The sequence below is a fragment of the Serratia sp. 2723 genome (genome assembly GCF_050434425.1).
Classification (GTDB): Bacteria; Pseudomonadota; Gammaproteobacteria; order Enterobacterales; family Enterobacteriaceae; genus Chania.
The window spans coordinates 114199-294752 of record NZ_JBNDIN010000007.1 but is presented as its reverse complement, the minus strand read 5'-3'; the positions used below and the strand labels follow the sequence as shown (position 1 = coordinate 294752).

Here is a 180554-nt window from a genome sequence, read left to right as displayed (position 1 = left end):
GTGCCAACGCTGTTGCGTGAGGGAGAACAACTCCCGGATGGCATCTTCGCCCAGTTTTTTGCGGCGGGCGATCACTGAACTGGGGGCAGTAAACGTTCTGCCGGTGCGATCGACGATATCCATCAGATTGACGATATGAGAGAGGGGTTTGTTGTTGAATATGGCCATACCGATAACCAGCCAGACCATGGACTCAAGGGGAAGCTTGCGTTTACGCAGTGTCACTGTATCCGTAAGGGAAAAGGCTTGCTGAATAAGGTCTGGGGGAAGAAGGTCGGCAAGACTTTGAACTTCATCGGGTGCAGTAAGATTAATAATGCCGAGGGCTTGTGAGAGTTCCATTTAAAAAGGGTCCATGATGAACATGAACCCTTTTTACACCAGCCACCGGATCGGTCAACCGATCCTTAAACGATCGGCATTAGGTCGTGGCCGCCCTTGAGGCTTATTTAAACACCGGCAGCAGATCTAATAGCGTTAACACGTGGGCCACGGCGTTAATCACCCCAAACAGAATGATGAACAGGATCATGCCTTGGCCGCCGGGAGCACGGTAGCTGGCCTGTGGGAAACGGCGGCGGCTGGCGCGTGCCATCATGGCAGGGACGATCACTGCCCAAATGGTGGCGGCCAGGCCAGCAAAGCCGATGGCGTACAGGAAACCGTTCGGGAACAGTAACGCGGCCAGGGTTGGCGGCACGAAGGTCACCAGTGCCGATTTGGTGCGGCCAGCCTGGTTATCCTTGAACTTGAAGAAGTCGGCGAGAAAATCAAACAGCCCCAGCGACACCCCCAGGAATGAACTGGCCAGCGCCATATAAGAGAAGGCGTTAAGCAGTTGGCCAACCGCATAGCTACTGGAAACATTACCCATCTGCTTGAGCAGGCTGCCGATGTTGCCCCCTTCGGCGATCACCTGCTTGAAGGCATCACGGGCGATGTTGCCCTGGATCACATACTGCCACAGGATATAGATCGCCAGCGCCAGCAAGGTACCGTATACCAGGCTGCGCACCACGGCACCGCTGTCTTTTTGATAATACTTCACCAGGCCAGGTACGTTGCCGTGGTAGCCGAACGAGGTCAGCAGGTAAGGCAATGCCGCCAGCGCATAGGGCAGGTAGTTGGCATCGCTGTCACCCTGGTTGAACAACACGGCAGGCTGCACGTGGGTGAACATATCACCGACAGATAACACAAAGGTGATCACCATACCGCCGATCAGAATGGTGCTCAGGCGATCCACGGCGCGGGTGGATAACCAGACTATAAAGGCCACGACGATGGCAAACACCAATCCGGACAGGGTTTGGTTAGCCCCGAAGACGCCTTCCAACGTATGGGAGATGATCGAGCCACCCGCCGAGATATAGGCATAGGTCAGAATGTAGAGCACGAAGGTGATCGACAGGCCGTTAAGGGTATTCCAGCCTTTGCCAAGCAGGTCTTTGACCACGGTATGGAAGCTGGCACCCGCCGGATAATTCATGGTGGCCTCCAGGATCATCAGCCCGGAGATCAGCATACAGAACCAGGTATAAATCAGCAGCGCCACGGAGCCGCTGAACCACACGCCAGAAGTGACGATAGGGATAGAGAACATACCTGCACCGACGGCGGTGCCGGCAATGATCATCGCGCCACCGAGTACGGAAGGGCGGGAAAGCTTCTGGATGGTGTCCGCAGACATTATTGCTCCTGAATGGCCGTTGGCCTTGAGTTCTTTTGTACTAGCTTAATGGTACGTGCGCGATGTGTGCATGTAAAGCGGATATTTGGGGGATTGGTGCAATTTTCAGCGCTTAGGGCGTTATTCTGGTGGTTTTCCCCTCACCCCAGCCCTCTCCCATGGGGAGAGGGGGCTGCAATAGCGTTGTGGTCAGGGGCAGAAGTCTGTCTGCGGCATGCTTGGTGATTCTCCCAAAGGGTAATAACGGCGCTGTAGTCAGGTGCTGGAGTTTATCAGTGGCACATTAAAATTTGCCCTATGCGAGATGAAGTTATTGCGGTGCCGAGGCCAGTTACTGACGTTAATTTGTAGCACATTCAGTCCCCTCTCCCTGTGGGAGAGGGTTAGGGTGAGGGGCGTCACTTTACGTATCCTGATGTATTTTTTTGTCTAATTGGCGGGTATAGCGGGAAATGCCACTTATCTACAAAGTGATAAATCTTTCACATAAGTCGTTGGTGACTGCCATGATATTTTGTCACACGTTAAATAACCTTTATTCTTAAGCTTATGATCTACATAAAAAGAAATAGGTAAACTGATAGCAAATGATAAGAACATTAGATAAACCAAATATCGAGTGATTGCTTTGTCGTATTTTGGGCGCTTATTGAGAATGAAAAAGTATATGCCACTAAGCGTGGCATACAATAGTAGTGGGCTGGAAAAGAAAACCATAAGAACAGGTGCGGAAAAGGTTATCTCATCATCCATTAATACTAATGATACTACATATTGATAGGTTAGTAATGCTGCGAATGAGCATAGTATAAAGAGCACTGTTGCTAGCAATAATTTAAAGTAATTATTATTCATAATGATATTAATGTTGACATATTTAATAAATAGCCGCCGGAAAATCTGGTGGCTATTCACTAAATCAATAAACTCTCTCATCCCATATACTATAGCCCGACGTCCCTGAAATATTGTGCTGCCAATCAATGCTTGTGTAGGATAATGAAATGATCTCGTAGGGTTGACCATCATTTTGTGTAAGTGCATTTGGGCAGTGTTGGGCGATGTCTGAGATATAAGCATCCTTAAGCTTTATAGTATAAAAAACTTCTAGAGTCCCAGCCGGATTAACACGATACATATACAATACAATTTGTAATTTTTCATTATTTGATATTGCCATTCCAAGCAAGGGCGATGATTTGTCAATCGGCTTGGTTATTCTGACTGGCTGGTGGGATACATTTTGCAGTCTGGATATATTATGATCGAAAGCAAGAATGTAAACTTGATCCTCATGTCCTTTTTGACATCTATTGCCGATGGAGTCAAGAGTCGAGCAACCAGCAGATATCAAACCTTGTTTAATACCGTTGATACTTGCATAAATCAAATTAGCCATAAGTCCCTCTATGTTATAGTAAACATCATTTGCAAAGTGATAAATCTTTCACATACGTCGTTGGTGACATCCAAGAAATTTTGTCACAGGTCAAGTAGCCATCATGGCTAAGCTTGTAGCTCACATATAGAGATATAGGTAAGCCAAAGATTAATGATGCCAAAGCTAATCTAGTTAAGTATCTAACAACTAGCATATTATGTTTTGGGAGGCGGTCAAAAATAAAGAAAAAAACAGAACCAGATAAAGCATAAAGTATTAGAGGTATTGCAAAAAAGCTCATAAATACAGAGGTTGAAAATGTTATTTCATCCTTCATTAATATTAGTGAAATAGCGTAACTATAAATCAATAGCGATAAGCAAATGAATATAATCAGCAATGCTGACGCTCCTAGTATTTTCCAAAGTCTATTTTTCACACTCACCTTCTTAATCCATTGAGAATGTACTGAAAGTTTGCCTCTGGTGTTCGTGGCTTTACTTTTATCTTTTCTTTTAATAGTGCTATTAACTTAGTGCTTATTCCAAAGTGTTTATCAATAACATCTAAACCGGCAACAGCAATAAAACCAACAAAAAAAACTATTAAAGCGACAGCAATAATACTACCACCCACAACTGCTGTTGTAGTAAGCAGTACACCTACTGAATAAGATACCACGGAACTAATGGCAAGTTTAGCCATATCCAGAGTTATGTTTCCGATAAAGTCTGCTAGGGTGTAATCATCTTTAAAGATACTTTCGATAATTCGATATCCAACAGAAAAAAGAATACAAAATCTTACGCCCCTGACTATTCCGGCATTAATGCCTTGCTGTCCTATACCCATCGCTAACATTTGCGGATGGTTAGCCGAATATCGTGTTCCGGTTATTGTTCGTCTCAGTCCCGCATAGCCGGATATGTGAATAAGATTCACTCCATTTGCCCCAGTGAACACTGTGGCAGTTATTCCTATTCTCTTGAATTCAATGATGACATCATATAACCCACGCGCATCATTTATATTGCCTGCATAAGTAGAAACAGGATCTGTCACTTTAAATACAGAGGAGAGGACATTTTTGGGTTCAATACCTCTGGCGAACGCATCGCCACGGCTGGTACTTTGTTGCTCAAAGCCCCGAGCGAACGCTTCACCACGGCCCAGACCTGGGTTTCCAGGGCGGCGAGAGTCGATATCTTCAAGGATACTTTTTGCTTCCGCAATCGTGAGAACGACGTGATATTGCGTGTTATCGCTTAATGCTTTCTCTAAGCCGATAGAGTCAAGAAACTCATGTTGGGGTTTTAGCTGGTTGATCCCGACATTACCCTTCAGGAAATCCCCCATGTAGCCTTCCCAACTTGGGTTGAAATTTTTATCTGACATGAGCTCACTCCATTGATAGTTCTAAGCTTTCCACTCCATTGAAAAATAAACTCTAGCACTATTGGTAAGCATTGTGAATGAGTATAACTTAATGCGGCGTTCTGCTATTGTCTCAGCCACATAATCAGCCCCCCATAGGATCGCAGATGGACTGCCGTGCCGACTGTGGTGCCTGCTGTATCGCACCTTCGATTTCCAGCCCGATCCCGGGTATGCCCAACGGCAAACCGGCCAATACCCGCTGCATCCATCTGGACCCGCAACTGCGCTGCGGGCTATTTCATTCGCCGCTGCGGCCCAAAGTCTGCGGCAGCCTGCAGGCCAGCCGTGAAATGTGTCACGATCGCCGTGATGAGGCGCTGATCTATCTTGCCAAGTTGGAGGCGGATACCGCGCCTTGAGTGTCCTTCAGCCGCCACAGGCATAGCGCCGCACCCAGCACCATCGCCAACGCAAAGTAAAATACCGCGTGATAACTCCACATTTCAGCCACGACCCCGGCGATTGAACCGGCAATAATCCAGCCAACGCGGGTGGTATTGGTAAACAGTGTGGTCGCCGCCCCGGCCTGGCCTGGCATCAGATCCTGGAAATAGAGCATACCAATCCCCGCCAGCACCCCGATAAACAGCGCATTCAGCAGTTGCAGGGCGATCAGTTGCCAGGTACCGGTAATAAACAGTAGCCCGGCATAGAACAGCACCCCGGCAATCACCGCACAGCGCATCAGGAAGCGCTTGCCAAAGCGTTGGGCCACCATGCCTGCGAGCAGCATGGTCGGGATTTCCAGCCCGGCAGCGGTACCCATCAGTATTCCCGCCAGTTTTTCCGGTAACTGCAGCTCTCGCACCATGTACAGTGGCATATTGATCAAATACATACTGTTGGCCGTCCACATTAACGTGCAGGCCATAAACAGCAATAACGTATCCCGGCGGTTCTGGCGTGGCGCTTCCAGCGTCGCCCCGCCGGTACTCTGCACTTTTGGCATGGAGGGCAACATCTTCCATACCAGCGCGCCGCAGAGAATAAAGGCGGCGGCGGCGGCCAGATACATCACCTTAAAACCAAACCCCAAGGCCAGTGCAAAGGCGATCGGTGGGCCAATCACCCAGGCCAGAGAAACCTGAGCACGCAGGATAGAGCTGAACATCACCGTTCCCCGGCCGGTGTGCTCGGCATGTTCCCGTGCCAGGGCAAACATCTGCGGGTTGGCGGTCGAGCCAAAGCTGCTCAGCAGCACGCCGACGAACAGCAGCAGGTAATAGTTACGGTTCCAGGCGAACAGCGCACAAGCCAAGGCACCCAACATGCAGCAGAGAAAGATCAGCGATTTGCGATCGCCCCTTTTATCCGATCGGCTGGCCAGAAACTGGCTGACCAAAATGCCGATCACCGCGCTGCCGGTAAAGAACAGCCCGACCATCGTTGGCCGTACGTTCACTTCGCTGGAGAGGAACAGACTCAGCGTGGGCGTCTGTAAGGCACCGGCAATCCCGGTGAGAAAAGCCACCACCAGAAATGCCAACGAAGTTAAATCGGGCCAGCGTCGTGTCGCCGCAGTTGAAGTACGCATAAGCTGAATGAATAGCCAAAGAGAGGGGAGACGCGCGCATAATACGCTCGTTTAAAAAAAACAAAAACCGGTTTCAATCAAGGAATGGGTGAATAGATTTTATCTGTCGGCAGGAAAAGAGCAGGGTGATGTCACCATCACCCTGCGCTGGTGGCTAGCGGTTATGCGCCAGCAGGAACGTCGTGCGCGGTATTCTTCAGCACTTCGCCCTGATATTTCTCAATTTCCAATTGCGCCATCTGGCCACAGTTGCCCTGTGCCAGGCTGGATGAGCCGATATCGAAAGTCAGGCAGTTGACGTTGCCGTTCTTACAGATCGACCCTGGCGTTGACGGATCGGCCGGATCGTACCAGGCACCTTCGCTGATCCGCACCGCACCTGGGCGCACATCTTCACTGACAATAGCGCCAACCAGGATCTGCCCACGGTCGTTAAACGCCCGTACCAGGTCGCCGTTGGTGATGTTGCGCGATTTGGCATCCTCTGGATGGATCAAGATCGCTTCACGGTCGGCCACCGCATACTTCTTACGCAATGGCGTGTTGTCGAGCTGTGAGTGCAGGCGGTTGGTTGGGTGCGCGGTATTCAGCGACAGCGGGTATTTGGCTGCCTCTGGGCCACGGTACCATTCATGCGGCGGCATCCAGGTCGGAATACCTTTACAATCCAGATACTCCATCTTCGAGATGGCATCGGAATAGATCTCAATCTTGCCGGAAGGCGTCCCCAACGGATTAAGCAGCGGGTTTTCACGATAATCGGCGAAACGTACCCACTGTTTGTTTTCCTGCGGGATCGGGAAACGAATGTAGTTGTTCGACTCCCAGAACATGTCAAACGGCGGCAGGGCAACGCGGGCGGCGCGGGCCTGCAACTTCATGTCGTCGTACATGCCTTTCAGCCACTGGGTTTCGTCTTTGCCTTCGGTAAAGGCATCCAGTACGCCCAGCTTGGCGGCCAGAGCGGCGAAGATATCGAAGTCATTGCGTGACTCATGCTGCGGCGGCACGCACTGATGCATCGGGAAGACGTACAGCTGCGAGTAGTCGCCGCCCATCTCCAGATCGTTACGCTCATAGCTGGTGGTTGCAGGCAGCACGATATCCGCATGCTTGGCGGTGGCCGTCCAGTACGGTTCGTTCACCACGATGGTTTCCGGCCGCTGCCAGGCTTTGACCAGATTGTTGGTGTCCTGATGCTGGTGGAAGGTATTACCCCCGGCCACGTACACCATCTTCACGTCTGGGTAGGTGACATCGGTCCCATTGAAGTGAATGGTCTTGCCTGGGTTGGTCAGGCACTCGGCGATACGTGCCACCGGGATTGGCGTTGGTGAATTTTTTGGTGCATTCCCCGCAGAGATACCGGAGAGGATGCCGCCTTTGGCCGTTGGGCTGCCGCCGGAAGAGTAGTGATAGCTGAAGCCGAAGCCGCCGCCCGGCAGGCCGATCTGGCCAAGCATGGCTGCCACGGTCACCAGTAACCAGTGCTGCTGCTCACCGTGATGCTGACGCTGGATCCCCCAGCCGCCCATGATCATGGTGCGCTGTTTCGCCATATCGCGCGCCAACTGGCGCAGTACTTCGGCATCGACGCCGCTGATATCGGCAGCCCACTCGGCCGTTTTCGGCGTGCCGTCGGTTTCACCCAGCAGATAGGCCTGGAACTTGTCGAAGCCCACGGTGTAGGTTTTCAGGAAGTCCGGGTTATGCAGCTTTTCGGTCAGCAGGGTGTGGGCGATACCGATCAGCATCGCGCTGTCGGTGTACGGACGCGGAGCGATCCACTGTGCGCCGACATATTTGGCACTGTCGCTGTGCACCGGATCGATGCTGATGATGCGGGTGCCTTTCTTCTTCAGCGCCTCAAAGCCGGTCTGGCCGACGTGGTCGGGTACGTTCCAGCTGTTTTTCAGCGTAACCATCGGGTTACAGCCCCACAGGATCACCAGTTGGCTGTTGTCGATGACGTTTGGCCAGGCGGTTTGCTGTTCGTAAACCTCCATTGACCCCATCACGTGCGACATGATCACCTGTGCAGCACCGGTAGAATAGTCACCGGCGTAGCCAAGGAAGCCGCCGCTCAGGTTCATCAGGCGTTGCAGCAGGGTACGGCTGTTGTGCAGCATGCCCACGCTTTTCCAGCCGTAAGAACCGGCATAGATCGACTGCGGGCCGTGATCTTTTTGCAAACGGACGATTTCGTTACCGACCAGATCAATCGCTTTTTCCCAGCTGACGCGCACCCATTCATCGTTGCCGCGCAGCTCGGTGCGGCTGCCAGGGCCGCCTTCCAACCAGCTTTTACGTACCATTGGGTATTTGATACGGTTTTCCGCATGGACCTGGTGGGGGGCCATGGTGATCAGATCGTTCGGGTAAGGATCGTCTTTGACCGGCAACACGCCGACCATTTTTCCGTCTTGCACGATGGCTTCAAATGCGCCCCAGTGCGCGCCGGTCAGGATGCCCTTTTGCGCCTGGCGTAAGGCCACGAACTGTGGCAATGCCTGGCTGATGGCTTCCGCCAACGCTGATTTAGGCCACAGACCCGCAAATAGAGGCACGGCGGCCAGGGCGCTGGCACCGGTCAGGAAACGACGGCGGCTCATGGCTAATGGTTGTTGTTGGTACTTGCTCATTTCGCTTCTCCCTTAACTTTTGGCCGGTGTGGCAGGTTGCATATCGCTGGCATGTTTCTGAACGTACTGCGTCAGAACGCGCAGTTGTTCTTGCGACAGCGAGGTGCGAGGAGCCATACCTTTAATCACGCCGATCCACTGGTTGGCGTTGAAGCGATCAAGGGCGGTCAGGCCGTGGCAGCCGGTACAGTTGGCGGACATCATATCGGCGGTGTAACGCCAGATTTTCTGCTGATCGTCGATCAGTTGCTTACGTGGCAACCAGACCTGCAATGAAACCTGATGCCAGACCAGGCCGGTTTCGGCATCGGTCATGGTGCTGCCGGTTTTCAGCAGTTTGCGCGCGTCCTCGCCCAACAGGACGCTGAGGATACGTTTACCTTGCGCAGCGTAGAAGACTTCGCTGACGCCATCCTGTTGCCAGCCGCTGACGTCTACCAGCACCTTGTCACCTTCCTGCTTCACGACGTGAACTTCGGTGGAAGGCATCAGGTTACCGGCATTATGCGTATCGTCGGCTTTCAGGAAGAACGGTTCGGTGGCGATGGTGAACAGCGTGGTTGCGGTTGGCGAGGTTTCGGCCGCGGCTTTCGCCAGTTCGGCAGCGCCAGCCTGAGCGGCACCGCTCATATCCGGCAGGATATGCGCAACGCCCTTATGGCAGTCGATACAGGTTTCGCCTTGCTTGATGGCCACCGGGTGCTGAATACGGGCTTCAGGACGCTGAGCGGTAATATCCATGGCATCGAAGCTATGGCAAGAACGGCAGGTGGCCGAATCGCTTTCTTTCAGCGTTTTCCAGACCGATTGTGCCATGGCCAGCTTATGGGCTTCGTATTTTTCCGGGGTGTCGATTTTGCCGGTCATTTCGCCGTAAATGTCTTTCACCGCGCGGATCTTGGTCCACAGGTAATCGAGCGGCTCATGAGGGACATGGCAATCGGCGCATTCAGCGCGGATCCCCTTGGCGTTCTGGAAGTGAACGCTGCCTTGATATTCGGCCAGAGGTTGTTGCATGGTGTGGCAGGAGACACAGAAGGCGGTATCACTGGTTTTATGGAAGACCGTTGCGGTCCCCGCCAGCAGTGCGGCACCGAGAATAATCCCGATCACCAAAATCCAAAGCCATCCCCACCGGCGTCGCTTTTCAAAGCCAGCTTGTTTTTTGCTCATATTGAACCCACTTATAGTTATGATATACCAAGGAAAAACTTGCCAAAAAAGGTTTCGACACCAGGTCAGAAACATCCGGATAAGTATAGGTATCTTCGCAAAATAAACCTAATACCTTAGGGGTATTTACAGTGAAAAATAGAGTGATTGAGCAATAAAATAGCGTTATATTTTAATTTATATAGCGATATTGTTGGATGAGCAGAGGAGAATTGGAGATAATAACATCACAATACAGGCAGATACGCCTGTTGGCTCAACCATAGGTGGATCGCTGTTCTGCTCGCTTCAAAATGGGGCTCCGGCAGATCGTCCGGGGAACACCAACGCCATTCGGCACATTTTTCTGGCTCTCTCAGTTCGACTTCACCAGCTGTATGCTGAACCAGCATACAGATCGACACCGTATGTTTTCCCTCTGCACGCCAGGTTTGCAGATTATTGCTGATGCCAATAAAGGTTGGTGGAGCTATCTGCAACCCGGTCTCTTCGGCGATTTCGCGTTGGGCACATTGTTCAAAGGTTTCCCCTGCCTCCAGATGCCCCCCAGGGATCGACCAAAAAGGGGCATGGTTGCTGCAGCGTTTCCCCAGCAGGATATGCCCTTGAGCGTTAACGATAATGACCCCGATACCGGTGGCAACCATGTTGTTATCTTCCTTCAGCACTGTTTCAGCACAGTATGCCATTTTCCCCTGTGCATGGGGGCTTTAGCCAGAAAAGTGTGCGTAAGGTCAAAAAACTATCACACCGAGATCGAGAAAACTTGCTTTCGGTGATAGCTGCTCACACACTCATTGAAACGTTTCAGCGTCATCGATGGCCTGGTTAGGCAATGGGTGACGCTCCTTTTTCTTAACTTGGCTGAAACGATTCAATTCGGCAGGAGAGGAGAACCATGTTCCAGTTGTCACAGCAAGATATTCACCTGGGCGCTGCGGCTAGCGGCAAACAGGAAGCCATCAGGCAGGTAGCGACAGCGCTTACCTCTGCCGGATGCGTCAGCGCCGCCTATGTTGACGGCATGCTGCAGCGTGAGCTGCAAACGTCCACCTATTTGGGCAACGGCATCGCTATTCCCCATGGCACTACCGATACCCGCGATCTGGTGTTGAACACTGGTGTACAGGTATTTCAGTTTCCACAGGGCATCGAATGGGGCGAAGGCCAGACGGCCTATGTGGTGATCGGTATTGCCGCGCGTTCCGATGAACATCTGGCGTTACTGCGTCAGCTCACGCACGTGCTCAGTGATGACAGCGTCGCCGAACAGCTGGCAAAAACGACTTCAGCCGAAGAGCTGCGCAGCCTGCTGATGGGTGAGAAGCTGGCGGCTGAATTCAAGTTTGATGTCTCACTGATTGCTGTTGACGTGGCAGCCGATTCGCTGATGACGCTGCAAGCTCTGAACGCGGGCCGTCTGCAAAAAATCGGGGCGGTTAACGCCCAGTTTGTCAGCGATGTGATCACCCGTAAGCCGCTGAATCTGGGGCAGGGGATCTGGCTGAGCGACAGCACTGAAGGCAACCTGACCAGCGCCGCCACCGTCAGCCGCCCGGCACAGGCGTTTGAGGAAGAGGGCGAAAAGGTTGCGCTGTTGCTGACCGTCGCCGTCGCCGATCAACAGCCGCTGACGGTGCTGAACTACTTAAGCGATCTGTTAGTGAGCCAAAAAGCTGAACGCTTGCTGAACGCCGATGCTGTGGGCGTGCTGGCGTTACTGTCCAGCGAAGTTGCCGAAGAGAGCGTGGTGCTGAGTGCAGAATACATGGTACGCAACGAGCATGGCCTGCACGCCCGTCCGGGCACTGCGCTGGTCAACGTAATCAAACAGTTCTCCAGTGAAATTACCGTTACCAATCTCGACGGCAGCGGTAAACCGGCGAACGGTCGCAGCCTGATGAAGGTTGTGGCACTGGGAGTGAAAAAAGGTCATCACCTGCGCTTTACCGCCAGTGGTGACGATGCTGAAGCGGCGCTGAAAGCCATCGGCGAAGCAATCAGTGAAGGTCTTGGCGAGGGTGCAGCATGAGCAGAAGAGTCGCAACCATAACCCTGAATCCGGCTTACGATCTGGTGGGCTTTTGTCCGGAGATCGAACGGGGTGAGGTTAACCTGGTAAAAACCGCCGGTCTCCATGCCGCGGGTAAAGGGATCAACGTTGCCAAAGTACTGAAAGATTTAGGTATCGACGTCACCGTTGGGGGGTTCCTGGGTAAAGACAACCAGGATGGTTTCCAACTGCTGTTCAGCGATTTGGGGATTGCCAACCGTTTTCAGGTGGTCCCTGGGCGTACACGTATCAACGTCAAGCTGACGGAAAAAGACGGTGAAGTGACCGATTTCAACTTCTCCGGTTTTGAAGTGACGCCGCAGGATTGGGAACGTTTTGTGGTGGATTCCCTGAGCTGGCTGGGCCAGTTCGACATGGTGGCGGTCAGCGGTAGCTTGCCTGCCGGGGTTGCCCCTGAAGCCTTCACCGAGTGGATGACCCGCCTGCGTGCACAGTGTCCGTGCATCATTTTTGACAGCAGCCGTGAAGCGCTGGTGGCTGGGCTGAAAGCCTCGCCGTGGTTGGTAAAACCTAACCGTCGTGAACTGGAAATCTGGGCAGGCAAACCTTTGCCTAAGTTGGAGGATGTGGTGGAAGCCGCTCACGCCCTGCGTGAACAGGGCATTGCCCACGTAGTGATCTCACTGGGTGCCGAAGGCGCGCTGTGGGTTAACGCCTCGGGTGCCTGGATCGCCAAACCGCCAGCTTGTGAAGTGGTCAGCACCGTGGGTGCCGGTGATTCCATGGTCGGCGGCCTGATCTACGGCCTGCTGATGCGTGAATCCAGCGAACATACCTTGCGCTTGGCCACTGCCGTGGCTGCCTTGGCAGTGAGCCAGAGCAACGTTGGCATCACCGATCGCCCGCAGTTGGCCGCGATGATGGCGCGTGTCGATCTGAAACCCTTTAATTAACCGCAGGAGTCAGAATGAAAACGCTGCTGATGATAGACAGTTCGCTTGGGCAGGCTCGTAGCCACCTGGCGAAACGCATGCTTGAGGCCGCTGCGGCCAAAACCGGCCTGACGCTGGTTAACACGGCCAACGAGGCTGAACTGGTGGTGGTGGCGGGTGTTGCTGCACCCGCTGACGCCGAGCTGAACGGTAAACAGGTTTATATCGGTGATGTGGAACACGCGGTGCGTGAACCCGAAGCCTTCCTGGCTGCGGCCCAGGTGCAAGCCAAACCGTATCAGGCTGCGGCCCAGACGATAGCACTGGCAAAATCTGCCGGTCCGAAACGCATTGTTGCCGTTACCGCTTGCCCAACTGGCGTTGCTCATACCTTTATGGCGGCCGAAGCCATCGAGAGCGAAGCCAAGAAACGTGGCTGGTGGGTGAAAGTGGAAACCCGTGGTTCCGTCGGTGCCGGGAATGCGATCACCCCAGAAGAAGTGGCGGCGGCCGATCTGGTGATCGTCGCGGCAGATATCGAAGTGGATCTGGACAAGTTTGCCGGCAAGCCGATGTATCGCACCTCGACCGGTTTGGCGTTGAAGAAAACCGCGCAGGAACTGGATAAGGCACAGGTAGAAGCCGAAATCTTCCAGCCGCAAAAAAGTGGCAGCACCGCAAGCTCAGGCAAGAAGAAAGAGAGCGCAGGGCCTTATCGTCACCTGCTGACCGGCGTGTCTTACATGCTGCCGATGGTGGTGGCGGGCGGTCTGTGTATCGCGCTGTCGTTCGTGTTTGGTATCAAGGCGTTTGAAGTCAAAGGGACGCTGGCTGCGGCGCTGATGCAGATCGGTAGCGATTCAGCCTTTGCGTTGATGGTACCGGTTCTGGCGGGTTACATCGCGTTCTCCATTGCGGATCGTCCCGGCCTGACGCCGGGCCTGATCGGCGGTATGTTGGCGGTTAGCACCGGTGCGGGTTTCCTCGGCGGTATTATTGCCGGTTTCCTGGCGGGCTACGTGGCCAAGGCCATCAGCGGTAAGCTGCACCTGCCACAGAGTATGGAAGCGCTCAAGCCGATCCTGATTATTCCGCTGGTTGCCAGCCTGATCACCGGTTTGATCATGATTTACGTGGTGGGCACGCCCGTCGCCAAGATCATGGTCGGCCTGACCAACTGGCTGCAATCGCTGGGCACCGCCAATGCGGTACTGCTGGGCGCGATCCTCGGTGCGATGATGTGTACCGATATGGGTGGCCCGGTTAACAAGGCGGCCTATGCCTTTGGTGTGGCGCTGTTGAGTTCTTCGGTCTACGCACCTATGGCAGCGATTATGGCTGCAGGTATGGTGCCACCGCTGGCGATGGGGGTGGCGACCATTCTGGCTCGTCGCAAGTTCGAGAAATCCGAGCAGGAAGGGGGCAAAGCCGCGTTGGTGTTGGGCCTGTGCTTTATCACTGAAGGGGCAATTCCGTTTGCCGCCCGTGATCCGATGCGCGTTCTGCCGTGCTGTATCGCCGGTGGTGCCCTGACCGGTGCGCTGTCGATGGCCTTCGGTGCAAAACTGATGGCACCACACGGTGGTCTGTTCGTGCTGTTGATCCCCGGAGCCATCTCGCCAGTGCTGCTGTATCTGTTGGCGATTGTGGCAGGTACCCTGCTGGCGGGCGTGGCCTATGCGGTCCTTAAACGCTCTGAAGCGCCGGTAGCCACGGTCGCGTAACGGCAACCACGCAATAAAAAGCCGGCATCTGAAAAATGCCGGCTTTTTTATGTCCGCAGAAAAATTACTGCTGCGCCTTCAGCCAGGCAATTTCCTCGGCCCAGATATCCGGGTTCACCGTTTCCAGGATCAGCGGGATATTATCGAAGCGCGGGTCGCGCATGATATAGCTGAACACGGTCTTACCGATATTGCCTTCACCCAGGCTGTGGTGGCGGTCAACACGGCTGCCAAACTCGCTCTTGGCATCGTTAAGATGCATACCGCGCAGGTAGTTGAAGCCTACCACCTCGCCCAGCTCTTTAAACGTCTTCTGGCAATCCTCTTCGCTACGCAGATCGTAACCGGCGGCGAAAGCGTGGCAGGTATCAATACAGACACCGACGCGGCTCTTGTCTTCTACACCGTCGATGATCGCCGCCAGATGTTCAAATTTGAACCCCAGGTTGCTGCCTTGCCCGGCGGTATTCTCGATCACGGCGGTGACGCCCTGGGTTTTATCCAGCACGATGTTGATCGACTCGGCGATCCTTGCCAGGCATTTATCCTCATCGATCTGCATCAAGTGGCTGCCCGGGTGGAAGTTCAGCAGCGTCAGCCCCAGTTGCTCACAGCGTTGCATCTCATCAAGAAACGCCTCACGGGATTTCTCCAGCGCGTCCGTTACCGGATGGCCAAGGTTAATCAGATAGCTGTCGTGCGGCAAGATTTGCCCTGGACCGTAGCCGTACTGTGCGCAGGCACTTTTAAACTTGTCTATCATGTCGGCAGGCAGTGGGGCTGCCTTCCATTGACGCTGATTTTTAGTGAACAGGGCGAATGCGGTCGCCTCTAATTCGTGTGCGCGGATCACGGCCTGATCTACGCCGCCAGAAGCGCTGACGTGTGCACCGACAAACTTCATTTTCATTCTCCTGTGTTAACGCTGCCATTATGGCATTGATAAGTGAAGGATTGAATGGCGGGGGTAAAACAAGCAGGCCCGAAAGCTCGGGCCTGAAGAGGGGGATCACAACAGGTGCTGCACCAACAGGTTGATTGCACCGCCGCCAACGATCAGCCAGACGAACAGCAGCGTCGCCAGCAGAATGGGTTTCACTCCAGCCTGACGCACCGCGCTAATGTGGGTGGTCAGACCCAAAGCGGCCATCGCCATGGCCAGCATCCAGGTGTCGATGGTGATCAGATGCTGTACCAGCGTGGCCGGGATCAGGTTGAACGAGTTCAGCCCGGCAACGGCGATAAACAACACGGCGAACCACGGAATGGTGATGGCCGATTTTTCACTCTTGCTGCCGCTACCGGCCCGGCGGCTGATATAGCCGGACAGCAACAGCAGGAACGGGGCCAGCATCATGACGCGGATCATCTTGGCAATCACCGCCGCGTTTTCCGCATCCGGGCCGATGGCATGACCAGCAGCAACCACCTGAGCCACTTCATGGATTGTCGAACCCGCGTAGATGCCGAAGGTTTCCTGCGTCAACGGCAGCCACTGGAAGTGCTCATTCAGTTGATACAGCCACGGGTAGGCAAAGATCGCCAGCGTACCAAACACCACTACGGTAGAGACAGCGACGGCAACCTTACTGGAGTCTGCCTTCAGCACCGGCTCGGTGGCCATCACGGCTGCGGCTCCGCAGATGCTGCTACCAGCACCGATCAGCATGGTGGTTTGGCTGTCGAGGCCGAACACTTTTTTACCCAACCAGCAGGCTAGCAAGAAAGTGCTGCTCAGGGTCAGGGCATCGATAATGATCCCGCTGGCCCCCACGTCGGCAATTTGCTGGAAGGTTAAACGAAAGCCATAAAGAATGATCCCCAGGCGCAGCAGCCTCTGTTTGGCCAGCTGTACGCCGGTATGGCAGCCAGGCTGCAACCAGGGATAAAGAGTGTTGCCGACCAGGATACCGCACAGGATTGCCAGCGTCAGGGCGCCTAATCCCAATCCGGCAATCCAGGGGACATTGCCCGCCCAGACCGAAAACGCGGTCAGCGCGCCGGTCAGCAGTAAGCCTGGTATCAGCCGTGGTAGTCCAAACAGGGGAAAACGCTGTTCGGGAAAGGGATGAGTGCTGTGACTCGCCATGATTATTTTGTCCTCTGCTAAATTTCTGAGTGCAATGATAAAAGCAGGTGACCTAAAAGAGAAATTGATTATATCTTTATAACTTATCGAAATAAGTGGTTTATCACCTGGACGGATCGGCTACTCTGCCAAGCCTAATCCTATAAACGTGATAACCTTATAAGGCAGGGCGGTTAGCTTATCGACGCCGTGTGGCTGATTTTCTGGCGTTTTAATTTAAATGGTTCTGTCTGACTGCTGACTAGCCATTCTCTTTATGTCGAGGCTGCTATGCATATCACTTTGCGCCAACTGGAAGTTTTTACCGAGGTGCTGAAAAGCGGATCCACCACTCAGGCCTCAGTGGTACTGGCTTTATCACAATCGGCGGTCAGCGCGGCGCTGGCCGATCTGGAAGGGCAACTGAAGGTGTTGTTGTTCGATCGCGTGGGTAAACGCCTGGTGATCAACGAACATGGCCGCTTGCTATACCCCAAAGCGCTGGCCCTGCTGGAGCAGGCTGGGGAAATAGAACAGCTATTCCTGCATGATAGCGGCGCGTTACGTATCGCCGCCAGCAGCACCATCGGCAACTATATGCTGCCAGAGATGATCGCTCACTATCGCAAAGACTTTCCGGCTACTCCGCTGGAATTGAACGTGGGGAATAGCCAGGAGGTGATTGTTGCGGTAGCCGATTTTCGTGTCGATTTAGGGTTGATCGAAGGGCCGTGCCACATGCCTGAGTTGGTCACCCAGCCGTGGCTTGAAGATGAACTGGTGGTGTTTGCCGCGCCGGATAACCCCTTGCTGCAGCAACCGGTGACCCTGGCAACGCTGGCCAGTGCCCCTTGGATCCTGCGGGAGCGGGGGTCTGGCACGCGGGAAGTGCTGGATCATCTGCTGCTGGCGCACCTGCCAAACTTCCAGTTGGTGATGGAGTTGGGCAATTCGGAAGCGATCAAGCACGCGGTACGCCACGGCATCGGCATCAGTTGCCTGTCACGTCGCGTAGTGGAAGAACAGCTGGCTAGCGGGGTGTTGGTGGAACTGAGTATCCCTCTGCCGCCATTGATGCGCACGCTGTATCTGATCCATCACCGGCAAAAACACATCTCCAATGCGCTACGGCGTTTCTTGAGCTATTGCGTTGGGCAACATCCGATCAAGATCACACAAAGTCATCATTAGGGCCGCTGCTAATAATTGGCCGTGGATTATGAAGCTATCTTATATCAGGGCAATGTTACTAGTTCGCTGGCGGGTATTTGTTACAATCCGGCCCTCATTTTTGACGAGCAGATAGGGTAAGAATGGCTCAGCAGGATATAAAAACAGCGGGGCAGCAAGCACCCGGATTACGCCGCGAGCTGAAAGCGCGGCATTTAACCATGATTGCCATTGGCGGTTCCATCGGTACCGGCCTGTTTGTTGCCTCTGGGGCAACGGTTTCCCAGGCAGGCCCAGGCGGCGCGCTACTCTCCTATGCATTGATTGGTCTGATGGTGTATTTCCTGATGACCAGCCTGGGTGAGCTGGCGGCGTTTATGCCGGTTTCAGGATCGTTTTCCACCTATGGTGCCAAGTATGTTGAAGAGGGCTTCGGCTTTGCGCTGGGCTGGAACTATTGGTACAACTGGGCGGTGACCATTGCGGTCGATCTGGTGGCGTCACAGTTGGTGATGAACTACTGGTTCCCGGACACGCCGGGCTGGATCTGGAGCGCCCTGTTCCTTGGCCTGATGTTCTTGCTTAACTACATCTCGGTCAAAGGCTTCGGTGAAGCGGAATACTGGTTCTCGCTGATCAAGGTGAGCACGGTCATTATCTTTATCGGCCTTGGCGTACTGATGATTTTCGGTATCTTGAAGGGCGGTGAAAATGCCGGTTGGCATAACTGGACGATCGGTGATGCACCGTTTGCCGGTGGCTTCTCGGCCATGATTGGCGTGGCGATGATCGTCGGCTTCTCGTTCCAGGGCACCGAACTGATCGGTATCGCGGCGGGCGAGTCGGAAGATCCGGGCAAGAACATTCCGCGCGCGGTGCGTCAGGTGTTCTGGCGTATTCTGCTGTTCTATATCTTCGCGATCCTGATCATCAGCCTGATCATTCCTTATACCGATCCAAGCCTGTTACGCAATGACGTGAAAGACATCAGCGTCAGCCCGTTCACGCTGGTATTTGAACATGCTGGCCTGCTCTCTGCGGCGGCGGTGATGAACGCGGTGATCCTGACGGCGGTACTTTCTGCGGGTAACTCCGGGATGTATGCTTCAACCCGTATGCTGTTTACGCTGGCATCGGAAGGTAAGGCACCACGCATTTTCGCCAAGCTGTCAAAAGGCGGTGTGCCGCGTAATGCGCTGTATGCTACCACCGTCGTAGCGGCGCTGTGCTTCCTCAGCTCGATGTTTGGTAATCAGTCCGTTTATCTGTGGCTGCTCAATACCTCGGGCATGACCGGCTTTATCGCCTGGTTGGGGATTGCCATCAGCCACTACCGTTTCCGTCGCGGCTATGTGATGCAAGGGAATAGCCTGAGCGATCTGCCGTATCAATCCGGTTTCTTCCCGTTGGGGCCAATGTTTGCCTTCGTGCTGTGCTTGATCATCACGCTGGGGCAGAACTATCAGGCCTTCCTGGCGGATCGTATCGACTGGTACGGCGTGACGGCAACCTACATCGGTATTCCACTGTTCCTGATTATCTGGTTCGGTTATAAGCTGACGCGCGGCACCAAAGTGGTGAAGTACAGCGAAATGGAATTCCCGAAGTGGAACCCTGACAAGTAAGCGATAAGCTCCAGGCGCGGCGGGTTACCGCCGCGTTATCTCCCCCGCAAAAATCCCCCCTAGCTAAACGCCAACCAAAAAAAGGGCCGCACGATGGCAGCCCCTTGGTACAAAGTATGTTCGGCAATCAGAAGTTGTAAGTCATGCCCACGGTATAACGACGGCCATCCAGCGTGGTGTTGAAGTGCTCGTAATCCACGGTTTTGTCCAGAATGTTGTAAACCCCACCGCTGAGCTGCAGGTTTTTCAGCGCCTGGTAACTCACCCCGGCGTCAACAAAGGTATAGGATGGCGTGCTGACCGCCATTGAGGTACGGCTCAGGTATTCCGAGGTTTTGCTGCGGAAGTTAACGCGTGACCACAGGCCGAGATCCTCCGTAGCTTGCCAATCCAGCACGCCATTGATCATGTGCTTCGGCATCTGGTTCAGCGCCTTGCCCTGGAACTCGCCGCTCTTCTGTTCAGATTCGGTAAAGGTGTAGTTGGTGCTCAGCTTCCAGTCTTCGGTGATCTGCCAGCCGGTGGTGACTTCGATACCGCGCATATTGGCTTTATCCACGTTGACGCGGTCGCTGACGAAATCATAAGGGGTGTTACCGATGGTGCAGGCCGGATCATCTGAACTATTACAGCGGCGAACTTCGGTGATCTTGTCTTTGAAATCGGTGTTGTACAGGGTGATGCCTGCGTTCAGCCCCTCCTGGTTATCCCACAGTATGCCGACTTCTTCACTGATGCTTTTCTCCGGCTTCAGATTCGGGTTACCCACGATGATGCCGTTGTTCACGCCACCGCCGGTGGCCTGGCCCCAGTTGGCAGAGGACTGGCGCAGGTCTGGCGAGCGATAACCCGCAGAAACCCCGCCTTTCACGGTCCACATCTCCGTCAGGTGCCACACGCCATACATGCGCGGTGTCCAGTGGCTGCCGTAGTTCTGATCGCGATCCATACGGATCCCGGTGGTCAGGCTGAAATCGTTGGTCAGCGCCCATTCGTCTTCGGCGAACAGCGCCCAGCTCCAGCGGGTCAACTGGTCTAAACCGTCAGCCGCTTCCAGCTGGTTGCCACTGTCACTCAGCTTCTCGTAGCGGTATTGCCCGCCGAGGTTCAGCATGTGGGAGCCAAGGTCAAATTGGGTCTGGGTGTTGAAGATGGTGTTGTACATCTTCATGTCACGCCCTGGGTTATTGGTCTCTTCCCGTTGAATGTAGCTGGTGCTGTTACCAAAGTCGTAATAACCGTTATGGGTGATCGAATAGTTATTACGGGTATACAGGTTGTCGCTGGGGTTGTTCGGCGTACAAACGCCTTTTTTGCATTTTTCCGCTGCCACGGACTTACCCGGCGTACTGTTGCGATCCTGCAGGGAACGGCCAATTTCGAAATCAAAATCGTTCTTTTCATCCGGCGTCAGGCTGAATACCGCTGTGCCGCTGCGCATACGCTGTTCGTTAAAGCCATTGGTAAAGTGGTCTTCCCCACGATGGGAGAACAGACCATTCACCCGCAGGCCAAGCAGTCCATCGATCAGCGGGCCGGAGGCGTAGGCGTTGGTCTGGTAGATATCACCGGAATCCCGGTCTTCCTGAATGGTGGCATCGCCTTGCACGGAGCCAACCCAGTCTTTAGTGGTCGAGGTTTTGCGCGTGATAATGTTGATCACCCCGCCCATGGCATCGGAGCCATAGAGTGAAGACATTGGCCCGCGAACCACTTCAATACGTTCGATAGCCTGCAATGGCGGCAACCAACCTTGCTCGATACCGGCGTTATCGCTATTAGGACGGGTGCCACGCGTATCGACACGTTTACCATCGATCAGGATCAGCGTGTATTTGGAGGACATCCCACGAATGCTGATATCACTGCTGCTGGCACCGCCGGTTACCACCACGCCCGGCACGTCTTTCAACGCATCGGTAACGTCGCGGTAGGCGCGGGTTTCCAACTGTTGGCGAGGGATCACCGAAATGGTGGCTGGCGAGTCTTGAATTCTTTGCTGGAAACCGGAGGCGGTGACCACCATGGTATCTTCAGTTTGTGCCAGTGCGCTGCCGCTGGCGAGTGATGCGAGGATTAACGCGGTCAAAGTGTTATAGCTTGGCTTTTCCATTGGGTTAAATATTCCCGTCCCGAGGTCAACAGGTTTTCCTGTTAGTTGTTTGATTTAAAAGAATATGTTTTTCACGCTACCGCGAGAATTTCCGTTTCTTGAGGAAATCGTCAGGCCATTGTAAGGAAATTGCCAGAAATGTAAATGCAAATGATAACTCGTATCATTTGTATGCTTTATCAGTAATGCATTGAAACCAGAGGAAAATGAGGGGTATAGCCCGGCGCAGCGCTGGGGTGCGCCGGGGTGATCAGCGTTTCTGGATGTAAGTGATTGCCAGTGCCAATGCCAACACCAGCCCTTTAATGATATCCATGGCGTAGTAGGGTACGGAGAGCATCACCAGGCCGTTTTGCAAGACGCCCAGGATAATCGCGCCAACCAGGGTGCCCAGAGCATTAGGTTTGCCGGAACCCGCCAGGGAGAAGCCGATATAGGCCGCCGCCACCGCATCCATCAGGTAACCGCCACCGGCGTTAACCTGTGAGGAACCGATACGTGACGCCAGCAAAATACCGCCAAGGCCCGCCAGCAGGGAGGAAAGCACGTATGCGGTAACCCTGTAACGTACCGTGCGGATACCGGAAAGCCGGGCGGCCTCCGGGTTACCGCCGATGGCATACATCCGGCGGCCATGTTTGGTCAGCGACAGGAAAAGCTGCATGATCACCGTCACCGCCAGCATAATCAGCACGATGACCGGCACCTGGCCCAGCGTGGAGAACACCTCAGGGATCACGCCTTCGGCCATATCCCCGTTTGGCAGCACCATATTCTGGGTGATGGAGCCGCCGTAGCTGTAAGTCATGGCCACGCCCTGGATAACGAACAGGCTGGCGAGCGTGGCCAGCATATCGGGGATCTTCAGCACCACGATCAACAAGGCATTGAACAGGCCGACCAGAGTACACAACAGCAGCGTCAGCACGATGGCGCCGGTAGTGCCGAAGCCGTACCAGGCAAACAGCGAGATCACCAATGCATTAGCCAGCGACGCCGTTGAGCCGACGGAGAGATCGAAACCGCCCACCGTGAGTGAAATCGACACGCCAATGGCAATCACCGTGACGATGGCGATCGAACGCAGAATGTTGATGATGTTGTTGGCATCGAGGAAATTGTCGGAGGCCAGGCCAAACAGCGCGATCAATGCGACGACGGTGAGCAACATCCCCCATTTATACAAAAATTCAAACAGCTGGTGGCGCCAGGGTAGAACGCTTTTCAGGGATAATTCTTTACTCACGCAGGAGCCCCTCCGGTGGAATACAGTAATAGGGTTTCTTCATCAATATCGGCGGCGTTGAGCTCCGCCACCACGCGGCCATCCCACAGCACGCAGATGCGATCGCACAGGCCCACCAGTTCGGAAAACTCGCCGGAAGCATAGATAATGCCTTTGCCGTCACGAGCCAAACCGTCGATCAGCCGGAACAGATCCTGTTTGGCCTTGATATCTACGCCTTTGGTCGGTTCGTCAAAGATCAGCACGTCAGCGTTGCCACGTAGCCACTTACCAATCGCCACTTTTTGCTGATTGCCGCCAGACAGGCGTGCCAGCTTTTGCTGTGGGCCGGAGGCCCGTATGCCAAGCCGTTGCATAATCTCTAACGCCCAGTGCAGTTCCTGACGGCGGCTGAACAGGCCCCAGCGGGAGAAGCTGTCATCGGCGCTGACGCTCAGGTTCATCGGGATGGCTTCGTGGATAAAAATGCCTTCCTTGCGGCGCTCTTCCGGCACCAGCGCCAGGCCTTGTTCTACCGAAAGATATGGCGAATGCGGTGCCCAGGGTTTGCCGCGCAGCTCTCCCTGCGCCAATTTACTGGGGATTGCGCCGAATAACGCTTTGCAAAGCTCGGTCTTACCTGCGCCCGCCAGCCCGGCAATGCCGAGGATCTCCCCTTGGTGCAGGGTCAAAGAGATATCACGCAGCTTATGCCGATCGTGTAATCCTTCAACCCGCAATAGTGGATGGGAGCCGTGCGGTGGGCGGGGGGCGGGGAAGATATCGTCCAGCGAATGGCCCAGCATTTTTTCGACGATCTGCTCACCGCTCAAGCCCTGCATGCTGCCTTCTCCGGCATGGCGACCGTCGCGCAGGACCGTCAAATGGTCGCAGACGGTTTTCAATTCGTGGATGCGGTGGGAAATAAATACGATGCCGATACCTTCGGCGCGCAGGCGGTGCACGATGTGGAACAGGCGTTCGCTCTCGGCGCTGTCCAGCGGAGCAGTTGGCTCATCAAGCACCAGAAAACGGCAGCGGTGGGATAGCGCCCGGGCCAGCAGCACCTGCTGTTTCTCCGCCAACGTACAGGCTTCCAGGCGTTGGCGTGGGTTGATATTCAGCCCAAGCTGCTGCAACAGCGCGGCGGCCTGGCGATGCAACTGCCGCCAGTTCAGCACATGGCCCGGCAGATTGAGCCAGTCCAACATGATGTTTTCCGCAACGGACAACGTGGGGATCAGCGCCACATCCACCTCCTGCTGTACCACCTGGATCCCGTGTTGGCGTGCCTGTAGCGGCGAATGAATCTCGACCTTTTGGCCGTCGATAAAAATTTCACCCTGATAATGGTTATGAGCACCGGAGAGGATGCCCATCAGTGTGGACTTACCCGCACCGTTGGCCCCCACCAGCGCATGGGTCGAACCGCCTTGCAGCGTAAAATCGACGTTTTGCAGTGCGTTGAACCCGGCAAAGGCGATGGAGATATTGCGCATCTCCAGGCGTGAAGCGGTGTTGGTCGGCATAGTTTGGCTGAAGACACTGAGCCCCTCGTGTTTCAAATCGCGGCTAGTGGCGGCAATATGAAATTCATTTGGATGTATAGACGGCTAAAGAAACTCTTTTTTAACACGAATTGCCATTTTTGCAACATGCAAAATGGCATAACGCAGATAAAAAGCGGGATCAGAACCCTAAGCGATCGCGCAGGGCGTAGTAGGCGGCACCCAGGGCGGTAAATGGCACCTGTAAATGGCGGCCACCGAAGAATGGCAAATGGGGGAGTTGGGCGAAAGCATCAAAGCGTTCCGCATCGCCGCGCAGCACTTCGGCAATCAGTTTGCCTGCCAGATGCGTCAAGGTTACGCCGTGGCCGCTGTCGCCTTGCAGGTAATAGACGTTGTTCTCCAGCCGGCCAAACTGCGGCATGCGCGACAGGGTCAGCAGGAAATTGCCGGTCCAGCGGTAATCGATACGCACCTTCTTCAACTGCGGGAAGGTTTTGAGCATCAAGGGCCGGATCCTGGCGTCGATATCCGCTGGTTCCTGTGCGCCATAGACCACGCCACCACCGTATAACAAACGGTTGTCCGCCGTCAGGCGGAAGTAATCGAGCAGATAGTTGCAGTCTTCAACGCAGTAATTATCCGGCAACAGGGAAAGGGCCATATCCGCAGATAAAGGCTCGGTGGCGATGATTTGCGAGCCGCAGGGCATGCTCATTTGGCCGAGGCGGGGTTCCAGCTTTTCCCCCAGATAGGCATTGCCTGCCAGGATCACCAGGCTGGCGCTGACGGAGCCAAGAGCGGTGTGTAGCTTGGCGGGTTGGCCGTAATCGATATGGGTGACCGCCGATTGTTCAAACAGCCGGCCGCCGTGGCGGCGTACCGCTTCGGCCTCGCCCAGCGCCAGATTTAACGGATGGAGATGGCCACCTTGGCGATCCAGCAGCCCTCCGACATAGCGTTCGCTGGCAACGGTGCGCCGCATGGCTTCCCCGTCCAGCAGTTCCAGTTGCTGGTGGCCATAACGTTGCCAATGCGCCATTTTTTCTGTTAACGCGCTGAATTGCCTGTTACTTAAGGCGGCAGAAACCGCTCCGGGGCGATAGTCGCAGGCGATGGCGTAGCGATCGATACGCTGGCGAATGATCTCTGCGCCTTCAAACATCATGCTGCCGAGCATCGCCGCGGTCTGCTGGCCGTAGCGAGCCTCGATCACATCGATATCGCGACTGTAGGAGTTCACCACCTGCCCACCGTTGCGCCCACTGGCTCCCCAACCGATGCGGGCGGCTTCCAGCACCACTACGTCGTAACCGGCTTCGATCAGATGCAAGGCGCTGGAAAGGCCGCTAAAACCGCCACCGACAATGCAGACATCGCAGCGGATAGCCTCGTTCAACTGGGGATAAGGAGCATGAGGGTTAGCACTGGCGGCATAATAGCTGGCAACATGTTCCATAATCACTCCTCCGGCGGTTCTTGTCAGAAGGTGGTTGGGGTATGCGCGCTGACGATCTTGCAAACGCGCGTTGAGGTATTGCTGAAGCTATGGGGCATACCGGTGTTGATGGCATAGCTCTGGCCAGCGGTCAGCAGATAGGTTTGGCCGTTGACCGTCAGCATGATCTCCCCTTCAAGCAGCGTGCCGATCTCTTCGCCCTGATGCTTGATCTTCTCGCCGGTGGTGGTACCAGGTTGATAGGTCTCCAGCATCATGGCGAGGCTGCGGGTAGGGCTACCGTTATGCACCAGCTTCATCGAAACGCCTTGGCTGCCGATCTCGATCAGATCGTCCGGCTCGATCACCACTTTGGGCTCATCTGGCCGTTCAGGTTCAGCAAAAAATTCAGACAGTGATAGCCCATAGACCTTCAGCAGCTTCTGCAGCGTACTAATGGCAGGGCTGACTTTGTCCTGCTCAATGGTGCTGATGGCACTGTGGGTTAATCCGGACAGTTCGGCGACCCTGCGCTGTGACAAACCCAAGTGTTGACGGATCTGCGACAGGCGCTTGCCTGGTGCCAAGCTGACTTCGCTCATAACGGTAGTTCCTTTTGGTAGGAGCGACAGGTTGGGATCACACCCGGAGCCGGGTACCTGTCTGAGTGATATCGAAACCCCATGATATCGGTAGTTGGGCGGCCATTGGAAAATATATTGCCCATGTTTCCCCCTGGTCTGGCGGAAAAAATTCGGTACCAACAAAGCGCAAACAACGCCTTTTCGGTCAATATTTTATCAATTTAGCAGCACCTGGCGAATAATCAAACGCCATTGTAACATTTGCAAACCATTTATGTTAAAGCTATGTTTCATATTATGGATGTTATTTTGAGCGCCAGCCTGTGGCGCACTCTACAGAGAAATCAAACCATGTGTTAAGTCAATCGGCAAGCGGATGCGAAGGCATTCCCAAGAGCACAACGGCAGGTGATGTATGCAAACCAATAGCGCAGTAGTGGAAGATTTTGCACAGCATAGTGAAGAAAGGCGAAGTAGCGCGTTCCAAAGTGAGGTTGCTCACTATTTGGAACGCCATCCTGCCACGCAGTATATCGATATCCTTCTCACCGATCTCAATGGTTCCTTCCGCGGTAAACGCATTCCCGTCTCCGGGTTGAAAAAAGTTGAAAAAGGCTGCTATTTCCCCGCCTCGGTGTTCGCTATGGACATTTTGGGCAATGTGGTCGAAGAGGCCGGGTTGGGGCAGGAACTGGGCGAGCCGGATCGTATCTGCATGCCCGTGCCCGGTACGCTGACGCCGTCGGCGGCGGATCCGCAACACATTGGTCAGGTGCTGCTGACCATGCTGGATGAAGATGGTACTCCCTTTGACGTTGAACCCCGCAACGTACTGAACCGAATATGGCAGGCGTTGCGCCAGCGCGGACTGTTCCCGGTGGTAGCGGTAGAGCTGGAGTTTTATCTCATCGATCGACAGCGAGACTCGGCAGGTTATCTGCAACCGCCGTGCACACCGGGTACCCAGGAACGCAACGTACAGAGCCAGGTCTATTCGCTGGATAACCTCAACCATTTTGCCGGGGTGCTCAACGACATCGACATGTTGGCACAGATGCAAGGGCTACCGGCGGATGGCGCAGTGGCTGAGGCTTCCCCCGGCCAGTTTGAGGTGAACCTGAATCACACCGACAACGTGCTGCAAGCCTGCGATCATGCGCTGGCGCTGAAGCGGTTGGTGCGTCAGGTGGCCGAACATCACCATATGCACGCCACCTTTATGGCAAAACCTTATGAGGATTACGCGGGGAGTGGCATGCATGTCCATCTCAGCGTGGTAGACAGTGCGGGAAAAAACCTGTTTGCCGAAGCGGATGGCGAAGACTCGCTGCTGCTCAAGCGGACATTGGCCGGGATGATCGCTTTGATGCCTGCATCAATGGCGGTGTTGGCACCCAACGTGAATGCGTTCCGCCGTTTCCAGCCGGGGATGTATGTGCCGATCCAGGCGTCCTGGGGGCATAACAACCGTACCGTGGCGTTGCGCATTCCCTGTGGCGATGCGCAGAACCACCGTGTGGAGTACCGCGTTGCCGGTGCCGACGCCAACCCCTATCTGGTGGTGGCGACGATCCTGGCGGGGATGCTGTACGGGCTAGACACCGAATTGCCGCTGCCTGAGCCGGTGACCGGCAACGGTTTGCAGCAGGAGGGGCTAGCGTTCCCGATCCGCCAAAGCGATGCCCTATACGAATTTGAACATCAGCACGAACTGAAGCACTACCTGGGTGAACGTTTCTCACAGGTTTATCACGCCTGCAAAATGGGTGAACTGACGCAGTTTGAACGGTTGGTGACGGAAACCGAGATCGACTGGATGCTGAAAAATGCCTGATGTCAGGCACCCTGATGGCGGGGAAAGGCGTTTTTCCTGATATTAAGCAAAAGAATTTGTATTAGAAGGTTTCAGCATCTTGTCTTTCTGTGATCTTATGGCAAAATACGCGAAATGCAGATAGCCGACGTTTTAACGCGTCGGTTATTTTTTTTGCATTATGTTTTACCAACGTGCGTTTCATACATCAAGCGAGGCCGGACATCGAGCCGGATAGATAAACAGGTTCGTCGCGATCAACCAAAACTTTATGGTCGTGACTCATGAGGATAAGAATGATGGGGCAATTTTTCACCTTGGCACCGGTGCCCGCCGGTTTCCGTTGCGGTCGCAGCGATTATGGAGCAACACTGGCTATTGCGCCTAGTTATCCAGCTTCCCTCATCCCCCTTTTAGAATTCAGTCGCACGTTGCGAAGTTTCCCCGCAACCTTGAGTCTTGGCGTGTCTATTATCCGCAAGGCTGAAGGTAAGGGGGGGCTGCGCGATGTCCGATAACATCATCACCGCCACCGCTACCGCCGCACCAGCTGCCGGCCAACGCGCCCAACTGCGTAAAACACTGACTTTAGTCCCGGTCGTCATGATGGGTCTGGCCTATTTGCAGCCCATGACCATCTTTGACACCTTCGGCATCGTCTCCGGCCTGACCGACGGTCACGTCGCGACCGCGTACGCCTTTGCTCTGCTGGCGATCCTGTTTACCGCCCTGAGCTATGGCAAACTGGTGAAGAAATTCCCTTCCGCCGGTTCTGCCTATACCTATGCCCAGAAAGCCATCAGCCCGCACGTCGGCTTTATGGTGGGTTGGTCATCACTGCTGGACTACCTGTTCATGCCGATGATCAACATCCTGCTGGCAAAAATTTACCTGGAAGCCATTTTCCCAGGTGTGCCTTCGTGGATCTTCGTTGCGGCACTGGTTGCCTTGATGACGGCGTTCAACCTGCGTGGCATCAAGCTGGTAGCCAACCTGAACTCCATTATCGTGGTGGTACAGGTGGCAATCATGATCGTGTTCCTGGGCCTGGTGATTAACGGTATCTCTCACGGTGAGGGTGCCGGTACGCTGGTGAGCAGCCGTCCGTTCTGGTCTGACAACGCGCACGTGGTGCCGATGATCACCGGTGCGACCATTCTGTGCTTCTCGTTCCTCGGCTTTGACGGCATCAGTTCGTTATCCGAAGAAACCAAAGATGCAGAAAGCGTGATCCCGAAAGCCATCTTCCTGACGGCCTTGATCGGTGGCGTTATCTTTATCGTGGTGTCGTACTTCGTGCAGCTGTACTTCCCGGATATCTCGCGCTTCAAAGATCCTGACGCATCACAGCCGGAAATCATGCTGTATGTGGCTGGCAAGTTCTTCCAGTCGGTGATCCTGGTGTTCTCCTGCGTAACCGTACTGGCTTCCGGTATGGCCTCTCACGCAGGTGTTTCACGCCTGATGTACGTCATGGGCCGTGATGGTGTATTCCCGGAGCGTTTCTTCGGTTATGTGCATCCAAAATGGCGTACCCCGGCGCTGAACGTGCTGCTGGTTGGTGCGATTGCGCTGTCTGCCGTTTCGTTCGATCTGGTCACGGCTACGGCCCTGATCAACTTTGGCGCTCTGATCGCGTTCACCTTCGTTAACCTGTCGGTGATCTCGCAGTTCTACATTCGCGAAAAACGTAACCGTACGCTGAAAGACAACTTCAACTACCTGATCCTGCCGGTGATGGGGGCGTTAACCGTCGGTGCATTGTGGGTCAACCTGGAAGTCAGTTCGATGACGCTGGGTCTGGTCTGGGCGGCGATTGGCCTGTTGTATCTGGCGTTTGTCACCCGCAGCTTCAGCCTGCCGGTGCCACAGGCAAACGAAGACGTGGCTTAATCCACTCGTCTGCCTCACGATAGCAAAAAGGGTTCCACATGTTGGAACCCTTTTTATTTGCTTGAAGAAATGTAATGCCGTTCAGTGAGAAGGTGCATTAAGGCCCCCCCAACCCCTGGGAGAGTTAGGTGTAGAAGTTATTTGGTAACCAGGTTGATGTAAAGGATGAGTACTGCCGTTAAGTATGTAGCACGTTCAGTCCCCTCTCCCTTTGGGAGAGGGTTAGGGTGAGGGGCTATCCCACCAACTGCTTACCGTAATCAAACAGCGCCTTCAGCAACGCCATCTTCTCTTTATCTCCTTCGTGCAGGTTGTACAGCGACTCCAGCTGCAAGATATAGCTCTGCACCCGTTCGGCACTCAGCACCTCCTGGCGGTGCTGCAACCAGCGGCGTTGCTCGGCGTCGTCCAGCGTATTGGGGTAGTTACGGGCCCGGAAGCGGAACAGTAGCTCTTTCATCCGGCCATCGCTGAAGGTCAAATCCAGCGCGGGTAAATTCTGCGGTTTGGTTTGCTGAATGATCCTCATCGCCGCTTTGTCGGCATCGCTGAAGAAACCGTCATACAGTTTGGCATCCACATCATCGTTCGGGGTGAAAGGAGCGGCTTCGGCAAATATGGCTACCACTTTTTCACGGATCTCCGGGTGCTGGCGCAGCACCTTCAGATTATCCAGACACGCCTGACGATCGATGCCTAGCCTGTCTGCGTTTTCTGGCAGCAACGTCTTGGCTGGAGCCAGCACCGGGCATTTATTGATATGCACCAGCTTGATCGGCACTGGGGCCTGATCGGCTGCCAATTGATCGCGGCGGGTGTAGAGGCGTTCACGCAGCTCGTCAGCATTCAGCTCCAGCAGCGGGGTAATATCCCCTGCCAGATCGCACATAATCACCGCATTTTTATTGTCTGGGTGCCAGGCCAGCGGTGAAACCCAACTGGTGTTACCCCGTGCCGCGCCAAACATGCCGGAAACGTGCATTAATGGCGTCATTTCCGCGACGTCGATCAGCGCATTGAGCTTGTGTTTATTGCGGTGCTGCAACAGGTAGTCAAATAACCTTGGCTGCGCCTGTTTGACCAGCTTGGCCATGGCAATGGTGGCATGGACATCGGACATCGCATCGTGAGCGTGCTCGTGTTCAACGCCGTTGGCACGCGTCAGATGTTCCAGACGGAAACTGGGGAAGCCATCTTCGTTTTCTGGCCAGATGATGCCTTCCGGGCGCAGGGCGTAGCAGGCACGCATCACGTCCAGCAGATCCCAGCGCGAATTGCCGTTTTGCCAGCTGTAGGCATAAGGGTCGTAGAAGCTGCGGTAAAAGATGTTGCGGCTGACTTCATCGTCAAAGCGGATATTGTTGTAACCCAGAATGCAGGTGCCAGGGACGCTGAACGCTTCATGAATACGGCGGGCAAACTCGGCCTCGTTAACGCCTTTGGCCAGCGCCTCTTGTGGCGTGATGCCGGTGATCATCACCGCTTCGGGGTCGGGCAGGTAGTCATCGGCTGGCGCACAGTAAAACACCTGCGGTTCTTCGATAATGTTGAAATCCATATCGGTACGCACCCCGGCAAACTGCGCCGGGCGGTCCATTGACGGGCTTTTGCCGAAGGTTTCGTAGTCGTGGATGTAGAATGTGGCCGGTGCCTTGCTGCTCAAAGTCGCATCTCTTGTTGGCGTAGGGAATAGCCCTATTGTAACGGCGCGATCACCGATGCCAAGTATTGGTTAATGCTTAACGTTAAATTGAGTGGCGCTGCGCAGTGCGATAGAAGTTCAGCCGTTGCTGAAAGTAGCCGCGTAGATGTGTGGGGACGTGCGTTTCGGCGCTTTCCCACTCGGCGGCGTAGCCGTAGCGTTCGCTATAAATAACTCTTAGTGCCAGCAAATCGGTTTGGATCTTTTCACGTTCTTGCTGGGGTAGGCCATCCAGTGGTCGTGGCATGTCTTTCTCCCTATTCGATAGCGCATAATATGAGGCTAAAGAGAATTTGTCGCTACCTCATTCTGGGCAGAACTTTCACAGGGCCTGTGCCAGAGTGGGATGGTGCTTTACTGGCTTGATGCTCATCGCTTGTTCTTGCTGGCCATGATCGTGCTGATGATCCAGAGATTTAGCATAGGTATACAGACCGCTAATCAGAGCCAGCCAGAATAGCGTGCAAACGGTCAATACAGCCAGCCAGACTTTTTGGTTGTAGCTCATGATGGCTCCTAAAAAGCGTATGGGATTAATCTCGTTAATTAAATCAGAGATAACATAAATGCTAATTAAACAAACGGAATAAAAGATGCGCTGAGCTGTTGCTAATTGCCTGTGAGTGCTTCGGAATATTCCTTAATGCAATATTAAGAGGAGTGGTTACGTAATCAGTTAATTTCTATTTACTTCTGGTTTATAAATATAGGAATACACTCCACTTCATTCAATGAAAATGTAGGTGTGTAAGATGAAAACGTTACTGTTGACTGGGGCGACTGGCTTTCTCGGTGGTGCGGTACTTGAAAAGTTACTGACAGAAAATCAAAAAGTTAATTATCTATTATTGGTGCGTGCGGAAACCGAAGAGCAGGGCTTGAACCGTATTTTCACTAATATGGAAAAGTTCAATATAGATAAAAACATTCTGAGTAAGCTGACGGTAAAGAATATTTTACTGGGTGACTTAAGCGAGCCTGAATACTTTTTGTCTGACGCCCGTATTAACAAGGTAACTCATGTCGTTAACTGTGCCGCGGTGGCGTCATTTGGTAATAACCCACTTATTTGGAAGGTTAACGTTGAAGGCACGCTGGCATTTGCGCAGCGAATGGCTCAGGTGGTTGGATTAAAACGTTTTCTGCATGTGGGCACGGCAATGTCTTGCGCACCTCAGGTGGGTTCGTTGGTGGCAGAAAGCGCCGAGTTTGAGGAAACAGCCGAACACTTGGTGGAATATACCCGCTCCAAATCGACCATCGAGCAACTGATGAGGCAAACCTGCCCACAGCTGCCGCTGGTGATCGCCCGGCCTTCGATTGTGGTGGGGCATACGCAGTTGGGTTGCAAACCCTCCAGCAGTATTTTCTGGGTGTTTAGCATGGCGTTGATGCTGCGTAAGTTTATGTGTTCACTGCAAGATAGTATCGATGTGATCCCGGTGGACTATTGCGCCGATGCGTTAGTGATGCTGCTTGACCGCGATAGCCTGGATAACGATGTTTACCATATCTCTGCGGGGGAGGAGAGCAGCGTCAGTTTTGCGGACATCGATCATGCCATCGCCGCCGCGCTAGAAGAGCCACCGGTGGGCGATCGCTATGCGCAGGTCAGCTACGAAGCCCTGTTGCAAATGCGCAAACAGCTGAAGGATATCTTCGGGCCGTGCAATGAGCGCCTGATGCTGAAAGCGATGCGCCTGTACGGCTCCTTTGCCATGCTGAACGTGCGCTTTAGCAATGAACAAATCCTCAAGCTGGGCATGCCTAAACCGCCACGCTTTACCGACTATATCGGCCGTTGTGTGCAATCGACTCGTGGGCTGTCGATACCGCAGCAAATGGCGGTGGATTTCAAATAGCGGCTGGTTGGTTCGTTACGTAATGGCCCCGCATGCAACGCCCGAACCCAGGATCTTACCAGGAGGAAGATGACCAGAATACCCGGCCCAGCACCACCAGTTGGTCTTTGCGCTGTGGATAGCTGAGCCGTTCATCCTGGTACTCTTCCCGGTTCAGAGAACGGATGACCACGCCACCGTCTGGTTGCTCGATCAGGATCTTGACCCGTAACAGATTGCCGTGGCGGATCGCATAGGTTTTCCCTTCGCGGATGCGGGTATCGGCAGTATTGATACCCACCACATCGCCATCCTGCAATCGGGGTTCCATGCTGGAGCCGGAGATGCGGATAATACGTGCCGCATTCACTGGCACCCCCATCTTGTGCAGATAGTAGCGGCGGAAAATCAGCGAGAACTCTTCGCTATCGACAATTTCGTAGCAACCGTCACCGGCGGAGAAATCGATATCCAGCAATGGGATCTCCACAAATTCTTCCTTGTCCTGTTCGGTATCTTCCCATACCACGGGTTTGAGCCGGGCCGGTTGGAAATCCGATTCGGCCGCCACGTTGGCAAACGGCTGTTCCAGCGCCTTCTCATGGAATACATCGAACCAGCCTTTGGGCAAGCCGAGTTTGGCCTCAATGCGTCTGGCGAGGTTGTCGCCCAGGTTGCGGGAGGATTTTTCACCGGTGATCTGGCTTAGCGTTGGCGCAGAAGATCCCACCAGGATAGCGAACTCATTCTGGTTGGTGCCTTGCCGGGCGTAACGTGCCATCAGATCGCGCAGGTTGTTGCGCCTGATTTCTTTGGTTTCCATGCGCCGATGGTCTCATTCTTTAGCAAAAAGGTAAATCCTTCACCGCTAAAATCTTTAGCAGCCACTTGACCCAGCCCTGCAACCAGAAAACATCTTTCAACAGCTTGTGTTGTATGTCAGCCTGAAATAAAGGGGGTGGTGGATATTAAGCATATGTCCGAATATATCATGCGAGTGGGCGAACTGCTCAAGGTCTGTACGGCCAACGGGCGTGAATAGTGGCTCAGATCATGAAGCAGGCGCATCGGGATAGGGTCAAGGCGCTAAAGTGGGTAAGATAGGGCAATGACAGTTGTGTCTGACGGCCACAACCCTGTATCTTGGTATCACTGTGGCCGCAAGCAAATGAATCTGTGTATTACTAAAGCAAGGGTATAAAGATGGATAATGCAAATAAGCCGAGTTTCCAGGACGTTCTGGAGTTTGTGCGTATGTTCCGCCGTAAAAACAAGCTACAGCGTGAAATTGTCGACAACGAAAAGAAAATTCGTGATAACCAGAAGCGTGTGCTGCTGCTCGACAACCTGAGCGAGTACATCAAGCCGGGCATGAGCATTGAAGACATTCAGGGCATCATCGCCAACATGCGCGGTGACTATGAAGATCGCGTTGATGATTACATCATCAAAAATGCCGATCTGTCGAAAGAACGCCGCGACCTGTCCAAAAAGCTGAAAGCGATGGGCGAAGTGAAATAATTCGCGTCAAGCAGGGCTGGGGATCTCCCGGCCCTGTTCTTTTCTGGGACGCAGAGTCCTAATCTACCGTCGTAACTAACGAAATTTTATCGTGGCATTAGTAAATCGGCTTAAAGTCGCTACGCTAAAACCATAAACAGGTCGGACATTTTCGCCAGCAGAGGCTGTCATCGATGGTAGAACAGCAACTCAGCACATTTCTCAACCTGGACGAGACGCTTCATCCTCCCCGTATCTTGGCATCTGGGGATTGGGTGCTGGCACATTATCGCCTGTTGGAACCCGCCGTTGGGCAACTGCAAGCTCGCTTGCCTGCCGATGTGGTGTTCGATCTCAGCCAACTGGGCAGCCTGGATACGGCAGGTGCCACCTTGCTGGTCAATCTGCTGGGCGACCAACGGATATCCGATCTCAAACAGTTGGCCCCCACGCTCCCTGTGGAACGCCGCGTGCTGCTGGAAACCGTTGGCCGTGCGTTGCAAGGGTTTGCGCCACCGCCGGCAGAAAAGCCGCCCGGTCTGGCGATCGAACTGCTGGCCAACGTCGGCCGGTCGATGGAAAATTTCTGGCACAACCTGGTTGCCCTGCTGGGGTTTATCGGCCTGACGCTGCAAACCCTGTTTGCCAATCTGCTACGCCCTACGCGCTGGCGAATCACCTCGCTGGTGGCCAATCTCCAGCAAATCGGCCTGAACGCGGTGCCGATCATTATGCTGCTGACCTTCCTGGTGGGGGCAGTCATCGCTTTCCTGGGGTCAACCGTCCTGTCTACCTTCGGTGCCAGCATCTTTACCGTGCAACTGGTGGTGTTTTCCTTCCTGCGAGAGTTCGCAGTGCTGCTGACGGCTATCTTGATGGCGGGCCGTACCGCCAGCGCCTTTACCGCAGAGCTCGGGCTGATGAAGGCCAACGAGGAAATAGACGCTATTCAGGCGATGGGCCTGAACCCGGTTGAACTGCTGGTGCTGCCGCGCGTGTTGGCGCTGCTCCTGGCGTTGCCGATGCTGACCTTCATCGGCATGATTAGCGGCATCTTTGGCGGCATGGTTGTTTGTGCCCTGACGCTGGATATCTCACCAACCATGTTTTTAACCATCATGCAGAGCAGCGGCGGTTTTCAGAACTTCCTGGTGGGGATGAGCAAGGCGCCGGTATTTGCGTTCCTGATTGCCATTATCGGCTGTCTGGAAGGGTTTAAAGTCAGCGGTAGCGCCGAGTCGGTAGGGGCACATACCACCGCCAGCGTCGTGCATTCAATCTTTGTGGTGATCCTGCTGGATGCGGTCGCTGCACTGTTCTTCATGGAGATGGGCGTGTGAGCCAGACGACCCCTGAAGCCATTATTCGCATCCGTAAATTGCGAAACTGTTTTGGCCCCCAATGCGTGCATGTGGACCTCGATCTGGACGTGCGCCGAGGAGAAATCCTGGGCGTGGTCGGTGGTTCGGGCACCGGCAAATCCGTGCTGTTGCGCAGCATCGTTGGTCTGCGCCGCCCAACCGCTGGACAGATCCACGTCTTTGGCGAGGATCTGATGGCGCTCTCTGGTACGCGCCGCTCTGTGCTGGAAAGGCGATTTGGCGTGCTGTTTCAGCGCGGTGCCTTGTTCAGCTCGCTGACGGTGACGGAAAACGTGGCGCTGCCGCTGATTGAATACGCAGGCTTACCGCGCCGTGATGCAGAGCAGTTGGCCCAGGTGAAGTTAGCGCTGGCCGGGCTGCCTGCCAGTGCCGGCAACAAGTATCCGGCCTCGCTTTCTGGCGGCATGGTCAAGCGTGCCGCGTTGGCCCGATCGCTGGCGTTGGATCCGGAAATCGTATTTCTGGATGAGCCAACGGCCGGGCTGGATCCCATCGGTGCCGCCGCCTTTGACAGCCTGATCCGCACGCTGCGCGATGCCTTGGGGTTAACGGTGTTTCTGGTCACCCACGATCTCGATACGCTTTATACAATCTGTGACCGGGTTGCGGTACTTTCGCAGAAGAAGGTGCTGGTGGTGGATACGCTGGAGGTGGTGGCTGCCACTGACGATGCCTGGATCCAAGAGTATTTCCACGGCCCGCGTGGGCGGGCGGCACAGCAGGCCGTAACGCATATCCCAGAGAGGCAATAACAAATGGAAACCCGTGCGCATCATGTCTTGATTGGTTTATTTACGCTGATTATTTTCACCGCCGTGCTGCTGTTCAGCCTGTGGCTGACCAAGTCCGGCACCGATCGCCAGTTCAAGCAGTACGATATCGTGTTTAATGAAGCCGTCAGTGGCCTGTCACAGGGCAGCACGGTCAATTACAGTGGGATCCGCGTGGGGGAAGTCACTCAGCTGCGATTGGATCCCAACGTGCCGACCAAAGTCTGGGCGCGCATTCGGGTCACGGCCTCTGCACCGATCCGTGAGGATACCCAGGCTCGCCTGGCAATAGCTGGCATTACCGGTACGTCCAATATCCAGCTCAGCGGCGGCAGTGAAACCAGCCCGATGCTGACAGGAGAGGATGGGGCAATCCCGGTGATTGTCGCCACGCCATCACCGTTGACCCAGTTGCTAGCCAATGGCGAAGACGTGATGAGCAATGTCAACCAGGTGCTGGTGCGTTTGAATCAGCTAATGACGCCGGACAATCAGCAGCGTTTGGTGAATACGCTGGATAATCTGGAACAGATTACTTCTACCGTAGCCGGGCAACGTGAAGATATCCGCACCATCTTGCAGCAGCTGGCGTTGGTGACCAAGCAAAGCAACGATACGCTGGCGCAGACCAATCGGTTGGTGCGCAATGCTAACGTGTTGCTGGACGGGCAGGGCAAGCAACTGGTCGCCAATGCGGCTAGTACCATGGCATCGCTTGAGAAAACCGCTGCGTTGCTCAACAAGCTGATTGGCGAAAATCAGCAGTCACTGAATAGCGGCATTCAGGGGTTCAACGATCTTGGCCCGGCGGTAGATGAGTTACGCAGAACTTTATTGACCTTACGCGGTGCCATGAACCGCCTGGAAGAGAATCCGTCCGCCTTGCTCAGGGGCCGCGAACGTACCAAGGAGTTTACCCCTAAATGATTAAGCTAAAACTTCGCCAGACGTTACGGTTGTTGGTGCTGGTCGCCGTGATACCGCTGTCCGCCTGCACTATTTTGCCGCAAAGCCCGGTACAGCAGGTGTATTTGCTGCCTGCCCAGCCAGCGGCTATGGCCGGGAGCCAGGCGTCTGAACGCTCGGTACGTATCGTGCAGCCCAATACCAGCCAGTTTTTGAACGGTACGCGTATTGCTGTGCAGCCTCAGGGCGCGGAGATCACTGCTTTTAGCGGTTCACGCTGGAGCGATCCGGCCCCGCTGTTGCTGCGTAATCGCCTGATCCAGGAGTTCCGCACTAACGGCCATTTCCGCTCGGTGAGCAGCGACGATGACAACTTGCAGGCGGATCTTGAGCTAGGCGGCGATTTGTCCTCCTTCCAGGGGGTCTATGATGGCGATCGGGGCGAAGTGGTGATCCGCTTTGATGCTCGCCTGGTTCGCACCTCGGATCGCCGAGTGATGGCCAGCCGTAGTTTTGCAGTGCGTGAGCCGATCCACGGTACATCGATGGACAACGTCGTGCGGGCCTTTGGCCTGGCCAGCGATAAGCTGGCAGCGCAGACGCTGGCATGGGCGCGCCAGCAGGCGGCTAATTAAGACTCGTCGGCCATGGCCTTTAACCACTGGATAAAGGCGTTGATTTTAGGCCATTGCCGGTCCGAGAGCGTGGAAATGTAGTAGCGCTGCGCGCATTGCATTTCCATGCCGGGGAAGGGAGCGATAAGTTCGTTATTCTCCAGGCGCTTACTCACCAACTTCTTGCGGCCCATAGCAATGCCCACGTGGTTCATGGCCGCGATCACCGCCAGATCCGAGCGATCAAAACCCATACCGCGCTGGCCTTCGGCAAATTCCAGCTCATAGTGTTTGGCCCAGGTATTCCACTCCCCGATATCCGAGTCGTAACTCCATGCCTGACGATCGTGCAATAACGTGCAGCGCCGCAGGTTGGCGGGGTTACCAAACAGCTCATGGCGCTCGGCGTACTCCGGGCTGCAAACGGGCACGATCGACTCATCCATCAAATGCTGGTAGGCGAGTTTCTCCGGCGTTTTGTCATCAAAATAGATCGCCAGATCGATCCCCGCACCGTGGAAGTTCACCATTTCGTTGCCGGTGAGAATATTCAGGCTGATGGCCGGATATTGGCGATCGAAGTCCGCCAGCTTGGGCACCAGCCAGCATTGGGCAATCGACGGGCGCGAATAGATGGTCAAGGTGCCGGACAGCTCCTGACTTTTAATCTCCAGTATTTCCTGATTGAGATAGCTGAGTGACGATTTCAACACCCAGAACAACCGCTCGCCCTCGGGGGTCAGTTCGATCCGGCGGTGAAAGCGCTGGAATAGCTTAAAGCCCAACTCGGCTTCCAGGTTGTTGATCCGATGGCTGACGGCGCTGGGGGTGATCGCCAACTCTTCGGCGGCCAGCACGAACGAGCCTTGCCGCGCGGCAATCTCAAACGTATGCAGCTTGGCTAGCTGATAGCCATTCAGGTGCCTGTTGCGGGCGAGCTGGTGCTTTTCGTCGTACATGGTTATCGCCTGTGAAATAAACCAGATTATATCGAAGCCGGAGACTTAAAGATGAAGCAATGTGAGTCAAAGACAGAAATAGTGCCAAATGTTGACCGAAATCACCTGATTGATTGAATCTGGCTCATGTGAAGAGGCGTTTTGATCGTTTGTCAGCGCTGGGGCGTTAGTTTCCAATAGGAGTGAAATTTATCCTGGAAGGACGCTGAACATGGACTCGCAGATCTGGGTAGTCGCTACGTTATTAAGCAGCATCATTATCATTATTCTCACTATCGTAAAATTCAAGATCCACCCGTTCCTGGCGCTGTTGCTGGCCAGTTTTTATGTGGGGGCCCTGATGGGCATGAACCCGCTGGAAATGGTCAATGCCATTGAAGGCGGCATCGGCGGGACCTTGGGCTTCCTGGCGGCGGTGATTGGTTTAGGCACCATTCTGGGCAACATGATGGAAGTGTCCGGGGCGGCAGAACGCATTGGCATCACCTTGCAAAAGTGCCGTTGGCTGTCGGCTGACGTGATCATGGTGCTGGTGGGGCTGGTCTGCGGCATTACGCTGTTTGTTGAAGTGGGCGTGGTGTTACTGATCCCGCTGGCGTTCTCGATTGCCAAAAAAACCAATACCTCCTTGCTGAAGTTGGCGATCCCGCTGTGTACCGCATTGATGGCCGTGCACTGTGTGGTTCCTCCGCATCCGGCGGCGCTGTTTGTCACCAACAAGTTGGGTGCCGATGTGGGCTCGGTGATTGTGTATGGTTTGATTGTCGGGCTGGCCGCTTCGCTGATTGGTGGGCCGTTGTTCCTCAAGCTGGTCGGTAAGCGCCTGCCGTTCAAGCCGGTACCCGCCGAGTTTTCCTCCGTGCAGGTGCGTAACGAGCAGGACTTGCCTTCGTTGGGTGCCACACTGTTTACCGTGCTATTGCCGATCATTCTGATGTTGGTGAAAACCGCAGCGGAACTCTATATGGCCAAAGACAGCGCGCTGTATACCTTCCTGGAGTTTATCGGCAACCCGATCACCGCCATGTTTATCGCCGCCTTCGTGGCCTACTACGTGCTGGGTATTCGCCGCAATATGGGCATGGGCACCTTGCTGACCAAAACGGAAAACGGCTTTTCTTCCATTGCCAACATCTTGCTGATTATCGGCGCTGGTGGTGCATTCAACGGCATATTAAAAGCCAGTGGGTTGGCAGATACGCTGGCCGTGATCCTGTCGAATATGGATATGCATCCGATCTTGCTGGCCTGGCTGGTGGCTATCTGCCTGCATGCGGCGGTAGGGTCAGCCACCGTGGCGATGATGGGAGCAACGGCCATTGTTGCCCCCGTATTACCACATTACCCTGGCGTCAGCCCGGAGATCATCGCGTTGGCCATCGGCTCGGGTGCCATCGGTTGCACCATTGTCACCGACTCGCTGTTCTGGCTGGTTAAACAATACTGCGGCGCGACGCTCAGTGAGATGTTTAAGTATTATACCTCGGCCACCTTTATTGCTTCGCTGATTGCGCTGGGAACCACATTCCTGCTTTCTTATATCATTTAGACCAAAAGAGACTAATTATGAATACGTTAGACATTGAAAACCTGGTAGTGAAATTTCCTTTGGTGCAACGGCTGATGGATTTGGAAGCGGTGACCTGGTTCAACCCCAATACGACCACGCTGGTGGAAGGGTTACCGTACGTCGGGCTGACGCAAAACGATGTCGCCGAAGCCGAAGCGCGCTTGCAACGCTTTGCTCCGTATCTGTGCCTGGCATTCCCTGAAACGCAGCAAACGAACGGCATTATCGAGTCTGAGGTAGTGGCGATCCCGGCTATGCAGGGCGCGCTGGAGCAGCGTTATGAGCAGGCCATCGCGGGTAAAATGTGGTTGAAAAAGGACAGCCATTTACCGATTTCTGGCTCCATCAAGGCCCGTGGCGGCATCTATGAAGTGCTGACTCATGCGGAAAAGCTGGCTATCGAGGCGGGCATGTTGTCGCTGGACGACGATTACAGCATCCTGTTTAGCGACAAGTTCCGGCAGTTCTTCAGCCAGTACAGCATTGCCGTGGGCTCAACTGGCAACCTGGGGATGTCGATTGGCATCATGAGCGCCAAGCTGGGGTTCAGCGTCAGCGTGCATATGTCTGCCGATGCTCGCGCCTGGAAAAAGCGCAAACTGCGTGAGCACGGCGTTAACGTCGTGGAGTACCAACAGGATTACGGCGTGGCGGTGGCCCAAGGGCGTAAGCAGGCGGAGTCTGACCCGCGCTGTTTCTTTATCGATGATGAGAACTCGCAAACCCTGTTCCTCGGCTATGCGGTGGCCGGTGGTCGCCTGAAAAAGCAGTTTGCACAGATGAACATCCAGGTTGATCGGGACCATCCGTTATTTGTCTATTTGCCCTGTGGCGTAGGCGGCGGGCCTGGCGGAGTAGCGTTTGGCCTGAAGCTGGCGTTTGGTGACCATGTGCACTGCATCTTTGCCGAGCCGACGCATTCACCTTGCATGCTGCTTGGGATCCACACAGGGCTGCACGATCACATTGCGGTGCAGGACCTGGGGATTGATAACGTCACGGCGGCGGATGGTTTGGCCGTTGGCCGGGCTTCCGGGTTCGTCGGGCGGGCCATGGAACGCCTGCTGGATGGTTTCTACACCTTGAGCGATCAGGAGATGTACGACCTGCTTGGCTTGCTCGCCACTGTTGAGAGCATTCAGTTGGAACCTTCCGCGTTGGCTGGTATGGCGGGGTCGGCTAGAGTCTGCGCCGACCAACATTATCTGGACAGCCATCAGATCGATGCCCAACGGATCGCTAATGCGACGCATTTGGTTTGGGCAACCGGTGGGGGTATGGTGCCTGAGGAAGAGATGGCCAAGTACCTCGCAGCCGCACGCTAGCGCTGACAAAACCACGCTTTACGGGAGGGGGCGCTGCACATGCTGCGCCCATTTAGCGATTCCCCACCGGGCAAAACATCACAGCGTGAAGCTCTCGCGAAACTGTGCCAGTGCTTCACTACTGTCCCCGGAGGCCCAGCCTTCGAGTGCTACCACTCCTTGGTAATTAATCTCCTGCAGCGTTCTGGCAATGGCGCGATAGTTGATTTCCCCGGTCCCAGGCTGCATACGTCCAGGCACATCCGCTACCTGGATCTCGCCAATCTGTGTGCCACAACGGCGGATCAGTTCAATCAGGTTGCCCTCACCAATTTGTGCGTGGTAGAGGTCGAGGTTCATCTTAAGCGCTGGGCTATTGGCCGTCTCTACCAATGCCAGTGTGTCAGCTGCGCGGGCAAAAGGCGTGCCGGGATGATCAACCGTCAGGTTCAGGTTCTCCAGGGTAAAGATTCGTCCAGCCCGCTCGCCGAGTTGTGCTAAACAACGAAGCGTATCGGCAGCCTTCAGCCACATGTTACCCGTCACCCTCTCAACCGGTTTCACCGGTAACCCCTGAGGATCCAGGCCGGTACCGTGCAGGTTCAGGCAGGGGCAGTTCAACCGTTCGGCTATCATCAGGGAGGTTTCTGCACTTTGCAGCAACTGCGCGATCTCTTGTTCATCGGTTAGATTGCCGCTGAGATAACCGGTCATTGAGGTGAAACGAGCTCCTGTCGCCACCAGTGCATCGATATCCTTATTGGCCCAGCTCCAGATTTCAACACCAAAGCCCAGTGCATGAATGCGCTCCACACGTTCGATAAAGGGTAAATCCAAAAACACCATTTCTGCACAAACCGAGAGTTGATAGCTTGCCACTAGCGGTCTCCTAATTGATGGGGGGGTATTTACAATTGGTCATCAATATACATGCCTAAGTTGTTTTTTAATTTCAAAAAAAGATAATTTCAACTTGGTCATAAATTTAGGGGAAAATTAATCTGTTTACATTGTAGGGTTATTGGAGGACATTCGCTGTACTTATTTAATCAGGCCGTAATTTATGTATTCGAGAAGGCGTTTTCTAACAGTTGGCGCTGCCCTGGCGGGCTTTGCCGTATTCAAACCTGCTTTTTCCTGGATGAGAATGCCAAGTGAAAAAAGCGATGCTGCCATTTTCCTTAAGCTTTCAGTGCTATTAACTAACAGAAAACAAATGAGTCCGGTAATAGCACTGCGTGCCTTGAATTGTTTGCAGGAAGAGGATCCTTCCTTTCAGGAGAAAATGCAGTTGCTGGCCAATGCGCTGAGAGTTGCAAATATTCTCTCGGCCGATGAACTGAATAATCATTTGATTATGGCTGGCCCCACTGGCGACACCGTCAAGAAAATCATTTCTGCCTGGTATCTTGGTTATACAGGAACCCCCGTATCGCTACGGGCGTCAGATAACACGCGTTTTGTCAGCTATACCGAAGCCTTTGCCTATGCTCCAACTTTGGACGCGACAGTGATCCCCACTTATTCCCGTGGCAAGACAAACTATTGGGTACAGCCACCTATCACCCTCAACAGCGACTAGTTCCCGTTGAAAATGAGAGCAATATCATGAGTAAACACTATGATGCCGATGTGATTGTCATTGGCTCCGGCGCATTGGGTAGTAATGCAGCAACCTTGCTGGCCCGCAGTGGCAAGGTGGTTATTATTCTTGAGGCTGGAGAAAAAATCCCGCGCTGGAAGATTGTCGAAAATTTCAGAAACTCATCGAAGAAATCTAATTATAACTCCCCTTATCCCAACGAGCCTTGGGCCCATCACTCCTATGATGAACAATATATCGAGAATACCGGTTCCTTTGATTTCCGGCCCGGCATGCTGAAACTTGTGGGGGGGACAACGTGGCATTGGGCGGCCGCCTGTTGGCGCTATCTGCCTAGTGATATGAAGCTAAAAACGCTGTATGGCGTGGGGCGCGATTGGCCGCTGGAATACCAGGATCTGGAACCGTTTTACTGCCAAGCTGAAGTCGCTTTGGGGGTTTGCGGCAGTGATACCGACGATCAGAGTGGGCAGGGCGGCAGTGCTTTTCCTCCGCGTTCGCAGCCGTATCCGATGTTGCCTGAAGGTGAAACCTATCTATTCCAGCGCTTGAAAAGCCGTATGGCTCCGGCAGGTTATCATTTTATCCATGAACCCAATGGGCGTGCTACTCGTCCATATGATGGTCGCCCCGCCTGTAGCGGCAATAATAATTGTATGCCGGTATGCCCGATTGGTGCCATGTACAGCGGCGATCAACACGCCCAGCATGCGCAAGATGCCGGGGCACGTTTATTCACGGATTCAACGGTGTGGAAACTGGAAAAAGGTGTTGATGATAAAATTGTCGCAGCCCACGTTCGCAGTTCTAAAGGTGTCGATACACGGCTAACTGCAAAATACTTTATCGTTGCCGCACACGGGCTGGAAACGGCAAAGCTGCTGTTAATGTCGGATGTCGCCAACAGTTCCGATCAGGTGGGGCGTAATTTAATGGATCACACCGGCATGGGCCTGCAATTTCTGGCCGATGAACCTCTTTGGCCGGGGCGAGGCGCTGTACAGCAAGGGGGAATATTCAACTCTCGCGACGGCGATTTTCGTAAAACAAGAGCGGCAATCAAGCACGCTATTGCTAACAATGTCCCCAATATGGCCGTGGCGCAACGCCTGATCGCTCAAGGTGTCATAGGTACGGAATTGGACAAACAGATCCGTCATCAAGCGGCACGGTGGGTAGATATCTCAACGGTGTTTGAAACCCTGCCTCAACCAAGTAACACCGTACGCCCCAGTACCACACGCAAAGATGCATTGGGCATTCCGATGCTGACGGTGAATTACGAAGTCGATGACTATGTTAAAGCGGCAAAATCCGTGGTGGAGGCGGATTACAAAAGATTCGTCGCTCTGATGGGGGGCACCGTCATTAATGATAATACTGGCTGGCAAAACCGTGACCATTTAATGGGGACCGTCATCATGGGCGACAACCCAAAAGATTCGGTGGTAAACCACGAGTGCCGGTGCTGGGATCATAGCAACCTGTTTCTCGCGACGACTGGGGTGATCCCTGCTTCGGGTGTCATAAACCCCACGTTAACGGGCGTAGCCCTGAGTATTCGCGCGGCTGAAATTATTGAGCGTGAGATTTAAATAATGAAAATACCCTTCGGGTTTCTTGCTGCAACCGTGTTGTTTATTGGGTTTAGCCACTCTTTGACTGTATTTGCCACCGACAAGGCGTTGGTTGAGCGGGGGAGATATATTGCGATTGCCGCTGATTGCGGTGCCTGCCATCGCCAGGCTATCAACCATGGCGTTCCCTTTGCTGGGGGATACGCGATTGAGTCACCGATGGGACGTATCATCGCCAGTAATATTACCCCCTCGAAACAGTACGGCATCGGTAATTATAGCGAGCAGCAGTTTGCCAATGCTGTGCGTGAGGGGGTCGCCGCTGATGGCCGGAATCTCTACCCAGCTATGCCATACACCTCATATCGTGACATGACTACGGCGGATGTACAGGCGCTTTATGCCTACTTTATGCAGGGGGTTGAACCCGCTGATATTCCCCCTTCAGCACGTACCGATCTGAGTTTCCCGTTTAATATCCGGCAGATTATGTGGGGCTGGAATCTGTTGTATCTCAGCGGCGCTTCTGCTGATAAGGCAGAGGCGCTTCCTGGTTCATTGGAGCGCGGTAAGTATCTGGTTGAGGTGTTGGCGCATTGCAGTGCCTGCCATACCCCACGCAATCTCATGATGGCAGAGCAGAGCAGCCTTAACCTTTCCGGTAGCCCGCTTGGAGGTTGGTACGCCCCTAATATTACCCCAGATAAGAGTGGCATCGGCGATTGGAGCCAGCGGGATCTGGTCACCTACCTGAAAACCGGGCATCTGGTTGGCAAGGCACAGGCGGCAGGTGCGATGGCGGAAGCCGTTGAAAACAGCTTCAGCTTGATGACGGATGATGATTTGAATGCGATCGCTGCATGGGTTAAGCAGGTGCCAGCCATTCCTACGGCGGTTGCCGACATTGGGCTTCAATCGTCACGGGGTGGGGTTGATATCAATAGCGTTCTCACCGGGCGGGGGATCCTGACAGACAGCTCAACAACGGACGGAGCTAAACTTTATGAAAATGCCTGCGCCAGTTGCCATGGTCATGAAGGCCAGGGAACCGACGATAGCTTTTATCCCGCATTAACTCGCAACCGTGCGGTTTACGCATTGGGTCCACAGAATCTGGTGATGGTCATCGTGGAAGGGATCCAACGTAAAACCAGTAACACTGATATCAGCATGCCCGCATTTGCTGAACAGTTAAACAACGCGCAAATTGCCTCAGTCAGTAACTATGTCCGCAGTCGTTTTGCCGGTATTGACGACAAAATGACGGCGCAGGATGTACAGACCCTTCGCGAGGGTGGGGAAGCTCCGTTTATAATGCGATACATAAACTGGCTAATGACCGCAGGGATATTGGTGCTGGTATGTTTGTTGGGCGGCTTTTGGTATTGGCGAAAAATAAGGCGTTCAGGCAGACAGCAAATTCGTTGACTCAATCAGTGTTCCCCCTTCCAAAAGGGAGGGGGACGCGTCAAATGACGGATGTAGCGCAAAATTAATCACAGCGCCCATGGTTGATTTTGGTCAGAGGAAGATTGATGTCGAATATTTTCAGATGAACATTTTTAGCCCCCATTGCTTCAGCCCTTTTGACGTGGTGTTCGGCATATTTTTCGGCAAATGCCCGGTTTTCGAAAAAGTATATCCCACCCGCCTCGCCGGTAAGCTCATTCTCGGTCCAGATCTTGGAGATGAAACCCGGCTCTTGATTGATGCTTTCGGCCAGCGATAGCGCATTTTTGGACAGGGCCGCGCCAAGCTGGTCTGCTGGGAAACTAAAATCAATCTGTAAAATGACACTCATGTCGTGATCCTTTCGTGACAGGGGGGTTATAAGAAACAGGGTTATTCCGTGCTGCGTTCTGCAACATGGGGTAACTGCACGTTGAGACGGTTAAACTGATGCTCTCCCGTCGGCCAGACGTACTGACAACTTATGCTGCTCAGGCCGCAACCGTATTATTGGCCTCTGCATGACATCTATGTCAACGTCTTCGGGATGGCCTCGAACTTATCATTCAGCAATGCGGGGTTGAATGTGATATCCGTGGTTTGGGCGCGATGGTTGTTCTAGAACTATTCGCACATCCCTCTGGTATGAGAATACCGGCAACAAAGCTTACGGAGCAGTTGGTTACTCACCAACAGAGTGAGAAAGAAACAGAGGTAGCATTATTTGTTGCCTGGCTGGAGGAGGAAGTGGCTGCCTGGCGTCGGCAATTGTGTTGAAAAGCAAGAAGCCCGCTTAGTTTCCTAAGCGGGCTTCTCTAAATATGGCTCCTCTGACTGGACTCGAACCAGTGACATACGGATTAACAGTCCGCCGTTCTACCGACTGAACTACAGAGGAATCGTGTGAACGGGGCGAATGATAGCGAGGCGTATTGGGTTTGTCAAAGCACTAAACTATGGGAAAAGTGCGTTTGCTGCCAGATTGAGCATATTGGCTCGTTTTTCGGCACTTTATAGCCAGTGGGCACCGCAGCGCCCCTGCCGGCTTGCGCATTGAGTTTGGCCACCAACCACGCGGGATCTTTCGCTGTTCATTATCTAATCACTCTTCCTTTCTCTCATGTAATGAAACAATGTTATGCAGTACAGCCATAAAGCACCCATCCTAAAATCCTACTCATCGAATATAAGCTAATTGGGAGGGGCTTAGCGCCATTTGGATAGGTGTTAGTAGAATGATTGCTTATTTTTTTACCAAACTGTGATCGCTATTGTTTTTTATTTTTCAGTCGTTAGATGATTTTTAAAATTGATAAAAATCAAAGTAATAGGGAGTGATTGTCAATCATTGGTGATTTTTTTTAAGATTTATCTATGTTACTCTGCTGGTCATGGTAGTCATGAGGTCCTCGCAGATCTTGTCAATGCTTGCTTTATTCCTCTATGCTACGCCAATTCTTTTTTGTAGCGGTAAACCACGCCGTTCCTTTGTTTCCCGGAGTTTTTAGTAATGAAAAAAACAATCGCCATAGCCACATTGTGCGTGTTGCTGGCAGGGTGCCAGACTGCGAAAACCAAACCTGCAACCGCCGCCGGTGTCCCTGCGCCAGCACCAGTTGCGCCGAGCGCTACCGTTACGCAGCCAGCTCAGCCGATGGCTTCTGTCGGTACCGATGACATCATGTATCCCTGCATGAAAGAGCTGAATGCTCTGCAACAGGTTAATCCGCGGTTGTATCAAACCCGCAGCGTAGAATTGAACGATATCGTGGCGCAGGCCAAGCTTTACATGCGCATTCGTGACAACGTCAGCACCGATATCCATCAAATCATGGATGCTGCCTATCAGTTTCGCATTGCCAAAACCTGTAACCGCATCAGCACCGACCTGACCAATGCCTTGATCGAGCGTGTGACTGGCGCCTAACGCGCATACGCCGTATTCAGACTTTCCGGGAATACATGGTGTTGTACCAGAAACGCTCTCTTAGGGAGCGTTTTTGTTTTCTGCTCATCCAAAATGCACTCTAGTTGCACCAACAAGGTGCGCCAGCAAATTCTCCTCGTTTCTTTTCTAACGCTCGTTGCCTGCCAAAACCAGTGAGCCTCCTCATTTTTACGGCTGAGATGTCAGCAAATCGGTTCGATTTTTGTATGCGCCGTCACAATGGCTAGATTTTTGCTTGGTTAAACGCGGGTAAATCGGTTGCGCTCTCGCGCAAATTATTTTCCCCGACTACACATAAAGTGACTGCTCCACGTCATTTACCCGTCGTCCTGCAACTGCCGCCGTTATTGGCTGCAATTTGCAACTGGCCGGGTCTACGGTGTTTCGCCAAAACAGTGCTGAGGAATGCAAAATGTCATTGAAATTGCTAAAAACCCCGCTTGCTGCTCTGCTTATTGGTTGTTTTAGTACGGCTTTTTCTGCACATGCCGATATCGTGATTGGCGTTGCCGGGCCATTCTCCGGCCCCAATGCCACCTATGGGGATCAATACTGGCGTGGGGCCTCGCAGGCTGTCGCAGACATCAATGCGGCCGGGGGGATTAAAGGGGAAAAAATCAAGCTGGTGCAAGGCGATGATGCTTGTGAACCCAAGCAGGCAGTCTCGGTAGCCAACCGCCTGGTCGATCAGGATCACGTCGCTGCCGTGGTCGGACACTTCTGCTCGTCTTCCACCATGCCCGCTTCGGAGGTGTATGACGAAGCCGGGATTATTGCCATCACACCCGGCTCCACCAACCCGCAAATCACCGAACGTGGCATGAATAACATGTTCCGCATGTGTGGCCGCGACGATCAGCAAGGGGTCATCGCCACCAACTACATGCTGGATACCCTGAAGGCGAAAAAGATTGCCGTCATTCATGATAAGGACACCTACGGCCAGGGGCTGGCAGATGCCGCCAAGGCAGAGATGAACAAACGTGGCGTGAAGGAAGTGATGTACGAAGGGCTGTCGCGCGGTGAGAAAGACTTTAACGCCCTGGTGACCAAGATCGCCTCGGTTAATCCAGACGTGGTGTACTTCGGCGGCTGCCATCCAGAGGCGGGTCCGCTGGTGCGCCAGATGCGTGAGCAAGGGGTGAAAGCCAAATTCTTCTCCGGCGACTGTGTTGTTACCGAAGAACTGGTGACGGCGGCCGGTGGGCCGCAGTACACCACCGGCGTGCTGATGACCTTCGGTAACGATCCGCGTCAGATCCCTGAGGGGAAAGCGGTGATTGCCAAGTTCCGCGCCAGCGGATTTGAGCCAGAAGGGTACACGCTGTACTCCTACGCATCGATCCAGGCCATCGCCGCCGCGTTCAATGCCACTGGCGGTAAAGACAGTGCCAAAGCCAGCGAATGGCTGAAGTCTCACGATGTGGATACCGTGATGGGGAAAAAAGCCTGGGATAAAAAAGGTGACCTGAAGGTATCAGACTACGTGGTCTACCAATGGGATGACAAAGGCAAATATCACCAGCTCTGATGTAAAGATCAACGGATCCGTGCGTATGGCGGATCCGTTCCTTAACCTCCTTTGGGCCGCGTGGTGCTGAACTTGCGGCCCGTCCATCAGGTGAGATTGCTTATTATGGATGTATTCTTCCTGCAACAGCTGATTAACGGCCTGACCCTTGGCGCGGTGTACGGCCTGATCGCCATCGGCTACACCATGGTGTACGGCATTATTGGCATGATCAACTTCGCCCACGGCGAGGTGTATATGATTTCTGCCTATCTGTGTGCGATTGGCCTGGCACTGCTCTCTTTCTTTGGTCTGCACTCTTTCCCGCTGTTGATCCTGGGCACCCTGGTTTTCACCATCGTGGTCACTGGTGTTTATGGTTGGGTGATCGAACGTATTGCTTATAAACCGCTGCGCAACTCTACGCGTCTGGCTCCGCTGATTTCTGCCATCGGTATGTCGTTGATCCTGCAAAACTATGCGCAGATCAGCCAAGGGCCGCGTCAGCAGGGGATCCCCACGCTGCTGGACGGCGTTTTTCGGCTCAATTTTGATGGCGGAGTGATCCAGATCACCTACACCAAGGTATTTATTCTGGTGGCCGCGCTATTGGGCATGGCGGTGCTTACCTACGTGATCCAACGTACGCGTCTGGGGCGTATCTGCCGGGCTACGCAACAGGATCGCAAGATGGCATCGATACTCGGCATCAATACCGACCGGGTGATCTCGCTGGTGTTTGTGATCGGCGCGGCGATGGCCGGGCTGGCGGGGGTGCTGGTCACCATGAACTACGGCACCTTCGATTTTTACGTGGGCTTTATTATCGGCGTCAAAGCTTTCACCGCAGCGGTGCTGGGGGGTATTGGCTCATTGCCAGGCGCGATGCTCGGAGGTCTGTTGCTTGGAGTTGCAGAGGCACAGTTCGCCGGTATGGTGAACTCGGATTACAAGGATGTGTTTTCATTCGGTCTGCTGGTGGTGATCCTGATTTTCCGCCCTCAGGGCCTGCTGGGGCGGCCAATGGTCGCTAAGGTGTGAGGGAAACTATGTCTCAATCCACAGTTCATCAAGGGCTGAGTATTAAACGCAGCCTGTTGGATGCCGTTCTCGCGGGCCTGATCGCGCTGATTGTGTTTGGCCCGATCGTCGGCATCGTGCTGGACGGCTACAGTTTCAACTTTGAGCCACGCCGCCTGGTGGTGATCATTGCGGTAGTGATGGCGGGGCGCTTGTTGCTCAGCCTGTTTTTGCAAACGCCGTTGGGGAGCAGGGTGTCGGCGCGTTTTGAGGGTGGCAATGACGGTGTTTATGTTCGGCCAGTCGGAGCTGGAACGAGCCTGCGTTGGATCTTGCCTCTGCTGGCGGTGTTGGCACTGTTGTTCCCGTTTATGGCAACCAAATACCTGCTGACCGTGGCGATCCTCGGCCTGATTTATGTGTTGTTAGGGCTGGGATTGAACATTGTGGTGGGGCTGGCCGGGCTGCTCGATCTGGGTTACGTGGCGTTTTATGCCATTGGTGCCTACGGCCTGGCGCTGGGCTATCAGTATTTGGGCCTGGGCTTTTGGGCGATGCTGCCGTTAGGAGCGTTAATGGCGGCGTTAGCCGGTGCGTTGCTGGGGTTCCCGGTGCTGCGTATGCACGGTGACTATCTGGCGATTGTGACGCTGGGCTTTGGTGAGATTATCCGCCTGGTGCTGAATAACTGGGTGTCGTTGACCGGCGGGCCAAACGGCGTTTCGGTTCCTGCTCCCACGCTGTTCGGCCTGGAGTTTGGCCGTCGGGCCAAGGAAGGGGGAGTTCCAATCCACGAGTTTCTCGGTATTACCTATAACCCCAACCTGAAGTTTATCTTCATCTACGCGGTATTGTGCCTGGTGGTGTTGCTGGTGCTGTTCGTCAAACATCGGCTGACGCGGATGCCGATAGGGCGGGCGTGGGAAGCGCTGCGCGAAGATGAAATCGCCTGCCGTTCACTCGGGTTGAATCATGTGCTGGTCAAACTCTCGGCGTTTATGATGGGGGCTTCTACCGCGGGGATTGCCGGGGTGTTCTTCGCTACCTATCAAGGGTTCGTCAATCCTACCTCATTCACCTTTTTTGAATCGGCGCTGATCCTGGCGATCGTGGTGTTGGGGGGAATGGGATCGACTATCGGCGTCGTGCTGGCCGCTTTTGTGCTGACGGTGGCTCCGGAACTGCTGCGCAGCTTTGCCGAATATCGAGTATTGCTGTTTGGCGTGTTGATGGTGTTGATGATGATCTGGCGGCCACGTGGCCTGGTGCGTATCAGCCGTAGCAGCTTTACGCCACGCAAGGGGGTAGCACCATGAGCGATGCCATTTTGCGCGTTGAACATTTGATGATGCACTTCGGCGGCATCAAAGCGCTGAACGATGTGAATCTGGAAGTGGAACGTGGGTCGATCACTGCGTTGATCGGCCCGAACGGCGCAGGGAAAACCACGGTGTTCAACTGCCTGACGGGTTTTTACCGTGCCAGCGGCGGGGCGATCCTGCTCAATACCCACAAACGACCCATTGATGTGATCCGTATCCTCGGGCAGAAATTCCGCGCAGGAGATTGGATTAACCCCGTGCAGCTGGGGTCGCGCCTGTACTACAAAATGTTTGGTGGCACTCACTTGGTGAACCGTGCCGGGCTGGCTCGCACCTTCCAGAATATCCGCCTGTTCCGTGAGATGTCGGTGGTGGAGAACCTGCTGGTGGCGCAACACCGTTTGAGTAACCGCAACCTGATTGCTGGCGTGCTCAATACGCCTGCCTATCGCCGGGCAGAGAATGATGCGCTGGATCGCGCATTTTACTGGCTGGAGGTGGTCGAGTTGGTGGACTGCGCCAACCGGCTGGCGGGGGAGATGTCTTATGGTCAGCAGCGGCGGCTGGAGATTGCCCGCGCGATGTGTACCACCCCGGAAATGATCTGCCTGGACGAACCTGCCGCCGGGCTGAACCCGGTGGAAACCGCGACCCTGAGCAGGATCATCCGCTTTCTGCGCCAGCATCATGATATTACGGTGTTGCTGATCGAACATGATATGGGAATGGTGATGGAGATTTCCGACCGAGTGATTGTGCTGGATCACGGCAATGTGATCGCCGAGGGAACGCCGCACGAAATCCAACACAATGACAGCGTGATCGCCGCTTATCTGGGCGCAGACGAAGAGGAGCTGGCGGGATGAGCGAGATGATGCTGGAATTTCGCGAGGTGGATGTGCATTACGGTCCGATCCAGGCGTTGCAACAGGTTTCGTTGCAGGTCAGGCAAGGGGAAACCGTGGCGTTGATCGGGGCCAACGGGGCGGGGAAATCCACCTTGCTGATGTCAATCTTCGGCCAACCCCGCATCAGCGGTGGGCAGATCCTGTTTCAGGGCACGGATATCAGTCAGCGGTCAACGCATTTTGTGGCCAGCAGTGGGATCGCGCAGGCCCCGGAAGGGCGGCGGATTTTCCCCGACATGAGCGTAGAGGAAAATCTGCTGATGGGCACCATCACCCTCGGCAGCCGCTATGCCGCTGAAGATATGCAACGGATGTATGAACTGTTTCCGCGCCTGAAAGAGCGGCGTAACCAGCGGGCGATGACCATGTCCGGTGGCGAGCAGCAAATGCTGGCAATAGCCCGCGCGCTGATGAGTCGGCCAAAGCTGCTGTTGCTGGATGAGCCGAGTCTGGGGCTGGCACCGATCATCGTCAAACAGATCTTCAGCATCCTGCGGGAGCTGGCTAACGGCGGCATGACGATTTTCCTGGTGGAGCAAAACGCCAATCACGCGTTGAAGCTGTCCGACCGGGGCTATGTGATGGTCAATGGGCAAATCCGCCTGAGCGGCAGCGGCGCGGAGCTTCTGAGCAATCAGGAGGTGAGAAAGGCTTATTTGGGCGGCGTATAAAAACAAGCGTCTCGGAAAGGAGAGAGGGTTGTTCCGGCACAGCGGTCAGGCTCAGGAGTTAATTGGTGGCACGTTAAGCGCCCTCTCCCTTTGGGAGAGTTGGGGTGAGGGGCGACTATGGTTGAAAAAACAGCGCTATAAAAATGTGATGTAGATCGCGTTTTAGTTGCAGGTTGGTTAAAATGGCGCTACTGCCAGCCCCTGTTCCGGAACACCTTACAATGGATGAAATCAGCACTTCCCGCTCGACCGCCTGGATGCGCGTGGTCGTCTTGGCCATTTCGGCATTTATCTTTAATACCACCGAATTTATCCCGGTCGGGTTATTGAGCGATATTGCCCAAAGTTTTGAGATGCAAACCGAGCAGGTGGGGCTGATCATCACCATTTATGCCTGGATCGTTGCCACGATGTCGCTGGTCTGTATGTTGCTGACCAGCAAGATTGAGCGGCGTAAGCTGCTGATCGGGGTATTTATCCTGTTTATTGCCAGCCATGTGCTTACTGCGGTGGCCTGGAACTTTACCACCTTGGTGATCTCGCGTGCCGGTGTGGCGCTGGCGCACTCGGTGTTCTGGTCGATCACTGCGTCATTGGCCATTCGTGTCGCACCCGCAGGCAAGAAGGCACAGGCGCTTAGCATGCTGGCGGGGGGAACCGCGCTGGCGATGGTGCTGGGCTTACCGTTAGGGCGAGTGGTAGGGCAACTGCTGGGCTGGCGGATGACGTTTATTGGCATCGCCGTGTGCGCCACCCTGGCGTTGGTGATGCTGTGGCGCTTGCTGCCGGTGCTGAAAAGCGAGCATTCCGGTTCACTGGCCAGCGTTCCCCTGCTGTTCAAACGCCCGGAGCTGGTCAGCCTGTATATGTTGACCATCATCGTGGTGACGGCGCACTTTACTGCTTACAGCTACATCGAGCCCTTTATCCAGACCGTGGCCGGATTATCCGCCAATTTTACCACCTTGATGCTGCTGCTGTTTGGCGCTGCGGGTATTGTCGGCAGCCTGCTGTTCAGCCGCTACAGCGAACGTTTCCCGTCGGGTTTCTTCATGGGGGCAATTGGTATGCTGGCCCTCAGCCTGTTATTGCTGTTGCCCGCCTCCGGTAATGAAACGACTCTGACGTTGCTATGTGTGGTTTGGGGCATGGCCATCATGGCGATTGGTCTTTCAATGCAGGCGAAAGTGCTAAGTTTGGCACCGGATGCGACCGATGTCTCGATGGCGATCTTCTCCGGGTTGTATAACTTTGGTATCGGCGGTGGGGCGTTGCTGGGCAACCAGGTCAGCCTGCATCTGGGAATGCCAAACATTGGCTTCGTCGGTGCGCCGCTGGCCCTGATCGCCCTCGGCTGGTGTGTATTGAGTTTCTACCGCAGCGAACGCTTCCAGCACCATCGGGCCTGATAGCTCGGGCAAACACCTTGTAGGGGCGTAGTATGCTGCGCCCTTTTGTAATCAATGGGTTACATTTTTAAGCCAAGTTAATTTGTCCAATCCACGCCTTTCCTGCCCAAGTGCAAAACTCGCCGTACTTCCCTGAGCTACTTTGAGGCCGCAGGGGGCAAACTGCGTCTGGATATAGAGCTGCCGGATGGTTCTCACTATGGGTTTGTTATTTAATCAACTGGCCCGATGATTCAGCCCTAAATCAATTGTGCATCGGTTTGAGCGCTGTAGCTTGCCAGGCTACGGGTATATATTGTTTGCCTATCATCGGTAACAGCAGCGTCTGAACTTTGCGCCATCTTATTAGGAGTTTGATTATGTCCAGCACTCATCTGTCAGGTACTTTTACGCTCGGCACGCATACCGTCAAGCGGCTAGGCTATGGTGCCATGCAGCTCGCCGGGCCGGGGGTTTTCGGTCCGCCGAAGGATCCTGAAGCGGCCATCGCGGTACTGCGTGAAGTGATTGCCAGCGGGGTCAACCATATCGATACCAGCGATTTTTATGGTCCGCATTACACCAATCAAATCATTCGCCAGGCGCTGCACCCTTATGCCGACGATCTGGTCATTGTCACCAAGATCGGCGCTCGCCGCGATGAGCAAGGCGCATGGTTGCCTGCGTTTTCTCCGGCGGAGCTGATCCAGGCCGTGCATGACAATCTGCGTAATCTGGGGTTGGACGTGCTCGATGTGGTCAATCTGCGCTGCATGTTTGATGCGCACCACCCGGCAGAAGGGTCGCTTGAAGAGCCGCTCTCCGTATTAGCCGAGCTACAACAGCAGGGGCTGGTACGCCATATCGGCCTGAGCAATGTCACCTCGGCTCAGGTTGCGCAAGGGCAGAAGATTTGTGAAATTGTCTGCGTACAGAATAATTACAACCTGGCACACCGAGCTGACGACGCGCTGATCGACGAACTGGCTGGCAAGGGGATTGCCTACGTGCCGTTCTTCCCGCTGGGTGGATTCACGCCGTTGCAGTCTACGACGTTGTCAGAAGTTGCGCAGCAGGTGGGGGCCTCGCCTATGCAGGTGGCTCTTGCCTGGTTGCTGCAGCGTTCAGCAAACATTCTGCTAATCCCAGGGACATCTTCCCTGATCCATCTGAAAGAGAATCTCGCCGTAGACCAACTCCAACTGCCGAGTGATGCTATCGCGAAGCTGGATGCGATGTAAGGCAACCCGGCAAAAGCCACCTCTGCGGGAACTTTGGGTTCCCGCTTGAAATACACCTTCCCCAGTATTAACAGCCCTCTGCGCATCAATACCATTAATCTATTAATAAAATCCATTATTGCCATAACAATCAAAATTGATGTCTTAAAATGTGTCCATTTCATAAGATGATGGTTAATATATTAACAAATAATCACCAAGACTCACGTCCACAGCCGCTGAGGCGTTATTGATGATAAAGGAGCCGCTATGCCATCTGCCTTTGCTAACCGACCGCCACGCTGGCTGATCCCGCTATTGGGATCGCTGGTGGCTTTTGGCCCGCTGTCGATTGATATGTATCTTCCTGCGTTACCCGCAATGGGGCAGCAACTACATGCCACACAGGGGCAGATGCAGCACTCATTGGGAGCATTTTTCGCCGGTTTTTGCATCGGCATGCTGCTATATGGACCGCTTAGCGATCGGCTAGGCAGGCGAAAGCTGCTGTTGAGCGGCATGCTGCTGTTCGTGATTGCCAGCGTGCTATGTACGCAAGTCACTCAGGTTGAGCAACTGGTGGTGCTGCGTGCGTTACAGGCGTTTGGCAGCGGGGCCGCCGTGGTGATGGCGCGCGCCATCGTCAGGGATGTTTATGCCTCGGATGAGCTGCCCAGAGTCTTATCGCTAATGACGCTGGTTACCATGATTGCGCCGCTGTTGGCACCGCTGTTGGGCGGAGCTTTGCTGACGGTCTTCAACTGGCAAGCCATCTTCATGCTGTTGGCGGTGGTGGGCTGTATCAGCGGGTTATTGGTGTTCTGGGTACTGCCGGAGACGTTAAAGACTTCGCCAGGGCAGCCCGGCAGCATCCTGAAGGCGTTTCACAACTATTGCCTGTTGGTCCGGGACAGAGAAGCGATGGGCATTATTGCTACCCTGGCGTTTTCCTTCGCGGGCATGTTTGCCTTTATCAGCGGTTCTCCCTTTGTCTACATCAGCTATTTTCAGGTGCCCGCCCAGTATTACGGGTTGCTGTTTGGCTGCAACGTCATTGGCATGATTGCCGTGCTGCTGCTGAACGTGCGGATGCTGAAGGTCTACAGCCTGCCGCGTTTATTGATGATACAAAGCAGTGCCCAGGTGCTGTTCGGCCTGTTGCTGCTGGTGTTCCATCAGCAGAGCCTGTCCATCCTGGTGATTCTGGTGGTGCTGTTTATGTCACTGGTGAATGCTATTGGCACCAATAGCCTGTCGTTACTGCTGCAACAGCGTGGCCAACAGGCTGGAAGTGCCAGCGCCCTGGCGATCTCATTGCAGTTTGGCATGGGGGCATTGGCAAGCCTGGCGGTGTCCTGGTTACAGGATGATACGCCGTTTGCCATGACGCTGGTGATGGCCGTCTGCGCGGCGTTAGGTTGGGTAGGGCAGCGGATGTCTGTAGCGCGAATAGGTTCCCGGCTGCATGAGTAGGTAGGATGCGGTGGGGAGGTTTTCATGCGCATTGCCGTTGCCGACAATGCGCATGAGGTTTACCGAGCAAACTCACTGGCTATTGGCAATAATACCGCGCAACAGCTTCTTCAAAATGCCCACTTCGTCTGCCGTGAAGGCGGACAGGACCTGCTCTTGCTGTTTGGCAGCAATATCTCTCAGCACGCTGGCCTGGCGTTCTCCTGCCTCGGTCAAGTGATGGCCATTATCGGTGCTGGACACCAGACCTTTACGGTACAGCGCTTCCTGCGCCTCTTCGATTTCTCTGGTTGGCATCGCCATTTCTGCCAGCAGGCAAGCCTTATCAAGGCAGGCATCGCTGTCCAACACCAGCAGCATTCTGGCCTCGCTGGCCCGCAACCCGGTGGAGAGTTGCTTGGGCTGGTAGCTGCTTTGATAGCTGCGTAGCGCCTGGGTGAGCAAATAGAAGACGTTGTTATTCAAGCGTTCCTGCCTGGCGCTGCCCACTGCGTTCTGTGCAACGCGCTCTGCCACCTGCGGGTAAGGCAGCACCATGGAATAGGATCCCTGGTGATACACCAGTGGTGCGCGGCCCAGATCGTCAAACGCTACCACTTTACCAATCAGGATCCAGTGGTCACCGCCGTCAACCTGCTGATACTTCTCACACTGAAAGCGTGCGGCACAGTCGGTAAGCAAAGGCACGTCACCCGCGCCGACCTCCACCTCAATCCCGGCAAATTTATCCTCGCTGGGGCGGGCGAAACGATTGGAGATATCCATCTGATCGGCGGCCAGCACATTAATGGCGAAGTGGCTGGCTTGCTCAAAGATCGCGTAGCTGCCGGAGCGTTTATCAATGCTCCACAATACCAACGGCGGATCCAGTGATACCGAGTTAAAACTGTTGGCCGTGACTCCCACGCGGGTGCCATCTGCTGTTGCTGCTGTCACTACCGTCACCCCGGTAGCGAAGTTGCCCAGCGCACGCCTGAATGCGCGGGGATCCAGGGCTGGTTCTGTGTGATGTGTCATTCAATAGGAACTCCTGCTCGTTATACCATCGTCGGATCGGGTTCTAACCCCATCAACTCGCGGCCTAATATCTGTGCACAGACATCGTAATCGGTATAGGCGTGTGCCCCGGTCATATGAGCGTCGCGGAATAGGCGCTGGATCTCATTGCTCTCCATCCAGCTGGTTGCCCCTGCGGCGCTGAATAAACGATCAACCGATTCGATGCACATTTTGACCGCGTAGGCCTGGTTGGTGCGCCAGAACGTCAACGTTTGGTGAGAAGGATATTGATGCCGGCGGCCGTGTTCGGCATGTTCCTGCCAGGTTTTTTCCAAAAAGGCGCGAGCGGCAGCAACCTGATGGGTGGACTCCGCCAGACGCATCAGCGCTGGGGTGGCCGTCCCCACGCTGGCTCCGGTATAGGCTCGCACGCGGTTTTGGGTTTTTTCTTTAAAGGCGACCAGCATACGCTCCGCTACGCCAAGGCTGATGGCGGCAAAACCGCAGGCAAAATAAGGGCGATAGGGCGCGTAGAAGATATTACTGTCTGGGTAGAGGCCGAAACCCGCAGAGCGTCCGTGCATCATATCCTGAGCGGCTTCAATACGGTGGTTCGGCACGAAGGCATTTTTTATGACCAGCGTTTTGGAACCGCTGCCGCGCATGCCAACCGCAAACCAGTCATCACGAATTTCGTAATCGCTACGTGGGATCACGCCAAAGCTGTAGAGCAGTTCGCCTTCGGCGTTTTTGCGGCGAAAGCCGACAATCGCCCATTCGGCATGGTCACAACCGCTGCTCCAGCCCATTTCGCCGCTCAGATAAACGCCGCCCTCGGCTTCCTCAATACGGCCAAACGGGGCAATACTACTGCTGGCGGTGGCGTCTGGATTATCTCCCCAGATCTCTTGTTGCAGTTTGGGTGAAAACATCGCTATCTGATGGCTATGGGTGCATAGCAGGCTGAAAGCCCACGCCGTTCCGCCGCAGGCTCCGGCCAGTGCGGCGACGCAGTCGGTGAATTCTGGCAGGGAGATTTCCAGGCCGCCGAATTTTTTCGGTTGGAACACCCGGTGCATACCTATGCTTTTTAACAAACGGATATTCTCATCCGGTACTTTTCGTTCGCTTTCCGCCTGTGCGGCGTTGGCAGCGATAAGTGGCAGAATGGGCAGTAATTTTTCCAGCATCGGGTTGCTAGTTTTCATCAGTTGGTTCCCTCGGTAGGGGTGGGCGTGGGATGAGTATGGGGGAAGGTTGTTTTAAAGGAATGTAACATTCAGGTAAAAAATTGTACTTTTCATGTTAAATGTTGAGGGTGTGATCCGGCGACGGGTTCTGAGGGGTTAGGCGTGAGGCTCTTGGTTAGCCAATTGATGTACATTGGCTGAAATTGCATAAATATTATTCACTCTTGCGTTGAGTTATTGATTGCATTACTACGCAATATTTACATTAGAAATCGGTATAAGACGTGGTTTTACCCCATGGGGATACTGGGGGGAGGGCTGTTTACGGCGGGTGGATGTTTTTTGGTCGATTTGGGTGATTGGTAAGGTGATATTCTCTGGTAATATTGTTTTCAGGAGGAGAGTGTAAATATTAGTATCCGGTCTACACCTGACAACAAAATGGGTGTAGACCTTAGAAAATTGATTGATTATTTTTCATTAATCTCTTTATTCAGAAGCCAGGGTTCCTTGTGACCGGTTTTAATTCTTAAAATGTAATCATCAACTAATTTTTTTGTCTGATGGTCGATATAATAAAAATTTTGAAGGATACAAATGATATTTGACTTTAAATCTATCTCCTTGAGAATATACTTGGGAATGAAGTGCATGTGACGACCTGTTAAAGTTTTAATATAAATCTTCTCTCCAACTACAGGGGCTTTACCAAATAAATTAACGCCAATTTCGATTGAGCCATCCAAAGGTAAATATAAAACATACCACTGCTTTTTATTATCTTCAACGAGATACTCCACCATGTCAGCAGGAGAGCTATTCTTTAGTTGATTGACTCTACCATGGACGTATCTGGCCATTGAGTGGTGCTTTAGTATGGTTATTATGAATGCCGATAAAAATAAAATAACAAATGTAGATACTATCACCAACAAAAACCACATTCCCGTAGATAAGGATGAAAACGAAGATGCGAAGACTAAACTTATAATGACTGATAAAATTAATCCTATGCCATGCCATTTGTTTTTATCTTTTACAAGCTTGACACCAAGATAAAGCAGAGCAATTCCCCATATGCAATAAAAAACCAATAATGATCTGTCCATTTATCGAAGTCCACATTTGTTTATGTTAAAATTATCTTGCATCTATTGGGATGCGATTCAATATAAACTGATATAATAATACCATAAAAATATTACGTGCTCCACTAATAATATTTGGCCACATTAGGACTGAATAATAGTGTGGGTGCAATGTTTTATTAATGTATCTGTTAAACTTGTTGAGTTTTCATGAATGTAATTTTATAGGGTTGTAAAAAATAAATTTTGGGGTTAATAAAATAATCTTAACGATGTTATTATAATGAAATAGTTCAATAAATCTTACCTTTTATCTAACTTAAGTAAATATCGGAATAAGTGTAGTATCATTGTTTATGTCAATGATATATAATAAACCACTGTCATTCAGTCAGCAATTCATTCATGGAGGGGGTATTTTGCGAAGGATTCTAAATATTATATTTTTTATGCTTTTTATTGCACCTGGTTTTAGTCATGCAGCAATGATGGCTGATGAGGAAAACTTCAAGGAAGGATATAGATTTTATACCGGAGATGGTGTCGATGTTAATGACTTAAAGGCAGCCGAGTTCTTTCAAAAATCAGGCAACGCGTTGTCAAACTATTATCTTGCCAATATGTATATGTACGTCGATGAGGGCTTGGCTAAATATTCAGTCAGAAAGGACAAAGCGCGCGCAAATGAACTACTTAAAATAGCAATCCCTTCTCTTAAACAGGGGGCGTCCTCTGGTGATCCATCCGCACAGCTCTATCTTGGTTATGCATATCTGAGCGGTATGGGACTTGAAAAAAATGAAAAAGAGGCACTGAAACTGATAAAACAGTCAGCAGAACAGGACTATGCTCCCGCATTATATTTATTAGGGACTATGCTTGAAAAAAGTGATCCCGATAAAGCTTACCATTATTATGAAAAAGCAGTAACCCTCGGATTCAGAGAAGCTTATGAGGGATTAGTTAATATCAATAACAATAAGTATCTCGATACATTCAATCCTATTTATAAAGATAACATCATAAAACTTGCTGCTGAAGGCAATCCTTATGCTATTTTGTGGGTCGCTCGTGATGAAGATCTTAGTCGTCACTACGATAAAGCAATGGTCCTTTTTAATACTGCTGCTAAAGATAATTTGGCATCGGTTAAAGCCAGTGCGTTTGCAATGATCTCCTTGATGTATCATAGAGGAGAAGGCGTTGAAAAAAGCCGCACTATGTCGCTAAAATATCTCAATGAAGCATGCAGATTTAGTAAGTTTGAATGTTACAATCGTGATGTATATAAAGATGGGAAAGAAACTTGGCCATAAAAATCCGAGTTCTCAGTTGAAGAGAGCCTTGCTGATGGCAGGGTTCTCTCAGGGTTAAAGAGGTCTTCGAGTTTATCGTTTTAAAAGGCTATTGTAATAACTGATAGTTTATGCGATTAAATATAATTTATTATTCACTTTTTTTATCGTTCAGCAACTGAGTATGCCCATATTTAATTTCTTCAATAAATCCTTTCCAATAGTTGGAGCTCCTGAAACAAAATACCCTTCCTCTCTACCGTCGACGAGGCGGTAGGCCATCTGCCAGTATTTAGAGCCGTTGGGGGTGAACACGAAGGAATATACCAAAGCCATTGGTCGGTTTGTATTCCTTCATCAAGGGGCTTGGCATTTTTTACTTTAGTATCAGTAAGCGGCATAACGACATCCCCCGTTTGTTGGTAAAAACGCAGTCGAACTACCATTACCTACATTGTTACCAGCAAAATGCTGTGGCTTTGAGTGGTTTTTAGTGAACGAGGGTGAACGACTGAAAGGGATAATCAATTGATAGAAATGCAGAAAGCAGACGTCAGTAAACGTCTGCTTCCCTTAAATTGGCTCCTCTGACTGGACTCGAACCAGTGACATACGGATTAACAGTCCGCCGTTCTACCGACTGAACTACAGAGGAATCGTGTGAACGGGCGGAATGATAACGGGGTGCCGGGGGGAAGTCAAAGGGGATTACGCATTCTGCGTTTGTTTGCTTACAGAATGCGCAACCCGTTGAGCTTTTGGCAGATTTATCCCATGGATGCCCGTTTTAAGCTCAATCGATAGCGATAATGCCCTGCGGTCAACAGGAAGTCCTCGTTCACGCTTGGGCTCCAGGAGTCGTCACCGCCTACGCCCATATGTTGGGCATCCAGATGTAACCAGGTACCGGGCTCTTCCTGCAGCAAATGCACGTGGCTGCAATTCATCAACTGCCGTAGGCCATAACGGCTGAGCGAGAAGTGGAAGTGCCCCTCGGCTTGCAGGTTGCCATACTGCAACCGTTGCGTGTCGCAGCGCAGGCCGTTTTCCCCTGGGAAAATATAGGGCGTATGCAACTGCTCCAGCGGTCTGGTCCACAGCCCATGTTGGGCAGCCAGCTTGCGATCCGGGTAGTTCTCGTGCGGTCCCAGCCCCAACCATTGTACCTGTGGGTGCACCTCGGCCAGTTGGCAACTCAGGCCGATACGGGCGGGGGCGGGCAGTGCGTCGGCCACCGTGACATCTACCTCAACCTGCACACCGCCGTGGCAATCGAACAGCCACTGCTTACGGCTGTGCAGCAGCACCTGCTGGTTATAGCTGAACGTATGCTCGGTCACCACTCGTACACCGTCGCTTAATGCATCGGCATAAATCTGCGTGCACTGCTCCTCCAGTTGATACATCCCCGCCTGCTTCCAACGCTCGACCCAGGCATTGGGATCGATGCGATCGACCTCGCTGATACCAATGTCGTTATCCAGCGGTGCGCGGATAAAGTTATCGCGCAGCGGAGTCAGCAGGGTAGCGACGTCATCTTGCCACCATTGGCTCAGGCAACCGGTCGCGTTCTCGAACTGCCAGCGTTGGTTGCCGTGGGTGATGTCAATCCGCTGTTCGTTCTGCGTTAACTGTGGGGTAAAGCCGCCGCTGGCGGGTGATGTCAGATGCAACGTGCGTGGCAAACGCCATTGATCCCAGGCGCAACGATGATGTTCTTCTGACCAGTCCGTGGCATGGGGCTGCACCACTTCCACGTTTAACCACAGCTCACCTGGGCGGTGGATCATCGGCAACTTATCCAGCAGTGTGATAGTGGTGCAGCCCTGCGGTGGCAGATCGAGCAGCAGGCTACCGCTGGCACGTTCTACGCCATCCAGCTCCAGCCGCCAGTTAAGCTGCTCATTGTCGGTTGCGCGGAACAGGTATTCGCTGATGATGGTGAGCGCCAGCCGCTGGGCATCAAACTGGAACTGGAAAAACTGCTGTGCGCGTTGCGCTTCGAACAGTGCCGGGTGAGGGCTACGATCGGGGAAAACCAGCCCGTTGAGACAGAACTGACGATCGTTGGGGGTATCGCCAAAGTCTCCGCCGTAGGCCCAATAGGCTTGGCCGCCGTCATCCGTGCGGGTCAGGGCCTGATCGACCCAGTCCCAGACAAAGCCCCCCTGCAAACGCGGGTGCTTGCGAAAAGCCTGCCAGTAGCGATCGAAGCCGCCAAAGCTGTTGCCCATCGCATGCGCATACTCACACAGGATTAACGGGCGGTGTTCATCAGGCATGCCTATCCACTTCTTGATTGACCATTTGGGTACCGCCGGGAAAGGCTGATCCTGATCGACGCGGGCATACATCGGGCAGACAATATCCGTGGCCGCTGAGTTGGCTCCGCCGCCCTCATACTGCACCGGGCGGGTAGGATCCTGGCTTTTCACCCAGCGGTACAGCGCATCATGGTTGCAACCGTGGCCGGACTCGTTGCCCAGGGACCAGATGATGATGCAGGCATGGTTGCGATCGCGCTGTACCATGCGCGTAACGCGTTCGCTCATGGCGGGCAGCCAGAGCGGATCGTGCGAAAGCCGGTTCATCGGCTGCATGCCGTGGGTTTCAATATTGGCCTCATCCACTACGTATAGGCCGTAGCGATCGCACAGCTTGTACCACAGCGGATGGTTCGGGTAATGGGAGCAGCGTACCGCGTTGAAGTTATGCTGCTTCATCAGCAGGATATCCTGACGCATGGTAGCCTCATCCATCACCTGGCCGTGTTCTGGATGGTGCTCGTGGCGGTTGGTGCCCCGGATCAGCAAGGGTTGGCCGTTGAGTTTCAGCAACCCGTTGCTGATGGCAACCTGGCGGAACCCGACGTCATAGGCTTCGGCTTCTATCAGTTCACCGGTTGGGGAAAGTAACAGGATCACCGCACGATACAGCTCCGGCGTTTCCGCACTCCAGAGCGCTGGCCGTTCTACGGGCAAACGCAGAATAGTGCGGTCGTTATAAGCGCCGCGCTCATCGATAATCTCGCTGCCGAAGGCTTGAGTCTGCTCGGCAATCAGGCTCTCCTTGCGCCACAGCTGCACCTGAACTTGATGTTGCTGGGGCCGATTGGTTTGTACTTCCACCACCAGTTCCCCACGGCGGAAATTGTCGCTCAGTGGCGTGGTGATATGGATATCGCTCAGGTGAGCGACGGGTTTATGCAGCAGGTTGACGTCGCGGAAAATCCCGCTCATCCGCCACATGTCCTGATCTTCCAGATAGCTGCCGTCGCACCAGCGCAGCACCATCACCGCCAGCCGGTTTTCTCCTGGTTGCAGCACCGCGCTGAGGTCAAATTCGGCAGGCAGGCGGCTGTCTTGCGAATAGCCGACCCAGTGGCCGTTGCACCACAGATAAAACGCCGAGTTGACGCCGTCGAAAATAATGCGGGTTTGCCCACCGGCCAGCCACTCGGCATCAACGTTAAAGCTGCGGGAATAGCAGCCGGTCGGATTATCTTCGGGTACCAGCGGCGGATTAACCGGGATCGGATATTTGACGTTGGTGTAAATCGGGGCGTCGTAACCCGCTAGTTGCCAGTTGGCAGGGACCGCTAACGTGTCGGCATCCGGCAGATCCTGTTCCAGCCAGCTTTCTGGTACCGCCTGTGGGCGCCCGAAATAGTTGAACTGCCACTCGCCGTTGAGCAGTTGCTGGCTGGGGCTGGCGGCATCTGCTCGGGCCGCAGTGGCATCACGCCAGCTGGCAAACGGAGGATGTGCCGGTAAACGTTGGTAATGGGTGCAGGCAGGGTTTTGCCAATCACGGCGGACGAGGATTTCCGCCAGGGTAAAACGGGAGTCAGCATGCATGTGGGCGTTTCCTGAGCCGGTTCAAGCTAAAGGGTTAAGCGTTTACATGGCTGACAGCATTACCCGGCGAAGCGCGTTTGCAAAGCGATAGAAGAGAAGAAGCCGAGCGGGATCACATCAGTGCCGTAAATGCGGTGATATCAGGATGGGAGTAGGGGATGGGCATCGAAAAATACCCCGCCCGGAACCACGAGCGGGGTTTAAATTGAGTGATTACTCGTCGGCGAGGACAAACATGCCGAACGGATGGATTTGCAGGAAGTAGCTGTCGCCCGGTTCGGGCTGCAACTGCGTAGCGTTAACCTGTAGCAGCAGCGACTGATCGTGCCAGTTCACCAGCACTTCATACTGCGGCCCCATATAAGCCACCTTACTGATGGTGCAACGCTGGCTGGGTTCCCCATGTTGGCTGAGAGTGATCGCTTCCGGGCGTACGCCCACGGTACATTGCTGCAAACCGGGGGCAAAGCCTTGCGGGCGCGGCACCGGGTAGCCAAAGATCTCTACGCCGCTGCTGGTCACCTTGGCCGGGAAGATGTTGGCATCCCCCATAAATCCGGCCATAAAGCGTGAGGCCGGGTAGCGATACAGCGTTTGCGGCGCGCCAATCTGCATGATTTCTCCTTTGTTCATCACCAGCACGGTGTCGGAAACCGCAAAGGCTTCGCTCTGATCGTGGGTGACATAGAGTGAGGTGATGTTGAACTGCTGCTGCAATTCACGGATCTTCTCACGCATGCTGCGGCGCAGGTTGGCATCCAGGTTGCTCAGCGGTTCATCGAACAGCAGCACCTTGGGTTTGAGGATTAGCGCACGTGCCAGGGCGACACGTTGCTGCTGGCCGCCGGAGATCTGATCGACATAGCGCTCTTCAAAACCCTCCAGATCGACCAGCATCAGGGCTTCACGTACCCGATCGCGGATCTCCGCCTTGGGCCTGCCCAGCATTTTCAGACCATAGCCGATGTTATCCCCCAGCGACATATGGGGGAACAGCGCGTAGGACTGGAATACCATACAGATGTCGCGCTGCTGAATGGAGCGGTCGGTCACGTCCTCGCCGTCGATAAAGATCTGCCCACCAGTGGGTTTTTCCAGCCCGGCGACCAGGCGCAGGACCGTGGTTTTACCGCAGCCGGAAGGGCCAAGCAGCGTCACCATATCCCCACGGGGGATCGCCAGGCTCAGGTTTTCAATCACGGTGTTGTTGCCAAATCGCTTGGCGACGTTTTTCAGTTCAACAAAGTGTTTTTTATCTTGCATGTCAGACATGTTGTTCATCCTTCTCCGCCGGGTATCAGGCCGCATTCCGGGCTTTGGAACGCGCGACCCGCGCTTCGCCAACCAGGGCATCAAACAGGAAAATAATCGCCAGCATCACTACGATCAGGATCGAGCCGTAGGCGATGGCCACGCCATACTCGCCGTCCTCGACCCGGTTAAGGATGTAGGACGTCGCGACGCGCGTATCTGGCGTAACCAGGAAAACAATGGCGCTCACGGTGGTCATGGCACGGACAAAGCTGTAGACCAACGCCGAGAGGATCGCCGGGCGCAGCAAGGGCAGCAGGATATACACTATGGTGCGAAGCGAACCGGCACGCAGGCTGAGGGAAGCCTCATCCAGTGACTTGTCCAACTGCCCCAAACCGGCGATACCCGCGCGGATCCCCACCGGCACGTTGCGCATCACCATCGAAATGATCACGATGGCCGCCGTCCCGGTCAGGTAAACCGGCGCGCTGTTAAACGCCAGAATGTAGGAAACACCGGCCACGGTTCCTGGCACCGCGAAGCACAGCATGGTGCTGAACTCGATCACTTTTTTACCCTGGAACTGCTGGCGTACCACGATGTAGGCAATCAGCAGGCCGAAGATGGCAGTGATCGGTGCGGCAATCCCGGCATACAGCAAGGTATCGATCAGGGAAGGCCATGCGCCGTCGCTGAAGCCTTGGCCGAACAGTTTGCTGAAGTTGTCCAGCGTCAGCGTGTAGTCCACGCCCCAGTTAACGGTAAAGCTGCCGTAGAAAATGCTGCCGTACAGCAAGATGTTGAAGGCGATCCAGACATACAGCATCAGCGAGACGCCCCACACCAGCGTCACCGGCAGCGGCTGAACGTCGCCGTGGTTGGATTTGCCGGAAATGGTCACGTAGGAACGCTTGCCGATCCACATGTATTGCACGCAGAACACCAGCAGCGAGAACATCAGCAGCACCACGCCCAGCGTACTGGCTGCCTGATAATCAAGCTGCGCTCCGGTAATGTAGAAGTAGATCTGCGTGGCCAAAACGTCGAAGTTGCCGCCGAGAACCAAGGGGTTACTGAAGTCCGCCAGCGACTGAACAATGACGATCAGGAACGAGTTGGCCAGTGCCGGTTTCAGCAACGGCATAAACACCTGGGTAAAGGTCTGGAAGCGGTTGGCGCGCAACGTGTAGGACGCCTCTTCCAGCGACGGATGGATGGTCTTGATAGCCCCATCGAGGATCATAAATGACATGGGCGTAAAGGCCAGCACCTGGGCCAACCAGATCCCGGTAAAGCCGTAGAGCCAGTTGGTGTTGGTCAGGCCGAACCAGGTCACCATCAGCTCGGTGATGTAGCCGGAGCGGCCCATCATCAGGGTGACGCCCAAGCCAACCACAAACGGCGGTGTGACGATTGGCAGGATCGAGAAGATACGGCCAATCACCGCCGAACGGCGGGCGATACGCGTGGTATAAATCGCCAGCACCATGCCAAAGAAGGTACAGCCAATCCCGACGGCCACGGACAGCAGGAAGGAGTTCCAGATCACCTGCAGGATATGCGCCTGCCCGAGCGTTTGCATAAACGCCAACGGGGCGAAGGCACCGGCCTCATCGGTGAACATCGGGATAAAGATGGCGATGCTGGGATAAATGATAAACAGCACGATCAGGGCGATCACTGCCACCAGCGATCCGAGTACGAAGCGATCGCCACCCAGCCATTCCAGCCTTGAGAGCGCAAGGGTGATCACTGCGCCCATTGCCACCAGCAGCGGCAAGGTAGCGAACCCCATCCCGGTACCGGTCGCGGCGGCGCTGATAAACACCAATAGCCCACAGGCCAGGGCATAACCGGCATCAAACAGGTGGCGGTTGCGTTGTTCGCGACCAGTGGCAATCTGTGGGCGTACAACCAGCAGCAGCGGGGCGGCAAACCACAGCACAGCCAGGCCCGCATGTGACCATCCGTAGGCCGCCAGCAGCTCTTCGCGGGTAGCCTCCAGCAGCCCGTAGTCCAGGCTGTAGGAAGGCAGTAGGGCGAAACCTGCCAGCGCCAGCAGCAACCAGTAGAAAATGGGATCCCGCCCCTGCGCCGTACGCAAGGTGATGGTTTCAGACATGATATTCCCCGGAGTAAACGAAAATGAAGCGGGCGTAGAGCCTACGCCCGATAGATGCTGGATGGGATCAGTGGCCCATCTTCACGTCGTTAACCCATTTGGTGATCAGCTTTTTACGCATGTCGGAAGCGCCGTAGGTATCCATGTCGTAATCGATCAGTTTCAGTTGATCCAGCTTCAGCGAGTTAGGGGAGGTCTCTGCCGTGGTATTGGTCAGGATCTGGTAAGACTGCCCCTTCTTCCAGGAAAGCTCCTGAGCCTCTTTTGACAGTGCCCAATCCACGAACAGCTTGGCGTTTTCCATATTACGGGCATTCTTGAGGATGCTGATGCCGCCGATTTCATAGCCGGAACCTTCGCATGGGGAAATCAGCGTCAGAGGTGCGCCTTTCTCTTTTTCCAGCGAATAGTCGTGTAGGAAGCCAATGCCGATGGTGGTTTCACCGCGCGCGGCGTTGCGGGCCGGGGCAATGCCGGATTTGGTGTACTGTGAGATATTGCCGTTCAGCTGTTTCAGGTAATCAAAGGCGGCTTCTTCGCCCCACAGCTGCGCAAAGGTGGCCAGCGCGGTGTAGGCCGTGCCGGAGCTTTGTGGATCGGCGATCTGGATCTCCCCTTTGTAGATCGGATTGGTCAAATCCTTCCAGCACTTGGGTTCAGGCAGGTTTTTCTCTTTCAGACGATCGGTGTTGACGCCAAAACCGAGAATGCCGATATACACTGCAGAGGAGTAGTTGCCTTTACGTTTGGCCGGATCGCGGAACTGCGGCATGATTTGCTCCAGGTTCGGCGAAGCGTAAGGCTCCAACAGGTCCATTTCACCGGCCTGCGATTGAGGATCCAGCGTGCCGCCATACCAGACGTCAGCCTGTGGATTTTTCTTTTCCGCGTCTATCTTGGCCAGGGTGCTGCCAGAGCCGTTGCGGATAAAGCTGGTCTTGACGTCGTATTTCTCCCCGAAGACTTTGGCTTCTTCTTCGCACATGGCGTTGGTGGCGCTGCAATAGATCACCAGACGGCCTTTGGCCTGCACGGTTCCGGCCAGGGCAGTCAGCGCCAGCGTAGTGGCCAGCAGGGTGTTGAGAGGTGTCAATTTCATGGTGTTGTCCTTTTTGTTGTTGTCTTTGTAGGGTAAAGCAAACCAATTTCCCCTCACCCCAACCCTCTCCCACAGGGAGAGGGAGCTGATCCGGTGTTGCCATTGGGTGCGAGGATCAATCTGTGGCACTTTTTATCCTCTGGCTCCTTACTCTCGTGTCTGACGTTAGACGCAGAAGATAAGATGTTGCACATTCGGTCCCCTCACCCCAACCCTCCCTCAGGGAGAGGGAGCTGATCCGGTGTTGCTATTGGGTGCGAGGATCAATTTGTGGCACTTTTTATCCTCTGGCTCCTTACTCTCGTGTCTGACGTTAGACGCAGAAGATAAGATGTTGCACATTCGGTCCCCTCTCCCTGTGGGAGAGGGTTAGGGTGAGGGGGATTGCACCGACTAAAAACCCTCATCACCCTATAAAAATCATGTCTTACTGTTGTCGTATCTGCCCGGCCATCAGCAGCGGCATCAACAGCAACCCGACGCAGGTGGCCGCCAGTGCCAGCAGGGCAAAAAAGCCATACCAGCCGTAATGCTGCAAAACCTGCGCCAGCGGCCAACCGGCCAGCGCGGCCCCCAGATAGGCGAACAGACCAAGAAACCCGGTCACGGTCCCGGCCGCGTCCTTGTGGCAGTGCTCCGTGGCGGCCAGCCCGATCAGCATCTGCGGCCCAAACACAAAAAAACCGAGGCCGAAAAAGCAGGCCGAAAGCAGCCCGTAATGGTGCAGCGGGGCCAGCCACAGGGCGGTCGTCGTCACAAACAGTCCGATGGAGAACAGCAGGATCATCGGTGCCCGCAGGCCGCGAAACAGCAGATCCGATCCCCACCCGGCAAACAGCGCGCCAAACAGCCCACCCAGTTCAAACAGTGACAACGTGGCGTTGGCCTTCATCAGGTTGACGCCGTGGCTCTCCGCCAGCCAGATGTTGCCCCAATCGTTCAGCGCAATACGTATCAGGTACACCAGGATGTAGGACACGCCCAGCAACCAGATGGTCGGATTGCGCAATATGGTGTCAAACAGCATCCGCCGCATCGGCATCGCCGGGCTTTGCTGCTCTTGCCACAGCTCCAGCGGATCGCGCCGCCAGTGGCCTACGCTGGGTAATCCTTGCTGCTGCGGTTTACCGCACAGTTGCCAGCACAGCCACAGCCCAATCAGCATCCCGATGGCTCCCGGCAGCAACAGCGCAGCCTGCCAACCGTAGTGAGAAGCCATAAATCCGGACAGCAACGGCACGGCCGCACCGCCCAGGCTGATCGAGGTATTCCAGGTGCCCCACCAGAAACCACGCTCGTTACGCGAATACCAACTGGTGAGCATCTTGGCGCAGGGCGGCCAGCCCCAGCCCTGAAAGAAACCGTTTAACGTCCAGACCACCAGCAACGCCGTCAGCGAATGGCAAAAGGCGAACACGATGTTCAGCACGCCGGTGATAAATAGCCCGACGCCCATAAACCAGCGCGCCTGGCTGCGATCGCTGACGATGCCGGAGACAAACTTCGAGCCGCCATAGGCCAGGTAAAACAGCGTACCCAGCAGGCCGATATCCCCTTTATCCAACCCCAGTTCGAGCTGCATCACCGGCATCGCATAGCTGACGCTTTTGCGCGTCAGATAAAATGCGCCGTAGCCGACGATCATCGAAAACATCAGGCGTGGTCGCCAGTAGCGGTAACGAGCGCTGATTTGCTCTGCGGTTAACGTGGCCGATGTCATAGGGTCCTCCAGACAGTGAGAGCAGTGTAGGGTGCAGAAAACAGGATTGGATGAGACAAGGTTTTAGGCACCTAAGACTAAGTCCTAGTCAGACGGGGTTTTTGTTCAGTTTTGTGGGCAGGTTAACAATTATGCGCGTGCCATTACGCCGATGGAGCCGCCAATCGCCCCCCAATGCGCGCACTCGCTCTTCGATACCGCGCAGGCCAAAACCGCTGGTGGGCTGCAACGGCATGCCCTGGCCGTCGTCACGGACTTCCAGAGTGATCGTCTGATGGGTTTGCGTCAGGCTTAAATGCACATGACTGGCGCAGGCATGTTTGCTGATGTTATTGAGCAACTCCTGTGCCACGCGGTAGAGGGTAAATACCAGGGTTTCATCATCTGGCGTGGCTGGCAGGCGGTAATCCAGCTGGAAGCCGATCCCCTGTTCGGCAAAGGAAAACTCTTCGGCCAGATGATGCAGGGCTTTGTCCAGCTCCATCTCTTCCAACACCGGTGGGCGCAGTTGCCGTAGCAGGGTACGGGTCGTGTGGTGGATGCGTTGTGACAACGAATCAATCTGCTCCGCGGCCAGGCGGGTGGCTGGGGCGGTGGCGCTGCGGTTCACCAACATCGCCTGGATCTGAATGGCGGTAATATTCTGGCCGATTTCATCATGTAGTTCACGCGCGATGGCCTTGCGCACCTCTTCTTCGGTACCCACCAACCGCTCCATCAGGTGCCGTTTCGCCGCCAGCTCCTGTTCCAACTGCTGGCGATAGCGCTGTAGCTTTTGCGCCAATTGCTGCTGACGGCTGATGGCAATCCCCAACCCAATCCCCAACAGCGCCTGGGTAGAAAGGAATAGCTCCAACTCTTGCAGATCCTGAAACGCCCCTCCGGCCTGACGGGTGAGGGTGATCATCACGCTGCCAAACAGCGCCGCCAGTACGCCCCCTTGCCAGCCAAAGCGATAAGCCATAAACACGTTGGGCAGAAAGATAAAGATCAGCAGCAGCCGCTCCATCTCCGGGGCGATCGCCAGCTGTACGCAAATCCCCATGGTGAGAAACAGCGAACACCACAGCAGTAGTGAGGTGCGTAGCTGTGGTGTCGAGGGGCGTGGAACAGGCATTGACGTCACCAGTTGCTGGCGCAGGTAGGTATAAATCAGATAGACGAAAGGTACCAGCAGCACACCGCCGGTAAAGCTGGTCAGCAAGGTTTGACTGATACTGGATGGCAGCCAGACCCCCGCCAGTAACCCGCACAGCAGCGCATTGGCCGCGATGGCTGCCAGCAATAGTGACAGCCGTTGCCAATACAGGTGATAGCGATACCACAGCCGCTGAGTACCCCAGGCAGGCAACAGGCTTAACAACGGTAGCAACAGCACCGAGCGGCCGCTCAGTAATTGCTGGTCATGCAGCCATAGCAGCGTGGCGACTTCCGCCAGTAACAGCGTGAGCCAGTAACGCCGGGGTAACAGGATCAGCAGCGCCAGTCGCAGCCCTTGGGGAAACAGCAGCACGGCCTGTTGGCCGTCATGGCTCAGGTGCAGGCTAATGGTCCACAGGGCCAGCCAACTGAGGGAAAAAAACAGCGCTAGAAACAGCGAAAGCGCCAGGCGGCGCACCATTGGCGGCACCGGCTAACTCCCGGCAAGCAGTTGATGTTGCAGCGCGAAATGCACCAGTTCAACGGTCGTGTCGCAATGCAGTTTGCCGAGGATGTTGGCGCGGTGCACCTGCACGGTCTTATGGCTTAAGGTCAACTGTTGGGCGATGGTTTTGACACTCAGGCCGTTGACCAGCAGATCGAAGATCTCTTTCTCGCGCGGGGTGAGTACCTGCAATTCTTTCGGTGGCTGCGGAGTATGGCGCAGTGCCCGCAAGGCATCCGCGCACAGGTAAAGCCCACCGCTGCTGACGGCGCGCACCGCCTGCACCAATTCATGGGGGCCGCAGCGTTTGGTGAGATAACCGCCAGCCCCGGCATCGATAGCGCTTTGCACGAAGGCATTGGTGTCATAGATGCTGAGGATAATGGCGCGAAAGGCAGGGCGCTGTTGGCGTAAACGCTGGAGCAGGCTGAGGCCGCTTTCATCCGGCATGGCGATATCCAGCACCGCTACGTCGATCGGATCGCGCAGCAAGTGCGGCCATGCCTGTGCCGCCGAGTCGAACTGACCGACGATACGGATATCCTCTTCCAACGACAGTAACTGGGCAAACCCGGAACGAACCACCACGTGGTCGTCTATCAGCGCAACGTTAATCATAAGCCTGTAACAAAGTGTGAGATTTTCCGCATCATGCGCAGGAAAACTCTGGCTGGCAACTGTTGCGCTGCAAAATGGAAGGGAGTTAACAGATTGGCATTAAAATGGTCTGCCGCATCGACCCTGAGTATCCCTGTCACTAGCACTGTTATTACCCTCCTGGCGGTTATTTTCACACAATTCGCTTCGTTTCCCCCCTCCGGATCATGACTCCCGTCGCAAACCGGGAAGGTTGCAAGTTTGTCCATATAAATAGCATTCAAAGATATGGGGGAAATCGCTATCGAGGCTGTAGAGTCGCTCTACGGCAATGTTGTGCAGATGTAAAAACGACATTCCGGTAAATCGTCACTAACAATAAAATATAAATAATACCAATGTGTTACCTCGCTATTTGGCGGTTATGCCTCAACCTACATTAGATCCGGGAGTGTTAGATGAAAAAATTGAGTGTTAAAACGTTATTGGCGGCCAGTCTGTTCAGCATGCTGCTAACCTCGGGCGGTGCATTGGCGCAGGAAGTGGAAGTCGTCAATATTTCGAAAATCGCTGGGATGCCCTGGTTCAACCGCATGGGTGAAGGTGTGGAGCGTGCCGGTAAAGACCTGGGTATCAAAGCCTATCAAGTCGGCCCATCCAGTACCGATGCCCCGCAACAGGTTAAAATTATTGAAGATTTAATTGCCAAGAAAGTCAGTGCCATCAGTATCGTGCCGAACGATGCGGATGTGTTGGAGCCCGTATTCAAGAAAGCGCGTGACGCCGGCATTGTGGTATTAACCAATGAATCACCAGGGCAGCCTAGCGCTAACTGGGATATTGAAATCATCGATAACGCCAAATTTGCCGCCGACAACGTGGAAGAAATGGCAAAAGCGATGGGGGGTAAAGGGGGTTATGTCATTTATGTCGGTAGCCTGACCGTGCCACAACATAACCTGTGGGCCGATTTGTTTGTTAAATACCAGAAAGAACATTACCCGGAAATGTTTGAAGTGACCAGCCGAATGCCCGTCGCCGAGAGCATTGATGACTCACGCCGCACCACCCTGGATCTGATGAAAGCACATAGCGACCTGAAAGGTATCGTGGCCTTCGGCTCACAAGGCCCAATTGGTGCAGGCCGTGCAGTGAAAGAGAAACGGGCGAAAAACAATGTCCATGTGTTCGGCATGATGATCCCCTCTCAGGCTGCATCATTGGTTAAAAGTGGTGATATCGCCATGGGCGTCACGTACGACCCAGGTTCTGCCGGTTATGCACTGACCGCCGTTGCTGACAAAGTGCTTAAAGGTGAGAAAATTGAAACAGGCATGGAGATCCCAGGGGTAGGCAAAGCGGAGGTTGATCAGGATAAACACCTGATTCAGTTCCACAATGTACTGCGAGTCACCAAAGACAACGTGGATTCTCTGTATTAATTCCCCCGCATTATCGCAGAGCCGGATACCTTGTTCGGCTCTGCAAACAATGCCCGCCTGGAGTAAGAGGATGTATGCAGCCATTGATTACCCTGGAAAATATCAGTAAAACCTTTTATGGCGTCAAGGCGCTGAATAAGGTGGCCATGACCCTGTTACCGGGTGAGGTACATTGCCTCGCTGGGCAGAACGGTTGTGGCAAATCAACACTGATCAAGATTATCTCCGGTGTTTACCAACCCGATAGAGATGCCGCCATTATTATTGATGGCAAAACCTATGCAACCCTGACGCCTATTGAGTCTGTCCGCCTGGGGATCCAGGTCATTTATCAGGATCTATCATTATTCCCGAATCTGACCGTGGCTGAGAATATCGCCATGAACCATTATCACCATCAGCTGTGGGTGAATAAACGTCAGATGCGGGAGACCGCCGAGCGCGTCATTAACAGCATTGATGCCCACCTTAATCTGGACGAATTGGTTGAGAATTTATCCATCGCCCAGAAACAATTAGTCGCTATCTGCCGTGCACTTGCACAAGATGCCCGCCTCATTGTGATGGACGAGCCAACCGCATCGCTGACCCGGCAGGAAGTTAACGGCTTGCTACGGGTGGTGCATGAGCTGAAATCACGCAATATCTGCGTGGTGTTTGTGAGTCACCGGTTGAGCGAAGTGCTGGAGATTTCAGACCGTATTACCGTGCTGAAGGATGGCCAGTGGGTTGGAACCTACCCCGCTGCTGAAGTGGATAATCAACGGCTGGCCTGGCTGATGACAGATATGAAATTTGATTTTCAGGTGCTACCGCCTTACAGCGCAGCGCGTCCGGTGGTGCTGGCAGTGGAAGCGCTTTCCCGTGGCAACGAATACCAGAATATCTCACTGGCTTTGCATCCTGGCGAAATTGTCGCGCTGGTTGGTTTGCTGGGGTCTGGCCGCACAGAACTGTGCCTCAGTTTATTTGGATTAACCAAACCCGAGTCGGGCAGCATTCGTATCAATGATAAGCCAATGCGGTTCGCCAGTAACCGCGATGCCATTGCCGCCGGTGTGGGCTATGTCTCGGAAGACCGAATGAGCACCGGGCTGATTATGGAGCAATCAATCCGCGACAATATCAGTGCCACGGTATTACACCGGCTTAAAAATGCCTTTCACCTGATGCGCGCCGAGCGAGTCGACACACTGGTTGAAGACATGGTGAAACACCTGTCGATCAAAATCGGTAATAGCGACTTGCCGGTCAATACGTTATCCGGTGGGAATGCCCAGCGCATTGCCATCGCCAAATGGCTGGCAACCGACCCGAAAATACTGATCCTCGACTCGCCGACCGTTGGGGTCGATATCGCCAACAAGGCAGGTATTTATAATATTATCAATGCATTGGCGGCTCGTGGGATTGCGGTATTAATGGTTTGTGATGAGATTGATGAAGCCTACTTTAATAGCCACCGTATTATCGTTATGCGGTCCGGGCGGCTTGTACAGGAGTTCTTGCCGAGTAACAGCAGCGAAGCTGCCATTGCGGAGGTAGTCAATGGCTAATCCCCATGTACTCAATAAATCTGATGTAGGAAAAACAGGCTTATTCAATAAAGAGCATCTGAAACGCCATGAAGTTATGTTGGCTTTTACCATATTGATCATTTCGACTTATCTTGCTTTCACCAGCCCAGAATTTCTGACACTCGCCAATATTTATGACCTGATAAATAACTACGCCATGTTGACCATTTTGGCTTGTGGTTTCTTTATCGTTCTGATTTCCGGCGGTATTGATATTTCATTCCCGGCGATGACCATTATCTCGCAATATTTCATGGTGACATTCATTGTGAGGTTTGGTGGCAATTTCCCGGTGGCTTTCGCGCTGGCAGGAGGCATCGGCTTGTTGCTGGGGATGATCAATGCGCTATTGGTTAATCGCCTGCGGGTGCCGTCCATCATTATTACCATTTCCACGCTGAATATCTTCTACGGGTTGCTGTTGTATCTCAGCCGGGGTGTCTGGCTGTATACCTATCCGGAATGGTTCGAACATGGGCCAATGCTGTTCTCTTTCACCGCCGCTGATGGTTATGACTATGGCCTTTCGCTGCCCATTTTGACCTTGCTGGCGACGATTATCGTCACTGCTTTGGTGATGACTCGCACCAGCATTGGCCGGCAAATTTATGCGTTGGGCGGTAATCAGGAAGCGGCATCCCGCATGGGGTTCAGCATTGTTAAGCTGCAACTGTTTGTTTATGGCTATATGGGGTTTTTATCCGGTATTGCCGGTGTGGTGCAGTCCTATACCGTCTTGACGGTGGCACCGGACTCGTTGCTCGGTTATGAACTCACCGTGCTGGCAGCGGTGGTGTTGGGTGGGACCAGTATTGTCGGCGGGCGGGGTACCCTAACCGGCACGCTGCTCGGGGTGATCTTGCTGGCAATATTACAAAATGGTTTGAATTTACTGGGTATTTCGTCGTACTGGCATAGCGTGGTGATCGGTCTGGTGATAGTCATCAGTATCAGTGTGACGGCCTGGGGCCAACGTCATAAGGTAGGGATATAACCATGTCGAAAACAACGCAACGTGATCATACCGAGCGCTGGTTGGTGGCACTGTTGGTGCTGGTGGCGGGCGTATTCAGTGTACTGATCCCACAGGTATTCTGGTCTGCGGCCAATTTCCAATCCATCGCCTCACAAATCCCCGTCGTGGGGATATTGACGCTGGCAATGGCGATCACCATGCTGACCGGTGGCATCAACTTGTCCATTATTGCCACTGCGAACGCCAGTGCGCTGGTGATGGCCTGGGTGTGTACCCATCTTGAGCCAACGTTCAGTTCATTGATTGTGATGCTGTTGGCGGGGGGGACGGTTGCCTTGGTGGTGGGGATCATCAATGGGGTGCTTATCTCGGTGGTTCGGGTATCCCCGATTCTGGCGACACTGGGCATCATGACCTTGCTCAAAGGGGTGAACGTGCTGATCTCCAAGGGCTCGGCGATTTCAAACTTTCCAAACTATGTACTGGCATTGGATCGCAGCTATTTCCTCGGGGTTCCAGTACCGCTTTATCTGTTTGCCGTGGTGGCGTTGCTGCTTTGGCTTATGTTGGCCAAGACCCCGCTGGGCCGTCAGATATACCTGTCCGGCTCCAACGAAAAAGCCACCTTTTTCTCTGGGATTAATACCCGCCGCACGCTGATTTGGGTCTATGTGATTTCCTCGTTACTGTGCGCCGTCGCGGCGTTGCTGATGATGTCCAAACTCAACTCGGCCAAAGCCTCCTACGGCGAGTCACTGTTGCTTATCACTATCCTGGCGACGGTATTGGGTGGGGTAAATCCTGATGGTGGATTTGGTAAGGTCTTCGGCATTGTGTTAGCGCTGTTCCTGTTACAAATGCTGGAGAGCGGGCTAAATATCATGGGGGTCAGTAGCTATATCACCATGGCACTGTGGGGATCGCTACTGCTGGCGTTTATCTTTGTCAAAGGTGCGAAACTCCCGGCATTGCGTTTCTTACGGCAGAACAAGCCGTTGCAATGATAGAGCAATTTCAGCAAACAGGTTCGACAGCCCCAGGAGCAGCCCACGACATCACTGTATGTTGGGCGCTCCTGTTTAGCCATTGCTTGCAGAGCGATAGAGCCGCTGGGGTCTGCCCACCTTGCCGTAAATAATCTCTGCCACTAATTGATCGTTGGCGCTGAAAAACTCCAGGTAGCGCCGGGCGGTGGTGCGGCTCAGCCCTATCTGTTGTGCCACGCTTTCTGCCGTATGACGCACCTGCGGATCTTCGAACAGGGCGCGGATCTTCATCAGCGTCAGCTCATCAATGCCGGTGGGCAACGCGGCCTGATCGCCACCACGGGCGTAGGTGTTGAACATCTCATCGATACGGCGTTGGTTGACCCGCGCCTTGTCTTTCAGCGCTTCGCGCCGTTGGCTAAAGCGTTGCAGAGTTTGCGCCAGCCGGTCATAGGCCAGGGGTTTGATCAGGTAATCGAACACGCCATAGCGCAGCGCTTCGGCCACGGTGTCCATATCGCTGGCGGCGGTGATAAACACAATTCCACCGCTGTAGCCTTGTAGCGTCAGCTCGCGCAGCAGTTCTATGCCCTGGCCATCCGGCAGGAAATTATCCAGCAGGATCAGGTCGGGTTTGAAACGCTCGGTCATCGTGCGTGCCTGTGCCAGGGTGCCCGCCAGCCAAATCTGCCGGCACCCGCCATTCTGCTTGATGAATTCCGCATGCATTTCTGCCAACGGCGTTTCATCCTCAACAATCAGAATATTTAGCCACTCCATGTTAATTCCCCGTTGCTTAATTACTTTGCTAATTAAATGTCATCGAGAGGATTATTTAATTAAACACTAAGTCGCCAATAAAAACTATAAAAATAATTAAGTAAATAAAAACCATTAAACAACTTAATTACTGCGGGTAGATTGTGAAATAGGTCAATAATCAGGGTGTTATTTCTGTTTAACATGGCGCCATTAAATACCCCGTTCGCGTTATATTCCATTTTAACCTGATGGTTTTTAAGGTTTTTATTACGCCTTGATGTTAACGTTAATGGGATTTTGTATTTCAAATGTTATTGAAAAGTTATTTTAGAGAGACTGACATGTTGGGCGATACCGTATTTAATCGGGTGAAAAGATCGGATCACAAAAATATAGCGGCAATTAATGCTTTTTTGCGTAGTAACGATCTGAATATTGATACCACGGTCGAGGTTTTTATCACCGTGACTCAGGGCGAGCAATTGGTTGCCTGCGGAGGTATCGCCGAAAATATTATCAAATGCGTGGCCATCAGCCCGCAAATGCGTGGTGAAGGCTTGGCGCTATCATTGGCGACCGAACTGGTGAATCTGGCCTATGAGCGCCATCACACCCAGCTGTTTATCTACACCAAAGTGCAGAATGAGACGCTGTTTCGCCAGTGTGGCTTTTACCCGATTGCCAGCGTGCCGGGCATCGTGGTGCTGATGGAAAACAGCCCGTGCCGCTTGAAGCGTTACGCCACACAACTGGCCAGCCAGCGCCAGCCGGGTAACACCATTGGCAGCATAGTGATGAATGCCAACCCTTTTACCCGTGGTCATCAATATCTGGTGCGGGAAGCCGCCGCCCGCTGTGATTGGCTGCATCTGTTCCTGGTGAAAGAAAACACCTCGCGCTTCCCATATGAAGATCGCCGCGATCTGGTACTGAAGGGCACCGAGGGGATCACCAATCTGACGGTGCATGAGGGATCACAATACGTGATCTCCCGCGCCACTTTCCCTTGCTACTTCATTAAAGAGCAGGGGGTTGCCGACGACTGTTACACCGAAATCGATCTGAAAATCTTCCGCCAGTATCTGGCCCCTGCGTTGGGCATCACGCATCGATTTGTCGGCAACGAACCGTTCTGTGCCGTAACGGCGAAATACAACCGCGACATGCGTTATTGGCTGGAAACTCAAGCGCTGCCTAGTCCCCCGATCGATTTGGTGGAGATAGAGCGTTTGCAGTACCAGGGGACGGCGATCTCTGCCTCCTGGGTGCGCAAGCTGTTGGCCGCAGGAGACTTCCACGCCGCCGCGCCTTTGGTGCCGAAAGACACGCTTTACTACCTGCAGGATCTGCAGGCACAGCGCCGGGCCAAGCCAGTACCGCAAGAATTTGAGTCCGCACAATCAGGTGAACAATGAAAATAATCCGAGAAGCAATGGCCGGCACGCTGGAATCCAGCGATGTCATGGTCCGTATCGCGCCAGCAGAAGGCCCGGAACACGACCTGCTGATTGCCAGCAGCGTGGAAAAACAGTTTGGCGATGCCATTCGCCACACCCTGTTGCAGGTTTTGCAGCAGTACGAGGTGTCGCCGGTGCAGGTGATTGTCGACGATAAAGGTGCACTGGACTGCGTGCTGCGTGCCCGGCTGGAAACGGCGCTGATACGTGCCAGCGAAACCGCCGCGCTGCCTTGGGAGGAACGCCGTGAAAACGCTGAATAAACACCGTATGCGCCGCAGCATGCTATTCGTGCCGGGGGCGAATGCCGCCATGGTCAGCAATGCCTTTATCTATCAGGCCGATGCGCTGATGTTCGATCTGGAAGACTCGGTGATCCTGCGTGAGAAAGACGCGGCCCGTCGCCTGGTGTATCACGCGCTGCAACACCCGCTGTATCAGGAGGTAGAAACCATTGTGCGCGTTAACGCCCTGGATTCGGCCTATGGCCTGGCGGATCTGCAGGCGGTGGTGCGTGGCGGAGCGGATATCGTCCGTCTGCCAAAAACGGACAGCGCGCAGGACGTGGTGGATATGGAGCGTGAAATCGCCGCCATCGAAAGTGCCTGTGGTCGCCCGGTCGGTAGCACTGGCCTGCTGGCGGCGATCGAGTCCGCACAGGGCATCACCAACGCGGTGGCGATTGCGCAGGCTTCCCCAAGGTTGATCGGGATTGCGCTGGGGGCCGAAGACTATGTGCGCAATCTGCGTACCGAGCGCTCGCCAGAAGGCATCGAACTGCTGTTTGCCCGTTGCTCACTGTTGCAGGCCGCCCGTGCTGCCGGGATCCAGGCATTCGACACCGTCTATTCCGATGCCAACAACGAAGCGGGTTTCCTCCAGGAAGCGGCGCTGATCAAACAACTGGGTTTTGACGGTAAATCCCTGATTAACCCGCGTCAGATTGAACTGCTGCACAACCTGTATGCACCAACCGCCAAAGAAGTGGCTCATGCCCAGCGAGTGGTCGATGCGGCAGAAGCGGCAGAAAAAGAGGGACGCGGCGTGGTTTCGCTGAACGGCAAGATGGTGGATAGCCCGGTGATTGAGCGGGCCCGTCTGGTACTGCAACGCGCAGCGCTTTCCGGCGTGCGTGAAGAACCGAACCACAGCGAGGAAGCATGATGAAACGCCAACAACGCCTGATGACCTTGAACAATCACGCCGAGATGCGGCTTTATCAGGAAGCCTCCAAGGCCAACCTGCAGGCGCGTAAACCGCGCGATATCAAACGCTGTGAGTCGCTGGAAGTGGCGATCCGCCGCAGCGGCCTGCAGGACGGCATGACCATCTCTTTCCACCACGCATTCCGTGGTGGCGATCTGGCCCTCAATCAGGTGATGGATGTGCTGGCGACGATGGGTTTCCGCAACCTGACGCTGGCCTCCAGTTCATTGACCGATTGCCATGCGCCGTTGGTCGGCCATATCCGCAACGGGGTGGTGAGCCGTATTTATACCTCTGGCCTGCGGGGGCCGCTGGCGGACGCCATTTCGCGCGGCCTGCTGAAAGAACCGGTGCAGGTTCACTCGCACGGTGGCCGGGTCAACCTGGTCGAGTCGGGTGAGTTGCAGATCGACGTTGCCTTCCTTGGCGTGCCAACCTGCGATGAGTTCGGCAATGCTAACGGATACACCGGTGATGCCTGCTGCGGTTCGCTAGGTTATGCCAAGGTGGACGCCGCTGTGGCCCGTAGCGTGGTGCTATTGACCGAAGCGATCGTGCCTTACCCGCATCATCCCGCCAGCCTGGCACAGGATCAGGTCGATCTGATCGTGCAACTGGAGCGAGTAGGGGATGCGGACAAGATCGGGGCCGATGCCACGCGTATGACCTCCAACCCGCGTGAGTTGCTGATTGCCCGCCGTGCCGCCGAGGTGATCGTTGACTCCGGCTACTTCACCGAAGGCTTCTCCTTACAGACCGGCACCGGTGGCGCTTCGTTGGCCGTAACCCGCTTCCTGGAAGACAAGATGCGTGCCCGTGGCGTCCGCGCCGGTTTTGCGCTGGGTGGTATCACCTCCACCATGGTGGATCTGCATGAGAAAGGGCTGATCGGCAAACTGCTGGACGTGCAGAGCTTTGATCGCGCGGCGGCCATGTCATTAGCTCGCAACCCAAATCATATCGAGATCAGCGCCAATCAGTACGCCAATTTCAGCTCCAAGGGCGCGTCGGTTGACCGCTTGGACGTGGTCGTGCTGAGTGCGCTGGAAATTGACACCGGCTTTAACGTCAACGTGCTGACCGGCTCCGACGGAGTGATCCGTGGCGCTTCCGGAGGCCACTGTGATACCGCAGCGGCGGCGCGGTTGGCGATTATTGTCGCGCCATTGGTGCGTGGCCGCATTCCTACGCTGGTTGAGCAGGTGACGACCTACGTTACGCCGGGTTCCAGCATCGACATTCTGGTGACCGACCACGGTATTGCCGTTAACCCGGCCCGCCCAGAGTTGGCGCAGAGGTTACGCGATGCCGGGTTGCAGGTGGTCACTATCGAATGGCTGCGTGAGCGTGCGCTGGTACTGACCGGCGAACCGAAACCGATCGCCTTTACCGATAACGTGGTGGCCGTGGTGCGCTATCGCGACGGTTCGGTGATTGACGTCGTACATCAGGTCGCGGAGTAACGCCATGGCTTACATCACCCCCGAATTGGCCGCCAGCCGCGCCGTAAGTTTGTCCGAACTGCTTTCCAGCCGTGAATGCCGGCAGGCACGGCAACAGGCGTGGCTGGAGTGCCATCCTACCGCCACGCTGGTAGTGCTCACTCTGGTGGTACCGGGGGCGGTGAAAGACAGCCCCATGACACGGCGCGTGTTCAACCTGGGAAGACAGGCCTTGCAGCAGATGTATCGCCAGCAAGGCTGGCTGTGTTTGCAGCAGAAGACCCTGGCGCTACCCACCGGCTGCGAGGGGTATCTGGCACTGCAAGCCGATGCCCGCGCGGTGAAAGAGGCTGCCATCCAGTTGGAAATCCAGCAGTCGATTGGCCGCCTGTGGGATATCGATGTGCTGTCACCGCAAGGGAAAATCCTGTCGCGGCGTGAACTTGGTCTGCCTGAACGCAGCTGTCTGCTGTGCAATCAGCCCGCCAAAATTTGTGCCCGCCAGCAGAGCCACAGCACCGAACAACTGCTCAGCGAAATGGAAATGATGCTCAATGATGCACTCCCAGCCTGATTGGCAGCCAGCGGTTACCGCTCCTTCGTTCAGCCAGCGCTTTGCTCGCGACGCCTATCGGGCGCTGCTGGTGGAGGTCAACCTGACGCCTAAGCCGGGGTTGGTCGATCGCCACAACAACGGCGCACATCGCGACATGGATATTGGCCATTTCTACCGCAGCTCAAGGGCGATTGGCCGCTGGCTACCCTATTTTATCCGCCAGGGTATGGCCGACGCTGGTTTGCCCGCCGAGCAGCAGCTTGCACGCCTGCGCCCATTGGGTATGGCTTGTGAAGAACAGATGTTCCACGCCACCGGCGGCATCAACACCCATAAAGGCAGCGTGTTCTCGCTGGGATTGTTGTGCTGCGCCTTCGGCCGCTTACAGCAACAACAGCGGCAGATTGACGCCCAAAGCCTGTGTGACGAAGTGGCCCAGATGTGCCGTGGGTTGGTTGGCCGGGAGCTGCAACGCAACAACGCGGGCCAGACCGCAGGGCAACGGCTATTTGCCGAGTTTGGCCTGAGCGGTGCCCGTGGTGAGGCTGAATCCGGCTTTCAGCGGGTGATTGGCGGCGCGTTGCCGCTGTATCGCCAGAGGATCGCCAGTGGTTGTGGCGAACAGGTCGCGCTGCTGGACAGCCTGCTGTGGCTGATGGCGCATAACGATGATACCAACGTCGCCTCGCGGGGCGGCATCAAAGGGCTGCGCTGGTTACAACACTATGCCAGCCAGTTATTGGCACAGGGAGGGGCTGGTACGGCACAGGGGACTGCCCGCTTGCGGCAGTTTGACATCGCGTGCATCGCCCGCAATCTCAGCCCCGGCGGCAGTGCCGATTTATTGATAGTCACCTGGCTGTTGGCGCAGTTGCCGCAGACGGGGGCTTAAAAAAATAACGAAGCCTTCAGGAGAAGTGTCCATGTCCGAAACCAAAGAGAAAATCTGGAAAGCGATCGCCCCGTTGGTGGTGCTTGCCGTCCTGTTAATGATCCCCACGCCGGAGGGCATGCCACCGCAAGCCTGGCGTTACTTTGCCATCTTTGTGGCGATGATTGTCGGTATGATCCTGGAGCCGATCCCGGCCACGGCGATCAGCTTTATTGCCGTGACCGTCAGCGTGCTCAGTTCCAACTGGGTGCTGTTTGGCGCCGAAGAGCTGGCCAATCCAGGCTTTAAAGCCGGTAAAGAGGCGCTCAAATGGGGGCTGGCCGGGTTCTCCAGTACCACCGTCTGGCTGGTGTTTGGGGCCTTTATCTTCGCGCTGGGTTATGAGGCTACCGGGTTAGGGCGACGCATCGCGCTGTTCCTGGTGAAGTTCATGGGCAAACGTACCCTGACGCTGGGCTACGCGGTGGTGATCATCGATATCCTGCTGGCGCCGTTTACCCCGTCCAACACTGCGCGTACCGGGGGCACCGTGTTCCCGGTAGTGAAGAACCTGCCGCCCCTGTTTGACTCCTTCCCGAACGATCCATCCTCACGGCGCATCGGTGGTTATCTGATGTGGATGATGGTGGTGGGGACCAGCATCAGTTCCTCCATGTTTGTGACCGGCGCAGCACCTAACGTGTTGGGTATCGAGTTCGTCCACAAGATTGCCGGGATCAATATCAGCTGGATGCAATGGTTCCTGGCTTTCCTGCCGGTCGGGCTGCTGCTGCTGATCGTTGCGCCGTTGATTTCCTACTACCTGTATAAGCCAGGCGTTACCCACAGCAATGAAGTGGCTGGCTGGGCCAATACGGCACTCGGGGAGATGGGGAAACTGACCCGCAAAGAATATACCCTGATCGGTCTGGTGTTACTCAGCCTGTGCCTGTGGGTGTTCGGCGGCAAACTGGTGGATGCGACGACGGTGTGTTTGCTGGCGGTCTCATTGATGCTTGCCCTGCACGTGGTCAGTTGGAAGGACATCACCAAATACTCCAGCGCCTGGAATACCCTGGTTAACCTGGCAACCTTGGTGGTGATGGCCAGCGGCCTGAGCCGCTCCGGCTTTATCGACTGGTTTGCCACCACCATGAGCACCCATTTGGACGGTTTCTCACCGAAGATGACGGTCGTTCTGCTGGTGCTGGTGTTCTACTATGCGCACTACCTGTTTGCCAGCCTCTCGGCCCACACCGCGACCATGCTGCCGATGATCCTGGCGGTAGGTAAAGGCTTGCCGGGCGTACCGATGGAGCACCTTTCCATCCTGTTGGTGTTGTCGATCGGTATCATGGGGGTATTGACCCCGTATGCTACTGGCCCTGGGGTGATTATCTATGGCTGTGGCTACGTGAAATCGAAAGACTACTGGCGTCTTGGCGGTGTCCTCGGTGTGGTGTATATCGCGGCGTTGCTGCTGATCGGCTGGCCAATTTTAAGCCTGTGGTACTAAATTGACCAGCGGCCACCCAAGGGTGGCCGCTGTTGCAATCCCTTCCCGCGTGACACCCGTCACACACTTTCATGTCGAACGCCGTCATTATACAAATCCAACGTTAACCTATTCAAAATAATCACATTTAGGGAACCTCTGCGGATGAGAAAAAAAACGTTATTGCTTTGTCTGCCTTTGCTGTTCAGCGGCACCGCCTTTGCTGAGAACGACGGTTATCAACTGGAACAGGTGCTGGTGATGAGCCGCCACAACCTGCGTGCACCACTGGCGAACAACGGCAGCGTGCTGGCCCAGTCCACGCCGAAAGCCTGGCCACAGTGGGATACGCCAGGTGGTTTGCTGACCACCAAGGGCGGCGTGCTGGAGGTGTATATGGGCCACTATTTCAACGCGTGGCTCAAGCAGGCGGGTATTTTGCCGCAGGAAGGTTGCCCGGCCGCTGACAGCGTTTACGTGTATGCCAACAGCCTGCAACGCACGGTAGCCACCGCGCAGTTCTTTACCAACGGCGCGTTCCCTGGCTGCGACATCAGCGTGCATCATCAGGAGAAAATGGGGGAGATGGATCCTACCTTCAACCCGATTATCACCGACAACAGCGAAGCTTTTAACCAGAAGGCGTTGAGCGCCATGAATGCCGAACTGGCATCGTTGAAGCTGGACGCCTCCTACAAACAGCTCGAGCAGATCATTGACTACAAGGACTCAGCCGCCTGTAAGACCGATAAACAGTGCAACCTGGCCGCAGAACAGAGCAAAATGAGCGCGGTGCCGACGAAAGAGCCTGGCGTTTCTGGCCCGCTGAAAGTGGGTAACTCGCTGGTGGATGCCTTTATGTTGCAATATTACGAAGGCTTCCCGATGAAAGACGTGGCCTGGGGCAAGATCGTCACGCCACACCAGTGGCAGCAACTCGCCAAGCTGAAAGATGGCTACCAGGATTCGCTGTTCACCTCGCCGGTCGTCGCACAGAACGTCGCCAAACCGCTGCTGACCTACATCAACTCGGCGCTGATTAGCGAGCGCAAGGCGGATTCAGCGAAGCTGACCGTGCTGGTGGGGCATGATTCCAACATCGCCTCTTTGCTGTCAGCGATGAAGTTCAAGCCGTATGAGCTGCCGAAGCAGTATGAGAAAACGCCGATAGGCGGCAAGCTGGTGTTCCAGCGTTGGCATGATGGCAAAGGCGATCGCGATCTGTTGAAGATTGAGTATGTCTACCAATCGACCGAGCAGTTGCGTAATGCTGAACCGCTGACGCTGAGCAATCCACCGCAGCGCGTCACCCTGGCGCTGGAAGGCTGCCCGGTGGATAAAGACGGGTTCTGTGCCTGGAGCGACTTTGAAAAAACCATGAAGGACGTCTTGTATTAATACTGCTGCCGGGGCGAACCGTTTCGCCCCGGCCAGCCGCGCGGTATATACTGTCTCAACGGACCCTTTATCACGGATGAAACGTGCTCTCTTCTTTTATTCTCAATGCTGAATTATTGCCGGTTGATGGTTTTACTGGCCTGATCGCGCAGTGTCACTTTTCTGTCGCGGATTATCACGACGATCTGTTTGCTGCCGCCGGCATCGATTTCCCGGCGCACGTCGTGCCAGCGGTCGCCAAGCGTAAGGCGGAATATCTGGCCGGGCGCTATCTGGCGCGCTGGGTGCTGGCAGAGTTGGGGCATCAGGATTTCACCTTATTGCGCGGGGAGAAGCGTGAACCGCTCTGGCCTGCCGGGATTGCCGGGGCGATCAGTCACAATAATGATACGGCGCTGTGTGCCGCTCAACATGAGAGTGGGGCAGGTGGCGTGGGCATTGATGTGGAAACGCAGATCCCGCCAGCGCGAGCGGAAGAGTTGTGGAGCGGTATCGTCAGTGAGGACGAATGCCAATGGTTACGCCAACGGCCACAGCCCTTTAATCTGCTGTTGACGCTGGTGTTTTCCGCCAAGGAAAGCCTGTTCAAGGCGCTTTACCCGCAGGTACGCTGCTACTTTGATTTTCTGGATGCTCGGGTGATCAAACTGGATATGCAGACGCAGACCTTCGAGCTGGAGTTGCTGAAAACGCTGACGCCGCTTTGCCACTCAGGCCGCCGCTTTAGCGGGCGTTTCTGGTTGCAGGGGGATGCTGTTACGACGTTTATTGGATTTTAAATTATCCTTTCTTTATCCGGCGAATAATAACGATATCGGATGAAGTATGGTGCAGCCTTTCTTACTGGCTCTGAAAACGCAGTGGGGGTGACTCGTTTAGAGCTTGCCATTGGCCGGTGCCGACAGTCATAGGCAAAGGTGGTCACCAGTTTGTGGGGCTTGCCGCGCCGCTTTGCCGTCCTGAGTTACACCTGCCCTTATAACCAAGGGCGGGACTCGAATTTAAACATCGAAAAAACGAATGACAAATGAAATCTAAAGCCACCAACCCCATGTGAGTCAGCCATCTTCAAACGAAAGTAGGTCACTCCTCCGTCCAATTTCGATATACTCTAGCCATTATCTCATCTATTTCCTCTTGTGATTTAACCCTTATCTTTAACCCCATAATACTTATCAAAGTCATGGGTTTCTCTTGGAATATAAAATGCACCATATAAGATCCTTCTCTGTAAATAAATATAAGCACGGTCTTGTCTTTTGTTTCCTCAAGGTGATCTATAGTTTCAGTAAACCCAAATTTTTCGGCACCTCCCTTAGTTGTATACTTATCATGTATTTTTAGATTAAAAACATGCCTCTCTATATCATAAACCATTATCTTGAAATTAAAGTTATCGCAATCAATGATACTTTCAACCTTACCAACTATATCTTTAATCTTATAGCCTCTAACTTTCCCCATAATTGATTTTGATGTAATCATTGTTTAAACGCCTCTCACAACTACGAATGTAACCTCTTGATTCTATTTGTAAAGCCACTGCGCTAGATTATGCTTTTTATCGTATGAGTATGGTCTTCGAGACCAATAAATATCATCAGGTAGACCTGGAAGGAATTCATGGCCATAATCATGTTTTTCTTCAAAAAGCAACCCCTGCTTACTTAATTTATCCCAATCGATTTTTTCATCATCGATACATGCCATCCCGGTTTTCTTGACATAAGTCCAATCACTCAAAGGGGTTTTTAACTCACCTTCTAAAACAGGAATTAATTTTTCTAATGACGTAGAAGAAGTACACCATTGCCAACCCTCACCTTGTTCCGCTTGATTTATTGCGTCAAAATCTACTTGTAACTCATAGCCTGTCTTAAGAGATAATACTATTGATAAAGATTTTAAGATTAGGTCAAAATCTTCATTTACCTTATCTCTAAATATACATAGAGTTCCTGTTTGCCCAAGATTTAGCCACTTAATAATATCGTCTTTGGTCATTCATTAACCCTCTATTGATCTGTGAATATAGCTGGTTTTAAGATTCTGCAGTGAGAAAATAATAAAGAGCGAGCCGAGGATTTCTCTTTATTTATTCTAATAATTAAGGTTGTTATAAAAATATTGGGTATCCTCTACAGTATTTATATCCTTGTAAGCGCCTCGGCATCGGATACTAATTTGGCTATCAGGTAGATCGACTACACAGCCCTAATTGCATAGGCTTAGTAATTCAACGTGCCAAGTGAAATAGAGTATAAATTATTTCTTGTTTTAAAGTTACTTCCTTTCCCTCATTGAACCATTTCTTGATATTGATTTTTCCTTTAATGACTTTAACGGGGAGGTGGTTTTTAATATAATTTCCGGGAATGTAATACATATTCCAGACCATAATCCACTGTATTGTTTCTGCAATTACCACCCTAACCTTCATAAGGTACAATACGTACGTCTTTATTTCTTAAAAACTTCAGAACAGCTTGATGATATACATCATCCTCACCAAAGTAATCAAACTGAACACTATCTGATTCTGCAGAATAGATGTAACTACCAGGATATATTTCCTCAATAAAATAGTCATCTATTTCAAACCTACCACTTGTCAGTGAGTTCAGTATTTTTTCGTCAGTGTACTTTTTTTCTTCATATTTTTATTCATTTTATGTTATCTCTTCATAGGGTTTTTCGGTGGTAACGGCGTCTTTCCTGGACCAGTTTTCACAACATTGATATTGGTTTAGGCCACCGAACGTTCACTGACTTGGTTACCGGCCCGTCGTACTGAAAGCCACCCCGAAACCTGATAGATTCGGGGTGTTATTTATCACTTAAACTCGTCCTCAAAGTCACAACTGACTACAACGTCTACACCATTAGATTTCAAGATATGATTAAGTTCCTTAGCCGCATTAACGAATGATGTATATTCGGCTGTATCCTCTTCAATTGGCTCAACATCTAATCTATATGGCCAACACATAAAGTCATCACATGATCTGTCAGGATTCCTAAATGAACAAATAGTTAAAATATCTGTTTTTATTGATCCTTTTCTAGAAGTTACATTTTTAATTTTTTCAAAAATAAGGTTATCTATTTCAGATAAATCTCGAGTCGAGTTTAGATAAAATGTACAGTAAAGCTCTATAGCATCATGACTCATTTTATTTCTCCTTTTGGAGTTAGCTTCAGAAGAGGGATTTGATAGCCACTATCAAAGCTACTTCCTGCTCGTATAACTGAAAAATCAACCTTCATACCATTTAATACATCTTCAGTTATTTGTTCACCAACAGCACTTAACCTTGCTTCTCCTCGTTTGATGATTCCTTGATCAATAGAGTACAAGATAGATCTTTCTTTTGCTGTTCCCGGATTAATTGTGCCACCTAACTTAGATTGATTTAATAAAAAATCATCAAATACATTTGGAGAAACTCTAATTCCCAAGTCAATATCAGAGTCGGCTCTTGCTGTATGAGATGCTCGACTTCCTTGCACAAATATATCGTCTCCTAACCCTAATTCCTGGGATCGTTGTTGCGCTAATAGAGACAAATTCTTAAATTGTTCTTGAGACAGGTCTTGAGGTAGTTTTTGCTGACCTGCTGACTTAGGTAGATTAGCTAATCCTAACGGATCAATCCAATTAATAGGGTTGATACAATAGCGATATTGGTTTAATCCTCCGGCCAGTTTGATCGGATCCGCCGTCAAATACCGCCCAACCCCCGGATCATAATACCGGTTCAGGTTGTAATACAGCCCACTTTCCACATCTTCGTACTGCCCCTGAAAACGTAGTGGGTTGTTCACCTTCGGTTGCGGATGTTCATACGGGTCATCAGGCGGCGTCCATTCCTCCGTCAGTTGCCCATAGGCGCTGTACTGCCTACGCCATACGGTGTTGCCCTGGATGTCCGTCAGGCTGTGCGGTGTGCCAAGGTGGTCATTCTGGTACCAGTAGGTCCTGACCTTCGGGCTGTTCAGCCGTGTAGAGCCGACTACCGTTGCCATTGGCCGGTGGCTGCCCGGCTCATACAAGAACGTTTGCCAGTGCTGTTGATTGTCCGTTTCCGCAATCAGCTTATTGCCTTGCCACAGGAACTCCGTGGTCTGGCCCTCTACGGTTTTACTGGTTCGGCGGTTGAACGCATCGTAAGTGTAGGTGGTTACTCGCCCGTGCGGATCGGTCCGCTTTATCAGCCGGTGTCGACAGTCATAGGCAAAGGTGGTCACCAATTTGTGGGCCTTGCCGCGCCGCTCTACCGCCAGGTTACCAAAGCGATCGTACTCGAAGTGCCTGTCACCATAAAACGCCAGCCGATTGCCAGGGGCGCTGTCCCGCTCGCCATGTTCACTGACCCGGTTGCCCGCCGTGTCGTACAGGAAGCTTTCCCCTGCCACGCTGTGCCGATCTACCGCCGTGTGGCTGCCGGGGAATTGGGCATTCAGTAACTGCCCCCGCGTATCATAGCCGTATTCCCGTGGGGCATTTCCCGTGATGCTAGCCAGTTCACCTTGCGCCTGGTAACGGTAATGCTGTTCCCACAGTGACTGTAAACCCACCTCGCCAGGTCCCTGAAGCGGTGCTCTACCATACGCCCAGACTATCGTACTGGTAGCGGTTCACCAGCCCGTTGCCCTGTCGCCGTTCCTGCTCGCGCCCGGCGTTGTCGTGGTTGAACGCCAGCAGCGGCTGTTCGTTCAGCGTGATCCCCTGTACCCGGCCATGCTGGTAGTGGTACCCCAGTTGTTGGCCGTCCGGCGATACCGTTGCTGAATGTTGAGATATCAGGAACAGGCACATCATCCCAATGATAATGTGCTTCCTTATTCGAACTATTAACTTAAAAATAATCCTTAGCCGTTATTGAGTTGAAATTCTTAGCGTTCAAGGTTTGTTTAGACTTAAAACTAAAGAGCGAGCAGAGGACCGCTCTTTAGTTATTATTATAATTCATGAAGATTCTTATAGGAGTCTCTAATTAAAACGTCTATGTACTCATCAGGTACCGCACAAGCCACTCCAGTTAAACCTTTTTCTTCACTTCCTACGCAGACTAAAGAATCTTCGGTTTCTTGTATGTCATTAATAAAATTATCTAAATAATTACTTGCTATAGGTTGCCATTTTCCGCATAGATGGAAATTATCTGGTTGCGGGGCAAGTATCTTACCGACGGCTTCTTTTTTCCAAAAAACTGTAAGTTCACTCATTCTTTTCTAGGATTTCCTTGTGGGCAACCTGCCTTTCAGCCAGTTTAGGCATTCCTCTGTATCCTTGATATCGCGACTCAGCAATATGGACAGTGGGCAGTCACCGCATGGTTAGATTGCTGCTATTTTATTGAAATGGTAGTTATTCCATTTAAAACGTATCAGGTCGTCATCTGTCGCTTCGACAGCTTCAAAATCGTCGAGTAACGTCAAGAAGTTATTGACGTTTTTATCAGCATCATCAGGGGTCAACCATCCCATTTCACACTCTTCACAATGTAGGTATAACCTATTGTTAGTTGTATCTTTAAAAATAAATAGGCGACCTTGATGACAAGCTGGGCATTCTTTATAAAAAAACACACTCATGTGTTGTATCCTTATTAATTAGCTGGATATGACGTAATAATTTTGTTTGTTCCAGGTACTAATTTTATCTCTATAGAATAAAACAGCTCTCCTGAATCTGCAGCCATCCCTCCTGCACGGCCTGTCAGCTTATCCATTTTTACTTTAAGTGTACCGATAGAGTCAGGAGTAACACCTGTTCTTGCGGCCTGTTCCCATGCTTGGTTAGTTACATCAACACCATCGCCATAGAAAACGCCATGATTAGATTAGGTTTTGCATGATTATCAACATTATGTAATCTCACATGATCTGTTCTCACTTGACCGGCATACGCTCCTTTCTTGGGAACAACGGCATCCCAATCTAGTGGCGAATAATTTGTTGGTAGCGGTGGTAATCCTAGTTCAGGTGATGTTTTTGGCTCAGGGTTTCTATCCCCTGTAGGTTTGCTATCCGACCTCGGCATTCCTTTAAGCCCTAGTGGATCTACCCAACTAACTGGATTTCCATCAACATACCGATAATGATTCAGTCCTCCGGCCAGTTTGATCGGATCTGCCGTCAGATACCGCCCAACACCCGGGTCATAATACCGGTTCAGGTTGTAATACAGCCCACTTTCCACATCTTCGTACTGTCCCTGAAAACGTAGTGGGTTGTTCACCTTCGGTTGCGGATGTTCATACGGGTCATCAGGCGGCGTCCATTCCTCCGTCAGTTGCCCATAGGCGCTGTACTGCCCCCGCCATACGGTGTTGCCTTGGTTGTCCGTCAGTTTGCCGTCGATTTATCCATTTATAAATTAATTTATTTTAAATATTGATCGAAATAATTAAAACTATATAATAGTTAGAATAAATTATTCAAAAAATAGCTATAATCTTTAAAGAATAATTGTTTCACAACTTAACAGTGACTCTAATAAGCGACTATGAACATAAATATAATAAACTCAAACATTCAAGTCCCAGAGAAAGTAATTCGGGCATATTATACCCCAGACTTTATCCGTGTTTATCAAGCATATTCAGATACTATTGCTGACAGTGTAGAGAAAAACGGGAATTTTGTTTCACCTCCTTTTAGTATGGCACGTATGACATGGATAAAACCTTCTTTTCTTTGGATGATGTATCGTTCTGGATGGGCAAAAAAGGATCCAGGACAAAAAAGAATACTGGCTATTGACTTAACTCACGATGGATTTGAAGAAATACTTCAGCAAGGAATATTAAGCCATTATTCACCTGATGTTGGTTGTTCTTCCGATGAATGGAAAAAACGAGTCAATAAAAGTCCTGTTGTTATTCAATGGGATCCAGAAAGAGACATCTATTTAAATAAGTTAAATTATAGAACTATTCAAATCGGACTGCGTGATCAAGCAGTAGAATTGTATATAAAGAAGTGGATCGTTCAGGTTACTGACATTACTGATTTAGTTCATGATATTAATCAAGCTATTAATGATGGGGAAATAGGAAAGGTACAATCACTATTGCCTGAGGAAACATTTTATGAAAATGGAAAGTTAAGGGGCTAAAAGCCCCTTGCAACCTTAATTTCTTTCTTCTTCAATTCTCATTAATTGATATTTTGCATTTTCTTTAATATATCCAATGTCAGAGTTAGATAGTATGGTTAAATAGTTGACGGCTTCTTTGTTCCTTATATCTCCTAAAGCCCAAATACATTTTACATGGAAGGCGTTATATTCATCATCTAAATCAAGATATTTAAAGTACAGCCCTGTTGCCTTGTAAAGAAGGGCGGCGCTACTAGGGTCTTTATATTTTTGTAATAATTTTGCGATATCTTCATGTTGATGATGCCAGTTTTCTGTTAATAGCTTGTTAAATAAATTTATAATTTTCTCTCTTTCATTAAAACCGAAGGAAAATCCTATGTACATAGATAGTTCTAAAGAATCACTATCGTGTTCATTTGCTGACTTTAATATAAGATCATATACATTTAATGATTTTTTTTCTTGATCAAAATTATTTGAGAACTCCTCTTTCGTAATGTCACCTCGCATAAGAGACAAAACCATATCTTGCTGTTTTTTTTCCATTATCATTCCTCTAATTTATTTATCTTCTTTATTAAGTTTATAGAAGCAATGTTATCATTAAATAAATCAAGTGCGTCGCCTGTACCAAGCCCTATATTTATCTGATCATCTTCTTTTTTAAAGTATGCATTTTTATTTTTCCATCCACTACTAACTGTAGGCATCTCAGGATATAACTCTTTCACTTTAAGTGAAGTGTCCCTAACTCCAATGTTAACCAACTTCTCAGTCGCTCCTTCATTTAGGTTTAACTCAACTAAGTTACCAAGATAACCTTCAGAAAAACCTTGTGTAGGTGAAATAAATGTTTCTGATGTTCCTTTTAATCTACCCGTTGTCAATAAATGCTCATAATGTTCTTGGCTCATCGTTCTATAATAAGTTTCAAATCCTGTTTGCTCTATCTTAAACAATCCTAATGGATCTATATAAGAGATCGGATTTAAACAATACTGATATCCATTAAACCCACCCGCCAATCCTATCGGATCCGCCGTCAAATACCGCCCAACCCCCGGATCATAATACCGGTTCAGGTTGTAATACAGCCCGCTTTCCGCATCGTCGTACTGCCCCTGAAAACGCAGTGGGTTGTTGACCTTTGGTTGTGGGTGTTCATACGGATCATCCGGTGGCGTCCATTCCTCCGTCAGTTGCCCGTAGGCGCTGTACTGTCCCCGCCATACGGTGTTGCCCTGGATGTCCGTCAGGCTGTGCGGCGTGCCCAGGTGGTCATTCTGGTACCAATAGGTCCTGACCTTCGGGCTGTTCACCCGCGTAGAGCCGACTACCGTTGCCATTGGCCGGTAGCTGCCCGGCTCATACAAAAACGTTTGCCAGTGCTGCTGATTGTCCGTTTCCGCAATCAGTTTATTGCCCTGCCACAGGTATTCCGTGGTCTGGCCCTCTACGGTTTTACTGGTTCGGCGGTTAAACGCGTCATAGGTGTAGGTGGTTACTCGCCCGTGCGGATCGGTCCGCTTTATCAGCCGGTGTCGACAGTCATAGGCAAAGGTGGTCACCAATTTGTGGGCCTTGCCGCGCCGCTCTACCGTCAGGTTACCAAAGCGATCGTACTCGAAGTGCCTGTCACCATAAAGCGCCAGCCGGTTGCCAGGGGCAGTGTTTTCCCCCGCGTATTGGCTGACCCGGTTGCCCGCCGTGTCGTAGAGAAAACTTTCACCCGCCATGCTGTGGCGTTCTTCCGGCTTGGCCGTGCCGGGGTATTGCACGTTTAGCAGTTGCCCCAGCGGATCGTAGCGGTACTCCCGGGGCTGGCTGCCTTCGATACCGGCCAGTTCCCCTTGTGCCTGATAGCGGTAGTGTTGCTGCCACAGGGAGTGGGGGACTTCGTCGCCGGGAGCCAGCAAACTGTGTTCCGTCAGGCGTCCCAATGGGTCGTACTGGTAGCGGTTCACCAGCCCGTTGCCCTGTCGCCGTTCCAGCTCGCGCCCGGCGTTGTCGTGGTTGAACGCCAGCAGCGGCTGTTCGTTCAGCGTGATCCCCTGTACCCGGCCATGCTGGTAGTGGTAGCCCAGCTGTTGGCCGTCTGGCAGTCGGCTGCCTTTCAGCAACCCGCTGTGTGGATCGTACTGATGACGCTGTGTTGCCCATCCCTGGTGCTCTGCCACCAGGCGATTGGCGATGTCGTATTCCCAGGCCAGCGGTGTCTGCCCGTCATTGACGGCAATTAACCGCCCCAGGGCATCATAGTCGTACTGCTCTACCTGCCCATCCGGCAGGGTCTTACGCAGCAGTTTTCCCTGCCAGTCGCGCTGGTAGGTGGTGACCAGTGGCTCCGCATCTGGCTGATTGCCGTACTCTTGTTTTTCAATCAGCCTGTCGTTCAGATCGTACGCATACGCGGTTTTAACCCCGTCAAACCCGATCTCTTCACTCAGCAGCCCCGTCGCCGTGTAAGCCAGGCGGTAACTTTCCCCTTTCGGGTTGAGGATCTCACTGACCTGCAGGTGCGTGTTGTCGTAACGATACTCCAGCGCACTGCCATCTGGCAGGATCTTGCGCGTCAGCAGATGCAGGGGGGCTGCGTACTCGTAGCGGGTCACCAAACCGGCCGGATCGCGCGACTCGGTCACCTTGCCATAGGCATTGTAACGGTATCGCTGGGGGCGGCCGTCCGGCGTGGTTTGTTCCAGCAACCGTTCCAACGCATCCCAGACAAAATGGGTGGTATTACCTGTTTCATCTGTGACGGCGATCGGCTGGGTGCCAAGGGGGGTATAACGGTAACGGCGCACGCTACCGCCACTGGTGGTACTCTCCAGTAAACGTCCTACGTTATCCCAACGATACGTTTGTGTCACCCCGTCAGGATGGGTAACGGCGCGCATCTGCCCGTTCGGGAAATAGTCGTACTCGGTCACCTGTTCCCCAGGTGAGCGCGCCGCGTAGATATCCCCCTGTTCATTAATGCTGTTGAGCCACACTTGCTCCAGGCGACCACTGCCCTTGGCCACCCGCTTGAGCTGACCATCCAGATAGGTGTAGCGTGTCATGCTCCCATCCGGGCCCAGTTCGAGCACCAGGTTACCCGCGTCGTCATAAAAATAACGGGTCTGCTGGCCCAACGCATCGGTGGTACTGACGCGTAACCCCTCTTCGTTATAGGTATGGCGGGTTTCGGCCCCGTTCGCTGCCCGCCGGAAAATCAGCCGGGCCTGGCGATCGTATTGATAAACCTCCTGGCTGCCGTCGCAGCGCCGTAGCGTCACCTGCCGCCGGTTATCGTCCCACAGGTAATGGGTATCCAACTGGGCGAAATTGCCATACTGGCGGATACAGCGTGATGCCGGGCCCACGCCTTCCCAGGTCCAGTTAAAACAGGCGCCGCCCGCCAACTGGCGCTGCGTGATGACATGGGCCTCGTCGTACTGGTAGTGTTCCTGCTCCTCACAGGCGTTCAGGGCGCTGACCAGTTGCCCGGCCGCGTTGTAGGTGTAATGTGCCAGCACCTGCTGCGTCACCCAGACCGCATCACGATAGGCCTCTTCACGGAGCAGTGCCTGCAAATGGACCTGCGCGATGTGCGCCGAGTCATCATCCGTGTACTGGAACAATAACCGGCCCTGCGCATGCTGTAGGTGGATCAGGCGCTGCTGGCGATCATATTCCAGGTGTAGACGGTTGTGATATTTGTCGCTGAGGGCGGTCAACCGTCCCCATTCTCCCTCACGCACAAAGGTATACACCCCTGCGCCACCGCCAAAGGTGAGGCAGTATTCGTTTTCGTGACTACCGAGGGCCAGCACCGCGCCCCCGAGCACATTGGTCAGGATTGGGTGTTCGGCATTCGGATAGGGGAAGGCGGTCCGCTGGTTTTCATCGTTATGTCAGACAATGGCATCGTCGGTAAAGTGTAGGCGGTGGGAAAGGCTATGGCTCCAGCCGTACCCCAAACCCAGATCCCCCTCACAGGCGCTGGTGCGGTAAAAACGCTGCCAGGTGAACGGCAACAATCCCGGCAAGCTACCTTCGGCGATCGTCAACAGTTCTTCGCCGGTACACAACGAAACCGGATCGCCGTCCACATCAGCGTTCTCGCTTCTTGGCGTCGCCTTGCCCTGCGGATTCTGACCGCTGCTGTTGGCCTGGGTGATCGGCGATTCAATCTTGATTTCATTAAGATTATTGGAGTGTGCGACCACACTGCTCTGATTTTCCAGGCTCTTGCCCAAGCCAGCGGAGTCGATATTCGCGGTTTTTTTAATATTTAACGGTACAGCCCCTGCCCGAATAGGGTTCTTGGCCAAATAATGGGGGACGTGTTCATTGATCAGGGAAATGATTTCCTTGATTCCCCCCATGATCGCTTTCCCTGCACTGGTATTGGCACGAAACAACGGTTTCATTGACTCTCCTTGATTATCGGGCCGGGCTCATACCGGCTAAGCTATCCAACCCGTCCAGGGCTATTTTTGCTACGGAACCGGGTAGCACGATGTAGAGCAACAGCATCATGACCAATTCGCCTGCCGCTCCCCCGGCAAAATTGGCGATCTGTTGCGGTGTCAGCAGGCAAAAGTAGCTGTATAAGGCGTGGGCACAGATAAACATCAGTACCTCATCGGAGAGGATCACTAACGTATCGGCAATCTGTTTTCTGCCGGTGGCATACAGCTCTTTCATTTTCGCCACCCCCTTTTCGCCGATATAAGCCAGCATGGCATCCAGGTTCTCGCTGGTGATCCACTTGACGATCTTTTTGGCGGTCTCGTACAGTTCGAGGATTTTGTCGCGTAACCCGGCAAAAAATGCCTTGAACGCCTGGGTAAAGTCCACCTGAGAGCCCTGGGCTGCAAAAGCTTGCCAGGCGGCCCGCTGGTGTGTTCCCCACTGGGTTTCCAGCAGGTTGGCACACTTGTCGATCAGCTCGCTGTAGGCATCATCCAGCCGCTGGAGGTTACTTTCACTGCTGGCCTGGGCGTTGACGACGACGTGATAGGTGTACCCATCGTCGCACTCGGGCAGTGTGATGGTGGCCATCCCGTTATCATCGAAAACCTGCCCATCCAGCACCGTGATGTCCTCAAAGTCCGAGGACGCCATGTTGATGTAGTAAGGCCCGTACGCCTGGTTGACACTCATGTAGGCTATCTGCCGAAACTGCTCCGCGGTCATTTTCTTACGTTTGATGATCTTGAAGGGCGAACCCGCGATTGGGATATACCCCTTGGCTTCAAAGGCGTGTGTCAGGGTAATGGGTTGGTTAAGGGTGCACTGCATGATGCCGTTAAGCTTTTCATTGTCTATCCGCCTGGTGGCAATGACAAAGTCTCCGACCTTCACCTCCTGATCCATCAACAGCAAGCTGCCTAACAGCGGAAACTCTGTTGTATCGTGGTAGCGCGTCAGGCAATTTTTAAAGTTGCTGACGACCTGTTGATAACGCGTTTCAGGGGCCAGGGGGTCAGCAGGGATCGTCACCCGTTTGTTGTAATTCCCGTATGCGCTGTTGGTATACGTCGTCGAGTTGTTGCCATACCCATAATTACTCATCACTCACTCTCCAATGTGGTGACGATGCGAGCCATCAGCCCTTCACGCTGCCCATGGCTTTGCACCAGTAAATGTCGGATCTTCATCTCCAGCAGGGCTGGGGGAAAACGCCCGTAGAGATCGGCACGGGTTTCCTGCAATTGCTGTAATGCCTGGGCAATCACCGGCCCGGGATCCGTTGTCAGAAGTTGGTCAATCAGGGCCTGCGGTACCTGCCACCAGGGGCTGATCTGGGCCTGCGCAGTGGGATCCACCGGGCAGGTAAAACCCTCGCCGTTTACCCAGTAATCAGAGAATATTGGCAGGACATCGACCCAGTGCTCTCCCATATAACGCAGGTGTGCCGGCAGATAGCGCCCATCCCAATAGCGGAAAAACACCGCTTTGCCGCTGGGCATGATCACCTGCGTCAAGCCCGCAAGATGGGCCGCCAGGGCAGCCTGTGGTAACGGCGAGCGTGCCAGCCAGCCCCAGTTGCGTAAGGGAGTTTCTGCTGCCCAACGCAAGAACGGGCTGCCGTCAGTGAGTTGCACCAGCACCGGCATCACTTCGAACCAGTTGGCATAGGGTGTATTGGCGTAAAGCCCGTGCGGTGTGCGACTTCCGTCTTCTCGGTAATAGGCTTTGATACCTTGCGCACCGTTGGTATTGGCCAGTACGGCGTACAACTGTGTACCAGCCGTGTTCTTCAACCAGTTTTGTAGGGTCTGTTGCATCTCAGATCTTCCTTGACGACGACGCAAATAGTGAGTGTGGCGGTTGCTTAAATGGCAAGAGCGCGCTCGACATACCTCTTTCCGAATTAAAACGAGACAGAACTGGCGCTTTTGCCGGGAATATCATTAACATGTCTGGAGTGTATGAATTGCGTAGAGTAATAAGGATAAAATCTTGGAGCAACGTTTTCGCACAGTTAATGGAGAAAAAGTTGTTTTAAGTATTACTATGTTTTATGTTTAATGTTTTAAATATAATTTTTATTAATGGTTTTGGTTTGGCGGTAGGGGGTAAATCTTCAGATAGCATTGCTGAATTGTCGGGGCGAAGATGCTCGACCTTAGGGGCGCTGCAAGCTGCGCCCGTTGAGTTGCAAGCCGCGCCCCACGTAATGTTCAGGGTTACATTCTTCTGCGCAGCAGATGGCGCACACCTTCCAGCATCAACAGCATGACCGCCAGCCAGATCGGGATATAGGTCAGCCACTGGTTGGCGTTAATGGTTTCACCCAATAGCAGTGCGACGATCACCAGCAACACCGGTTCTACATAACTCAGCAAACCAAACAGGCTGAAGGGGAGCAGGCGGCTGGCCAGGATATAGCACACCAGCGCCAGCGCGCTGATAATGCCCAACAGCGGGATCTGCAAATACAGCAGCGGCTTGGCTGCGAGTGCCGACAGCGGTTCTGAACCACCAAGCGCAAACAGCGCGGCGACCGGCAGCATCAGCGTCAGCTCGCACCACAACCCACCCAGATGATCGGTGCCCAAGCGGCGGCGCAGAATAAAGTAAACCGGATAACCTAGCGCGACTACCAGCGTGGACCAGGAAACCCCGCCGACCTGGATCAGCTCATTACCCACACCAACCAATGCACATAGGGCCGCCATCTTTTGCAGTATGGACAGGCGATCGCGGAAAAACACCCGGCCTGCCAGCACCATGGTCAGCGGCAGCAGGAAATAGCCGAGTGAGACATCAAGCGCCATGCCGTGCAGCGGTGCCCACAGGAATAACCACAGTTGTACACCCAGTATTGCGGTGGTCAGCAGCAACAACAGCACGCGTTGCGGGCGTTGCCTTAGCCAATGCAGCATCTCCTTCACCCGCGCCCAGTCGCCGGAAAACAGCATAAACAGCGTCAGAAACGGCAGTGTCAGCAGGGTGCGCCAGCCATAGATTTCCTCGCCGTCGAGCGGGGTAAGCATTGAGGTGTAGTAATACATCACGCCGAACAGCAGAGAAGCGACGACGGATAGTGTGATGCCCTTGATCACCAGCGTTCCTGATTATTAATGGAATTTCTTGCGGCTACTCTAAGGTTATTTATGGCCAACAACAACGAATTACGCAGGGCTGGACAAGCGGCGTCAAGCGGTTAGAATTAAACCTGTATATTTATCCAGGTAAAGGCGATGACAATCGATCTGTTTGAAGATGCGCTGCCGCCACCCTGGCGTGAGGAAATAGCGCCGGGGGCAGTGGTACTGCACGGCTTTGTGCGCGATCACGGGCCGGAACTGCTGGCGGCAGTCAACGGCGTGGTGGCGCAGGTACCCTGGCGGCATATGACTACGCCGGGCGGTTTTACCATGTCGGTGGCCATGAGCTGGTGCGGCAACGGTTGGAACAGCGACAGTAATGGTTACCGCTATTCGCAGCGCGATCCCGGTACTGGCAAAAGTTGGCCAGAAATCCCGGCAATTTTGCTGGCATTGGCCGATGAGGCGGCCTTGCAGGCCGGGTTCGGTCATTACGTCCCGGATTCCTGCCTGATGAACCGCTACGATCCGGGCAGCAAGCTTTCGCTGCATCAAGATAAAGACGAGCATGACTTTACCGCGCCGATCGTTTCGGTATCGCTGGGGCTACCGGCTATTTTTCAGTTTGGTGGACTGCAACGCAACGACAGAACGCGGCGCATCCCGCTGGCCCACGGTGATGTCGTGGTCTGGGGCGGCCCGTCGCGATTGTGCTTCCACGGCATCCTGCCGGTGAAAGAGGGCTACCATTCGCTGGTGGGTTCACACCGCATCAATATCACCCTGCGCAAGGCGCTTTAACGCAGGTTCCTGGCCTAAACTGGCCACCAGATAATCGATAAACACCCGCAGCTTGGGCGGTAGATGCTGAGTGGGGGCATACAGCAGCCACAGATCGCCATGATAACTGCTGAGGAAATCCCACTCTGGCAATACCTGCACAATCTCACCGCTGGCCAGCGCCTGGCGGGCAGTAAAGTAGGGCAGGCTGCCGATACCGATATGCTGTTTCACCGCATCCAGCCGAACCCCGGTGTGGTTGGCGGCATAGCGCCCCCGCACATTGACCGAAACCGTTTTGCCGTTGCGGCGAAAGCGCCAGCGCGCGTCGCTGGGTGTCTCCCCCAGGTAAATGCAGCTATGCCCCGTCAGGTCTCGCGGGTGACGTGGCGTGCCCTGTTGGGCCAGATAATGCGGAGTAGCGCATAGCAAATGTTCGATGGTCATCAACGGGCGGCCGATCAGGCCCGGTGACGGGCGGTCGGTGATGCGCAGCGCCAGATCGACCCGATCGTCGATCAAATCCATGTAACGATCCTCCAGCCGCAGATGGACATCCACCTGCGGGTAGCGTCGCAAGAATTCTGGCATATGAGGGTGCAGGACAAAGTGCCCGACGGCCTTCGGTACGCTGACGCTGATCGTGCCCTCCGGTTGTGAGCTGCCCTGGCCGCTGATGGTCATTACGGCGTTGGCGGCATCCAGCATGCTACGGCAGCGCTGAAACACGGCCTCGCCTTGCTCACTCAGGCGCAGTTTGCGGGTGGTGCGGTGCAACAGCCGTACGTTCAGCGCTTGTTCCAACCTGGCAACGCTGCGGCTGGTGGCAGAAGGGGAACTGCCCAACTGGCGGGCGGCGGCGGAGAAGCTGCCGCTTTCCACCACCTGAACAAAAACGGCCATTTCAACCAGCAGTGCGGTGGAAAGATTTGTGCTCACAGCGCAAAGGTCCATTGTAGTGAAGACGGATTATCAGCCGATTATGGCACGAATATAATAACGGCGTTAACCAGGAGAAAGCCCATGACCGAACGACTTTATTATTATCACGATGATTTGCAGCTCCAGACTCAGGTACTAGCTTGCATGGCGCAAGAGGATGGCAGCTATGCGGTGCAGTTGGATGCCACGTTGTTTCACCCACAGGGTGGCGGGCAGCCGAGCGATAGCGGCACGATCGGTGGCGTAGCGGTATTACGTGTTGCCGCGCAGGGCGATCAACTGCTCCATTATCTGGCCGAACCTTTGCCTTGTGGCCCGGTTACGCTGGAGATTGACGGAGAACAACGCCACTTGCATACCCGCTGGCATTCTGCCGGACACCTGATTGGCTGGTTGGGGGAAAGCCAGGGCTGGCAGCCGGTGAAGGCGCACCACTGGCCGGGGGAAGGGCGAATTACCTTTGCACCGGGGGCACAGACAACAATGTTGCAACAGGATGACTTGCAGCAACAACTGACGGACTTGATCGCCGCCGATTTGCCGCGCAGGCAGCAGGAGCAGCAAGGCGTCCGTCAGGTCGGGTTTGGCGAACTGCCCGCTTATGGCTGTGGTGGCACCCACGTGCGCTCGCTGGCGGAGTTGGGCAAGGTGCTGATCACCGCCGTCAAGATGAAGAAAGGGCAGTTGATTGTGCAATATCAGGTGGATTGATGGGACGTGCCCAGCCACGGCTCGGCGCGTTACTGCTTTTTTCATCATTAGTTAGCTAAATTAGTTCGTTCAACTCCGTGCCGTTTTGGTTTGTTATCTACCCCATAACAAACCGACATAAAGAAGGCACGGCACCCATGTTTAATTTTCCTTTCAAGACGTTAACCAGCGGACTGGCGGTGGTATTAAGTGCTGCGGCTGCGGCAAGCCCGGCCCTCGCGGCGGTGCAGGGCGGCACTCTGATCTACCTGGAGCAGCAGGCACATACCAATCTGTATCCCCCTTCCGGCGGGTTTTACCCCAACGGCGGTATCCTTAACCAGATCACCGACAAACTGACCTATCAGAACCCGAAAACGCTGGAGATCGAACCCTGGATCGCCGAGTCCTGGTCCAGCAACCCCGATAAAACGCAATATACCTTCAAACTGCGCCCCGGCGTGACCTTCTCCGACGGGACACCGCTGGATGCCAATGCGGTAGCGAAGAACTTTGATACTTACGGCCTGGGCAATAAAGCGCTGCGCTTGCCGGTTTCCGAGGTGATCAATAACTATGACCACAGTGAGGTCATCGATCCGCTGACGGTCAAATTCTATTTCAAACGTTCATCCCCAGGCTTCCTGCAAGGTACGGCAACCATTGGCTCCGGGTTGGTATCGCTCAGCACGCTAAACCGCCAATACGATGAACTGGGTGATGCGCGCCATATCATCGGCTCTGGTCCGTTTGTGGTGAGCGGTGAAACCCTGGGGCGCGAGGTCGATCTCAGCGTACGCCAAGACTATCGTTGGGGGCCGAGCAAGCTGGTTCAGCAAGGGCGGGCCAATCTGGATGCCATCAAGGTGATCGTCACCCCGGAAGACAGCGTGCGGATTGGGGCGTTGCAGGCCGGGCAGGCGGACTTTATCCGCCAGCTCCAGGCTTATGATGAGAAGCAAACACAGGATCAGGGCTTTACGATCTATGCCGCGCCAACCCGTGGCGTCAACGACAGCATTGCCTTCCGGCCAGACAATCCGCTGGTGGCCGACATTCGCGTGCGGCAAGCGCTGCTGCATGCCACCGACAGCAAACAGATCGTCGATACGCTGTTTTCTGCCAACTATCCACAAGCCAAATCGGTGATTGCTTCCTCGGCAGCCGGTTTTGTCGATCTCTCTGACAAATTGACCTTTGATCTGGCGAAGGCCAACCGCCTGCTGGATGACGCCGGTTGGCAAAAGGGCAGCGATGGCCTGCGCCAGAAAGACGGTAAGAAGCTGTTGTTAACGGTGTACGAGTCGCTGCCACAACCGCAAAACAAGGCGGTGCTGCAACTGGTCTCACAGCAGTGGGGCAAGGTGGGGGCACGGCTGAATATCCTGGCAGGCGATGCGGGCAGCCGGGTAGCGGATAACCTCGATCCGCAGAAGACGCCAGCTTCGGTGGTCGAAGTGGGCCGTGCCGATCCCGATGTAATTAAAAGCCAGTTTTATCCCACCAATCGTGATGGCCTGTTGCAGCAGGGCGGTACCAGCCAGAATAGTAAATTCATCGATAACTCACTGAACCAACTGCTGCTGGGGATTGCCTCTGAAGTGGATCCGGCCAAGCGCTTGCAGATCGCCGGTGAGGCGCAAAAGTATCTGCTGGATCAGGCCTACGTGATCCCGTTCTTTGAAGAGCCGCAGGTCTTTGCCGGTGCTCCCTATCTGAAAGGCGTCAACTTTGAAGCCGTCGGGCGACCAAGCTTCTATGGCGCGTGGTTAGAGAAACGGTAAGCCCGAGCTGCTTGTTTCCCCTCACCCCAACCCTCTCCCACAGGGAGAGGGAGCCAGTTCGGTGTGGTGGTCAGGTGCAGTGTAAATCGAGGCACGGACAGTTCTGCCAATATGAGCACTAGTATAAAACGTGGCACGTTCAGTCCCCTTTCTGTGGGTGAGGGAGCCAGTACGCTGTGGTGGTCAGGTATGGAGTAAATCGAGGCACGGACAGTTCTGCCAATATGAGCACCAGTATAAAACGTGGCACGTTCAGTCCCTTCTCCCTGTGGGAGAGGGTTAGGGTGAGGGGCCATTTTGAGGAGCTAAAGATGCTGAAATACCTGAGTGGCCGAACCGGGCAGGCGTTGCTGGTGCTGTGGGCGGCATTTACGCTGTCGTTTATCTTGCTGCAGGTGCTGCCCGGCGACGCGATCCTGATTAAATTCCAGAACCCTGATATGGGCCTTAGCCCGGATCAGATCGCCGATATGCGCGCCGCCTACGGTGCCGATGTGCCCCTGTGGCAGCAATATCTGCATACGTTGGGGAATTTCTTGCGCGGCGACTTGGGTTATTCGATCCAGAACGGCGTGCCGGTGAGTGCCTTGCTGGCTGCCAACCTGCCCGCCACCCTGCAATTAGCCGTACTGGGTTTCACCCTGGCCTTGCTGTTGGCACTGGTCATTGCCTTTGTCTCCAATCTGATCGGCTTTGGCTGGTTGAAATCGGCGCTGCAATCGCTGCCTGCGCTGTTTGTGTCGGTTCCTACATTCTGGCTTGGAATCGTGTTGATCCAGATCTTTTCATTCCGGCTGAAGTTGGTGCCGATCATTAATCCAGGCGAGTGGGTTGGTCTACTGTTGCCGATCGCCACTTTGGCGATCCCCATCTCTGCCCCGCTGGCGCAGATCCTGATCCGCAGTATCGATAGCGTGCAAACGCAGCCGTTTGTGGCGGTGGCGCGTGCCAAAGGTGCCAGCCGCAGGGGGGTGCTATGGCGGCATGTGGCGCGTAACGCCATGCTGCCTGTGCTGACTATTGCGGGCATTCTGTTTGGTGAACTGATCGCCGGGGCATTGATCACCGAAACCGTATTTGGCCGCAGTGGCCTGGGGCAACTGACACAGCAGGCGGTCGTGAACCAGGACGTGGCGGTGTTACAGGCGGTGGTGATGATCTCTGCCGCCGCCTTTGTCTTCCTCAATCTGCTGGTCGATCTGCTGTTCCCGTTGCTCGATCCCAGACTGAAAACCTATGCAGGAGCGACCCGATGAGCAGTATTCCGTTGGAAAAATCCGTGATGCCGGAACGCGATCTGTCCGGTGGGGAAGCCGAAGGGAGTGTACGCACAGCCAGGCGCGCTCAGCGGCGTTATCCGCTTAGCCTGTGGCTAGCCTGGATCGTGCTTGGGATCGCTGTGCTATGGGCGATCGCCCCAGAACTCTTTACTGCGTACAGCGGCACGGAAGGGATTGCCGGGGCACAACGTCTGGCACCCGGTGGTGAACACTGGCTAGGCACCGATCCGCTGGGGCGCGATCTCTACGCCCGGATCGTCTATGGCGCATCGCACACTTTATCCGCAGCGCTAGTTGCCGTAGCGCTGGGGCTGGTTGTGGGGACGTCGCTGGGCCTGGTCGCCGGGGCTTTAGGCGGCATCGTCGATGATGTTGTGATGCGCTTGGTTGATGTTTTGCTGTCGATCCCTGGGCTGCTGCTTTCCTTGAGCGTAATCATCCTGCTGGGGTTCGGCACGGTGAACGCGGCGCTGGCGGTGGGGATCTCGTCGGTGGCCAACTTTGCGCGTCTGGCCCGTGCGGAAGTGCTGCGGGTGCGGCACAGCGACTACGTTGAAGCGGCCTACGGCAGCGGCGGGCACTTTTGGGCGGTGCTATGGCGCCATATTCTGCCTAATTCGCTGACCTCGGTGATTGCATTCTCTGCCCTGCAGTTTGGCAATGCCATTCTGGCGATTGCCACCCTGAGTTTTCTGGGATACGGCACGCCACCGCCCACGCCGGAATGGGGCTTGCTGATCGCCGAAGGGCGTAACTACATCTCAACGGCCTGGTGGCTGACTACCTTCCCCGGCCTGATGGTGGTTGCCGTGGTGCTGGCCGCCAACCGAATCAGCCATGCATTAGGGAGCGCGCGCCGATGAACCTACAGACAACCATTTCACCCGTGCCATTGCTGGAGCTGGATAACGTTTCCATCGCCTATCAGCAGGGCAACCGCAGCCAGCGGGTGGTGCACAACGTTTCCTTTACCCTTCAGCCGGGGGAAGTCGTTGCCCTGGTGGGGGAGTCGGGGTCGGGGAAAACCACCACGGCCCAGGCGATTATCGGCCTGCTGGCGGAGAATGGTCGCCTGGAGCAGGGGGCGATCCGGCTTAATGGCACCGATATTGCGCACTGGTCTTCACGCCAGTTGGATACGGTGCGTGGTGCGCAGATAAGCCTGATCCCGCAAGATCCCGCCAGTTCGCTCAACCCGGTTAAAACCATCGGTGAGCAGGTTGCCGAGATCATCAATATTCACCAACGCCTGCCACGCAAGCGGGTACAGCTTCGGGTTGTGGAGTTACTTACTCGCGTGGGGTTGACTCACCCCGAGTTGCGGGCGCGCCAGTATCCGCATGAACTTTCCGGCGGCATGAAACAGCGGGTGCTGATTGCCATCGCCATTGCGTTACGGCCCGCGTTGATTATTGCCGATGAACCGACCAGTGCGCTGGACGTGACGGTGCAAAAACGCATTCTCGACCTGATCGATGAACTGCGTCAGGAGTTTGGTACGGCGGTGTTGTTCGTCACCCACGATTTGGGTGTGGCGGCGGAACGGGCCGATCGGCTGCTGGTGTTTCGTCAGGGCAGGGTTCAGGAACAAGGGCAAACGGTGGCGGTATTGCAGGCTCCGGCGCATGAGTATACCCGTCGCTTGTTTGCCGATGTACCTTCGTTGGCCTCCGTCGCCCCACCGGCGCTCGTCCGTAAAACGGAACCGGCAATCGTCGTCAACGGCCTGGTGAAGGATTTCCGTTTTACTGGCAGAGGCGGGCAGACGTTCCGGGCGCTGGATCGGGTGTCGTTCAGCGTACAGCGCGGCACTACTCATGCGCTGGTCGGCGAATCTGGCTCTGGTAAAACCACCTTGGCTCGTTGCCTGCTAGGTTTTCAGCGGCCGGATGCTGGGCAAATCATCATCGACGGCGTCGATTTTACCCGGCTAAAGGGCGAGGCGCTGCGCCAGTTTCGGCGGCGTATCCAACTGGTCTATCAAAACCCCTTTGCTTCGCTCGATCCGGCGCAAACCCTGTATCAGGCGATCGAGGAACCGTTACTCAACTTTGAACCGGTTGCCAAGGCAGAGCGTTACTGGCGGGTGCGGGAACTGTTCGAGCGAGTCGCTCTGCCTGCCGAACTCCTGACGCGCAAACCGCGTGAGCTTTCCGGTGGCCAGCGCCAACGGGTCGCCATCGCCCGTGCTCTGATACTGCAACCTCGGGTGCTGGTATTGGATGAGGCCACCTCGGCGCTGGATGTCACCGTGCAGGCGCAAATCCTGCGCTTATTAGAGCAGCTACAGCGTGAGTTGGGGCTGACCTACCTGTTTATCTCGCACGATCTGGCGACGGTGCGGCAAATCTCTCACAGCATCTCGGTTCTGTGCCGTGGGCAACAGGTAGATGTGGGCACTACCGCCGAGGTGTTTGCCCGGCCCGGCAGTGACTATACCCGCCAGTTGATTGCGGCCATTCCTGGCCGTGCGATGTACCAAACTTTGAAGGATGCCTCATGAGCGCTAAACGTCTCGGTTTTTTTACCCGCCTGCTGGATAACGGCAGTGCTCAAGAACGTTACCGGCTGGCCACCGAGCAAATTGTCCAGGCCGAGCGCGCCGGGTTCGACACCGCCTGGGTGGCGCAGCACCATTTTCATCAGGATGAGGGCGGCTTGCCTTCACCATTGGTTTTTTTGGCTCAGGCCGCGGTGCATACCCGGCATATTCGTTTGGGGACTGGAGTGATCACCTTGCCGATGGAGTCTGCCGTTCGCGTGGCGGAAGATACGGCGGTGTTGGATCTGCTTTCCGGTGGTCGGTTGGAAGTGGGGCTGGCGGCAGGCGGAACTCCGTCTTCGTTTAGCGCTTTTGGGATTGATGCCGAGCGGCGCAATGCGGCGTTTAACGATAATTTACGCATTCTGCTGGACGCCTGGGGCGGTGAAACGCTCGGCAACGCCGCCAACCGTCTCTATCCGGACGCTTCCCAACTAATAAAACGCGTCTGGCAAGCTACCTTTTCGGTTGAAGGTGGGATCCGGGCTGGTAAGGCTGGTGATGGGCTGATGCTGTCACGCACTCAACCCAGGCCACCAGATGCACCAGATATGCCACTCGATGAGCTGCAAAATCCGATTATTGATGCCTATCTCGATGCGCTACCGCCAGGAGTAGAGCCGCGCATCATGGGATCACGCACCGCTTTTGTGACCGAAGATCAGAGCCGTGCACGTGATTTTGCTGCACAAGGGCTCAGTCGTGGATTGGAACGTTTGCGCGCCAGTGGGCATCAGGTGGTGGATGAGTCGCTCGACGGTCTGATCCGCGCTTTTGACGTGCATCTCGGTACGCCAGAGCAGGTGATCGCCTCGTTGCAACGGGATAGTGCGCTGGCCCGCGTCACCGATTTGGCGTTTCAGGTGCACTCTATCGATCCGCCCCATGCCTATATTTTGCGCTCTATTGAGCTGATAGCCCGTGATGTCGCACCAGCATTGGGGTGGCAGCGGCGCAATCCTGCCACGTTGGCTTATCCACATCACGCAGAGGAAAACGTATGACCGACACCCAGGATCACCTGACCAGACTGGCTGAAATCGCCCCAGACTCTCCTTTGGCACAGGCCAGAGCAATACGTCAGGCGGCAACCGAGGGGATTGAGGCCAGCTATCAGAGACTGTTCGCGCCACAGAATGCGGGCGCTTTCGAGATTGCAGAGCGCCTGCTGTTGGCGCAACGTATCAGTGAATGGCACGGCGATCGGCAGTTGGCGGCGCATTATGCCCAATTGCAGCAGACTCAGCCCGCTGACGGCCCACGCTTGCAGGCCGCATTGGATCACGCAGAACGCCTGGCCTTCAAACCCGCCGGCGCAGAAGCCAAGCACTTACAGGCTCTGCAACGGGCAGGATGGTCATTGGATGACATTGTCACGCTTTCACAGCTGATCGCCTTTGTCAGTTTCCAGAGCCGTCTGTTGTTCGGCTACCGCTTGCTGGCAGGATTGCCGGTAGCGACCAGCGGTCGTGCTCCCGTCCGAGCCTCCGCTTGGCGCACCGCGAGTCATACAGCCAGTGGCCGCCATGCACCGCTTGCGTTCACCAGCCAGGAGTTGGGATGGGAGCCCTGGATTGCTGCTAAACCCTTGGAGGCGTTTGATGAGCAGGGAAAAGCCTTGCTGACCAAGTTCGGTCACGCGGATTCCGACTATTTCCGCTTGTTGGCGCGCGATCATGCGGTGTTGGAACAGCGAACCATCACGGATCGGGCCATTTTCTACACCGCTGGTGGTCTTGCCCGCCAGGATCGAGAACTGGCTGCGGCGGTGGCCAGCAAGGTGAACGGCTGTATTTACTGTGCCTCGGTGCATGCGCGTAAAGCGGCGCAGTTATCCAAAAGGGCAGAAGAGGTGCAGCGCCTGCTGGATATCGCACCGGGAGGGAACTTGAGCGAAGGGCAGGGTGAGGATTGGCGCACGCAAATAGACTTTGCCGCAGCGCTTTCGGCCACGCCACCGCAGGCCAATGCCGCTCAACTTGCCGCGCTACGTGAGCAGGGGCTGGGTGAACTGGAACTGTTGGATCTGGTACAGGCGACGGCCTTCTTTGCCTGGGCCAACCGCTTGATGCTCACGCTCGGCGAGCCTTATGACGATTGAGTCATCCAGGGGTAAACAGCAAAAAGCCCGCTTAGTTGCCTAAGCGGGCTTTTCTAAATATGGCTCCTCTGACTGGACTCGAACCAGTGACATACGGATTAACAGTCCGCCGTTCTACCGACTGAACTACAGAGGAATCGTGTGAACGGGGCGAATAATAGCGGTGCCGATGGGGCTTGTAAAGCATGAAAATGCACAAATGTTCCGTTTGTCGAGCTTATGAGCAAATTGGTTTATTTTCCAGCAAGTTAAACTTTATTGTTGGCAGGCAGAGTGCAATCATTGTAGGCCGATCACATTTTGTGAGTGAATCCCGAATTTTGCGGGGAGCTGATATTTTAAAGGGTATTCCCGAGAAAATTCCTAATAAAGAGGTGGGGTGTTGTGAGTGTTTATTAGGATATTTCCTGCAATTATGCCAGATCACTCCTATTCATTGGTAGGGGAGCCAGTTGAAGCATTATCATTAAGCCCTGTATTTTTAACTCAATAATCAGAGCTCACCGGATAAATCTTTAGATTGCGCTGTCGCTGTAGAAAATCGTCCGGGTATGTGTGGAGTAAACCTCCGAAAAATGCGTTGTTAATAATATAACTATCTGTTTTAAATCATGGGAAATTGTCATTTCCATACGGAAAAATAGTCGCCTCCTGATAGCGGGAATATCGGCAATAATTTATGTATATTGTTGTTTTTTATATATTTTATTTTGTTTTTTCACGATTTTTTTAACGAAAAGAACAGGGCGAATGCGTTTTTATATGGGGGCGTATCCTTATCTTCCCGAGCGGCATGCGCCGTTTTTGCCCTGCCACTCGACGCTCAGGCTCGCTTGCAGAGTTGCTGGATATAAAAAATACCAGTATTATTTTGCACGTTCAATAAACGTCGTGGGCATGTTAAATCGCTGGCAAGGCGCATTATTGCGCCATGTAGGTCACCGATGAAGCCCGGTTAATTATTTGTTAAGTCAATCGGTTATGGTGAACGTTGCAAGAGTAGGGGCAATGAACAGCCATAGTATAGCTCCAGTGAATGTTTGCTACAGAAGAGTCTCACCTAATATCATTGCTGAAAAATGCACATATTATTTATCCAGGATATAGCCGATCTTGTCTGAGTTGACCTATCGGTAACGGAATTTTTTGAAAGGAATTTTCGATGATAAGCACCCAAAAGAACCTCTGTTTAGGCGTAATACTGTGCAGTGGTTTGCTGCTGGCAGGATGCCAGAAAACCGCACAGACCCGTTGGCAAGAAGACTCGAAAGCGACCACCGTACAAGCTCCCCCTCAGCAGATCAACGTGTCCCCGCAACCGCAACCGGCTGCCGCAGAAACCAAAACCAGCAAGATTGGCCTTTGCCAAAGCGAGTTGGCGTCACTCAAGCAGGTAAATCCGAAGGCTTACGCGGTCAAGCAGGCCAACTTTAACCGCCTGGTGAACAATGCCTCGGTTTACAGCGCGGTACGCGGCGATGTCAATTCGACAACTAAAGACACCCTTGATGCGTTGTACAAATACAAGACCAATCAGTTATGTGCCGAGATCGAACGTGACGTCCTGCAAGGCCTGATCCAGAGAGGGGAAAGCGTGAAATGAAACGCAGGATATATTGCGGTGCCTTGTTGACGTTGGCGTTGCCGCTAGGAGTCGTAAGGGCTGAGGAGGTCGTTACTGCCGATGCCCATGCGTTGAATTCACTGGAAGCGATCACACGCCAGGTGGATGAGGCTCCGGCACTACTGTTTCTGACGCCTTCACAACTGGATACAGCAGAACCTGCAAGACCCAACAATAGTAAACCTGCCAGTAGCAAGCCTAACGCACTGGCAAAGTCGGCGGATGAGAGGGGCGGTGAGCGTATTCGCGAGATGAAGACGCTGCAGGCAACCATCAATCAGCTGAAGGCCAAAATCACCAGCCAGGAAGCGGCTCTTGAGCAGTTGCGTAAGGCGCAATCTCAGTCAGCGGGCTCTTCTGCAGAGCTGGCGCGTCTGCAACAGGCTATTGATCAAAGCCAGCGGGAAAATGCGCGATTGCAACAGCAGCTTGCCGCACAGGCCAAGGAAAGCGATCGGCAGATGCAGCAGATGAAGCTGCAACAGCAGGAGCAACGTAACAGCTCGCAGTTGCAGCAGCAATTGGCGGCGCAAACCAAAGATAACGAAAAAAAAGCGCAACAGATCAAGCAACTGCAGCAAACGTTACAGCAGAATCAGCAGGCCATCGCCCAACTGCAGGATCAGCTGTCAGCGCGTAGCAAAGAGAACGAGCAAAAGACCCAGCAGGCGATGGCGAAGCTGCAAGAACAGCTGGCCGCTCAAACCAAAGACAGTCAGCAGAAAGCCGAGCAGGTGAAACAGTTGCAACAGGCCAGCGCCAAGTTGCAGGAGCAGTTGACGGCGAAAGCCAAAGTTAACGATGAAAAAGCGCAGTTGGCAGCACAGTTGCAGCAAAACCAGCAGGCATTGGCGAAGCTGCAAGAACAGTTGGCTGCCCAGACCAAAGAGCGTGAGCAGAAGGCCCAGCAAGTAGCACAACTGCAAGATCAACTGGCGGCGCGCAGCAAAGAGAACGAGCAAAAGACCCAGCAGGCGATGGCGAAGCTGCAAGAACAGCTGGCCGCTCAAACCAAAGACAGTCAGCAGAAAGCCGAACAGGTGAAGCAGTTGCAACAGGCTAGCGCCAAGTTGCAGGAGCAGTTGACCGTGCAAACCCAGGGTCTTGATGAAAAAGCCCAGCAGTTAAAACAACTGCAGCAAAACCAACAGTCGTTGGCAAAACTGCAAGAACAGTTGGCCGCTCAGACCAAAGACAGTGAGTTGAAAGCCGAACAGATGAAGCAGCTGCAGCAGACCAGCGCCAGGCTGCAGGAGCAGTTGACCGCGCAAACCAAAGATAATGAGCAGAAAGCGCAGCAAGTGATGCAACTGCAACAAAATAAGCAAACTGTCGCAGAGTTGCAGGCACAGCTAGTTATCCAGACCAAAGACAGTGAGCAAAAAGCCGAGCAGGTGAAACAGTTGCAACAGGCCAGTAGCAAGCTGCAAGAGCAATTAGCCGCACAAACCAAAGCCAATGATGAGAAAGCGCTACAGCTGAAACAGCTGCAACAAAACCAGCAAGAGCTGGTCAAGCTGCAGGCTCAGTTAGCTACTCAGGCTAAGGACAGCGAGCAGAAAGTGCAGCAGGTCAAACAGCTGCAGGAACAGTTAGCCGCTTCCAGTAAGGATAATGAGCAGAAAGCCCTGCAGGTGAAGCAACTCCAGCAAGGCCAGCAAGAGTTGGCCAAGTTGCAGACTCAACTGGCTGCACAAGCCAAGGATAGCGAACAAAAAGCGCTACAAGCTAAGCAGTTGCAGGAGCAATTGGCGCTGAATAACAAAGATTTCGTGCAACAAGCTCAGCAAATGAAGAAATTGCAGCAAGAGCTGCTGACGTTGGCGAAACTGCAAGATCAACTGACCGTGCAGACCAAAGACAGTGAACAGAAAGCGCAGCAGATAAAGCAGCTGCAAGAACAGTTGACGGTTTATGGCAAAGATAACGATCAGAAGGCTCAGCAGGTTAAACAACTCCAGCAAAGCCAGCAGGAATTGGTGAAGTTGCAAGAGCAGTTGGCCGCACAGACCAAAGACAGCGAGCAGAAAGCGCAGCAGATCGCTCAGTTGCAGCAGGCCAGTCAACAGTCGAACGCCAAGTTGCAAGAGCAGTTGGCCGCACAAACCAAAGACAGCGAGCAGAAAGCGCAGCAGATCGCTCAGTTGCAGCAGGCGAGTCAGCAGGAGACAGCTAAACTGCAAGAACAGTTGGCCGCTCAGACCAAAGACAGTGAGCAGAAAGCGCAGCAGATCGCTCAGTTGCAGAAGACCAGTCAGCAGGAGAGTGCCAAGCTGCAAGAGCAGTTGGCCGCACAAACCAAAGACAGCGAGCAGAAAGCGCAGCAGATCGCTCAGTTGCAGAAGACCAGTCAGCAGGAGAGTGCCAAGCTGCAAGAGCAGTTGGCCGCACAAACCAAAGACAACGAGCAGAAAGCGCAGCAGATCGCTCAGTTGCAGAAGGCCAGTCAGCAGGAGAGTGCCAAGCTGCAAGAGCAGTTAGCCGCACAAACCAAAGACAACGAGCAGAAAGCGCAGCAGATCGCTCAGTTGCAGCAGGCCAGTCAGCAGGAGAGTGCCAAGCTACAAGAGCAGTTGGCGGCACAGACCAAAGACAATGAGCAGAAGGCGCAGGATCTTGCCCAGTTGCAGCAAAAGCTGACCGAAGCCGAGAAAAAGCAAACGGCTGGCCCGTCCGTGGTCACGGAGCCTAAAACGCAGGTAGAAAAACGCGATTATGCGATCGGTACCGCGTTGGGGAACGATATCCTGGAATTGCTCAACAGCAAAAAGACGCAGGGGGTAGATGTGAACCGCCAACTGGCGCTGGCAGGGGTAACCGATGTGATCAATGGCCAGACCAAGTTGGCTAAAGAACAGATTGCCAAAGCCCTGTATGAAAGCGAGTTGGAGCTGAACGATCAGCATAAAAAGACCAAGCAGCAGAACGAAAAGCAGGGCAAAAGCTATGTCGAGAAGTTCAAAAAGCAGCCACGCGTCGTTCAGTCTAAGCAAGGCTTCTATTACCGCATCGACTATGTTGGCGATAGCGTGGTGGGTGAGGGTGATACCGTCGCCGTAGTGGTTAAGGAGAGTTTGACCGACGGTAAAGTGATCAAGGATATGGATCTGGCTGGCACCTCGATCTCGCAGCCGTTGAGCGACTATCCACCGCTGTTCCGAGAAGCGCTAGGTAAGCTGAAGAACCACGGTAACATGACACTGGTGGTGCCGCCTGAGCTGGCCTATGGCGACAAAGGCATGCCACCGGATATCCCGCCGGGTGCGACCATGGTCTATAACGTACGCATCCTGGATGTGATACCGGCCTCCGAGCAAAAAACTCAGTAACCCAATAGCAACCCCGCCAGACGATCGGCGGGGTTTTTGTCTGAACCATGCTGGCGGCTGGCAATGCTCCAGCGTGGTGCAGAGCCCGATTTTACTTCTTCCCCCCAGTCCTGCCTTATCGTTACCTTTCATTATTTTTTAATCACTTAGATTGATAATAAAGTGGATGTTCTACCTGGCCCGTTTTTTGCTGTAGTTGATATTGATGTAGTCAAGTTATCGGCTAATGCAGTTAACCGCAGGTAGGAGCTACGATGAATTTCAGACGCTTGAAGTATTTTGTAAAGATCGTCGATATCGGCAGCCTGACTCAGGCGGCGGAAGTGTTGCATATTGCGCAGCCCGCGCTGAGCCAGCAGGTTGCCACGCTGGAAGGAGAACTGAAACAGCAATTGCTGATCCGTACCAAACGCGGAGTGATGCCCACGGAGGCAGGCAATATTCTTTATGCTCATGCGCAAACCATTCTCCAGCAGTGCGAGCAGGCCCAGCAAGCGGTGATCAGCAGCGGGGAAACGATGGCTGGGCTGGTTGCAGTCGGTCTGGTGCAAGGCAGTGCGGCCTCGCAGTTGGCGCTGCCGCTGTTGCAAGCGGTACGCGATCGGCACCCTGGGATTTTGCTTAGTCTGAATGAAAATATCGGCAACGCGTTGAGCCAGCAGGTGGCGACGCACGCTCTGGATATGGCGGTCATGTACGGACAGAACATGTCACCGAACCTGAGCGTCACTGCGTTGGCGAAAGAAGATTTGTATCTGGTCGCGGCAAGAAGCATCCCCCATCCGGGCAACAGCATCGATTTATCGACGGTGAGCCGGTTTAATCTGTTTTTACCGCGTGAGGGGGACGTGGTGCGCGGCCTGATTGATGAGGCTCTGGCGTTGCGCCAGCTCACGGCGAATGTGATTGGTGAGATCGAATCCCACAGCATGCTTTGTGCCGCTATCGCTGGCGGAATGGGGGCGACGATCCTGCCAGAATCGATTGCCAGGGCGACAATCGGCCCGGCCAAGGCCTGGATGATCCGCCTCAGTGCTCCGGAGCTTTCGCTACCGTTGGCATTGGTGGTTTCCGGCCAAAAACCGCTCACTGCGGCGGCGGGAGCGGTGAGGGAGATCCTGTTGGAAATTACCGCCAGCCACCATCAGCCGGCGCGAGTGCTGGCTTTGGCGCTGTAGAGGCGCAGCATGCCGCGCCCAGCTCTTGTTTATCAGCGGAACGGCGGCTCGTTGAAGGTGCGCAGTTTGCGTGAATGCAGATGTTCACCCTCAGCCCGCAGCAGATCTATGGCACAAATCCCGATCTGCAGGTGCTCCGAAATCGCGCCTTCGTAGAAACGGTTGGCCTGGCCTGGCAGTTTGATCTCGCCGTGTAGCGGCTTATCAGATACGCACAGCAGCGTGCCATAAGGCACCCGGAAGCGATAACCCTGTGCAGCGATGGTGGCGCTTTCCATATCGACGGCGACGGCGCGGCTGAGATTAAAGCGCAGTGCGGAAGCCGAGTAGCGCAACTCCCAGTTGCGATCGTCGGTGGTGACCACCGTACCGGTGCGTAACCGCTGTTTTACTGCTTCTCCAGGCATACCGCTTACCGTTTTGGTGGCGTCATACAGCGCGCGCTGAACTTCCGCGATGCTTGGGATTGGAATATCCGGTGGTAGCACCGAGTCTAATACATGATCGTCACGCAGGTAGGCATGGGCCAACACGTAATCGCCAATCGACTGGCTTTCCCGCAGGCCGCCGCAGTGGCCAATCATCAACCAGGCATGGGGCCGCAACACTGCCAGGTGATCGCAGATGGTTTTGGCGTTGGAAGGGCCGACACCGATATTGACCAGCGTGATCCCCTGACCATCGTTGGCGATCAGGTGATAGGCGGGCATCTGGTGGTTCTTCCAGGCCAGATCGGACACCGTCTGCTCTGGATTTGGCGTTTCTGCCGTCACAAAGTGGCCACCGGCACAGGACAGCGCGATATAGGGGCTGGCCGGATCGGCGATCTGGCTACACGCCCAGCGGACAAACTCATCGACATAGCGCGTGTAGTTGGTAAACAACACAAAGTGCTGAAAATGCTCCACCGGCGTGCCGGTGTAGTGCCGCAGGCGGGCCAGTGAGAAATCGGTCCGCAGCGCGTCAAAATGGGAGAGTGGAAAATGGTTGGCAAAAGGAGACAGACCGTCTGCATTTTCATCGCCAATCTGCGCCAGTTCGGTGGTGGGGAAATGCTTGGTAAGCCCGGCACTCATGGTTCTGTCCAAGGCCAGATCGGAGCCGTCGATCACATAGGGGAAGGGGATCTCCTGTTGAGAGGGAACCACTTCGATCACGGCAGCATATTCACTGGTCAGCATTGCCAACTGTTCGGCCAGATAAGGGCGGAACAGCTGTGGCCGGGTGATGGTAGTGGTGTAGTTGCCAGGTCGGGTAAATCGGCCATAGGCGCGGGCTCTCGGATGATCGGGATGCTCACCATCCCAGCGTACGCGCAGTTCCGGGTAGGAGAACAGCCCCGAGGCACGGGCCTGTGCCTCGGGCAGGGTGCCATCCGCGATAAATTCTTTGATGGTTGTGCGTAAGGCGTTGACCGATGCGTCATACAGTACTTCGAGTTGGTCGAGGGCTTGCAGGGCAGTCAACGACGTATTTTTTGGGGTGTTCATTGTTTTTCCTCGGTTCTTGCGATATCTCAGCATAGCGTAAAGCGTTGGCCGAATGAATCTATCTGCTGCCGGACTGGTGCGAAGTGGCTATAAAGCCTGGGGCGCTGTATGGCTGACAAAACCTCAGTCGGCTTGTTATGTCGTGGCGCTGCATGCTGTGTCCACTTGAACCGGGCGCAAGGATAGCGTTCATTACCACAAGGTTCCTGTTGTTAAATCTTACCGTGCGCGGCTATGATGGGGGCGCTGAGTCTGCAATGGGCCGATTTGGCAGTAAGCATGGCGTCTGGTTGTTCGGCGCGGTGTATTTACTGAAGGAGACATAGGGACATGGAGCAGGAACCTTCCAGCCAGATACCTGGCTATTTACGTTTTACGCCAGGGCAGCCACTCTCGCTTTGGCACCGGTGCGTTGCCCGTTTACTGGTGCACTTCTATTATTCCTCCCTGAAATTCATTACGCCGAACGGGCTGCCAGTGGCTTCATTGGACGGCAAGATGCCAACGCTGCTGCTAGCCAGCCATCGCAACGGTGCGACGGACGGTTGGGTATTCAATCAGCTATTGCCTGTCGCGCAGTTTCTCACAGCGGTTCAATTGTTGCGATCGCGCTTTCTACGGCTAATGTTTGCGGGGATCCCGGTCGTTCGTGACAAGGATCGTCAGCGTTATGGCTATAGCCGTGCGCAGGCGGGTAACCCGATCTTGCATGCGATAACCCATCTTAAGCAGGGCGGCAGCGTGATCGTTTTCCCCGAAGGTACCAGCGAATGGGGGCCTGGGCCGCAACCCTATCACCCCGGTGCGGCGAAAATTGTCCGGCGGCTGATGCAGGATAAATGTCGTTTTCAGGTGTTGGTTGCGGGTTGCTTCTATCTGGCGCCAGATCGCGTTGGTTCTGCCGTCGAGCTGATGGTTGGCGAGCCTCTGGTTCTACCTGAGCAGGGGGATGCCAGCGCAGCGGAGTGGGAGCAGAGTCTTCAACAATGCCTGAGCCAGGCGTTGGACGGCGTTTCGGTTAACTGCCGTGATGAGCAGATGCTGGCCAGGGTGGAAGAGCAGGCCAAAACTCAGCATCAGGTGGGGGATCCCTATGCGCGGGCGTTCAAGCTGGCAGAGCAGCAGAAGCAGACATTAAGTCAGCCAGTCGTGGCCGCGCCGTTGGCAACCCTCTCTTTATTGGATCAACTGCTATGGCGTCTGTTTATTCTCACCCTGCTACCAGTGTGGCTAGCTGGCTGGTGGGCAGGGCGTCGCGCCGATGGTCGCAATACCACCACCTTTTTCCGCCTTGCTGGCGGTTTCGCGATGGCGCTGATCTGGCTCCCCTGCCTGCTGATAGCCGTGGTGTTTTATCCTTGGCTACTGCTGCTGTATGGTGCGGCGGTTTTGGGATGGCGGCGGCGGGGTAAATTTGCAGGAGTAAACCTTGAATAGTCGTATCGAACACGATGAAGGAACAGCCATGCATGGTGTGAAGCTCAGCCATCGCTGCTACCTTGGGGCGATTGCTCTGATCTTGATGTCTGGGATAGTTAGCGCCATCCGGCTGGAGGACAGTCAGTTTATTATCCCCGGAGTGTTTGGCCTGTTGGCTCTGTGCTTGCTGTTCAAAGCCACCTATGCCCGTTCGGAGCGTTGGAAAAGTTGGCTTGGAGTGATCCAGTTTGCCAACAGTTGGCTGGTTTTTCCGCTATTCAAGGCGATCCACCTGGCGACACGGAGATCCTTTGATAGCGAGCTGCTGGCGTTAGATCGAGCGCTGTTTGCTGGCGTTGGCGCGACCGAACGGGCCCGCGTGCTGGAGAATTACTGGCTTTCGGAAATCCTGAGCCTGTGTTATCTCGCCTTTTACCTGCTGATACTGGTGCCGGTGATCGTCTATGCCGTTAAGCGCAAAACGCAGGCCAGCCGTGGCTTCTTCTATGGCCTGATGCTGATGTATCTGTTTGGCTTTATCGGCTATTGCCTGATCCCTGCCGCTGGCCCTTACCTGCAATTCCCCGAACTATTTACCTACCCACCACAAGGGGGCACGATCACCGGTTTTCTGGTGAGCCTGGTTGCGCAGGGGGGAACCGGGATGGATGTGTTCCCCAGCCTGCACTGCGGTATCAGCCTGTATATTCTCGGCTATCTGATGTTGCAAAGGCACTGTTGGATAGCCTTGCTGATATTGCCCGTTGTTGCCGGGCTGGTCCTGGCAACGCTCTATTTGCGTTACCACTACGGCATAGATCTGATTGCGGGGGCGTTACTTGCCTGCTCGGTGCTGGCGTGGTTGCGCTACTGCGGTTATTTTCCAAACGATGCCAAGCTAAGGATATAGCATATGCACGTAACAACAGATTTTACATTGGCATTTTCCGATGTTGGTGCCACCGAACTGCAGCTGAGCGGAGGTAAAGGTGCCAGTCTGGCACGCCTTACCGCCGGAGGTCTGCCGGTTCCCCCAGGGTTTATCGTTACCAGCGAGGCATACCGCCAGTTCCTCGCTCCTCTGAAGTCACAGATCGCGGCCGTTATGCAGCAAAGCGACGATGTGGCCGTGCAAAGCCAGGGTATCCAGCAACTGATCCGCGCACAGCCTATTGATAAGACGCTGGCGCAGCCGATTGCCGAACGGTTACAAACAATGGGGGCGGAACACTGGGCGGTTGCCGTTCGCTCATCCTCCACTTTTGAAGATCTGCCAGGTGCCGCCTTTGCCGGGCAGCACGATACCTTCCTTAATATGCATGGGTTGGAGGAAATCCTCACTGCGCTGCGGGATTGTTACGCCTCGTTGTGGCATGAGCATGCGATGCTTTATCGCTCTCGCCTGGGTCTTGCCCACCTGGATGCCTCAATGGCGGTGGTGGTACAACAGATGGTGGAGATGACGGCGGCAGACAGTGCGGGTGTCTCTTTCTCGATCGATCCTGTGCAGGGCGATCTGAACCGGGTGCTGATTAACGCCTGCTTTGGGCTGGGTGAATCGGTGGTGGGGGGAGAGCAGGAAATCGATGAGTTCCGCGTGGCGCTTCCGGATTTTACGGTAGTGGAGCGCAATATCGGGCAAAAACGCGAGATTATCCTCAAGGATACGCAAGGGGGGGTTAAACATCTGGCACTTTCTGCCGAGCAGATGCGGCAACCCTCGCTGACCGATGAACAGTGTCAGACGGTGGCGAAAATGGCCCGGCAGGCGCAAACATTCTTTGGTTTTCCGCAGGACATCGAGTGGGCGTTTTCCGCCGGAAACTGCTATCTGCTGCAATCACGGCCAGTGACCTATGTGCCTGAACGCTGGACGCGTGATGAGTCCGCCGAGCGCTTCCCCAATGCGGTAACTCCGCTGACCTGGGATCTGGCTGAGGAAGGCTTCCACGAATCGCTGAACTTTTCCTTTGAGCTGATGGGCCTGCCGCACTTTGGTGGTAAGTGGTTTGCTATCAAAGATTTCTATATTTACGGCAACCAAAACGCTGTAGAGCTGTATGCGGGCGGTATGCCGGGCGGCATCAGCTCTATCGAACAATTGCAGGCGGCATTGCCTGAGCTGGCCAGGCGCTACTCTTGGGTTCAGGAGTTGCCCGTTCGCTGGATGCGCGATCTGGACACCTACCTGTTAGAGATTGGTGCGCTGCTGCGTGAAGACCTTTCGGCCCGTAAACTGGATGAGTGTTGGCAATACGTACTGAACGTGCGCGATGCCGGTAAACGCTACTTCTTGCCCAACATTGCCATTTCACTGACTCAGCGCACCTTATATGCCGTGCTCTACCAGATCCTGAGCATGTCGATGGCGCCAACGGAGGCTAAAGCGATGTTCGACCTGCTGCTGTCGGTTTCCGATACCAAAACCGGGCAGGTAAATGCGGAGCTTTGGGAGCTTTCCAGGCAGATACGCCGGGATGAGGTCTTGCAGCAGGCGTTTGAGCGACTGCCTTCAAGAGAGTTGGTCAATCAACTGCACGCTTACCCGGTATTTGAAGCCCAATTGACGCAGTTCTTACAGCGCCATGGTCACCGTGAGCTGGACTTTGATGCCTACTACCCAACCTGGCTGGAGGCACCGCATATCGTACTGGATCAGCTGAATATGCTGGTGGAGCTTGCCGATGAAGATCTGGCCGGGCAGGCGTTGAATGCCAAGTTGGCGGCTTCGGCGGCGCAGCATCAGTATTTGAGCCAGGCTCCGGAAGGGATGCGTTACTTTATTGAGGAAGTGATCCGTCTGGCCCGGGTTTATACCTATCTGGACGATCTGGAGCATTACCAGACCACGCGCCTGACGCTGCCGTTCCGCAAAGGGATCAAAGAAATTGGTGAAAGACTGGTGGCGCGTGGGGTATTGAGCGAGGCCAGTGACATCTACTTTGCACCGTTCAACGTGATTGATGAGGCTATGGGGCAGGATCGGTTTGAACATCTGGCACAGGTGGTGCAAGACAACAAAGCGGGCTGGCAGCAGGCTAAGCAGCAAAGCCCGGCGTGGAATTTCGGCGAGCAGGCCAACCCGGAAGACACTCCGACCGGCAACGAGCTGAAAGGTCTGGCAGGCAGCCCCGGAACCATTGAGGGCGAAGTATTCCTGATCCATAGCCCAGAAGATTTTGCCTTGTTCCCCAAAGGGGCAATCCTGGTGGCGAGGACTACCAACCCGGCTTGGACTACGCTGTTTTATCGTGCCAGCGGCGTGATTACTGAAAGCGGCGGGCCGTTATCTCATGGCGCAGTAACGGCTCGCGAGCTGCAACTGCCTGCGGTAATGAGCGTCAAGGGCGTGATGACCCGTTTGGAGAATGGCATGTGCGTTCGGCTTGATGGTAAGACAGGTACGGTCAGCGTACTGTAATCAGCCCGATGAAAAGCCCATTTAAATGATTAAATGGGCTTTTGCTACCTGCCATAAACCCGGAAATTTAAAAACGAAAGCGTAGCCAGGCGAAAAGCACATTACCGTTGTTATAGGTGCCAGGAATATAAGTAAACTGTACGGTTGCCTGCTTATAACCAGCAGAGAACAGTGGCAGCACGATCGGCAATGGAATGTAGTTACCGAAATCTTCGCGTGCGGTGATCCCCGCCGTCACCCCAAGCCCGAGGCGGAAATCTTGATTCTGATCCAGATACCAGCCCTTTTCCCAGCCATAGCCGACAATCGGCTGCCATTCATTATGGGAGTCTTTAAACATCATGGCATACAGGGCACTCCAGTCGCCTTCTTCGTTATAGCGGGAAATCCCAAAGCCACCGCCCCACGGCATCTCATTGTAATGATCCGTTTTTTCCTTGTCGTACATAAAACGGGCATGCCAACTGATAAAGGGGAGATACAGATCGTGATATTGTGGATCCTCCCAGGTTTGCGCTACACCATTGGTTAAAGAATTCCACCAACCCGAGATCCGCCCTGAGCCATGTTCCGGTTCTGCCGCATGAGATGGTGTAGTCAGCAATAATAGCCCCGTCCAGGCCACTGCAAGAATCATCCGCATAGCGTGCTCCTTTGATGAGTAATGACTCATATTATTTTGTTTACGAGGCAATTTTTCTCTTTATAGGTATCGCACCAGCGCTGTTGCCCTGACAGCGTTGGTGAGCTGACAAGTTAAAGTCTAGCCGATGGCTGGCGCTTTTCTGCTAATCGGTAAAATTCATTGGTCGGCTTGCAAACTGCTGTATGGGAGAGGTAATGACTGGTCGACTCCATCTAAAGCCGTTGCTTTGCTGACGCACAATTTGAACAGCAAAAAGCCCGCTTAGTTGCCTAATCGGGCTTTTCTAAATTTCCCTCGCTTGTTCAATAGAATGATACAACTCTCTGACGAAATAACTCCTGAGAACCAGAGAATGCTTTTTGATTACGTTGATGAGATTATGGGGGAACGATTGTGTTTGGGGATGTGTTCGGCAGGTCTGAGCAAACACACCTGTCCAGCTATGTGGTAAAGCTCGTCACGCAGGATGCCCTTTCGGAAGTCGTCAGATGTATGGCGTATACGTTCACTACTGAGGAAGATCCGATAATCACTATTATCTTGACACCTGAGAGTTCAGGTGTCAATGTCCCTTCAAATACAGGAAACCAGAACCCGGTAAGGATACCTAACCCTATTATTGTTGATCCACTGCCGGAAGATACCAGTATTAAGGCTACATTTCAGTATCAGATAAATTTACAGCAGTATGATGATCAGTTGGCATTCCGACATGTTTAATTGATCAAAATTTCCGCCATAATTGCTAGGGCATATATTAAATGTTGATGGCAGGTAAAATAATGGCATTCTTTCTATAACCAGAGAGTTAAATTATGAATAGTTTATTGTTGGATTTGCAAAAAGAATTTAAAAAACTATCAGGTGATATAAAAATCCCGAAAGAAATAGAACAGTTGTATCAGTGGATAGATAAAAATGGTCTTGTCGAGGCGCATGACGGCCTAATTGAAACCCCTAAGGGTATGATAGGAGATCCTTCTGTTTATCATTTTGGTAGGATTAGTTCAGACTATGAGATTAATCCAGATATTACGTTCACAACATCAGGCCAGAAGGGGGTTAAATATTGGTTTAATCTTGCTGAAATTACGGAAGAAATTTCATCAAGGCTTGTATCATTTGCAGAGAGTGGATTTGATGGTTCTCAACTTGCCTTTTGGCTTGATGATAACAACAATCTTAAAATTGTTCATATGGGGGCCGGTTCTGGCTCCATGCTATGTTGCGTGATTGCTGATAATGCAAGGGAGTTTTTATCATTACTTTCCATCGGGTATGGGCAATTAGGTGATGTCTATGACTTTTCATTATCGCCCGAAGAAATGGATGTTGAAGTAAAAATAAACCATTCTTTTGTTAATTGGTTAGAAAGTTCATTTGGGATAAAAAGGCTGCATGATGCTTCTCATATTATCAAAGAAAATCCTGGGATAGGAGATAAAAACACCAGCGATTCATTTTGCCTATGGTGCAACAAGCAGTTTAAAATATAATAAATTATAAATTCGATATTGTATCTCAGTGAGGGGGGATAAATTATTTCCCCTATACAAATAACACAACAGTTCTGGTGAACTATTACTCCTTTTAGACGTTTGTTGGAGTAGGCTGACAGATATGTTTGTTATGCGGAGCAATACACGTTGCCTGAAACGAACATAACGAGCACAACTGTGAGTTAATTTAATAATTAGGAAGTAGGTCATAGAGTGGAAAAATATTGATACCCTATCATGTGAGGTGAAAAATCCTTCTATTTCTGCTTTATCATACAACTCGGTCGGCAACAAACTTGGCATCGGTGCCTCGTATTGAATGTTCACCGCCTCGGGGCATTCCCGCTTGTTGGTAAAAACGTAATCGAACTACCATTACCCACATTTTTACCAGCAAAATGCTGCGGCTGCGAGTGGTTTTTAGTGAACGAGGGCGAACTTGAAGAAAGGGATAACCGACTGATAGAAATGCAGAAAGCAGACGTCTGTGAACGTCTGCTTCCTTTAAATTGGCTCCTCTGACTGGACTCGAACCAGTGACATACGGATTAACAGTCCGCCGTTCTACCGACTGAACTACAGAGGAATCGTGTGAACGGGGCGCATCATATCCAGCCGTTCAGATCGTGTCAACGCAAAATTGATTCTGGTGGTGCGACAGCTCATCATCTGAGCAAACTCACTCCCGCTGTGGCTCGCTGTCTGCATACCAACGTTGCAAACGGGCCAGGGGGTTTTGCTTGTAGAAGCGGCAGAAATGCTCGTACAACGCGGGGAAGCGGTTGGCCAGCAGCTCTGGGGCACTAAAGAAGTACTCGGAAAGCACGGCGAAGCACTCTGCCGGATCGCTGGCGGCATAGGCATCCATACTGGCAGCCTCTTCACCCACCATATCGATTTCGTCCTGTAGATTTTCCATCGCGGCGTGTAAATCGTATTCCCAGGCGGCGATATCGCGCAGCGGTATTGGGGGGACGCCAGTAGCGGTGCCGCCGTTGCGCATATCCAGCTTGTGCACCGCTTCATGGATCACCAGATTGAAACCGGAAAGATCGAAGGAGTCTTGCACGTCTAGCCAGTTGAGCACGATTGGTCCCTGTTCCCAGCTTTGGCCTGCTTGTACCACCGGCCCGGAATGCACCAGACCAATATCATCCTGCCATTCATCTTCCACTACGAACGGGGTTGGGTAGAGCAGGACTTCGTTAAAACCGTCCAGGCATTCTGCCCCCAGTTCCATCACCGGCAACGCAAACAGCAGGGCAATACGCGCCTGCATCAGGGGGGTCAGTTCCAACCCTTGTAAAGGCACGATACGTTTATTTTGCAAAATCTGGCTGGCGACCGCGACCAAACGCCGCTGCTCTTGCTGATCCAAAGGTGAGAGCAGGGGGATGGACAGGGCTTCCTGCCAGTCGGCAAAGGTTTCCGCCTGTGCTTGATTTGCTTTCCACGGCCATTTAATCATTGCGTTGCTCTAAGGGTCACTGGAACATTCGGCTGGGGCTGATATCGTCAACATGCCGCAAAAGGGGGCACTATAGCAAGCGTTTCACACAGAGATATCGGGTGGCGAACGGGACGGCCTTGCAAACTGGCTCGGGGCTACCCGCTCTGAGATTAACCCTCTTCTCTGCGCTACTATTCAATCACTTACGCTTAATTTTGTCTGTGACCAAAGTCCCGAAGAATGGGATCCGAAACTTTAAATAAGAAATTATATTCAAATGGATTTAATGGAACTCAAGCGGTGATCCCCGCATTAGCGCGGGGATCTGCGGGCGCTACTTGGCTGCGGCTTCCTCTGCCTTTAGTATTTTGTGTAACTCATCCTTGATATGCAGCTTCTCTTTTTTCAAGCGAACCACCTCGTCAGAGTAGCCGTTGCCTGCTGGCCCTTCTAACCTGGAGATTTGGTGGTCGAGTTGGTTGTGTTTTTCAAACAATGACTGGAAGCGGGGGTGGCTTGATTTCAGGTGCGATATTAACTCACGATATTCTGGAAACATACTCAAGCTCCTTTGAGTCAAACTGTACACTGGAGGGCTTCTCCACTTTCACTGTAACCCAGTGTGGATTTATTTAAAATGGCGCTAGCTAGCAAAAATGGCAGTTGCCGTTAGACCTGATCCTCCGCATGATTTTGCCAGATCCCGGTGCGTAACGTTGCCGGAGAGAACTCAACGTTTCTGCCACGCCAGCCCAGTGCCTGGCGAAAACGCCATGCACTGGTGATATCAAACCGCCAGTAGCGCTCGGCACCCGCGACGGCTGCGTTTTCCGTCTGCCATAAGATCTGAGTTTCCCCCTGCAGATGTAGAATATCCCCAAGCGTAAAATCGATAAACAACAGCGCCGCCCGTGACTGAGCCAACAGATTACCCAGCGTGTTCATATAGCGGTTACCGCGGAAATCCGGTATCCACAGGGTTTCGCCAGCCAGATGGATGAACCCCGGTTTACCACCGCGATGGGAGATATCCACGCCGCCTTGCGCTAAATCACCGTGAGCATAGCTGGCTACAAAACAGGTGTCTGCCTGTTGGATCAGCTGTCGGGCCTGATCGTCTAAACTCTTCAACCGTTCGATGGGTTCGGCAATATTCGGTTCGGCGAACAGCTCTCGCCGTTGAATGTACTGCGGGCAGTTGCCAAAGCTTTGCTGCACCGCAATCTCCACGCGGTTTTTATCTGTGCGGCTAATGATGCCGTTAACCCGGTTGCGCCTGCGATTACTGAAATCCAACCCCAATGCGCCGACGGGTTGGCCGGGATAGAGCGCCGCCTGAGCAGGATCGTCCGTTCGACGTGGAGCGTTGATCCGTAAATGTGCTTCATCGGGCGACCGCAAAAAACCGGCGGGACCGCTGAACAACGTGGCAACCGGCCACTGCCGTTCATCCAGTGTGGCAACAAACAGGTAGGGCAGATGAGCGAAGAACTCGCGATGTTGCTCAGGCATGGTGGTGTAGAAATTACCGCTCACCGCATCAAAACCGGCCAAATCCTGCGCCAACCGTTCACCGGGATGAAACATGGTTATTGACCTTCAGCCTGGTCTGGCAGAGGTAACGCAGGCATAGGAAAGAACCTGGGTAGTGCGGCGATACGATCTAGCCAACGCTGAATTGCGGGGAATGCCTTGAGGGAAAGCCCGCCTTCCGGGGCGACCGCCACGTAGCTGTAACAGGCCAGATCGGCAATCGTCGGCAAAGAAGTTGCCAAAAATTCGTGTCTTGCCAAGTGTTGTTCTAACTGGGGTAGAAAGCGTGCGCTGATGGCTTGTGCAGACTGGTAGTTCTCCGGCGCAGAAAATTGCACCACCATCCGACAGGATGCGGGGCCATAGCGTACCTCTCCGGCCGCTTTGGAAAGCCAGGTTTGCACCTGGGCGGCCGCCAATGGATCTTCCGGCAGCCAGTGGCTATCTGGCGCATAGCGTTTCACCAGGTACACCATGATCGCGTTGCTGTCGGTCAATACCTGCCCATCGGCCAGTAATACCGGGATCTGCCCAATGGGATTAAGCCGCAGGAACGCCTCGCTTTGGCGCACCGTCGCTGGGGCTTCGCAATACTCATAAGGCAGCTCGAGCATCCGCAGCAGCAGCTCGACGCGGTGGCAATGGCCAGAGGCCGGGGTGCCGTACAGTTTCAACGTTTGCATAGTGAGTCTCCTTTTATAGTCTTCCTGACCAGAATACTCTTGCGCCAGATGATGGGTATCCGGGAAGATGGCAATTGATAATTTCACTTGGCGGAATAGTCTATGGATCGTTTGGATGAGTTGGCGATTTTTGTGGCGGTGATCCAACAAGGGAGTTTGGCCGGTGCGGCCCGCAAGCTGCGACGTTCCGCTCCGGCGGTGACCCGAGCTATCGCTTCTTTGGAGCAGCGGTTTGGTGCGCGGTTGGTGGAACGCACGACCCGGCGTCTGGCACCCACGGAGGCAGGGTTGCGCTTAGCCGAACGCGCGCGTGCTCTGTTGCATGACTATCAAGATGCGGTAATGGATACCGCAGAGGCTCAACTGAGCGGGCTGCTGCGTATTACTTCGCCGGTGCAGTTTGGGCGCAAGCACGTGGCACCGATGGTGATGGCTTTTCTTGAACGCTACCCGCAAATCCAGATCGACATGCAGTTAAATGACCGCAATCTGGAGCTGATCGATGAAGGGTTGGACGTGGCGGTACGCATCGGACATTTACAGGATTCCTCCAAGGTGGCGCGTAAGCTCGGAGAGGTGACACGCGTCACCGTGGCTAGCCCAGCCTATCTGGCGCAACGTGGGGAGCCACAGGAACCGGCGCAGTTGAGCGATCATGACACTATTGTAGGTACTCTACGTCCAACGTCAGGTGAATGGCGCTTTGGGCCTGACGAAAATGGTGAGCGAGTACGCTTGACGCCGCGCTTGTTATTGAACGAGGTGGAAACTCAACTGTTGGCAGTGCGGGCAGGCAAGGGGATTGCCCGGCTGTTGTCTTATCAGGTGGCGGACGATCTGGCCAATGGCACGCTGGTGCGGCTGTTGGCCGCCTACGAACCCCGGCCGGTGCCAGTGCAACTGGTGGCGAATAACGTGCAATACATGCCGCTGAAGGTGCGCACCTTTTGGGATTACGCCTATCAACACCTCAGCCAAATTGCGCAAATACAACCGGCTCGCCCGTAGGGCGGCGTATGCTGTGCCCACTCATTCTTTATCATCAATTTATTTTTGAGTTTCATGGATGAAACTTTAAAATAACCTCGAAATGTTTAACCAGTGAAACTTATTGTCCGAAAAAATAAATTTATATCGCCGACCACGCATTGCCGCATCAGCTGTCTTGACAATATTTTAACATGTTGCTAATAGTTAACTCACATCTTAAATAATAAACAAAGTTTAATATATGAAACTTCTGGCGGGCAGTTACGATAACGCTACGACGGTGGCTGATGAAAACGAGATCCTGCTCTCATTTCAATCCCGCAGTCAGCGAGTTTACCAACAGCAACGTCATGAGTTGAATATTGCTTATGGGGATTTGCCGCGTGAAGTTTTTGACTGGTTTTATTCAACTGAAGAATATAAAGGCACGATAATATTTATTCACGGTGGCTATTGGCAATTTTGTGATAAACAGGATTTTGCTTTTATTGCCAGCATGCCATTGTCATTAGGTTTTGATGTGGTGCTGGTGGAATATAGCCTGGCACCGGCGGCTAACCTGGCCGATATTTGCCAGCAAATGGGGGGGGCGCTGGATGCCATCGAGCGGCGGCTGAAGTCGCGTGGCGATAAGCCGGTTTATCTCACAGGCCATTCTGCCGGTGGACATCTGGCGGCGTATTGGCAACATCATCCGCTGGTGCAGGCGGTGTTTCCCATCAGTGGTATTTTTGAGTTGCAGCCGTTGCTGGCGAGCTACGTAAACCAGCAGCTAAAGCTGACCCCCCAGCAAATAGAGGCCTTAAGCCCTGCGCGTAATATACCGCTATCTTTGAAGCCTATGGTGTTGTTTTACGGCGTGGCGGAACTGCCGGAGCTGATTGGGCAATCGCTTTATTATTATTCCACATTGCGGGCGCAGGGGCTGGTGGTTAGCCGTTATGCGCTCCCTGGTGCTAATCATTACAGCGTGCTGGATGCGGTATTTGCTGCCGATGGCGCTCTGCACCGCTTCCTGCTTACCGATGGAGAGAATCTTGATGCGCACAGTCATTGAAACCGGCCTGCCGGAGATCGGGCAACCTTTTTCCTGGGCGACCAAAGGCGGTGGGATGTTATTCACCGCCCATGGCCCGGTCCGTCAGGATGGCACGATTGAAACCGGCGATCCGGAAAAACAGATCACACTGACGTTTGATAATTTAGCCACTACGCTGAAAGCCGCCAATAGCCATAGCGATAATGTATTACAGGTTATTGTTTATCTTACCGATGTGAATGACGTTAAGTTGCTCGATCATATCTACAAAAATTATTTTAATTATCCATATCCCAATCGCTCAACGGTGATTGTTGATAAGTTGGTTGTCCCAGGCATGAAAATAGAAATTACCGTTAGCGCAATTGCTTAATCAGTTATTAGAAAAATAATATTCACTTGCCAATTCATTAGCCAATGAATTAAGGATTGTCTATGTTCGCACATATTACTCCGTCAATGCCCGATCCTATTATGTCACTGATGGAAGCCTATATGCAGGATGCTAATCCGCAAAAGGTTAACCTGGGGATTGGTTTGTATTACGATCATCAAGGTAATATTCCCCTGATGCAGGCCGTGCATATTGCCGAACAGCGTTTACTGGAACAACAGCGGCCGCATACTTACCCGCCAATCGAAGGTTCTGCACTGTTTGCTCGCCAGATCCAGACGCTGCTGTTTGGTGAACCGGCAGACCGTATTGCCACGGTGCAAAGCGTGGGTGGCTCTGGCGCGCTGAAGCTGGGGGGCGATTTTATTTACCACTATCTGGCGCGCCGCGAAATCTGGGTCTCCGATCCTACCTGGGCCAACCACTGGGCGATCTTCGAAGGGGCTGGGCTGAAGGTGAATACCTACCCCTATTTTGACAATGCGTCTGGTCAACTGCATTTTGCAGCTATGCTCGACACGCTCTCCGCCTTGCCGGAAGGGGCGGTGGTATTGCTGCACCCTTGCTGCCATAACCCCACTGGCACCGATCTCAGCCCATCACAATGGCAAGCGGTGATCGAGGTGGTGCAACGGCGTCGGCTGCTGCCTTTCTTTGACATCGCCTATCAGGGCTTTGGCGACGGGCTGGACGAAGACTGCTTCGCGCTGCGGGCGATGTTGAATACCGACGTGGATTTTCTGGTCAGCAACTCTTTTTCCAAGAATGTGGCGCTGTATGGCCAGCGTTTAGGGGGGCTATCGGTGCGCTGTGCTACCGCTGAGGCTGCGGTGAACGTAAAGGGCGCATTGAAGACGCTGATCCGCCGCAGTTACTCCTGCCCACCGACTCACGGCAGCCAGATTGTGGAAACCCTGTTGGCAGACCCACAGTTATACCAACTGTGGGCCAGTGAGTTGACCTCCATGCGTCAACGCATCAAACAGATGCGCGTTGGCCTGGCCGCTGGCCTGGAGCAGGGCGGTACTACGCTGGACTACACCCGCATTCGCGATCAAAAAGGCATGTTCAGCTACACCGGGTTGAATGAACGCCAACTCGGCCAACTGCGGCAGCAATATTCCATTTATCTGGTGGCACCCGGCAGGATGTGTCTGCCCGGCCTCAACCAGCAAAACCTGGACTATGTGACCGCCGCCATCCTTGACGTGACCCGTACCGCATAAAGGTGAGCAACCATGAAAGATGCGAAACGTTTTGACGAGATCGCCCAGCGGCAGGATGGGCTGAAAAAGCACCTGACCGCCGGGCAGATGTCGATGCTGGCGATCGGCGGGGCCATCGGTACCGGCCTGTTTCTGGGAAGTGCTTACGCGATCCAGATGGCCGGGCCAAGCGTACTGCTGAGCTATTTTATCGGCGGGGTGATTGCGCTACTGCTGATGGGATGCCTGGCGGAAATGACTTCCGAGCACCCAACCCCAGGGTCGTTCGGCGACTATGCTGAGTTCTACCTCAGCCCGCTGTTTGGCTTTCTGGTGCGCTATTCCTATTGGTCTTGCGTGGTGCTGGCGGTGGGTACCGAAGTGACCGCCATTGGCATGTATATGCAGTTCTGGTTCCCAGGCACGCCGATTTGGCCGTGGGTGCTGTTGTTCTCGGCGGCGGTGATTGTTGTCAACGTGATTGGCGTCAAGTCTTTTGGCCAGGTGGAGTATGCGCTCTCGACTGTCAAGGTAGTGGCCATTTCGGCGTTTATCATGATTGGTATCGGTATCCTGGCGTTTTCCGCCAACCCGACCTTCGGCATCCGTAACTTCACCGACAACGGTGGCTTCTTCCCGTTCGGGGTGAAAGGCATGTGGTTTGCGGTGATCGTATCGATATTCAGCTATCTGAGTATTGAGATGATTGCGGTTGCCGCAGGGGAAGCCAAAAACCCGGTGATTGCCGTGAAAAGCGCGTTTAAAGGCACCATTCTGCGGCTGTTTATCTTCTATATGATGTCGATAGCGCTGATGTTGGCCATCGTGCCGTGGCGGCAGTCCGGCACCGGTGAAAGCCCGTTCCTGGTGGCGATGAACGTGATCCATTTACCTGCCGCCGCCGGGATCTTTAACTTTGTCGTGTTGATTGCCGCACTGTCTGCCATGAACAGCCAACTGTATATCACCACCCGCATGATGTTTTCACTGTCTCGTGCCGGGCAGGCACCGGCGGCGCTGGGGCGGCTTAGCAAACGGGGTATTCCGGTCAACGCGCTGGCGATCTCCTGCGTGGGGATTATCGTCTCTATCGTGCTGAGCATTGCCGCACCAGAGAAATCCTTCGCGGTGATGATGTCGATCTCGGTGTACGGCGCCTGCTTCACCTGGCTGATGATCTTTGTTACCCATCTGTTCTTCCGCCGCCAGCACGCGCAGACGCATCTCAAGTTCCGCATGTGGGGCTATCCTTACTTTACCCTGGCGGGGGCGCTCTTGATGGTTGGTTTGATGATAACCACGCTGTTCACCGACTTCTTTAGAATGACGCTGTGGTTTGGCATTCCCTTCAGCGCACTGTTGGTGGCCATCTATTTCTACAGCCGCCGCACGCTGGCCTCGATTGTTGATAAGGCACCGTTGCAGGGTATGGAGTAATGTAGGCCGGGCTGCGGCCCGGCCTACAATTAAAGCTGGCTTTTGGGGATGATGTGGTCGCCGAAGCTTAAGCGTTGGCGGCCTGGCTCCGGTGCAGTGAGTGGGGCCACTTCTTTCAGGCTTTTTTTGCAACGTAAGACCAACTCCTGATACTGGAGCGTGCCAGTGCGTTTCCAGGCTAATTCCTGTTCGCTCAGTTCGCGGATCACCCTTGCCGGGCTGCCGATCACCAGTTGGTTGGCGGCAATCTCCGCAGCGGCTTTGACGAAGGAACCCGCGCCGACGATGGAATTCTCACCAATGACCGCACCGTCCATGATGACGGCATTCATGCCGATCATCGCGTTACGGCGCACGCGGCAGCCGTGCAGGATAGCGCTGTGGCCGATATGTCCATCTTGTTCAACTACCGTGTCCTGCAATGGGAAGCCGTGCATCACACAGTTATCCTGCACGTTAGCACCGTCTTCGACCACAATGCGCCCAAAGTCGCCGCGCAGGCTGGCATTGGGGCCGATGTAGACTCCTTTGCCGATAATCACGTCGCCAATCAGTACTGCGGTGGGGTGAACATAGCTGCTGGGATCGACCACCGGCGTCAAACCGTCAATCTGATACACGGGCATAGTGCAAACTCCTCAAAATGTAGTGGGATCGCGCGGCAGTCCGCCAAAGCGGCGATAGTAGCCAGCACCCGGTGCGGGTAAGGTGCCGATGGAGGTTTCTGCCAAAGCGCTGACATATTCCGTCGCGGCGCGATCCACTCGCTGATAGATATTGATGCACAGGTTGCGGGCTATCTGGCCTTCCCATTGCGCGGGTAACAGGGCATCCGGCAGCAGGGGATCTTTCAACACCACGCGGCGGAAAAAGTGGATTAATAATAGCTTAATCTGAAAGCATCGCAGGGGCGTCAGTTCCTGCTCGTCGGCTTCGCGCAGCAGGGCCATCAATGGGCGGAAGGAGACGATAAACTCATGGTAGTAACCGGCCACTTCGCTCAACGACCAGCAGTTGGCGACCATTTGGCGCAACGTCTGTTCGGAACGGTTATAGGGATAGTCGGCACGGAAGTAGATCACCTGTTCACTGGCGTTGAGCTCGCCGAGCAGGGCGGTGACGTCGGTTTGTGCATGGGTGGGCGCGGCCATCAGATTGTTGGCGATCTGGCCAAAGCCCAGCCAGCCCAGCTCTTTTTTCAGCCGTGCACGCTCGGTCTTTTCCGCGCTCTCCAACAGCAACAACTCCCACTTGCCATCCCATTGCGGCTGCTCGCTGAGGTAGATTTTTGATTCGGCATGGCGAAACTGGCGCATACCCTGTTCGGTAACGCGGTAATAGCTGCGCCGTCCGATCTTCTCTACGTCCAGCCAACCCTCTTTTTGCAAACGAAACACCGAGGTACGCACAAAACGATCGCCGAAGCCCAGCGCTTCCAGCAGTGCGCTTAAGCTGCCCAACCAAATCTCACCGCCGCGATGGCTCAGCGCGTCGCCGTAGAGTGAGATGATCAGCGAGGTGCCGCTGATTGGTTGGGCACTTAACGCATGGCGGATAAAGTCGTCCAGTTTATGTTCCATATTTTTCCCTGGGTAAGCCTTTGCTGAGACACGACATTAGCATAAACGACGACGGCTTGCCCCTCACCCCAACCCTCTCCCACAGGGAGAGGGAGCTGATAGCCCCTGCTCGTTTGGAAGTAAAGCGATAATCTAAGCAAACTCGATCGGTCCCCCTACAGGGAGAGCGAGCTGATAGACCCTGCTCGTTTGGAGGTAAAGTGATAATCTCAGCAAATTCAATCGGTCCCCCCACATAGGGAGAGGGAGCTGATAGCCGCAGCTCGTTTGGAAGTAAAGCGATAATCTAAGCAAACTCGATCTGTCCCCCTCCAGGGAGAAGGAGTTGATAGCTCCAGCTCGTTTGGAAGTAAAGTGATAATCTAAGCAAACTCGATCGGTCCCCCTACAGGGAGAGCGAGCTGATTGCCCCCTGCTCGTTTGGAAGTAAAGAGGTAACCTCAGCAAACGTGATCGCCTCCCAATCTAAGGTGAATCACTCTAATCTCACGCACACTCGATCGGTTCCCTCTCCCTGTGGGAGAGGGTTAGGGTGAGGGGGCAAAACTTAACGTGGCCGCAGATCGATCACTCGCTGGGCCTTGCCTTCCGAACGTGGGATATCACCACAGTTGGCAATGCTGACGTCGGTGCTGACCCCGACAATCGATTTGATATGGTGACGCAACTGGTGGCAGATATCGCAACGCTGCTGATGGCTGAGCGTCAGGGCCGACTCTTTCAGTTCCACCCGCACGGCCAAGGTATCCAGATGCCCGGCACGGCTCACTTGCAACTGATAATGCGGCGACAGATGTTCGAACTGCATAATCTGTTCTTCAACCTGTGAAGGGAATACGTTCACGCCGCGAATGATCAGCATATCGTCGGAACGGCCGGTGATTTTGCCCATCCGGCGCATGTTGCGAGCATCTCCTGGCATCAGGTGGGTGAGGTCGCGGGTGCGATAGCGGATCACTGGCAGCGCCTCTTTGGTCAGCGTGGTGAAAACCAGTTCGCCATGCTCGCCATCAGCCTGTATCGCCCCCGTCTCCGGGTTGATGATCTCCGGCAGGAAGTGGTCTTCCCAGATGGTCGGGCCGCCGCCGCTTTCGGCACACTCCATCGCTACGCCCGGCCCCATGACTTCGGAAAGACCGTAGATATCCAGCGCCTTGATCCCCATGCGTGACTCGATCTCATGGCGCAGGGATTCTGACCATGGCTCCGCACCGAACACGCCCAAACGCAGGGAACAGTTGCGCGCATCGCCCCCCATTTTGTGTTCCAGCTCGTCGATCAGCGTCAGGCAGTAGGATGGCGTCACCATGATCACGTCGGGCTTGAAATCCATGATCAGTTGCACCTGTTTCTCCGTCTGGCCGCCGGACATCGGGATCACCGTCGCACCCAGGCGTTCTGCGCCATAGTGCGCACCCAACCCGCCGGTAAACAGGCCGTAACCGTAGGCGACGTGGATTTTGTCTTTGGCCGTGGCCCCGGCAGAGCGCAGGCAGCGGGCGACAATATCGGCCCAGTTGTCGATATCCCGCTGGGTGTAACCCACCACCGTTGGGCGACCGGTGGTGCCAGAGGAAGCATGAATGCGTACCACCTGTTCCATCGGCACGGCGAAGGTGTCGAACGGGTAGTTGTCACGCAGATCCTGCTTGGTGGTATAAGGGAATAGCGACAGATCGCTCAGTTGCTTCAGATCGCTCGGGTGAACGCCGGCCTGATCGAACTTGCGTTGATACATCGGTACGTTGTTGTAGGCATGGTGCAGGGTCCATTGCAGGCGTTCCAGTTGTAATGCTTCGATTTCGTCGCGTGAAGCAAATTCAATCGCGTCGATGGGCCGTGGATTTGTAGTCATCTTTTTAGCCTCGCAGGTGTTAGACACGCTCAATAATCATGGCAATGCCCTGACCGACGCCAATGCACATGGTGCACAGTGCGTAGCGGCCAGCGCGACGTTCCAGCTCAAACAGGGCGGCCAGCGCCAGGCGCGCACCGCTCATGCCCAATGGATGGCCAAGCGCGATGGCACCCCCGTTGGGATTGACCTGTTCGGCATCATCCGGCAGACCAAGCTGGCGCAACACCGCCAACGCCTGTGCGGCGAATGCTTCGTTAAGTTCAATGACGTCCATCTGTGCCAGGCTTAACCCGGCGATTTCCAGGACTTTGCGGGTCGCGGGTAGCGGGCCGATCCCCATCAATCGCGGCTCTACGCCGCAGGTGGCGGTGGCGACAATGCGCGCCCGTGGCGTCAGACCTTGCTGCATGGCCATGGCTTCGGAAGCGACAATCAGCGCCGCCGCACCGTCGTTGACGCCAGAAGCATTGCCAGCAGTGATACAGCCCGGCTGACGGAACGGCGTTTTCAGTTTTTGCAGCTGCTCCAGCGTGGTTTCTGCGCGCGGGTGTTCGTCTTCGTTGAACTGGGTAATGACTCCTTTCTTGCCGTTGAGGCTCACCGGGATAATTTCCTGCGCCAGGATCCCCCGCTGTTGTGCCAGGGCGGTGCGCTGCTGGCTGCGCAGGGCAAAGGCATCCTGATCGGCACGGCTGATGCCAAACTGCGCCGCGACGTTTTCGGCGGTTTCCGGCATTGAGTCGGTACCGAAGGCCGCATGCATCAGCGGGTTAACAAACCGCCAACCGATGGTGGTATCAAACATCTGTGCCTGACGGCTGAAGGCGCTGTCTGCCTTGCCCATTACCAGCGGGGCACGGGTCATGGATTCGGCCCCTCCGGCCAGAACCAGGCTGGCTTCTCCGGCCTTGATGCTGCGGGCCGCCATCGCCAACGCATCCAACCCCGAACCGCATAGCCGGTTGATGGTGGTGCCGGAAACGTTTTGTGGCAGTCCGGCCAGCAGCGCCGCCATACGGGCCAGATTGCGGTTGTCTTCCCCTGCCTGATTGGCGCAGCCGAGGATCACGTCATCCACCCGCGACCAGTCCACGTGGGGGTGGCGCTCCAGCAGAGCACGCAGCGGCAGGGCGGCTAAATCGTCGGCCCGCACGTTTGCCAGCGCGCCGGCGTAACGGCCAATCGGCGTGCGGACGCCATCGCAAATAAAGGCCTGATTCATGGCTGCTCTCCTAAAATGCGGTGGCCCAACCGATGGGCGCGGCCACGGAACCAGGCGACGGTTTTCCCTAGTTGGTTAACGATCTCAACGTCGTACAATCCGGTGGTTTTACCCTGATGGCGCACTTCAGCGCAGGCGGTTAGACGGTCGCCTGCCAGCGCTGGGCGGATAAAATCGATGGTGCAACCAGAAGCGACCGCCGCCAACCCTTGGCTGTTGCAGGCATAAGCAAAGGCGGTATCCGCGAGGCTGAACAGTTGGCCACCGTGACAGGTCTGGTGGCCATTGAGCATCTGCGGGCCGACGGTCATGCTGACTTTGGCCATGCCGGTATCCACGGCATCGATGCACATATCCATCGCCTGTGCGCAGGTATCCTGGCTAAACATCTGTTCGGCGCAGCGCTGGGCCAGCGCGCGGGGAGTGTTGGCATTCATCAGCATTGGGCTCCTGAATAATTGGCGGCATAACGGCGTAGCAGTGGCATTGGGCGATAGCGAGGTTCCGCGTAATAACGTTGCAGGTTTTCCAGCGTAGTGAGGATCTGTTGCCAGCCGAGCTTGCTGCCCCAGGCCAGCGGACCTTGCGGGTAGTTGACGCCAAACCGCATGGCATCGTCGGTATCGGCGGCATTGGCCACGCCTTTGTTCACTACGTCGAGGGCTTCATTAGCCAGCATGGCGACGGTGCGCATCACCAGCAGACCCGGGTAATCCGGCAGGTGGATCACCTGTTTACCCAGCGATTGCAGCAGGCGAATGACCTTGGCGGTGTGCGGCACCGCGTTTTGCTCAGCACTGCTGATGGCGATAACGGCAGCGTGCTGATAGTTGACGGACAGGTCGAACAGAACCACGGGCGATCCGATTTCTTCGGCGACTTGGCTTGCCGTTTTACCATTTGTTAACATAAATGTAACTTCATCGATCCGGGCAAATGGACTGGTCTGGCCAGGATGTTTGATCGTTGCCGCATTTCCCGTCAGCAACTGAGCAAACTCGCCGATGGCCGACCAGTCGCCGTGCAACGTGACAGACTGAGGCAAATCAGCCGTTCCCGCCGAAGCGAAAGTTGCTGATGGTACGACCTGCTCACTGCCATAACGGTAGAAACCCCGGCCACTCTTACGGCCCAAATGCCCGGCAGCTACCAGCTCTTGCTGCACCAGCGAAGGAGTAAAGCGGCTGTCCTGATAAAAGGCGTGATAGACCGACTCGGTGACGGCATAGTTGACGTCCTGGCCGATCAGATCGGTCAGTTGCAGCGGCCCCATGGCGAAGCCACCGGCATCACGCAGTACGGCGTCCAGGGTGGCCGGATCGGCAATCTGTTCTTCCAGAGCGCGCAGGGTTTCAGCGTAGAAAGGCCGGGCTACCCGGTTGACGATAAAACCTGGCGTGGAGCGGCATACGACGCTGTGCTTACCCCAACGTTGAGCCAAGGTTTGCAGGCTGCTCAGCGTTTCCGGGCTGGTTTCCAAACCACCAACGATCTCCACCAGTTTCATTAGCGGAGCCGGGTTGAAGAAGTGTAGACCGGCCATACGTTGCGGGTGCTGTAGCGCGCTGGCGATGGCGGTAATAGAAAGTGACGAGGTATTACTGGCAAACAGCGTCTCTGGCGAGCATATCGCCTCCAGATCGCGAAACAGGCTCTGTTTGATCGCCAGCTTTTCCGCCACCGCTTCGATCACCAGGCTGCAGTCGGCCAGATCGCTCAACGAGCTAGTCAACTGAATATGACCCAGCAGGGTTTCGGAGCTGTGGGCATCGGCTTTACCCGCCTCGACCCGCTTGCGCAGGCGTTGCCCGAGCTGTTCCAGCGCGCGGGTGGCGGCGGGCAGGGCGATATCGAACAGCTTGACCCGGTGTCCTGCCGCAGCGGCCACCTGGGCAATGCCGATCCCCATGGTTCCGGCACCAATTACGGCCACCGTTGCGGAGGTGGCCATGGCATTTACCGCCATCTTCTCTCTCATACTATTTCCCGCTGAAGTTCGGTGGGCGTTTGGCGAAGAAGGCGCTGACGCCCTCGCGATAGTCGTCACTACGGCCACCCAAGCGTTGCAAATCGCGCTCTAAATCGAGCTGCTGGTCGAGCGTATTGCTGGCCGAACTGTACATGGCCTTTTTAATCAGCCCCAGGCCGTAGGTAGGTTGGGTAGCAAGCTGTTTGGCCATGTTTTGGGTGTGATCGGCCAGCTCGGCGGCGGCCACGACCTGCCAGATCATTCCCCACTCCAGTGCCTGCCGAGCGCTGATTTTGTCCCCTAGCAGCGCCATACCCATGGCTCGCGCATGTCCGGCCAGGCGTGGCAGATACCAACTGCCGCCGGAATCCGGCACCAGGCCCAGTTTGCAGAAGGATTGGATAAAGCTGGCGTTGTCGGCGGCCACCACGATGTCGCAGGCCATTGCCAGCGCGGCACCCGCTCCGGCAGCAACGCCATTGACCGCGCAGACAATCGGTTTGGGTAGGGCACTCAGGCGGCGGATCAGCGGGTTGTAAAAACGTTCTACCGACAGCCCAAGATCCGGGGGGGCCTGATCCACACTGACGTTACGATCGTTCAAATCTTGCCCGGCGCAGAAGCCGCGCCCGGCACCGGTGATCAGCACGCAACGCACGCTGTCATCGCGTTCGGCTACGGTCAGCGCCTCGCTGAGCTGGTGGTGCATTTCATCGTTAAAGCTGTTGAGCCGATCGGGGCGGTTCAGGGTAATGGTCAACACCCCGGCTGCGATGTGGCTAAGAATTAATGCGTTTTCCATAAATCAGCGCCCTTGATAGTTCGGTGTGCGTTTTTCGAAGAAGGCGGCAATGCCTTCGCGGCGATCTTCGGTGGCGGCCAGGGTGACAAACTGCTGGCGTTCCATCTGCAAGCCCTGGCTGAGACCGGTTTCCTGCGCCTGTTTTAGCGCCTGCTTGGCCGCGCGCAGGGCTAGAGGTGCCTGTTGGCTGATGCGTTGCGCCAACTGTTGAGTACGCTCCAGCGTTAATGCGTCGACACAGACTTCGCTCACCAGCCCGGCTTGCAGTGCGCTGCGGGCGTCGATGGCCTCACCTGTCAGCACCATTTGATAGGCGCGGGACTTGCCCACGCTGCGGATCAGGCGTTGGGTCCCACCGGCTCCAGGTATCAGGCCCAACGTGATTTCCGGCAGGCCGAAGCGGGCGCTTTCACCGCAAATTGTTATGTCACAGGCCAGAGCCAGCTCACAGCCAGCACCGAGCGCGTAACCGTTCACCGCCGCCAGCAAGGGTTTGCTGAACTGAGCCAACCGCTGCCATAGCAAAGGGCGGTGATCTAGCTGAGTGGCGGCGACATCCTGTTGCTGTAGTTCGCGCAGATCGGCACCGGCGGCGAAGAACCGGGTGGCACCGGCAATCACCACCGCACCGACGTCGGTATCGCTATCGGCCTGTTCCAGTTGATAAACCAACTGTTCCAGGCTGGCTGTGCTCAACGCATTGCGGGCATCGGGGCGGTGCAGCGTCAGTGTGACCACGCGTTGCTGCCGTTCGCGCAGGATCCAAGGGGTTTCCATCGTCGGCTCCTAAACGTCAAAGTCCAGCACCACGCCTTCACCGCGTGGCCAGGACTGGCAGCTCAAGACATAGCCTGCCGCCAGTTGATCCGGCTCCAGGCTGTAGTTGATCGCCATATCCACCTCACCGGCCTTCAGCTTGCATTTGCAGGTGGCGCAGACGCCGCCTTTGCAGGCATAGGGCAAATCGGCCCCCTGACGTAATGCGGCATCCAGAATGCTGTCATCCTCGCTGCCGACGTCGATTTTGAGGCTGCGGCCATCGAGCCGGATCTCTATCTGGGTAGCGTTGCGGCTACCTGCATTGGCAGGCCGGGCGACGATGCCGCTGGTGTTGAAACGCTCGCTGTGAATACGTTCGGCAGGCATACCGGCCAGCTCCAGCACGGTGTGCGCGTCGTCCATCATCGCCTCCGGGCCGCAGATAAAGGCGTGATCGAAGTCGTTGAAGTCCACCAACGTGTTACCCAGTGCGGTCAGGTGATCACGGTCGATACGGCCACTGAGCAGCGGGCTGTCGAGATTTTCCTGGCTAAAGAGATACAGCGGCTGGAAGCGCTGTGGATAACGGTTTTTCAGATCCGAGAGGGCTTCTTTAAACATCACCGAGCGGCTGGTGCGGTTGCCGTAAATCAGCGTGAACTGGCTGTTGGGTTCCAATTGCAACGTCGCCTTGATGATCGACAGCATTGGCGTGATGCCGGAACCGGCGGCGATCGCCAGATAGTTGCCCTGGGTTTGTGCCTGCGGTTGGTAACCAAAACGACCCTGCGGCAGCATCACTTCCAACTCGTCGCCCACCTGCAGGCTTTGGTTGATAAACGAAGAGAAGCGCCCCTGATGGATCGCCTTGATGCCGATTTGCAATACGCCGTCCTGCGGTGCGCTACAGATGGAATAGCAGCGGCGCAACTCTTCACCGTTGACCTGCGCTTTGAGCGTCAGGTGCTGGCCGGGGGTATAGGCGTAATAGGATTTCAGTTCGTCCGGGACGCGCAGCGTGATGGCTACGGCATCCGGCGTTTCGCGCTCGATGGCAGCGACATTCAGGCGATGAAAGACCGTCATGGTTTTCAGTGCTCCTAAATACATTTGAAATAGTCGAACGGTTCCCGACATGCGCAGCAGCGGTAAAGCGCTTTGCAGGCGGTGGAACCGAACTCGCTGATCTTTTCCGTGTGCTCGCTGCCGCAACGGGGGCACTGCACCGGGCCATGGGCTAAGGGCTTCTCACAGGTTTGCCCCTGCGGTGGTGCCACGCCGTATTCACGCAGGCGCTGGCGAGCATCCGCATTCATCCAGTCGGTGGTCCAGGCCGGGCTGAGGCTGATGGTGATCTTCACCGGGCTGAAACCCGCCTCGTTCAGCGTCTGTTCAATGGCGTTGAGCAGGTACTCGGTCGCCGGGCAACCGGAATAGGTTGGGGTAAAGGTGATATGCCAGCCTGCACCGTCGTGCTCCACGTCACGTACCATGCCCAGATCGGTAATGGACAGTACCGGCAACTCGGGATCGCTGATCTGCTGTAAGCAGTGCCAGATCTGCGGGATCTCGGCCGGTTGCAGTCGGGTGATATTCATCATTGCCTCTACCAGCTACAGTTCGGGTAAGCGCGTGGCAGAAACTGCATCTCTGCCAGCATCGGACCGAGGTGCTCAGTGTGACGCCCTTGCTTGCCACCGTGGCGAAATGCTTGTTCGGTGGGCAGTGCGAGCGTGGCCTGTTGCAGCGTGTCGTTCACCATGGCTTGCCACGGTGCCTGCAGTTGGCGCGGATCGACGGCAATGCCCAGTTCGGCCAGTTGCAGTTCAATCTCGTCGGCGTGGAATAGCTCGGCGGTGAAGCGCCACAGGTCGTTTAATGATTGCTGGACCTTCTGGTGGCTGATTTCACTGCCGTCACCCAGGCGGATCATCCAGCCGTGGCTGAAGCGCAGGTGATAATCCGCTTCTTTCAGCGATTTGGCGGCAATGGCGGCCAGTTGGCCGTCTTTGCTGCGGCTCAATTCCCGGTGCAGTAGCACGTGGTAGGTATCGAGCAGGAACTGGCGTACCAGCGTGTCGTTAAAGCCGCCGTTGGGCTGTTCTGCCAACAGCAGGTTGTGGAATTCACGTTCATCGCGGCCAAAGGCCAGGCTGTCTTCGCTGTGTTGCGGGCCGGAAAGCTCGGCGGCATAGGCCAGGAAATTGCGTGCCTGACCCAGCAAATCGAGGCCAATATTGGCCAGTGCCAGGTCGATCTCCAACTCAGGAGCATGGCCACACCAGGCGCACAGGCGCTGTGCCAGAATGAGCGGTGTATCGCCCAAGCGCAGGGCATAGCTGATTGTTGCTGCGTTACTCATCGTCATGGCCTGCCTCTACATGTTCTTGATGCCGTCGGGGATGGTGTAGAACGTGGGATGACGGTAGATCTTGTCGTCGGAAGGATCGAAGAACGCCGCCCGATCCTCCGCCTGGGAGGCGATCAGGTGGCAGGATTGCACCACCCAGATCGAACAGCCCTCACTGCGGCGGGTGTAGGCATCGCGGGCGTTTTCCAGCGCCATCCGATCGTCTGCGGCATGCAGGCTGCCCACGTGGCGATGGGCCAAACCCTGCTTGCTGCGGATAAACACTTCATACAACGGCCATTCGGCGTGAGTCATTTTTCTCTCCTCGATTAAGCTGCGTTTGCCGCGCGTTTGCTGGCATGGGCCATGGCACCATCCCGTACCCAACTGCCGTCGTCCCAGGCTTTACGCTTGGCTTGCAGGCGTTCGTGGTTGCACTGCCCGCGCCCCTGGATCACTTCGTGCAGCTCTGCCCAGTCGATCTCGCCAAAGCGGTAATGCCCGCTGGCCTCATCCCACGCCAGTTCGGCATCGGGGGCGGTCATGCCCAGGGCTTCCAACTGCGGTACGGTGTTGTCGATAAACTTCTGCCGCAGCTCGTCATTGCTGTGGCGTTTGATCTTCCAGGCCATGCTTTGTGCACTGTGAGGTGAATCGCTATCGCTCGGGCCAAACATCATCAGCGCTGGCCACCAGAAACGGTTGATGGCGTCCTGTAACATGGCCTTTTGCGCTTCGCTGCCCTGGGCCATCACCATCACGGCTTCGTAGCCCTGCCGCTGGTGGAAGCTCTCTTCTTTACAGATTTTCACCATCGCTCTGGCATAGGGGCCGTAAGAGGCACGGCACAGGGCTACCTGATTGACGATGGCGGCACCGTCGACCAGCCAGCCGATCACGCCAATGTCGGCCCAGTTCAGCGTTGGATAGTTGAAGATGGAGGAATACTTCATCTGACCGGCGAGCATCTTTTGGTAGATATCCTGGCGAGTGCAGCCGAGGGTTTCCGCCGCGCTGTACAGATAAAGGCCGTGCCCGGCTTCATCCTGAACTTTCGCCAGTAATACCGCTTTGCGCCGCAGTGAAGGGGCGCGGGTCAACCAATTGGCCTCCGGCAACATGCCGACCACCTCGGAATGCGCGTGCTGGCCGATTTGCCGGATCAGATTGCGACGATAGGCATCCGGCATCCAGTCTTTGGCTTCGATGGAGATATCGGCGGCGATCTTGTCGTCAAAGTGTTGCTGAAATTGTGCGTCAGTTGTCATGCTTGCCTCTTGGTGATTCATGTTTGTCACATTAAAACCAAAAATGTGAATCACTTTAACTAACCATAAAGCTACAAGTTGATAACAACAAGATCAAATAAAAATACTGTGGTTTTGCGATGAGCATCACAATTGTTTTTGTTATTCTATTGATTTTATTGGTAATTAATTTTGCTGATTAGCGAGTAAGTTGGTGTTAACTCATTGTCTTGATGATTTTGTTTTGCTTTTGTTAAATTTTAATCTGGCGCAGAGTGGAAATTATGTGATACATCATTAGTCTTTATGGTGTCTATTTGTGAATTCTGGAGGGGCAAATGCAGCAGTTAACCAGTTACCTTTCTGGCGCTTGGGTGTACGGTCAGGGTCAGTCCCGCGAGATCCAGCATGCCGTTACCGGTGAGCCTTTGTATCAGGTCTGCTCCGACGGGTTGCCGTTGGCCGCCAGCCTGAGCTATGCCCGCAAGCTGGGTGGCACGGCGCTGGCAAAGATGACGTTTCAGCAGCGCGCCCAGATGATGAAAGCGGTGGCTAAACACCTGCTGGCCAATAAAGAAGCGCTGTATCAGATCTCCTATCAAACCGGTGCCACGCGTAATGACAGCTGGGTTGATATCGAAGGCGGTATCGCCACGCTGTTCTCCTATGCGGGATTGGCAGGGCGCGAACTGCCGGACGATACGCTGTGGCCGGAAGATGAGCTGATCCCTCTTTCCAAGCAGTCGCAGTTTGCCGCACGCCATGTGCTGACCTCTCGCCCCGGCGTCGCGCTGCATATCAACGCCTTCAACTTCCCCTGCTGGGGAATGCTGGAGAAGCTGGCACCCACCTGGCTGGCGGGGATGCCGGCCATCATCAAACCCGCCACCGCTTCGGCACAGCTAACCCAGGCGATGGTGAAACTGATTATTGACAGCAGGCTGGTGCCGGAAGGGGCGTTGCAGCTGATCTGCGGCGGCGTGGGTGATATGTTCGATCACCTCGATTATCAGGATGCGGTCACCTTTACCGGCTCGGCGCAAACCGGGCAGAAGCTGCGTTCACACCCGCGCCTGCTGGAAAAATCCATTGCCTTTACCATGGAAGCGGACTCGTTAAACTGCTGCGTGCTAGGGGAGGACGTGACGCCAGAGATGCCGGAGTTTGCGCTGTTTATCAAAGAGGTCAGCCGGGAAATGACCAGCAAGGCGGGGCAAAAGTGTACCGCTATCCGGCGGATTATCGTTCCAGCGGCCCGCATTGCCGAGGTACGGCAAGCGTTGTTACAGCGTCTGGCTGGCGTGAAAATCGGCGACCCACAGCTGGAGCAGGTGCGGATGGGGGCGTTGGTCAATCAGGAACAGCGCGACGACGTGCAGCAAAAGGTGGAATTTTTGCTGCGTAATGGCTGTGAGCCACTTTGTGGCGCAACGCTGGATAAGCTGGCGGTGGTGGGCGATAGCGCGCAATCAGGCGCCTTTTATCCGATCACCTTGCTGTACTGCGCCGATCCGTTCGGCCATCAGGCCGTGCATGGCACCGAGGCGTTTGGCCCGGTGGCAACGCTGATGCCGTATCAAACCAGCGAACAGGCGATTGAACTGGCGTTGTTGGGGCAGGGCAGTCTGGCCGGATCGTTGGTGACGGCCGATGTTGGGCTGGCGTCACAATTTATTCGTGCCACCGCCTGCGCCCATGGCCGCATGTTGGTGCTGGATCGCCACGCAGCGACGGAATCGACCGGCCACGGTTCACCATTGCCATTGTTGGTGCATGGTGGGCCAGGGCGAGCCGGCGGCGGGGAAGAGCTTGGTGGGCTGCGGGCGGTAAAACACTATATGCAGCGCACGGCGATCCAGGGCAGCCCGTCGATGTTGGCAGCCATCAGCCGTGAATGGGTACGGGGTGCCGACGTGGTGGAGGAACAGGTACACCCGTTCCGCAAATACTTTGAGCAGTTGCAGGTGGGCGAAAGCTTGCTGACCGCCCGCCGTACCATTACCGAAGCCGACCTCGTCAACTTTGCCTGCCTGAGCGGCGATCACTTCTATGCGCATATGGACAAGATCGGTGCGGCGGAGTCACTGTTTGGTGAGCGAGTGGCCCACGGTTACTTTGTGGTTTCTGCCGCCGCCGGGCTGTTTGTCGATCCGGGCGTTGGGCCGGTGATTGCCAACTACGGCATGGAAAACCTGCGTTTTATCGAGCCGGTGAAGATTGGTGACACCATTCAGGTGCGGTTGACCTGTAAAAAGAAAATCCGCAAGCCGCAAAAAACCGCCGAGGATCGCCCGCATGGCGTGGTGGTCTGGGATGTGCAGGTACTTAACCAGCATCAGCAGGCCGTGGCGCTGTACAGCATTCTGACACTGGTGGCGCGCCAGGAAGGGGATTTCAACACGGTGCACTAAGGCTGGATCGTCGGGGGCATCATGTTAAGATGCCCCCATTGTTTGCTGAAATTATCTACCAATGACTATTCAACAGCTTAGCCTGCATGGCTTCCGTTCTATCCGCAATGTGCAGCTCACCCTTGGCCGCGTGAATGTGATCAGTGGCCCCAACGGTTGTGGTAAATCCAATCTGTATAAAGCCGTGCGGCTGATCCACGAGGCGGCGGGTGGTCGGCTTTCTTCCGCCTTGGCAGAAGAAGGCGGCATCCAGAATGCGATGTGGGCGGGGGGAGCGCGCTTGGGTGATAAACGCGGCGATCCCAAACGGATGATCCTGTCGGCTACCCTGGAAGAGTTTGACTACGAAATTCAGCTCGGGTTTCCCCCTCCCGATGAGAGTTCCGAGCCAAGCCTGTTCACGCTGGATCCACTGGTCAAGCAGGAGTCGCTATGGCTGAGTGGCCATGGGCGGCGCAATTCGATGCGCCTGCTGGAACGCGTCAATCAAACCGCATTTCTCACCAATATTCAGGGGGAGAGGGCGGCTTACGCCGGCGTAATGTATGCGGAAGAGTCGGTATTTGGTCAACTGTCCGATCCACATCTCTATCCCGAGTTATCACAGGCCAGGGAAATTCTGCGGCAATGGCGTTTTTACCATGAGTTTGCGGTTTGGCCGGGGTCAGCGCTGCGTGTCCCACAGGTTGGTATCCGTGCCCCGGTGCTGGCTCACGATGGTAGCAATCTGGCGGCGGCATTCAGGACCATCCTCGAGATTGGCAATGGTAATTTATTGTGCGGCATTCTGCTGCGGGCTTTCCCTGATTCAGAGTTTGAGGTGCAGGCGCCGCAGGGGCGTTTTGAACTGTTGATGCACCGAGAGGGGATCCTGCGGCCGCTTGAAGCGGCAGAACTCTCCGACGGTACGCTGCGCTTTCTGTGCCTGGCGGTGGCGATGCTCAGCCCAAGACCTCCGGCCTTTATGGCATTGAACGAGCCGGAAAACAGTCTGCACCCGGATTTGTTGCCCGCGTTGGCACAGTTGATTGCCGAAGCCAGCCGTTACAGCCAACTGTGGGTCACCAGCCATTCCCCGCTACTGGCGGGTTTGATTGCCGAACATTGTGCCGTCACGCATTACCAGCTCTCTCAACAGCAGGGTGAAACCGTAGTTGAGCAGCAAGCCTGACTAGAGACTGCAAACCCGGTTTTTACCGCCTTTTTTCGCCGTATACAGGGCGTTATCCGCCATGCTGACCAGGCTCAGCGGCGTGTCGTTATACGGATGTGGGACTTTAGCGTTGGCACCGATGCTGGCAGTGATAATTCCCAGCGGACTGCCCGTGTGGGCGATTTTCAGTTGGCGAATGTTCTCCAGAACCCGTTCGGCAAAGGCTATTGCGCCTTGCAGATCGGTATCCGGCAGAATAATCGCCAGTTCTTCGCCGCCGTAACGCGCCATCAGATCGCCAGAGCGGTTGACCATGCTTTGCAGCAGGCGGCCCAACTGCTGTAAACATTGATCCCCAGCCACGTGGCCGTAGATATCGTTAAACTGTTTAAAATAATCGATATCAAGCATCAACAAGGCTACGCTGCGATCGTTGCGTGCCGCCCGTGTCATTTCGTTTTTCAGCGCGATATCAAACTGGCGGCGGTTAGCCAGGCCGGTCAAGCTGTCCAGCAGGGCCAGTTCTTCCAGCGTATGATTCATCTGCGTCAACTGGTCGCGGGTACGTGTCAGCTCGACTTCGGTCTGTACGCTGTGGTTGATCTGCCGTATCAGCACCAACCCAAGGGCCAGCAGTATGGACAGCAGAACTCCTCCACCGAGTGCAAATAGTGATGCATCGCTGCGCCAGTCGGCCAGAACGTCTTTTTTCGACAGCCCGGCGGTGATCACCAGCGGATAACGCTCCACCTGCGAATAACCATAAACCCTTTCCACATTGTCGAACTGTGAAACCAAGGTGACGTTGCCAAAGGGGGAGTGCGGTAGAACTTCGCGGAACAAAATGTTGCGGGAGATATTTTTACCGATGGTATCCTCATTGTATGGACGGCGGTACAAAATGGTGCCGTCGGCCAGCACCAGGCTGAGGGAGGCGTCGTTGTTAAGGGCAAAGGTGTTGTAAAATTGGCGGAAATAATTGACATATAGCGTGGCAATCACCACGCCGGCAAAGCTGCCGTCCGCATGGTTCAGGCGGCGCGACACCGGGATAACCAAATCACCGCTCGATCTGCTGCGGATCACTTCACCGATGTAAATCGTATTATTGTTATGGCTGAGGTGATATTTAAAGTACGCCCGGTCAGCATTATTGGCACGGTTGAGCGCTTTACCGTTGGACGTCATGATCCAGTTGCCTTGGGCATCATAGACAAAACTGCCGTGCTGTTGCGGGAAGTGACTGGCCTGAGTCTGCATGACTTTTTGCAGACGTAAACGCTGGGGTTCGCCTAAGCCATCGGTTTCAATACGCTCGCTGAGATCGATCAGGTTATTGTCTACCTGCGCAAAGGTATCTTCGGCATGTTGCGCTAACGATCGGGCCAGATTCTCCGAGTCATTTCCAGCTATTTGCAGGTTGCGTTGATGAGCGTTCCAGATTTGCCAGGCATTGAACATGATCAGGGTGAGCACGACGATAATCACAAACACGCCCGCCTGATAGAGTAGCGGCGAGTTTTTGTTTTTCCCGGGTAATGGATGTTTTTGGGGCGGGAGCTGGGGGGCTAGCATAGCATTCCTGTCATGGAATCAGTTGGGTACGGGGATTGTGAACAATCTTAACCCTTATATTTCCATCTTGCATGTTCCGTTATATTTCCAGGATATGTTCAGCATAAATTGGTACCAGGGAGGCGCATGGCAGCACTATCTGACGCTATGATGCAGGTTTTACTGACACTGGCGGTATATTACCCGTTTACGCTTTCTGGTATTGTTGCTGGTGTTGTTTGTCTTGTTCTCACTGGTAGCTTCTAGCTGGCATCGTTAGCGCTGGGCAGTGCCTATCCTCACAGCAAGGCACTGCACCGTGCGGCTATTCGACATTGACCATCCAGTTGACACCGAACTTATCGGTCAGCATGCCAAAGCCCTTGGCCCAGAAGGTCGGTTGGAAAGGCATGGTGATATTGCCACCTTGGGCTAGCCGGTTAAATACCTCGCCACCTTGCTCGACGTTTTCACTGTGGATCGACAGTGAATACCCACTATGTGTCGGCCCACCTGGGTCGGCCGGGCATCCATCCGATGCCATAATGACGTTATCCCCGATCACCAGCCTGGCATGCATAATCGACTCAGGATCGGCATTGGGCGGACCATTTTGCTGCTCCTCTGCCGGGATATCTTTATAACGCATCATGATTTCTATATTGCCGTTTAGCTGCTGAGCATAGAAATTCACCGCTTGCTCGCAGTTACCGGCAAAAAACAGATAAGGTTGAATCAACATAGTTCCTCCTCTTGGAGCTGATGCTCGGCAAGATGGCATGTGACAGATAATAACTCATTGAAACTGTATCAGTATGGACCTTGATGCCTCCGAGAGTGGGGCGAAAGATTGCATGATGGAGAATTGCTGCGGGGCCGAGGAGCATCAAAATAGAATAAAAGTCATAGCCAGGAATGGTTAATGATTGCTTGGCCGGCTACTTTCACATAAACAACAGCGCGGCGGAGCCATCCCACACGGCGGCCAAGGCATAGACTAAAACCAAAAACAGCATGAAAGAGGGGTTGCTCACGGTGCCATCCTCGATCAACGTTCAGTTGAGCATTATTCAGTATAGCTGATTATCATCACGCATTATGACAACCTGATGAAAGTTGCGCAATTTTTACGTGCAGTTTTTCAGACTATAAGAGTTAGGTAACTCGCTGATTTTTGACTATAGTACTAAGGTACAGAGACGTTAATTCTGTCAGGGGGTGGTCGCTGACGGAAAACGCCTCGATAACGGTATTGCCAGCAAGTTCGGGCAACGGGTCAATGAGGGAGAGTAAAAATGGGTATCATTTCCTGGATCGTTTTTGGGTTAATCGCCGGTATTTTGGCCAAGTGGATCATGCCGGGTAAAGACGGCGGCGGTTTTATCATGACCGTGATCCTGGGTGTGGTGGGGGCGGTTGTCGGCGGCTATATCAGTACCTTCTTCGGTATGGGCCGGGTTGATGGTTTTAACCTGGGCAGCTTTGTGGTTGCCGTTATCGGTGCTCTGGTGGTGCTTTTTGTCTACAGAAAGATCAGAAGCTAAGCCGGGTTCGATCTACTGGGGTCGCTGCGGCGGCCCTTTTCTTTTAAATGCGACAAGCGTACAGCGTTTGATAAGGGGATAGCGATGGGATTATTGGATGGGTTAGTCGGGGCATTGAGCGGTGGTAAGGGTATGGATTACAGCGCCATCTTGCAGTGGGTTGAGCAGCAAGGGGGTTTGCCAGCCATTCTGGATAAGTTCCGCCAGGGAAATTTGGCGGACGTGGTCGCCTCCTGGATCGGCACGGGTGAAAATCAGCCAATCAGCGGTGAACACGTTGAACAGGCGTTAAGCTCCGATGCCATTGCACAGTTGGCCGGTAAGTTGGGGATCGATCCGGCGCAGGCTTCTGCCCTGATTGCCCAGTATTTGCCGATGCTCACTGACAAACTGTCACCCAATGGCCAGGAGCCACAGGGCGGCGATCTGATGAGCGCCGGTATGGATTTGCTGAAAGGTAAACTGTTCGGCTGATATGAGGCTGTGTCCCTTAATTAATTGAGGGGCACAGCCTAGCCCTCCGGTTTCTGGCCGGAGGGTTGTTATTACAGCGTCAGCATAATTTTACCAATATGCGCACTCGACTCCATCAAGGCATGGGCCTGTGCGGCAAGCTCTAGCGGGAAAGTCTGGAAAATCTGCGGTTTTAACTCCCCGCGTTCCAGCAACGGCCACACTTTCAGCTCCAGTTCGGCAGCGATCCGGGCTTTATCTTCCACACTGCGCGCCCGCAGCGTTGAGCCGGTATGGGTCAGGCGCTTAAGCAGCAGCGGCATCAGGTTCAGTTCTTTCACTACGCCGTTTTGCGTGCCGATCTGTACGATACGCCCGTCCATTGCGGCGGCACGGTAGTTCTTCTCCACGTAATCCCCCGCGATCAGATCGACGATGACATCGGCCCCTTTTCCATTGGTGGCGGTTTTGGTCAGTTCGACAAAATCTTCGGTGCGGTAGTTGATGGCGACATCGGCGCCCAATGCCAGGCTGGCCTCACGCTTTTCTTCTGAGCCAACGGTAGTGATGACATAGGCACAGAATGCTTTGGCCAACAGGGTGGCGACCGTGCCAATCCCGGATGTGCCACCGTGGATCAGCACGGTTTCCCCAGCCTGGAGATGGCCACGTTGAAATACGTTGACCCAAACGGTGAAGAAGGTTTCTGGCATGGCAGCGGCTTCTATCATGCTGAAGCCTTGGGGGACCGGCAGCGCATTGCTTTCATGCACCTTGCAGTACTCGGCATAGCCCCCACCGGCGATCAGCGCACACACGGCGTCACCGGGGGCATAGCGTTGTACCCCAACGCCAACGGCCACCACCGTACCCGCAATTTCTAACCCGGGAATGTCCGAGGCACCCGGAGGTGGGGCATATTGCCCACGGCGTTGCATAACATCTGGGCGGTTGACGCCTGCGGCAGCGACTTTCACCAGTATTTCACCCTGGGCCAATACCGGCAACGGGCGCTCCGCACTTACCAGAACCTCTGGTTCGCCCGGCTGGCTGATTTCGATGACCTTCATGTTTTCAGGTAGTGGTGCGTTGGCTGACATGCTGTTCTCCTAGACCAATCTGCGTATTCGGGGTATCCCCGGCTGGATTATCTTATAGGGATAACAGAGTCGGCATGTGTGCGAAAGGGCGGTTTTGTCTATACAGGCAGAGATACCGCCACAGAGGGTCAGTCGTTTGGCGGAATACGAAAACCTTTCAGCGATACGATAAAGTGCTTTTTGCCTTTGGATATCTTGGCGCCCTGATCGCACCACAGGCTGGCGAGCTGGAAAAAATCGTCGCTGTCAATATCATAGGCCAGTTCAATCTTTTTAGCCGATCCGGAGCGGATCAGCGTTTCTGCCTGCTGGTGATTAATGGCTTTTATGGTGTTCATTAGCGAAATCCTTGGTGTTAACCCGGAACGGATCATCGCTAGCCATCATATGGCTGGTCTGTGACATTTTTGTGATGAAAATATGACGCTGAGCCATTCTGCGGCTTGGCGCGCGTTTTCTCATGACCCTGTCACGGGTTAAATTTGGTGGCGCGCAGGTTCGGATTTAGTATGGGCGTAAACCTTTTGACCAGACATCGGATTATGACCAATAAAGAACGGAAACAGTCCCTGCGCCAGCGGAGTTATCAGCTGTTGTTCAACCATCAAACCCGTACTGGGCGCAGGATGCAGCTATTCTGGGTGAGCACGGCGCTGCTCAGTGTGTTGCTGCTGTTTATCGAACCCGGCGGCAGCTCGCTGTATACCCCCAATGCTCAAGTGCTTTATCAGCTGTTTTTGGCGGAGGTCTTTTTCACCACTCTTTTTACTGTGGAGTATCTGTTGCGGCTGTGGTGCACGCCGAGTAAAGAGCGCTATGCCATCAGCTTTTTCGGCATTGTCGATCTGCTGACGATGTTGCCGATGTATATCATCTGGATATTCCCGCATATGGCGGTGGAGTATATCGCTCTGCTGCGTGTATTGCGGATCCTGCGCGTGTTGCGGGTGTTGAAACTGTTGCGCTACATGAGTGAGATGAGCATTGTCTGGCGCAGTATCAAGCTGGCGCGCCATAAGCTGACCCTGTTTTTTGGCTTTGTCGGCGTGATGCTGTGCGTATTTGGTGGCTTGATGTACGCGGTGGAGGGAGGCAGTGGTGGATTTACCAGCCTTGGTACATCGATGTACTGGGCGGTAGTCACGTTAACCACCGTGGGCTACGGCGATATTGTGCCCCACACGGCATTGGGGCGAATGCTGGCTTCGGTGCTGATCCTGGTAGGGTATTCGATTATTGCCGTGCCTACGGGGATCCTGACCGCCTACATGTCGCAGGAGATGCAGCGCTATCGGGAACAGCGCCATTGTGTGCAATGCGACCGTGGCGGACACGAAACCGAAGCCAAGTTTTGTAAATTTTGTGGCGCTGCGTTACCACCATTGTCAGTGAAATCCACAAGATAACGCCGATAATTTCGCCAGGGGGGAGCAAATTCTGTGCGTTCGCTCCCCCTTTCCAGCCTTACGAGTTAAAAAGAGTTGCTATTATACGTCCAACATGAGTTAATGATTCTCGGCCTGTGGTACAGACCTATTTATGCACGACATTTTGAGTAAAGTAGTTCAAATTTAAAGCGTTATCCTTGATAGCTCTTCACTGACGAATTTCCTTTCTAGTGCCTCCATAAGTAACTGATGACCGGCTATTTCATGCCCATGGTGGCTTAAATTTTTTATTGAAGGAATTCAACATGTCTAACATGATCAAAGGTCAAGTGAAGTGGTTCAACGAGTCTAAAGGTTTTGGTTTCATCACTCCTGCAGACGGCAGCAAAGATGTGTTCGTACACTTCTCTGCAATTCAGGATCAAGGCTTCAAGACCCTGGCTGAAGGCCAGAACGTACAGTTCTCTATCGAGAACGGTGCTAAAGGTCCGTCAGCGGCTAACGTTACCGCTATCTAATCGGCCTCTCGCTGATTAACAAAAACCCGCCAAGGCGGGTTTTTTTGTGTCTGCGATTTGAGCCCGGAGGCGGAAAACCCTTCAGGATGGTATGCCTGGAGGTCTGAAAGACCAGCCTTACATTCTGCTAAGCTTGAATGGTCATCGCTGCATGATGGTTCAGGGGGCATCACGTAAAGTATACCGCTGTGCCATGGGCCTCTACTTAACTGAGAAGCATTACGCAATAGTGGGTTCTTTTCGTCAACTGTAATAGACTGATATCCGTGATAAATAACGAGGTAGAGAATGAAAGTTAACGATCTGGTGACGGTAAAGACCGACGGCGGCCCTCGTCGGGAAGGGGTAGTGCTGGAAGTTGAAGTGTTTAGTGAAGGCACGATGTATCTGGTGTCACTAGAGGATTACCCGGCGGGTGTGTGGTTCTTTAATGAGATCGATAGCCGAGATGGCACCTTTGTAGAACTGCGCAGCGCTGAACAGGATTAACTCTTTTCCTTGCCGCTGGTCTGGTGGGGGGGGTGAAACCCAGCTGCACAGTGATGCGATGTTGAAAGCCTGCCAAAATACCCGCAGCGGCAGCATTGCCGCTGAAAACGGGCATTTTTCTATCGCACTCTAAGCCACCCTGTTCCGCTGTCGCTTTACTTGGTCGCAACGGCTATCAGCGGCTATTGACAAAAATGCCGCTGGTGAGGGTGTCGGTCAGGCGGACAACATGGTAGATGATCTGCTTGTTGTGCGTTTTGATCTTTCTTTTGATGTTTCCCTTATGGGAAGAAACGGTTTTCACCTTGATCTGCATTTGATCGGAGATCTGGATGGTGCCTTGGCCGGACATCCACATGCGCAGCATGTTTGACTCGGTTTGGCTTAGTGTGACAGGAGTCTGATCCAGCGAACTTTTTTCCGGGCGAACCAGCTTTCTTTCGAGGTAGTGGTTAAGCAACTGGCTCATGGTTTGCGGTTTAATCGATTTTGACGAGATGATTACGTTCTTGCGGACGTATAAATAATCGTCGAAATGCACGTTGGTGATGGCCATGAAAATAAAGAATAGAGTATCGGGATTAAGAGAGATCACGCGTTTTATTCTTTCTGTCGCATTCGCCTCATGAATGAAGCAGTCTTCATTCAGGAATACCATATTTGGCTTAAGTTTGGTGCATTTTTCATGCAGCCCGTCGATATGATTGACTGAGCTAATCTGACGCTTTTTCATACCGTGCGACGTCAGGTAGTCGGTTAATCCTAATCTGGTGTAACTGCATGAATCCATAATAATTATTGGCATAAAGCCCCCCTGCTTAAGTCCGTTTCCACGCGGTTATAAAAAGAAAAGCCTGAAGATAAAGGCTAAAAGTTATAAAAAAATCACATTTTATGAATGCAACTTTCTATCAATAAAACCGGCATGACTCAACGTATTTTCGAATTATATTTTTAAATCTATCAAAACCATTAGTTTAGCTTAAGTCGACATATTATGCCCCATGGCTACGTTGAGGCTGTAAATATCAGTAGATGCTAGGTAGTCAGCCTTAAATGTGTTGCCAAGGCCAGGTATTTTCATCTTGGTACTATTTTTTACTGGTCGGATAATTCTTAAATTTGTCTTATGGCTCGCGGTGACGCCTGAATTGGCATTTTTTGATTGATTTTTCTGCTTCTGTTCCATCAGTAAACGCCATTAAGTTTGCTTAATCAATTGATTGTATCAATGTATTGGTGCAAATGGTAACGGTTCTTGGTCCTATTGGCGAAATTGGTGGGGCTATTAATTATAAAAACCTAACAACAATATGTAGTTCTGCTAACCATGTTGCCTTTAATTAAATAACTTATATGAATTGTTTCATTTTGAAACTATTTGCTGGTAAATAACTTACGCGGCGACACATCGGTTTTCCTGACGTATCTTGGTGCGCAGAGCGAATGTAATGCTGCCAAGTGCGACTTCAACTTATCAATCAGGAGGCCAGGTGGATCACTATCAGTTTGGGCACCCCATTGGTGCAGCGCTTGAGGGCTGGCAACCTGCGGGTGAAGCGGGAAAACAGAGTCTCCAAGGGCGTTTCTGCTTTTCGTCAGGCGATGACCAGAAAGAGACGCAACGGCGACACGGACTGGCTATCCATCATCGATGGTAAATGGCCGTTATTGCGCGAGGCGTTTACCGCCTGGCTATCTCCGCTGAATATTGCTACCGACGGCCAGCAGAAACAACGCCTCGCGATTTTTAGGGTTCGGCCCGACAAGCCTGCATTGATGCCAGTGCCAGAGTAATATCCTGCTCTTCGGTCATCCAATTCACCAAGGCAGCCCGGATACCCGGTTGACCCGCATAGCGGGTGGGCGTGCAGCGCACCACGCCGTGCCGGTCTAGGCGATCGATAAAGCGGTTGCGTGCGGCGGTGGCATCGCCTGTGACGCCCTTCAGCGCAAAACACACGATGTTCAGGCCCACCGGGGCCAGCAGGCGGAAGCCTTCACTGGCCGCCAATCCGTCACCTAAGCGGCGCGCTAGCGTCACGTTACGTTCGACGATCTCCCGCATACCGCTGCTGCCGTAGGCTTTCAATGCCATCCACAAGGGCAGGGCACGAAAACGCCGCGAGTTCTCAGGCGTCAGGTGCAAATAGTTGTCTGGGCGCAACGCGGGTTCTTCCAGATAGGCCGAGTGATTCTGGAACACCTGCATCTGCAATGCCAGATGACGGGTAAATTGAATGGCGCTGTCATAAGGGACATTCAGCCATTTATGCGCATCAACTGTGATTGAGTCCGCCTGGTGCCAGCCGTCCAGCAGATGGGCCAAGTGAGGGGAGCTGGCCGCGATCCCCCCAAAGGCGGCATCAACATGCAACCAGAAGGGATAGCGTGCACGTAATGCCAGCAGGCGGGGCAGATCGTCGAAAACGCCAGTGTTTACCGTGCCTGCGCTGGCAAGCACTATCGTCGGGACATCCGGCGTGGCGGCAAGATGACGTTCAAGCGCCTCGATATCAATAGCTTCGCAATCAGCCTGGCTGGCGATAGACTTTAAAGCGTCACGCCCAATACCGAGCATGCTGAGCGCTTTCACGCTGCTGGCATGGGCATTGGCGGAAAGGACCTGAATCGGTCCCAAGGCTGCCAGGCCAAGCTGTGCTACATCGATCCCGCGCTGTTGCCCTAACCACTGGCGGCCGATGGCGATCCCGGTGAAGTTGGCCATGGTGGCCCCGCTGACGAAGCTACCGCTGAAGCCGGCGGGCAATTGCAGCAGCGTTTTCAGTTGCTCAATCGTCGCCAACTCGATCGCTGCCGCCACGGTATCATGGCTCAGTTGGCTATTCTGGTCGGCAGTGCTAACCAACCAGTCGGCAGCCAGTGCCGCAGGGGTGCTACCGCCGGTGACAAAACCAAAGTAACGCGGCCCGGCACTGCCGGAAAGGCCAGCCTCATAGCGTTGCCAAAACGCTTCTAACGCCGCTAATGCCCCGCAGCCCTCTTCGGCCAGCCGATCGTCACCGGTTTGCAACCGTTGTTCGGTCAAGGGCGGGCATACCGGGCGCTGGCTCAAGCTGGCAAGGAAGCCCTGCGCCAGTTGGTTGGTATGGTCAAGAATGCGGGGTAAATCGTCGAGATCCTGCTGCAAACGTGGGTGCATGGTCATGCCTTGGGTTAGGGGTCAGTATGTTTGCACTATAGGTGAACCTGATTAGTGCTAATATCGATAAAAAATGGCCCTTTTGGATAGCAAGGCTAACCAGCAATGAATGAGCGTCTTCCTCTGCATATTTTGCCAACCTTTGTGATCGCCGCCCGGCTGGAGAATTTGCGTGCCACGGCGCAACGCGTCAGCCTGACTCATGGTGCCGTTAGCCAACAAATCCAACTGCTCGAACAGGCTATTGGTTATCCACTCTTTGAACGCTCCGGGCGTGGGATTCGGCTAAATGCTGCGGGGCGCGAACTTTTGGCGGCTACTGAGCCTGCCTTACTCGCTTTGCAACAGGGCGTTGACCGGGCCAGACGGATAGCGGAAAGCCAGATGTTGCGCATCAGCGTGCTGCCTTCCTTTGCGCATTACTGGTTGTTGCCCAGATTGGCGGAGTTTCATCGTGCTTGTCCTGGGCTCAGGTTGGATATTGACGCCTCGCTGGTGATACAGGATCTTGGCCGCAAAGGATTCGATGCCGCGATCCGCATTGGTGATGGTCAATGGCCAGGCGTTCAGGCGCAGCGTATCGCTTCTGGAGTCGTGCTGCCGGTAGCGGCCCCGGCGCTGGCCAGGCAATGGCAGGAGGCATTTGATGCTGGAGATCCCCTGGTTCCGCTGCTTGAGCATGACGTGACTCCCTGGCATAGCTGGTTTAGCAGCGTAGGGAAAATTGGCGGTGGGCAACAGTTGGCGCTGTTCAACGATGCAGGGTTACTGCTACGTGCGGCCGAGCAGGGGTTTGGTATTGCTCTGGTGAAGGCCGTGCTGGCGGAGGATGCGATTGCAGCAGGGCGCTTGGTGCCGCTGGCGGCCGCACTGCATTTGAACGATAACGATGTCTATCTGGTATGGCCACAAGCCGCCGGTTTGACGCCTGAGGTGGAGGCGTTACTGAACTGGTTACAGCAACAGCTCGTATCGTAGGGGGCCGCACACTGCGCCCGATTAGCCCCCTTATATTATTGTGCCTATAACAGTCATTAAATAAGGGTAATATTCGGTTTATCTTTTGTTTAATATTTTCACCTTTACTTCATAACCTCATGTAACTATACTCCAGCCAAAATTACCGTGGAGAAAACCAATTGGACAGTTGCAGTAGTAGCGAAATAATAAAGGCAAGTTGACCAATCTCCTGTGATTTGTTGCTTGCCGAATACGGCGGGCAGCACCCCTCTCTAAGTTATTCCGAGCTGTGCAAACCCGAACATGATTGTTATCCCCAAGGCGCTTGCGCATTGGGCGTATTGATTCGGACTTAATTATGGTATTTAACCATCATCACGGCCTTTTCCCTCCGGGCACCCATACGCTGACCCGCTGATTAATTATCGGCGCGATTTCGCGTGTGCTTAACGGCACATGATTCAACCTCAATGATTAATTAAGGGGAAGATCATGGCTATGACTCCTTTTATCCTGAATTTATTCCTGGCGATGGGCCTGGGCGCCGTTATCGGTGCCGAGCGTCAATGGCGACAGCGTATGGCGGGTTTGCGTACCAATTCTTTGGTCGCGACCGGGGCCGCCGTTTTTATTCTGAGCTCTTTTAACACCGAGCCTTCCAGCGCAGGGCGTATTGCGGCGCAGATCGTTTCCGGTATCGGTTTTCTCGGTGCTGGCGTGATTATGCGGGAAGGGCTGAATATCCGTGGCCTGAACACGGCGGCCACTTTGTGGTGCTCTGCGGCTATCGGTGTGTTATGTGGCCTGGGGCAGCATTGGGAAGCCGTCTGCGCCACCCTGGTGATCCTGTGTGCCAATATCCTGCTGCGTGAAGCGGCGCAGCGCATCAACCTGCAACCACAGCAGCAGGCGGTGGATCTGGAGCTGCGTTATCGTGTCCAGGTGACCTGCGGGGAGCAGGATGAAATCCTGGTTCGTACCCTGATCCTACAGGCATTGAACGGTGTGGCATTACGCCTGCAATCGCTGCGTAGCGCCGATATTGCCATTCCGGGCCAGTTGGAAGTCTGTGCGGAAATTGTGGCTAATCCGGCCGCGCAAAAAGAGATTGAAGGCATTGTCTGCCGTATTAGTTTAGAACGCAGCGTGAGTGCCGTGCATTGGCGCGTCGCGTCAGAATTACCCGTTTAATGATAATTAACCTTCACCTGACAGGTGATAAGGATGTGTTATGCAAGCACCCCCAGAGATTTTATTATTCTGCGTATACCCGTCGTCTTTCAAGCTGTAGCGTTGTTAGCTGCACTCACTCACCCCAGTCACTTACCCAAAAGTAAGTTCCTGGGGATGAGTAAGCTTGTCACCTGGCTACAACTTGAAATCCATAGGGTATATTAATGGAATAAACATTACGTTAATAAAGTAAACCAAATAAATTCCACTTTGTGCATGTTCACCCGGTATTACGGGCGGGATAACCCTGTGCGCAAAGTAAAAAAAGAGAATAGCGTCATGACCCATATTAAAAAGAATAGCCACCGCCGTGATAAACAGCGCGAGCCGTATGCCATTGCTCTCGAGGCAAAGAACAGCCTCGATCAAACGTTGGCTAATTTAAACTGTAACCGCATCGGATTAACTCAGGAAGATGCCCAGGAACGTTTGCAGTATTTTGGTAGCAATCAGGTTGCCCATGAGAAGGCACCACATGCGCTGGTGCAGTTAGTCAGCGCGTTTAACAATCCGTTCATCTTTGTATTGATGGTGCTGGCAGGGATCAGTTTCTTTACCGATTACTGGTTGCCCATGCAAAACGGTGAGGAAACCGATCTTACCGGCGTCATCATTATCCTGATCATGGTTGCGTTGAGCGGTTTGTTGCGCTTCTGGCAGGAATACCGCACCAACAAAGCGGCCGAATCACTCAAATCGATGGTACGTACCACGGCAACGGTGTTGCGCCGCAGTAATTTCAGCACCCAGGCGATAGCCGTGGAAATTCCCATTCGTGAGTTGGTTCCGGGCGACATTATTCAGCTCTCCGCCGGGGACATGGTACCTGCAGACCTCCGCTTGCTCAGTTCACGCGATCTGTTTATCAGCCAGGCCATCTTGACCGGCGAAGCTATTCCGATCGAAAAATACGATGCCTTGGCCGACGTGAGCCAAAAGTCCAGCGAGATTGATGCCTCCAGCGAAAGCGAACTGCTGGAGTTGGCCAATATCTGCCTGATGGGCACCAACGTGGCCAGCGGAACGGCGACGGCGGTGGTGGTCGCAACCGGTGGCCGCACCTACTTTGGCTCCCTGGCTAAGTCGATCGTCGGTACCCGTTCGCAAACTGCCTTTGATCGTGGGGTAAACAGCGTTAGCTGGCTGTTGATCCGCTTTATGTTGGTGATGGTGCCGATCGTTTTGCTGATTAACGGTTTTACCAAGGGAGACTGGACGGAGGCGGCCTTGTTTGCCTTGGCCGTCGCCGTGGGGCTGACGCCGGAAATGCTGCCGATGATTGTCAGCTCGAACCTGGCGAAGGGCGCCATTGCCATGGCGCGCCGCAAGGTGGTGGTCAAACGGCTGAATGCGATCCAGAACTTTGGCGCGATGGACGTGCTCTGTACCGATAAAACCGGCACCCTGACGCAGGATCGCATCATTCTGGAACACCATCTGGATGTGAATGGAAGCAAGGATAACCACGTGCTGCATTTAGCCTGGTTGAACAGCGTCCATCAGAGCGGCATGAAGAACCTGATGGATCAGGCGGTGATCCGTTTTGGCCTGGGCCAGCCAGGCGTTGAGGCGTTGGGACGTTACGGCAAGGTTGATGAACTGCCGTTTGATTTTATACGTCGTCGTTTGTCGATAGTGGTACAGGATGAACAACAGCGCCAACTGCTGATTTGCAAAGGTGCAGTTGAAGAGATGTTGGAGATTGCCACTCACGTCCGTGTCGGGCAGGAGGTGTTGACGCTTGACGAGGCTCGTCGTGCCGATTTGCAGGCGTTGGCCTGCCAGTACAATGAGGATGGTTTCCGCGTGCTGGTGCTGGCAACGCGAGATCTGGGTCTGGAAGGTTGCTCTCTGCCACTGAGCATGGTAGATGAACGCGACCTGGTGATTGAAGGCCTGCTGACCTTCCTCGATCCGCCGAAAGAGAGTGCTCGTGATGCGATAGCAGCCTTGCAGGAAAATGGCGTAGCGGTGAAAGTGCTGACCGGCGACAACCCGGTGATCACTTGTAAAATCTGTCGTGACGTCGGCCTGGATCCGGGAAGGCCGCTCTCCGGCCTGGAGATTGAACAGATGGACGATGTCCATCTGATGCATGAGGTTGAGCAGCGTACGGTATTCACCAAGCTGACGCCGCTGCAAAAATCGCGCGTACTGAAAATGTTGCAGGCTAATGGCCACACCGTGGGCTTCCTGGGGGATGGCATTAACGACGCCCCGGCGTTACGCGATGCCGACGTGGGCATTTCTGTCGATACCGGTACCGATATCGCCAAGGAGTCCGCCGATATCATCCTGTTGGAAAAGAACCTGATGGTACTGGAAGAAGGGGTGATCAAAGGGCGTGAAACCTTCGGCAATATCATCAAGTATCTGAACATGACCGCCAGTTCCAACTTCGGCAATGTGTTCTCGGTGCTGGTGGCCAGTGCGTTTATTCCGTTCCTGCCGATGCTGGCGATCCACCTGCTGTTACAGAACCTGATGTACGATATCTCCCAGCTTTCCCTGCCGTGGGACAAGATGGACAAAGAGTTCCTGCGTAAACCCCGCAAGTGGGATGCCAAGAATATTGGTCGCTTTATGCTGTGGATTGGGCCGACGTCGTCGATTTTCGACATCACCACCTATGCGTTGATGTGGTTCGTGTTTGCCGCCAATAGCGTAGAGCATCAGGCGTTGTTCCAGTCCGGCTGGTTTATTGAAGGGCTGCTGTCTCAGACGCTGGTGGTACATATGTTGCGTACCCAGAAGATCCCGTTCATTCAGAGCACGGCGGCTCTGCCGGTGTTGTTGACCACCGGAATTATTATGGCACTCGGTATCTATATACCCTTCTCGCCGCTCGGGGCATGGGTTGGGCTGCAACCGCTGCCGTGGGAATACTTCCCTTGGCTGGTGGCCACGCTGGTGAGCTACTGTGTGGTGGCGCAATTGATGAAGCGTTTCTACATCCGTCGCTTTGGCAAGTGGTTCTAATCTACGTTTGCGCCGGGCGTTATGCCCGGTGATAAACCTCAATCGGCCCGTTTAAATCCGATATCAGCACCGGATATGCGAGGCAGCTCTCGTTAATTGTTACGTTAATGTTGCCAGGATGGACTATTGTCTTCTCTTTACTGGCTAACCAGCAACGCGCGTTACGCTTGCCAAAGGCGTAACGCGACTCGGAGAGAGAACATGAATCAGCGGGAACTAGAAAGTGCCATCGTCACCGATTTTTCCAAGCGCATGAGCTATGGTGATTACCTGTGCCTGGATCGATTATTGGATTGTCAGCAGCCACTTTCCAACCCACAACATCATGATGAGATGCTGTTTGTGGTGCAACATCAGACCTCGGAACTGTGGATGAAACTGATGCTGCATGAGCTGCAGGCAGCCAGGACCCTGGTGCAGCAGGATAAGCTCAGCCACTGTTTTAAGATCCTGGCCAGGGTGAAGCAGATCCAGCGTCTGCTGTTTGAGCAATGGGCGGTGCTGGAAACGCTGACTCCGTCGGAATATGTGGAGTTCCGTGGCGTGCTGGGTAACTCGTCGGGTTTCCAATCTCATCAATATCGTTCGATCGAGTTTTTGTTGGGGAACAAAAATGCCGCCATGCTGGCCGTCTTCAGCGAAGATACGCCAAAATATGCCGCGCTGAAAGCGATCCTCGAAGCCCCGAGCCTGTATGACGAATTCCTCCGCTATCTTTCCCGCCACGGTCTTGCGGTGCCTCAGGCATGCATTGAACGAGACTGGACCCTGCCTTACCAGCGCAATCCAGAGCTGATACCGGTGTTCAAACTGATTTACGATAATCCGCAAACCTACTGGGCGGCCTACGAAATGGCTGAGAAGCTGGTGGATATCGAGGAAAGTTTCCATCTATGGCGTTTTCGCCATATGAAAACGGTCGAGCGGATCATTGGTTTTAAATCAGGAACCGGCGGCTCCAGCGGTGTCAGTTTTCTGAAGAAGGCGCTAGAGTTGACCTTTTTCCCGGAACTGTTGGACGTGCGCACCGAAATTGGCGCTTGACTGCTTGGTCTAGACATCAAGCAGTAGCATCAGGGCGCGTAGCGCCCTGAACAGCGGATCACTCCTCGGCGACGCGGATAATCAGCTTGCCGAAGTTTTTCCCTTTCAGCAGCCCGAAAAAGGCCTGAGGGGCATTTTCTAACCCGTCGACTACGTCCTCGCGGAATTTGATCTTGCCTTGGCTGACCCATTCCCCCATCTGTTGTAGAAACTCACCGAAGTTTTCCGCGTAATCATCGAAGATGATAAAACCCTGCATTTTGATGCGGTTGCGCAGGATAATGCCTTGTAACAACGGCAAGCGATCTGGGCCTGGTGGTAACTCGGTCGCGCTGTAGTGGGCGATCATGCCACAGACGGGGATCCGTGCCTTGGTATTGAGTAAAGGAATAACCGCATCGAATACTGCGCCGCCGACGTTTTCATAGTAAATATCGATGCCCTGTGGACAGGCCGTCGCCAGTTGGGCAGCAAAGTCGGCCGAGCGGTGATCGATACAGGCATCAAACCCCAGTTTTTCCACCACATAGCGGCATTTTTCTGTGCCACCTGCCACGCCCACCACGCGGCATCCTTTCAGCTTGGCAATTTGACCTACCACGGAACCTACGGCTCCGCTGGCTGCCGCGACGACCAGAGTTTCGCCTGCCTGTGGCTGGCCGATATCCAGCAGCCCCATATAGGCGGTAAAACCGGGCATACCCAATACGCCAAGGGATCGGGAAGGGTGATCCAGCTTGGCACCCAGATTACGCAGGCCGCTGCCGTCCGATAACGCATGGCTTTGCCACCCATCGTAACCTAACACCCAATCCCCAACGTTAAAGTCTGGATGTTGTGAAGCCTGCACGCGGGATACGGTACCGCCGACCATCACTTCGCCTATCTGTACCGGGGGGGCATAAGAGGGCGCATCGCTCATACGGCCACGCATATAGGGATCTAACGAAAGATAAACCGTGCGCAGCAACAGCTGCCCGGCGGCGGGTTGTGGGATGGGGCTGGTTTCCAGGCGGAAATTGTCTGCCTGCGGTTCCCCGTGTGGGCGTGAAGCTAAAACAAAACGGCGGTTAAGTGCTTGCTGGGACATCGATGACTCCTTGGCGACGGTGTAGAACGAAGGGTGTTCAGGTACTGGCTAGTCTAGTTAATCTGCCACAGTGGAAAATAGCGTTATGTGCGCACTTATGTGAAAACGTAATAAGCATGGCGGGAACCTTATTGAAAAATATAGCGTAATAGTTGCGCTGGCTGAATGTTTGTTGAATCTTCTTATATCGCGAAGAAAAATAACAATAGGAATCTGATTGTCAACCATAACTATCGGTGGTGTTTAATATTGGGCAATGCTGATGGTTATGCGATAATTCCGATTTCGTATATTGACTATGGTGATGACATTAAGGCTGGGCTGTAGCATAAACGATGCTTCGTGGGCGATCAGGTAATTCTTGTGGCCTACTTAATTTGATCTAAGAAAAAAGAGCTGCGCCTTGAACATGAATAGAAAGTGGGAGGTGATGAGTGTGTTATAGCGGAACGATCAACACGTCAATGCTGCTGGTATTGATAAAGCGTGCGGCGGAGCAGGCCACTTTATTCATCATGCTATCGTTATGGTTGCCGCAGATAACCAGATCAAAGGGCTGCTGCTGGTTGGCGTAGGCCAGACAGTCGCCCAACTCACCGTGAATTATCCGCGTAGCGATGTGGGGATAGTTTGCCCGTAGACATAGTTCGTCCATAAACATCAGCGTCTCTTCCTCCATCAACGCACGCAGATCACCTAGCATGGGGGCGGGGAAAATCTCGGCATTGGCAATGATGCTGACTAACGTGATTTTCCCATCACTGGGACGCACGATGGAGACGGCTTTCTCTACCAGCCGGTGGCTGTCCGCTGCGACTGCCACCGTAACCAGAACGTTGCGATATCCCATGTTCTACTCCCGTTGCCTGGATGTGTACTAAAAGGGTAGAGCAACGCCTGCGCAATAAATGTGGTTTGTATCACGCGCAACGCTAAATCCCTGGGCAAGGGAGAGATTCCGCCATAAAAGATAAAAAGATGCACGCAGAGGAGCCAGGGGGGGCTAAAGCACCTGTGCCCAGAGTGACTTTGGCACTTTACCCAGGTCGAACAGTTTGCCAGATACCAGTTCCGCACGGCGATGATCCGCAGCACGGTACATGTTGCTCATTTCATTGTTGTCCGTCAGTGAATAATTCAGCTTGTCGTAGACTTTTTCCAGACTGTCCAGGTTGGAACATTTGCGAAACGTCATCAGGTAATCAATGGTACTTGTCATAGTTAAAACATAGCCTATTAATAGTATTAAACCGGAAAAAACTCTCACATGTTCGCAGAAATCGCCATAAGAATGAAGAGATGTCGCCAGGCAAAATATGAGTAAATGGAACGCGCTTAACCAAAATACCCCTGAAAGGGGAAGAGGCACCACCGAATGATAATGTGTGCCGAGCATCTGGGCAATATATCTTGACAGATAAACTGTCAATTAGGGGGAATCTTACCTTATTGGCTCTAGGAGGGGAGTTTGCCTGCATAGCTCTGCGTTTCTTTGCCATGGGCAAAGAAAGTGATAACGGCAGTGGTTTTGGCGGTAACGCCGTAAAGTGGATGCTCGATGTATTTTCATGGTGCGAATTTAGAAATCTTGCTGAAGAGGGGGTAAGGCTTAAACATAATCCAGCTAACGCCGAAAAGTGGCTGGACAATAAAGAAAGGATGTTCTGATGCACTTTTTTTCGTCGACAGGAGATGTTAGGAATTTTCTACATAATAGATCGGATACTTTAAGTAATAATTAAAATACCAAGTGAGGATCAATTTTCTACTTTCCTTGCTGATTATTGCGAGTTGACATTATTTTTTTTGACTTGCCCCTACCGATGTTCCTCCCGCCTACCCTGACTACGAAACACATTGTTACTTCTGTTAACTTGCTTGGCCCTGAATACAACACCTTTTAGCCGCGGGGTCCGCCCTGTCGAAAATTGAAACAGCCGCAACAGTTAAATCTTACTTTTCAGTTGCGGGAGGTTTTAGTGGGTAACTCTGATTCATAAAGAGCTGGTTTTAAATGACAATCAGTGTTTTAAGCTGCTCTGGTGGCGGGGTGGCAGATTTTTTCTCTGCGATTTGGCTTTAGTTAAGCGTTTGTTCGAATTGATCTAAAAACTGGTGTTTTTCGGCTATAAAACATGGTTTTTAAGACCCTTTCTTACTTTAGTGTGTTTATTGCACAGATGGGTGGTTGATAAATGGTCAGATTTTGGCCTTTTTAAGTTAGATTTTTTTTATTTTTGTGACGCACGTCACATTGTTTTTAAAATTGCGGGTCACTTACGTTGTGTGGGTTAAGTGATCGGGGGTAGAGTTGCGCTGCTATTAAGATTAATCTTATAATTTTTGTAAAAATAGTCTTACAAAAAACACACTTTTGAAGCAGGATGCTGTATATCCATACATGTAATTGCATGTATATCAAATACTGAGTAACAACCCGAAATGTAAATAGTCGTGTAGTTATTGCGGCTGGCGTACAGGGAATTGTTTGCCAACTTTGGGAATGAACCCAGGTCATGGGCGATAATTTATCACCCAGCGTATGTTTTTAAACATAGTCTGTCGGGATGGGAATATGGGTACGTCTGAACTACTTAAACATATTTATGACATTAACTTGTCATATTTGCTTCTAGCACAGCGTCTGATTAACGATGAAAAAGCGTCGGCAATGTTCCGTCTGGGTATTGATAACTCGATGGCGGATGCGCTGTCGCAGCTCACGTTGCCGCAAATGGTAAAACTGGCAGAAACTAATCAACTGGTTTGCCACTTCCGTTTCAACGACCACAATACTATCGAGCGCCTGACGAAAGAATCCCGCGTGGACGATCTGCAACAGATCCACACTGGCATTTTGTTATCGAGCCATTTACTCAAAGAATTATCGGGTAAAAGCGGTAGTGTGACGAAGAAAAGAGCGTGATGATGAGTGAGAAAAGTATTGTTCAGGAAGCCAAAGACATTCAACTCGCCATGGAATTGATCACGCTGGGCGCGCGCTTGCAGATGTTGGAGAGCGAAACTCAGCTTAGCCGTGGGCGATTGATCAAACTGTACAAAGAATTACGTGGCAGTCCGCCGCCTAAAGGTATGCTGCCATTCTCGACCGACTGGTTCATTACCTGGGAGCAGAACATCCACTCGTCGATGTTTTTCAATGCTTACCAGTTCCTGCTCAAAAGCGGTCAGTGCCACGGCGTTGAGGCCGTGGTCAAAGCCTATCGATTGTATTTGGAACAGTGCCCGCAGCAGCCAGGCGAACCCCCGCTGCTGGCGCTGACACGAGCCTGGACGCTGGTGCGTTTTGTCGACAGCGGTATGTTGCAGCTATCCGCCTGCAGCTGTTGTGGTGGGACCTTTATCACCCATGCGCACCAGCCGCTTAACAGTTTTGTCTGCAGTTTATGCCAACCCCCATCCCGCGCAGTAAAAAGACGTAAACTTTCGCCGCAACTGGCCGATATTATTCCACAACTGCTGGACGAGCAGGTTAAACGCGCAGTCTGAGCCAGCTTGCAGGCTTATACAACAACACAGACTGGTGAAACTCAAGGGCTCGGTACTCAGAGCCCTCTGATACGGCCCGTGCTGTAGCCGAATTTCACCCGCGCTGACTCACCTTCCATCCACATTGTGAATTTAAGGAATACGTGTGCTAGTTATTTTGGGATATCTCGTGGTACTGGGTACGGTGTTTGGCGGCTATATGATCGTCGGCGGACATCTGGGCGCGCTGTATCAGCCAGCCGAATTTCTGATCATCGGTGGTGCCGGCGTGGGGGCCTTTATCGTCGGTAACAACGGTAAAGCGATTAAAGCCACGATACGCGCGCTTCCCAAGCTGATGCGTGGCTCAAAATACAACAAAGAACTGTATATGGACCTGATGGCGTTGCTGTACCGACTGATGGCCAAATCCCGCCAGCAGGGTATGTTGTCGCTGGAGTTCGATATCGATAATCCGCAGGAAAGCGAAATTTTCTCTAATTATCCGCGCATTCTTGCCGATAACCATTTGGTGGAATTTATTACCGACTACTTGCGATTGATGGTGAGCGGCAATATGAACGCCTTTGAGATCGAAGCGTTGATGGATGAAGAGATTGAAACCTTCGAACACGAGAGTGAAGTTCCTGCGAGCAGCCTGGCGATGGTCGGCGATTCGTTACCGGCTTTCGGCATAGTGGCCGCCGTGATGGGGGTGGTGCACGCACTCGCGTCGGCTGACCGACCCGCGGCGGAATTGGGGGCAATGATCGCCAACGCGATGGTGGGAACCTTCCTCGGTATCCTGCTGGCCTACGGCTTTATCTCGCCGCTGGCTACCGTGCTGCGCCAGAAAAGTGCCGAAACTACCAAGATGATGCAGTGCATCAAGGTCACGTTGCTGTCGAGTTTGAATGGGTATGCCCCGCAGATCGCGGTCGAGTTTGGCCGTAAAACGTTGTACACCACGGAACGCCCTTCCTTCGTTGAGCTGGAAGAGCATGTGCGCAAGGTGAAAGCCCCGGCACAGCAGGCGACGGAAGAGCAGGACGCATGAAACAGGATCACCCGGTCATTCTGGTCAAAAAACGCAAAGCCAATCATGCCGGTCATCATGGCGGTTCCTGGAAAATTGCCTATGCCGATTTTATGACGGCGATGATGGCGTTTTTTCTGGTGATGTGGTTGCTGGCGATTGCCAGCCCGCAGGAGTTGACGCAGATAGCCGAATATTTCCGCACCCCATTGAAGGTGGCGCTGACCGGCGGCGACAAGAGCAGTTCGGAAAGCAGCCCAATTCCGGGCGGTGGGGACGATCCAACCCAGCAGCAAGGGTTGGTCAAAAAACAGATGGACTCACCGGAAAAGCGTGCGGAAGAGCTGCGCCTGAACAAGCTGCGCGAGAAGCTCGATGAGCTGATTGAGTCGGACCCGCGCCTGAAAGCGTTGCGGCCGCATTTGCTGATCAACATGATGGACGAAGGATTGCGCATTCAAATTATCGACAGCCAGAACCGGCCGATGTTCAAGACCGGTAGCGCACAGGTGGAAAGCTATATGCGCGATATCCTGCGTGGGATAGCGCCGATCCTCAATGGATTATCGAACAAAATCAGCCTGTCAGGCCATACCGACGATCTGCCTTATGCTACCGGTGAGCGCTACTACAGCAACTGGGAGCTGTCCGCCGATCGTGCCAATGCCTCGCGGCGTGAACTGATCGCCGGTGGTTTGGCCGAAGGCAAGGTCTTGCGGGTGGTTGGGATGGCTTCGACCATGAACCTGAAACAGCACGGCGGTGATGATGCGGTTAACCGGCGAATCACCATTCTGGTGTTGAACAAAGAAACCCAACAGGGGATAGAACACGAGAATGCGGAGAGCAGAGCTACGGAAATCGATCAGCCGGAAGGACTGAAGCAGTTGGCTCCGCAGGCGACGGCACCGGTTATGGCAACACCGGAATTACCGCCGACGCCGCCTGCTCCAAGCGCCGAACTGCCGGCAACGCAGGGCACGCCAGAGCAACCTCCGGCAGCGGTGAAAACCGCAGACACCGGGCCGACAGCGGCTATTCCGGCGGCACCTTCCGCCACTTCACCGACTAACAGCGACTCACAGCAGAGGTGACCCCGTGAGCATGGACATTAGCGCTTTTTATCAGACCTTTTTTGATGAGGCAGACGAGCTGCTGGCCGATATGGAGCAACATCTGTTGGAGCTGGATCCGCTGGCCCCGGATATTGAACCACTGAACGCGATTTTTCGCGCCGCCCACTCGATCAAGGGCGGGGCGGCCACCTTCGGCTTTAGCGTGCTGCAGGAAACCACCCACCTGCTGGAGAATTTGCTGGATGGTGCCCGGCGTCAGGAAATGAGCCTGAGTACCGAAATTATCAACCTGTTTCTGGAAACCAAAGACATTATGCAGGAGCAACTGGACGCCTATAAAACGTCGCAACAACCCGATAGCGAGAGCTTTGAGTATATTTGTCAGGCGTTGCGGCAGTTGGCTTTGGAAGCGCAACAGCAGGATGCTCCTGCGGCGGCGGTAACGGTAACCTCACCGGTGGTTCCTGCCGCTGCTCCGGCCGCGAACGAAGGCGGGATGCGGATCAGCCTAAGCGGCCTGAAGCCGAATGAAATTCCGCTGATGATGGAAGAGCTGGGCAATCTGGGCGAGGTGGAAAACCCGCAGCAGACCGAGACCAGCCTGGAGGTCACTTTACTGACCTCTGCCAGTGAGGAGGATATCAGCGCGGTGCTGTGTTTTGTGCTGGAACCGGAACAGATTGCCTTTTCCACGCCGCCGAAGGCCGTGGCGCAGGTCAGCACGCCGGAACCTGTTGCCGTTGTCACCCCTACCGCGCCCGCTACGGTGGCTGAAGCGCCGAAGCCCAAAGCCAAGGCCAGCGAGTCCACCAGCATCCGCGTGGCGGTAGAAAAGGTCGATCAACTGATCAACCTGGTGGGGGAATTGGTGATCACTCAGTCGATGTTGGCTCAACGTTCCGGCTCCCTGGATCCGGTCAACCACGGCGATCTGCTCAACAGCATGAGCCAGCTGGAGCGTAACGCACGCGACCTGCAAGAGTCGGTGATGTCGATCCGCATGATGCCGATGGAGTACGTTTTCAGCCGTTTCCCGCGTCTGGTACGCGATCTGGCCAGCAAGCTGGACAAGAAGGTGGAGTTGACGCTACGGGGCAGCTCTACCGAACTGGACAAGAGTCTGATTGAACGCATTATCGATCCGTTGACGCACCTGGTGCGCAACAGCCTGGATCACGGTATTGAAGAACCTGGCGCGCGCCTGGCCGCCGGTAAGGCCGAAGTCGGTAATCTGATCCTGTCTGCCGAACACCAGGGCGGCAATATCTGCATTGAAGTCACCGATGACGGTGCTGGCCTCAACCGCCAGAAAATTCTCGCCAAGGCTGCTTCACAGGGGCTGGCGGTGAGTGACAACATGAGCGATGAAGAGGTCGGCATGCTGATCTTTGCCCCGGGTTTCTCCACTGCCGAGCAGGTGACCGACGTCTCCGGGCGTGGAGTGGGCATGGATGTGGTGAAGCGAAATATTCAGGAGATGGGCGGCCATGTCGAAATCCATTTCCAGGCCGGGAAGGGCACCTCAATCCGCATTTTGCTGCCGCTGACGCTGGCCATTCTTGACGGAATGTCGGTCAAGGTGAATGAGGAAGTGTTCATTCTGCCACTGAATGCCGTGATGGAGTCATTGCAACCGCAGGCCGAGGATTTGCATCCGCTGGCCGGTGGGGAGCGTGTGCTTCAGGTACGTGGCGAATATCTGCCTCTGGTCGAGCTGTATCGGGTGTTTGAGGTTGACGGGGCCAAAACCGAAGCCACCCAGGGCATTGTGGTGATTTTGCAAAGTGCAGGCCGTCGCTATGCGCTGCTGGTCGATCAACTGATCGGTCAGCACCAGGTGGTGGTGAAAAATCTGGAAAGCAATTATCGCAAGGTACCAGGCATTTCCGCTGCCACCATTCTGGGGGATGGCAGCGTGGCGCTGATTGTGGATGTTTCGGCGCTGCAAACGCTGAACCGGGAAAAGCGTCTGACTGACGCTGCCGCATAATTATTAACCGACTGATTTAAAGGTGATCGAAATGGCAGGACTGGCAGCCGTCAGCAAACTGGCTGGCGAAACGGTAGGTCAGGAGTTCCTGATTTTTACCTTGGGTGACGAAGAGTATGGCATTGATATCCTCAAGGTTCAGGAGATCCGCGGTTACGATCAGGTAACGCGCATCGCCAACACCCCGACGTTTATCAAGGGCGTGACCAATCTGCGTGGGGTGATCGTGCCGATTATCGATCTGCGCGTGAAGTTTGCCCAGCAGGATGTCTCTTATGATGAAAACACCGTAGTGATCGTGCTGAACTTCGGCCAGCGGGTGGTGGGGATCGTGGTGGATGGCGTGTCTGATGTGCTGTCGTTAACGGCGGAACAGATCCGCCCGGCCCCCGAGTTTGCGGTCACGCTGGCGACGGAATATCTTACCGGTCTGGGGTCGCTCGGTGAACGTATGCTGATCCTGGTGGATATCGAAAAGCTGCTGAGCAGCGAAGAGATGTCGCTGGTGGACAACATAGCGAAAAGCGCCTGATTGCCTTGAATGCACCGCAGATTGACTAAGTTGCTGTGTGTGATGGTGTAACTGGTGAGGCGTATTGGCGTCAGTTCCCCTCACCCCAACCCTCTCCCACAGGGAGAGGGAGCTGGTACGGCGCTGTGTTCAGGTGCAGAAGCTAATCTGTAAAACGTGCGATATTGGCTGTAGTTAATCAGTGGTACTTTCGTTTCCTTTGCCCTTTGGGAAAGTTGTGATCGGGATGATGTGAAGGACGCATACGGTACTAATCAGTTGCACGTTCTGTTCCTTCTCCCACAGGGAGAGGGAGCTGGTACGGCGCTGTGTTCAGGTGCAGAAGCTAATCTGTAAAACATGCGATATTGGCTGTAGTTAACCAGTGGTACTTTCGTTTCCTTTGCCCTTTGGGAAAGCTGTAATCGGGATAACGTGAAGGACGCATACGGTACTAATCAGTCGCACGTTCTGTCCCCTCTCCCTGTGGGAGAGGGAGAGGGTGAGGGGCCATCCCTTCGCCGAGCTAAAATCTTACCCCCCGCGCAATACAAAAAAATAGTTACAGATTTTTCTTAAAGTTCTCTTCTGCCACGCCGATAACCCAGACAGTTAACGTACACAGCGCTTGTCTGTGCGGGCTTCCAAGAAGGGTAAAAATGTTTAATCGTATGAAGGTGGTCACCAGCTTATTGCTGGTGCTGGTGTTATTCGGTGCCTTGCAGCTGGTTTCTGGTGGGCTGTTTTTCACTTCTCTGAAAGATAACAAAGAAAATTTTACCGTACTGCAAACTATCCGACAGCAGCAGTCAGAACTGAATGAAAGCTGGGTAAACCTGCTGCAAACACGCAATACCCTCAACCGTGCCGGGATCCGCTACATGATGGACCTCAATAAAGAGGGGTCTGGTGCCACCGTTGATGAACTGCTGGTCTCGGCGAAAAACACCTTGAGCATGGCGGAACAGCACTACGCTGCCTATGAAAAAATCCCTCTGGATGCTCGGCAGGATGCCGCAGCGGCAGACGAACTCAAGCAGCGCTATACCACTTTGCACACTGCACTGTCGGAACTGATCCCACTGTTGGGTGACGGCAAGCTGGATGCCTTCTTTGAACAGCCTACTCAGCGTTATCAGACTGAATTTGAACAGCTCTATAACCGCTACCTGACTCAGAACGACAAGCTATACCAGATCGCGGTCGAAGATGGCGACAGTTCTTTCGAATTCGCCGTTTGGACTCTGGGCGTGGTGCTGGTACTGGTGGTTGCGGTGATCGCTATGGTCTGGTTCGGCATCCACCATATTCTGGTGCGTCCACTCAACCGTATGATTGAGCACATCAAACTGATCGCCGCAGGCGATCTGACTCACCAGATCGACGTCAACAGCCGCAACGAAATGGGGGTGCTGGCAGCCAGCCTCAGGCATATGCAAGGCGAACTGATCAACACCGTCAGCGGCGTACGTCAGGGAGCCGATGCCATCTACAGCGGTGCTTCCGAGATTGCCGCAGGTAACAACGATCTCTCTTCCCGCACCGAACAGCAGGCCGCCTCGCTGGAAGAAACCGCCGCCAGCATGGAGCAGTTGACCGCCACGGTGAAACAGAACGCCGAAAATGCCCGTCAGGCGAGCCAACTGGCGTTGAGCGCCTCAGAAACCGCGCAGAAAGGCGGCAAGGTGGTTGCCAACGTGGTGCAAACCATGCACGACATCGCTGGCAGCTCGCAGAAAATTGCCGATATCACCAGCGTGATCGACGGCATCGCCTTCCAGACCAACATCCTGGCGCTGAATGCGGCGGTAGAAGCCGCTCGTGCCGGTGAACAGGGCCGTGG

The 180554-nt window shown here is 53.9% G+C and carries 163 protein-coding genes, 4 tRNA genes and 2 pseudogenes (1 of these 169 running past the window's edge); 85 read left to right on the top strand and 84 right to left on the bottom strand.

What is annotated here, in order from left to right:
• The 6 genes from ABIE29_RS13650 to ABIE29_RS13625 all read right to left on the bottom strand — a co-directional run.
• Nucleotides 1-342: transposase domain-containing protein (locus ABIE29_RS13650; RefSeq protein WP_429619299.1), on the bottom strand; the 342-nt coding region annotated here is incomplete at its 3' end.
• 103 nt (nucleotides 343-445) lie between these two features.
• Complete coding sequence (mtr, locus tag ABIE29_RS13645) at nucleotides 446-1690, bottom strand: tryptophan permease (protein ID WP_429619298.1); 1245 nt, start codon at nucleotides 1688-1690, stop codon at nucleotides 446-448.
• 459 nt (nucleotides 1691-2149) lie between these two features.
• Nucleotides 2150-2443, bottom strand: a complete 294-nt coding sequence (locus ABIE29_RS13640) for a DUF1240 domain-containing protein (protein WP_429619314.1) — start codon at nucleotides 2441-2443, stop codon at nucleotides 2150-2152.
• 166 nt (nucleotides 2444-2609) lie between these two features.
• Nucleotides 2610-3089, bottom strand: coding sequence for an Hcp family type VI secretion system effector (locus ABIE29_RS13635; RefSeq protein WP_429619297.1), 480 nt, complete (start codon nucleotides 3087-3089; stop codon nucleotides 2610-2612).
• A gap of 25 nt (nucleotides 3090-3114) precedes the next feature.
• Nucleotides 3115-3510, bottom strand: coding sequence for a DUF1240 domain-containing protein (locus tag ABIE29_RS13630; protein WP_429619296.1), 396 nt, complete (start codon nucleotides 3508-3510; stop codon nucleotides 3115-3117).
• 2 nt (nucleotides 3511-3512) lie between these two features.
• Nucleotides 3513-4466 (bottom strand): hypothetical protein, encoded by a 954-nt coding sequence (locus ABIE29_RS13625; protein WP_429619295.1) that lies wholly within the window; start codon nucleotides 4464-4466, stop codon nucleotides 3513-3515.
• A gap of 146 nt (nucleotides 4467-4612) precedes the next feature.
• On the opposite strand from ABIE29_RS13625, the gene ABIE29_RS13620 reads away from it, so the two are divergent.
• Nucleotides 4613-4867 carry a YkgJ family cysteine cluster protein gene (locus ABIE29_RS13620; RefSeq protein WP_429619294.1) on the top strand — a complete coding sequence of 85 codons (255 nt, stop codon included), beginning with the start codon at nucleotides 4613-4615 and terminating at the stop codon, nucleotides 4865-4867.
• Here ABIE29_RS13620 and ABIE29_RS13615 read toward each other — a convergent pair.
• The 4 genes from ABIE29_RS13615 to ABIE29_RS13600 form a co-directional block, all read right to left on the bottom strand.
• Nucleotides 4831-6042 (bottom strand): sugar efflux transporter, encoded by a 1212-nt coding sequence (locus tag ABIE29_RS13615; protein WP_429619293.1) that lies wholly within the window; start codon nucleotides 6040-6042, stop codon nucleotides 4831-4833. The two genes, ABIE29_RS13620 and ABIE29_RS13615, sit on opposite strands and share 37 nt — an antisense overlap.
• Before the next feature lie 161 nt (nucleotides 6043-6203).
• Nucleotides 6204-8684 (bottom strand): trimethylamine-N-oxide reductase TorA, encoded by a 2481-nt coding sequence (gene torA, locus ABIE29_RS13610; protein WP_429619292.1) that lies wholly within the window; start codon nucleotides 8682-8684, stop codon nucleotides 6204-6206.
• A gap of 12 nt (nucleotides 8685-8696) precedes the next feature.
• Complete coding sequence (locus tag ABIE29_RS13605; protein WP_429619291.1) at nucleotides 8697-9857, bottom strand: NapC/NirT family cytochrome c; 1161 nt, start codon at nucleotides 9855-9857, stop codon at nucleotides 8697-8699.
• A 227-nt stretch (nucleotides 9858-10084) separates the two neighbouring features.
• Nucleotides 10085-10546: a nucleotide triphosphate diphosphatase NUDT15 gene (locus ABIE29_RS13600; RefSeq protein ID WP_429619290.1), complete on the bottom strand. Its 462-nt coding sequence runs from the start codon at nucleotides 10544-10546 to the stop codon at nucleotides 10085-10087.
• A 209-nt stretch (nucleotides 10547-10755) separates the two neighbouring features.
• Here ABIE29_RS13600 and fruB point away from each other — a divergent pair, with 209 nt between their 5' ends.
• The 3 genes from fruB to fruA are packed head-to-tail and all read left to right on the top strand — an operon-like array spanning nucleotide 10756 to nucleotide 14527.
• Nucleotides 10756-11889: a fused PTS fructose transporter subunit IIA/HPr protein gene (gene fruB, locus ABIE29_RS13595; RefSeq protein ID WP_429619289.1), complete on the top strand. Its 1134-nt coding sequence runs from the start codon at nucleotides 10756-10758 to the stop codon at nucleotides 11887-11889.
• On the top strand, nucleotides 11886-12824 hold the full coding sequence (gene fruK, locus ABIE29_RS13590; RefSeq protein WP_429619288.1) for a 1-phosphofructokinase: 939 nt from the start codon (nucleotides 11886-11888) through the stop codon (nucleotides 12822-12824). The genes fruB and fruK overlap by 4 nt, the downstream gene beginning before the upstream one ends.
• A 14-nt stretch (nucleotides 12825-12838) precedes the next feature.
• Nucleotides 12839-14527, top strand: a complete 1689-nt coding sequence (gene fruA, locus ABIE29_RS13585) for a PTS fructose transporter subunit IIBC (protein WP_429619287.1) — start codon at nucleotides 12839-12841, stop codon at nucleotides 14525-14527.
• Nucleotides 14528-14591: 64 nt separating this feature from the next.
• Here the strand turns inward: fruA and nfo are convergent, their stop codons facing one another.
• Together nfo and ABIE29_RS13575 are read right to left on the bottom strand one after the other, a co-directional pair.
• Complete coding sequence (nfo, locus tag ABIE29_RS13580; RefSeq protein WP_429619286.1) at nucleotides 14592-15431, bottom strand: deoxyribonuclease IV; 840 nt, start codon at nucleotides 15429-15431, stop codon at nucleotides 14592-14594.
• 105 nt (nucleotides 15432-15536) lie between these two features.
• Entirely contained in the window at nucleotides 15537-16616 is a 1080-nt protein-coding gene (locus ABIE29_RS13575) for a YeiH family protein (protein ID WP_429619285.1), read from the bottom strand.
• Nucleotides 16617-16886: 270 nt separating this feature from the next.
• On the opposite strand from ABIE29_RS13575, the gene yieE reads away from it, so the two are divergent.
• Nucleotides 16887-17786 carry a DNA-binding transcriptional regulator YeiE gene (gene yieE, locus ABIE29_RS13570; RefSeq protein ID WP_429619284.1) on the top strand — a complete coding sequence of 300 codons (900 nt, stop codon included), beginning with the start codon at nucleotides 16887-16889 and terminating at the stop codon, nucleotides 17784-17786.
• A 122-nt stretch (nucleotides 17787-17908) separates the two neighbouring features.
• Nucleotides 17909-19390, top strand: coding sequence for an amino acid permease (locus ABIE29_RS13565; RefSeq protein WP_024528064.1), 1482 nt, complete (start codon nucleotides 17909-17911; stop codon nucleotides 19388-19390).
• A 127-nt stretch (nucleotides 19391-19517) separates the two neighbouring features.
• On the opposite strand, the gene ABIE29_RS13560 is transcribed toward ABIE29_RS13565, so the two are convergent.
• The 5 genes from ABIE29_RS13560 to puuR all read right to left on the bottom strand — a co-directional run bounded on the left by ABIE29_RS13560 (nucleotide 19518) and on the right by puuR (nucleotide 26276).
• Nucleotides 19518-21503, bottom strand: a complete 1986-nt coding sequence (locus ABIE29_RS13560) for a ligand-gated channel protein (protein WP_429619283.1) — start codon at nucleotides 21501-21503, stop codon at nucleotides 19518-19520.
• 250 nt (nucleotides 21504-21753) lie between these two features.
• Nucleotides 21754-22749 (bottom strand): ABC transporter permease, encoded by a 996-nt coding sequence (locus ABIE29_RS13555; protein ID WP_429619282.1) that lies wholly within the window; start codon nucleotides 22747-22749, stop codon nucleotides 21754-21756.
• The gene (locus ABIE29_RS13550) at nucleotides 22746-24257 is read right to left on the bottom strand and encodes a sugar ABC transporter ATP-binding protein (RefSeq protein ID WP_429619281.1); all 1512 of its coding nucleotides are present in this window, start codon (nucleotides 24255-24257) and stop codon (nucleotides 22746-22748) included. The genes ABIE29_RS13555 and ABIE29_RS13550 overlap by 4 nt, the downstream gene beginning before the upstream one ends.
• Nucleotides 24258-24417: 160 nt before the next feature.
• Nucleotides 24418-25698, bottom strand: coding sequence for an NAD(P)/FAD-dependent oxidoreductase (locus ABIE29_RS13545; protein ID WP_429619313.1), 1281 nt, complete (start codon nucleotides 25696-25698; stop codon nucleotides 24418-24420).
• Nucleotides 25699-25718: 20 nt separating this feature from the next.
• Nucleotides 25719-26276: an HTH-type transcriptional regulator PuuR gene (gene puuR / locus ABIE29_RS13540; protein WP_021805845.1), complete on the bottom strand. Its 558-nt coding sequence runs from the start codon at nucleotides 26274-26276 to the stop codon at nucleotides 25719-25721.
• Nucleotides 26277-26673: 397 nt separating this feature from the next.
• On the opposite strand from puuR, the gene ABIE29_RS13535 reads away from it, so the two are divergent.
• On the top strand, nucleotides 26674-28092 hold the full coding sequence (locus ABIE29_RS13535; RefSeq protein WP_429619280.1) for a glutamine synthetase family protein: 1419 nt from the start codon (nucleotides 26674-26676) through the stop codon (nucleotides 28090-28092).
• Nucleotides 28093-28578: 486 nt separating this feature from the next.
• A complete protein-coding gene (locus ABIE29_RS13530) occupies nucleotides 28579-29964 on the top strand; it encodes an APC family permease (RefSeq protein WP_429619279.1) in 1386 nt (461 codons plus the stop codon).
• Between the two features lie 235 nt (nucleotides 29965-30199).
• Here ABIE29_RS13530 and sbcB read toward each other — a convergent pair whose 3' ends face one another.
• The 3 genes from sbcB to ABIE29_RS13515 all read right to left on the bottom strand — a co-directional run bounded on the left by sbcB (nucleotide 30200) and on the right by ABIE29_RS13515 (nucleotide 32174).
• On the bottom strand, nucleotides 30200-31627 hold the full coding sequence (sbcB, locus tag ABIE29_RS13525; protein ID WP_024485907.1) for an exodeoxyribonuclease I: 1428 nt from the start codon (nucleotides 31625-31627) through the stop codon (nucleotides 30200-30202).
• An 82-nt stretch (nucleotides 31628-31709) separates the two neighbouring features.
• Nucleotides 31710-31913 carry a DNA polymerase III subunit theta gene (locus ABIE29_RS13520; protein WP_429619278.1) on the bottom strand — a complete coding sequence of 68 codons (204 nt, stop codon included), beginning with the start codon at nucleotides 31911-31913 and terminating at the stop codon, nucleotides 31710-31712.
• Between the two features lie 75 nt (nucleotides 31914-31988).
• Nucleotides 31989-32174, bottom strand: coding sequence for a hypothetical protein (locus tag ABIE29_RS13515; RefSeq protein WP_021805840.1), 186 nt, complete (start codon nucleotides 32172-32174; stop codon nucleotides 31989-31991).
• 244 nt (nucleotides 32175-32418) lie between these two features.
• Between ABIE29_RS13515 and ABIE29_RS13510 the strand changes: the two genes are divergently transcribed.
• Complete coding sequence (locus ABIE29_RS13510) at nucleotides 32419-33528, top strand: SDR family oxidoreductase (RefSeq protein WP_429619277.1); 1110 nt, start codon at nucleotides 32419-32421, stop codon at nucleotides 33526-33528.
• Between the two features lie 55 nt (nucleotides 33529-33583).
• Here ABIE29_RS13510 and ABIE29_RS13505 read toward each other — a convergent pair whose 3' ends face one another.
• Nucleotides 33584-34330 carry a S24 family peptidase gene (locus tag ABIE29_RS13505; RefSeq protein WP_429619276.1) on the bottom strand — a complete coding sequence of 249 codons (747 nt, stop codon included), beginning with the start codon at nucleotides 34328-34330 and terminating at the stop codon, nucleotides 33584-33586.
• 380 nt (nucleotides 34331-34710) lie between these two features.
• On the opposite strand from ABIE29_RS13505, the gene tmaR reads away from it, so the two are divergent.
• From tmaR to ABIE29_RS13480, 5 genes are all read left to right on the top strand, one after another.
• Entirely contained in the window at nucleotides 34711-35028 is a 318-nt protein-coding gene (gene tmaR, locus ABIE29_RS13500; RefSeq protein ID WP_024528076.1) for a PTS system regulator TmaR, read from the top strand.
• A 173-nt stretch (nucleotides 35029-35201) separates the two neighbouring features.
• Nucleotides 35202-36347, top strand: coding sequence for an MlaE family ABC transporter permease (locus tag ABIE29_RS13495; RefSeq protein WP_429619275.1), 1146 nt, complete (start codon nucleotides 35202-35204; stop codon nucleotides 36345-36347).
• A complete protein-coding gene (locus tag ABIE29_RS13490; RefSeq protein ID WP_429619274.1) occupies nucleotides 36344-37141 on the top strand; it encodes an ABC transporter ATP-binding protein in 798 nt (265 codons plus the stop codon). Before ABIE29_RS13495 ends, ABIE29_RS13490 begins: the two co-directional genes overlap by 4 nt.
• 3 nt (nucleotides 37142-37144) lie before the next feature.
• Nucleotides 37145-38086 (top strand): MlaD family protein, encoded by a 942-nt coding sequence (locus ABIE29_RS13485; RefSeq protein WP_429619273.1) that lies wholly within the window; start codon nucleotides 37145-37147, stop codon nucleotides 38084-38086.
• The gene (locus tag ABIE29_RS13480) at nucleotides 38083-38700 is read left to right on the top strand and encodes an ABC-type transport auxiliary lipoprotein family protein (RefSeq protein ID WP_429619272.1); all 618 of its coding nucleotides are present in this window, start codon (nucleotides 38083-38085) and stop codon (nucleotides 38698-38700) included. Before ABIE29_RS13485 ends, ABIE29_RS13480 begins: the two co-directional genes overlap by 4 nt.
• On the opposite strand, the gene dsdC is transcribed toward ABIE29_RS13480, so the two are convergent.
• Entirely contained in the window at nucleotides 38697-39638 is a 942-nt protein-coding gene (gene dsdC / locus ABIE29_RS13475; RefSeq protein ID WP_429619271.1) for a DNA-binding transcriptional regulator DsdC, read from the bottom strand. The two genes, ABIE29_RS13480 and dsdC, sit on opposite strands and share 4 nt — an antisense overlap.
• 211 nt (nucleotides 39639-39849) lie before the next feature.
• Here dsdC and dsdX point away from each other — a divergent pair, with 211 nt between their 5' ends.
• Nucleotides 39850-41187 carry a D-serine transporter DsdX gene (dsdX, locus tag ABIE29_RS13470; RefSeq protein ID WP_024485917.1) on the top strand — a complete coding sequence of 446 codons (1338 nt, stop codon included), beginning with the start codon at nucleotides 39850-39852 and terminating at the stop codon, nucleotides 41185-41187.
• 17 nt (nucleotides 41188-41204) lie between these two features.
• Nucleotides 41205-42533, top strand: coding sequence for a D-serine ammonia-lyase (locus tag ABIE29_RS13465; RefSeq protein ID WP_429619270.1), 1329 nt, complete (start codon nucleotides 41205-41207; stop codon nucleotides 42531-42533).
• Nucleotides 42534-42611: 78 nt separating this feature from the next.
• Here the strand turns inward: ABIE29_RS13465 and ABIE29_RS13460 are convergent, their stop codons facing one another.
• A complete protein-coding gene (locus ABIE29_RS13460) occupies nucleotides 42612-43391 on the bottom strand; it encodes a TIM barrel protein (RefSeq protein ID WP_429619269.1) in 780 nt (259 codons plus the stop codon).
• A gap of 184 nt (nucleotides 43392-43575) precedes the next feature.
• On the opposite strand from ABIE29_RS13460, the gene ABIE29_RS13455 reads away from it, so the two are divergent.
• The 3 genes from ABIE29_RS13455 to ABIE29_RS13445 are packed head-to-tail and all read left to right on the top strand — an operon-like array spanning nucleotide 43576 to nucleotide 47120.
• On the top strand, nucleotides 43576-44094 hold the full coding sequence (locus ABIE29_RS13455) for a sugar dehydrogenase complex small subunit (protein WP_429619268.1): 519 nt from the start codon (nucleotides 43576-43578) through the stop codon (nucleotides 44092-44094).
• 26 nt (nucleotides 44095-44120) lie between these two features.
• Nucleotides 44121-45710 (top strand): GMC family oxidoreductase, encoded by a 1590-nt coding sequence (locus ABIE29_RS13450; protein WP_429619267.1) that lies wholly within the window; start codon nucleotides 44121-44123, stop codon nucleotides 45708-45710.
• A 3-nt stretch (nucleotides 45711-45713) separates the two neighbouring features.
• Nucleotides 45714-47120: a c-type cytochrome gene (locus tag ABIE29_RS13445; protein WP_429619266.1), complete on the top strand. Its 1407-nt coding sequence runs from the start codon at nucleotides 45714-45716 to the stop codon at nucleotides 47118-47120.
• A 64-nt stretch (nucleotides 47121-47184) separates the two neighbouring features.
• On the opposite strand, the gene ABIE29_RS13440 is transcribed toward ABIE29_RS13445, so the two are convergent.
• Complete coding sequence (locus ABIE29_RS13440) at nucleotides 47185-47493, bottom strand: monooxygenase (protein ID WP_429619265.1); 309 nt, start codon at nucleotides 47491-47493, stop codon at nucleotides 47185-47187.
• A 470-nt stretch (nucleotides 47494-47963) separates the two neighbouring features.
• Nucleotides 47964-48039, bottom strand: a tRNA-Asn gene (locus tag ABIE29_RS13435).
• 612 nt (nucleotides 48040-48651) lie between these two features.
• Here ABIE29_RS13435 and ABIE29_RS13430 point away from each other — a divergent pair.
• The 10 genes and pseudogenes from ABIE29_RS13430 to ABIE29_RS13385 all read left to right on the top strand — a co-directional run bounded on the left by ABIE29_RS13430 (nucleotide 48652) and on the right by ABIE29_RS13385 (nucleotide 58601).
• The gene (locus tag ABIE29_RS13430) at nucleotides 48652-49068 is read left to right on the top strand and encodes a hypothetical protein (RefSeq protein ID WP_429619264.1); all 417 of its coding nucleotides are present in this window, start codon (nucleotides 48652-48654) and stop codon (nucleotides 49066-49068) included.
• A 433-nt stretch (nucleotides 49069-49501) separates the two neighbouring features.
• The gene (locus ABIE29_RS13425) at nucleotides 49502-50620 is read left to right on the top strand and encodes a branched-chain amino acid ABC transporter substrate-binding protein (RefSeq protein WP_429619263.1); all 1119 of its coding nucleotides are present in this window, start codon (nucleotides 49502-49504) and stop codon (nucleotides 50618-50620) included.
• 105 nt (nucleotides 50621-50725) lie between these two features.
• Complete coding sequence (locus ABIE29_RS13420) at nucleotides 50726-51640, top strand: ABC transporter permease subunit (protein WP_021180268.1); 915 nt, start codon at nucleotides 50726-50728, stop codon at nucleotides 51638-51640.
• 8 nt (nucleotides 51641-51648) lie between these two features.
• Nucleotides 51649-52935, top strand: a complete 1287-nt coding sequence (gene livM, locus ABIE29_RS13415; RefSeq protein WP_429619262.1) for a high-affinity branched-chain amino acid ABC transporter permease LivM — start codon at nucleotides 51649-51651, stop codon at nucleotides 52933-52935.
• Nucleotides 52932-53807, top strand: a complete 876-nt coding sequence (locus ABIE29_RS13410; RefSeq protein WP_429619261.1) for an ABC transporter ATP-binding protein — start codon at nucleotides 52932-52934, stop codon at nucleotides 53805-53807. Before livM ends, ABIE29_RS13410 begins: the two co-directional genes overlap by 4 nt.
• Nucleotides 53804-54520: an ABC transporter ATP-binding protein gene (locus ABIE29_RS13405; protein WP_429619260.1), complete on the top strand. Its 717-nt coding sequence runs from the start codon at nucleotides 53804-53806 to the stop codon at nucleotides 54518-54520. The genes ABIE29_RS13410 and ABIE29_RS13405 overlap by 4 nt, the downstream gene beginning before the upstream one ends.
• 221 nt (nucleotides 54521-54741) lie before the next feature.
• Nucleotides 54742-55929 carry a sugar transporter gene (locus tag ABIE29_RS13400; protein WP_429619259.1) on the top strand — a complete coding sequence of 396 codons (1188 nt, stop codon included), beginning with the start codon at nucleotides 54742-54744 and terminating at the stop codon, nucleotides 55927-55929.
• Nucleotides 55930-56067: 138 nt separating this feature from the next.
• Nucleotides 56068-56145, top strand: a pseudogene (locus ABIE29_RS13395) (transcriptional regulator); the annotation flags it as partial.
• Nucleotides 56146-56288: 143 nt separating this feature from the next.
• Entirely contained in the window at nucleotides 56289-57149 is an 861-nt protein-coding gene (locus ABIE29_RS13390) for an aldo/keto reductase family oxidoreductase (protein WP_429619258.1), read from the top strand.
• A 249-nt stretch (nucleotides 57150-57398) separates the two neighbouring features.
• The gene (locus ABIE29_RS13385; protein ID WP_429619257.1) at nucleotides 57399-58601 is read left to right on the top strand and encodes a Bcr/CflA family multidrug efflux MFS transporter; all 1203 of its coding nucleotides are present in this window, start codon (nucleotides 57399-57401) and stop codon (nucleotides 58599-58601) included.
• A gap of 72 nt (nucleotides 58602-58673) precedes the next feature.
• On the opposite strand, the gene ABIE29_RS13380 is transcribed toward ABIE29_RS13385, so the two are convergent.
• From ABIE29_RS13380 to ABIE29_RS13370, 3 genes are all read right to left on the bottom strand, one after another.
• Nucleotides 58674-59618, bottom strand: coding sequence for a p-hydroxyphenylacetate 3-hydroxylase reductase component (locus tag ABIE29_RS13380; protein WP_429619256.1), 945 nt, complete (start codon nucleotides 59616-59618; stop codon nucleotides 58674-58676).
• A gap of 20 nt (nucleotides 59619-59638) precedes the next feature.
• Nucleotides 59639-60808, bottom strand: coding sequence for a p-hydroxyphenylacetate 3-hydroxylase oxygenase component (locus tag ABIE29_RS13375; RefSeq protein ID WP_429619255.1), 1170 nt, complete (start codon nucleotides 60806-60808; stop codon nucleotides 59639-59641).
• A gap of 452 nt (nucleotides 60809-61260) precedes the next feature.
• Nucleotides 61261-61899: a hypothetical protein gene (locus ABIE29_RS13370; protein ID WP_429619254.1), complete on the bottom strand. Its 639-nt coding sequence runs from the start codon at nucleotides 61897-61899 to the stop codon at nucleotides 61261-61263.
• A gap of 398 nt (nucleotides 61900-62297) precedes the next feature.
• Here ABIE29_RS13370 and ABIE29_RS13365 point away from each other — a divergent pair, with 398 nt between their 5' ends.
• A complete protein-coding gene (locus tag ABIE29_RS13365; RefSeq protein ID WP_429619253.1) occupies nucleotides 62298-63194 on the top strand; it encodes a tetratricopeptide repeat protein in 897 nt (298 codons plus the stop codon).
• A gap of 198 nt (nucleotides 63195-63392) precedes the next feature.
• Here the strand turns inward: ABIE29_RS13365 and ABIE29_RS13360 are convergent.
• From ABIE29_RS13360 to ABIE29_RS13320, 9 genes and pseudogenes are all read right to left on the bottom strand, one after another.
• A pseudogene (locus ABIE29_RS13360) lies at nucleotides 63393-63574 on the bottom strand (Arm DNA-binding domain-containing protein); the annotation flags it as partial.
• Nucleotides 63575-63752: 178 nt separating this feature from the next.
• A tRNA-Asn gene (locus ABIE29_RS13355) sits at nucleotides 63753-63828 on the bottom strand.
• Nucleotides 63829-63940: 112 nt separating this feature from the next.
• The gene (locus ABIE29_RS13350) at nucleotides 63941-67030 is read right to left on the bottom strand and encodes a beta-galactosidase (RefSeq protein ID WP_429619252.1); all 3090 of its coding nucleotides are present in this window, start codon (nucleotides 67028-67030) and stop codon (nucleotides 63941-63943) included.
• 213 nt (nucleotides 67031-67243) lie between these two features.
• Nucleotides 67244-68302: a ferric ABC transporter ATP-binding protein gene (gene fbpC / locus ABIE29_RS13345; protein ID WP_429619251.1), complete on the bottom strand. Its 1059-nt coding sequence runs from the start codon at nucleotides 68300-68302 to the stop codon at nucleotides 67244-67246.
• 25 nt (nucleotides 68303-68327) lie between these two features.
• A complete protein-coding gene (locus tag ABIE29_RS13340; RefSeq protein WP_429619250.1) occupies nucleotides 68328-70406 on the bottom strand; it encodes an ABC transporter permease in 2079 nt (692 codons plus the stop codon).
• A 67-nt stretch (nucleotides 70407-70473) separates the two neighbouring features.
• Entirely contained in the window at nucleotides 70474-71505 is a 1032-nt protein-coding gene (locus tag ABIE29_RS13335; protein ID WP_429619249.1) for an ABC transporter substrate-binding protein, read from the bottom strand.
• Between the two features lie 427 nt (nucleotides 71506-71932).
• Entirely contained in the window at nucleotides 71933-73225 is a 1293-nt protein-coding gene (uhpC, locus tag ABIE29_RS13330; protein WP_059201163.1) for an MFS transporter family glucose-6-phosphate receptor UhpC, read from the bottom strand.
• An 88-nt stretch (nucleotides 73226-73313) separates the two neighbouring features.
• The gene (locus ABIE29_RS13325; RefSeq protein WP_429619312.1) at nucleotides 73314-74846 is read right to left on the bottom strand and encodes an MASE1 domain-containing sensor histidine kinase; all 1533 of its coding nucleotides are present in this window, start codon (nucleotides 74844-74846) and stop codon (nucleotides 73314-73316) included.
• A gap of 12 nt (nucleotides 74847-74858) precedes the next feature.
• Nucleotides 74859-75488: a response regulator gene (locus ABIE29_RS13320; RefSeq protein ID WP_429619248.1), complete on the bottom strand. Its 630-nt coding sequence runs from the start codon at nucleotides 75486-75488 to the stop codon at nucleotides 74859-74861.
• A gap of 485 nt (nucleotides 75489-75973) precedes the next feature.
• On the opposite strand from ABIE29_RS13320, the gene ABIE29_RS13315 reads away from it, so the two are divergent.
• From ABIE29_RS13315 to ABIE29_RS13300, 4 genes are all read left to right on the top strand, one after another.
• On the top strand, nucleotides 75974-76909 hold the full coding sequence (locus tag ABIE29_RS13315; RefSeq protein WP_429619311.1) for an autoinducer 2 ABC transporter substrate-binding protein: 936 nt from the start codon (nucleotides 75974-75976) through the stop codon (nucleotides 76907-76909).
• A gap of 74 nt (nucleotides 76910-76983) precedes the next feature.
• Nucleotides 76984-78465, top strand: a complete 1482-nt coding sequence (locus tag ABIE29_RS13310; RefSeq protein ID WP_429619247.1) for a sugar ABC transporter ATP-binding protein — start codon at nucleotides 76984-76986, stop codon at nucleotides 78463-78465.
• Nucleotides 78466-78541: 76 nt separating this feature from the next.
• Nucleotides 78542-79480 carry an ABC transporter permease gene (locus ABIE29_RS13305; RefSeq protein ID WP_429619246.1) on the top strand — a complete coding sequence of 313 codons (939 nt, stop codon included), beginning with the start codon at nucleotides 78542-78544 and terminating at the stop codon, nucleotides 79478-79480.
• A gap of 2 nt (nucleotides 79481-79482) precedes the next feature.
• Nucleotides 79483-80466 (top strand): ABC transporter permease, encoded by a 984-nt coding sequence (locus ABIE29_RS13300; protein ID WP_429619245.1) that lies wholly within the window; start codon nucleotides 79483-79485, stop codon nucleotides 80464-80466.
• A gap of 75 nt (nucleotides 80467-80541) precedes the next feature.
• Here ABIE29_RS13300 and dpiA read toward each other — a convergent pair whose 3' ends face one another.
• Complete coding sequence (dpiA, locus tag ABIE29_RS13295) at nucleotides 80542-81228, bottom strand: two-component response regulator DpiA (RefSeq protein WP_429619244.1); 687 nt, start codon at nucleotides 81226-81228, stop codon at nucleotides 80542-80544.
• 323 nt (nucleotides 81229-81551) lie between these two features.
• Between dpiA and citC the strand changes: the two genes are divergently transcribed.
• The 9 genes from citC (at nucleotide 81552) to ABIE29_RS13250 (ending at nucleotide 90414) form a co-directional block, all read left to right on the top strand.
• Nucleotides 81552-82625 (top strand): [citrate (pro-3S)-lyase] ligase, encoded by a 1074-nt coding sequence (citC, locus tag ABIE29_RS13290; protein ID WP_429619243.1) that lies wholly within the window; start codon nucleotides 81552-81554, stop codon nucleotides 82623-82625.
• Nucleotides 82622-82930, top strand: a complete 309-nt coding sequence (gene citD, locus ABIE29_RS13285; protein WP_429619242.1) for a citrate lyase acyl carrier protein — start codon at nucleotides 82622-82624, stop codon at nucleotides 82928-82930. Before citC ends, citD begins: the two co-directional genes overlap by 4 nt.
• 7 nt (nucleotides 82931-82937) lie before the next feature.
• Nucleotides 82938-83831 (top strand): citrate (pro-3S)-lyase subunit beta, encoded by an 894-nt coding sequence (citE, locus tag ABIE29_RS13280; RefSeq protein ID WP_429619310.1) that lies wholly within the window; start codon nucleotides 82938-82940, stop codon nucleotides 83829-83831.
• Complete coding sequence (citF, locus tag ABIE29_RS13275; protein ID WP_429619309.1) at nucleotides 83831-85336, top strand: citrate lyase subunit alpha; 1506 nt, start codon at nucleotides 83831-83833, stop codon at nucleotides 85334-85336. The genes citE and citF overlap by 1 nt, the downstream gene beginning before the upstream one ends.
• A 4-nt stretch (nucleotides 85337-85340) precedes the next feature.
• Nucleotides 85341-85889, top strand: a complete 549-nt coding sequence (gene citX, locus ABIE29_RS13270) for a citrate lyase holo-[acyl-carrier protein] synthase (protein WP_429619241.1) — start codon at nucleotides 85341-85343, stop codon at nucleotides 85887-85889.
• Complete coding sequence (gene citG, locus ABIE29_RS13265; RefSeq protein WP_429619240.1) at nucleotides 85870-86763, top strand: triphosphoribosyl-dephospho-CoA synthase CitG; 894 nt, start codon at nucleotides 85870-85872, stop codon at nucleotides 86761-86763. The genes citX and citG overlap by 20 nt, the downstream gene beginning before the upstream one ends.
• Before the next feature lie 31 nt (nucleotides 86764-86794).
• The gene (locus ABIE29_RS13260; RefSeq protein WP_429619239.1) at nucleotides 86795-88258 is read left to right on the top strand and encodes an anion permease; all 1464 of its coding nucleotides are present in this window, start codon (nucleotides 86795-86797) and stop codon (nucleotides 88256-88258) included.
• 144 nt (nucleotides 88259-88402) lie between these two features.
• Nucleotides 88403-89635: a bifunctional glucose-1-phosphatase/inositol phosphatase gene (gene agp / locus ABIE29_RS13255; protein ID WP_429619238.1), complete on the top strand. Its 1233-nt coding sequence runs from the start codon at nucleotides 88403-88405 to the stop codon at nucleotides 89633-89635.
• Nucleotides 89636-89718: 83 nt separating this feature from the next.
• Nucleotides 89719-90414, top strand: coding sequence for a 4'-phosphopantetheinyl transferase family protein (locus ABIE29_RS13250; protein ID WP_429619237.1), 696 nt, complete (start codon nucleotides 89719-89721; stop codon nucleotides 90412-90414).
• Nucleotides 90415-90718: 304 nt separating this feature from the next.
• On the opposite strand, the gene ABIE29_RS13245 is transcribed toward ABIE29_RS13250, so the two are convergent.
• From ABIE29_RS13245 to ABIE29_RS13210, 8 genes are all read right to left on the bottom strand, one after another.
• Nucleotides 90719-91120: a hypothetical protein gene (locus ABIE29_RS13245; protein ID WP_429619236.1), complete on the bottom strand. Its 402-nt coding sequence runs from the start codon at nucleotides 91118-91120 to the stop codon at nucleotides 90719-90721.
• Nucleotides 91121-91162: 42 nt separating this feature from the next.
• A complete protein-coding gene (locus ABIE29_RS13240; protein ID WP_429619235.1) occupies nucleotides 91163-91639 on the bottom strand; it encodes a hypothetical protein in 477 nt (158 codons plus the stop codon).
• Nucleotides 91640-92468: 829 nt separating this feature from the next.
• On the bottom strand, nucleotides 92469-92807 hold the full coding sequence (locus ABIE29_RS13235; protein WP_429619234.1) for a hypothetical protein: 339 nt from the start codon (nucleotides 92805-92807) through the stop codon (nucleotides 92469-92471).
• On the bottom strand, nucleotides 92804-94213 hold the full coding sequence (locus ABIE29_RS13230) for an RHS repeat-associated core domain-containing protein (protein WP_429619233.1): 1410 nt from the start codon (nucleotides 94211-94213) through the stop codon (nucleotides 92804-92806). The genes ABIE29_RS13235 and ABIE29_RS13230 overlap by 4 nt, the downstream gene beginning before the upstream one ends.
• 25 nt (nucleotides 94214-94238) lie before the next feature.
• A complete protein-coding gene (locus ABIE29_RS13225) occupies nucleotides 94239-94457 on the bottom strand; it encodes a hypothetical protein (protein WP_429619232.1) in 219 nt (72 codons plus the stop codon).
• 140 nt (nucleotides 94458-94597) lie between these two features.
• Nucleotides 94598-94864 carry a hypothetical protein gene (locus ABIE29_RS13220; protein WP_429619231.1) on the bottom strand — a complete coding sequence of 89 codons (267 nt, stop codon included), beginning with the start codon at nucleotides 94862-94864 and terminating at the stop codon, nucleotides 94598-94600.
• 111 nt (nucleotides 94865-94975) lie between these two features.
• On the bottom strand, nucleotides 94976-95233 hold the full coding sequence (locus ABIE29_RS13215) for a hypothetical protein (RefSeq protein ID WP_429619230.1): 258 nt from the start codon (nucleotides 95231-95233) through the stop codon (nucleotides 94976-94978).
• A 208-nt stretch (nucleotides 95234-95441) separates the two neighbouring features.
• The gene (locus ABIE29_RS13210) at nucleotides 95442-95990 is read right to left on the bottom strand and encodes an RHS repeat-associated core domain-containing protein (RefSeq protein WP_429619308.1); all 549 of its coding nucleotides are present in this window, start codon (nucleotides 95988-95990) and stop codon (nucleotides 95442-95444) included.
• A 156-nt stretch (nucleotides 95991-96146) separates the two neighbouring features.
• Between ABIE29_RS13210 and ABIE29_RS13205 the strand changes: the two genes are divergently transcribed.
• Entirely contained in the window at nucleotides 96147-96758 is a 612-nt protein-coding gene (locus ABIE29_RS13205) for a DUF4291 domain-containing protein (protein WP_429619229.1), read from the top strand.
• A 15-nt stretch (nucleotides 96759-96773) separates the two neighbouring features.
• Here the strand turns inward: ABIE29_RS13205 and ABIE29_RS13200 are convergent, their stop codons facing one another.
• From ABIE29_RS13200 to rarD, 6 genes are all read right to left on the bottom strand, one after another.
• Nucleotides 96774-97289 (bottom strand): hypothetical protein, encoded by a 516-nt coding sequence (locus tag ABIE29_RS13200; RefSeq protein ID WP_429619228.1) that lies wholly within the window; start codon nucleotides 97287-97289, stop codon nucleotides 96774-96776.
• Nucleotides 97290-97291: 2 nt separating this feature from the next.
• Nucleotides 97292-100558 (bottom strand): RHS repeat-associated core domain-containing protein, encoded by a 3267-nt coding sequence (locus ABIE29_RS13195; RefSeq protein ID WP_429619227.1) that lies wholly within the window; start codon nucleotides 100556-100558, stop codon nucleotides 97292-97294.
• Nucleotides 100559-100639: 81 nt separating this feature from the next.
• The gene (locus ABIE29_RS13190; protein WP_429619226.1) at nucleotides 100640-101158 is read right to left on the bottom strand and encodes a DUF6531 domain-containing protein; all 519 of its coding nucleotides are present in this window, start codon (nucleotides 101156-101158) and stop codon (nucleotides 100640-100642) included.
• A gap of 13 nt (nucleotides 101159-101171) precedes the next feature.
• Complete coding sequence (locus ABIE29_RS13185) at nucleotides 101172-102305, bottom strand: hypothetical protein (protein ID WP_429619225.1); 1134 nt, start codon at nucleotides 102303-102305, stop codon at nucleotides 101172-101174.
• Nucleotides 102305-103021, bottom strand: a complete 717-nt coding sequence (locus ABIE29_RS13180) for a DUF4123 domain-containing protein (protein ID WP_429619224.1) — start codon at nucleotides 103019-103021, stop codon at nucleotides 102305-102307. The genes ABIE29_RS13185 and ABIE29_RS13180 overlap by 1 nt, the downstream gene beginning before the upstream one ends.
• A gap of 402 nt (nucleotides 103022-103423) precedes the next feature.
• Nucleotides 103424-104302, bottom strand: a complete 879-nt coding sequence (gene rarD / locus ABIE29_RS13175) for an EamA family transporter RarD (protein ID WP_429619223.1) — start codon at nucleotides 104300-104302, stop codon at nucleotides 103424-103426.
• Between the two features lie 138 nt (nucleotides 104303-104440).
• On the opposite strand from rarD, the gene alkB reads away from it, so the two are divergent.
• Entirely contained in the window at nucleotides 104441-105088 is a 648-nt protein-coding gene (alkB, locus tag ABIE29_RS13170; RefSeq protein ID WP_429619222.1) for a DNA oxidative demethylase AlkB, read from the top strand.
• On the opposite strand, the gene ABIE29_RS13165 is transcribed toward alkB, so the two are convergent.
• On the bottom strand, nucleotides 105050-106006 hold the full coding sequence (locus ABIE29_RS13165) for a LysR family transcriptional regulator (RefSeq protein WP_429619221.1): 957 nt from the start codon (nucleotides 106004-106006) through the stop codon (nucleotides 105050-105052). The genes alkB and ABIE29_RS13165 overlap by 39 nt on opposite strands.
• Nucleotides 106007-106090: 84 nt before the next feature.
• Here ABIE29_RS13165 and ABIE29_RS13160 point away from each other — a divergent pair, with 84 nt between their 5' ends.
• From ABIE29_RS13160 to ABIE29_RS13130, 7 genes are all read left to right on the top strand, one after another.
• Nucleotides 106091-106720 carry an alanyl-tRNA editing protein gene (locus tag ABIE29_RS13160; protein ID WP_429619220.1) on the top strand — a complete coding sequence of 210 codons (630 nt, stop codon included), beginning with the start codon at nucleotides 106091-106093 and terminating at the stop codon, nucleotides 106718-106720.
• A 137-nt stretch (nucleotides 106721-106857) separates the two neighbouring features.
• A complete protein-coding gene (locus ABIE29_RS13155) occupies nucleotides 106858-108483 on the top strand; it encodes a TIGR04028 family ABC transporter substrate-binding protein (protein ID WP_429619219.1) in 1626 nt (541 codons plus the stop codon).
• Nucleotides 108484-108794: 311 nt separating this feature from the next.
• On the top strand, nucleotides 108795-109739 hold the full coding sequence (locus tag ABIE29_RS13150; RefSeq protein WP_429619218.1) for an ABC transporter permease: 945 nt from the start codon (nucleotides 108795-108797) through the stop codon (nucleotides 109737-109739).
• On the top strand, nucleotides 109736-110626 hold the full coding sequence (locus tag ABIE29_RS13145; protein ID WP_161713635.1) for an ABC transporter permease: 891 nt from the start codon (nucleotides 109736-109738) through the stop codon (nucleotides 110624-110626). Before ABIE29_RS13150 ends, ABIE29_RS13145 begins: the two co-directional genes overlap by 4 nt.
• On the top strand, nucleotides 110623-112266 hold the full coding sequence (locus ABIE29_RS13140; protein ID WP_429619217.1) for a dipeptide ABC transporter ATP-binding protein: 1644 nt from the start codon (nucleotides 110623-110625) through the stop codon (nucleotides 112264-112266). The genes ABIE29_RS13145 and ABIE29_RS13140 overlap by 4 nt, the downstream gene beginning before the upstream one ends.
• The gene (locus ABIE29_RS13135; protein ID WP_429619216.1) at nucleotides 112263-113309 is read left to right on the top strand and encodes a putative FMN-dependent luciferase-like monooxygenase; all 1047 of its coding nucleotides are present in this window, start codon (nucleotides 112263-112265) and stop codon (nucleotides 113307-113309) included. Before ABIE29_RS13140 ends, ABIE29_RS13135 begins: the two co-directional genes overlap by 4 nt.
• The gene (locus tag ABIE29_RS13130) at nucleotides 113306-114406 is read left to right on the top strand and encodes an alkylhydroperoxidase domain protein (protein ID WP_429619215.1); all 1101 of its coding nucleotides are present in this window, start codon (nucleotides 113306-113308) and stop codon (nucleotides 114404-114406) included. Before ABIE29_RS13135 ends, ABIE29_RS13130 begins: the two co-directional genes overlap by 4 nt.
• Nucleotides 114407-114466: 60 nt before the next feature.
• Here the strand turns inward: ABIE29_RS13130 and ABIE29_RS13125 are convergent.
• Nucleotides 114467-114542, bottom strand: a tRNA-Asn gene (locus ABIE29_RS13125).
• A 1026-nt stretch (nucleotides 114543-115568) separates the two neighbouring features.
• Here ABIE29_RS13125 and ABIE29_RS13120 point away from each other — a divergent pair.
• The 3 genes from ABIE29_RS13120 to nac all read left to right on the top strand — a co-directional run bounded on the left by ABIE29_RS13120 (nucleotide 115569) and on the right by nac (nucleotide 120537).
• On the top strand, nucleotides 115569-116009 hold the full coding sequence (locus ABIE29_RS13120) for a hypothetical protein (protein WP_429619214.1): 441 nt from the start codon (nucleotides 115569-115571) through the stop codon (nucleotides 116007-116009).
• Nucleotides 116006-119359 carry an FKBP-type peptidyl-prolyl cis-trans isomerase N-terminal domain-containing protein gene (locus ABIE29_RS13115; protein WP_429619213.1) on the top strand — a complete coding sequence of 1118 codons (3354 nt, stop codon included), beginning with the start codon at nucleotides 116006-116008 and terminating at the stop codon, nucleotides 119357-119359. Before ABIE29_RS13120 ends, ABIE29_RS13115 begins: the two co-directional genes overlap by 4 nt.
• A 254-nt stretch (nucleotides 119360-119613) precedes the next feature.
• Nucleotides 119614-120537 carry a nitrogen assimilation transcriptional regulator NAC gene (nac, locus tag ABIE29_RS13110; RefSeq protein WP_429619212.1) on the top strand — a complete coding sequence of 308 codons (924 nt, stop codon included), beginning with the start codon at nucleotides 119614-119616 and terminating at the stop codon, nucleotides 120535-120537.
• 32 nt (nucleotides 120538-120569) lie between these two features.
• Here the strand turns inward: nac and ABIE29_RS13105 are convergent, their stop codons facing one another.
• On the bottom strand, nucleotides 120570-122027 hold the full coding sequence (locus ABIE29_RS13105) for an AMP nucleosidase (RefSeq protein ID WP_429619211.1): 1458 nt from the start codon (nucleotides 122025-122027) through the stop codon (nucleotides 120570-120572).
• A gap of 330 nt (nucleotides 122028-122357) precedes the next feature.
• Here ABIE29_RS13105 and ABIE29_RS13100 point away from each other — a divergent pair, with 330 nt between their 5' ends.
• The 3 genes from ABIE29_RS13100 to ABIE29_RS13090 are packed head-to-tail and all read left to right on the top strand — an operon-like array spanning nucleotide 122358 to nucleotide 126867.
• Entirely contained in the window at nucleotides 122358-123464 is a 1107-nt protein-coding gene (locus tag ABIE29_RS13100) for a hypothetical protein (RefSeq protein WP_429619210.1), read from the top strand.
• Nucleotides 123457-124356, top strand: a complete 900-nt coding sequence (locus ABIE29_RS13095; RefSeq protein ID WP_429619209.1) for a phosphatase PAP2 family protein — start codon at nucleotides 123457-123459, stop codon at nucleotides 124354-124356. The genes ABIE29_RS13100 and ABIE29_RS13095 overlap by 8 nt, the downstream gene beginning before the upstream one ends.
• 3 nt (nucleotides 124357-124359) lie before the next feature.
• Entirely contained in the window at nucleotides 124360-126867 is a 2508-nt protein-coding gene (locus tag ABIE29_RS13090) for a PEP/pyruvate-binding domain-containing protein (protein ID WP_429619208.1), read from the top strand.
• Nucleotides 126868-126934: 67 nt separating this feature from the next.
• Here the strand turns inward: ABIE29_RS13090 and pagP are convergent, their stop codons facing one another.
• Nucleotides 126935-127510, bottom strand: a complete 576-nt coding sequence (gene pagP / locus ABIE29_RS13085; protein WP_429619207.1) for a lipid IV(A) palmitoyltransferase PagP — start codon at nucleotides 127508-127510, stop codon at nucleotides 126935-126937.
• A gap of 495 nt (nucleotides 127511-128005) precedes the next feature.
• On the opposite strand from pagP, the gene ABIE29_RS13080 reads away from it, so the two are divergent.
• Nucleotides 128006-128233: an S-type pyocin domain-containing protein gene (locus tag ABIE29_RS13080; RefSeq protein WP_429619307.1), complete on the top strand. Its 228-nt coding sequence runs from the start codon at nucleotides 128006-128008 to the stop codon at nucleotides 128231-128233.
• Between the two features lie 95 nt (nucleotides 128234-128328).
• Nucleotides 128329-129009: a hypothetical protein gene (locus tag ABIE29_RS13075; RefSeq protein WP_429619206.1), complete on the top strand. Its 681-nt coding sequence runs from the start codon at nucleotides 128329-128331 to the stop codon at nucleotides 129007-129009.
• Between the two features lie 513 nt (nucleotides 129010-129522).
• Here the strand turns inward: ABIE29_RS13075 and ABIE29_RS13070 are convergent.
• From ABIE29_RS13070 to ABIE29_RS13050, 5 genes are all read right to left on the bottom strand, one after another.
• A tRNA-Asn gene (locus tag ABIE29_RS13070) sits at nucleotides 129523-129598 on the bottom strand.
• 93 nt (nucleotides 129599-129691) lie between these two features.
• On the bottom strand, nucleotides 129692-130480 hold the full coding sequence (gene mtfA / locus ABIE29_RS13065; protein WP_429619205.1) for a DgsA anti-repressor MtfA: 789 nt from the start codon (nucleotides 130478-130480) through the stop codon (nucleotides 129692-129694).
• Between the two features lie 316 nt (nucleotides 130481-130796).
• Complete coding sequence (locus ABIE29_RS13060) at nucleotides 130797-131021, bottom strand: YdcH family protein (RefSeq protein ID WP_429619204.1); 225 nt, start codon at nucleotides 131019-131021, stop codon at nucleotides 130797-130799.
• Nucleotides 131022-131131: 110 nt separating this feature from the next.
• Nucleotides 131132-132049: a pyridoxamine 5'-phosphate oxidase family protein gene (locus ABIE29_RS13055; RefSeq protein ID WP_429619203.1), complete on the bottom strand. Its 918-nt coding sequence runs from the start codon at nucleotides 132047-132049 to the stop codon at nucleotides 131132-131134.
• A gap of 2 nt (nucleotides 132050-132051) precedes the next feature.
• The gene (locus ABIE29_RS13050; protein WP_429619202.1) at nucleotides 132052-132678 is read right to left on the bottom strand and encodes a glutathione S-transferase family protein; all 627 of its coding nucleotides are present in this window, start codon (nucleotides 132676-132678) and stop codon (nucleotides 132052-132054) included.
• Between the two features lie 102 nt (nucleotides 132679-132780).
• Between ABIE29_RS13050 and ABIE29_RS13045 the strand changes: the two genes are divergently transcribed.
• From ABIE29_RS13045 to ABIE29_RS13025, 5 genes are all read left to right on the top strand, one after another.
• Complete coding sequence (locus tag ABIE29_RS13045; RefSeq protein ID WP_429619201.1) at nucleotides 132781-133686, top strand: LysR family transcriptional regulator; 906 nt, start codon at nucleotides 132781-132783, stop codon at nucleotides 133684-133686.
• A 223-nt stretch (nucleotides 133687-133909) separates the two neighbouring features.
• Nucleotides 133910-134725, top strand: a complete 816-nt coding sequence (locus ABIE29_RS13040; RefSeq protein ID WP_429619200.1) for an alpha/beta hydrolase — start codon at nucleotides 133910-133912, stop codon at nucleotides 134723-134725.
• Nucleotides 134709-135080 (top strand): RidA family protein, encoded by a 372-nt coding sequence (locus ABIE29_RS13035; protein WP_429619199.1) that lies wholly within the window; start codon nucleotides 134709-134711, stop codon nucleotides 135078-135080. The genes ABIE29_RS13040 and ABIE29_RS13035 overlap by 17 nt, the downstream gene beginning before the upstream one ends.
• Nucleotides 135081-135142: 62 nt before the next feature.
• Entirely contained in the window at nucleotides 135143-136327 is a 1185-nt protein-coding gene (locus ABIE29_RS13030) for an aromatic amino acid transaminase (protein WP_429619198.1), read from the top strand.
• Nucleotides 136328-136339: 12 nt separating this feature from the next.
• Nucleotides 136340-137743, top strand: coding sequence for an amino acid permease (locus ABIE29_RS13025; protein WP_429619197.1), 1404 nt, complete (start codon nucleotides 136340-136342; stop codon nucleotides 137741-137743).
• A 29-nt stretch (nucleotides 137744-137772) separates the two neighbouring features.
• On the opposite strand, the gene paaY is transcribed toward ABIE29_RS13025, so the two are convergent.
• The 13 genes from paaY to paaA form a co-directional block, all read right to left on the bottom strand.
• Nucleotides 137773-138369 (bottom strand): phenylacetic acid degradation protein PaaY, encoded by a 597-nt coding sequence (gene paaY, locus ABIE29_RS13020; RefSeq protein WP_429619196.1) that lies wholly within the window; start codon nucleotides 138367-138369, stop codon nucleotides 137773-137775.
• A 12-nt stretch (nucleotides 138370-138381) separates the two neighbouring features.
• Nucleotides 138382-139323, bottom strand: coding sequence for a phenylacetic acid degradation operon negative regulatory protein PaaX (gene paaX, locus ABIE29_RS13015; protein WP_429619195.1), 942 nt, complete (start codon nucleotides 139321-139323; stop codon nucleotides 138382-138384).
• A gap of 547 nt (nucleotides 139324-139870) precedes the next feature.
• On the bottom strand, nucleotides 139871-141178 hold the full coding sequence (gene paaK, locus ABIE29_RS13010) for a phenylacetate--CoA ligase PaaK (RefSeq protein ID WP_429619194.1): 1308 nt from the start codon (nucleotides 141176-141178) through the stop codon (nucleotides 139871-139873).
• Nucleotides 141179-141197: 19 nt separating this feature from the next.
• The gene (gene pcaF / locus ABIE29_RS13005; RefSeq protein WP_429619193.1) at nucleotides 141198-142403 is read right to left on the bottom strand and encodes a 3-oxoadipyl-CoA thiolase; all 1206 of its coding nucleotides are present in this window, start codon (nucleotides 142401-142403) and stop codon (nucleotides 141198-141200) included.
• The gene (gene paaI / locus ABIE29_RS13000) at nucleotides 142400-142840 is read right to left on the bottom strand and encodes a hydroxyphenylacetyl-CoA thioesterase PaaI (RefSeq protein ID WP_429619192.1); all 441 of its coding nucleotides are present in this window, start codon (nucleotides 142838-142840) and stop codon (nucleotides 142400-142402) included. The genes pcaF and paaI overlap by 4 nt, the downstream gene beginning before the upstream one ends.
• On the bottom strand, nucleotides 142840-144381 hold the full coding sequence (locus ABIE29_RS12995; RefSeq protein ID WP_429619191.1) for a 3-hydroxyacyl-CoA dehydrogenase: 1542 nt from the start codon (nucleotides 144379-144381) through the stop codon (nucleotides 142840-142842). The genes paaI and ABIE29_RS12995 overlap by 1 nt, the downstream gene beginning before the upstream one ends.
• 1 nt (nucleotide 144382) lies before the next feature.
• Nucleotides 144383-145174, bottom strand: coding sequence for a 2-(1,2-epoxy-1,2-dihydrophenyl)acetyl-CoA isomerase PaaG (gene paaG / locus ABIE29_RS12990; protein WP_429619190.1), 792 nt, complete (start codon nucleotides 145172-145174; stop codon nucleotides 144383-144385).
• A gap of 3 nt (nucleotides 145175-145177) precedes the next feature.
• Nucleotides 145178-145951, bottom strand: a complete 774-nt coding sequence (gene paaF / locus ABIE29_RS12985; protein WP_429619189.1) for a 2,3-dehydroadipyl-CoA hydratase PaaF — start codon at nucleotides 145949-145951, stop codon at nucleotides 145178-145180.
• Between the two features lie 9 nt (nucleotides 145952-145960).
• A complete protein-coding gene (gene paaE, locus ABIE29_RS12980) occupies nucleotides 145961-147019 on the bottom strand; it encodes a 1,2-phenylacetyl-CoA epoxidase subunit PaaE (RefSeq protein ID WP_429619188.1) in 1059 nt (352 codons plus the stop codon).
• Between the two features lie 14 nt (nucleotides 147020-147033).
• Nucleotides 147034-147531, bottom strand: coding sequence for a 1,2-phenylacetyl-CoA epoxidase subunit PaaD (gene paaD, locus ABIE29_RS12975; protein ID WP_429619306.1), 498 nt, complete (start codon nucleotides 147529-147531; stop codon nucleotides 147034-147036).
• An 8-nt stretch (nucleotides 147532-147539) separates the two neighbouring features.
• Nucleotides 147540-148301, bottom strand: coding sequence for a 1,2-phenylacetyl-CoA epoxidase subunit PaaC (gene paaC / locus ABIE29_RS12970; protein WP_429619187.1), 762 nt, complete (start codon nucleotides 148299-148301; stop codon nucleotides 147540-147542).
• 9 nt (nucleotides 148302-148310) lie between these two features.
• Complete coding sequence (paaB, locus tag ABIE29_RS12965; RefSeq protein WP_429619186.1) at nucleotides 148311-148598, bottom strand: 1,2-phenylacetyl-CoA epoxidase subunit PaaB; 288 nt, start codon at nucleotides 148596-148598, stop codon at nucleotides 148311-148313.
• Between the two features lie 14 nt (nucleotides 148599-148612).
• Nucleotides 148613-149551: a 1,2-phenylacetyl-CoA epoxidase subunit PaaA gene (gene paaA, locus ABIE29_RS12960; protein ID WP_429619185.1), complete on the bottom strand. Its 939-nt coding sequence runs from the start codon at nucleotides 149549-149551 to the stop codon at nucleotides 148613-148615.
• A gap of 317 nt (nucleotides 149552-149868) precedes the next feature.
• On the opposite strand from paaA, the gene paaZ reads away from it, so the two are divergent.
• Nucleotides 149869-151941 carry a phenylacetic acid degradation bifunctional protein PaaZ gene (gene paaZ, locus ABIE29_RS12955; protein WP_429619184.1) on the top strand — a complete coding sequence of 691 codons (2073 nt, stop codon included), beginning with the start codon at nucleotides 149869-149871 and terminating at the stop codon, nucleotides 151939-151941.
• A gap of 61 nt (nucleotides 151942-152002) precedes the next feature.
• Nucleotides 152003-153112: an AAA family ATPase gene (locus tag ABIE29_RS12950; RefSeq protein WP_429619183.1), complete on the top strand. Its 1110-nt coding sequence runs from the start codon at nucleotides 152003-152005 to the stop codon at nucleotides 153110-153112.
• On the opposite strand, the gene ABIE29_RS12945 is transcribed toward ABIE29_RS12950, so the two are convergent.
• Both ABIE29_RS12945 and ABIE29_RS12940 read right to left on the bottom strand, forming a co-directional pair.
• Nucleotides 153113-154669: a sensor domain-containing diguanylate cyclase gene (locus tag ABIE29_RS12945; RefSeq protein WP_429619182.1), complete on the bottom strand. Its 1557-nt coding sequence runs from the start codon at nucleotides 154667-154669 to the stop codon at nucleotides 153113-153115.
• Nucleotides 154670-154973: 304 nt separating this feature from the next.
• Nucleotides 154974-155390, bottom strand: a complete 417-nt coding sequence (locus ABIE29_RS12940; protein ID WP_429619181.1) for a VOC family protein — start codon at nucleotides 155388-155390, stop codon at nucleotides 154974-154976.
• Nucleotides 155391-155943: 553 nt separating this feature from the next.
• On the opposite strand from ABIE29_RS12940, the gene ABIE29_RS12935 reads away from it, so the two are divergent.
• Both ABIE29_RS12935 and ABIE29_RS12930 read left to right on the top strand, forming a co-directional pair.
• On the top strand, nucleotides 155944-156192 hold the full coding sequence (locus ABIE29_RS12935) for a GlsB/YeaQ/YmgE family stress response membrane protein (protein ID WP_021805741.1): 249 nt from the start codon (nucleotides 155944-155946) through the stop codon (nucleotides 156190-156192).
• An 84-nt stretch (nucleotides 156193-156276) separates the two neighbouring features.
• On the top strand, nucleotides 156277-156666 hold the full coding sequence (locus ABIE29_RS12930) for a YidB family protein (RefSeq protein ID WP_429619180.1): 390 nt from the start codon (nucleotides 156277-156279) through the stop codon (nucleotides 156664-156666).
• Nucleotides 156667-156737: 71 nt separating this feature from the next.
• On the opposite strand, the gene ABIE29_RS12925 is transcribed toward ABIE29_RS12930, so the two are convergent.
• Nucleotides 156738-157745 (bottom strand): NAD(P)H-quinone oxidoreductase, encoded by a 1008-nt coding sequence (locus ABIE29_RS12925; RefSeq protein WP_429619179.1) that lies wholly within the window; start codon nucleotides 157743-157745, stop codon nucleotides 156738-156740.
• Nucleotides 157746-157873: 128 nt separating this feature from the next.
• The gene (locus ABIE29_RS12920) at nucleotides 157874-158083 is read right to left on the bottom strand and encodes a hypothetical protein (protein ID WP_429619178.1); all 210 of its coding nucleotides are present in this window, start codon (nucleotides 158081-158083) and stop codon (nucleotides 157874-157876) included.
• Nucleotides 158084-158287: 204 nt separating this feature from the next.
• Here ABIE29_RS12920 and ABIE29_RS12915 point away from each other — a divergent pair, with 204 nt between their 5' ends.
• The 3 genes from ABIE29_RS12915 to dsrB all read left to right on the top strand — a co-directional run bounded on the left by ABIE29_RS12915 (nucleotide 158288) and on the right by dsrB (nucleotide 160140).
• On the top strand, nucleotides 158288-159151 hold the full coding sequence (locus ABIE29_RS12915; RefSeq protein ID WP_429619177.1) for an ion transporter: 864 nt from the start codon (nucleotides 158288-158290) through the stop codon (nucleotides 159149-159151).
• Between the two features lie 287 nt (nucleotides 159152-159438).
• On the top strand, nucleotides 159439-159651 hold the full coding sequence (gene cspE, locus ABIE29_RS12910; protein WP_004946278.1) for a transcription antiterminator/RNA stability regulator CspE: 213 nt from the start codon (nucleotides 159439-159441) through the stop codon (nucleotides 159649-159651).
• Between the two features lie 288 nt (nucleotides 159652-159939).
• Nucleotides 159940-160140, top strand: a complete 201-nt coding sequence (gene dsrB / locus ABIE29_RS12905; protein WP_248944454.1) for a protein DsrB — start codon at nucleotides 159940-159942, stop codon at nucleotides 160138-160140.
• 175 nt (nucleotides 160141-160315) lie between these two features.
• Here the strand turns inward: dsrB and rcsA are convergent, their stop codons facing one another.
• Together rcsA and ABIE29_RS12895 are read right to left on the bottom strand one after the other, a co-directional pair.
• Nucleotides 160316-160945 carry a transcriptional regulator RcsA gene (gene rcsA / locus ABIE29_RS12900; RefSeq protein WP_429619176.1) on the bottom strand — a complete coding sequence of 210 codons (630 nt, stop codon included), beginning with the start codon at nucleotides 160943-160945 and terminating at the stop codon, nucleotides 160316-160318.
• Nucleotides 160946-161122: 177 nt separating this feature from the next.
• Nucleotides 161123-161329: a hypothetical protein gene (locus ABIE29_RS12895; protein WP_429619175.1), complete on the bottom strand. Its 207-nt coding sequence runs from the start codon at nucleotides 161327-161329 to the stop codon at nucleotides 161123-161125.
• A gap of 272 nt (nucleotides 161330-161601) precedes the next feature.
• On the opposite strand from ABIE29_RS12895, the gene ABIE29_RS12890 reads away from it, so the two are divergent.
• Complete coding sequence (locus tag ABIE29_RS12890) at nucleotides 161602-161937, top strand: hypothetical protein (RefSeq protein WP_429619174.1); 336 nt, start codon at nucleotides 161602-161604, stop codon at nucleotides 161935-161937.
• On the opposite strand, the gene ABIE29_RS12885 is transcribed toward ABIE29_RS12890, so the two are convergent.
• Nucleotides 161891-163303: a pyridoxal phosphate-dependent decarboxylase family protein gene (locus ABIE29_RS12885; RefSeq protein WP_429619173.1), complete on the bottom strand. Its 1413-nt coding sequence runs from the start codon at nucleotides 163301-163303 to the stop codon at nucleotides 161891-161893. The two genes, ABIE29_RS12890 and ABIE29_RS12885, sit on opposite strands and share 47 nt — an antisense overlap.
• 105 nt (nucleotides 163304-163408) lie before the next feature.
• On the opposite strand from ABIE29_RS12885, the gene ABIE29_RS12880 reads away from it, so the two are divergent.
• From ABIE29_RS12880 to kynA, 4 genes are all read left to right on the top strand, one after another.
• The gene (locus ABIE29_RS12880; RefSeq protein ID WP_429619172.1) at nucleotides 163409-164281 is read left to right on the top strand and encodes a LysR substrate-binding domain-containing protein; all 873 of its coding nucleotides are present in this window, start codon (nucleotides 163409-163411) and stop codon (nucleotides 164279-164281) included.
• Between the two features lie 474 nt (nucleotides 164282-164755).
• Nucleotides 164756-165454: an MgtC family protein gene (locus tag ABIE29_RS12875; RefSeq protein WP_429619171.1), complete on the top strand. Its 699-nt coding sequence runs from the start codon at nucleotides 164756-164758 to the stop codon at nucleotides 165452-165454.
• A gap of 258 nt (nucleotides 165455-165712) precedes the next feature.
• Nucleotides 165713-168475 (top strand): magnesium-translocating P-type ATPase, encoded by a 2763-nt coding sequence (gene mgtA, locus ABIE29_RS12870; RefSeq protein ID WP_429619170.1) that lies wholly within the window; start codon nucleotides 165713-165715, stop codon nucleotides 168473-168475.
• A 201-nt stretch (nucleotides 168476-168676) separates the two neighbouring features.
• A complete protein-coding gene (kynA, locus tag ABIE29_RS12865; RefSeq protein WP_429619169.1) occupies nucleotides 168677-169519 on the top strand; it encodes a tryptophan 2,3-dioxygenase in 843 nt (280 codons plus the stop codon).
• 58 nt (nucleotides 169520-169577) lie between these two features.
• On the opposite strand, the gene ABIE29_RS12860 is transcribed toward kynA, so the two are convergent.
• The 3 genes from ABIE29_RS12860 to ydgT all read right to left on the bottom strand — a co-directional run bounded on the left by ABIE29_RS12860 (nucleotide 169578) and on the right by ydgT (nucleotide 171828).
• Nucleotides 169578-170609 (bottom strand): NADP-dependent oxidoreductase, encoded by a 1032-nt coding sequence (locus tag ABIE29_RS12860; protein WP_429619168.1) that lies wholly within the window; start codon nucleotides 170607-170609, stop codon nucleotides 169578-169580.
• Nucleotides 170610-171048: 439 nt separating this feature from the next.
• On the bottom strand, nucleotides 171049-171459 hold the full coding sequence (gene uspC, locus ABIE29_RS12855) for a universal stress protein UspC (protein WP_429619167.1): 411 nt from the start codon (nucleotides 171457-171459) through the stop codon (nucleotides 171049-171051).
• A gap of 153 nt (nucleotides 171460-171612) precedes the next feature.
• Nucleotides 171613-171828, bottom strand: coding sequence for a transcription modulator YdgT (gene ydgT, locus ABIE29_RS12850; RefSeq protein WP_429619166.1), 216 nt, complete (start codon nucleotides 171826-171828; stop codon nucleotides 171613-171615).
• 191 nt (nucleotides 171829-172019) lie between these two features.
• Here ydgT and ABIE29_RS12845 point away from each other — a divergent pair, with 191 nt between their 5' ends.
• From ABIE29_RS12845 to tsr, 8 genes are all read left to right on the top strand, one after another.
• The gene (locus ABIE29_RS12845; protein ID WP_429619165.1) at nucleotides 172020-172277 is read left to right on the top strand and encodes a hypothetical protein; all 258 of its coding nucleotides are present in this window, start codon (nucleotides 172020-172022) and stop codon (nucleotides 172275-172277) included.
• Between the two features lie 907 nt (nucleotides 172278-173184).
• On the top strand, nucleotides 173185-173535 hold the full coding sequence (flhD, locus tag ABIE29_RS12840) for a flagellar transcriptional regulator FlhD (RefSeq protein WP_429619164.1): 351 nt from the start codon (nucleotides 173185-173187) through the stop codon (nucleotides 173533-173535).
• The gene (flhC, locus tag ABIE29_RS12835; RefSeq protein ID WP_429619163.1) at nucleotides 173535-174119 is read left to right on the top strand and encodes a flagellar transcriptional regulator FlhC; all 585 of its coding nucleotides are present in this window, start codon (nucleotides 173535-173537) and stop codon (nucleotides 174117-174119) included. Before flhD ends, flhC begins: the two co-directional genes overlap by 1 nt.
• A gap of 145 nt (nucleotides 174120-174264) precedes the next feature.
• Nucleotides 174265-175155, top strand: a complete 891-nt coding sequence (motA, locus tag ABIE29_RS12830; RefSeq protein WP_429619162.1) for a flagellar motor stator protein MotA — start codon at nucleotides 174265-174267, stop codon at nucleotides 175153-175155.
• Nucleotides 175152-176228 carry a flagellar motor protein MotB gene (motB, locus tag ABIE29_RS12825; RefSeq protein ID WP_429619161.1) on the top strand — a complete coding sequence of 359 codons (1077 nt, stop codon included), beginning with the start codon at nucleotides 175152-175154 and terminating at the stop codon, nucleotides 176226-176228. The genes motA and motB overlap by 4 nt, the downstream gene beginning before the upstream one ends.
• A 4-nt stretch (nucleotides 176229-176232) precedes the next feature.
• Nucleotides 176233-178200: a chemotaxis protein CheA gene (gene cheA, locus ABIE29_RS12820; RefSeq protein WP_429619160.1), complete on the top strand. Its 1968-nt coding sequence runs from the start codon at nucleotides 176233-176235 to the stop codon at nucleotides 178198-178200.
• A gap of 31 nt (nucleotides 178201-178231) precedes the next feature.
• The gene (gene cheW / locus ABIE29_RS12815) at nucleotides 178232-178732 is read left to right on the top strand and encodes a chemotaxis protein CheW (RefSeq protein WP_429619159.1); all 501 of its coding nucleotides are present in this window, start codon (nucleotides 178232-178234) and stop codon (nucleotides 178730-178732) included.
• Nucleotides 178733-179370: 638 nt separating this feature from the next.
• Nucleotides 179371-180554 carry the 5' portion of a methyl-accepting chemotaxis protein gene (gene tsr / locus ABIE29_RS12810; protein WP_429619158.1) on the top strand. The gene runs 484 nt beyond the window's last position, so 1184 of the gene's 1668 nt are visible here — the first part of the coding sequence; it begins with the start codon at nucleotides 179371-179373; its stop codon lies beyond the right edge, outside the window.

Coding starts and splice junctions, on each gene's coding strand:
- paaG (WP_429619190.1), bottom strand. CDS start 145,174: ATGGAAAACGCATTAATTCTTAGCCACATCGCAGCCGGGGTGTTGACC.
- fruK (WP_429619288.1), top strand. CDS start 11,886: ATGAGCAGAAGAGTCGCAACCATAACCCTGAATCCGGCTTACGATCTG.
- fruA (WP_429619287.1), top strand. CDS start 12,839: ATGAAAACGCTGCTGATGATAGACAGTTCGCTTGGGCAGGCTCGTAGC.
- ABIE29_RS13370 (WP_429619254.1), bottom strand. CDS start 61,899: ATGGACAGATCATTATTGGTTTTTTATTGCATATGGGGAATTGCTCTG.
- paaY (WP_429619196.1), bottom strand. CDS start 138,369: ATGCCCGTGTATCAGATTGACGGTTTGACGCCGGTGGTCGATCCCAGC.
- ABIE29_RS13190 (WP_429619226.1), bottom strand. CDS start 101,158: ATGAAACCGTTGTTTCGTGCCAATACCAGTGCAGGGAAAGCGATCATG.
- citF (WP_429619309.1), top strand. CDS start 83,831: ATGAAACGCCAACAACGCCTGATGACCTTGAACAATCACGCCGAGATG.
- ABIE29_RS13420 (WP_021180268.1), top strand. CDS start 50,726: ATGGATGTATTCTTCCTGCAACAGCTGATTAACGGCCTGACCCTTGGC.
- ABIE29_RS13455 (WP_429619268.1), top strand. CDS start 43,576: ATGTATTCGAGAAGGCGTTTTCTAACAGTTGGCGCTGCCCTGGCGGGC.
- ABIE29_RS13035 (WP_429619199.1), top strand. CDS start 134,709: ATGCGCACAGTCATTGAAACCGGCCTGCCGGAGATCGGGCAACCTTTT.
- ABIE29_RS13430 (WP_429619264.1), top strand. CDS start 48,652: ATGAAAAAAACAATCGCCATAGCCACATTGTGCGTGTTGCTGGCAGGG.
- ABIE29_RS13310 (WP_429619247.1), top strand. CDS start 76,984: ATGCAGCCATTGATTACCCTGGAAAATATCAGTAAAACCTTTTATGGC.
- ABIE29_RS13180 (WP_429619224.1), bottom strand. CDS start 103,021: ATGCAACAGACCCTACAAAACTGGTTGAAGAACACGGCTGGTACACAG.
- ABIE29_RS12915 (WP_429619177.1), top strand. CDS start 158,288: ATGACCAATAAAGAACGGAAACAGTCCCTGCGCCAGCGGAGTTATCAG.
- ABIE29_RS13145 (WP_161713635.1), top strand. CDS start 109,736: ATGAGCAGTATTCCGTTGGAAAAATCCGTGATGCCGGAACGCGATCTG.
- ABIE29_RS13620 (WP_429619294.1), top strand. CDS start 4,613: ATGGACTGCCGTGCCGACTGTGGTGCCTGCTGTATCGCACCTTCGATT.
- ABIE29_RS13140 (WP_429619217.1), top strand. CDS start 110,623: ATGAACCTACAGACAACCATTTCACCCGTGCCATTGCTGGAGCTGGAT.
- ABIE29_RS13135 (WP_429619216.1), top strand. CDS start 112,263: ATGAGCGCTAAACGTCTCGGTTTTTTTACCCGCCTGCTGGATAACGGC.
- ABIE29_RS13220 (WP_429619231.1), bottom strand. CDS start 94,864: ATGAGTGAACTTACAGTTTTTTGGAAAAAAGAAGCCGTCGGTAAGATA.
- ABIE29_RS13480 (WP_429619272.1), top strand. CDS start 38,083: ATGATTAAGCTAAAACTTCGCCAGACGTTACGGTTGTTGGTGCTGGTC.
- ABIE29_RS13625 (WP_429619295.1), bottom strand. CDS start 4,466: ATGTCAGATAAAAATTTCAACCCAAGTTGGGAAGGCTACATGGGGGAT.
- ABIE29_RS13090 (WP_429619208.1), top strand. CDS start 124,360: ATGCACGTAACAACAGATTTTACATTGGCATTTTCCGATGTTGGTGCC.
- ABIE29_RS13510 (WP_429619277.1), top strand. CDS start 32,419: ATGAAAACGTTACTGTTGACTGGGGCGACTGGCTTTCTCGGTGGTGCG.
- ABIE29_RS13505 (WP_429619276.1), bottom strand. CDS start 34,330: ATGGAAACCAAAGAAATCAGGCGCAACAACCTGCGCGATCTGATGGCA.
- dsdX (WP_024485917.1), top strand. CDS start 39,850: ATGGACTCGCAGATCTGGGTAGTCGCTACGTTATTAAGCAGCATCATT.
- citX (WP_429619241.1), top strand. CDS start 85,341: ATGGCTTACATCACCCCCGAATTGGCCGCCAGCCGCGCCGTAAGTTTG.
- ABIE29_RS13130 (WP_429619215.1), top strand. CDS start 113,306: ATGACCGACACCCAGGATCACCTGACCAGACTGGCTGAAATCGCCCCA.
- tmaR (WP_024528076.1), top strand. CDS start 34,711: ATGGATAATGCAAATAAGCCGAGTTTCCAGGACGTTCTGGAGTTTGTG.
- paaB (WP_429619186.1), bottom strand. CDS start 148,598: ATGACTCACGCCGAATGGCCGTTGTATGAAGTGTTTATCCGCAGCAAG.
- rcsA (WP_429619176.1), bottom strand. CDS start 160,945: ATGCCAATAATTATTATGGATTCATGCAGTTACACCAGATTAGGATTA.
- ABIE29_RS13160 (WP_429619220.1), top strand. CDS start 106,091: ATGACCGAACGACTTTATTATTATCACGATGATTTGCAGCTCCAGACT.
- ydgT (WP_429619166.1), bottom strand. CDS start 171,828: ATGACAAGTACCATTGATTACCTGATGACGTTTCGCAAATGTTCCAAC.
- paaA (WP_429619185.1), bottom strand. CDS start 149,551: ATGACAACTGACGCACAATTTCAGCAACACTTTGACGACAAGATCGCC.
- ABIE29_RS12945 (WP_429619182.1), bottom strand. CDS start 154,669: ATGCTAGCCCCCCAGCTCCCGCCCCAAAAACATCCATTACCCGGGAAA.
- ABIE29_RS13120 (WP_429619214.1), top strand. CDS start 115,569: ATGATAAGCACCCAAAAGAACCTCTGTTTAGGCGTAATACTGTGCAGT.
- fruB (WP_429619289.1), top strand. CDS start 10,756: ATGTTCCAGTTGTCACAGCAAGATATTCACCTGGGCGCTGCGGCTAGC.
- ABIE29_RS13305 (WP_429619246.1), top strand. CDS start 78,542: ATGTTGGCTTTTACCATATTGATCATTTCGACTTATCTTGCTTTCACC.
- paaK (WP_429619194.1), bottom strand. CDS start 141,178: ATGACTACAAATCCACGGCCCATCGACGCGATTGAATTTGCTTCACGC.
- paaZ (WP_429619184.1), top strand. CDS start 149,869: ATGCAGCAGTTAACCAGTTACCTTTCTGGCGCTTGGGTGTACGGTCAG.
- ABIE29_RS13060 (WP_429619204.1), bottom strand. CDS start 131,021: ATGTTTCCAGAATATCGTGAGTTAATATCGCACCTGAAATCAAGCCAC.
- ABIE29_RS12940 (WP_429619181.1), bottom strand. CDS start 155,390: ATGTTGATTCAACCTTATCTGTTTTTTGCCGGTAACTGCGAGCAAGCG.
- paaI (WP_429619192.1), bottom strand. CDS start 142,840: ATGAATGCCAACACTCCCCGCGCGCTGGCCCAGCGCTGCGCCGAACAG.
- ABIE29_RS13530 (WP_429619279.1), top strand. CDS start 28,579: ATGTCCGATAACATCATCACCGCCACCGCTACCGCCGCACCAGCTGCC.
- ABIE29_RS13205 (WP_429619229.1), top strand. CDS start 96,147: ATGAACATAAATATAATAAACTCAAACATTCAAGTCCCAGAGAAAGTA.
- ABIE29_RS13550 (WP_429619281.1), bottom strand. CDS start 24,257: ATGCCGACCAACACCGCTTCACGCCTGGAGATGCGCAATATCTCCATC.
- puuR (WP_021805845.1), bottom strand. CDS start 26,276: ATGAGCGAAGTCAGCTTGGCACCAGGCAAGCGCCTGTCGCAGATCCGT.
- ABIE29_RS13105 (WP_429619211.1), bottom strand. CDS start 122,027: ATGAACACCCCAAAAAATACGTCGTTGACTGCCCTGCAAGCCCTCGAC.
- ABIE29_RS13300 (WP_429619245.1), top strand. CDS start 79,483: ATGTCGAAAACAACGCAACGTGATCATACCGAGCGCTGGTTGGTGGCA.
- ABIE29_RS13400 (WP_429619259.1), top strand. CDS start 54,742: ATGGATGAAATCAGCACTTCCCGCTCGACCGCCTGGATGCGCGTGGTC.
- ABIE29_RS13320 (WP_429619248.1), bottom strand. CDS start 75,488: ATGATTAACGTTGCGCTGATAGACGACCACGTGGTGGTTCGTTCCGGG.
- ABIE29_RS13055 (WP_429619203.1), bottom strand. CDS start 132,049: ATGTTTCATCCCGGTGAACGGTTGGCGCAGGATTTGGCCGGTTTTGAT.
- ABIE29_RS13390 (WP_429619258.1), top strand. CDS start 56,289: ATGTCCAGCACTCATCTGTCAGGTACTTTTACGCTCGGCACGCATACC.
- kynA (WP_429619169.1), top strand. CDS start 168,677: ATGAATCAGCGGGAACTAGAAAGTGCCATCGTCACCGATTTTTCCAAG.
- ABIE29_RS13565 (WP_024528064.1), top strand. CDS start 17,909: ATGGCTCAGCAGGATATAAAAACAGCGGGGCAGCAAGCACCCGGATTA.
- ABIE29_RS13485 (WP_429619273.1), top strand. CDS start 37,145: ATGGAAACCCGTGCGCATCATGTCTTGATTGGTTTATTTACGCTGATT.
- ABIE29_RS13100 (WP_429619210.1), top strand. CDS start 122,358: ATGGAGCAGGAACCTTCCAGCCAGATACCTGGCTATTTACGTTTTACG.
- ABIE29_RS13115 (WP_429619213.1), top strand. CDS start 116,006: ATGAAACGCAGGATATATTGCGGTGCCTTGTTGACGTTGGCGTTGCCG.
- uspC (WP_429619167.1), bottom strand. CDS start 171,459: ATGGGATATCGCAACGTTCTGGTTACGGTGGCAGTCGCAGCGGACAGC.
- flhD (WP_429619164.1), top strand. CDS start 173,185: ATGGGTACGTCTGAACTACTTAAACATATTTATGACATTAACTTGTCA.
- ABIE29_RS13245 (WP_429619236.1), bottom strand. CDS start 91,120: ATGATTACATCAAAATCAATTATGGGGAAAGTTAGAGGCTATAAGATT.
- ABIE29_RS13185 (WP_429619225.1), bottom strand. CDS start 102,305: ATGAGTAATTATGGGTATGGCAACAACTCGACGACGTATACCAACAGC.
- ABIE29_RS13465 (WP_429619270.1), top strand. CDS start 41,205: ATGAATACGTTAGACATTGAAAACCTGGTAGTGAAATTTCCTTTGGTG.
- ABIE29_RS13030 (WP_429619198.1), top strand. CDS start 135,143: ATGTTCGCACATATTACTCCGTCAATGCCCGATCCTATTATGTCACTG.
- nfo (WP_429619286.1), bottom strand. CDS start 15,431: ATGAAGTTTGTCGGTGCACACGTCAGCGCTTCTGGCGGCGTAGATCAG.
- paaC (WP_429619187.1), bottom strand. CDS start 148,301: ATGACGATGAGTAACGCAGCAACAATCAGCTATGCCCTGCGCTTGGGC.
- ABIE29_RS13635 (WP_429619297.1), bottom strand. CDS start 3,089: ATGGCTAATTTGATTTATGCAAGTATCAACGGTATTAAACAAGGTTTG.
- ABIE29_RS13325 (WP_429619312.1), bottom strand. CDS start 74,846: ATGGTGCGCCGCCTGGCGCTTTCGCTGTTTCTAGCGCTGTTTTTTTCC.
- ABIE29_RS13425 (WP_429619263.1), top strand. CDS start 49,502: ATGTCATTGAAATTGCTAAAAACCCCGCTTGCTGCTCTGCTTATTGGT.
- ABIE29_RS13605 (WP_429619291.1), bottom strand. CDS start 9,857: ATGAGCAAAAAACAAGCTGGCTTTGAAAAGCGACGCCGGTGGGGATGG.
- ABIE29_RS13450 (WP_429619267.1), top strand. CDS start 44,121: ATGAGTAAACACTATGATGCCGATGTGATTGTCATTGGCTCCGGCGCA.
- paaX (WP_429619195.1), bottom strand. CDS start 139,323: ATGGAACATAAACTGGACGACTTTATCCGCCATGCGTTAAGTGCCCAA.
- cheW (WP_429619159.1), top strand. CDS start 178,232: ATGGCAGGACTGGCAGCCGTCAGCAAACTGGCTGGCGAAACGGTAGGT.
- ABIE29_RS13640 (WP_429619314.1), bottom strand. CDS start 2,443: ATGGATGATGAGATAACCTTTTCCGCACCTGTTCTTATGGTTTTCTTT.
- ABIE29_RS13615 (WP_429619293.1), bottom strand. CDS start 6,042: ATGCGTACTTCAACTGCGGCGACACGACGCTGGCCCGATTTAACTTCG.
- ABIE29_RS13215 (WP_429619230.1), bottom strand. CDS start 95,233: ATGAGTGTGTTTTTTTATAAAGAATGCCCAGCTTGTCATCAAGGTCGC.
- flhC (WP_429619163.1), top strand. CDS start 173,535: ATGATGAGTGAGAAAAGTATTGTTCAGGAAGCCAAAGACATTCAACTC.
- ABIE29_RS13380 (WP_429619256.1), bottom strand. CDS start 59,618: ATGACACATCACACAGAACCAGCCCTGGATCCCCGCGCATTCAGGCGT.
- ABIE29_RS13575 (WP_429619285.1), bottom strand. CDS start 16,616: ATGGCGAGTCACAGCACTCATCCCTTTCCCGAACAGCGTTTTCCCCTG.
- nac (WP_429619212.1), top strand. CDS start 119,614: ATGAATTTCAGACGCTTGAAGTATTTTGTAAAGATCGTCGATATCGGC.
- pcaF (WP_429619193.1), bottom strand. CDS start 142,403: ATGAATCAGGCCTTTATTTGCGATGGCGTCCGCACGCCGATTGGCCGT.
- ABIE29_RS13535 (WP_429619280.1), top strand. CDS start 26,674: ATGCAAACCAATAGCGCAGTAGTGGAAGATTTTGCACAGCATAGTGAA.
- ABIE29_RS13080 (WP_429619307.1), top strand. CDS start 128,006: ATGGCGTATACGTTCACTACTGAGGAAGATCCGATAATCACTATTATC.
- agp (WP_429619238.1), top strand. CDS start 88,403: ATGAGAAAAAAAACGTTATTGCTTTGTCTGCCTTTGCTGTTCAGCGGC.
- ABIE29_RS12935 (WP_021805741.1), top strand. CDS start 155,944: ATGGGTATCATTTCCTGGATCGTTTTTGGGTTAATCGCCGGTATTTTG.
- pagP (WP_429619207.1), bottom strand. CDS start 127,510: ATGCGGATGATTCTTGCAGTGGCCTGGACGGGGCTATTATTGCTGACT.
- dsrB (WP_248944454.1), top strand. CDS start 159,940: ATGAAAGTTAACGATCTGGTGACGGTAAAGACCGACGGCGGCCCTCGT.
- torA (WP_429619292.1), bottom strand. CDS start 8,684: ATGAGCAAGTACCAACAACAACCATTAGCCATGAGCCGCCGTCGTTTC.
- ABIE29_RS12860 (WP_429619168.1), bottom strand. CDS start 170,609: ATGTCCCAGCAAGCACTTAACCGCCGTTTTGTTTTAGCTTCACGCCCA.
- ABIE29_RS13155 (WP_429619219.1), top strand. CDS start 106,858: ATGTTTAATTTTCCTTTCAAGACGTTAACCAGCGGACTGGCGGTGGTA.
- ABIE29_RS12885 (WP_429619173.1), bottom strand. CDS start 163,303: ATGCACCCACGTTTGCAGCAGGATCTCGACGATTTACCCCGCATTCTT.
- ABIE29_RS13225 (WP_429619232.1), bottom strand. CDS start 94,457: ATGATGTGCCTGTTCCTGATATCTCAACATTCAGCAACGGTATCGCCG.
- ABIE29_RS13050 (WP_429619202.1), bottom strand. CDS start 132,678: ATGCAAACGTTGAAACTGTACGGCACCCCGGCCTCTGGCCATTGCCAC.
- dpiA (WP_429619244.1), bottom strand. CDS start 81,228: ATGGAGTGGCTAAATATTCTGATTGTTGAGGATGAAACGCCGTTGGCA.
- ABIE29_RS13445 (WP_429619266.1), top strand. CDS start 45,714: ATGAAAATACCCTTCGGGTTTCTTGCTGCAACCGTGTTGTTTATTGGG.
- ABIE29_RS13315 (WP_429619311.1), top strand. CDS start 75,974: ATGCTGCTAACCTCGGGCGGTGCATTGGCGCAGGAAGTGGAAGTCGTC.
- ABIE29_RS12875 (WP_429619171.1), top strand. CDS start 164,756: ATGGCTATGACTCCTTTTATCCTGAATTTATTCCTGGCGATGGGCCTG.
- ABIE29_RS13240 (WP_429619235.1), bottom strand. CDS start 91,639: ATGACCAAAGACGATATTATTAAGTGGCTAAATCTTGGGCAAACAGGA.
- ABIE29_RS13075 (WP_429619206.1), top strand. CDS start 128,329: ATGAATAGTTTATTGTTGGATTTGCAAAAAGAATTTAAAAAACTATCA.
- ABIE29_RS13200 (WP_429619228.1), bottom strand. CDS start 97,289: ATGGAAAAAAAACAGCAAGATATGGTTTTGTCTCTTATGCGAGGTGAC.
- ABIE29_RS13235 (WP_429619234.1), bottom strand. CDS start 92,807: ATGAGTCATGATGCTATAGAGCTTTACTGTACATTTTATCTAAACTCG.
- ABIE29_RS13025 (WP_429619197.1), top strand. CDS start 136,340: ATGAAAGATGCGAAACGTTTTGACGAGATCGCCCAGCGGCAGGATGGG.
- paaD (WP_429619306.1), bottom strand. CDS start 147,531: ATGAATATCACCCGACTGCAACCGGCCGAGATCCCGCAGATCTGGCAC.
- ABIE29_RS13350 (WP_429619252.1), bottom strand. CDS start 67,030: ATGCATGCTGACTCCCGTTTTACCCTGGCGGAAATCCTCGTCCGCCGT.
- fbpC (WP_429619251.1), bottom strand. CDS start 68,302: ATGTCTGACATGCAAGATAAAAAACACTTTGTTGAACTGAAAAACGTC.
- ABIE29_RS12895 (WP_429619175.1), bottom strand. CDS start 161,329: ATGGAACAGAAGCAGAAAAATCAATCAAAAAATGCCAATTCAGGCGTC.
- ABIE29_RS13340 (WP_429619250.1), bottom strand. CDS start 70,406: ATGTCTGAAACCATCACCTTGCGTACGGCGCAGGGGCGGGATCCCATT.
- ABIE29_RS13515 (WP_021805840.1), bottom strand. CDS start 32,174: ATGAGCTACAACCAAAAAGTCTGGCTGGCTGTATTGACCGTTTGCACG.
- ABIE29_RS13385 (WP_429619257.1), top strand. CDS start 57,399: ATGCCATCTGCCTTTGCTAACCGACCGCCACGCTGGCTGATCCCGCTA.
- ABIE29_RS13375 (WP_429619255.1), bottom strand. CDS start 60,808: ATGAAAACTAGCAACCCGATGCTGGAAAAATTACTGCCCATTCTGCCA.
- mtr (WP_429619298.1), bottom strand. CDS start 1,690: ATGTCTGCGGACACCATCCAGAAGCTTTCCCGCCCTTCCGTACTCGGT.
- citG (WP_429619240.1), top strand. CDS start 85,870: ATGATGCACTCCCAGCCTGATTGGCAGCCAGCGGTTACCGCTCCTTCG.
- ABIE29_RS12925 (WP_429619179.1), bottom strand. CDS start 157,745: ATGTCAGCCAACGCACCACTACCTGAAAACATGAAGGTCATCGAAATC.
- alkB (WP_429619222.1), top strand. CDS start 104,441: ATGACAATCGATCTGTTTGAAGATGCGCTGCCGCCACCCTGGCGTGAG.
- citD (WP_429619242.1), top strand. CDS start 82,622: ATGAAAATAATCCGAGAAGCAATGGCCGGCACGCTGGAATCCAGCGAT.
- mgtA (WP_429619170.1), top strand. CDS start 165,713: ATGTTCACCCGGTATTACGGGCGGGATAACCCTGTGCGCAAAGTAAAA.
- ABIE29_RS13520 (WP_429619278.1), bottom strand. CDS start 31,913: ATGCCACGACCACTGGATGGCCTACCCCAGCAAGAACGTGAAAAGATC.
- ABIE29_RS12880 (WP_429619172.1), top strand. CDS start 163,409: ATGAATGAGCGTCTTCCTCTGCATATTTTGCCAACCTTTGTGATCGCC.
- ABIE29_RS13600 (WP_429619290.1), bottom strand. CDS start 10,546: ATGGCATACTGTGCTGAAACAGTGCTGAAGGAAGATAACAACATGGTT.
- paaF (WP_429619189.1), bottom strand. CDS start 145,951: ATGGAAACCCCTTGGATCCTGCGCGAACGGCAGCAACGCGTGGTCACA.
- ABIE29_RS13045 (WP_429619201.1), top strand. CDS start 132,781: ATGGATCGTTTGGATGAGTTGGCGATTTTTGTGGCGGTGATCCAACAA.
- mtfA (WP_429619205.1), bottom strand. CDS start 130,480: ATGATTAAATGGCCGTGGAAAGCAAATCAAGCACAGGCGGAAACCTTT.
- citC (WP_429619243.1), top strand. CDS start 81,552: ATGTTGGGCGATACCGTATTTAATCGGGTGAAAAGATCGGATCACAAA.
- ABIE29_RS12950 (WP_429619183.1), top strand. CDS start 152,003: ATGACTATTCAACAGCTTAGCCTGCATGGCTTCCGTTCTATCCGCAAT.
- ABIE29_RS13260 (WP_429619239.1), top strand. CDS start 86,795: ATGTCCGAAACCAAAGAGAAAATCTGGAAAGCGATCGCCCCGTTGGTG.
- motB (WP_429619161.1), top strand. CDS start 175,152: ATGAAACAGGATCACCCGGTCATTCTGGTCAAAAAACGCAAAGCCAAT.
- ABIE29_RS12995 (WP_429619191.1), bottom strand. CDS start 144,381: ATGAGAGAGAAGATGGCGGTAAATGCCATGGCCACCTCCGCAACGGTG.
- ABIE29_RS12930 (WP_429619180.1), top strand. CDS start 156,277: ATGGGATTATTGGATGGGTTAGTCGGGGCATTGAGCGGTGGTAAGGGT.
- yieE (WP_429619284.1), top strand. CDS start 16,887: ATGCATATCACTTTGCGCCAACTGGAAGTTTTTACCGAGGTGCTGAAA.
- dsdC (WP_429619271.1), bottom strand. CDS start 39,638: ATGTACGACGAAAAGCACCAGCTCGCCCGCAACAGGCACCTGAATGGC.
- ABIE29_RS13405 (WP_429619260.1), top strand. CDS start 53,804: ATGAGCGAGATGATGCTGGAATTTCGCGAGGTGGATGTGCATTACGGT.
- cspE (WP_004946278.1), top strand. CDS start 159,439: ATGTCTAACATGATCAAAGGTCAAGTGAAGTGGTTCAACGAGTCTAAA.
- ABIE29_RS13150 (WP_429619218.1), top strand. CDS start 108,795: ATGCTGAAATACCTGAGTGGCCGAACCGGGCAGGCGTTGCTGGTGCTG.
- ABIE29_RS13335 (WP_429619249.1), bottom strand. CDS start 71,505: ATGAAATTGACACCTCTCAACACCCTGCTGGCCACTACGCTGGCGCTG.
- paaE (WP_429619188.1), bottom strand. CDS start 147,019: ATGACGGTCTTTCATCGCCTGAATGTCGCTGCCATCGAGCGCGAAACG.
- livM (WP_429619262.1), top strand. CDS start 51,649: ATGTCTCAATCCACAGTTCATCAAGGGCTGAGTATTAAACGCAGCCTG.
- ABIE29_RS13560 (WP_429619283.1), bottom strand. CDS start 21,503: ATGGAAAAGCCAAGCTATAACACTTTGACCGCGTTAATCCTCGCATCA.
- uhpC (WP_059201163.1), bottom strand. CDS start 73,225: ATGACATCGGCCACGTTAACCGCAGAGCAAATCAGCGCTCGTTACCGC.
- ABIE29_RS13495 (WP_429619275.1), top strand. CDS start 35,202: ATGGTAGAACAGCAACTCAGCACATTTCTCAACCTGGACGAGACGCTT.
- ABIE29_RS12920 (WP_429619178.1), bottom strand. CDS start 158,083: ATGAACACCATAAAAGCCATTAATCACCAGCAGGCAGAAACGCTGATC.
- citE (WP_429619310.1), top strand. CDS start 82,938: ATGCGCCGCAGCATGCTATTCGTGCCGGGGGCGAATGCCGCCATGGTC.
- ABIE29_RS13040 (WP_429619200.1), top strand. CDS start 133,910: ATGAAACTTCTGGCGGGCAGTTACGATAACGCTACGACGGTGGCTGAT.
- ABIE29_RS13440 (WP_429619265.1), bottom strand. CDS start 47,493: ATGAGTGTCATTTTACAGATTGATTTTAGTTTCCCAGCAGACCAGCTT.
- ABIE29_RS13410 (WP_429619261.1), top strand. CDS start 52,932: ATGAGCGATGCCATTTTGCGCGTTGAACATTTGATGATGCACTTCGGC.